Source organism: Dyella sp. GSA-30, from assembly GCF_027924605.1.
Taxonomy (GTDB): Bacteria; Pseudomonadota; Gammaproteobacteria; order Xanthomonadales; family Rhodanobacteraceae; genus GSA-30.
Window position 1 is genome coordinate 4,530,053 of sequence record NZ_AP027042.1, and the last position, 222,821, is coordinate 4,752,873.

Sequence of the window (222,821 nt, forward strand, 5' to 3'; positions counted from 1 at the left end):
TCAAATCTCGATAGCTGACATAAGTTGTTGATTTTTAATGACTTAACGAGAAATTATTTTTAAAATTCATGCTTCATCGTGGTTGCGGCCAAGTCAACCGGAGTATGATCGGTGGTCCGAGGGTTGATCACTTGGCAGTGGGCCCCGGATCGCCGCCCGGCGCGTCAGGCAAGCAGCTCCTCGCCTGACGCGCCTGGGCTGCACCTTTCCTCGCAAACGTCGTCGAGCATCGCTCCGACATTCCTCTTGGCAACGCTCTTGATGTCGCGATCACGTCGTCGCGACGTAGACAAAACAAAGGCCGGCATGCGCCGACCTTGTTGTACTGCCGAGGTAAAAGTTTTTTTACGCTTTCTTCGGGTTGTGAGACACGCACCAACCCTTTGCATTCACGGATTTGCCGGGGAACAGCTGACACGGACCGTAACCCGTCGCGCCGCCCGAGTAGAACTGGCAGTTGGCGCAATCGTCGCCGGCCTTATGCTTGCTATCAGTAGTCTTGGCGGCATTTTCGACATAGCCGAGCGCCTTGGCGGTCGGATCGGATTCGGATACATGCGGCAGGTCGGCTGCGCGAGCGAAACGCGGCAGTGCGCCACCGGCAATGACAGCCACTGCGGCAGTGCCAGCGGCGGCCTTGAGAAAGCGGCGACGCGATTCGATATCTTTGTCATGCGACATTGGTAAAACCTCCGTCTGAAGCGTTCACCGCACACCGCGGCGAATCCAAAGCCGATGGTACGTTGCATTGAACGAAGGCTGCGAGAATGGCTCGCATTTCTGCGTTCAGGCCCCAAAACGGGCGGTTGCGGCCGCCGTGTTATATTCCACCACCATTTAGACGTCCATTTGCCATGAGCCAGGTCCTGCCAGCCACGATATCCCCGACGCTTTTCGCCGAGCGTGCCGACGCCATCGCTACGGCTGCCGGCGAACTGGCCGCGCACGGCTGGACGCCTGCCACCAGCAGCAACTTCTCCATGCGGCTGGACGGCGACCTCGCCGCCATTACCATCTCCGGGCGCGACAAAGGCAGGCTCGGGCGCGACGACATCATGATCGTCGACATGGATGGCAAGGCGGTCGGTACCAGCGCACGCCCTAGCGCCGAAACCGAACTGCACACGCAGATCTATCGCCGCTATCCCGAGATGAATGTCGTCCTGCATACGCACTCGCGCACGCAAAGCGTGGCTTCGCGGCTGTTTGCCAAAGACGGCGTGGTGAAGCTGGAGGGCTGGGAGCTGCAGAAGGCGATCGCGGGACAGACGACCCACGACGCCAGGCTCGACGTTCCCGTTTTCCCCAATACCCAGCACATGCCCGAGCTGGTCGCGCAGGTCGATGCCTGGCTCGATGCCGGCAAGCCCTTGTACGCCTACCTGATCAACGGCCACGGTATTTATACCTGGGGCCGCGACATGGCCGAGACACGTCGCCATCTCGAAGCACTGGAATTTCTGCTCGGCTGCGAGCTCGACCTCAAGCGGCTGGGCGCCTGACCTTGCCCCCTTCCCCATTCGCCCACACCGATGAGTGCGGCGATTTTCACCTCTCCCGCACTGGAGCCTCGCCATGAGCCGTTTGCGTATCTATCAGGACTCCCATCCCGACGCCCCCTTGTCGGTGCATACCAGCCATGCCGAGATTTCGCGCGAGCTGGGCAAGGCCGGCGTGCGTTTCGAGCAATGGGAAGCCGCCCAGCCGATCGCCCCGGGCGCCAGCCAGGATGAAGTCATCGCCGCCTATCGCGCCGATATCGACCGGCTGATGGCCGGCGAAGGCTATCAGGCGGTCGACGTGATCAGTCTCAAGCCCGATCACCCCGAACGGGCCGCCATGCGCCAGAAGTTCCTGAACGAGCACACCCATAGCGAGGACGAAGTTCGTTTCTTCGTCGCCGGCGCGGGGCAGTTCACCTTGCACATCGACGGCAAGGTCTATGAAGTGCTTTGCGAACAAGGCGACCTCATCGGCGTCCCCGATGGCACGCCGCACTGGTTCGACATGAGCGAGTCGCCCTATTTCGTGGCGATCCGCCTGTTTACCAACAAGGAAGGCTGGGTTGCGCAATTCACCGGCGAGGATATCGCCGAGAAGTTCCCGCGCATGACGCCTCACGCAACGGCATCAGCAGCGCTATGACTACGATTCGCGCCATCGTCACCGATATCGAGGGCACCACCAGCTCGATCAGCTTCGTCAAGGACGTCTTGTTTCCGTACGCCCGCAAACGCCTGCCGGCCTACGTCGAAACGCACGGCGACAAGCCTGAAGTGCAGCACTGGCTGCATGAGGCGGCCAAAGAGGCCGGCATCGTCGAGGCCAGCCGCCAGGAAATCATCGAGCTGCTGTTGAGCTGGATCGACGAGGACCGCAAGTCCACGGCGCTCAAAGCCTTGCAGGGCATGATCTGGAAAGACGGCTACGAAGACGGCGACTATCGCGCGCACATCTATCCTGAAGTATCCGCACGCCTGCATGCCTGGCGCGGCGAAGGCTTGCACTTGTACGTGTATTCGTCGGGCTCGGTGCCCTCGCAACGCCTGTTCTTCGGCTACAGCGAAGCAGGCGACCTGACCCCGATGTTCGCCGGCTATTTCGATACCGAGACCGGTCCGAAACGGGAACGCGCGTCATACGAGCGCATCGCCGCGGCGATCGACGAGCAGCCTGGGCATATCCTGTTCCTGTCCGACATCGTCGAAGAGCTGGACGCAGCCCAGGCCGCCGGTTTCCAGACCGCCTGGCTCGTGCGCCCGCCGCAGGCGCTGCCGGAACAGCCGCGCCATCCGGTCTATCGCGACTTCGACGCCATCACTCCCTGACCCGACCACACGCGAGCCTGACGCATGCGTAACGCACTGATCGCCCTGCTCGCGTTTGCCGCCGGCGTCCTGGCCATGGTGGTCATCGGGCACTACCGTCCACCTGTAATGAATGCGCCGGTGTCGACAATCAGCGCGCCGGCGCATGCCACCAGCAGCGAGCCGGCCGAGGCATCCTCCGCCACCGATAACGACGATGGCGGCGAGGATGACAACGCTGCATCGAACTGGCCAAGCGACGGCCTGACGCCCGAGCAGGTGATGTACGCCCAGCCGCAGTTGCTGCACCACGCCGTCTCGCAGCTGACGCCTCGTGTACCGGGCAAACCCAATCTCTATGTCGTTGCATTCGCCGGTGACGGCGGCGAAGACGTGTTTCGCAACGAAGTGGAATACAGCAGCAAACTGTTCGGCCGTTTCGGGCCAAGCGCACACACGCTGATACTGGAAAACAACCCCGCATCGCTGAGCACGCGTCCGCTGGCCAACTGGAGCAACCTGGAAAGCGCGCTGGAATCGATCTCGAGCGTGATGAAACCGGACGAGGACATCCTGCTGCTCTACCTGACCACGCACGGCGGCCACGACAGCACCCTGCTGGTCGATATGGACCCGGTGCCACTCGACCAGATCGGCCCGCCGGACCTGGCCGATATTTTCAAGAAGCACCCGTTCAAGTGGAAAGTCGTGGTGGTCAATTCGTGCTATTCCGGCGGCTTCGTGCCGGAGATCCGCGGGCCGGGCACCCTGGTGCTGACCGCCGCCCGAAAAGATCGCAGCTCGTTCGGCTGCGGTAGCGATTCGGATATCACGTATTTCGGCAAAGCGTGGCTGACCGATGCACTGAACAAGACCCCGGATTTTATCGAGGCATTCAACCAGGCAAGCGGCGAGATCGCACAATGGGAACAACAGGGCAAGCTGACGCCGTCCGAGCCGCAGATCGATATCGGTGACGGTATCGTCGATCAGCTGGCGAAATGGCGGCGTGGTGCTGTTGATGGAGCGGTGGTGCCGTTTGTGGCGGCGCCGTCGGTGCAAAAGGCGGGTGCCAGCCCGTAGGCAGGTATTTCGCGAGCACCCGGCCCCCTCACCCCACCCCTCTCCCCCGGCAAAGCCTGGGGAGAGGGAGCAAAGCTCGCCTCAGTCAGGCCCCCTCTCCCCAGGCTTTGCCGGGGGAGAGGAGTGGGGTGAGGGGGGCTTCAAGCCCTCAACTCACCACTACCCGCGCACCGCATGCCGCTTGGCCAGCACACTCACGACATCGGCAAGCCCCAGCCCTCTGGCACGCAACAACACCGTCAGATGAAACACCAAATCGGCCGCCTCGCCGAGCAATTCCTCATCACCCTGCACCGCCGCAGCCAAGGCCGTTTCCACGCCCTCCTCGCCCACCTTCTGCGCAATACGACGAATCCCACCCTCGAACAATTGCGTGGTGTAGCTACCGGCAGGGCGCTCGGCGTTCCGCTGCGCCACCACGGCATCCAGCTCGGCTAGAAAGCCCAGCGGCGGCCGAACCTCTTCGCTCTGGCCAAAGCAACTGGACGTTCCGAGATGACAGGTCGGCCCATGCGGCTCCGCACCGATCAACAACGTGTCGGCATCGCAATCGATGCGCACCGACTTCGATGCCAGCACATGACCTGAGCTCTCGCCCTTGGTCCATAACCGCGCCTTGCTGCGGCTATAGAACGTAACCTTGCCGTCGCGAAGCGTCTGCTCCAGCGCCTCGCGATTCATATAGCCCAGCATCAGCACTTCACCGCTCAGGTGATGCTGAACCACTGCGGGCAGCAGGCCATCGCCCTTGGCCCAGTCCAGCGCCGCCGGATCGATCGATGTCTTCATAAACGGACGTCCACGGAGCGCTCGCGCAGGAACTGCTTGAGTGCGGGAATCGAGATGCTGCCGGAATGAAACACACTGGCGGCCAGCGCGCCATCCACGTCGGCGCTTTCAAATACATCGAGGAAATGACCCGGTTCGCCCGCACCGCCCGACGCAATCAGCGGCACATGGCAAAGCGAACGCGCGGCAGCCAATTGCTCCAGATCGTAGCCTTCGCGCACACCATCGCTGCCCATGCAGTTGAGCACGATCTCGCCCGCCCCGCGCTGCTGTGCTTCTTCCATCCAATCAAGCGTACGGCGTGGCAAGGCCTGGGTCTTGTCCGGATCGCCGGTGTATTGGCGTACCCGCCATTCGCCGTCCGCGTCACGCAGGCTGTCGATGCCGACCACGACGCATTGCACACCAAAGGCGGCGGCCAGTTCGCCGATCAGCTCGGGGCGTTCCAATGCGGGCGAATTGACCGATATCTTGTCGGCACCGGCATAAAGCACCTCACGCGCCTGCTCGACGTTGCGGATGCCACCGGCCACGCAGAATGGAATATCGATCACCTGCGCGACCCTCTCCACCCAACTGCGATCGACGCTACGCGCCTGCGGACTGGCAGTGATGTCGTAGAACACCAGTTCGTCCGCACCTTCGTCGCGATAGCGCAGTGCCAGATCGACGATATCGCCCATGACGACATGGTCGCGAAAACGCACACCCTTGACGACTTTACCGTCGCGCACGTCAAGACAGGGAATGATGCGACGACTCAACACGCCAGCGCCTCCTCGAGAGTAAAACGCCCTTCCAATAGCGCCCGACCGAGAATCACCGCTTCAGCGCCCGCGTCGCGTGCTGCGACGATATCCGCGATGGAACGCACACCGCCGGATGCCTGGATGGTCAGTGTCGGTGCGAGCGCATGCAGATGGCGATACAGCTCGAGATTAAAACCGCTGAGCATGCCGTCGCGATCGATATCGGTGCACAACAGATGCCGAGCGCCATGCGTTTCGTACCAGGGCGCCAGGTCGTCGAGTTGACCAGCCTCCATTGATGTCCAACCCGCACTGGGCAAGGCCCAGCGCCCCTCATGCCAGCGCGTATCAAGCGCAATGGTGAGGTGCTCGGCACCGAATGCGGAGATCCACTGTCCGACAAGATCAGGCTCGCGCATGGCCACGCTGCCGACGACAACACGTGCCACACCGGCGTCGAACAGACGACGCACATCGGCCTCGCCGCGCACGCCGCCACCGGCCTGGATCCGCAGCCCCGACGCGGCAATCGCCTCAATCGCGGTCAGGTTTTCCAGGTCGCCCGAACGCGCACCGTCCAGATCGACCATATGCAGCCACTGCGCGCCGGCCTGCAGGTAACGCGCGGCGAGTTCGGCCGGCGTGCTGTCATAGCGAGTCTCCTGGGCGTAGTCGCCCTGCTTGAGCCGCACAACGCGGCCACCACGCAGGTCGATTGCGGGTATCACGGTAAACGTCATAGCGAAAGAAAATTCCCCAACAAACGAGCGCCGACACGTGCCGAGCGCTCCGGATGAAACTGCATGCCGTGAAAATTGCGGTTGGCGATGACGGCAGAAAAATCGCCGCCGTAATTGGTGGTCGCAAGGCTGTAGTCGCCTACCGGGACCGCATAGCTGTGAACGAAATAGGCGTAGTCATCGCGCCCCAAACCGGCCAGCAACGGATGCTCGCCCTGCGCGTCGAGTCGATTCCAGCCCATATGTGGAATGCGCATGCCGTCCGTCGCGTGAAAGCGTCTGACCTGTGCAGGTACCACGCCCAGGCAATCGACATCGGCCTCTTCCGAGTGCTCGCAAAGCAGCTGCATACCAAGGCAAACGCCAAGGACCGGCTGCGTCAGCGAACGAATCGTGTCGACCAGGTTCAATTCCCGCAGCCGCGCCATGCCCGGACCCGCAGCGCCCACACCCGGCAGGATCACTTTATCTGCTGCGCGAATGGTTGCGGCATCCGAGGTCAAGGCGGCATCCACACCCAGCCGCTGCAAGGCATAGCGCACCGAGCCGATATTGGTGCCACCGGCATCGACCAGTACCACGGCCATTACAGCGCTCCTTTGGTGCTCGGCAGATCGCTGCCCTCACGCCGGATCGCCTGGCGCAGACAACGCGCCACCGCCTTGAAACAGGCCTCGATCATGTGATGCGCATTCTCGCCATGGACGCTCAAGTGCAAGTTCGCACCGAGCGTCTCGCACAGCGATCGAAAGAAATGCGGCAGCAGCTCGGTCGGCATCTGGCCCACCTGATCACGCGGCAGTACGCCTTCGAAAACGAAGTAGGGACGACCGGACAGATCCAGCGCGGCGCTGGCCTGGGTCTCATCCATCGGCAACGTAAAACCGTAGCGGCCGATACCGCGCTTGTCGCCCAAGGCCTGCTTCAGCGCCGTACCCAGCGCCAGGGCGCAGTCCTCGATCGTATGGTGTTCGTCGATGTGGATATCGCCCTCGCAGTCGAGTGTCAGCGCAAAGCCGCCATGCTTGCCCAACTGCTCGACCATGTGATCGAAAAAGCCCAGGCCGGTGTGCACTTTGGGTTCGGCGACCTGGTCGAGGTTTACTCCCACCGTGATGCGCGTTTCCTTGGTACGGCGCGTAACCTGCGCAAGGCGTGGCGCATCGAGCACCTGATGCGCCAGTTCGGTCCAGTTGATCCCGTGAGGACCGACACGCCATCCACGCACGCCAAGGTTGGCGGCAAATTGCAGATCGGTTTCGCGATCGCCCACCATCAGCGAGGCGGCGCGACTCCAGTCGTCATCGGCCAGATAGTGGCGCACCAGACCCACGCCGGGTTTGCGCGTATCCAAACCATCGGCCGGGAAACTCCGGTCGATGAGGACTTCGCGAAAGCGCACGCCCTGGCTTTCGAAAATGCGCAGCATCAACTCGTGCGGCCCCGTGAAGCTCGGCTCGGGAAAGCGTTCGGTGCCTAGACCATCCTGATTGGTCACCATGACCAGTTCGTAGCCGGACGCGACAAAACGTTGCAGCGCGGCGACCACGCCCGGCAGCAGACTGAGCTTTTCGTAGCTGTCGATCTGCTCGTCCGCCGGCTCCTCGATCAGGCAACCGTCGCGATCGACAAAAAGCAGCTTGCGGCTCATGCCGTCACTCCTTGCAGCACGGCCAAAACGCGCTGGTTTTCATCGGGCGTACCGATGGTGATGCGCAAGGCATCGCTCAGGCCCGGATAACGACGTACGTCGCGCACGACGATGCCGGCGTCGAACAAGCGCCGATAGGCGGCCGCCGCATCATCCAGACGCACAGTAAGAAAATTGGTCACCGATGGCAGAACCTCGCGCACACCGGGTGTACTGCGCAAGGCCGCCGCCATCTCGCGACGCTGTTCGCGCACCAGAAGAACCTGCTCCGTCACGGCTTTTCGACCTTGCGGCGAAAGTGCGTGTAATGCGGCATCCAGGCAAGGCGTCGGTACGGGATATGGCGGCAGTATCTTGCGTAGCAAGTCGATCACCGCCGGTGCGGCCAGTACGCTACCGACGCGTGCGCCGGCCAAGGCCCAGGCCTTGGACAAGGTCCGCAAGACAACCATGTGTTCGTAACGGTCCAGCAGATCGATCACGCTGGCATCGCCTTCATCGGCGAACTCGGCATATGCCTCGTCGACCACCAGCACAGCACGACCTGCAAGTGCCTCGGCGAGCGTAACGATCGTCTCTCGCGACACACGCTGCCCGCTGGGATTGTTGGGGCTGCAGACGAAGACCAGCTTGACGGCGTCCGTCATGCCGGTCAGCACGGCATTGGCGTCGACCTGAAACTGCTCGTCCAGGAGCACCTCGACGATGCCTGCGTTCTGCACCTGGGCACAGATCGCGTACATGCCGAAGGTGGGCGGTTGAATCAGGATCGCATCCTGCCCGGCCCGGCAGAAAGCGCGTATCAACAGATCGATCGCCTCATCACTGCCGCGCCCGACCAGAATGCGATCGCGCGTTACGCCATAGAGCGCAGCCAACTGGTCGAGCAAGGCCGCCGGTTGCGGATCGGGATAACGGTGGAACGGACCTTTCTCGCCATACGAGGGCCAGGCCGATTCATTGGCATTGAGAAACACCTCGCCGCCGCTGGCTTCGGTTCGCGCGGACGAGTACGCCTTCATCTTCAGCAGTTCCGGCCGGGCCAGATCGAGCACGCTCATGCCGCCGACTCCTGCGCCTGCAGACGCTCCAACCGCAGCGTCACCGCGCGGCGATGCGCTTCGAGCTGCTCGGCCTGCGCCAGGATGGCGGTACAAGGGCCAATAGCGCGCAAGCCGTCTTCACTCAGCTCCTGCACGGTGATCTGTTTCTGGAAACTCGCCACCGAGACGCCGCTGTAGCTACGCGCATAACCATAGGTCGGCAGAACGTGGTTGCTGCCGCTGCAATAGTCGCCCACGGATTCGGGCGTCCACGCGCCCAGGAAAATGGAACCGGCGCTTTCGATACCGGCGAGCAAGGCGCGCGGATCGGTCACCTGAAGAATCAGGTGTTCGGGCGCGTAGCGGTTACTCACGTCGACGGCTTGCGCCAGCGATGTCACTTCGATCAGGCGACTTTGTGCCAGGGCCTGGGTCGCTGTGGAGGCGCGCGGCAACAACGCGCACTGACGATCCACCTCCAGCGCAACGGCTTCAAGCAAGGCGCGCGAATCGGACAGCAGGATCACCTGGGAATCGGGACCATGCTCGGCTTGCGAGAGAAGATCGGCGGCAACGAACGGCGGATAGGCCTGCGCATCGGCGATCACCAGTACTTCCGAAGGGCCGGCGGGCATGTCGATCGCCGCGCCCTCGGGATCGCCCGACACCTGCAGCTTTGCCTCGGTAACCCAGGCATTGCCGGGCCCAAACAGCTTGTGGCTCCTGGGCACGGACGCCGTGCCATAGGCCATGGCAGCAATAGCCTGCGCGCCACCGAGCTTGAACACCTTGTGCACGCCGGTCACCTGCGCCGCATACAACACCGCCTCGTCACAACGGCCATCGGCGCGGGCCGGCGAGCACAGCGTGATTTCCGCACAGCCGGCGATATGCGCGGGCACGCCAAGCATCAAGGCAGTCGAAGGCAGCGGCGCGGTCCCTGCCGGCACATACAGCCCAACACGGCGAATCGGCCGCAACATGCGCTCGACGCGAACGCCAGGTGCGGTATCGATACCGACCGGTTGCGGCGCCGCCGCGCGATGGAACGTCTCGATGCGCTCCGCGGCCTCGCGGATCGCCGCTTTCAGATCCGTATCGAGCGCGGCCTCGGCGGCGATGAATTCCTCCGGCTGCACGGCCAACGCATCGAGCGAGCATCCGTCGTAGCGCGCGGTCAGTTCGAACAAGGCTTCGTCGCCACGCCCACGCACCTCGGCGATGATTCGTGCGACACCGTCGCGCAATGTCTCGGCGCGCGATTGCAGAGGGCGCGCCAAGGCATCGCGTCGTGCATTTTCGTCCAGATCGGACCAGTTCAATCGTTTCATGCCAGCATCTTCTCGACCGGCAGCACGAACATTTCGCGCGCGCCGGCTTTCTTGATTTCTTCAAGCTGTCGCCAGCTCACTTCACCTGCGCAAAGCGCCTGCAGCATCAGTTGATCGGGTTGCCCCGCCACCGGCAGCAAGGTCGGCTGCGGACCACCCGGCAACAAACGCGTCACTGCGTCGAGTGAACCGCGCGAAGTCTGCAAGAGCAGCAGGCGCGATTCGCGCACCTGGATGACGCCGTCGAGCCGCTTGAACAACAGCTCGATCATGTCGCCACGCTCATCGGAAGGCAGCGCACGCGGCCCGGCGAGGACCGCTTCGCTTTGCAGGATCACGTCCGTCTCGCGCAGTTGATTGGCCACCAGGGTGCCGCCGCTTTGCACCAGATCGCAGATGGCGTCGGCCGTGCCCAGCCGTGGCGCGATTTCGACCGAACCGGCCAAGGTCACCACGCCGGCGTCGATACCGTGCGTCCGCAGCCATTCCCCAAGCAACCCCGGATAGGACGTCGCAATGCGCAAGCCGCCGAGCTGCTCCGGCCGCTCATAGGCCATCTCCTGCGGCACGGCGATCGACAGCCGGCAGCGGCCGAAGCCGAGTTGACGCCACTCCGCCAAAGCCGCATCGCGGCCAGCGGACTGGGAGTATTCGTTGAGCACATTGCGCCCGACGATACCCAGGTCGCAGACGCCCTGGGCGATCAACCCGGGGATATCGTCGTCACGCACCAGTAGCAGGTCGACCGGCTCGCCTTCGCCGAAGCAGAAAAGCTTGTCGCGACTCTGCCGAAAGCTGAGTCCGCAGCGATTGAGCAGTTCCAATGCCGGCTCGGTCAACCGGCCGGACTTCTGCATCGCTATACGCAAACGATCCCTCGTACTCATGCCCGTACTCTCTTCTGTGCGGCGCGACGCCGTGCTGCACGAGCCGCGGCGGCGAGGTAGCCGCCATTGCCCTGATTCAGATACCGGGCGACTCGCCCAATCGTGGTGATGCTGACGGCGGTGAGCTCGTGGATCTCCCGGTAGGAAACCCCGTCGAGCAGGTGCGGCACCACCCGCCATCGGTCCACCAGCACTTCCAGCTCCGCCGGGGTGCACAGGTCGTGCAGGAAGGCGGACATTTCCTCCGGGTTTTTCAACGACAGCAGGGCTTCGCAGAGGCCTAGTTCGGCGGACTCGGCGGGGAGCTGGGGGTCTAGGGAGCGTCGCTTCATAATGTACTAACGCATTAACACAGTAGAGTGGACTATACGGGGTTTTGTGAGGGGCGGCAAATGGAGGGGTGATCTGATCGCTTACGCAGCCCGTCCTACTTCGTCATTCCGGCGTAGGCCGGAAGCTTTTGACGTGACGGCCTGGTTCTTGCCTGGGTGTTCGGGCGACCTGGCCGCTTACGCAGCGGGCGTTTCACTCGCCTGCCGGCGAGCGAGTCACTTTTTCTTTGCTGGCCCAAAGCAAAAGTAACCAAAAAGAAATGGCCTGTGGATCAAGGGCTCTGAGCAGCATTGAGGGATAAAACCGTTCGGACCGTCTACTCGAATCGTCAGGGGACACTTCACGCGCTTCTGAGGTACGCCGAATCTGTGCGCGAGGCGTCGCGATGGTGAGGACTTAAGGTGTTCCCTCACCCTCGCCTACCCCTCTCGTCATTCCGGCGAAGGCCGGAATCCATGCCTCAGCGTTTCCGCTTGCGACACGTTGTCTGACAAGCGAGGGCCTGAGGAATAGATGACCAGCTTCGCTGTTGAAAAGCGCCTCCGGCCTTCGCCGGAATGACGAATAGGGGAGATTAGTGCGAGGTTGGAGGTCGATCTTTGTTCTTGGCAAGCGATGCGCAGCGAGCCGTCAGCTCTTCGGGCCCCCTCGGGAGCCGAGTGAGGTTTGGACGATCAGGCCCCGAAGGGGGCATCGACAGGACGTCGATGCCTTTAGGACGGGACACGGATGTCCCGTCCTAAAGCCCGGCCAAGCCTCACGGTCGCGCAGCGACGGCGGACGCGGGGTGTCCTTTCTTTGGTTATCTTTCTTTGGACAAGCAAAGAAAGTAACTCGCACGCCGGCAGGCGGGCGAAACACGCCGCAGGCGACTTTCTAGCCAAAGTGCATCAACGCTCAAGCGACAACCCAACACCGAAGCCACTGGGTCCCCGCCTACGCGGGGATGACGAGATAGAAAGAGTTGAGGCAAATCAAGTCAATCACGAGCTACACGACAACATCGAACACCCCGCCCTCACCCGCGCCCACTCCGGCCGCCGCCCGGCAAACCGCTCCATCCGCGGCTGATCCTCATAAGGCCGCCGCAAAACATCAAGCAACGCGTAGATCCCGGACGCATCCCCCTGCTCGGCCAGATCGATCGCCTCCTGCGCCAGATAATTGCGCAACACATAGCGCGGATTTACCGCACGCATGCGCTCACGCCGCAACGCGTCGGGCACGCCATCCAGCGCCACCCGCCGCGCATACTGCATCAGCCACGCATCGAACGCAGGCGCACATTGCTCACGCTTCGCATCGTCATAAAACGCCGCCCACACCGGCTCCAACGAAGGTGCTGCCAGATCGATATCACCCAACCCGCGAAAGAACAACGTCATATCGACTTCAGCCTGATGCAACAACTCATGCAGCGATTGCGCCAGCGCCATGTCCTCGTCGCGAATCGTTTCCAAGCCCAGCTTGGCCGACATATACGCGCGATCATGCGACTGATAGACCGCCGCGTAGTGATCGAGCCCCGCCTGCAACGCTTCGGTGCCGTCAAACAACGGAGCAAGCGCGCCTGCCAAGCGGCTGAGATTCCACCAGGCGACGTTTGGCTGCTGGCCATAGCGATATCGGCGACGGCCGGCATCGGTGGTGTTGGGCGTCCAGTCCGGATCGAAATCCTCCAGCCAACCGTAGGGACCATAGTCGATGGTGAGACCGAGGATCGACATATTGTCCGTGTTCATCACGCCATGCACGAAGCCAACGCGCATCCAGTGCGCCATCAGGATCGCCGTGCGTTCGCACACCTGCTTGAACCAATCGGCGTACAACGCCACGCCCTCGCCTTCCAGCTCGGGAAAGTCGCGACGAATGGTGAAATCCACCAATTGCTTGAGCAGCGCCGTATCCCCGCGCGATGACGGCAGCTCGAAATGACCGAAACGAATGAACGACGGCGCGACACGACAGACGATGGCACCGGGTTCGTCGCGCGGATGACCGTCGTAGAACATATCGCGCTCGATCGCATCGCCCGTAGTCACCAGGCTCAACGCGCGCGTTGTCGGCACACCCAGGTGGTGCATCGCTTCACTGCAAAGGAACTCGCGAACGGACGAGCGCAACACGGCACGCCCGTCGGCGCCACGCGAATAGGGCGTGCGCCCGGCACCTTTCAGTTGAAGCTCCCAGCGCTGTCCCGCCTCGGTAATCAGCTCGCCCAGTGAAATGGCGCGACCGTCGCCCAGTTGGCCCGCCCATACGCCGAACTGATGACCACCATAGTTGGTCGCATACGGCTGCATGCCTGGCAGCAATCCATTGCCGCCGAAAGTTCGCGCAAAGTCATCACTGGCGATGTCTTCTGGCGTGAAACCCAGTGTGCTGGCCATCTCTACGGAATAAGCCAACACATGGGGCGAGGACACGGCCGCGGGCGATACCGCCGAATGCAGGGCGCCGTCGACCTGGCGTACTCGCGGGCCCTGCTCGGGGTCGCCGGGAAGCTCACGGATAAAGCTGTTATCGAAGGTGAATATGCGCATGGAGCCGATATAGGGGCGTTGTGCCCACTCCCAAGGCGGCAGTGACGCCGCCTTGGCGAAGCATCACAGCGTCGGCGAGTCGTCATGCAGCATGGCGCGACGCACGATCTTGATCGGCGCAAAGCCCTGCTTCATGAAAGCATCGTGGAATTGTTCGAGATTGAAATCCTTGCCCTGCCTGGCCATTACGTCCTGGCGCAGCTTCAGGATCTGCAGCTTGCCCAGGGTGTAATAGAGATAGGTCGGATCGGAGGTGCCGCGCTTGGCCTCCACCACGCCTACCGCATGCGACTGGTAGCCTTCCTTCACGAAAAAGTCGACCGCCTGCTCGAACGTCATTTGACCGGTGTGCATCTTGATGCCGGCAATGAAGCGCGCGTTACGCAGCAGCGCATCCTGCAACTGCCCCAGCTTCAGGCGCTGCTGCTGGTGCACGTCGTTCGGATACATCGCCTGGGCCAGGCCCTGGTCGAGCATCATCTGCTCGCTGTAATGCGCCCAGCCTTCGGCATTGCTCGACGAGCCCAGCAGCTGGCGCACGCGATCGTGGATATCGTGCATCCACAGGAACTGCACGTAGTGCCCGGGATAGGCTTCATGCACGGCAACGTTGTTGATGACCGGGTAGCTGAACTGGGCCATGAACTCGTCGGTTTCCTGCTTGCTCCACGACGGATCCGGCAGCGTGACGTTGAAATAGGCTTCCTTGGCCACCTTCTCGAACGGCCCCGGCGTGTCCATCGACGCGAATGTCGTCGCACGCTCGAACGGCGGCGTCTCCTCCAGGATCGGCTGCACCTGCGAGGGAATGCTGATGATGTGATGGCTCTGGATAAAATCGATCAGCTTGGCGAACGTGCCGCGGAACGTGTCGAGCAGTTGTGCGCGCTCGGGATGATCAGCCCCCAGCTCTGCCAACACCTGCGCCGGGGTTTTCTTCGGATCGAGTTCCTTGGCCACCTTGGCGAACTCGGCCTGATTCCTGTGCATGTCTTCCATATCGATCGCCACCAGCTTGTCCAGTGGCGTGTCGACCATTTCGTCATAGGCCAGCTTTTTGCGGAACGCGTCGGCGCCGATGCGGAAGTCGCCATGCGAGCGCGGCAGCAGATCGGTCTTGATCCACTGCTGATAGTCCTTCAGCGCCTGGATGACTGCCGCATTGCTCTGCGCAAACTGCTCTTTCAGCTTGGCATCGGTGGCCTCGGTAAAGGCCGAAGGCACGTCCTTGCCGAAAAAGTCGATCAGGCCGGGAAGCTGCTCCAGCGCAATCTCGGTATAGATCTTCGGCGGATTCTTGAGGTTCTTGCGCGCCTCGGCCAGCACCTGCGGCATCTTCTTCTCGCGCTCGATCAGCACTTTCAGGCGATCGTCAGGCGAGGCGAATTTGCGCGACATCAGGGTGAATGCACTGCCGGTGATACCGCTGGAATAGTTGTCCGGATTGGTCTCCCACCAGCGCACCTGGTCGAGCATCAGCAGGCGGCCGCGGATATTGGCCAGCACCAGTTCGAGATCGCCGTGCGCCTGCTCGCTGAGCTTGCCCGCGTCGATCGCGGCAAACTTCGCTTCCCACTGCCGGAGCGCCTTGACGGTCTCTTCTTCGCCCTTGCGCGAATAGTCTTCGAGCTGGCTGTCGTACTGGTGCAGACCGGCCGATGTAGCGGCGGTCGGCTGGTTGGGAAAATAGAAGTCGTCGAAATAGTGATCGGCCAGCTTGACGAAGGCGGGATCACCCGCCGCCGTCGGCTCGGCGGCGAACGAGACGGACGCGAACCCGGCCAGAGCCAGGCTCAAGGCGAGCGAAAGCGACTTGGAACGCTTGAACATGCGGCATACCCCTTGCAACGAAGCGTCGAGTGTAGCGCGCTGCTCGGGCGGTGGATCAGACCACCGGCGTACCGGCAAAAACTTTCGCTATCTCGGCTTCGGACAGCATGCGCCACTCGCCGGCCGGCAACTCGTCGAGCTGCAATGCACCAACCGCTATGCGACGCAAGGCATCGACATGATTGCCGGTGGCCGCGAACATGCGCCTTACCTGGTGGTAGCGGCCCTCGGTCACGGTCAGCCGTGCCAGGCGCGGCGCGAGCACTTCGAGGCGTGCCGGCGCCAATGGCGTGGTTTCCGATTCGAGCATCAACGTGCCGCTGGCGAAGAGCTCTGCTTCGTCACCGCGCAGGTCTTGCGCCAACGTGGCTTCGTAAATCTTGGTGACCTCGGCACGTGGCGAAATGATCCGATGCAGTAGCGCACCATCGTCAGTAAACAACAACAAACCGGAGGTATCGCGATCGAGGCGCCCTACCGTCGACAACGAGGGATCGCGCACGCGATAGCGCGGCGGCAGCAGATCGTAGACCACCCTGCCCTGGTCCTTGCGCGAGCAGGTAGCGCCCAGCGGCTTGTTCATCATCAACACCATACCGACGGGCGGATCGAGCGGCTCGCCATCGATATGAACGTGTTCGTGCTCCACCTTGTCGTCGGCGTACAGGACTTCACCAGCGGCATCCGTGACGCGGCCTTCGCGAAACATCCAGGCCACTTCCTTGCGACTGCCGTAGCCGAGATTGGCGATCAGCTTGACCAGTTTCATCGGTGCGCCCCGCGGGCTTCGATCACTTTGAATCCATCTTGCAACACGATCTGACGTACCTCTTGGAATCGTTCGGCCAGAATGGCCTCGTAAGGAAGGTGCCGGTTCGCCACCAGCCAGAAGCGCCCGTCGCGCTCGAGCGCATCGGCGGCAGCGCGGATAAATGCACGCCCCAGCTCCGGCAGGTCGGCCTTGCCTTGATGGAATGGTGGGTTGCTCACGATCACGTCATAGCGTCCGGGCAAGCCGCTGGTGACATCGTGCCAATGCAACGCAAACGGGATGACGGATGCACGTTCGCGCATCGCAGCCTGCAGATTGCCGCGAGCCGGCTCCAGTGCTCGCGCTTCGGCTTCGAACAGATCGAGCGAGGTCACGGCGGCACAACGGGCTAACACCTGCGCGGACAAATAACCGTAGCCGGCACCGATATCGGCAACCCGGCCGGCGAGGTCGGGTGGCAGATGTTCCGCAAGCAGGGCCGAGGCGATATCCACGCGGTCCCAGGCAAACAGGCCCGGCCGGCTGAGGTAACCCGCGGCATTCTCGCGCGGCGCATCGAGCTCCAACCAGCTCTCGCATAACGCAGCATCCGGAGTACTCGATTCGGGCAGCGTCCAGAATACCCGGCATTTATGCTTGGACAGGCTGCCGATCGAACCGGCCAGCTGGGCGAGGTCGCTTTCGCCCGACTTGCCACCTTCGCTATTGGGCATGCAGGCAACCACGCGACCACCCGGCGCGGTCAGGGTCAATGCACGGGCGAACAGTGCGCGCGCCTCGTCACGCTGGCGTGGTGGGAGCAGCAGCACCAGCAAGAAGCGTTCTTCCGGATCAGGGGTGCCTACCGCTAACCGGCTGCGCTCCAAGGCGTCCGCAAACGGCTTGAAACTCTGCTCGCACAACCAACCCGGCTTAGCCATCTCGCGCAAGGCAAACCCGTCGCGTGCGCGCAGAAACAACACGCGACCGTCCGCCGGCGAGCGCACAGCGCCGGTGTGGAACGGAACGAACAAGGCATCCAAGGCCACATCGGATGCGGCAGCGGAGAAAGCGACAGCAGTCACGCCGGGCGTCCAGACTGGGAAAACGCCGGCATTTTAGCCGTGTTGAGCTGCGATGAGGGATTTTGTCGGCATGTTGCGCTAACGTCTTTCCATGCACGCCCGTTTCGTCCCCTTGTCGTTTGCTGCCCTGCTCGCCGCTTGCCAGCCCACACCGTCGGCTCCCCTGGGGCCGGTCGACCCGCATGGTTTTGCCGGGTCGTATCGCAAGGGCTCCGAGTGGCTGGACATCGGCCCTTCGGGTGACGCCTATTGGGTCAGCATCGAAAGCGTCGATCACCGCGATGCCTGCCTGTTCGTCGGCCATGCGGTGCGCGACGACGACGGCCTGAAAATTTCACTGGACGCCTGGCGCCCCGGCGCCAGCCTGTTGCTGCAGCATGCTGGGAATGGGCTGGTCGATATCCGGCCGGCCGATGACGACGATGCCTTCGACCCTGGGTATTTCTGTCGCGGCGGAGCTTCCCTGGCCGGCCACTACACCCGGATCACGCCACCGGCCTATCGGCGTGGCCATATCGTGCAGGCGGACGGCGAAGTGCTGTTCCAGCCTTGCGGTTCGCGCCTGAGCTATCTGCTGGCGCCCCGACCTGATCAGGCGTTATCGGCGACCGCCGCACCAGTCGAGCTGGCCGTCACGGTGGCTGTCACGAACGACCTTGCCGGCCATGCCGGTCGCTATGCCGCATCGGCGACGCTCCCCACCGACGCCTCCGCGCCAGACGATTGCCCCCTTTCCGCCTTTCCAACGAAATAACCTGCCCAACCATGACCTCGGAGCTATACGAGCGCGGGCCTATCCCCGCCTCGCTGCGGCTTGGATACACTCAGCGCCAGGGCGGGGCGTTGCCGCTCGATACGACTTAGGGGACAAGGAACGATGAGGCAGGCAGGCAAAGGGTTGGCGCGCCGGATAGCGCCATGGATCGGTATCGCTATCGCGCTGGGCATGAATGCGCACGCGGCCACATTGGACCCTGCGGTGCTGCCCAAGGTGCAGGCCGCCACGTTCGAGGTGGTGATCCCCAAGCCCGTCAACGATCCGCTGAGCTATGAAAAGCCGCTGCCGCTGGATCAGCTGCCGTTCCAGTTTCGCAACGACAAGTACTTCTCGATCGGCACCGCGTTCGCCCTGGGCGATCATCGCTATGCCACGGCCGCACACGTGCTCGATGTCGGCATGGGCAGCCTGATGGGCGTTCCCGCGCTGCGCGATGCCAGCGGCAAGGTTTATGCGATCGACAAGATCGTCAAGTTTTCGCGTGAGCAGGACTTCGTGGTGTTCACGCTCAAGGATGCGCCTAACACACCGGCGCTCGATACCAACACCTCGCCCGATATGAACGACGTGGTGTACGCGGTAGGTAATGCACTGGGCACGGGCGTGGTGATCCGCGACGGCCTCTACACCTCCAACACGCCCGAGGAACAGGACGGACGCTGGAAGTGGATGCGCTTCTCCGCGGCCGCATCGCCGGGCAACAGTGGTGGCCCGCTGCTGGACAAGAACGGCAAGATCATCGGTATCGTGCTGATGAAGTCGCCGGGTGAAAACCTCAACTACGCGTTGCCGATCGACCACATCCTGAAGGCACCGGACAATCTGGCCGAAGTCGACACGCGCGTGACCTATCAGCTCGATGTGCTCGACAGCACCAAGACGTCGAACTTCAAGACGCAGTTTGCGTTGCCCAAATCCTTCCAGGATTTCACCACGGCGTATCAGACGCAGTTCAATGCATCGATCGACAAGCAACTGGCCGATCTGCTCAAGGAAAATCACGACAACCTGTTTCCGATCGGCAGCGGCTCGAATCAGGTCCTGCACAGCAGCTCGAACATGGACCCGTTCCCCACGCTGATCGTGCGTGGCGAGAACGGCGTGTGGTCGTTCGCGCGACGCAATATCCATAAGGAAACCCTGGGCAACAACGGCTTCATCACCACCGGCGTGGCCGGGCACGAAGCGCTGATCCATCTGCGCAAGCCGGACAACGTCAGCGCAAAGCAGCTCTACGGCGATCCGAAGCTGATGATGGATCTGCTCCTCAAAGGCCTGCCGATGCAGCGCGCGGTCGGCTCGGACAAGATCAAGATCACTTCGCTAGGCAAGCCGAGCGAGGAGTCGACCTTCACCGATGCCTATCAGCGTCAATGGCAAGTGCGGATCTGGCCGGTGGCGTATGAAGACAGCATCCTGATCACCTTTGCGCTGCCGGTACCCGACGGCTACGTGATGATGATGCGTTCGACGCATCCGGGCCATAGCTACGACGATATCCTGGACCTGCGCGCACTCACCAACTTCTTCGATGTGTCCTATAGCGGCACGCTGGCGCAATGGAAGGATTATCTGCAGCAGAAGACCTGGCTGCCGGCGGCGCTGAAGAATATCGACATCGATTTCGACTATGCGCACAACTTCAAATATCACTCCAAGCGCGTCAGCTTCAATTACACGCCGGACCTGCAGAAAATCGATCAGGACAGCCAGCTGGTACTCGGCTTTTCCTACTTCAAGGACGGCGAGCGGGTGGTCTGGGACGTCTCCGACGTGATGGTCAAGGCCAATATCGAGAACGACGAGCTGGTCCGCGTGAATCGCCATATCGCACCGTCCGAAGATTTGGACAACAGCTTCCAGAGCTACTGGAAAAAGGTGCTACATCGCGATCATCCGGATGACGGCTCGGCATACAACGAAGACGATATGACCTTTATCAGCATGGTCGGCGGCGCACCTGAGAAGACCGCCATCGAGGCCAAACCCTCCGTGCTCTACACCGCCTCCTACGGTGCGGAAGGCTCGCGCCCGCAGGATGCGATGAAGGGCAAGCTGGATCTGCTGATGCGCAATTTGCAGGTCAACGAGCACTGAACCCTCCTACCCGTCGCCCCGGCGCACGCCGGGGCGACGATGGACACTGAGGTTCTTTGCGGCGCCTCGCATCGCACGGCGACAACGGCGATACTTCACCGATTGTCTCGCCGGTAGTCGCTCGCGCCATGTCCTCATCGCCTCCCAAGCTTGCCGTGATCGGTGGCGGCCCTGCCGGCCTGATGGCGGCTGAAGTCGCGTGCACGGCGGGTATCGCGGTCGACCTCTACGAGGGCAAAGGCTCGGTCGGACGCAAATTTCTGCTCGCCGGCAAGGGCGGCATGAACCTCACCCATAGCGAACCGGCCGTGGATTTCGTCCAACGTTATGGTGCACGCGCCAACGAAGTCGGTCATTGGCTGGATAGCTTCGACGCCGATGCATTGCGCGCATGGGCAGCCACGCTGGGCATCGACACCTTTGTCGGCAGTTCCGGCCGTGTCTTCCCCAGCGACATGAAAGCCGCGCCACTGCTTCGCAGCTGGGTGCATCGGTTGCGCGAGCAAGGCGTGCGCTTTCACGTGCACCATCGCTGGCTGGGCTGGAACGATGCCGGCGCCCTGCGTTTTGCTACGCCCATCGGTGAGCAGGCCATCGGCGCCGACGCGGTGGTGCTTGCGTTGGGCGGCGGTAGCTGGCCGCAGCTCGGGTCCAATGGCGCATGGCAGCCCTGGCTGGCCGAACGCGGGGTCGACATCGATCCGCTCAAGCCATCCAACTGCGGCTTCGATATCGGCTGGAGCGATTTCCTCGCCACGCGCCATGCCGGTGCACCGCTGAAACCCGTTGTTGCTCATTGGCGCGACGCGCAGGGCAACGAACACGCGCGCCAGGGCGAATGCGTGGTAACTGCCACCGGCATCGAAGGCAGCCTTATCTACGCGTTGTCGGCCACGCTGCGCGACGCCATCGCGCGTGATGGTCAAACCACGCTGTGGCTGGATCTGGCGCCGGACCGGCCGCTCGAGCGACTGCGTCAGGACCTGGCCAAGCCGCGTGGACGGCGAAGCCTGAGCGAGCATCTGCGTCGCCACGCCGGCATCGGCGGGGTCAAGAGCGCCCTGCTCCATGAAGTGCTCGACCAGCAGGCCTTGAATGATCCAGCTCAACTGGCCCAGACGATAAAACGCCTGCCATTGACGCTCAAGCGCGCGCGCCCCTTGGCCGAAACCATCAGCAGTGGCGGCGGCGTTCGACTTGAAGCCCTGGACGCTCACCTGATGGTTCAGCGCCTGCCGGGGGTCTTCTGTGCGGGCGAAATGCTCGACTGGGAAGCACCGACGGGCGGCTACCTGCTGACCGCCTGCATGGCCAGTGGCCGCCTGGCCGGCCAGGAAGCTGCCCGCTGGTTGCGGCGCAGCAAATCGGGAGTGTGAACCAGCCTACATTTTTGTTGCAGCCTGCCGATCTTAGAAGCAACGACAAGGGGGCGGGCGATGGGTTTTTGGGCGAGGCTATTTGGGGGTAGACCGACGGTCGTACCAAGCGTGCGCCTCGCACAAACGGTGTCGCTTGCCGCCTCCATGCCGCGTCCCGAGCCCAAGAACTCGACCGAGACGCCTGTCGAAGCCGTCTCCGCCGCTTACGTCGAGGACCGCTTCTTCCGTTTCGTCTTCAGCCTGCCCGCGTCCGAAGACATCGCTCCCTGCGATCAGGAACTGCAGGCGCTACAGCGCCTGGACGATATCTGCGGCGGCGACCGCTATGACGTACGCACCCTGCCACGCATGCCCACGGTGCTGCCGCAGTTGCTGCGGGCCTTGAAGAACGACGACGTCAACGGCGCGAAACTGGCCGAACTGATCGGGCGCGACCCGGTGCTGGTCGGCGAGATCATGCGTGTCATCGGCAGCGTGGCCTACCGCGCAGTGCAACCGATCACCAGCCTGCAACATGCAGTGGTGCTGTTGGGCCAGATCGGCCTGCGCCAAGTGGTGTCGATGCACGTCATGAAGCCGATCCTGCTGGCCAGCGCCGGCATGTTCGGCCAGGTGGCCGGGCAACGGCTGTGGGATCATGCCGAGCGCTGCGCGCACGCGGCTGTCTATCTGAGCAAAGGCCTGTGCGATCCGTTCGAGGCGCATCTGGCCGGTCTGGTAAGCAACACCGGCATCGGTGCCGTGGCGCGCGCACTGGACAAGGAATTGAGCGGCTCGCTTACCGTCTATACACCGCAATTCATCGCCAATGCGGCTCGCATCGCTGCCGAACTGACCCTGCAGGCGGCACGCTACTGGGAGCTGCCTGCCAACGTATTGGAAGCCCTGGGTGAACGCGGCGTCGCCACGCTGCCGATGAGCCAGGTTCTGCACGCCGCCAATCTTGCCGCGATGGTGGAACTGATGGGCGAACACCAGGCCATCGATCCGCAGATCGCCATCGAAGCCGAGGGCGCGGGACGATTCACGCCCCTGCAGCTGGCCCGCTGTCGGCAGGACCTTCAGCGCCACTTCGTTACGGTCGAACCGACCTACGTATAAAGCTAGATCACGACGGCGTTGCCGTCCTTGTCTTCGACGTGCAGGCCCAGGGCAATCAACCGTAGAAATTTAAAAGCCAGCGAAATGGCTTTTTCGTTGCTGTCGGCAAAAATTCGTTCGTCTTCGCAAAGCAATGGCGCAAACGATACATTGCAATAAAAGTGACCGCATTCGGAGACATGAGCACCCGAGATGCGAATCGAGCATGGCTTCCTGCTGTATTCGTCACACAGAAACGCATCCATGGCGTAAACCATCCTGCCCACAGCCGTCATCTCGTTACCTAGACTAGGCACATGAGATGCCGAAACTTTGCTTTCAGCTATAGGAAGTCTTCGAAATTGCGATTCCTGCCTTCGCAGGTGTTACCGGGTACCCATCCTGGATGTGATAAACATCAACATTTGACTTGCCAAACCCGGCGTTCCCTACTCACGGCGAAGCGCTCGTCAGGCCGCCAATGCGTCACGCACACCGGCTGCGATTTCATAAGAGCGACACCTTGCCGCATGATCAAACACGTTGGTGGTGATCATCAGCTCATCGGGCTGATGCCGTGAAATGAAGGCCGACAGCCCCTCGCGTACGGTCGACTCGTCACCTACCACGGCACAGGCAAGCGCATGTTCGACGCCATATTTCTCCGTCGGCGTCCAATACGACTCGATATCGTCGATTGGCGGCGGAATCAGACCCGGCTGACCACGGCGCAGGTTGATGAAACTTTGCTGCTGCGTGGTGAACAGACGGCGCGCCTCACTATTGCTGGCGGCCGCGACCACGTTGATGCCGAGCATCGCATACGGTTTCGCCAGCCGCGCGGAGGGGCGGAAATAACGGCGATAGAGCTCCAGGGCTTCGTCCATGGCATCGGGTGCGAAATGCGAGGCGAAGGCAAATGGCAGCCCGAGGGCGGCCGAAAGCTTGGCGCTGAACAGGCTCGACCCCAGCAGCCACACCGGCACGTCGACGCCGGCACCTGGAACGGCACGTACCGGCTGACCCGGCGTCGCCGGCTCGAAGTACGCCAGGAGTTCGTTGACATCCTGCGGGAACGCATCGGCGCTATCGAAATAGCGGCGCAGCGCTCGTGCTGTCGCATGATCGGTGCCCGGCGCACGCCCGAGGCCCAGGTCGATGCGCCCGGGATAGAGCGACGCCAGCGTGCCGAATTGTTCGGCCACCTGCAGCGGCGAATGATTGGGCAGCATGATGCCGCCGGCGCCAACGCGAATGCTGGAGGTACCTCCAGCGACATAACCGATCAACACCGACGTCGCCGCGCTGGCGATGCCCGGCATATTGTGATGCTCGGCCAGCCAGTAACGCTGATAACCGAGCCGCTCGGCGCGTCGCGCCAGGTCGAGGCTGCGCGCAAATGCCTCGGTGGCATGGCTGCCTTCGGTAATCGGCGCCAAGTCAAGTACGGAAAACGGGATCATGCTGCGTCCTCGATCGTGAAGACCCCAAGATGGGGACCGCTTCACCGATTGCCAGCCCCTTGCGCGGGCGAATCGTCGGCAGCATCCGGGTGTCGCAGCTGCCATTGCGCGAGTTCGTCGCGATAGCGCTGCAACGCGGTCTCATAGATGTCGAAGATGCAGGGCACGCAGCCCTCGCCACAGCAATCGCCGGCGTCAGGCTCGACCGGTGGCTTCGGTGGCGGGTCGTTATCGAATGACGTCAAGGGCATGGCGCTTAGCATAGGCGCCGAGAGGGCGGTCGCCAAACCGTGCCGGCGACCGCTCATGCATCATGCGCAACTCAGGTGCGCGGCTTGCGGAACCGATAAATAAACTGATCGGTATGACCGCGTATGGTTTTGTCGAACACCTTCAGCGTATGGTCGTCGGCCGGGTTGCGCAGCACACTGCTTTCACCGTCGAACACAAAACCGGCTGCTTCGACCTGCTTCTTCACGATCGCCGGATCGATGCGGTGCAAGGTATCGGTATCCTGCATACCGGTGCCGGCCGGCGCGACGTGATCGATGATCACAAACAGGCCGCCGGGCTTGAGCGCGGCAAACACCTGCTTGTTGAACTTGGCCATGTCGACCTTGCCCATGAACGCATCGGGATAGTCGTGATAGTTCTGCGCCGTGAATACCAGATCCACCGGCTCGGGGCTGCTCAGCTGTGCGGCCGGCTGGTTGAGCACGCTGACGTTCTTGTAATGCGGGTCGGCCAGCAGCGCTCGCGAGGCAGTCACACCCTCGGTGTCTTCCTTGGCGTACTCGTCCGGCCAGACCAGGAAGACATGTCCCTGCGCGCCGACGGCGGCGCTGAACACGCGCGTGAAATAGCCCTTGCCGGGAATCAGTTCCAACACCTTCTGACCGGGTTTGACGTCGGCAAATGCCATGACGTCGGCCACTTTGCGACGTGCATCGTCAGCCTTGTCGGCCTGACGTGCCGGGTCGTTGACCGCATCGGTAATCGATGCGGGAGCTGTCACCGCGGACGGTGCGGTTTGTGCGCACAGTGGTGCAGCTGCAAGCGATAGTGCCAACACGAGCAGAGTGGACGAGCGCATGGGTGACTCCGTAGCGGAAAGAGTGATGGCCGTTCGATTGTGCGCTTGCGCCTGCTCGTTCTCTATAGGCCAGAAAGGCCGAAAACGATTACCTCAGGAGTGACCTGTGCTGCCCCATTCGCCCAGCACGCGATAGTCACGTTCGCCGACGATGCTGTGGATCAACGCGTAGCCTTCCACCCGCCACAGGATCGGTTCGATCTGGGCGATGTCCGGCACGGTGCCATGGCTGTAACCAAGCGTTACGTGGGGCGTAAAGCTGCCCACGCCCACATGGTTGCCGGCCCCGGCCAGGATCAGCGCCTGGCGCAGGTCGCGCCATAGCGCCTGCATCTCCGGCGGCGTCTCCGAACCGCGCAACACACAGGGCGGCTGACGGCCGCGGAAGCCGGCCAGATAATCCAGCGTCCACTCGAATCGACGCGGACCAACCTTGTCGCCTGCAGCCTTGGCAGCGTCCACCACATCTTGTCGCCACAAGGGGAAGTCGCCAAGAAAATGCAGCGTCGCGTGATAACGATCGGGCACGACCCAGCGGGCACGGATCGGCTGGTCCCGGCGCAGGGTTTCCGCGGCCCGGGCAAAGCGCTGGCGTGCCACCTCGTCGGGCAAGAGGGCAAAGAACAGGCGGTGAATCTGTGCCTCCTCCGGCACGGCGCCGCCAAGGAGGTCCATTTGAGGGAGTTGCGGTACGTTGCGTCGTGTCGCCATAGCGCCAGAAATCACATGGGCGGCTCCGCGCCGCCAGCCGGTAAAGCCGCACTATACGAGACAGCGCATGCCTGGCGCTCGTCCCAGGACGACTTACAGCGCACCCATGTCACAAATCTCGAGGATCGTGACTAAAAATTTTTCCAGCGCCTGTCGATTCGAGCGGATCTCATTCGTCGAACCGATAAGAGCGAGCAAATGCCGCTCCCTGCTCACTGACGGAGATACCGCAATGCGATTCATGGTGATGATCAAAGCCGACAAGAACACCGAGGCCGGCGTCATGCCCAGCGCGGAACTGCTGGCCGAGATGGGCCGGTACAACGAGGAGCTGGTTCGTGCGGGCGTGCTGCTTGCGGCCGAAGGCCTGCAGCCCACCGCCAAGGGGGCGCGGGTCCGTTTCTCCGGCAAGGAGCGCACCGTGATCGACGGTCCGTTTGCCGAGACCAAGGAATTGCTGGCCGGCTTCTGGCTGATCCAGGTCAAATCGCTCGAAGAGGCGATCGAATGGGTCAAGCGCTGCCCCAACCCGCTTGAGGGCGAATCTGAAATCGAAATCCGCCGTGTTTTCGAGGCGGACGATTTTGGCACCGAATTCACCCCGGAACTGCGCGATCAGGAAGAACGCCTGCGCGCCCAACTCGCTACCAAACACTAAAGCCTGTTCAGACCCCAAGGAGACCACCCGTGATCGTGAATGCTTACCTGATGTTCGACGGCCAGTGCGAAGAGGCCTTCCGTTTCTACGAGCGCTGCCTGGGCGGCAAGCTGGAGATGATCATTCGTTATGCCGACATGCCCGAATGCGCCGGCATGGACGAAGCGACCGGCAAGAAAATCGCCCATGTCCGCCTGGCCGTGGACGGTTCCATGCTGATGGGTTCGGATGCGGGCGACCCGACCCAAACATGGGAAGGCCACAAGGGCTTCTTCGTCTGCATCAATACCAAGGATCCGGACCAGGCGGAGAAGATCTTCAATGCCCTTTCCGAGCAGGCCCGCGCCATCATGATGCCGCTGGCAAAGACCTCCTGGTCGGAAAGATACGGTCAGTTGGCCGATCGCTACGGTGTGGAATGGATGGTCAACTGCGATACGCACGACTGAGCCGGTGGCCCTGGCGATCCTATCGGGCGGCCTTGCGCCGCCCGTGTCGACCTGCTGTGATCCCCGGCCATGACGTCGACCGATATCCATCGCAGTATCGACGCGCTGTGGCGCATCGAATCGCCACGGCTGATCGCCGGCCTCGCGCGCATGGTGCGCGACGTCGGCGTGGCCGAGGAACTGGCCCATGACGCGCTGGTCACCGCGCTCGAACAATGGCCGGTCACCGGCGTCCCCGACCAGCCCGGCGCCTGGCTGATGACCACCGCCAAGCGGCGCGCCATCGACATGCTGCGCCGCAAGGCGCTGCATGCGCGCAAAGAGCACGAGCTTACCCGCGAAATCGAAGAACAGATGGAGATGAGCGGCGCGTCGCCCGAAGCGGTCGCCGACGATCCGATCGGCGACGACCTGCTGCGGCTGATCTTTGTCGCCTGCCATCCGGTGCTGTCGACCGAGGCGCGCGTCGCCCTCACCCTGCGTCTGCTCGGCGGCCTCACTACTGAAGAAATCGCCCGCGCGTATCTCACGCCCGAGCCGACCATTGCGCAGCGCATCGTGCGCGCCAAGCGCACCCTGAGCGAGAAGGACATCCCGTTCGAAGTACCGCGCGGCGCGGAGCTCAACGAACGACTGGATTCGGTACTGGAAGCGATCTACCTGATCTTCAACGAAGGCTACACCGCCACGGCCGGCGATGACCTGATGCGTCCGGCCCTGTGCGAAGACGCCATGCGGCTGGGTCGCATGCTTGCACAACTGATGCCGCGCGAGCCGGAAGTACACAGCCTGGTCGCGCTGATGGAGCTGCAGGCATCGCGCACCGGCGCCCGCATCAAACCTTCGGGCGAACCGGTGTTATTGATGGACCAGGACCGTAGCCGCTGGGACCAGCTATTGATCCGCCGTGGCCTGGCCTCGCTGGAGCATGCCGGCAAGCTGGGTGGCGATATCGGGCCGTACGCGTTGCAGGCAGCGATCGCCGCATGCCATGCACGCGCCGCTGCCGCCGAAGATACGGATTGGCGCCGTATTGCCCTGCTCTATGGCCTTCTCGGCCGGGTCTCGCCCTCGCCGGTGGTTGAACTCAACCGTGCGGTGGCGATGAGCATGGCCTTCGGCCCGGCGACGGGGCTTGCCCTGGTCGACAAGCTGGTCGACGAACCGGCGCTGCGCAAGTACCACCTGTTGCCGACGGTACGCGGAGATTTGCTGGAGAAGCTGGGGCGGCATGCCGAAGCGCGCGAGGAATTCGTTCGTGCGGCGGATATGACGGCCAATGCGCGGGAGCGGCAGTTGTTGCTGGAGCGGGCTACGCGCTGCGTGCCGTAACCCTATTTGTCACCCCGATCTGCGCCGGAGTGACAAATGGGCGGGTAGCGGCAAGACTCACGACCGCAGCTTGTACCCGGTCTTGAATATCCACCAGACAATGCCAAGGCAGATCAACAAGAACGCAAACGTCATCGCTGCGCTCACCATCACGTTCACATCCGACACGCCGTAGAAACTCCAGCGGAAGCCGTTGATCAGATACACCACCGGATTGAACAAGGTGATCTTCTGCCAGATCGGCGGCAGCATCTTGATCGAGTAAAAACTGCCGCCGAGAAATGTAAGCGGCGTGATCACCATCAACGGGATCACCTGCAGTTTCTGAAAATCGTCCGCCCACAGGCCGATGATGAAACCGAACAGGCTGAACGTCACCGCGGTAAGCAGCAGGAACGCCACCATCCACACCGGATGGGCGATCTCGTAAGGCACGAACAAACGCGCGGTCACCAGGATCAGCAAACCCAACATCATCGACTTGGTGGCTGCCGCACCGACATAGCCCAGTATCACCTCGATATACGACACCGGTGCCGAGAGCAGCTCGTAGATCGTCCCGGCCCACTTGGGCATGTAGATGCCGAATGAGGCGTTGGAGACGCTCTCGTTCAACAGCGACAGCATGATCAGACCGGGAATGATGTAGGCACCGTAACTGACGCCATCGATATTGCCCATGCGCGAACCGATCGCCGCACCAAACACGACGAAGTACAACGACGTGGACAATACCGGCGATGCGATGCTCTGCATCAGCGTGCGGAACGTGCGCGCCATCTCAAAGCGATAGATCGCCGCAATACCGTAGACGTTCATGCGCGCGACCTCACCAGACTGACGAAGATATCTTCCAGCGAACTCTCGCTCGAATGCAGGTCCTTGAAATCCACCCCCTGCTCGCTCAATCGCCGCAGCAAGGGTGCGATACCCGTGTCCTCGCCTTGCGTGTCGAAGGTGTAGACCAGCGAATGCCCGTTCTCGCTCAACTCCAGCGGCAGGTCGCCCAGGGTCGCGGGAATAGCTTCCAGCGGTGTCTGCAGGTGCAAGGTCAACTGCTTCTTGCCCAGTTTGCGCATCAATACATGCTTGTCTTCGACCAGGATCAGCTCGCCCTTGCTGATCACGCCCACGCGATCGGCCATCTCCTCGGCCTCCTCGATGTAGTGCGTGGTGAGAATGATCGTGACACCGGCATCGCGCAACCGGCGGACCATCTGCCACATGTCGTGACGCAGCTCGACGTCGACACCGGCGGTGGGCTCGTCCAGAAACAGAATCTGCGGTTCATGCGCCAGCGCCTTGGCGATCAGGACGCGGCGTTTCATGCCTCCGGAAAGCGCCATGATCTTGCTGTCGCGCTTTTCCCATAGCGACAGGTCGCGCAGCACTTTTTCCAGATGTGCGGGGTTCGGCGCCTTGCCGAACAACCCGCGACTGAATCGAACGGTCGCCCACACGGTTTCGAACGCATCCGTGTGCAGCTCCTGCGGCACCAGGCCGATCTTGCTGCGAGCGGCGCGATATTCGCGCGCGATATCATGGCCATCGGCCAGCACCTGGCCGCTGCTGGCGTTGACGATGCCGCAGATGATGCTGATCAGCGTCGTCTTGCCGGCACCGTTGGGGCCGAGCAAGGCAAAAATCTCCCCGCGCCGAATGTCCAGGTCGATCTGCTTGAGCGCCTGGAACCCGCTGGCGTAGGTCTTGCTGAGCTTGGAGACGGAAACGATCGGTGGCGCGACCGATGAATGATCTGACGATCCGGTAACTGGCGGCATTCCTGGGGGTCCCATCGTGGCTTGCACCGCCCAGGCATGCGGCCGAATTGCCCGCGTTCAAGCCCACGACAGCGAATACCCGCCATTCTCGCGGGCATTCGCCAGCCTGGGCAACGGCTTTGGGCTATGCCGAGGGATAGTCCGCCGAAACGCTCAGCTCACGCCATTGACGATCGGAGGCCATGCGAGCCAGATCGGTCTGCTCGGCATAGTTGACCGCATCGGCCCCAAGTAACAGGCGCAACGGCGGAGCATCCATCGCGGCGATCTGCAACATGATCTGCGCGGCACGCACGGGATCGCCCTTCTGCTTGCCACTGGAGTCGCGCACGAAACGCGTGAGTTCATTGACGCTCGTGTAATCGGGATGATTCTCGAAGACCCGCATCGAGTCACCCGCCCAATCGGTACGAAAGCCGCCCGGCTCGATGATCGTCACCTTGATGCCAAGCGGGCCGACCTCCTTGGCCAGCACCTCGGAGAACCCTTCCACGCCCCACTTTGCGGTCTGGTAGGCACCAATACCCGGCGAACCAATGCGGCCACCGATCGAAGATATCTGCAGGACATGACCCGAGCGCTGCTTGCGCAATTGCGGCAGTGCCGCACGCGTGACGTTGACCACGCCAAACAGATTGGTTTCGATCTGCGCGCGAAAATCATCTTCGGGCGTGTCCTCGATCGACCCCATATTGCCGTAGCCGGCATTGTTGACAAGCACGTCGATACGGCCGAACGCCTCCACCCCGCTGGCGATGGCCCGGCGTGCCGCTTCAGCGTCGGTGACATCGAGCGACAGCGTTCGCATCCGTTCGGGATAGCGCTGCTGCAGATCGCTCAATTGTTCGGGCTTGCGTGCCGTGGCAACCAGACGTGCGCCACTTTCCAATACGGCTTCAGCGAGCGCGCGACCCAGGCCGCGTGAGCTGCCGGTAATGAACCAGACTTGTGACATGGAAAACTCTCCCAGCTTCGAATCAGGAAAACGACACGCCGGTCAATTGCGCGGACAGCTCCCACAGGCGTTTGGCGACCGTGGCGTCTTTTGCGCGCGCGGATACCTTTGCCTCGGTCGACGTACCGCGCATCTCGAACCAGCCATCGGGGCCGTAATAACCGGCCGGCTTCGCATCGGGTGCCGTAGCCGCCTGCAATGTCGGCCACGCGCCGTCTGCCGCGGACTGACTCATGAACGGCTGTAAAAGCATGCTGAAGCGCGACAGGAACGAATCGGTACCGGGGCCATTGGGGATCAGCTCGGTGCGCGCATAGCCCGGGTGCGCCGCATTGCTCAACAAGTGCCAGCCCTGCGCATCGCTGCGCCGCTGCAGTTCGAGCGCGAACATCAACATCGCCAGCTTCGACTGGCCATATGCCCTGGTAGGCGTATAACCGCGCTGCAACTGCAAATCGTCGAGGTAAATCTTTCCGCTGCGATGCATCAGGCTGCTGAGGTTGACCACGCGCGGCGCGGGAGCCTTGCGTAACAACGGCAGCAGGCGCCCGGTCAACGCGTAATGGCTGAGGTAGTTCACACCTAGCTGCATTTCGAAACCATCGACAGTCTCCTGCCGCTTGGGCAAGGCCATCACGCCGGCATTGTTCACCAGCAGGTCGATGGGGCGGCCCTGCTCCAGCAGGCTTGCGGAAAAGTCGGCGACTGAAGCCAGACTCGCCAGATCCACGCGTGCGAAATGCAGGTTTGCATTTGGCACCGCCGCGCGTATCGATGCCAGCGCATCGCGACCCTTATCCGCATTGCGCGCGGCAAGAATCACTTCGGCCCCCTGTTGCGCCAATGCCAGCGCAGTCTCGTAGCCAAGGCCACCCGTGGCGCCGGTGACGATGGCGAGCTTGCCCTGTTGCGAGGGCATGTTACGGGCCGTCCAGCTCACGTCGCGCTCTCCGACGTCTTGATCGACCGCTGCGGCATAGATTCTTTCTCGAACGAACGCCACCACGGCGCCTGCAAGGGCGAATCGGGCGACACGGTTTCGCCCGGGCGCGGCTGCACCAGCCGAACGCCCTGCTCTGCCGCCAACGCGCGCGCACGTTCCGCCGGCTCGTCCCAACGGTGCAGCGCCAGATCGAAGGTGCCCCAGTGCACCGGCATCATCGTCATGCCACGCACCATCTGGTGTGCCGCCACCGATTGTTCCGGCAGCATGTGCACGTCCGGCCAGGCTTCGTTGTAGGCACCGCACTCGATCATGGTCAGATCGAACGGCCCATAGCGTTCGCCGATCTCGGCAAAGCCCTTGTGCATGCCGGTATCGCCGCTGAAGAACAGGCGCTCCCGACTGCCGAGCACCACCCACGACGCCCATAGCGTGCTGTTGCCATCGTTAAGACCGCGCCCGGAAAAGTGCTGTGCAGGCGTTGCCGCCAGGGTCAACGGCCCTAATTGCGTTTCCTGCCACCAGTCGAGCTCGACGATCTTGGCCGCATCGATACCCCAGCGCTGCAGCCGTTGACCGACGCCAAGCGGCGCATAGAAACGCGGCACACGCTCGGCCAGGGCCAGGATGGTAGCGTGGTCGAGATGATCGAAATGATCGTGCGAGAGCACGACCGCATCGAGCGGCGGCAACTGCTCGACGCTCAGCGCTGGCGGGGTGAAGCGCTTGGGACCGGCAAACGAAAACGGCGAGGCGCGATCGCTCAATACCGGATCCGTCAGCAAACGCAGGCCATCCAGCTCTATCAGCGCCGTGGAATGGCCGAGCCAGGTCACGCGCAGTGCTTGCGAGGTCGGGCCGTCCAGCACCTCGCGGCGCACCTGAGCGACTGGCAAGGCCTCACGCGGCGTACGACGGATGCCGCGGGCGAGCCAGTACAGCTTCGCCACATCGGTAATGTTGCCCTTTCTTGTCGCCGCGACATTGTGGAATCTTCCGTCGCGCCAACGCTGCGCGCCGGCATAACGGTCCTGATCGCGTGCCCGGCCGGCGCGGCGGCGCCAGGCCATGCCCACGAATCCTGCGGCTATCAGCAACACCACCCATACCATGCTCATGATCATCTCGAAAATGTAAACGGTAGCGTTTACTTTATGCCTGGGCGCGCAAGAAGTAAACTACCCCGTATACTTTTGTTCAGCCACGCTTAGCCGGAGCCACCTTGAATCGCAGCGCCAACAAACGCCAAGCCCTGCTCGACGCGGGCATCGAAGAGCTGATGATGCAGGGGCTTGCCGGGGCGAGCATGGAAGCGATCGCCAACCGGGCCGCCGTGTCCAAGCGCACGCTCTACAAGTATTTCCCGTCGATCGACGCGGTTTTCAGCGAAGTGATGGACCTGATGGTCGCGCGCGTCGAGCCTCTGGGCCGCATGCGTTTCGACCCCGGTCGCCCCTTCGGGGAACAGTTGCGCGAGATCGCGCAGAAAGAAATGCAGTTGATCTGCGACGAGGAGTACACCCGCCTCAGCCGCGTCCTGATGATCGAGGCGATGCGTTCGCGCGAGCAGAGCATGCGACTGATGACGCGTTTTCACGAAAAGGAACTGGGCCTTTATCGTTGGTTTGCCGAGGCGCACCAGGCAGGACAACTCGGCGATATCGCCCCCACGCTCGCCGCCGATATGTTTACCGGCTTGCTTAAATCCTGCGCTTATTGGCAATCGGTGATCGGCTGGCAACCGGCGCCTGAGCTGGCTGTGCAGACGACGATGATCGATGAGGCGTGCCGGATGTTTTTGGCACGACTGGCTTAGAAGGCTCGCTTCGCATCGCCTCTTGTGCCCCCTCACCCCAACCCTCTCCCCCGGCAGAGCCAGGGGAGAGGGGGCACACTGAGGCAAATTTGAATCGTGCGAGCTTTTAGCTCCCTCTCCCCTGGCTCTGCCGGGGGAGAGGGTTGGGGTGAGGGGGCTCTTAAGCCGCCTCGGCAGGCTGCTCCCGCAGATACCGCCGATGCCGCAACGTCACCTGCGCCAACGTAAAAGCGATCAACGAGCAACCGGTAATCCCAGCCACCATCGGCAAGGCCGTGCCGTTGAAGAAACGACCGATCACGCCGACCACCACCGCCCCCACCACGAATTGCATCGTGCCCAGCAGAGCCGCTGCCGTACCGGCGATCTTGCCGTGATCGTCCAGCGCCAATACCGCGGTACTCGGAATCACGAGGCCAAGGAAGCCGTAGCCCACAAACAGCACGGCCATCAACACCGGCAACTGGTTGAAGCCCGCGAGATTGAGCAACAACAGCGCCAGCATCGTCGCGGCGTAGCCGGTCACCGCCGTACGTACCACTTTGGCCAGGCCGTGCTTTGCACCCAGCTTGCCGGCAAACTGCGCCGCGCCGATAAAGGCGATCGCGTTGATGGAAAACGCCATGCTGTACTGCGTTTCGGTCAGACCGTAGTGATTGATCAGGATGAAGGACGAGTTGGCCAGATAGGCGAAGAAGCTGGCCACGCCGAACGAGCCGATAAAGATCAACCCGAGATAGTGACGATCGCGCAGCAACGTCCCGTACGAGCGCAATGCCGAACCAAAGGTGCTATCCACACGCAACTCGCGCGGACGCGTCTCCTTCAACACCGTGATCGCGAGGATCAGACCGCATATGGCCGCGCCCATCACGGTCCAGAAAATGCCACGCCAGCTGGTGAATTTGATCACCATGCTACCCGTCAGCGGCGCCAGAATCGGTGACACGCTGAATACCAGCATCAGCAATGCCATCAGACGCGCGGCATCGTGGCCCGTATGCATATCGCGCACGATCGCACGCGGAATGACCATGCCTGCACAGGCGCCCAGTCCCTGCAAGAAGCGGAAAGCGATCAGCGTATGGATATCGGGCGCGAGTGCACAGCCGATGCTGCCGAGCGCAAACACCACCAGGCCGAAATAGATCGGCGTCTTGCGGCCAAGCATGTCCGATACCGGGCCATAGATCAGCTGGCCGATGCCGAGCGAAATGAAGAACGCCATCAGGCTCATCTGCGCGGTATCGACGTCGGTGTGCAGGCTGTCCTTGATCGAAGGCAGCGCCGGCAGATACATGTCGATGGCGAACGGGCCGATCGCCGACAGCAGACCAAGAATGATCGCCGCCCCAAAAAACCGGGAAGTCATGAAAAGTCCTTTACGAAAGAGCGTCGTGAAATCAACAGGACGACGCGAGCTGGCTGGGGTGCCGCAGCTAATTATTAAACTATTTGGTATAGAAATTCAAGCCCCGCGGATACCACGGGCCATATCGCAGGATAACAGCGTAGCGCCCGGCTCTGACGCCATCATGACGCCCATAACGCGCAGTGGCACGCAGGCTCGCCACACGATAGGCTGAGCTCGCCTGGCCTCCCCGCTTCGCGCCAGGCATCGACCACAACGCACGCTCGCCCAGGAGGAAGAACATGGCTTTCTCTGCACGTGTTTCCAGTCCCGCCATCTCGACCATCAACGTCACACCGCTGGTCGACGTACTGCTGGTGTTGCTGATCATTTTCATGATCACCGCGCCAGTGATAACGCACAAGATTCGCACCGACTTGCCTCAACCGGGCCGCACCACAGCTACTGACAACGTCGATCCGATCCGGCTGTCGATTCAAGCCGATGGCAGCATGACCTGGAACGATGCTCTGATTACCGATGCACAACTCGGTGCGCAACTGTCGCTGGCCGCATCGCGCAGCCAGCAGCCCGAGTTGCGTATCGATGCCGCCGACGGCGCTCAATATCAGGCGGTGGCTCACGTCCTTTCGCAAGCGAAGTCACAGGGCATGGCACGTATCGACTTCGTCGGACACTGAGTTTCTTCGTGCGTATGGCGACCTGGCGATGTGCCAGGTCGTTTGCATCGTTTGCTGATGACTTTCAGGCCATGTCGATCTGGCCGTCCGCCGTTCGTCGTTTCCAGGAGGGCCTGCTACCGGAAGGGTGGCGCCCCGCCGAAATCCTATGAGGATATGCCGATGAGGACATGCCGATGACCACCCGTTTCCAACGCATCTCGCCGTTTCTCTGGTTCGACAAACAGGCCGAAGAGGCCGCCAGCTTCTATACCAGCGTGTTTCCCAACTCCCGCATTCTTGGCAAGGTGCACTACGCCAAGGAGGCATCGGATGCTTCCGGCCAACCGACCGGTTCCGTCATGACGGTTCAATTCCAGCTCGACGGTCAGGATTTCACCGCATTGAACGGTGGCCCGGTGTTCAACTTCACGCCTGCTCTTTCACTGGTGGTCAACTGCCAGTCCGAAGACGAGGTCGATCATTACTGGAGCAAGCTCACCGAGGGCGGCGACGAAAGCGCGCAACAATGTGGCTGGCTGAAGGATCGCTATGGCTTGAGCTGGCAGGTGGTCCCGACCGAACTGATCGAGATGCTCAAGGGGCCCGACGCTGCGACGGTGTCTCGCGTGACGGCGGCCATCATGCGTTCGAAAAAGCTCGACCTGAAGACATTGCGCAAGGCAGCGGCAGGCTGAACCGTCGACTGGAAATGCGCCCTGCTCACGGAGAGGAGAGGGCGCGAAACAGCCGGCCTTAAGCCTTGCGCAGGAAACAAACCTTGAGAACAAGACCCTTGATCTTGTCTGAGTGACCTTCGATGTGTTCCGCGTCGCCGTCGACGAGACGGATATTGCGAATTACTGTGCCCTGCTTGAGCGGTATCGACGAGCCCTTCACCTTGAGGTCCTTGATCACCACCACCGTATCACCGCTCTGCAACGCATTACCGTTGACATCGCGCACGATAGTCTCTTCATCGGAGACGGCGTCGGCAACCATCGGCCATTCGTACGCACAGTCCGGGCAGATATATTGCTCGCCGTCGGGATAGGTGTTTTCCATGCCGCATTGCGGGCAGGCGGGAATCGTGGACATGACGTACTTCGGCATTCGAGGACTGCGCATCATAAAGGCTCTGCGAGATTCATGCTGTCGATGCGACATAGAGCGCCATCCCGCTGGCAGCCGTAAGGTGTGCCTCGAGCATGCGCCCTGGTCGTTGCATGGCCTCGCAATCGCCGGGGCGAAGGCGTCGGCCATCAAGGCCGCGGATATAAAAAAAGTCCCAATTGACATCGATGCCGATCAACGTATCGCCTATCAACCAGCGAAAGCGCGGCAACCCACCTTGCCGCGCGCTCGATATGCGGTCCGATGCAAGCAACGGCCCTCGAATCACCCGCTTGATACCTGCCTGGTAGTCTGCGCGTGCCAGACGGCATTGACGAAGCTGGTTCGGCAAGCATCGCAGGGAGAACAGACCCAGTAGCGCTATGCCCGCAAGGATCGCCAGCGATGCACCGGCTTTTTTCTCCTGATAAAGCGTCCACCCGGCGCACACTCCGCCAAGTAGCAAGCACGCCGCCAACAACACTCGAACCAAAAAACGCTGGCGCAGCCGCGCTTGTTCCGCACCGGTCAATGGCGCGGTCGTAACGGACGCTTCGGGCGACACACCAAAAGGTTGGTATCTTTTTGGAACACCTTGGTTATTCAAAATATCTGACGCAGGAGCAACGGTGCGGCGAACCGTAGGCGCGCAACACCCGACCCCACCATAGGAGCAATACGAAACTTCAGCGTCGGTGGACCGCTTTTCCAACGAGTTCACAAAACTTCCATAGAAAAGTGCCGACCGCCACATGACTGTCATATGGAATGCCTAGGGTTGTCGGATGACATGCGTATTCCGTTTCAGCGGCCCACTTGCCGCCGTGTTGAACTATTCCTGCAGCACCCTTCGAGGCGACCGGCCATGACCCTCTCGCGGCGTCGCTTTCTCGCAGGCGCGAGCGGTCTTCTGGGCGTCTACGCGCTAAGTGACGTCTTGCGCCTGGCACAGGCACAGACCATGCATATGCCCATGAAACAGCGCATGGCGATGCCGACCTTGGCCGCACCGAAGGTGCCGATCGTCAATCCGGCGCATCTAGCGCGTTTCGTCGACCCTCTGCCGATACCGCCGATCGCGCGTTCGACCGACATGCGTACGCACCCCGCCTATCCGGGCAAGAAACTGGCATATCACCGTATCGAGATGCGCGCCTTCCGCGCCAAGTTGCACCGTGATCTACCCGCAACCCCGATGTGGGGTTACAACGGCCTTTCGCCGGGACCGACGATCGAAGCCATGCGTGGCGAGCCGCTGCTGGTGGAATGGGCGAACGCGTTGCCCACCAAACATTTTCTGCCGATCGACCACAACATTCACGGCGCGGAAAGCAGCAAGCCCGATGTACGCACCGTCACCCACGTCCATGGCGCGCGCGCACCGGCCGGCAGTGACGGCTTTCCGGAAGACTGGTATGCGCCTGGCCACTCCCTGCAGTATCACTATCCCAATGGACAGGACGCGGCCACCCTGTGGTATCACGACCACGCCATGGGCATTACCCGGCTCAACATCTATGCCGGCCTGTTCGGAACATTTCACGTACGCGATCCGGAAGAACAGGCGCTAGGTCTGCCTTCAGGCGAATACGATGTGCCATTGATACTGTATGACCGGCTGATCGCCGAAGATGGCCAGCTGTATTACCCGGTATCGGACGACCCCGATGCGCCATGGGTATCGGAGTGCTACGGCAACGCCATGCTGTGCAATGGCAAGCTGTTCCCTTACATGGACGTGGAGCCGCGTCGTTATCGGTTTCGGCTGGTCAACGCCGCCAATACACGCTTCTTCGATCTATCGCTTTCGCACGGCAGCTTTCATCAGATCGCCAGCGACCAGGGCCTGCTGCCTGCGCCACTGGAACGCACGCGCGTGGAGCTTTATCCCGCCGAACGCGCCGATGTCGTCATCGACTTCAGCGGCCTGGACGGGCAATCGGTGCAATTGCGCCATCAGGCCGATGCCATCATGGAGTTTCGCGTGCGCGACAAAGGCCGCGCGGACACGTCGAAACTCCCGACGAGTCTGCGCCCGGTACCACGCATCGATATAGCCAGCTCCGTGCGGGAACGCATGTTGACGCTCGGCGAACAGGACGACTCGGGCGGCAACCCGATGATGATGTTGCTTGACGGCAAAAGCTGGTCCGATCCAGTGACCGAAAAGCCCAAACAGAACAGCACCGAGATCTGGAGCTTCGTCAACATCACCGGCGATACGCACCCGGTCCACTTGCATCTTGTGCGCTTTCAGGTGATCGATCGCAGGCCCTTCGACATCTTTGCCTGGAACGCCCATCGCACCGTCAAATACACCGGCCCCGCTCGACCGCCGGCGCCGCATGAGATGGGGTGGAAGGATACGGTGCGTGCGGATCCAGGGATGGTGACGCGGATCATCATGCGCTTCGAGGGCGAGCCGGGGCGCTATGTCTGGCATTGCCATTATCTCGAGCACGAGGATAACGAGATGATGCGGCCGTATGAGTTGTTGCCTGCCTGATGGGTCTTGGGGCGCTGAGGACTTAAAGCCCCCCTCACCCCAACCCTCTCCCCCGGCAAAGCCAGGGGAGAGGGAGCTAAAAGCGCGCAAGATTCAAACTTGCCTCAGTGTGCCCCCTCTCACCTGGCTTTGCCGGGGGAGAGGGTTGGGGTGAGGGGGCCGGGTGCTCGCCAGAACCTCTCCTACATAGCCATCCCAAGCCACTCCAGAAGAGCGCACTTCCTCTCAGCAGCGAATCGCCACCACACACTCAACACAAACATGCAATAACTTACGAATAGACGTCCAAACCTACGAATAAAACGTGACCTGATTTCCAATCGCCGCGCACTGTAGCCGCACCGTCACAAACTACGTAAAGCGTGTCTTCGTAACGCCAAAGCAACGTCATGTATACCGACGACACTGTTTGGCGGTCGATGCGATTCCCTGTCTTTCATTCGCATCGATTAACCAGGGGGACCACGCTCGATTCGCGACTTCCATGACGGGAGTTGCTGGGGATCAAGTTATGTCCAAGATGTTCGGCCAAAAGCGGCTTCATCCGCTGTTTCTCGGCATGCTGGCGACCGGCCTTGCTGGTGTCGTCAGCGCACAAACCACAGTTGCACCCGACAAAGACGCCTCTTTCAGGAAAGACATTCCGACCGCTCCCCTGCAAAGCCAGCAGGGTCTGCCGGGCGGCGTGGTGACCTTGCATCGTCCTGGCAAGGGCGGTGGCGACAACAGCAGCAACACGCAGACGCCGATCAAACACGTCATTTTGCTGATCGGTGAAAACCGTACTTTCGACCATGTCTACGCGACTTATAAGGCGCCGCGCGGGCAGACCGTGTTCAATCTGCTCTCCGAAGGCATTGTCAACGCAGACGGTACGCCAGGTCCGAACGTCGCCGCCGCGCGTCAGTTCCAGGCCACCCAGAGCGGCAGCTACGAGGTCGCTCCGACCCGCACCGTGCCGTACGAAACACTGCCCGCCATGAACACCGGTGGTGCGCCGACCCAGGCACCGTTCGCTTCCGCCGCACAGGCGCAGTCGATCGAGCCGGCACTGCCGGACGATGCGTATCAAGAGCTCGCCGAAGGCGGCACGGGCCTGCCCAGTGGCGTGGTCGACACACGCTTCCCGGGCAATCTGACCAATGCACCGGTCGATATGCATGCCTCGATCAGCTACAACGACTACGCCAACAGCCCGGTGCATCGTTTCTTCCAGATGTGGCAGCAGCTCGATTGCAACATCAAGGAAGCGACCAGCAAAAACCCCAGCGGCTGTCGTGCCGACCTGTTCCCGTGGGTCGAAGTGACGATGGGTGCGGGCAATAACGGCGTGACGCAGCCGGCCAATTTCACCGATCAGAGCACCGGTGAAGGTTCGACCTCGATGCAGTTCCTCAATATGGCCCAGGGCGATGCGCCGTATTTCAAGGAACTGGCGCAGACCTATGCGCTCAGCGACAACTTCCACCAGTCGGTGATGGGCGGCACGGGCGCCAACCACATCATGCTCGGCTACGGCACGCTGATTTATTACGCCGATGCCAAGGGCAAACCGGCTACGCCCCCGATCAATCAGATCGAAAACCCGAACTCGCAGCCGGGCACCAACAACTGGTGGGTACAGGACGGTTACGGTGGCGGTTCGTACGTCAATTGCGCGGATGAATCCCAGCCGGGCATCGCCTCGGTGAAGAAGTACCTGCGTTCGCTGCCCTACAAGACCTTCAAGGGTTCGGACTGCAAAAAGAACGCTTACTACCTGGTCAACAACTACAACCCGGGCTACCTCGGCGACGGTACCGCCGCACCGCTGGGCGCGCAGCAGTTCACCATCCCGCCGTCCACGCAGGAAAACCTCGCTACCCTGCTCGAGCGTCATCACGTGAGCTGGAAGTACTACGGTGAAGGTTGGGGCCAGGGCAAGGAAAACGGTGAAGCCGGTACGTTCTGCAATATCTGCGATCCGTTCCTGTACTCCACCCAGGTCATGACCAACCCGGACCTGCGCGCGAACAATCAGGACATCAACGATCTCTATACCGATATCCAGAACAACACGCTGCCGGCGGTATCGATCGCCAAGCCCGATGGCATTCTGGACGGCCATCCGGCGTCCTCGAAGCTCGAGCTGTTCGAAGGCTACGTAAAGAAGATCGTCGACATGGCCAAGGCCAACCCCAAGGTGTGGGCTGACACGGCCATCGTGGTGACCTTCGATGAAGGCGGCGGTTACTACGACTCGGGCTACATCCAGCCGGTGGACTTCTTCGGCGACGGCACGCGCATCCCGATGCTGGTGATCTCGAAGTACTCCGAAGGCGGTCGTGTGGTGCACACCTATTACGATCACGTCTCGTTCGACAAATTCGTCGAAGCCAACTGGGGCCTGCACGATCAGATCTCCGATCGCAGCCGCGACAACCTGCCGAACCCGATCGCATTGCCGCGCAACCCCTATGTGCCGGTCAATGCTCCAGCGATCGGCAACATGATGGACATGTTTGATTTTGGACGGCATGACCGCAAGGACGACGTCACCGCAGCGACCACGGACTGATCGCCTGCCTTGACACCTGTGCCCTGCCTGGGTAACCAGGCAGGGCACACTCTTTTTTCGAGAGCCACGCCACCCGATGAATATCCCTCCACGGCTTCGCCGCCGCCCGTTGCAGATCGTTACCCTTGCAACATTCAGCCTCGCCGCCGCACTGGCCGCTCCTGCCGGTCATACCGACCCCGGCGACTTCGGCGCCATGCCCGGCCTCTGGAAAATCGTCACCCGCCTGTTCAGCCATGGGCAGTGGGGCAAACCTGTCGTGCAATGGCATTGCGTCGACGAGGGTGCCGATCCCTGGGCATCGTTCAGCCATATCGACCCGCCCGTCGCGCATCAGTGCCAGCAGGCCGATCAGCACCGCAGCAGCACCACCCTCGATTGGACCCTGCGCTGCGAAGGAAAGGGCGCGGCCGCGATGCACGGCCATGTCGGTTTCGACGAGGCTGAACACTACACCGCCAGACTCAGCCTGCCCGACGGCAGCGACGTAGCGAGGGTGGAAGGAAAGCGCTACGCGGCCTGCACCAGCCCGGCCGATTGAGGCGCCATACGCGCAGATCGGCGCCGTGAACCACGGTTTGGGCGTCTAGGCGTCTGCTTGACTGCGAAATTTTCCGATACCCAAGACCCAAGCCCTTCCCCCACACTGTTGCTGTCGGCCCGGCCCACCGACGACGAAAGGGGGAAGCTATGCGCCGTATCGCACTCATAATCACGCTGAGTCTGCTCGGCACGGACGTTCTCGCCGAGACGGTTGTCGAAGACACGCCACCTGCTGCGTGCGTCAGTTTTGCCCGACCGTTTTACCTGATCGCGCGCAATCGCGACCGTGGCGTCACCAAGGCAAGCGCCATGTCGAACTTCAAGCACAACAAGAATCGCGAAGACGACGCCGATCCCAATGCACCGGAAAACTGGATGGCTACGACCGTCACCACGGTCTACAACTATCCGAACGTCACACCCGACGAGCTGCAGAACCGGGCACTGAAAGCCTGTTCGGTCGATGCCACGGGCAAGATCCAGTTCAAGGGGCTCTAAGCTTAGAATCCCGAGGCCGGCATCCGCGGACCTTGCTCAAGGCCTTTATGAACGACTTGCCCGAGGCCCTGACAGGGCTGCACGACGCGACCCTAGCATCGGTCGAGTTCGACTGGCGCGAACGTCGCTGTACCTTCCTTTTTCAGGGCGGCCCCGGCGAAGGGCTTCAGCACGAATTTTCGATTGTCTTCAACGATGTCACCAAGCTGACGATTCCGTCCGAACGCCCCTGGGGACCGTCCCTGTCGTTACTGGAAGTCGATAGCGTCGATACGGGACGGTACGTTCTGGTGATGCAGTCGGGCGATGAAATCTGGATCTCTGCCCGCCAAGAGCCCATCCGGGTGTTGGGAAACGAGTGACCGAAGCGCGTTTAGCTTTGTGATTTCCACGTAAGCCATGCGAACCAAGAACGATCTAAACGCCCGGCCGAAGAAAACTGAACCGTATCCTCACCATCTTCTAATAAGCGCCAACGCATAGTGGGCGTGTGGGAAAGCTCCACGCCGCCGCCGAGGTCATTACCATGTTCGCCAACACCACGACCCCGACCCCGTCGCCCGTGGAAAACTGGCTGCACCGCATACTGCACGCGGTGCGCCATGTCACAACACCGCAGAAATCCGAGTGCGACTCCGCTCGACCGCTGACGCGTCGACAGATGTTGCTGATGGCGCAAGATCAAAAGCGTGCCCAAGAGCGTGCACGCTGCGCCGAACTGGCACGCATCGCCAAACAGCAAAAGCACCAAGCCTGATTAACGGATCAGGGGACACGGACTTTTTTGATAACCCGGCGGAGCTGCCGCTGGCGGGCTGACGCCTATCGACCAGGCCAATGCCAAGCCGGTTCATCCAGCATCCCCTGGCCGGCGACTTTCGTTTCGCTCAGTGTTTTTTCCAGATGGATCGAGTGGCAATCATCCGCCGCCTCGAGCGCCGCGATCAAACGCGATGCGTGCGATACCACCCAGACCTGGCTACGCGAAGACGCATGCACGATCAGCCGCGCCAGCGCCGGCAACAGGTCGGGATGCAGGCTGGTCTCCGGTTCGTTCAACACCATCAGCGGCGGCGGACGCGGCGTGTGCAAGGCGGCGATCCATAGCAGGTAACGCAGCGTTCCATCGGATAGTTCGGCGGATCTCAACGGCCGCAGCAAGCCAGGTTGGCTGAACTCCAGCACCAGACGGCCGTCACTGTCGACAATACCGACCTGGCCGCCGGGAAAAGCATCGTCCACCGAGGCACCGAGCGCTTCCCTCTCGCCCAGTTCGCAAATGGTTTGCCAGGCCGCAGCAAGATCATGGCCATCGTGGCTCAGCACCGTCGTGCGCGTACCGAGCTGCGCCATGCGCGCTGGCGCATCGGCGTCGGAACGGAAGTGATCGTAGAAGCGCCAGCGTCTGATCGTGTCGCGCACATCGAGCATCTCCGGGGCGCGCTGCGCGTCGGCAACATGCGTAAACATGCTTTCGAAACCGCTTATATGCTGCGCCAGCACCTGCCAGGATTTGCCCGCGCGTGCACGAATCATCGGGCCTCGTCGTTCCACCAGCATGTTGGCCGAACGCAAGAAAGGCCCCGCCCAGATCACTTCCGACTTGATCTCCGGATCGAGCGAGAACATGGAGCCCGCGGGCAATTGGTTCGGTAAGCCGAAGTCAATGGCGTAACCGAAATCCGTTCCGGAAAAGCCAAGTCGCAACGCCTTGGGTTCCCCTCTTGCCGTTCCTTCGATCGCCACCTCGCCACGCTGCATTCTTCGCGACAGCTCCTCGGGACCGGCCCAGAAGGTCGACGACAAACCGCCTTCGCGCGCCAACGCGCCGACCACCCCGCCTTGTGCCGTTTCGGCAAGCAGACGCAACGCGCGATAAAGATTCGATTTGCCGCTGCCATTGGCGCCGGTAACCACGTTCAAGCGTCCCAGCGGCACGATCAGCGAGCGCAGGGAACGGTAGTTGGCAATCGCCAGCGTGGTCAGCATCGGGCAATCCCTTGCAGTGCGTCAAAGCGCTTTTTATCACCGCCACGCAAAGCCCGCCAGACAGCACCACCCTCGCGATGAGGTTTATTCAACGCAGCTGACTGTCCTTGCTACCGCGGCGATTGAACAGCGCCGCGCCGCGCTCCGCATCCAGTGCCTCCTGGCACGCCACGCACAGACGCACCCCGGGGACAGCCTTGCGCCGTGCCTCGGGGATGGGCGCCTCGCACTCTTCGCAATGCGTAAGCCCCGGACCTTGTTTCAATTGCCGACGCGCCCGCTGGACTGCGTCACTGACCGTCGCGTCGATCTGGTCCTGAACGGCGCCGTCGCCTGCCCAACCTGTGGCCATGGGAGTCTCCGGGATAGTGCACACAAGGCGAAGCATCGCTTCGCCCGAACCGCATTTATGGCGGCAAGATTCGAAAAATCAAGCGCTTGGGGACATTACGCCGACCCCGCTGCGAACTCAAGCCGTCTCAAGATGGCCCTGCCCGCTGGCCACATGCTCGGGGAAGTACTCCCGCATCATGCGATCGACATACGCAACCAGGGACGGATGACGTTCCATGCCGTGGCGTAAAGGCGATTCAAAAAAGGGCGTCAGCACCGACGCGAGCACGCCAAAAGCGGTCGCATCGACAGCGCTGTGCCGTTCGCCGAACAGATAACGCTTCTCGCCAAGCAACACCGCCAACGCATCTATCGAACGCAGACCCAAGGCTGCGATCTGATCACGCGAATGACGCCCAAGACCATGGCCACGTAGGTCGTCGAGCTTGCGAGCCTGTATCTGCTGGCGTAGTTGCGCGCGATCGGCTTCCGGCGCCCTGTCGGCAAAACGCGCCGGCCCCTTGGCAAAGTTGTCCGGATCGATCCAGCGGAACCACACCATCGCAAAATACAAATGGTCTTCGAGCAGCCGCTCTATCGCCCACGACTCCGCGCGTTGCCGAACGTCCAGGCCATCGTCCAGATCCAACTCGTACTTACGCTCGATATGCGCGCGGATAAAGGTAGAATCGCTGACGACTTCGCCCTGATCTTCGATATAGGGCACTTTGCCATGGGGCGCCTGCGGCGGGATGCAAAATGCCTTCTCAAAGGCCAGCCCCGCCATCTTCAGTTGCACCTCGGTCTTGAGCACAAACGGGCTGGTCTCGGGCATACCAAAGCCAGCCCCCGTGGAATACAAGGTGATACCGGAAACTGACATGCGAAGGCGTCCTGTCGTGGAAAGTTACGCCAGTGTGGCCGGGCCCTGCTGACAACGTCCTGTCAGCAGGCAGCCCTTTCCAGCCCCACCGCACAAAACCATCACACTCGCTTTGAGTAAATCCGTAGCCGGTATACCCTTGCGAGCGCCAGCTGCCAAGGAACAGCACTCTTGCAGGGAATCTGGCTGCCGTATCGAGTACATCGCGCCGGCGCCCTTGCCGGCCTTAATCACGCAACGGATGTTGCACGTGAGGAGGTTACGCTGATGTCCCGCCTTTCATTCGTCTCGATCTGTCGACAATGCGTCTTCGCCATGGCGGCGCTGAGCATGATTGCCGTATCCATGCCGGCCGATGCCCAGCGCTATCGGCATGGCGGCTATCATCGTCCACCGCCACCACGCTACTACGGCCGTGATCGCCACCGCGGCGGCGGCTCCGGGAATGTGATCGCAGGTGCCTTGCTCGGCGTCGTCGCCGGCGCAGTCATCGCCAACTCCGCTTCGAATGCTTCACAGCCGCCGCCGGCGGTGGTCTATCGCGATCCGCCGCCGCCACCGCCACCGGGCGTGTATTACGACGACGGTTATTGAGCAGCGCGACGCTGCCGCCACGGAACGCTTTTTTCCCGAACGCCTCGAATCGGAGCATCCCTATGAAGAACGCCATTCGCAAGGTCGCCGTCCCTGCCCTGCTATCGCTCGCTGTTTTTGCGCCGACGGCATGGGCGCAGCAATCACCGACACCATCGAGCGATGCTGCAGCAAGCACACCCGCCAAGTCGCACGCGCAGCGCCGCGCCGATTCGGTGGAACGGCGCATCAACGACCTGCATACGCAGCTGAAGATCACCGACCAGCAATCCAAGCAATGGGACGCCTTTGCCCAGACCATGCGTGACAACGCGCAAAATACCGGTCAGGCCTTTCACGAGCGCTCGCAGAAGCTGTCGACGATGAGCGCGCCCGATGCGATGAAATCGTATGCCGATCTTACTCAGATGCATGCCGACAACATGAAGAAACTCTCGTCCTCCTTCAGCGACCTCTACGCCGTGTTGTCCGACGAGCAGAAGCAAACCGCCGATACCTTGTATCGCAATCAGAAAATGGGGCACAACAAGGGCCCACATAACCGGCACAAGGGCGGCAAACCGGCCAGTTCCTCTTCCGCAGGCGCTGCCGCCACGCAGTGATCGATCATCGGTCGTCCAATGCAAAGGGCCAGGTACGACCTGGCCCTTTTTTGTGGTTCCGAAACTTTGTCAGGCAGGGCTGCGATCAGGCACGTTCCAGGCGCTTTCGGCGTGCTGCTTCAACCGATGCATCTGATCCTCGGAAGGAAAGCCGCTGACCCGATAGCGTTCGGGCAGCAAGTGCGGCTCACGGTTCAAGCCACCGAGCACCTCGACCACGATGTCCCACGGCACCGAGACGATCTCCTTGACCGCCGTGCAATAAAACCAGACATAGTCGGCACGCGGGAGTAACGCATCGACGTTGCGTGTCCATTGCACCGAGCTGATAAAGCCACCGAGCTTTCCATTTTTGAACACCCGGTAGCTCGCCACGAAAATATCGATGTTTTCCTTTTCGTGTATCTGGTCGAGCAGTTTTTTCTGGTCGTCGTACACGCTCATCGTGCCTCGATACCTTGCCTGGCGAAAGCGCTCGCTCGCCGGCAGGTTTTCATCGAATGCCGACCATTGACCATCGCGCAGACGGAACAGCTGATATCCCAACGGCCGGGTGTTCGTTTCCAGTACTTCGACCGCAATATCGGCCAGTTCGGCGATGCCTTGGTCGTTGCCGCTGCCGGTCACCAGCAAGTGGTCGCGCGACGGAATCGCAATCACCGGATCGCCCTGAATCGGTAGCCGATAAAGCATATCGGTCAACAATAACCGGGAGGCGTCAAAGACATCGCTCCAGGCCGACAGGAACACGCCATGGGGACTAACCCGGAAATTCGGCTCGGTACGATCGCGCAGATTGTCCATCGCCCGCTTCAATGCCGTGTCGAAATCGAGGCCCCACTCGTCGAGCTTGTCCTGGGACACGGATGTCGTAGCGTGCGCGGAATCGACCACCAGCGAAATCACCAGGCGATCAAAGAACGGCTTTGATGGCGCAAGTTTATACGCCTTGTCGCCATCGGCCAGACGTGCCATCAGACGCGCGAATTCGAAGGCCGCGCCGTCGCGGATCACCGGCATGAGATTGGCGAGCGCCGCCTCGCGATCGGACATATCTGCAGGGGCGACGAACGCCATGATGTACTTGTCCAGCACATCGGCCCGATTGCCACGAGCAGCTTTTTGATAGTCCTGAAAAACATTGCGAAGATTGAACGTCATCGCGCAATCGCGCGAATCCTTGAAACTGAGGCTGAAATCGCGGCTGTTATAGACGATATCGCTGAATGCACCCATTTTCGGCATGCGCCGCATCGCCACCGACGCAAACCGGTCGGGCGTAAGGTCTCGCCGAAAAATATCCAGGATGCCCACGAATCCCCCGATTCGGAACAGCAAAGCCACATAGATACCTTTTTACAGCAAATCCAGGCACATGGCGCACCTGCTTACAGGGTGCGGCCACGATCGCCTATGATCCAGGTCTCAACTGGAGATCGCAGCATGTCCGACACCCCACCCGATGGGCTTCCCAGATACCGGCTGTTGACCGGTAAGGACGACGCCTCGTTCTGCCAGCGGGTTTCCGAAGCGCTGGCGCTCGGCTATCAACTCTATGGCTCGCCCGCCGCCACCTTCAATGGCGAACACGTCGTGGTGGCCCAGGCCATCGTCTGGCCCTGATCGGGTTTCAAGGAGCAATCGCATGTTGATTCACGGCAAGTGCCACTGCGGCAACGTGGCTTTTTCCCTGACCTGGGCACCCGATCCGACCGAGATCCCCGCGCGTGCATGCACGTGTACGTTCTGCACCTCGCACGGTGCCGTATGGACGTCCAATCCGCAGGGCGCGCTCGAGATCGTCGTGAACGATCCGGCAATGGTCTCCCGCTATGCCTTTGGCACCGAGACCGCTCAATTCCTTGTCTGCTCGCGCTGCGGCGTCGTACCAGCCTGCATATGCGTCGCCGAAGACCGCCTCTATGCCGTCGTCAACGTCAACACCTTCGATAACATCGACCGCGCGCTGTTCAATCACGGCACCGTCAGTTTCGACGGAGAGGATGCCACGTCGCGCGTAGCGCGTCGCCAACGCTATTGGATCGGCGATGTCACCTATGTAGAAAGCGACAACCGCAACGTGTTCGTGCATAAGGGCTAGAGGGGCATTGTATCGCTGGCAACTCGTAGCATCGGCAGGGCCGGATCGTCGCCGCCCTCGAAATAGTCCAGACGGACGACCTTGCCGCTTGCATCGCGCACCGGCGTGAAATAGCTCAGCTCGTCAGGTACGAAATACAGCCGCTGATTGACGGTAAGCATCAGCGGCACCGCATGGCGGTTGCTGCGCTGGCCATAAAGCTGACCGTCCTTGATGGAGAGCGTCTCCGTCGTAGCGTCATCGATACGATAAACACCTTCGAAGGCGCGTAGCTGATCCTCGGTCAGCTTGGCGGGCACCGGGTCGGCATACGGTTGCCCCAATGCGATCGCCGCCATACGACGCGCCATGGTCCGGGCATCGAAGTTGTCGTCGTTGGCCAGGACAACGACGGTAATGTCCTGTTGAGGCAAATACGCCAGCGCGGAAGCGAACCCGTCGATCTGACCGGTATGCCCCACCATCTCGTTACCGCGCACCTGCCAGATATACATGCCGAACCCGTAAGGGTGCGTCGATGCACCTGGCACATTCGCTACCGCCGTCGTCATTTGCTTGAAACCATCGCGCCCAACTACTTTGCCTTGCGCCAACGCACGCATCCAGTGCAAGAGATCGTTCGCGGTGGACACGAGCGCACCCGCGGCGGCCGGCACGCTGGCGTTGATATACGACGCGTTCTCGACATGGCGATTTGCGTTATCCGTGGTGTAACCGGCCACGCGCCTCGGGACAATCCTCGCGTTGTCGCCGTAAGCGGTCTCTTTCAGGTCCAGCGGCTCCAACAAGGTCGTGCGCAGGGCGTCCTGCCATGGCCTACCGGTAACTTTTTCAATCACGGCACCCAGCAAGATATAGCCGGCATTCGAATAGGCAAAACGCGTACCCGGAGGAAACGACGGCTCGCGTTTCTTGATCTCGGCGATCAAGGTCGCGGTATCGACCTTGCGGGCAAAAAAGCCCGGTTGTGGGTCGTGCACGATATCGGACACACCCGCCGTGTGGTTAAGCAGCTGACGCAACGTGATCGTTTCACCGTTGGCAATACCGGGAACATAGGTTGCGAGCTTGTCGTCAAGCGACAATTGGCCAAGCTGGGCAAGCTTCACCACCAGTGCCGCGGTAAACATCTTGGTGATCGAGGCGATTCGAAATGTCTGGTCCGCTTGAAGCGGTACGCCTAACTCGATCTGTGCACTTCCCCGAGCGGCTCGATAAATGATCTCGTCCCCCCGGGCTATCAGAATCACCGCGCCAGGCCCGTCGCTCGATGTCGCATGCTCCAGGGCGGCCTGGGCTTGTTTCGCAACAACCGCCGATGTCACCGGTACCGCGACGGCAATCGGTGCCAGAGCAGCCATGACAACGAAGCAGAACGAGCGTATGACCATGATGGATACCCCGCAATAGCGCAATAAAGCGAACCCCCTACATCCATGTTGAGATGCGGTGGCTCCCGTTTCAGTTTAAAAGCATGCCCCCCGTTTTCGCCGGACGCTGTCCGCTTCATAATCCATCGCGTCGCCGGGCCTCATATCTATCGAAGGAAACGCATGGATTCCCAGGAAGTCGCCAAGGTTAAACAACCCCCCGTCCTTTTCAGCAAGACCCAGGGGCTGATCGAAAAGATTACCCAGAAGCTGGGCGCACCGATGGTCACCTATTGGAACAACCCGCGCGGCTCCATCTGCCATAGCGATGCGGTGGCATTGTTCGAGCTGCTGAACAACCTGGGCCATCCCGACACGTTGTACCTCTTTATCAAGTCCGACGGCGGCGCCGGCCAGGCTTCGCTGCGCCTGGTCAGCCTGCTGCGCCAGCATTGCAAGCGGCTGATCGCACTGGTGCCGCTGGAGTGCGCCTCGGCGGCGACCATGATCACCCTGGGCTGCAACGAGATTCAGATGGGCCCGATGGCCTATCTCACGGCCGTGGATACCTCGCTTACCCACGCACTGTCGCCGGTCGATCGCGACAACGATCGCGTCAGCGTCAGCCTGGACGAGCTTACCCGCGTGATCCGCCTGGGCCGCGCCGAACACAGCAGCACCACCGAAAACCCCTATCAGGCGCTATTCCAATATGTACACCCGCTGGTGATCGGTGCGGTCGATCGCGCCGAATCGCTGTCCATCATGCTGTGCAAGGAACTGCTCGCCCATCACATTGCCGATGAAACCACCGGCGAGCGGATCGCCCAGACGCTCAACTCCAAGTACCCGTCGCACAGCTACCCCATCCTGCTCGAAGAGGCGCGCAAGATCGGCCTCAACGCTACTCATCTGTCACCGGAGATCAACAGCCTGCTGCTTGAACTGCACCAGCAATATGCCGAGATGGGCCAGAAGGCATCGACCGATTTCGACGAGTGTCACGCGCACAGCAACGAGATCCTCAATATCTGGGAGACCGGCGGCATGCAGATCTTCTTCCAGCAGGACAAGGACTGGTTCTACCGCTCCGACGAACGCCGCTGGATCACCATGAACGACCATAGCGGCTGGCGCCGCGTGCAGCGCGTTGGCGGCAAGATCAAGAAGGAGTTGTTGCACATTGTCTGAGCACGATGCTATCGGCGCCACGACGACATCGTGGTGCCTTTACCTGATCGAATGCCGCGACGGTACGTTCTATGCGGGCATTACCAATCGTCTTGAGGCTCGCTACGCCGACCACGTGGCGGGGCGCGGGGCGCGCTATACGCGCGCTCATCCGCCTTTGCGGCTGATCGGTGCCAGGCCGTATGCGAACCGCGCGGAAGCGTCGCGAGCGGAGTGGCAGATCAAGCAGTTGCCCAAGCAGAAGAAGGTGGCTTTTTTGTTGGAAAGCCCTGCTGTCTAGAAGCCCCCCCTCACCCCAGCCCTCTCCCCCGGCAAAGCCAGGGGAGAGGGAGCTAAAAGCGCGCAAGATTCATATTCGCCTCTGTGTACCCCTCTCCCCTGGCTTTGCCGGGGGAGAGGGTCGGGGTGAGGGGGTACAGGAAGCGATGCGAAGCGAGCCTTCCGCTATCGAGCGCCAGCATCTTCAACCAGCATCAAATTCCATTTCCACCACCAATAGTGATACTCACGCTCCTCGACCCGATAGTGCCGATCACAAAACGCGCAACGGCATACGTAATAGTCGACCCACTTCGCATCGTCCAGCACAGTCGCCTCGATCTCGACATATCCTGCCTTCGCCTCGTCGGCAGGATTGTAGAGATCGTCCATCGGGTACAGGACACACAGACACTCGTCGGAACGCTTGAGGAACTCCAGCTTCCGAAAGGCAAAGTCCAAATGACTGCTGTTTGGCCTTAGCGCGCCACCCAGCGCCACGCCGCGTGTCGCCAGCTTCAAGTCATCCAGATGCGTGACAAGGACGGCCAGCTCCTGCTTGTCCCGCAGATGACGGATGGCGCCAGATGCAGCCCATATGCGATGCGGATCTTTCGACAGCATGTCGTCGAGAATACTCATGACTTACGTCGTGCCCCTTGCCTAGTCAATCTCTCGCACAAAAATCCAGCCCTTGGTTGTCAAGAAATAGGCGCTGGCGGCGCCTTCTTCTTCGCCAAAATAAAACCCGTTACGCCGAGTCCTCAACGACGCCACTGCGCCCTGCTCCGGCGCAAAAGCGTAAGAATCCGTATGGTGATGGAACCCAGGGGGCGCGACGCTCAATCGCATGTTTTCATATGGCCCATTCCAGGTGAGCAGAGAGCTCACCATATGGCCTTTACCCTGACTCACCACAGCAACGAGCCTGTATCCACCACCTTTTTTCGATGGCATAAGCAGCGCCCAATCGGCCTGACCGTCCGCATTGAAGTCTGCCAAGGTTACCAACAGGCATTGACGCCCGGTTTTTGCCTCAAGTTGGCGATCTTGTTCCTCGGTATCGGTGGCCACAGGAAGGCGCTCTTCTGGAAACCTTTGTACAAGGAGCCGACGGACCGTCTCCGGAATACTGCCGATACAAGGATCCGCAGAGGCAGACTGCGACACCAGGAGCAGCACGATCCCCAAAAGAAACGATCTCATTCCGCCTCCTTTTTACGCCCGCGACGAGCTTTATCTGAGCTTGACCGGTGGCTGTACGGACGGCAACGGCCCACGATACGTTTTACCCCTATGCCATGACCTTTGCCTGGCATGCACTCCATAGCGCCCGCTTTCCGCCCTACATAAGGCCCAGGTCGTCGCCTATCGTGGCTGTGTCGACACAAGCCTGATGACGCCATGCTGGTGACGCCATGAAGAAACATCATTTGATCATCATCGGCTCGCTTATTGCCCCTGCCATCATCCCTGCGGCTTATATGACCGCCTCGCTGCTATTTTCCGGCTATCCGTTCGGCGCCCCGGGCCACCTCCACAAGTTCATCCTGGCTAGCGCGACCATCGCCGGCCTGAGCTATGCAGCCTGCGGCCTTGCGTATGCTTCTCTCGCACTGGTCTTTCTCGTATGGCGGCGCTTTTCGTAGCAGAGCACTTGGGCATATCGCCCCGCCCCGCCATAATGGCCGATTGCCTCACCCCTCTGATCCCCATGCACATCGGCATCGATTTCGGCACCAGCTACTCGGCGGCCGGCGCCATCGTCAACGGCAAGCTCACCCTGGTCCGTTTCGGCAATGCCGAGCAGTTCCGTACGGCTGTGTTCTTTCCGGAGCTGGTACCCGACCCCAACGACTTCGAGCTGACGCCCGATCTGCAGGCACAGCTCGAAGCGCAGCTGCGCCTGGCACGTACCCAGCACCGTCAGGAAGCTGCGGCAGCCAGCGCTCGCGGACAGCTCGCGGCAGCGCGAAGCGACGACGAGCTGAGGCGCGAAGCGCTGCGCGTGGTTCGCCGACAATGGATGGAAGACCAGACCCGCGAAGCGGTGGCGTCCGTTGCCAGCTTTCAGCATGCGCTGTTCGGCGAGGAAGCCGTGGAGGGTTATCTAGATAGCGGCGGCGGCAATCTGATCGAGTCACCCAAGTCCATGTTCGGTTACCGGCTCGATCCGCAGGTGCGCAAGGTGATCGTGCATATCGCCACGCATATCCTCGAGCACATCCGCCTTACTGCCAGCCGGCAGTTCGGTGCGCCGGTGCGCGGCGCGGTGATCGGTCGGCCAGTGGAGTTTCGCAGCTCGATGGGCGCCAAGGGTTCGGAACAAGCGATCGATATTCTGCGTGAAGCTGCCGCCATCGCCGGTTTCGACACGGTGAATTTTCTCGAAGAGCCCGCGGCTGCCGCGATGCACTATCACAAGAGTCTGGATACCCGGCAGCCCGCACTTATCGTGGACATCGGCGGCGGCACCACCGATGTGACCTTTGCCCAGCTCGGCGGCGACGAACACCCGCAGATCGTGCGTAATTGGGGCTTGCCCAAGGGCGGTACCGATCTCGATGTGGCCTTGAGCCTGCACAGCTTCATGCCGTTGCTGGGTAAAGACACAGTCCGCGTACCCCAGCATCAGTTCGTCGAAGCTGCCAGCGTGCACAACCTGCCCAAGCAGCGCGAGTTTCGCAAGCAGAACTATCGGTTGATTCCCGAGCCGTTCGGCTCACGCCTGCGTGCATTGCAGGAACTGGGCGCCACCACCCGGCTCAACCAGCTTGCCGAGCGCACCAAGATCACCTTGAGCACCGAGGCAAACTACCAGGCCGACCTGGATTTCATCGAATCGAAGCTTGCCGCGGAAACCGACCGCGAAGATTTTGACGCAGCGATCGAGTCGTTTCTCCAGCAGCTCGAACGCACCCTTGGTACGGTGCGGAGCGACCTGGAGCAACTCCCCGATAGCGTCTTTCTTACCGGCGGCACGTCACGCTCGCCGCAAATTCGAGAGCGCGTGAAACAAAGCTTTCCCGAGATGCCGCTGGTACTGGGCGATCCGTCGCTGGGCGTAGTGTCGGGCTTGGCAGTGGCCGCCAGCGAAATGGACGACGCCTGAGTATCGCTTCCTAGTGCGTCGACTTTGCCGGACAGCTCAAACCAGGTCGCGTATAGTCGCCAACCGGGGAAACTATCCGCGCATACGATGCCGACAAACACCTTGACTGAATCGCAAGATCTGGCCAAAGGCACTGCGGTTCTTGCGCGCGCCTTCGCCGCGGCGATAGTGACCATGCTGGCCGCGCTCGCCACACTGGCATGCGCCATGGCGATCGACCCGGAGCCAGGACCGGGCGTGCTGGCGATCGTGCTTTGCATGTCCTTTGCGCGCAGCCACCTGGATCACAACCTGCGTGGGCGGATCGAGGCCGCTATTGCGTTACCTGTCGTGGGCCTGGTGGTTACCGGAGTGGGGATGCTGCTTCACCGCGCTCCCTGGATCGGTGCGGGCGTATTTGTGACAGGCATCTTCGTATCGATCTGGATGCGGAAATTCGGACCCGACGCGCGACGCGCCGGCTCGCTTATCGCGTTGCCATTTATCGTCATTCTCACTACGCCTTATATCCCGACGAAGCATGTCAGCCACCTTGTTGCGGCCCTGGTTCCGATCGTCGTGGCGTTACTGGCCGTGTTCTGGGTGGCTGTATTTCAAGCGTTGGCGCGTCGGCTTCATATCCTGCCCCCGTTGCGGGAAGTCGCCGCGCCCATCCCGGCAGCAACGGCAAATGAGAGTTCGCTACATCCTTTGGCAAGCACACGCATGGCGCTGCAGATGGCCGTTGCGTTGGCCGTTTCGTTTGTCGTCGGGTATGTCTTTTTTGCCGAGCGCTGGGCCTGGATCGTGCTCACTGCATTCATCGTCAACAGCGGCAATCGCGGCCGCCTGGATGTTGCCTATAAAAGCGTACTGCGCGTCGGTGGCGCTGCCGTCGGCACCGTGCTGGCTCTTGCCTTTACGCTGCATATCGGCGCTCACGATGTCACCACGGTCGCCTTGATTCTCGCCTCGATTTTCCTCGGCCTGTGGTTGCGCCCGCTCGGATACGCATGGTGGGCACTGTTCGTCACTCTGGCGCTGGCCCTTTTGCAGGGTTTCAACGGTTCGACTGCGCAAAACATCCTGTGGCCTCGCCTGGAAGAGATTGTCATCGGTGCCATCATTGGCGTGGTGTCCGCCTGGGCGGTGTATCCAGTCAGATCCACCGCAGTCCTGCGTCGACGCATCGCCGATACGCTGGCAGCCTTGTCGGAGGCCGTCGATCCCGCCACACACGAACGCAGCGCGAAGGGTTTTGTCGCCGGACTTGCCGAGGTAGAGCAGGTCGCTCCGGCATTCAGGGCCAGCCGCCTTGCCACTCGGTGGCTCAAGCCGGTTCACCCTGCCGATTGGATCGATGTGCTCGCCGCATGTCGCGCCCCTGCCATCGCACTGATCGCAACGGGCCAGACCCCGGGGGCGGTGCGCAAAGCGGTCGGAGCCGCGCGCAAGGCTCTACGCGAGCCTGAAGGCTTGCTGCCTGCGCTGGAGGCCATGCGACGGTCGCTGATGGATATAGACTTGGCGCAACCACTCACGCCCCACGACTAGACTCCAGGTCGACTTTCCATGCCGTCACCTGATCCACGCCACCCGTCCGTCGAGCCGTTCTTTCACAAGGACACCGGCACGTTTACCTATGTCGTTCACCATGCGAACTCGGCGGTGGTCATCGATCCGGTGCTCGACTACGACGCAGCGGCGGCAAGCACAAGCACCGCTTCTGTCGATCAGGTAGTCGCATTCGTTCGCGACCGGCAATTGAACGTGGCCTGGATTCTCGAAACCCATGCGCATGCTGATCACCTGAGTGCAGGGAGCTACCTGCGCGATACCTTCAACGCTCCATTGGCCATCGGGCGAAAGATCGTCAACGTCCAGGCGCACTTCAAACCCCTGTTCGATCTGGGCGACGAATTTCTGCCGGATGGTAGTCAGTTCGATCGTCTGCTCGACGATGACGATGCATTGATCGCTGGCGAGATGAATGTTCGCGTGATGGCCACGCCCGGCCACACCGATGATGGCCTCACCTATTTGATCGGCGATACGGCCTTTATCGGCGACACGCTCTTCGCGCCCGATACCGGCACGGCACGCTGTGATTTTCCGGGTGGCGATGCGGCTTTGCTCTACCGCTCCATACAAAAGATTCTTTCGCTGCCTGCGGACACACGCATCTTTCTCTGCCACGACTATCCTCCCCACGGGCGGGCCCAGGCACCGGAAAGTACGATCGCCGCGCAACGAGAGAGCAACGTGCACGTTGGGCGAAACATGGCGGAGAACCAGTTCGTCGCCATGCGACAAGCACGCGACGCCAGCCTCGCCGTTCCCAGGCTCATTCTTCCGGCTCTCCAAATAAATATTCGCGGCGGGCGCCTGCCCTCGTCCGATGCAAACGGTATCGCGTATCTCAGGCTGCCCCTGAACCAGATAAGACGCAAGACATGACGACCTTTCCTCAGGCCGACTGCCTGGCGCACCTGGAGTCGCTTCGCACTGCGCCGATAACCGATACCTCGCTGCCCTCATGGCTTGCGCAAGCGCTTCCTCATGGGAACACCGATGGGAGCCTGCCAACCATCATCGATTGCCTTGTTCAATTACTGACGGCAAAGAAAGGAATGTGGCAGGCGGCGCTCGATACGGGGCTGGTCGCGGACGAGCTGCGGCGCTACCAGAAGTTCGCAAAGCCTGGCCAGCCATCGGCTCATATCGTCCAGCTCCGGCAACGGCAGGCTGCGGCCCGCCAAGCTTCCAGCATGGCGAGACAATCATTTATCAAGGCTGCTGCTGCATTCGTTCGCGAGGCCCATATCGACGTGCCACGGCCCCTGACACTCGAAGCGTTCGTCGCCCGCTGGATCGAGAACGTTATACCGACCTCAACTATTTCTGGCTAAACATTGAAATCCCTTGAAAGTCGGGCGTTCAACTAGCCCGAATCCCCATCCCTCCGATCTTGCATCTCTCTTTAAATGGGGAGGAATGTCTGTCTTTCGGGACGGACTCCCTATTGTCGGCACTTGTCGACCTGCCATGCCCCACGTACTTTTTTGAACCAGCACTCTGGATCGACCGCCCGGCATATGGAATCCACAGGAGGGGCCGCATGCCTCATCAACATGGCAAGTCCGCAAAAGCATCGGGAAAAACCACGCCAAAACACCCTTCGCCCAAACAGCGCAGGTATGAGGCACGCTACGACCGTACGCTCACCGCATCGCAGGGTAAGGCGGGCTCCTTTCGGGACAACGTGGTTGACAGCGTGTCCACCGGTAAATCGATCACCAAAGGTGCTTTCAGGTCACCCTCCAACCCTACACGTCGCGGCTTCAGCAGCGGCTATCACGAATCCTATCTAGTTACGGATGCGGTCGATCAGCTGTCTCGGCGCAAGGTCGGCAACAAGCAGGGATTTTCGAGCCTGCCCAAAAACACCCGCGGTTACTGGAAGAAACATTCCGGCGCCAAATTCCCTGAAAAGGCCCTGCGTGCTGCCCTGAAAGCCGGCGACGGCGCAAGGACGGACACGGCACGCACCATCCTTAGCGCACCTCGCGGAGGTTCGGCCGGCCATTCGGGTTCAGGCGTGCATACCGGCTCGCAGTCCCAGGCCCATGACCTGCTGCGCGATCAATCGATACGCGCACTATCTGACCCAAAGATCAGTCCGGAAGCCCAAGGCGTGATTGCCGGTTTGACGACTGTCTGGTCGATAGCGCCCGGGAAGCATGCCAGCCGAGTGAAGAACGCGGCAAAGCTGAAGGATTCCTCCGCCAAGTCGAGCTGGGAAGAGGATCGCAACGAAGCAAAGCTCCGCGTCCGGCAGTCATTCCGCCAGCTGCCCAAAAAAGATCAAAAGCGCGTGCTCAAACACGAAGAGAACTTCTTCAAGAGCCTGGGCGATACCACCCGCAAGCGCTCCCGAAACGAACCTGGCTCACCGCTGCGCGAAACCGGTTCACGAAAAGGAAACGCCATTCATGGCGGCGACTATTTCGCTAAATCATCTAAATCATCTAGTTCGAAACGGCCGCGACTGGACCCACCCTCCAAGGCCAGTCCAAGGGACACGGCGCTGTATATCACCGAACCTTTCCGCGTAAAGCGGCAATAATAAACGGCAGAGCTACACTGCCCGCTTCGCCAACTGCCCCAGCTGTTTAAGCGCCAGTTCCAGCCTCTCGTCCCACGGCAAGCCACAACAGAGCCGCATACAGTCGGTGTAGTCGCCACGGCTGGAAAACAATACGCCGGGTGAGGTGCCGATACCTTTCGCAAGTGCGGCTTCGAACAGTGCACGACCGTCTCCACCATCTGGCAATTGCAGCCACAAAGACAAACCGCCCCGCGGTTCGCTGGCCCGGGTGCCAACGGGCCAGTGGCGGGCAATAGCTTCATGCAGACGTTGCGCGTTGTCAGCCAGCGTGCAGCGCAAACGACGAAGGTGCCGCTCAAGATCGTGCCGTTGCAGATAGTCGGCCATGGCCAGCTGGGGCAAGCTTGCGCAACCGACGCTGGAAAAATACTTGGCGCGTATCAACGCTTCGGTCCACGCACTACCGGCCAACCAGCCGACACGAAGACCGGGCGCCAGTATCTTGGAGAACGAACCGCAACTGATCACGATGCCCTGCTTGTCCCAGCGGCGCAGAGGCGATGGGCGCTGGCCGGACCAGGCAAGCTCGCCGTAGATATCGTCTTCGATGATGACGGTGCCATGCCGCGCACAGCTTTTCAGCAGTGCCTGTTTATCGGCATCGCTGGTCAGGCTGCCAAGCGGGTTGTTGAAGTTAGGTATGAGTATCGCTGCTCGTACCGTGTTCTGTTGCAACAGTTGTTCCAGACGAGCCACGTCGATGCCCTGCCCCGGAAGATTGGGCACCTCCAGCACCTTCAATTGCAACGCCGCTACCGCCTGCAAAATGCCGTGGTAAGTCGGCGTTTCAACGACGACGACATCGCCAGGCTTGGTGACGGTGCGCAGCGCCAGACTGATCGCCTCCATCGCACCGGCCGTGATGACAATCTCGTCCGGCGCCACCGCCGCACCGACCTGCGCGTAGCGCTGCGCGATCTGTCGGCGCAATACCAGATGACCTTGCGGCGGCGCGTAATCGAGCGACGCGGCTTGCCCATGCCGCAAACAACGTGACAGCGACGCGGACAATGCCGCCTGCGGCAGCAGCGATGGCGCGGGCGTCGCGCTGTGCAGCGGCAGCACATCGCTGCGCGCCAGCATATCCAGCACGTCCTGCAAGGCCGGGTTGCTGACCGTGCCGGGCACACGGCGGCGTGTCGATCTCACCACAGGCGGCTGAGGCATGGCCGCACGTACGAAATATCCGGAACGCGGGCGCGCCACTGCCAACCCCTCCCGCTCCAATTGCAAACAGGCCTGTACAGCCGTGGCTACGCTGACGCCATGACCTTGAGCCAACTGGCGAATCGAGGGTAGCCGCTCCCCGGCGCTCAGCGCGCCTTGCGCGATCTGCTCCCGCAATTGCTCGGCCAACCGCTCGTAGAGAAGCATGAGCCCACCCCATCTGTACTGGTCAAAATACATATTATCTGAATCTGTACCTGTCAAGGCGACCTGCCTAGGCTGGGCTACCATCCCCAAGGAATACGTCATGTCCCCTACCGCTGACCGTGGAGGCGCACGCACGGCGCTGTTCCAACTGTTGTTTGCCGAGCTGTTGATTGGATCGGTAGGCGTCTTTGTCCACGAAAGCGGGCAGGATCCGATTACGGCAGTGTTCTATCGATGCCTCTTCGGCGGACTCTTTCTATTGGGCTGGGGCCTCGCACGCGGCCATCTGAACGGCCTGCTATCGGACCGGACGCTATTGCGCGGCGCGCTGATCAGCGGTGTATTGCTGGTGCTCAACTGGGTCGCGTTGTTTGCCGGCATGGCACGCTCGTCCATCGGCGTGGCCACGCTGGTCTATCACTTCTTTCCCTTTGTCATGCTGATCCTCGCCGCCTTGTTTCAGGGCGAACGAACACAGCCGGCCGATCTGTTGTGGACGCTGCTTGGCTTTGTGGGTGTCGCGTGCGCGGCTGACCCGGGACGCCTGTGGCACGATGCCGATGCGTCTTACCTCGTCGGTATCGGGCTCACCCTTTTGGGGGCGGTCCTGTGTGGCGCATCGCTGCTTATGTCCCGACAGATCGGCCGGCAGCGGCCGTTCGCACTGGTGATGATCCAGTGCTGGGTAGGCGTGGCGATGCTGGCGGGTTTCAGCAGCGGCGGCGTGTTTCACGCCGGCCCGCATTGGGCATGGCTGGTGGGGCTGGGCGTGATACACAGCGGCATCGTCTACGTGCTGTTCTATTCGTCGTATCCGCGTTTGCCGGTGGTCACTATTGCGGTCGTCGCGTTCGTTTACCCGCTGGTGACGCTGATTCTCGATTATCTGATCTACGGGCACCGGCTGGTGCCGGTGCAACTGATGGGACTTGGGCTGATCGTGCTCAGTACGCTTGGGGTCAATCTGAAATGGCGCTTGTTCCAGTGGCGTGGTCGCCGGACCGGCGCTTCACATACTTGAGTGCCGCAGGAGTTGCATCTGCCACGATTTACCTCGATACAATCGAAGGACGCAACTGAAGGAACACCTCCCTTACTCGTCATCCCGGCCTGCGCCGGGATGACGATGATTTGAAGTTGTCGTCATGGCATAGCCACCGCCTTTCTTGCATCAAACTGACGGCGACGCAATATTTATCGCCCAACCCGACAGTCGCAAAAAATCGCAAGTCTCACTACAAGAACTTGCGATACCGTGCTCGCCTTTCCGCAGGGGGCTGCATGGATTCGTTGGGTTATTTCGCGCGATCGTTCCGCGCACGGCATGACTGGCAAGACACGTTCAGTGGCTTGAAATATCTGATTCGCAGCGCATCGCATTGGCGTCAGCATCGGGATTGGCTCGCGTTCCTGCAGTCGCATCCGCTGCTTCGTGCAACGGTTCGCCGCCACCCTCGCGTGCAAGAGCGTTACCAGCATCCTTACTTGTGCCAGGGCCTGGATACGCCGCAACGCCTGAGAGTTCTGCGAAATCATTACCTGGCCGCGTTGCGTCATCTGCATCCCGATGCCTATGCCGAGATCTATATCGGCAACGGCCTACTTTGCGGTCCCTTCGCGTTACGGCAGGGGCAGCAGTTTCACTTGAGAATCTCCGCATGCAGCGGCGTGGAATGCGAAGGCGAGCTGCGTGTGGCCCTGGTCGATACGGCATCCGGTCGCGATATCAGCCACGCCTCCATGAGCCTGACCGATAGAGGTCGCACGTTGATTGTTGGCTGCCTGCAAGGTGCGCGTGGTGAAGGCAATCGCGATGTGGTGCGCGACTTCACGCGTGAAAGCCACGGCTTGCGCCCCAAGAACCTGCTGCTGTCGATCATCTATGTCATCGCCCAGGGGATGCATGCACGCGTACTGGGCGTCAGTGGCAAAACCCATCCCCTGCAGGGACGGCAAGGCTTCGTGGCGCCGTATGACGACTTCTGGCAGGAGAACGGCGGCAGCCTCGACGACCGAGGGTTCTATCTGCTGCCCGAACGCGAACCGATACGACTGGAGTCAGCCGTGGAGAGCAAGAACCGCGCGGCATTCCGCCGTCGCGAGGCGTTGCGGCAGTCGGTATGCACTACCCTTTCGGAAGCGCTGTTCCGCCGCGGCTATCCCGAGATCGAGCAGGCATTGGGCAAGTTGCTGAGCACGAAGACCCAACCTGACGAGAAACTACCGTCCGACGGTGCCCTTGCCAGATAAAGAACGGTGCTCGCCCCCGGAAGGGAGATTACCCAGCCCACGGTAGAGTTTGACCCCGAGATCGATAAGCAGGAACAGCACAATCGCGCTGATCAGGTTGGGAGCGGCCTTGTTGAGTGCCGGCGATTTGAATATATCGCCCGCGGTGACAAACCAGATGAGAACCGCGATAACCGCTATTCCCAGGCCAAAATCAACGCGTCGCAGCCATGGATTCCACCGCCCACGAACCGCAAGCACTGCAAACAACACGGCCTGGCATAGCCAAAGGGCAAACAGCACAGGCAGGCGCGACGCATAGAAGGCCGGATCGTAATCGAGTGTTGCGGAAAGCGTTCCCCCACGGGTGATCTGCGAGAAAAGCCAACCCGGCGCGCCATACGCCACGATGCCGACAATGATCAGCACGATAAACGAGATGGGAACAAGCCGATTCACGCTGTCGCGCCCACGCGGCACCCATGATGGCGCCGTGCGTTTGCGCCGCTGAACGATGCCCTGCAAACCGAAATACGTCACCAGCACGCCCAGCCATATAAAGATCGCCTCGCCCAGATCACCCGACTGCGGCGGCGGATTGCCAAGCGGACTCAGCGCAATCAACACCGCGATGCCGATGATCGCGGCAAACAGAAACCTGCGCGTCTCCGTCGGCGGAATGATGGTCCGCGGTTCGAAATAACGAGCGGCCACTTCTTTAGGCGCGCCAAACGCTCTCAAGCCTTCCAGCGCAATATCCGCGTCCAGCGCACGCCCTTGGGCTTCGGCCCTGGACTGCAGGTCTTCGCGCAGCAGCTCGCGCAGCTCGAGAGCGACATCGTTGCGCTGCTTGCGCGGCAACAACTGAGCAACGTCCTGGACATAGGCATCGATCAAGTTATCAACGTCCATCGGATCCTCCATTGGTGAGCAACCGATCCATCGCTTCGTTCAGGCCATACCAGGTCTCGGTCAGCCGCTTGAGAAGACGCCTGCCTTCCGTGCTCAGCACGTAGTAGCGCCGTGGTGCGCCCTCGTTCGTACGCCATTCGCTGGTCAGGACTTCTTGCGTCTCCAGACGACGCAGCAAGGGGTACAGCGTCCCTTCTTCGATAGGCATGCCACCTTCGGCAAGTGCCTGCCGTAGCTCATACCCGTAGCGTGGTGTGCGCAGCTGCGACAGCGTTGCCAGCACGATCACGCCACGGCGCAGCTCAAGCGCAAGAGTCGGGGTGTCATTCTCAGCCATGTACCGCACAGTACTATGTGGCACATAGGTCGTCAATAGCCCATCGACTGATCGCCTCAAATTCTTTCGAGCCAAGCGTGAAGTACGCGCTGAACCAAACCCGGCATCAGACGTATAGACTCAGTTGCCCTCCCAACCACCCGAGGAATCACTGTCATGAAGTCACTCATCAAGCTCGCCGCGCTCGCCCTGGTCGGTACCGCCACCCTGGCCGCACCGGCGTTCGCCGCACTGAAGGAAGGCACGCAGGCGCCCGACTTCTCGGCACCGGCCTTTCTCGCTGGCAAAGCCTTTACGTTCAAGCTCGCCGACGCGTTGAAGGAGGGCCCGGTGGTGGTCTATTTCTTCCCCGCCGCGCATACCTCCGGCTGCAATGTCGAAGCCCACCTGTTCTCCCAGGCCATCGATCAGTTCAAGGCGATGCATACGACGGTGATCGGCGTCACCGCCGGCAATACCAGCGAACTGGCGGACTTCTCAAAGGAAACCGAGCATTGCAGCGGCAAGTTCCCGGTCGCCGCCGATGAAGGCGCGAAGATCGCCAAGGAATACGACTCCACCTTGCAGATGAAGCCGGGCTGGTCGGACCGTACCTCCTATGTGATCGACCAGTCGGGGAAAATCACCCACGTCTATTCCAACCTGAGCCCCACCAAGCATGTTCAGGAGACGCTCGATGCGGTAAAGGCGATCGAGAAGAAGTAATCCGGCCGAACGACGACCTCGGCACCTGCATGGTTGTCGAGGTCGCTCTTTCCCCTCAAGGGTCTCCCTGTGAGAATGGCGATCGGTACACCCCGCTTTCGCCCCAGGAGATCAGCTCGTCGTGTCGCATTATTCCGGCCCTCTTCTTACGCGTCCCGATACCGACGCCCTGCTGGCTGCACGCGATGCTGGCGCGGCGGAATGGACCGGGTCGCTGGACCTCGGGTGCTCGAACGACAGCGCGACGTTGCAAGCGAATGCGTGGCGCTGGAAAGGCCAGCCCTACCCTTTTCCCGGCAAACTGAAAGATCGCACGATCTACTACTGGGACGGCGAGGATTTTGCGCCGGTATCGCGCTTTTCCGGCTCGCTGATCAAGCTGGTTCCTACCGAATGGGGCGCACCTACGTTCGAGATCGACGGCATCAAGATGCTGCCCACGGCGAAGGACTCGCCGTTCGAGGACGCGCGTCGCAAGGTGGCGCTGGTCGAGCCGAAGGGCAAGATAGTCCTCGATACCTGCGGGGGCCTTGGCTACTTCGCCGCCTGCTGCCTGGAGGCTGGCGTAGAGCGTATCCATTCGTTCGAAAAGAACCCGGATGTGCTGTGGTTGCGCACGCTCAATCCGTGGTCGCCGGATCCCGATGCGCCTGCCAGCGGCGGTCGCCTGCAGCTTGAGCATGGCGACGTATCTCAAACGATCATGCGCATCGCCGACAACTCGGTCGACGCGCTGCTGCACGACCCACCGCGCTTCGGCATCGCAGGCGAGCTTTATTCCCAGGCGTTCTACGATCAACTCGCGCGTGTACTTCGCCGCGGCGGTCGCCTGTTTCACTACACCGGCAGCCCGAACAAACTCACCAGTGCTCGCGATGTGCCGCGCGAAGTGGAAAAGCGTCTGGAGAAGGCCGGTTTCAAGGCACAATTGGCCTTGGATGGCGTATTGGCGACGCGGCGCTAAATAGCGCTACGAGCGCGAAATATTGCACCGCTTCGGTCGCTTTAATTTACGAACGAGCCCGCTCGCCGAGCTTGGGGTTATAGGACTACAGTATTCGCCAGAACCCCAGGCAAGGAGACCCGTATGCGTGTCCACCGGACTCTGATCCTGACAGCGGGATTAACGCTGTCGCTCGCCGCCAAGGCCGACGACATACGCTCGGAAAAGGACGCCAATCTCGAGCGCTTCTTTGCCGCCACGCATCTCACCGAAGCTTTCAAAGCAAATGCCGCCCGAGCCAGGCTCGATGACGCGTTCGACCCGCTTGGCGAGAGGACATCGCACCTGAGCGGCGACGAAGTGGCCAAAGTCATGGCCTCGGCGCTTCGAAACAAGTTCACGGTGGAAGAAACGCGCGCGCTTGCCGACTACTACGCATCTGGCGCGTCACAAGCGATCACGGACCGGCGGCCGCTGACATCGGCGCAACAGATCGCCTTCAACGAACTGTATCCCGCGCACAAAGACGTACCGGGACGCATGAAGTCCATACTCGCCTCGTCGGAATTCCAGCATCGCGCGTCCGAGTCCATCCGAGCCTATGCGGCGAGCGGCGGCCGTTGATCGACAACTAGCTCCAACCCTCTATTTTGATCGACGCTTGGAAGGCAATCGTACGACGGTGTCTTCCGAACCCAACACATGCCCATCTTGTGAGCGTGGCAAAAGCTTCGGAACAGGTCGCCCTTTGGCATCCATCAGAACCACGTGCGCCTCGCCGGGCTCAAAGAAAAAATCTTCGCCCCATTGCCTGAGCGCTACCAACAACGGAAACAGTGCCCGTCCCTTCTCCGTCAGAATGTATTCCTGATAGGCACTGCCATCGGACGCCGGCACCGTCTCCATGATGTCGTAAGCCACGAGGTGGCGCAGGCGCGCGGCCAGAATGTTCTTGGCAAGCCCAAGACTCCGCTGAAACTCTCCAAATCGGCGCATGCCGTCGAACGCATCACGCACGATCAATAGCGACCAACCATCGCCTATGGCATCGAGCGGCCGCGCTACGCCGCATAAAGATTCGTTGTGGGTGGTTCGCTTTACCATCGCTGCCTCGCCTCTGAAGGTTGCAAGATAAAACCAGTGATGCTACAAAGCAATTGGTTTCAATTTAAAACCAAAACCTTCAAGGCGCACCATCGATGATCCAGTCCGACGAAACATTCAACGGCAGCTTTCCCTATTCCGCGAAATTCACCGAGTCCCCAGGCTTTCGGATGCATTACATCGATGAAGGGCCACGTGACGGGCAAGTAGTGCTTTGCCTGCATGGCGAACCCACATGGGGCTATCTCTTCCGGCATCTGGTTGGGGCATTGCATGAAAACTGTCGCGTGCTGGTGCCCGACCATATGGGCTTTGGAAAAAGCGCAACACCGCAGGACCGTACCTATTGGCTCCAGGACCATGTCGATAATCTCGAACGCTTTGTGCTTGCGCTGGATCTGCGTGACATCACCCTGGTCATGCATGATTTCGGCGGCCCGGTCGGCATGGGACTGGCGGCGCGGCATCCAGATCGGATTCGCAGAATCATCGCTGCCAACGGCCCCACACCCTTCGGACAAGCCAGCCTCGTCGAGCGCCTGACGACAAATGCCCAGGTATCCCCCTGGTTTCAATGGATCATGAAAGCGCAATCGCAAGACCGCCTGAAAACCGTACTGGGCGAGCTCGGTTTCAATATTCTCAGCACGCTGAAGCTCAACGGCTTCGAAAATCATGCGTTGATCAGCGACACTTGGTTGCGTGCCTACGGAGCGCACTTCATGGACCCGTCCGACAGCGCAGGCGTTATCGGCTGGGCCGAGGGTTTTGCGATAAACGCGCACCGTTTCGAAACACCTGATGCAGGCGCAAGACGACAGATCCAGTCCAGGCCCGCGCTTGCGATCTGGGGACTGGCCGATCGCACGCTCCATGCCGAGCACTTCCTGCCCCTGTTTAGCGAACTGTTTCCTCAGGCACCTATCCACAGGTTGGCAGGCGTTGGACATTACTGCCTGGAGGATGGACCCGATACGATCGCCGCTCATGTAACAGCGTTCATGCGGCAAACCTGAAGTCAGGTGCCAAGACGAGACTTTATTTGGCAATCGCTCTGTCAATAATCTTCCACTTTAATTCAACGCATTGATTTAGTGGAAAATGGGCAAGTAGTCCATCTCCGTGATTACTTGCCTTAGCAAATCCCTTGCAACGGACACTTGCATAGGCGTAGTGTTGCGCGACTTTCGATCGGCTTTTTTCAAACAGGGGGTTTGACAATGGCATTTCCTACCGCAGTTAACTCGCAGATTACCGACGCCGTCACCCAGTCCAATGTAAAGGTGCTCGCTGAAGCGCCGGCCATGGCGATGGGATCGATTTACCAGACCGCAGCCCATTCGATCGGCATTGCGCTGGAAAACGCGGTAAGCAACCAGCAATTGACCAATCAGATCGCGCAGGCGGTGACGACGCGTTGCGTTGAATCGCTTTTCAGCTCAGCCGGCAAATAAGGGGATACGTCCATGGCATTTCCGACTGCAGTCAACGATCAGATTACCGATTCGGTCTCGCAAACAAACGTCAAGGTATTGGGGGAAGCCCCCGCCATGGCGTTGGGTTCGGTCTACCAGACCGCGGCCCACTCCCTCGGCATCGCGATGGAGAACGCCGCAGCCAACCAGCAGAATGCGAACAGCATCGCGCAGGCCGTCGTGACGCGTTGCGTCAACTCGCTCTTCGGTGAACCGCTACCGAAGGAGTAAGACCATGGCAGACGAAACCGAAGTCAACAGCCAGATCACCGACGCGGTGTCCCAGGTCAACGAAACGGTGCTTGGCTCGTCCGAGGCACTGACGCGCGCCATGGCGGACCAGGTCATGGCGCAAGCCATCGGCCTGGCGATGCAGAATGCCGTTGCGCAACAGCAGCAGCTCTACATCCTGCGCAACGCCGTGACCACCGCTGCTGCTCGATCGATCCTCGATTCGAATCCGCAGGAAGCGTTGCGCTTTGCCAGCGAGGCGCTCAATTCCGACGATATCGCGCAAACGCTCGAGCGCCTGAGCGCACTGGCAAAGAACGGTCCCGCCGGCAAGTCGCAAGAAGGGAAATGACGATGGCAAACGAAGATACCGAGTCGCAGCCCAACGACGTCGCAGCCCAGCTCGCGAGCACGCACGCTGCCGTGCTCGCCGCGATCACCGCCGGATACAAGAGCACCGAAGACGCGATGAAAGCCGCCGAAGATGCGGTAGCGCAAGCGGTCAGCGGTGTGGCAAAAGCCATGCAACTGGCGCAGCAGGCGACAAAGAAGCCAGACGCTTGATGAGTCCTCGCAAGGGATAAGGCTGGGCGGCGGACGCAGTGACGCCGCCCAGCGTATTCGGGATCAAGCCCCTGCCGGTTTGATCCGCGTCAGATCGGCAACGAAGTTGGTTTCCCAGGTTTTCCCGCCATCCTGGGAAAAGGCCTGTTCGTAACGATGCGCGTTCGGCGTGATATTCGACCAGATGCCACGCACCAGAATGGCGCGGCCCTGATACGACTCCTGGTCATAGAATTCCCCGCGGCCATTCTTGAATTCGCCCACGCTGGGCGTTTCCAGCACACCCTCGTCGCTGCTGGCGAAATACTGTCGCCACTGATGGCCCGCGGGGTCATACAAGAACAACGTCGTCCCTTGGAAATGCACGCCAGTGCCGTCGGCCTCGATTTCCTCGAGTTGGGCCTTGCCGTTCCAGACCTTGCGCACGGTAACGGTGCCGTTGAGCTCCATCCAGTCGGACGCTCCGGATAACGGGCTTTTCAGACGTCGGATATGCGTATGCCAGACGCCTATATTGAAGTCGAAATCATGTTGCCCATCGGCAGGCGCTGCAACGGATGGCGGGCTCGCCTGATCGGCCCATGCGGGCGCCAAGCCCGTGACCAGCATCGATACGGAGAAAATAAACACCTTCGCTAGCGCGTGCATGGACAGTCTCCAATAGCCTTTTGGCGTATGAGCTACGCTATCGCCGAGCACTGGCTCGCCGAAATGACCACTTTTTGTCCATCTGTCATGACCACTTTGAAATGCCGGCTGGCGTGCCGATGGTCAGCACCATATGCTGAGACTGCGCGCGCCCTCCCACTCAAAGCCAGATGACAGCCAGTCACTCGACCATCAAAGACGAAGCTCTTGTCCTCGCCTTTGCTCAGGAAGCTGGCCATGACGGATGGAACACCACTGCACTTCGTCGCTTCTGCTTTGCGCGTGGCCTATCTGCCGAAGAAATGCACGCGCGCTGGCCTGCGGGCGCGCGCAGTCTGGGATGGGATTTGAATCACTACGCCGATAACGTCATGTCCGTCCGCTTCGACACGCGGGGGCCTGCACCGCTTTCGGAGATCATCCTGAATCGCTTTAACGACCAGACTCCCATAAAACGAGCTGTGCGTCGTCTGGCCCAGTCCGATGCCCTCCACCCCGTGGATACGTTGACCCGAACCGCTCAAACCGCCAGGGCGATGTGGCGGTTTCAGGATCGGCCCATGCCCCGTTCCATTCTGGGTCGACAGTTCAAGACATGGAGTCTCGTTGTGCTCTATAGCGCTTGCGTACTCGTCTGGCTGGCAGATGGCTCGATCTCACAACAACTGTTACGCAGAGCCATACGCTTGAGCGTAAAGATTCTCGGGGCTCACTAAAACATGGATTGGAATGCGTTTCCGGCCTCGAATGACCGCCGGCTCTTGAGCAAGGCATTCGTCGAATGGGTGCCCGAGCATGGTGTGAACCGCAAGACCCTCGCCCTAGCCTCGGAGGCTGTATTCGGCGATGCGATCCGCTGGCGAGAGATTTTTCCTTCCGGTGCCACAGAGGCTCTCTGGTTCGTAAGTGACGTCTCCGACGCCAGCATGCAAGCTTCCTTCCTGATTACGCCGGCGGGTTGCATGGCGGAGGTCATCGATACACGTCTCGACCAGAATCGTTCCATGAAGCGCTTTGTAAAACGTGTCATGCAATACGATCTCCTGCATCCGTTCCAGGCGCTCGCGCGAATGCAAAGGACGGCGCGAGTCATGTATGCGTGCGTATCGCCCCATAAACGAGCATCCTTTCCAGGTCTCGTATCTCTCAATCTCTTCTATACCGCCCTGGTATTCCTGTGGCTGATCGACGGATCGCCCAACGATAAGCGCACCAAGACTGCCACCGCGAGGGCCATGCGGATGCTCGGGATTTGATCCGAGCCGCATGCGCCTGCGCGCTTCCACGCCACATAAAGGACTAACGTGAGCCATACGATGCAAACCTGGCTTGGCAGGCACCTGAGGGGCCTGATCGCAAGCTCGGGCCTGTTGCTGAGCGGCTGTGCGACCAGCAACTGCAACATTCTGTCCACCAGCCATTCGTTCGGCTGCAATGCCATGTACGCAGCCCTGGCTGTACCCATGGTGCCGGTGGCGCTGGTATCCAATGCGGTGGATGACCAACGCGATAGCGCACGGCGTGCCGAAAAATGGCGTCACCTCCAGGCTGGCGAACCCGATGCTGTCGCCGCCTGCGTCCTGGGCTGCTACGACCTGCCGGAGAAGCTCAGCAAGGAAACCGAACACGCGGTCTACGAACACAGCGTCGAACACGTCATCACCTGGTGGGGCGACCATCCCCTGCCCTCGCAGATGCCGGCGTTGATGAAAGCGTATTACTACAAGGGGGCGACGATGATGGCTTCCGACCCAGTCCAGGCGGAGCTCTATCTGCGTAAGGCGGCGGCGCTGTCGGTAAATCCGCAAATAACGCCTGCATTGAACTCTCGTGAGTTCGGCGCCTATCGCAACAATCTGTCGTACTACAACGAGCTGGCCGAAGACATCCAGGCCAACCTGATCGTGCTGCGCTATCGCGGCATACCCGGTCGCGAACCCGATCCCGCCGTGCTGAAGGATCGCTGCCAGGCCATCGCAGCATGGCCGCCTGCCTGGATGGACAGTGAGGCGAAGTACAACCTGCAATTGGCCTGCGCTTTCGCGTATATGAGGCAGTTCGAAGGGAAGCTGGCTCCCTCCGGCGTCCCTGCGATGATCGATGGCGTTGTCGATCCTTTACTGCCTCCGAAGGGAGATGGTAGCGCTTCGAATGGTCGCGACTGAAGTCGCTCCTACAAGATAGCGAGGCTTGTCCTAGTTTGTAGGAGCGACTTCAGTCGCGACAAGCCGTGACGCAAACGCGCGTTGCAGCCGAGCCCTTCAGCGCGAGCGCATTACCGCCCCATCCGCCGCAGCCACCGATAATGCGAAGCGATACCAGCCCCAAACGAGAGATTGGCCCGATACGGCACGCCATATTCAAGACAGGCCGTCTCCACCACCCGCGAAATCGCCGGATAGTGAACATGGCAAACGCGCGGAAACAGGTGATGCTCGATCTGAAAGTTCAAGCCACCGACCAACCAGGTAATCAGCCGGCTATCGCGCGAAAAGTTCACCGTCGTCTCTAGCTGGTGGATCGCCCAGGGCTTGTCCATACGCCCGGCTTCATTAGCGACCGGAAACGAGGCTTCTTCCACCACATGCGCCAGCTGAAATACCAGCGCGAGCAGCAAGCCCGCGACCATCGCGGTAATCGTGTAATACAGCAACACCGCACCAATCGAATGAAAGACAAGCGGCAGCGCAAAGGCAAGACCAAAGAACACCACCTTGCCCAGCACGAAAACTGCCAGTTCCTTGCCCCGCGGCCGCGGCATCGGGCGCTTGCCGATGGTGGCGGTGGCAATATCACGAAAATCGTCATGCAGATGCCAGCTCACCGCGGTGAAGCCGTAGAGCACCCACAGATAGATATGTTGCCAGCGATGATGCCAGTGACGCTTCTGTCCCGGCGAAAACCGCGCCAACGCCCCCAGGTTGATATCGCTGTCGTACTCGTCGATGTTGACGTAGGTATGGTGGAAGTGTGCGTGCTTCCAATGCCAGATATACGAACTGCCACCCACCAGATCGAGCGTGCGAGCCAACCACTTGTTGACCGAGCGACGCTCCGAATACGCCTGGTGGCCGGCATCGTGCTGAATATTGAAGCCGATCTGCGCCATGGTGATGCCTAGCGCAACACTAAGCAGCAGCCCCTGCCACCACGTCGCCGCAAAGAACACGAGTGACACGTACGAGAAGACGAAAGCAACAAGGATGACCGCCGTCTTCAGGTACATCCGCCCGCTGTCGCGCTGCTTGTGCTCGCTTTGACTGAAATAATCATCCACCCGCCGCCTCAGCTCACGATGGAAAGCGTTGTCGCCGCTGAACTTCAGCCGGTCCGCGGGGGCGTCCACGGACGGGTGTCGAACGGCGTCGGCCGTTCGACGGGATGACTCAGGGGACATGGCGTGCGCTCAGAGGATGTGAGCGCATGGTAGTTGATATGAGGGTAAGAGCGTGTTGTGGTGCCATTGGAGGGATAAGCGTCGGGATGTAGCCGCTCAAGGCCCTGGGTCCTGGCTGGAATGGGTCGTTCCATGGTCCTCGCCCGCCATGACGCCTAATCTGGATAAGGAAAAAGGCAGCCACTTTCGCGCTCTTGTGAGCCCATGCAAGCACGCAAGATCAAAACCACTGTGGTTCCAAGGAAGCTCAGCGAACGATGGGCAAACCAATAGCACAAAAAAAATCTTCGAATTCTCTATCAAACATCGCTCCTTCCAGAGCGCCTCCGCGAAGAAACAGGACTTTTCCGGTCTTCACATCAATCACCTCCGCGTCATAGGCACCTGTTTCCCAAACGGTGATTCGAGCAACCACTGTTGGCGTATCCACATCTAGTCGAACGGAAGGATTGCCCGATGGCTCACTTCGAGTAACCTCGATAGTCGTCCCATCCATTTCATTTTTCTCAGCCAATCCTTTAGACCAGTCTACAAATAGCTCAAGCATGGAATTTTCCCAGCGCGTGACATCTTGTTCGCCATACGCCAGATCCTCGTTGCCGTGGCCACGTTCCGTCTTTCTTTTTCGCTTGGCGGCGTCGGACCAGTCAGCAAGAAACACCATTAGTACCAAGAATCCGTAAAGCGACACACCTCCTATAACCGCACGCCAAAACCCCCGCTCCCACCAAGCTACTAACGATAAAAGCAAGATCAGAAAAAAAACGTAACGAAGATGCAAGCTGCGGATATATCGATGCACCGACTTTTCATCAGGAAGATCGATCAATTTAGGCCTTTTTACCATCCCAGCAATCCGTCTATTAACTCCGCCATTTGTTATCTTGACAACGATCCTCCTGAAGAGGACCGTCGCGTCCATAAACCACTTATTTTTGCTTCTGCAACGCATAGTTCTGGTTCTTTACCTCATGACCAACCCAGTTGACTGGTGCAATGGAACCAGACAGTAGTACGTAGTAAGCGCTGCGACTGACGCACTTGTCGCCACCAAGCTGGGGGAGCAACAGTGCGACCCCGGTCAATCCAATTTGATATCCATAACCGGCCACCCTTAAGTAGTGAAAAAATGCATCTATCCTCCTGCCCGAGGATTCTTCGATCATCCCTTGCCTGAGTGCAAGGTCTACATCTTCCGTGCCATATACGTCATTGCTCATCGCTTTCTGGGGTAGCTCGCTCTTACCTGAATACAACTCCAGCTTGAGCTCTTCGCGAGGATGGACCGTCCTATAACCTTCCCACCATGAAGAAAGAGAAGATTCATATGACTCCCCCACCCTTGGGTTCGCGCCCGAAAAATAGCCGCCACGCTTCATCATCAACCATAATATAGAGTTGATAGCGTCATCCTTCCTTGCCAATAGCGAAGGCATCTTTATCTTTTTAAAAAACCCCGGCGCAACTCTTTTATTTCTATAAACGCACCATAGAAATATCTGAGTTTTTCCAGAACTCATTCCATCACTTGAGTGACTAATGAAATCCGCATCGCCAGGCAAAAATGAATTCGTTAAAGAATCAAGATACGAATAATTAAAAACGGCATCAGGAAAGTTGCATCCAATCTCATCACCCACGCCGCCCGCAAAAACGGGACTCCCGCTTCCTACGAAAATAAAAAATAGCACCGTCAAAAAAAATAATTTCTTAATCATTACACTCACCACTCGCGATTAAGCTACGCAACATAACAGCAGCAAAGGCCTCCGTGCCTGGCATTTTTTTGCACGACAATGGCAAAAAAGTAAAACCGGATCTTCTAATCCGACTTGTTAATTTCAGGCGATGCAAGAAGACTCCGATAGGCATCTATCTCGAAAAAAATAACCTTTTTCTGAGGTGATATGTCATCACGTTCGAATCGATACTTACTCAGTGATCTCTTTGCGCTCTCTACCAAGATTCTCGTAGACGAATATTTGACAACCTCTATATTTCTCGCCTCTCCATCCCGGTCGATATCAAAGGCAAACAGCACACAGCCGTATGTCCTGTTGGGCCCTAAAAATCCAGCGGGAACGCGAAATCTCGACTCGTTCAAAACCAACAAGCGAGTTGACTCAATCACTTTCTCGTAGCTTTTATAGCCACACCGATCTGCCCTCGCGCGAGCATCGGAGGTTGGCTGGGCATGCACGCCTGTAGATCCGAGCATCAAAAACGCCATCAACAAACACGGGCGAACGACCTGCCCCATTGCTCTGACCATGCGCCCTCCCCCATAAGATGCAGGCCCGAATCGCGAGGAAAATGCAGCAATGCGACCCTGGGACGTCCAGAATTATCAGCATTCGCAATATCTTGCGCAACAGAATTCCTTTTCACCCCATGCGCCAGCGTAAGTGATGGCATCAACGCCCCTCGACAGAAGCCGGCTATATCACTGGGCCCGGAAGGTCGCAGCGCCGCGCCGGCCACGGGATAGGACATTCGGAGATCTTGATGACACCCAAACCTGTATGGCCGCGCTTGATGCCTTCCGGCAACCTACGCTGATTGGTTCTGAGATCAGCTCGCGCCAGGCCCATCGGGCACATCACCCCATCGACTTCGATACCTGCAGAAGAACCGGGCGGTAGTGCTCCAATCCTGGCACCTGCAACTGCGGAATCTTGGCTTCGTCATCCCAACGACGAAGCCCCACGGCCGTCTTCGCATTCGGCAAAGCTTCGAATACGGCCACTTCATGAGGTTCCATGGGACCGCCCTGAATAAGCAGGCTTTCGATGGACGCTGGCGACAACCGCGCGATGTAACCGGGATCCGTCGAGCAGAGATAGCGCTTGGCGGCAACGTGCAGGCGTACCGTTTCAGTGACGTCCTCGCCGAACCAACGAGACAAATAGGCGGCAGCCAGTTCTTCGTGACCACCGTCCACGCCGTGTTGCGCAATGTCTTCGGGCAACCCGTGCAGCATGTGCCCGATGTCGTGCAGCAGCGCCGCGGCCACCGTTGCCGGGGCGGCACGAGACTGCTCGGCGAAATAGGCGCACTGCAAACAATGCTCGAGTACGGAAACCGGTTCGCCAAAATAGGCCGCTTTACCTTGTCCCGATAACAGACCTAACAGCTTATCTACATGTTCGCCTTGCGCCATCAGCTTGCTCCACAGTTAACCCAGCCCACCGGACGACGAAGACGTCGCTTGCCGGCGGAGCGAAAGCCCATAGTTGACTAACCCCGAATTGCGGATAAGGCACGGACAGCTAGACGACCGAACCTTCCTGTCTATGCTCCTGCACTTAGTCATGTCCTATTCGCTGGGAAGACGCGCCGGCCACCTGTTCGCGTTATGCCCCCTCTTTCCCACAACCGCAAAACCATGCACCCTAACTGCTGTACTCCAGGGGGAGACGGACATGCGCAAGACATGGCTTTTCATCGCGCTCATGGCCCTGCCGGGCTTGGCGCTGGCGTCGGTATCCAAACCATCGGCTCCGGTCGCAACCGACAGCATGGCGGCCATCCACGGCAAGCTGGCCGAAGCGGTCAAGCTGGAACAAAGCGGTGACTCGGTTGCCTCCATGGCGCTATTGCAGGAAGCCCTGCAGTCACCTGCATTCGCCAAGCTGCCTCCAAACGAACAGCAGGCCGCCCTGTTTCTTAGCGGCGCCATCGACTATGACCGCGGTGATTACAAGGCCGCCCACGAATTTCTGGTCAAGGCCACCGATATCCCGTTGCCGATGCTGCCTGCGTGGCAGGTTCGCCTGGATGCCGCGTTCCGGATGCGGGACTATCGCGATGCCGCCCGTTGCGTTGCGACGATAGCCAGACAATGGCCAAACGAGCTTGGCGGCATAGAAGATCACATGCTTTATGCCATAAAGCACGAACTCGATATCGCCGATGCCTCCAATGAGGAACTCGTGCTGCTCGAAGCCTTATTCGATGCACACTGGTCCGACCAGAACGGATACGGCGACACTTATTGGTTCGAGTTGACGCGCCTGCTTATCGAAAAGGGCGCCATCGCCAAGGCGACCATCGTGGCCAAGAGCATCCATTCGGCGCGCATGGCCGTAGCGATGCGCATCGATAAACGTTTCGATGTGGTAGTTCAGGCGAACAAGGATGCTTTCGACATCGACCGCATGGCGGCGGCGGAAATCCAACAGGCTGAAATGGTTTCCAAGCAACATCCCGACAAGCTGGCCCCGCTGGTACACCTGCAAGATCTGTTGAATGACAAACTGCAATACCAGCGTGTCATCGCCATCACTGACGACACTGCGGCCAAAGTCGCCGGCGACAAAGGTCCGGAACTGTATTCCGATTACGACGGTTTCTATACCTGGATGCTCAATCGGCGCAGCGCAGCGCTGGAAGGTCTGGGGCGCTGGGACGAAGCCGCCACCCAACTCGCCAGCGCGGCCCAGCTCTCCGAGGACGGCCACGTCAACGTCAGCCAGGTGCTGAACCTCGCCAACCTCGACGCCAACCTCCTTCGCCCCCAGGACGCCATGGATGCGCTGAAAACGCTGGGAGAGCCCAGTGCCTTCGGCCGCATGCAGTTGGAGAAGGTCATGCTGAAGATTGCGGTACAGCAAAAAGACGAAGCCGGCATTGCCGAACACATGACCTATCTACGCAATAACCGCAACGAAGCCATTGCCACATGGCAGGACGCCTTGCTGATGGTGGGTGACGAAGACGCCGCTGCCGATCTGTTGATCGAACGCCTGCACAACCCGAAATGGCGCAATGACGCCCTTGTTGAAATGCAGGACTACCTCGACACGCCGGTTTCGCCGTTCTATCGAGATGTCGAGAAACATCGGAAGAATGTGATCAAGCGCCCGAAGGTGCGTGAGGCAGTGAATGAAGTGGGACGAATCGAGTCATTTCATTTGGCGTCCTGAAAGGATGGGCTGCCACATGACATCACACCGTATCAAGGAATGAACTACGCGCGCCATGAAACCACGGATCAATAAACTTGCACGAGGCGTTCGGGTCACACTATCGGTTGCGGCGGGCGCGATCGCGTTTTATCTCGCCTGCATGGATAAAGGCACCCCAGAAGCTGCCATCCCATTTATATGGTTGTTTATTTGGCTGAGCCTGGTCGTACACGAACTGGGACACGCGGCAGGTGCCCGGCTCTACGGCATGACGGTGTTGCGGATGAACATTTCGGGTCTGGAATTTCATATGCAACGCCGCGGCTGGCGGATGCGTCAATCACGCATCCCACACCGCCATATCGGTGGCTTTGTGCAGGCTATCCCATTGTTCGGGCAACCGGCACGCCCACAACTGATCAGCCTGACCTTGGGCGGCCCCTTGGGCAACCTTGTAATGACCCTCTTGTGCGGAATAGGCGGATGGCTGCTGTTACCGCGACATACCGCCTCTTTGGCACTGTCCTTCGCCGCCGTGAACCTAGGCAGCGCTCTGGTCAATCTGGTCCCCTACCAAGGCGCCATGGCCTCCGATGGCCTGACCCTTCTTAGATTGCTTCGTGGCCTGGAGGAGAATGCACCAAGTCGCGTGCACATGCGATTGATATCGCGCTCCTTTGCAGGCCAAACGGCAGATCAGCTACCCGAGGACGAGGTGGCCTTACTGGAGCGGCAACCGGCACCCATGCCGCTTGTCGCGCTGTGGTACCGATTGAAAGCCGATCAAAACCGTGGCCATTGGGCAAGCGTAGACTCCCGGCGCATTGCGTTCGATGCGCAGGAGCAAGCTATGACTCCCGCGCAAAAAACGGCGATCTCCGACCTATTGGTAATACTACGGACAGAGTTCGCATTCTCACGGGCCATGCTCACCGGGGATAGTGCCGAACTGGCAAAAGACACCATACCCGCCAAGCTCGCTTGGTCGCTGCCATGGCTGCAGCCTCGCTGCCAAGCGTTGATCGCCGCCTTGCAGGGTGATAGCAAACGCTGCACCGAGCTGCTGGAAACTTCCCGGCGCAAGGCGGAGAACTCCATCGACAAAGCGGTCTGGTCGAGCGAGAGCTTGCTGCGGACGTACATAGCAGCTGTCGACGAATCCAGCCACCGACACCAGGAAAGCGCTCTGTTGCCTCATGCTCTCAGCGAGCCGGCAACGTAACGACGCGAATTGCCTCCAACTCCGCCACGGCCTTGCCAAGCCGCCTGATGGATACCTCATCAACTCCCGAAGCCTGCTGGCCTTCCATATCCATGGCGTCATAGACGCGTTTTGCATCAGCTGCGATAGCAACAGCCCTGCGATAGCCATCTGGATGCTTGGAATAGAACTCGGCGTTGCCTCGTAACACAGCCTCCAGCAGGTCGCCTGCATAGTTGCCAGAGTCCAGCCAGGGGTCGCTCCAGAGCAAATCCATAGCTAACGGCATCACATACTTCAGACCCACCCCAAAGTGAATCGCTGTCCGGAGATCCGTCGCGTCAAGAAGGTTCAGAGGCTTCTGACGCAGCTGGAATAACCGTTGGATGATCTCGGAATCGGATACACACGGCTCCCATTCGTCACCCTCCAATTGTTGAAGCGTTTTCTCTTCGCTTCGTCTGTCGCGCTTGGAATCCATAATTCACACACCCCCAGGAAAAAGGATACTGCGGCCTTTGCTGTGGAGGATGGCGGAGCAGCCGCCTTGTCTCAACGGCTATCCTTCGACCCTGCGCACACTAAGGGCGAGGTGCCACATGCGTCACCCCGCCCGGCTCACTGGTCCGTCGCGCCCGGCTGCCTAGGCGTCCTTGCCCTCCCTGTCGGGACGGCTTAGCGCTTCGGCTCGCTCGCTCAGAATCTTCAGCGCGGCGGCCAGTCCGTCGACGGTGACCTCGTCCAGTTGCCAGTTCCGATGGGGAGACTGCACCTGGGCGGCGCGTCGGGCGGCTACGCCTTGAGCCAGCACGCGCACGATGGCAAGCGTGCCGCGAGTCACGTCGCCCAGCATGCTGGCCTGATCTCGCGTGTGCTGTTGAGAGAGGGAAAGTGGCCCGAAGTGAACCTTGGGGCGCGCGCGTGCCGTATGATCGGCGTTAGCCATGATCAACTCCTCGAAAGTTGGTTGTGGTCAGCGGGCCGTATGGGTTGCCGCCCATGCGGCCCGCGCTTACTGCTTACGCAGTGTCGCCCGCGGCATCCTAATCGCGAACGCGCGGGCGACTTGCCGAACATCGCATAACGCGTGTTGAATGTCTGTAGGACAGGTTTGAAATTTGGCCTTGCTGCGTGTCGCGCAGAGCCGCGTGCTACGCGCCTTTTGCTTCCTGTTCCTTGCTCAACAAAGCCTCGGCGAGCAGCACTTCATAGGTATCCATGCGGCTCTTCAGCCGAACCAGTGACCATGCGCCCATATACAAGATCACGAGCATCCAGAGCAGCAAGCCTCCTACGATGTGCACGTGGCCCAGCGCCTGCCAGTCGCCGAACGACCAGTCCTTGAACTGTAGATACAGAACCACGAGAACCGGTAGCAATCCGTAGCGCTCCATACCTCCGGTGATCACACCAAAGCGGTAAGCGAACGTGAGCTTACGGTCGCGCAGATATCGCAGGCGCTGACCAATGTCGTCGATGGGGTGTTCGCACACCCAACGCACGAGTTCTCGGTAGCCATGGAAGTTTTCTTCCAACTCTTTGGAGTACAGCTCGTGCGGGCGATGGAAAGTGCGCCATTCGCGTCGCACCAAGCAAACGATAGTGATGAGGAAGCAGATGAGTTCTGCGGCCAAGCCGGTCCAGACAATGTATAAACCTACCTTGCCGCCGATAAGCGTTCCGACAAGAGCAGAAGTACCTGCAACGATCCAGCCCGCGAGAAAGGACCAGCGCTCCAGGGTACCGGGGCGGTCTGTGTCAGATGTCTTGAGGGCATATTCGCTGACGCGTTTTTCCAACGCTACGTAGTTCAGGGATCCGTCTGCCATATTTGCCCCAAAAATTTGCGATTAACAACTTCAACCCTGCATACCCAGTCGTTGTGAGTTCGGCTGTGTAACAGCCCCATTAATCTAACCCATTATCTGACGGGTCCACGGCGCCTAAATTCCGAGTCAGTGACAAAAGAGGGGGGGCAGGCTTATATTCGCCCGACCAGACTCAGGGGGAGTTATGGGAAAACGGAATAAGGGTGGGATTGAGGCCATTACCTCGATGCCCTGGCAGGTAGGCATTATCTTTGGCTTGGTCGCCTTTATGGCGATCCGCTATGGCATTGGCTGGTATTTCAGTTCTCAAGGTGGCCCGGTACTCGCTGCCATGGGGAAGGCTGCATCCGAAGGGATCTACGCACCATTCGCCTGGCTAGTTCTTGGTGCCTCTTGGATCGGCGCGGGAGTGTCCTACCTTGGTCGTCGGCGTCGGCGGCTATTGCTCGAAACGCAGACCGGGCTGGATAGCATCCGCTCACTCAACTGGAAAGAATTCGAGCTATTGATTGGCGAGGCCTTTCGACGCCAGGGTTATTCCGTCGAAGAGACTGGCCTTGGCGGCAAAGATGGCGGAATCGATCTTGTCCTCAGAAAGGAGGGCAAGAGGATACTCGTGCAATGCAAGCAGTGGCGGACGCGGCAAGTAACCGTCAACGTGGTGCGGGAGATGTATGGCTTGCTAGCGCACCATGGGGCCGATGAGGTCAAGATTGTGGCGCTGGGTAGCTATACCAATGACGCCGCGCGGTTTGCGGCGGGTAAGCCGATAGAGTTGGTTCATGGGGAAGCGCTGCTTTTGATGGTGCGCTCGGTACAAAGAGGACCTAGCCCGACGCAACCAATCCTCTCCAGTCAGACCAACACCACGCCGCTCTGCCCCAAATGCGGTCTAGCCATGATTCGACGAGAGAATCGCAAAACACATGAATTCTTCTGGGGATGCTCAGGATACCCCAGGTGCCGTGGTATGAGATCTATGGAAATGTCTGGGCCAAATAACCATTCCTATGTATCTGATGCCTAACGTTTCGATGTGGTGCTCAGGCACTCCGGCGCGGTTATCCGCAAAGGACGATGGATGCAACCGATCAGACCACAAAAGTGCTTACATTCATGGCGTCGATGAGCAACTTGTTCACCTAAAGGAAAAGAAAGAACAATGCGAGTTCGCCGCCTGATCGCACCCTGGTTAGTTTCGCTATCGACCGTCGGATACGTCCAGGCGGCGGATGCAGTCTCCGTAACTCATGACTCCCCAATGGATGTCGCAACTGCCGTCACCACACTGGCGCAAAGGGATGCTGAGATCAACATAGAGTCAGTGGCCCGCATACTGAAACTTCCCGAGCTTCACGACAAGATTATCTGGACAGGTCCGTATTCAAGCATCGACCGCCCGGATTTCTTTGGATATTACATACCGCGGAAATCATCGATGGGCATCGAAAGGGTCGTGATTCGATGGACGCTGGACGGGCACGGCAGGTTCTTGACCTCGCTCACCATTGTTTTCAGGCCTGGCTCTTGCCCTGACGAAGCGCTCCTTTCCAAAGCAATCGGCAGCCAGCCGAGAAGCATGCCCGTGCCAGGCGCAGATGGCGGCCCGAGCTACGAAATGAAGTCGTTTTCCATCAAGCAGTCAAGGGGAGAGCCGGTAGCCATCATATATAACGCCAAGAACACCTGTAACTTGCTCTTGAGCCGCTTCAGGAGCTATGACTAGCTTCCAGCAGTGCCTAACGAGCCACTTTGTTCAGGCCCGTTTCTGCACGCCAGAATCTATGGAGCCGGTGAGTCCCCAAGATAAGAGCACATAGCCCGTAGTGCTTTACCCTCTTCCCCGTTGCCCCAAAATCGCGCACCCTATGCTATCTACTCCAGGGGGAGACGGGCATGCGAAAGGCATGGTTTTTCATCGCGCTCATGGCGCTACCGAGCATCACGCCGGCATCGGTAACCAAGCCGTCTACGCCGATCGCAACCGACAGCATGACGATCATCCGGGAAAAGTTGGAAGACGCGGTCACACTGCAAGAACGCGGCAATTCGACCGCTTCAATGGCGCTGTTACAAGAAATCCTGCAATCACCCACATTTGCCAAGCTATCTTCTAAAGAGCAACGGGCAGCAATACTGCTTGGTGCTGTCATCAACTACCAGCAAGGCGATTATAAGACAGCGCGCAATTTCCTCGTAAAGGCGACGAGCGGCCCATCAAAACCGCCAGCGTGGCTGGCTCGCATGGATGCGTCCTACCGGATTCACGACTATCGTGATGCTGCCCTATGCATTGCTGTAATCGCCCGGCAATGGCCAAATGAGCTAGGTGGTATTTCAGATAACACGCTTTACCTCATAAAGCATGAATTGGACTCCGCAGATGCATCCAACGATGAGTTGGCATTCCTCGAAGCCTTATTCGATGCGCACTGGTCTGCCGAGAACGGGGACAGTAGTCGCCTTTGGCTCGAGCTGACTCGACTGCTCATCGATAGAGGCGCCATGGCAAAGGCACGTATCGTTGCAAGGAGTATCCATTCCGTACGTTCGACTATCGCCATGCGCGTCGACAAACGCTTTGACATCATCACTCACTCGATCGATGACTCCCTCGACATCGATCGCGTGGCAAACGACGCCATCCAGCAGGCGGAGGCGTTTTCCAGAGATCACCCGGACAAACTTGCTCCGTTGGTGCACCTGCAGGAACTGCTGAATGGGTCGTTGCAATACGCACGCGTCATCGCCATTGCCGACGATATCAATGCCAAAGTAGCCGGGGGCAAGGGACCTAACCTCTATAGGGATTTCAAAGAACAGTACGTCTGGATGCTTGGGCAGCGCGGCAAGGCGTTGGAGGGTCAGGGCCAATGGGATGAAGCCGTCGCACAGCTCGCCAATGCTGCGCAACGCACGGAGTATGGTGCCGTCACCCAGGCCATCGATCTGGCCAACCTCGATGCAAATCTACTTCACCCCAAAGAAGCCTTGGAAGCGCTTACCACTGCAGACTCGCCCGCGAAGTCGGGGCGAACGAGTTCTTATGGACGCATGCAGCAGGAGAGAATTTTACTGAAGATCGCGATACAGCAAAAAGACAACGAGGCCATCGCTACACATATGGCCTACCTACGTAACAATCGTGATCAGGCTATAGGCGAATGGGAGGATGCACTGCTGATGACGGGTGATGAAGACGCCGCTGCCGACCTGCTGATCGAACGCTTGCACAGTGTCAGATGGCGAAATGATGCACTCCTCGAAATGCAGAACTACGCAGACACGCCATTAACGCCGTTCTATCAAGGCATAAAGAAGCATTGGAAGAACGTGATCCAACAACCAAAGGTGCTTGAAGCCGCAAATAAAGTGGGGCGCATCGAGTCCTTTCATCTGGCAGGCTAAGAGGATGAGTTGCCAAGCCGGCACCGTATAGCATCAAGGATTGAAAAAGCGCAAACCATAAAACCTCTCCCCGTTTTATTAGCGAGAGAGGATGCTCAATCGGGCGTGCAGCTAAATAGCCAGTGCGTAAAAAGGGCGCCTGAGCGCCCTTTTCCCGTTTACATATTCCGCCGATACTCCCCACCCACATCATAAAGGGCATGACTAATCTGCCCCAACGAGTTGTACTTCACCGCCTCCATTAGCTGCTCGAACACGTTTTTCCGCTCGCGGGCGGTGTTCTGTAGTGTCTTGAGGCTTTGTGGGGCGAGGTCATTGCGGTTCTTGGCATAGGCCAGGACGTTGTCGATCTGCTGGCCCTTTTCTTCTTCGGTACTGCGGATCAACTCGATCTCGGTGGCGATTTCGCCACCGTGGTCCTTGGGCAGGAAGGTGTTGACGCCGATCAGCGGGAGGCTGCCATCGTGCTTCTTCTGCTCGTAGTACATCGATTCTTCTTGAATCTTGCCGCGCTGGTACATGGTGTCCATGGCGCCGAGTACGCCGCCGCGCTCGCTGATCGCTTCGAACTCCTTGTATACCGCTTCTTCGACCAGGTCGGTCAGCGCGTCGACGACGTAGCTGCCCTGCCAGGGGTTTTCGTTGAAGTTGAGGCCCAGCTCGCGGTTGATGATGAGCTGGATGGCCACGGCGCGGCGTACGCTTTCTTCGGTCGGCGTGGTGATCGCCTCGTCATACGCATTGGTGTGCAGGCTGTTGCAGTTGTCGAACAGTGCGTACAGCGCCTGCAGCGTGGTGCGGATGTCGTTGAACTGGATTTCCTGTGCGTGCAGCGAACGGCCCGACGTTTGAATATGGTACTTCATCATCTGGCTGCGCGCGCTGGCGCTATAGCGTTCGCGCATGGCGCGGGCCCAGATGCGGCGGGCGACGCGGCCGATGACGGTGTATTCCGGGTCCATGCCGTTAGAGAAGAAGAACGACAGGTTGGGCGCGAAGTCGTCGATATTCATGCCGCGCGCGAGGTAGTACTCGACGATGGTGAAGCCGTTGCTCAGCGTAAAGGCGAGCTGGCTGATCGGGTTGGCGCCGGCTTCGGCGATGTGATAACCCGAGATCGATACCGAGTAGAAGTTGCGCACCTTGTGATCGACGAAGTACTGCTGGATATCGCCCATCATGCGCAGCGCGAATTCGGTCGAGAAGATGCAGGTGTTCTGTGCCTGGTCTTCCTTGAGAATATCGGCCTGCACGGTGCCGCGGACGGTTTGCAGGGTTTCTTCTTTGATGCGCGCGTAGGTGTCGGCGTCGATGAGCTGGTCGCCGGTGATGCCGAGCAAGCCCAGCCCTAAGCCTTCGTTGCCCTTGGGTAGCTCGCCGGAGTATTGCGGGCGTTTGCCGTTGGCGAAGAAGCCTTCGATCTTCTTTTGTGCCTCGGCCCAGCGCTGCGGGTCGGCCTTGAGGTATTTCTCCACGTTCTGATCGATCGCGGTGTTCATGTACATCGCGAGGATGATCGGCGCGGGGCCGTTGATGGTCATGGAGACGGAGCTTGACGGCGAGCTCAGATCGAAGCCGGAGTACAGCTTCTTCATGTCGTCGAGCGTGGCGACGTTGACGCCGGAGTTGCCGATCTTGCCGTAGATGTCCGGGCGCGGCGCCGGGTCTTCGCCGTACAGCGTGACCGAGTCGAAGGCGGTGGATAGGCGCGTAGCTGCGCCACCCTGGCTCAGGTAATGGAAGCGGCGGTTGGTGCGCTCGGGCGTGCCCTCTCCCGCGAACATACGGGTGGGATCTTCGCCGGTACGGCGATACGGGTAGACACCGCCGGTGTACGGGTAGTGGCCGGGGAGGTTTTCGCGCATCAGGAAGCGCAGCTGATCGCCCCAGTCCTTGGTCTTGGGTGGGGAGACTTTCGGGATCTTCTGGTGGCTGAGCGATTCGCGGTAGTTGTCGACGCGAATCACCTTGTCGCGAACCTTGTATTCGTTGACCTCGTCGGTGACGGATTTGTACAGGGCCGGCCAGTCGCGCAGGAGGTGAATGGCTTCGCTGCTCAGCTCCTTGACGGCGGCGTTGTAGCGCTGGCGCAACAGCAACAAGGTGCGGTCGACCTTGGCCTCGCCGCCTTCGACGACATCGTCGTGGCTGTAGCGCGACAGCGATTTCGGCAGCTTGTCGTCACCGAGATCCTTGAGCGATTCGTAATAATGCTGCGCCTTGCTGGCGTACTCGGCCTCGTGCTCGATGCCGCTGTTGATGCCGCGGCCCTGCTCGGCGATCTCGGCGAGATAGCGCACGCGTGCGCCCGGAATCAGCACGGTGGCGCGCGGCTCCTTCAGCGATGTGTCGAGCTTGGGCTCCCAACGTTCGGCCGCGAGCGACAGCTTGCCGCGCATCAATCGGCAAAGATTGGAGAACATCCAGGTCACACCCGGATCGTTGAACTGGCTGGCGATGGTGGGATACACCGGCACGTCTTCGTCTTTCAGGGTGAAGGCGGTGCGGTTGCGCTTCCACTGCTTGCGCACGTCGCGCAGCGCGTCTTCGGCGCCGCGCTTGTCGAACTTGTTGAGCACGACCAGTTCGGCGAAATCGAGCATGTCGATTTTTTCGAGCTGGCTGGCCGCGCCGTAGTCGCTGGTCATCACATAGACGGGGAAATCGACGAGATCGACGATTTCCGAATCGCTTTGGCCGATGCCGGCGGTTTCGACGATGACCAGATCGTAGGGCTGGCTCTTGAGGAAGTTGATGCAGTCATGCAGCACTTCGTTGGTGGCGGCGTGCTGGCGACGCGTGGCCATCGAGCGCATATAGACGCGATGGTTACGAAGCGAGTTCATGCGGATGCGATCGCCGAGCAAGGCACCGCCGCTACGGCGACGGGTTGGGTCGACGGCGAGTACAGCGATGCGCATCTCCGGGAACGCATGCAGGAAGCGCAGCAGCAGTTCATCCACTACCGACGACTTACCCGCGCCGCCGGTACCGGTCATGCCGAGCACGGGCGTGCTCTTGCCGGCCAGCGCCCATTCCTTGCGCAGGTGCGCCAGCTCGTTCTCGCCCAGGCGACCTTCTTCGATAGCCGAGAGCATGTGGCCGATGCTGATCTCGTCCTTGACGTCGACCTTGGCCGGCGCCTGTTCCTGCGCATGCTTGGCGGCAGCGTTGCCGGTGCGCTGCATGACGTCTTCGATCATCTCGGTCAGGCCGAGCTTCATGCCGTCATTGGGGTGGTAGATGCGCTCGACGCCATAGGCCTGGAGTTCGCGGATTTCCTCTGGGGTGATGGTGCCGCCACCGCCGCCAAACACGCGGATATGGGCCGCGCCACGCTCCTTGAGCATGTCCACCATGTACTTGAAGTACTCGACGTGACCACCCTGGTAGGACGACAGCGCGATCGCGTCGGCGTCTTCTTGCAGTGCAGCACGAACCACATCTTCGACCGAGCGGTTATGGCCCAGGTGAATGACTTCCGCGCCCTGCGATTGAATGATGCGGCGCATGATATTGATCGCGGCGTCGTGCCCGTCGAACAGGCTGGCGGCGGTAACGAAACGCAACGGCGCGGCTTGCGCCTGCGTGTCCGAGACGGGGATGTGCTTGGCGGTCGTGCTCATGGGGCGGGGAATCCGGGGAGTACAGAACGACCCCGATTGTAGCTTGGGGGCCGTTAGGCCGCATGACGAGGTGCAGCAGCAACGCGATTCGGGCCAGGCGTAGAGACGCCGTTAACGAAATAGGCCAGTGCCGTGATCAACAGAAAAACGTGGCGGTCGTAACTCTGGAAAAGCCGCCTGTTTCGTCATCCCGGCGCAGGTCGGGATCCATGCCTCAGCGCATATGCTTGCCACACGTCATCTGACGAGCGGGGACTGAGGAATGGATCCCGGCCTGCGCCGGGATGACGAAGTAGGAGAAGGTGTTTCTAGATTGGCTGTTACACACAAAACGGCAGATTCGTCGAACCGACCACGCGCTCACCGACCACTTCACCGCGAATAAACGCCAGCGATGCCTTGATCACTTCCGGCGCATCGAGCACACGGTGATGGCCCAAACCTTGGGTGGTGAGTAGACGCGAGCTTTGCCAATAACGTGCATAACGCTCGCCCTCGCCCCACGGTACATCGGCATCTTCCAGATCGTGCACGATCAAGCCGGGTTGACCGAGTTTCGCCAGGTGCTGGTGAACTTGCAGGTCAGCGACAGGCACACCGGTGCAACGCTCAAGCCAACCAAGGAAGGGGTTGAGAAGGTGTTGACCCAGGCGCACAAAACGAAAGAAGCGCGAGGCCGCATCTGTCATGTCCGCAGCCGGCGCGATCAGGATCAGCCGCCTGGCATGCCAGCATTCGTCTTGCGCCAGCGCCAACGCCGCGCCGCCCAACGAATGCCCGATGGCAAGTTCGGCGCGCCCGTAGTGCTTACCCACGGCGCGAATGGTCTCAATGAAATCGGGCAATGTGCACAGCTTGCCGCCGCTGTTGCCATGACCTGGCTGATCGAAACTGACGATGGCATAGCCCAGTTCACGCAGCCGTGTGATCCAGGGCAAATAGCGCAAGCCGAAGCTTGACCAGCCATGCACCAGCAACACATAGGGCTGCTTGACGGGGTCGCCCCAGACGTAGGTGGCGATGGTTTCGCCTTTGACGTCGAGCGTGCCGCGCTGCATCTCGGCATCGGCGTTTGCCGCTTTCGCACGCGTGCGGCTGCTGGCGAAGGGCGTCGCGAAAAGCAGGGCCGCGCTTTTGGCGGTGCGCTTGGGCGCTATGCGTCCACCGACAACAAAACCGGCGCGTACGACGCCGAGCTTGAACTTCATCTTTGCGCTGGCATGCGCATGTGCGTTCGCCTTAGCCATGATGGCGCTCCACGGTGGTTTGATAACTGCCAAGCAGTCGGTTGAAGGCGGCATCCGTGCGCTGGCTGGCTTCCTCGTAGCCGAACAAGCCAGCGTCGTGATGCAGGCCAAGCATCAATGCGTAGATTTCGAAAGCGAACTGTTCGGCCTCGGTGTCGGCGTCGAGCTGTTTCAGTTCCACGGCCTGTCCGATCGCACGCTGCATCTGCTCGCGCCAGCCGCGCTGCTGCTTAAGGATGGCCTCGCGCAACAGGCCTTCGCGGCCGTCGTATTCGCCCACGGCGCTCAGCAACACGCAGCCGCTCTGATGGATGTGTCCCCATTCCTTCCAGTGGAGAACCATCGCGCGCAGGCGCGGCAAGCCGCGTGGCTCCAGCAGCGCCGGACGCAAAATGCTGCCCACGAAACGCGTCTCCACCCATTGCAACACGGCAAGTTGAAGTTCTTCACGCGAGCCGAAGTGGGCAAAGAGTCCACTCTTGGACATGCCCACGTCCTGGGCCAGGCTGCCGATGGACAGCCCTTCCAGGCCGTCCTTCCGAGCCAGCTCGTAGGCGTGCTCGAGGATAGTTTCGCGGGTCGTAGCGCGCTTGCCGGTGGCGGTTGCAGTCGTCATGAATCGAAAATAGCACGATCGTTCGTTCTTTTCCAGATGAACGTATCAGACAGGTCGCTCGCTCCAAGCTGAACGAACTCAGGAAATATCGTCAACAGCTGACAGAAACCTACGTTCTCTGGCTTACCGCACATCGCGGTCGACATAAGAATCAGGAGATTTCATGAACCCGCTCATTCGCAAGCTTGCTCTAGTCGCAGGTCTGGGACTGGCCCTGGGCAGCGCCATCTATGTGCCGCCGGCAGCTGCGCGCGAAGTCATCGTGCAGGTGGGTGTCGCCCCGCCGCCGCCGCGTTTCGAACGCGTCCCGGTGGCTCGCCCTGGCTGGGTATGGGCGCCGGGTTATTGGGCATGGCGCGGCCCGCGGGTCGGCCACGTGTGGATCGGCGGTCATTGGGAGCGCGTGCGCCGCGGCTATATCTATCGTCCCGCCGGCTGGGTGCGTTACGGCAACGGCTGGCGCTTCCGTGACGGTTACTGGGGTCGTTAAGGGGCTAACGGGTGCCACCTCGTCTGGTGGCGCCCGCTTTTGTAAGAACTTGTAATTACCGCAAAAACATCCGCCCGGTAACGTCAAGTTGCCGCAAGCGCCTTTCGCTTGAATACAGCCACTTTCCAAAGGGAACTCTGCATGACCATTCGATATGTTGCGCTCGGTGCGCTGGTGCTGCTCGCCAGTGGCTGTGTTGAAGAACGCGTAGTACACGACCGCCCACCGCCGCCGCGCCGCGAAGTCATCGTCGAACAGCCGGTGCAGCGGGAATATGTGGAGGAAGTGATTGCGCCGCAGCCGCCGCCGGAGCGGGTTGTGGAGGTAGAGCCCGCATATCGCCCGGGTTACGTGTGGGCACGCGGGTATTGGCACTGGAATGGGCGCGAATACGTGGCGGCGCCGGGACATTGGGAAGTGGTGCGACCGGGGTATCACTACGTGCATCCGCATTGGGAGCAAGGGCATGGCGGGTGGCATTTCCGGGCTGGTGTTTGGGTGGCGGGCTGAGGTTTGAGGGCTAAGAGCGCCCCCTCACCCCAGCCCTCTCCCCCGGCAAAGCCAGGGGAGAGGGGGCCTGACTGAGGCACGTTTGCCGCTCTCCGCTGGCTCTTGCTGCGCCGCGAAAGCACTTCCCCCGGCGACGTATTAAACTTGTCGAAATGAGTTCATCGCCCCGGCCCTGGCCGGGGCTTTGAGTTTCAGGCATACCCCTTGGCGGGGAAGCTCCAAGCCCACCCCCGCCGCCATCCTGCGTGCCATCCCCATGGCACCGAAAAAACGTGGAGTCTGCGTTCCAATGATTTTCGAAACCATCGCCAAGACCGGGCATGAAGAGGTTGTCTTCTGCCACAACCAGGACGCCGGTTTGAAGGCGATCATCGCGATTCATAACACCGTGCTGGGTCCGGCACTGGGCGGCCTGCGCATGTGGCCGTACAAGACCGAGCAGGATGCGGTCAACGACGTGCTGCGCCTGTCGCGCGGCATGACCTACAAGAACGCCGTGGCCGGTCTGAACCTGGGCGGCGGCAAGGCAGTGATCATCGGCGACCCGTCGAAGGACAAGTCCGAAGCGCTGTTCCGCGCCTTCGGCCGCTTCGTCAATTCGCTCAACGGCCGCTACATCACCGCCGAAGACGTCGGTATCGACGTCAACGACATGGAATACGTGTTCCGTGAAACCGAATACGTGACCGGCGTGCACCAGGTGCATGGCGGTTCGGGCGACCCGTCGCCGTTCACCGCGTTCGGCACGCTGCAGGGCCTGATGGCTGCGCTGCAGGTCAAGCACGGCAACGAAGACGTGGGCAAGTACAGCTACGCCGTGCAGGGTGCCGGCCACGTGGGCAGCGAGTTCATCAAGCTGCTGCGCGAACAGGGCGCCAAGGTGTTCGTCACCGACATCAACAAGGATGCGGTGCAGCGCTGCGTCGACGAGCTGGGCTGCGAAGCGGTGGGCCTAGACGAGATTTATGACGTCGACGCCGACGTCTACTCGCCTTGCGCGCTGGGCGGCACGCTCAACGAGCAGACCATCGACCGCATCAAGGCGAAGATCGTCTGCGGCGCGGCCAACAATCAGCTGGCCACCGATGCGATCGGCGACGAGCTGACCCGTCGTGGCGTGCTGTACGCCCCCGACTACGCCGTCAACGCCGGTGGCGTGATGAACGTGTCGCTGGAAATCGACGGCTACAACCGCGAGCGCGCCATGCGCATGATGCGCACGATCTACTACAACCTGGGCCGCATCTTCGAGATCTCCAAGGCCGAGAACGTGCCGACCTACAAGGCCGCCGACCGCCTCGCCGAAGAGCGCATCAGCGCGATCGGCAAGATCAAGCTGCCGCACATGGGCAATGGCGGTACCCGCTTCGCCGGCCGCATGCGCGGTCAGTAACCGGTTCGCCAGGTAGCCTCGAAACGCCGGCTCCGTGCCGGCGTTTTTTCTTGCGATCCATGGAGATGGCGGCGTCTCAGGCGGCCATGACTTAAGACCCAAATCGCTGCATGTGCGAAGAACTCTGCTAAAATCTTCACAGAAACATCATTTTGTAGGCCTTCCCCTACAAAGTGCTTGTCGTAGCGGGTGTATTTGGGGGGTCCGCTCCGCGGACGAATATTTACGAAGCGCCGGGCGGCCTGATGGCTGCGGGGACGTCGTTGTGCCGGATTTTGGGGCCGCCAAAGGGATGAGAGCTGTCGCCGAAACAGCCGCCATGGCACGCCACACGGACGGTACGAGTAAGGACAGGTTGGAAAGTTTATGAGCACGATCATGGCCACCGGCATCAGCGACGAAGACATCCTGCTGCGTCTCAAGGATGTGTTGCGCGATACCTTCGAAATCGACCCGGCGCGCGTCACACCCGACACGCACCTGTTCACCGACCTGGAGCTGGACAGCATCGACGCTGTCGATCTGGCGATCCAGGTGCAGGACATGACCGGCATGCGCATCAAGCCCGAGGATTTCAAGAACGTACGTACGGTCAGCGACGTGGTCGCGACGGTGCGTGCCCTGCTCAATCGCTGAGCGTCGGCATGCTTGCGGCCACGTCCGCTCACGCCGCCGTCAGCCTTGCGGCGTTTCGTCCCTGCGCGCTGATTCCGATCTACAACCATAAAGACACGATCGCCGCCACCGCGCAGGCGCTGCGTGCGCATGGCTTGCCGGTCGTGATCGTCGACGATGGCAGCAACGAGGCCACTCGCGTGGTGCTCGATGCGTTGTCCGCGCAAGACACGAACATCACCTTGCTACGCCTGCCCTATAACCAGGGCAAGGGCCGTGCGCTGACCACCGGTATGCTGGCGGCGCACAAGGCAGGTTTTAGCCATGCGCTGCAGATCGACGCCGACGGCCAGCACGATCCAGCCGATGTGCCGCGTTTTCTGGCCGAAGGGCTGGTCGCGCCCGATGCGATGGTTTGCGGCCAGCCGATCTACGACGACAGCGTGCCGCGCGCACGGCTTTACGGTCGTTATGTCACGCATGTTTGCGTATGGGCTGAAACGCTGTCCCTGCAGTTGCGCGATTCGATGTGCGGCTACCGGCTTTATCCGCTGAACGAAACCTGTGCGGAAATCGCCCGCCGTGCTCCGCCAGCGCGGATGGATTTCGACACGGAAATCGCCGTACGCCTGATGTGGCGCGGCGTACCTGTACGCAACCTGCCTACGCGGGTGATCTATCCGGAAAATGGGCTTTCGCATTTCCGCATGCTGCGCGATAACCTCCGTATCTCAGCCATGCATACGCGGCTGCTGCTGGGCATGCTGCCTCGCGCACCGGGGCTGTTATGGCGTAAACGACGGAGTACCGCATGCGCCGCTTGATCGTTCTTTTCTTGTTGTTGTTCGTATGCCTTGGCGTGCATGCGCAAGCTGCCGACCAGACCTTGCTGAAAAACGCGCTCGATCAACTGGCCAGTCACCCGCAGGTGCGCGCCGACTTCGAGCAGAAACGCGACAACCCCGCGCTGGCCACGCCGCAGATCAGCCGCGGCAAGCTGTTGTTCGTGATCGGCCACGGCATGCTGTGGCAGACCACTGACCCCTACCAGGAAACGCTTGCCTTGACCGGCGCACGCACCGCGCGCGTCGACGATCAGGGCCATCTGCAAACCGTGCGCAACGGTGATCGCGGCGTAGCGCAGGTCTCGCAGATGCTGCAAGGCATGCTGGCGGGCAAACCGGACGAAGCGCTGCGTCAGTTCAATGTGCAGGCCGAGGGCACGCCGGCCAAGTGGACGCTGCGCTTCACACCGAAGCAGGCGCGCATGGCACGCGTGCTCACCAGTATTACGCTCGATGGCGGCCAGTTTCTCGATGGCATCGGCATTGCTCTGCAAAGCGGCGAGAACACCGCTATCCGCTTCAGCAACACGCGCGCTGCAGGCTCCTTGAGCGAGCTGGAACAGCGCGCACTCGGCAGCCCATGACGGCGCCGGTTCTGCGCCGCCGGGCGATCGGCTTTGCCCTGGTTGCCGTCGGCATTGCATTGCTGGGCGCATGGCTGGTGTTCGGGCGCGGCAACATACCGATTCAAACCGACCTGCTGGCGATGCTGCCGGCTACAGAACGCCATCCCCTGGCCGAAGCGGCCGTCGAACAACTGACTCATGCCAATGGCGATCGCATCGTGCTGCTGGTCGAGGACGCCGACGACGACACCGCCAAGGATGCCGCACGCAAGCTGGGCCAGTCGCTGGCCAAAGACAAGGTGTTTCGCTCGGTAACCGCCGAACTGCCGCCGTTCGATCTCGATCAGCTGCTGTCGCCGTATCTGGTCCATCGCTTTCATCTGCTGACCGATGGCGACCGCAGCGCGATCGGCGCACCGGGTTATGACGCCGCACAAATCCTGGCAAGGCGGCTCAACGAGCCCTTCCTGGCTGGCGTCGGCGTGAAGCTGCAGGACGATCCGTTCGGCTGGCTGCAGCACTGGCTGCAACAGCAGCCATGGAGCCGATCGCCGCTATTGCCGGAAGACGACCTGCTGGTCGCGCACCAGAACGATCGCACCTACGTGCTGGTCACGGCGGATTTGAACGGCTCGTCCTACGACGATGCCGTGCAGCAGCCGGCATTGACTGCGCTTGCCACGGCCGAACAAACGCTCAAGCACGATTATCCCAGCGTGAAGCTCTCGCGTGCCGGCGCACTGTTCTACGCCGCTGCCGCGCGCGCCGATGCCGAACATGACGTGCACATGGTCAGCATCATCTCGACGCTGGGCATCGGGCTATTGCTGCTTTGGGTGTTCCGCTCGCCCGGCCCCTTGCTGTTGGCGTTTCTGTCGACGGCCATCGGTGTGGTGACCGCGCTGACGTTGACGCTGCTGATATTCGGCCAGGTCCATTTGCTGACGCTGGTGTTCGGTGCGGCGTTGCTTGGCGAAGCGGTGGATTATTCGATTCAGTACCTCAGCGCGCGTGCCAACGCTGGCACGTCGTGGGATGCCGCACGTGGCTCACGCCAGGTGCGTCCTGCCTTGTTGCTGGCCCTGGGTACCTCATTGCTCGGCTATGCGTTGCTCGGCCTGATGCCCTTCCCTGCCCTGCGGCAGATGGCGGTGTTCGCCATGGCCGGCATGCTTGCCGCCTGCGTCAGCGTGTTCTGGCTGCTACCCGCCTTGCTGCAGAAACCGACCAAACCGATGTCGCCACGACTGGTGACTTTGGCCAGCAGTTTGCAGCGCCTCGCCGGTCGCGCCGGCTGGCCGGCGTTTCTCGTCCTGATCGTGATCGCGCTACCGGGCTGGTGGCGGCTGGGCCACGACGACGATATCCATCTGCTGATTTCGCCGCCCGCCAGCGTGACCGAACAAGAAGCGCATATCCGCGATATCACCGGCCTGGGCAACGGCACGCAGTTCTATCTCGTGCACGGCGACACGGCCGAACAAACCTTGCAGCGCGAAGAAGCCCTTGATGCGCGGCTGCAGGCCATGGTCGACAAAGGGACGTTGCAAAGCTGGCTCGGCATCGCGGTGATGCTGCCCTCGCAGCAGCGCCAGCAGGCCAATCAGGCCGCCTTGGCGCCGCTGTTTGCGCAGCCGGACAAGCTCAAGGCCATGCTGCAGAACGCAGGCTTTCGCCAGGACGCCATCGACACGTATGTCGGGGCCTGGCCGGGCACGCCGCTGACTATCCAGGAATGGATGAAGCTGCCGATATCCACCCCATTCCGATATCTATGGATGGTCGATGGCAAGCAGGGTTTTGGCGCACTGGTGGTGCCGCAAGGACAGGAAGATGTCGCGCTGCTGCGCGCCGCCGCCGAAGGCCTGCCCGGCGTGGAGTTGATCGACAAGCCGGCCAGCGTGTCGAACCTGTTTGGTCGTTACCGCCACTACGCCAGCCTCTGGCTGCTGGCCGCGCTGGTGTTGATCGCGCCGGTATTCGGCTGGCGCTACGGCTGGCGACAGATGCCGCGTGTCATGGCGCCGCCGGTGTTCGGCATCGGCCTGACCCTGGCCGCGCTGGGCTATCTCGGCCAGCCGTTGACGCTGTTCCACTGGATGGCCTTGATGCTCGTCCTGGGCGTGGGTGCCAACTACGCGGTATTCATGCAGGAAGGCGAGCCGCATACGCGGCATCTGCCCGGCGCCACGTTTACCAGCGTACTGCTGTCGGCGGTCACCGCCTTACTGTCGTTTGGACTGCTGGCGATCAGCTCGATGCCGGCGCTACAACATTTTGGACTCACGCTGCTGCTTGGCATCGGCATCACCGTGGTGATGGTGCCGATGAGCCTGGGGCGTGAAAAGAGCACATGATGGAAAATATCCTGGGGAGCCGATGGCAATGAAACGCGTGGTAGTGACCGGCATCGGCGGTATTACGCCTTTGGGCCATGACTGGGCGCAGATCGAACCGCGCCTGCGCGCGTTTCGCAATGCCGCGCGGCGCATGCCCGAATGGGATTATTTCGATGCCTTGAACAGCCGCCTGGGCTGCCCTGTCGACGACTTCACGTTGCCGGACTGGCCGCGTCGCCACCTGCGTTCGATGGGCCGCGTGGCGCAGTTGGCGGTCGCCGCCAGCGAGCGTGCACTGCACGATGCCGGACTGCATGGCAACACCGAGATTGCCGACGGTCGCATGGGTGTTGCCTATGGCTCGTCCGGCGGCAGCATCGAGCCGGTGCGCGTGATGGGCCGCATGCTGGAAACGGGCTCGATGCAAGGCGTCACCGCGACCAGCTATATCCAGATGATGGCGCACACCACCGCGGTGAATGTCGGCGTGTTCTTCGGCTTGAAGGGCCGCATCATTCCCACCTCGAGCGCGTGTACCTCGGGTAGCCAGGCAATCGGCTTTGGCTTTGAGGCAATCCAGCAAGGCAAGCAGCAATTGATGTTGTGCGGCGGCGCGGAAGAACTGTCTGGCCCCGGCGTCGCCGTGTTCGACACCTTGTTCGCCACCAGTACGCGCAACGACGAACCGCAGCTGACGCCGCGCCCGTTCGACCGCGCGCGTGATGGCCTGGTGGTCGGCGAAGGCGCGACCACGTTGGTGCTGGAAGAGTACGAACACGCCAAGGCACGCGGCGCACGCATCTATGCGGAGATCGTCGGCTTCGGCTGCAATTCGGACGGCAACCACATTACCCAGCCGACCAGCGAAACCATGGCTGCCGCGATGCGCCTGGCCCTGAACGATGCGCAACTCGCACCCGAGGCCATCGGCTATGTCAGCGCGCACGGCACCGCGACCGATCGTGGCGATGTGGCCGAAAGCCATGCCACCGCCGACGTGCTCGGTACGCGCGTGCCGATCAGTTCGATGAAAAGCTACGTCGGCCACACGCTGGGCGCCTGCGGCGCGCTGGAAAGCTGGTGGGCGATCGAGATGATGCGCGGCGGCTGGTTTGCGCCGACGATCAATCTCACCGATATCGACCCTGCCTGCGCCGAACTCGACTACGTCGTCGGCACCGGCCGCGACATCGATACGCCGTATGTGATGAACAACAATTTCGCGTTCGGCGGCATCAACACCTCGCTGATCTTCAAGGCCCACGCCTGATGCCCATCGGCATGCGCCCCGATGCGATGCATGCACGCCACAACGCGGCCGGCCTGCCGCGCGTGGTGGTCACCGGCATGGGCGCGGTGAGCTGCCTGGGCATGGGTACCGATGCCCTGCTCGATGCGATGCGCGAAGGCCGCAGCGGCATTCGACACATGGAAGCGTTTGCCGATCTGGGCATGCGCAGCCGGGTGGGCGGCCCCGTCGATCCACAGGGTCTGCTCGATCTGCCGCGCAAGCTGCGACGCTTTCTCGCCACGCCGGCGCTTTATGCGTGGTACGCCCTGCATGAAGCCCTGGAGCAATCAGGCCTGTTGCCGGAGCGCTTGAGCCATGCCGACTGCGGCCTGGTGATGGGCGGCGGCGCGGCGCTTAGCGAACACCAGTTCGCACTGGAAAATTTCCGCGAGCGCGGTATCGAGCGCATCTCACCGTTCACCGTGCCGCGCGGCATGAGCAGCAACCTGTCGGCCAGCCTCGCGCATATTTTCGGCATCGGCGGCTACAGCTATACGATGAGCTCGGCCTGCACCAGCGCCACGCACGCGATCGGCCACGCCATGGAGCTGATCCAGCTGGGCAAGCAGAACGTGGTGCTGTGCGGTGGCAGCGACGAGCTGCACGACACTACCGCGCTGTGGTTCGACGCCATGGACGCTTTGTCCAGCACGAGCAACGCGCACCCCGAGCGCGCATCGCGCCCATACGACAGTGCACGCGATGGCTTCGTGCTGGCCGCCGGCGCAGGCGTGCTGGTGCTGGAATCGCTCGATCATGCGCAACAGCGCGGCGCACCGATTCTCGCCGAGATCACCGCTTACGGTACGGGCACCGATGCGACCAGCATGGTCGGCCCCGGTGCCGAAGGCATCGCGCGCGCGATTCGCCAGGCACTGGATCGGGCCGACGAACTGCCCGACTACATCAACACGCATGCCTGTTCGACGCGACAGGGCGATCTGGCCGAATGGCAGGCCATTGCATCGGTCTTTGGCGAGCATGGCGCACCAGTGCCACCGATGTCGTCGATCAAGGGACTGAGCGGTCATGCACCGGGCGCGGCCGGCGCGCTGGATGCCATCGCCTGCCTGCTGATGCTCGAACACGAATTCCTGGCCGGCCAGGCCATCGGCCATCTCGATGCCGATTTTGCGCAAGCGCCGCTGGTGACCGCGTCGCGTCGCCAGCGTATCGACAGCGTGCTGTCCAACAGCTTCGGCTTTGGCGGTAGCTGTGCGTCGCTGATGTTCCGCCGCCACGCAGGGTGCAACGCATGATCGAATTGCGCATCGAACAGTGGCGCGCGTGGGCGCCCGGCCTCGAAGACGAAGCCGCCTGGCAAGCATGGGCTCGAAATCCCGCGCTTCCCGATGTCGCAGAGACACAGCCAAGCTGCGATTTCCTGCCGGCCATGCAGCGTCGCCGGTTGAGCCGGCTGGCGCGCATGACGCTGGATGTGGCCTGGCCGCTTTGTGCCGAGGGCGAACAACTGCCGTTCGTGTTTGCCTCACGCCATGGCGAGACGCCGCGTACCTTCGCCCTGCTCAGCGACGTGGCGGCCGAACAGCCGCTGTCGCCGACCCAGTTCGGCCTGTCCGTGCATAACGCGATTGCCGGTCAATGGTCGATGCTGCGCGGCCAGCGCGGCGAATCGGTGGCGATCGCCGGCGAGGCCGATACCTTCGAACACGCCATGGTCGAGGCTGCCGGCCTGCTCGGCGACGCCACGCCCTCGGTGCTGGTGGTGATCGCCGAGGAGCGGCCGCCCGCGGCTTACGACACATGGATCGATGATGTGCCGTTCTCGTATGCTCTGGCTTTGCGCGTGGGGCGAGTCGTTCCCGGGGAGCGCGCGGAGGGAACCGACTGGCGCCTGGAACTGACGACGGGAGATAACCGTCGCGATACAGGCGCGTGGCCGCATGCACTGGATTTTCTTCGCTCGCAGCTTGGCGAGCGCGCACCGCTGGAGCACCCTTGGAAGAGACGTCGATGGATCTGGCAACCGCTCCGCTGACACGGCGTCGCACCGACGCGTTCGCGTGGCGTCTGATCGCCACCGGCCTGAGCTTTCTGTTTTTCGGCCTGGGCGGCCTGGTGCTGCGCGTCCTGATCCTGCCCCTGCTCGGCCTGCTGCCCGGCGATGCGCTGGCACGGCGACGCCGCGCACGCGCAGCGATCCATCGCGCGTTCTATCTGCATGTGCAGTTCATGTATCGCACCGGCGTGCTCAACTTCCGTTTCGACGGCGCGGAGCGCCTGGGCCGGCCCGGTCAGCTGATCGTCGCCAACCATCCTTCGTTGATCGATGTGGTGTTTCTGATCGCGCATATCCGCGACGCCAACTGCATCGTCAAGCAGGGCCTGTGGCACAACCCCTGTACGCGCGGGCCGGTGACCACGGCGCAATACATCAGCAACAACGGCAGCCCGGAGATGCTCGAACAAGCCGCCGACGTGTTGCGCGAAGGACAGACGCTGATCGTATTTCCCGAAGGCACGCGCACCAAGCCCGGTTGCGCGCCGGTGTTTCACCGCGGTGCCGCGGCGATTGCCGTGCGAGGCGCTCAGATGGTGACGCCCGTCTTTATCAGCGTCGTGCCGACCACCCTGACCAAGGCCGAGCCCTGGTATCGCATCCCCGATCGGCGCATCAATGTGCACATCCATGTCGGTGAAGACATCCCCGTGGATCGTTACGGTGCCGATACCGCCGCGCCGATCGCGTCGCGTCGGCTCAACGAACATCTGCACGCCCTCTATGCCAAGGAGTTTTCGTTATCGTGAACGCATTGCAGCAGGAAATTGCTCAACTGATCGTCGACACGCTCAATCTCGAAGACGTCGATCCCTCGCAAATCCCAGTGGACCAGCCGCTGTTCGGTGAGGGACTGGGGCTCGATTCGGTCGATGCGCTGGAGCTCGCGCTCGCCTTGCAGAAGCGCTATGACATCCGGATTGCGTCGGATTCCAAGGACGCACGCCAGCATTTCGCCACCATCGCCAGCCTTGCGGATTTCGTGACCGCCCAGCGGAACGCATGCGCCGGATAACGTCCATTTTGCTGCCCGTGATCGGGCTGCTGTATCCATTTGTCGTTTACTTCGGCATGGATAAGGTCTCGCCGCCGGTGTTCGCGCTGGTGCTCGGCTCGATCTGGCTGATTCGCGCGCCGGCACTGCTGCGCGAGCCGGGCGGACGCTGGATGGTGGGCGCCGCGCTGACTTACTGCGCACTGCTGGCCTTGAGCGGCGAGTCGTTCCTGCTGCGCTGGTATCCCACGCTGATCAGTGCGCTCCTGTTGTGCGCGTTCGGTCTGAGCCTGATCTACGGGCCGCCGATCATCGAGCGCATCGCGCGCGTGCGCGAACCGGACCTGCCGCCCGAAGCGATCCCCTATACCCGCAAGGTCACCTGGGTCTGGGTAGGCTTCTTTATTTTTAACGGCGTCGTTTCCGCCGTGCTGACCCTATGGTCGCCGCTGGCGTGGTGGACGCTTTACAACGGATTGCTGGTGTACTTCATCATGGGCGTGCTGTTCGGTGGCGAATGGCTGCTGCGACGTCGCCTGCGGAGGGCTGCGTGAACGTGGCCGCGCCCGGGCTCGCCGCACTGCTGCGCGACCACGCGTGGCTCGCTCAGGCGCACGTGCAGGCTGAAGGTGCGGTGCTGGTGCTGAACCGTGAAGGCGTCGATGCACTGTGTCGTCGCGGCAAGGCGGCTTTTGTCCAGGCGCTGGCGTTACCCGAATCGCCGCTTGCCGTGCGCCTGCTCGACGAAGCGCGAGCCGCGCAGGGTATCGATGTTGCCGCACTGTTGCGCGAGCCGCTACCGCGCGAACCGATCATGGTTGCCGAACACGACGTGGACGATGCGCGTGTCATCGAGCTGCGTATACCGCTGGACCTGGCGCACTTCCCCGGACATTTCGCCACCGCGCCAGTCGTGCCGGGGGCCGTACAGGTAGCCTGGGCACTGAACCTGGCCGCTTCACGGCTAGGTACCGGCGAACGCTGTCACAGCATGGAAGCGTTGAAATTCCAGCAATTGCTGCGGCCAGGCGCGCCGGCCACGCTGACCCTGCGCGTCGACCGGGAGCGCGGCAAATTGCATTTTTCCTATCGCCATGGCGACGCAAACTATTCATCGGGTCGATTGCTATGGAGCGCCGCGCATGAATGAGGCTGGCGCCACGAGCAGTCACTGGGCGACCCACAAGGAACGCGGCAGCTTCTTCTGGATGAAGCTGACAGCGCGGGCCATTCGCCTGCTGGGCCGCGGTCCGGTCACACCGGTGCTGTACCTGATCGTGCTTTATTTCTTTGTCTCCGGCCGCAAGGCGCGGCGCAATGTGCGCCAGTACCAGACCTATCTGGCTGCATGGAGCCGCCGGCCGGAATTGCAGCCCCATCTGCGCAGCGTGTTCGGGCAATTCATGGCCTATGCGGTTAATCTGCTCGATCGTCTGGATGTGTGGCGCGGCAAGCTGTCCTTGAAGCAAGTGCAACTGATCGATCCGCATGGCGTGCGCAACAAGTTGTTGCAGAGCCAGCATGGTGGTCGCGGGCAGATCCTGGTCGTGACGCATCTGGGCAATCTGGACGTGTGCCGCGCGATGGCGGAACTGGGCGAGCAAGTGCCCTTGAACGTGCTCGTGCATAACCAGCACGTCGCGCATTTCAACAAGCTGCTCGACGAAGCGGGCGATCGCAGCATGCGTCTGATCCAGGTCAGCGAACTCGATACCGCGATGATGATGGACTTGTCGCAACGGATCGAACGCGGCGAGTGGCTGGCGATTGCCGGCGACCGGGTACCGTTGCGCGAAGGCCGCCGGGTGGTGGTGAATTTTCTCGGTCATCCCGCGGCGTTTCCCCAAGGCCCGTGGCTGCTGGCCGGCATTCTGCGTTGCCCGGTCAATCTGCTGTGCTGCCTGAAGGTAGATGGTCGCTATCGCATCTATCTCGACGCCTTCCTGGAAACGGCGACCTGGGAACGTGGCCGTCGCGAGGAGGCCATCCACGGCTGGGCGCAGCGCTACGCCGATGCCCTCGCCCAGCGCTGCCTCGAAGCGCCGCTGCAGTGGTTCAATTTCTACGCGTACTGGCAGCTACCTGCCGGGGAGGCCGACGATGCGCGCTAACGGCGTCTTCAAGACCACCACCGAAGTGGTCGTGCCGTTCTTCGACGTCGACTCGATGGACGTCGTGTGGCACGGCCACTACGTGAAATACCTGGAGATCGCTCGGTGCGCCCTGCTCGATGCGATCGGCCACAACTACACGCAGATGAAACAGGCTGGCTATGTCTGGCCGGTGATCGACCTGCAGCTGCGCTACGTGCGCGCGGCACGCTTCGGCCAGCGCCTGCATGTGCACGCCGAACTGGTCGAATGGCAGAACCGGCTGAAGCTGCATTACCTCATTTGCGATGCCCATAGCGGTGAACGGCTCACGCGCGCCAGCACCATCCAGGTGGCCGTCAACCTCGCCGATGGCGAGATGCAGCTGGTCTCTCCGCAAATCTTTATCGATGCCGTCGAGCATGCATTGCAGCGCGACGCCTCACCTACCTCAGCAGCTTCGTCATGACCTACGCCAGCCAGACCTACGTCGAAGAAACCCGCATCGGTTTCTATTTCCTGCGCAGCCATACCTGGCAGCACCATGTATTGCGCGTGGCGATCAACGACCTCAAACGCCTGATCGGCGAACCGACACCGCATGGCGGCACGCTGCTGGATGTCGGCTGCGGACAGGGCAAATCGTTCCGCCTGCTGCGCGACGCGTTTCAGCCCGCGCGCATGATCGGTATCGATGCCGATCCGCACAGCATCGAGCTATCGCGGGCCGAGGCGGCGCGCGAAAACATCGCCGTCGACCTGCTGGCCTCCGATTGCGCCGATATCGCGCTGCCCGATGCCTGCGTGGACATCGTGTTCTGCCATCAGACCTTTCATCACCTGGTCGAGCAGGACAAGGCGCTGGCCGAATTCTGGCGCGTGCTCAAGCCCGGTGGCCTGTTGCTGTTTGCCGAATCGACCAAGGCTTATATCGATACCTGGGTAATTCGCTGGTTCTTCCGCCACCCTATGGAGGTGCAGAAGACGGCCGACGAATACCTGGCCATGATTCGCCAGCAAGGCTTCGTCTTCGAACCCGCCAACGTCTCGTTTCCTTACCTGTGGTGGAGCCGCTCGAAGGATTTCGGCCTGCTTGAGCGCTGGGGCCTGCGCGCACCGCCGCCGCCCGGCCAGCGCGACGAAACCCTGGTCAATGCGGCAGCACGCAAGCCCCTGTCGGTGTCATGACGTTCTATCTCAACGCCCTCGGTGTGATCTGCAATCTCGGCGCCGGCAAAGGTGCCGTTGCCGATGCGTTGTTCGGTGGCGATGACACGCGATTGCCCAGCACGCAAGGCTGGGTGCCCGGGCATGCATTGCCGTTGGGCAACGTGGAGCTCCCCTTGCCGGCCGTACCGGCAACGCTTGCCGACCGCGACAACCGCAATAACCGCCTGTTGCTGGCCGCGGCGCAGGAAATCGAAGCCGATATCCGCGCCGCCATCGCGCGCTACGGCCATCACCGCATCGGCGTGGTCATCGGTACCAGCACCACCGCGATCGAAGAGGCTACCCATGGCATCAGCGCCTATCAGCGCGATGGCGCATGGCCTGCCGACTATCGCTACGCACACCAGGAGCTGGGCGCACCTGCCGAGTTTCTTGCCGAATGGCTTGAACTGAGCGGCCCCTGCTTCGGCATCTCCACGGCTTGTACTTCCGGCGCGCGTGCGCTGATGAGTGCACAACGCATGCTGCGGCTGGGCCTGTGCGATGCCGTGCTGTGCGGCGGCGCCGACACCTTATGTCGTCTGGCGATCAACGGCTTCTTCGCACTGGAAGCCACCGACCCCGAGCGCTGCAATCCGTTTTCGCAGCATCGCCATGGCATCAATATCGGCGAGGCGGCGGCATTGTTTCTGATGACCCGCGAGGAGGCCCCCATCCAGTACCTGGGTGGCGGCGCCAGCTCCGATGCCTATCACATGTCCTCGCCCGAACCGCAAGGGCTGGGTGCGCAGCAGGCCATGCGCGCTGCCTTGCAGGAAGCCGGGCTCGACATCGCGCAGATCGACTATATCAATCTGCACGGCACCGCCACCGAGCACAACGACAGCATGGAAAGCCTGGCGCTCGCAGCCGTGCTGGCGCAGGACGTGCCGTGTTCTTCGACCAAGTCGTTGACCGGGCATACCCTCGGCGCGGCAGGCGCGCTCGAAGCGGCGTTCTGCTGGCTGGCCCTTGCCGACGACCGCAGCGAGCGACGCTTGCCGCCGCACATATGGGACGGTGTACCCGATCCGACCCTGCCCGCGCTGCGCTTCACGACACCCGATAGCCGGCTCCCTGCAGGCAAACCACGCTACGTCATGAGCAACTCCTTTGCATTCGGTGGCAACAACGCCAGCGTGATCCTGGGAGATACGGCATGACGCTTTGGCCGATTGCCGACGTTGTGCCGCATAGCGGCGACATGAGCTTGCTCGATCGCATGATCGAACTCGATGCCGAACGGATCGTGTGCACGACGACGATTCGGGCGGGCGGCCTTTTCAGCGACGCCGATGGAGGCTTCCCAGCCTGGGCCGGTGTCGAATTGATGGCACAAAGCGTTGCTGCCTGGGCCGGTGCACACTCGCTCAACGAGCAAAAGCCGATCCGCCTGGGCTTTCTCCTGGGTACACGCCACTACAAATGCAATGTCGATCGCTTTCCCGCCGGTTGCACGCTGCGCATCGAGGCGGAGCGCGTGTTTCACGACGAGAGCGGCATGGGTTCGTTTGCTTGCCGCATCGAGGCGGCGGGGATCGAGGCTAACGCGCGCCTGAGCGTTTTCAGCCCGCCCGATGCGGATCTCTTTTTCACCCAGACAGCCGCCGTCGGCACGCAAGGAATATCCCATGACTGACACCGTCCTGGTCACCGGCTCCAGCCGTGGTATCGGCCGAGCCATTGCGCTGCGTCTTGCCGACGCGGGTTACGACGTCGTACTGCATTGCCGCTCGCGCCGCGAGGAGGCCGACGGCGTCGCGGCACAGATCCATGCCCTGGGGCGCCAAGCGCGCGTGTTGCAGTTCGACATTGCCGACCGCGCTGCTTGCAAGGCGGCGCTGGAGAGCGACGTCGAAGCGCATGGTGCGTATTACGGTGTGGTCTGCAATGCCGGACTTACGCGCGACGGCGCGTTTCCGGCACTGAGCGACGACGATTGGGACCAGGTTCTGCGCACTAACCTCGACGGCTTCTACAACGTATTGCATCCCCTGATCATGCCGATGATCCGTCGTCGTGCAGCCGGACGCATCGTTTGCATCACCTCGGTGTCGGGCATGATCGGCAACCGCGGCCAGGTCAACTACAGCGCCTCCAAAGCCGGCGTCATCGGCGCGGCCAAGGCACTGGCGGTCGAGCTGGCCAAGCGCAAGATCACCGTCAACTGCGTCGCACCCGGGCTGATCGATACCGACATGCTCAGCGACGATCTGCCGCTCGAGGAGATTCTCAAGGCGATCCCGATGCAACGCGCGGGCAACGCCGAGGAAGTCGCCGCCGCCGTGCAGTTTCTGCTCAGCGCGGATGCTGGCTATATCACCCGCCAGGTGCTGGCGGTCAACGGCGGGCTGTGTTGAGCCTGTTGCGCACGTTCTTTTCCACCGAAGGAGGTCTATCCGCATGAAAGCTACTTATCTCGTCGCCGCCCTGCTCTTTGCGTTTCCGGCCGTCAGCATGGCCGCCGACAAAATCGTGCACCTGCCCATCCAGGCGGCGATCGACGGCGCCACCAAGGACGGCAAGCTCGACGGCACGGTGAAGTTCTATCTCGCCGGCAACCATCCGGCCGGCAAGGCGACGGTGGTCAACGACAACGTCACGCTCAGCCGCAAGACCAATGCGTTCGCCAAGTCCGACGAGGACACCTGCAACCGCGTGATGCAGTCGGTGCTGATCGCTTTGCAGGACGATGCCAAGCATGCGGGTGCCGATGCGGTGGTAGACATCGTCAGCAACTACAACGACGTGGTTTACAGCGACCCGAACAACTACGAATGCCATAAGGGCTTCTTGATGTCGGGTGTAGCGGTGAAGGCGAAGTTTGCCAAGGTGCATTGAGGGCGGCTGCAGCGTTCGCTTTGCGAACTGCGGGGAGTAAGGAGCGAGGAGTGAGTGAAGAGGAGTGAGGAGTAAGAGTGAAGGGCAAGAGCAAGAGCAAGGGCTCTTCTCTCACTCCTCACTCCTCTTCACTCACTCCTCGCTCTTGCTCTCTCACTGCAACGCAACCTCCACACTAGCCCGCAACACCCGCGGCGCCCCCTGATTCATGATGCTCTCCCAACCCACCAACCAGTACTTCTCGTTGGTGATGTTGTCGAGATTCAAACGGAACGTCACCGGATACTGCCCCACCCGGGTCGTTACGCGGGTGCCCACGTCGAACGTGTGGTACGCCCCGGCGATATTGCTGTTGTTCGATTCCAGCGGCCGGTTGCCGACGTAGCGACCGCCGGCCGTGAGCACCCAGCCCGGCATGGTCGGCACGGCATATTCGATATAGCTGCTGGCCTGGAAACGCGCCGAACCAAAAGCCCGCTTGCCTTCGACCGTGGGATCGGCGCGCTCATTGGTAGCGTCCAGCCACATCGCGCTGCCTAGCAACGTCCATTGCGAACCGAGCCGGGTCTGTCCGGAGAGTTCAAAGCCGTCAAAGCGCACCTGGCCATCCTGGGTCATGAAGCGCTGGTTGTCGCGCACCACCGAATACGCCAGGCCACGTTCGATGCGAAAGACCGCGGCATTGAGGTTCCAGCTATCCTGCGCGAACTTCGCGCCCAGCTCATATTGCTTGCTGGTCATTGGCGCGAAGACTTCGCCTTCGTTCGCATACCCTTGGCCGGCCGGCACGCTGGTGCCCTCTTCCAGCGACTTGACGTAGCTGGCGTAGACCGTCATCCATGCGGCGGGCTTGTACATCAAGGCGACAGTCGGCGTAACGGGTTTGCGCTCGTACAAGGCATTGCGCTTGCCGTCGCCGAAATAGTTGTAGCCACTTTGCGTGTAGTCGATCGCACGCAGTCCAAGCAATGCCTGCCATTGCTCGCTGAAGGTGACGGTATCACTGGCGAATACCGCGCCCTGTGTTTCGCTCGATGAATCGCGTACGTGGCGAATCAACGCAATCGGCGATTGCGGGAAGTCGCTCGGGTTATGGATATTGCCGATGCCCAGGTCAGCTTCATCGAAGATATTGTCGCCATAGCGTTGCATGTTTTTCTGCCACGCCGCGCCAATAACAACGTCATGCTTGAGTGAGCCTGTTTCGAAATGACCGTTGAGCATCGCCTGCGCGCTGCGATACAGATAGTCGGTGTAACCCAGGTACTGGTGCTCCAGATACTGCCCCTGGTTGTCGAGCAAGAAAATGGCGCTGTCGCGATTGCTTCGCCCTTGCAGCGTCATCGCAGCGTCGGCGCTGAGCGTCCAATCCGGCGAGATGTTCCAGGTGACGCCGGTGGTGGCCATGCGCATGCTGGTGCCATAGCCGGTGTCAGTCGAGCTGATGCGCTGGCTGCCTTTGAGCGGCGACGGGATCGATACGAATTGTGGCCCGTTCGGTTGGCACACACCAAAATCCTGACAGGGGATCACACCGTACATCGCACCACGAATGTGGCGGTCCTGGTAAAGACTGTCGAAGTGCCAGGTCAGTTGATCGTTGATACGCCAGTCCAGGCCCAGCGAGACCGACTTGCGCTTGATGTAGCCGTTGTCGACATAGGTACCGCCCTGCTCGTTCACCGCGTCCAGGCGATAGCCGAACTGGTGATCCTTGCCGAAGCGGCCACCCAGATCGGCCTCCTCGGTGATCGAGGAACGGGAGGTATAGCCCAGGCGAAATGTCGCCGTCGGCTGCTCGGTGGGCTTCTTGGTGACGAAATTCAGCATGCCGCCCGGCTGCGAGAAGCCATACATGAAACCGGACAGCCCCTTGAGCAGTTCGATCTGCTGGAAATGTTCGACCGGGATATCGGCAGCCCATGCCGGCACCGACATGCCGTTGATGCGGTAACCGTTCAATTCGTCGATCTGCAGCCCGCGTACGCTGAAGGCCGAGTTTTCGCCCGAGTAGCCGTTGCTGAAAGGCGTCGTGCTGGCATCGCCCTTGAACACGTCATTGATGTTGTTGGCTTGGCGGTTCTTGATCAGTTCTTCGGTCACCGCGTCGATCGAGAACGGCGTATCGAGCAAGGCACGGTTGCCGAGCGCGCCGGCCGACGCGTTATCGGTGCGGTACGCATCGACCGCCGTCGCATTGACCCGAATGCCTTCGAGTACCGTCGCCTTGCGCGGGTCCGTGGTCGCACCGGTGTCGTCGGCATGGACGGAGGTGGCGCAGGCCAGGGCCAGCGGCAAGAGCTTCAAGGAAAACGACACGGATTTCCGCGACGCGGAAGGCGACAGAATGGAGTTCAAAGTGGTAGCCCGCTATGTGGAAGTCGGCGTCTACCCCTCTGATGGGTACGTCCAGGCAGCAATTTTAATTGATAGTGATTCTTATTTGCAACAATTTAACCTCAGGCTGGGCCTCGATCTGGTGCGGTGCGCCAAGGTCAACATAGCGGAGCCGGCTATCATCTAATGGTTTGCGCGATACAACGAAAGAACAGGAGAAGTTGCACCATGCGTCCCTTCCCGCTTGGAGAAGACATCGACATGCTGCGCGAAAGCGTGCATGCGTTTGCCGAAAAAGAGATCGCGCCGCGCGCCGATCACATCGACCGCGACAATCTGTTCCCGGCCGACCTATGGAAGAAGTTCGGCGATATGGGCCTGCTGGGCATGACCATTCCCGAGGAATACGGCGGCACCGGCATGGGCTTCCTCGCGCATATGGTGGCGATGGAAGAAATCTCGCGTGCATCGGGTTCGGTCGGCTTGTCGTACGGCGCGCACTCGAACCTGGCCGTGCAGAACATTTTTCATAACGGCAATGAAGCCCAGCGCCGCAAGTACATCCCCAAGATGTGCTCAGGCGAATACATCGGCGCGCTGGCGATGAGCGAGCCCGGCGCGGGTTCGGACGTGGTCGGCTCGATGAGCTGCAAGGCCGAACTGAAGGGTGACGTCTGGGTCGCCAACGGTTCGAAGATGTGGATCACCAACGGTCCCGATGCCGACGTGCTGCTGGTCTACATGCGCACGGCACCGCGCGTGGCCGGTAGCCGATGCATGACGGCGTTCATCGTCGAAAAAGGCATGAAGGGTTTTTCGACCGCGCAGAAGCTGGACAAGCTGGGCATGCGTGGTTCGAACACCTGCGAGCTGGTGTTCGAAGATTGCGAAATCCCCGCCGAAAATATCGTCGGCGAAGTGAACGAAGGCGTGCGCGTGCTGATGAGCGGCCTGGATACCGAGCGCCTGGTGCTGTCGGGTGGCCCGATCGGTTTGATGCAGGCGGCGATGGACCTGGTCATTCCGTATGTGCGCGAGCGCAAGCAGTTCAACGCACCGATCGGTACGTTCGGGGTGATGCAGGCGAAAGTCGCCGATATGTACACCTCGCTGCAATCGTCGCGCGGCTTTGCGTACATGGTGGCGCAGCAGTTCGACAGTGGCTTGAAGTCGCGTATCGATCCGGCGGCGTGCTTGCTCAATGCCTCGGAGAAGGCGGTGCATGTCGCGCTGGAAGCGATCCAGGCCTTGGGCGGCAACGGCTATATCAACGAGTTCCCGGCCGGGCGCTTGCTGCGCGACGCCAAGCTTTATGAGATCGGCGCCGGGACGAACGAGATCCGTCGGATGTTGATTGGGCGTGAGTTGTTTCACGGCAAGGCGTAGGTAAGAGCGCCCCCTCACCCCAACCCTCTCCCCCGACAAAGCCAGGGGAGAGGGAGCCAAAAGCGCGCATGATTCAAACTTGCCTCACTGCGCTCCCTCTCCCCTGGCTTCGCCGGGGGAGAGGGCTGGGGTGAGGGGGCTCTTCACTCAACCCACTGCGCCCGCTCCAACGCAGCAATATGTCGATCCAACCGCGGCCCCAGATAACAATGCGAGCCGCACGACAGCAGCCCCACCTCGCGGAACGCCTTCAGATACCACCCCGGGGAACGCTTGTAGAACCCCACATGATCGCCGTCGACATCATCGCGACTGGTAAACAATTCAAGAAACGCGACGCCTTCGAGCATCTCGCCGATCCCAAGCAGGCCCGCGCGAATCTCGGTCGGCTTCAGGTAATGCAGCACATCGGAACAGACGATCAAGTCGAAGCGCTGATCGAACCGTAGTTGTCCCAACTGCCCGAAGGTGGCCAAGCCGATATTGCGCGACCGCCCGTATCGCTCCACCACGTACTCGCTGGCATCGAGCCCGCGATAGTGAACACCTGGCCGTAGCGCGCGCAGCGGTGCGCGCCACACGCCCTCGCCACAGCCCACGTCCAGCACGTTGCGGATCGGGCGCCCCAGGTAATACTCCGCCTGTGCGACCACCATCGCCACTTTGCGTTTGAGCTCGGCAGCCGACCCGACGGCATGCGCCGGATCGCGGTACCACTTGTCGAAATAGGCTCGGTCGTAATGCTTGGTCATGCGCGCATGGTAACGGCATCACCTGCCCCACACACCCCTGGCGCGAGCATGCAACACAGGTTTCCCGACCCATGGAGCCCTAGCCATGCCCTTGATCCGTGTCCGCCTGTTCGGCACCCGCGCCAATGCCGATACGCTCATTTCCACGCTGCACAGCATCGAGGGAATCGAACGCGTCGAAGAACTCGACGACCCGGCGCAGTACACCCGCGACGACTCGAGCTCCAGCGAATCGATCGAAGACAGCAGCAGCGATATGTTCTTTATCGAAGTGGAAGCGCACAACAGCAAACGAGCCAGCGTCGTACGCAATGTGATCGAGCTGGAAGCCGCCCGGCTCGACACCGTGGCCGAGGTTGTCGACGAGTTTTAGTTATCGCAAATTCCTGCGCCCAACCCAGGAATGAATCGCCACCGAATGCGGCCCGCCGATTTCGCGAAACCTGTCGGCGACAACACAGGCTTTTGCGTTGAAGCTTGCAACGTCCTCAAAGCCGGTGCTCTTTCGCATGGAAATTCCGACCGCCCGACGCTCAGCTTACGTGTGGCTTGCTTTTGCCTTGACCTGCGTAGCCGCTACGCCTGCCCTGGCCCGTGAAGAAACCCTTAGTCAGGACGATATCGCCTGGCTGCGCCGCGACAGTTTCGATTTGAACAGCGCCACCGTCGCCCGCTATCGCGAACTCGGCCGCTCCCGCTTTCTCGACGAGCAACTGACCGACCGCGGCACCGACAACCTGCCGCCGGAAATCACTCAGCTGCTCGGCAGCTACGAGGTCAACAGTACGCCCAACGACGAAATGCTGGTGCGGCTCCAGGAAGAACAACAAAAAATTAAGGACATGCCGGACGGCGACGCCAAGAACGACGCGCGCAAATTCCAGCAACAACATGCCAACGATTTACTGCAGCAGTCACAGGAGACCGTCATGTTGCGCGCCGTCTACGGCAGCAACCAGTTGAAGGAACAGATGGTCTGGTTCTGGCTCAACCATTTCAGTGTCTATGGCGCCAAGGGGCGGGTTCGCTGGGTCGTCTCCGACTATGCGCAGAACACGATCCGCGCGCATGCGCTGGGCAAGTTCCGCGACCTGGTGATGGCGACACTGGAAAGCCCCGCCATGCTGGAGTTTCTGGACAATGCGCAGAACGCCAAGGGCCATGTCAACGAGAACTACGCTCGCGAACTGATGGAGCTGCACACGCTGGGCGTCCATGGCGGCTATACGCAGCAGGACGTGCAGCAGCTCGCTCTGATCCTTACCGGCGCCGGCATCGTGCCACCCAAGCGCGGTGGCGAACCGCCCAAGCTCAACCCTCAGATGCAGCCGCTCTACATTCGCCAGGGCGCTTTCGAGTTCAACCCGGCGCGCCACGATTTCAGCGATAAAACGCTGCTCGGCCAGACCATCAAGGGCAGCGGCTTCAAGGAGATTGAGCAGGCCGTCGACCTGATTACGCGCCAGCCCGCCTGCGCGCAGTTCGTCTCGCGCAAGCTTGCCGAGTACTTTGTCGCCGACCAGCCACCGCAGACGCTGATCGACAAGATGGCTCGCACCTTCCGCCGCAGCGACGGCGATATCGGCAAGGTATTGCGCACGCTGTTCGAATCGAAGGAACTGCTGGCATCGCGCGGAAAGAAGTTCAAGGACCCGACGCAGTTCGTCGTCTCCTCGGTGCGGCTTGCCTATGACGGCAAACCGCTCGTCAACGCCAAGCCGCTGCTCAACTGGCTCAATCAATTGGGCGAACCAGCATTCGGCCGCCTCACTCCCGATGGCTGGCCACTCGATTCCGTCGGCTGGTCGAGTTCCGGACAGATGTCCAAACGCTTTGAAATCGCGCGCGCCATCGGCACCGGCGACAACCGCCTGTTCACTCCCGAAGGCAGTCCGAAAGTCGGTGCCGGTTTCCCGATGCTGACCACGCGGCTGTTCTACGACGCGATCGAACCGAACCTTTCCGCTGCCACGCGCGATGCGCTCGGCAAGGCGGCCAGTCAGCAGGAATGGAACACCTTCCTGCTCTCCTCGCCCGATTTCAATTTCCGCTAAGCGATATCGAGGTCAACCATGGATCGCCGCCAATTCCTGTTCACCGCCGCCACTGCCGCCCTCGCAGCACCCGCACTGAGCTTTTCGGGCAAGCTGTTTGCCGCACCCGCGACAACGCCGCGTTTTCTGCTGGTCTTTCTACGTGGCGGCTACGACTGCAACAACCTGCTGGTGCCCTACAGTAGCGACTTCTATTACCAGTCCCGCCCCACGCTGGCGATCGCCAAACCCGATCCGAACAATCCCAATAGTGCGATTGCACTGGATGGCAACTGGGGACTCAACCCCGTACTGCGCGATTCGATCTATCCACTATGGCAACGCAAACAGATCGCCTTCGTACCGTTCGCCGGTACCGACGATATGTCGCGCAGCCATTTCGAGACGCAGGACAACATCGAATCGGGCGAGCCGAGCAACCAGCGCAACGACTATCGCTCAGGCTTCATGGCGCGGCTCTCTGGCGCCATGACCACGGTGCCGTCGATCGCCTTTACCGATGCCCTGCCGTTGAGCTTCCAAGGCAGCAAGCGCGATATCCCCAACATCTCGCTACGCGGTGTCGGCAAGCCCGCCTTCGACGAACGGCAGTCCGCGATTCTTTCGGGCATGTACCAGGGTACGGCGTTGGCTGCCGCCGCCAGCGACGGCCTTGACCTGCGTCAGCGCGTATCGAAAGAGCTGCAGGACGAAATGATGAAGGCGAACCGCGGCGCGCCCACAGCCAAGAACTTCGCCGACGAAACCCAGCGCATCGCCACGCTGATGCGCGACCAATATCGACTCGGCTTTGTCGACGTCGGCGGCTGGGATACCCACGTCAACCAGGGCAACACCACCGGCCAGCTCGCCAACAACCTGAGCAATCTTGGCCAGGGACTCGCCGCGTATGCCAATGCGCTAGGCGACGAATGGAACAACACCATCGTCGTTGTCGTCTCCGAGTTCGGCCGCACGTTCCGCGAGAACGGCAACAAAGGCACCGACCATGGCCACGGTACGGTGTATTGGGTGTTGGGCGGCAAGGTCAACGGCGGTCGTATTGCCGGCGAACAAGTTGCGGTCAATCAGCAGAGCTTGCTGCAGAACCGCGACTATCCGGTGCTGACCAATTATCGCGACATGCTCGGTGGATTGTTGGCGCGTACATGGGGTTTGTCGGGCAGCCAGTTGCAGAGCGTTTTCCCCGGTGCAAAACCCAGGGACCTGCAACTCGTCTAACTCGTCCCTCCCTTCCGGAGCGACTTCAGGGAACCTCGACCCTCCCTACTCGTCATTCCGGCGCAGGCCGGAACCCAGTGGCTTTGTGATCGGCTATCGCGAGAGCCTGCAAAAGTCAGCTCTATCGCGAAAGCTAAAAACTGACGCTACTGGGTCCCGGCCTGCGCCGGGATGACGATAGGAAAACTGAGGTCATTCAAGGCTACTTTCAGCGACAACAGGCCTCAAGGTAACTATGGGTCGCGACTGAAGGTGCTCCTACAAGACTAGGCGGTCTTTCGTCGATACTCCCCACGCATCACCGACTCCCAACTCAAACCACCATCGAACGAACTCTCCAGCGCCAAGCTATACCCGCCATCATCCTTGAACACATACACATGCCGCGTCTGCCCACGCGACGAACTGCGCACAAAGCTCAGCTTGTTCCCATCCCAAAGCCCCTGCGCCGGCGACGACGGCACAAAGCCATAACTGTCGAACCAGAACAACTGAAACTGATCGTGCTCGGGACCGGCAACAAAGACCGCATGCACAGCCAGCGAAGGCTTCCCATCGCGCGTCTCGCGATAATCGAGTATCAACGCCTTCCCACCTAGATCGAACCGCGCATCGATTTCCGCCGTGGCCGGGCCACCCTCGCCCCAACGCGTCGTCGCAATCTGTTCCTCGCCCACCCACTGACCGACCAGCTTATGCAGAACCTCGGACATGCTTTGCGTCTCCCAGGAATCAGTTGCTCGAACGCGGTACCAGCAGATGCTTGGCGATATGCCCATGCATCTGACCCAGCGCGCGCACCAGATGCATCGTGGTGAACAGCAGGACAACGCCGATTACGAACAGGAGCACCACCGACCAGGGCCCGGCGAACCGGACATCGTCGAAATGCACATCGAAGCCCAGCGTGTCGGTCCAATAACCCAACGGCGCGCCGATAAACGCCACCGATACCGCCAGCAAGGTAATCGTGAGCGTGAAATAGATGATCCCCAGCGGCAGCATCAGGACCATGTAGAACAACGTCGTCCAGGTATGCCCATCGGTAAACAAGGCACCGATGCGCTTCATCAGCGATAACCCCTGCGTCGGATACGGCGGTCGGCGCGGCATGCGCACCCCGAGCATCGCCTCGACGATGCGACCTTCGATCAACGACAAGGCGCGCACCGTGCCCAGGAACAGGATGATGAAGGGAATGCCGACGATCAGCACCGACAAGCCCGCCGACAGCGACGTACCCGTCACTGCCCAGACAAAATAGAAAATACCCGTGGCCAGCGCCAACACCATGTAGAACATCGAGCCCCACATGCGCGGATCGGTGGCGACACCAAAGAAGCGCCCCGCCCAGGTCCGGCGTTTCGGCTGCGGCGGCGGCCGCAACGCGCGCTGGATCTTGATCTCCTGGTCGCGATAGATATCGGCCACCTCTTCGGGCGCACCGTACGTACTGACCACGTGCTCAAGCATGTCCTTCTCACTGCGGCCGGGCTGCTCGGCCAGTTCGGCGCGCAGGTGTTCCTCCGCGTCGTACAAGGCATCCTGGATCAGCGCCGGATCGGCGCCGCGCAAAGCGGCACGCAATTGATCGAGATATTCGGCGATCGTGCGCGGCGTATTCATGCAACACCTCCCTGCAAAACGGATTCGACGGAATCGCGCGTGGCACTCCACGCGGCAACCCACTCGCGCAAGACTTCGCGCCCCAGCTTGGTAATACGGTAATAGCGACGCGGCGGCCCACTCACCGAAGGCTCGACCTCGCTAGCCAGCAAACCGGCCCCCTCGAGGTTGCGCAGCACCGGATACAAGGCACTCTGCTTCCCCGCCAACACGCCCTCGCCCACCTCTTCCAGCCGCTTGGCGATCTGGTAGCCATACAACGCCTGGCGCGACTGCCCCAGCACCGCCAACAGCACCAGCGACACCGTCCCGGAGGCCAGTTCCTTCTGAAACTTCTTCAAATGGCTGGCGATGTCTTCCACGACTCACCTGCAGGGCGACTTATCTATGACTCCATCATAGTGTGAAGTTCACACTAGAGCATGGGCTGGAGGTCATGGGGGGATTTACGGCCAGACTTTGGGCATGACACCAAAGTATGTACGGGATGTACAAACATTGGTGTCACGAAGCATGTACAGACATTGGTTTCAGCAGGATCGGGGCGAATTGAGATTTGGCGATGAAGAAAGAGCTTAGTTCGACACAATAGACAAAATTTTGTCGATTATTGTGTTTTATGGCAGGCTAAGCCTATCTAGAGAAGGCACTGCCATGCTGCATAGGTATTCAATAAAGAATTTTCTCAGCTTCGCCGAACACACTGAGGTTTCGCTGAGAATGACCGAGAAGGTCGGGAACACGCCCTGGGCTGCACGCTCACCGTCTGGTCAACGGCTTGCCACAGCAATGGCCGTGATCGGTCCCAATGGCGGCGGCAAGACGTCGTTGCTGAAGCCTCTAGCTTTCCTGAATTGGTTCATCGCCGACTCGTTCCATACAACGCCACCCGGCGAACCAATACCGATCAAGCCTCACTTCACCAGGCCGAACGAACCCGTCGAATTCGAACTCGACGCCGACGACGGCGAGGGTACTTTGTGGCGCTACGTCCTGAAGGCAACGCGACAGCGAGTTCTACACGAGGCCGTCTATCAGAAGCCAAAGAAAAAAAAGGCCTTTTCATACGTGTTCCTGAGAGATTGGGACGAATCAACTGACACGTATGCCATCAAGCAAAAGGGTTACGGCTTTTTGTCGAAAGAAGCAAAAAGGGTACGACCCAATGCGTCACTAATCTCGACTGGAGCTCAATACGGCGTGCAGATGGCTCAAGCGTTGGCCGGCGCAAACTTGTGCACCAACATCAACGTAATGGGTAGGATTTATGGTGAGCAGTTCGGCGCTCTTGCCTCTGCAGACTTCCATCACAACCCCGACTTGCGTACTCAGATGGAACAGTTGTTGAGATCTTGGGATTTGGGCCTGTCTGGTGTCGATATACGCGAATTGCCTGCGACAAATTCTCCCCAGGAGGCGGAATCTACACAGGGTAATGAAGCGAAACCGCGATATATCGCTTATGGCATACATAAGCTCAAGGACGGCTCGACTCACGAGCTTCCGATGTTCGAGGAATCAAATGGAACTAGGGCCGCTTTTGTCAATTTGTGGATGCTTCTCGATGTGTTGTCCGCGGGCGGAATAGCCGTAATCGATGAACTCGAGAGCGATATGCACCCCCACATGCTTGAGCCGCTGCTAGGGCTTTTCGCGAACCCGAGAACGAACCCCTACCAAGCTCAGATTATTTTTACTTGCCACGCCGCGGAGGTTTTAAACCTACTCAATAAATCGCAGGTCATGCTGGTCGAAAAATCAAACTGTGAAAGCCAAGCATGGCGTTTGGATTCAATGGCAGGGGTGCGCAGCCAGGACAACCTATACGCCAAATACATGAGCGGCGCATACGGAGCAGTACCGAAACTATGACTCCGCCGAAAAAGAGAGCGGTACGTGTCACACTCCTGATTGTTGGCGAGGGAGACGCCGAGGTTACTTTTTTGCGGCATCTTCGCGCTCTTTATGGGGCAGAATTAGGAAGGTCTGTCACGATCAAAAATGCCTTTGGGGGCGGTGGTCATCAAGCACTTCAGCAAGCTATACGGGAAGTGCGCTTTCTGGCCTACGACAGAGTAGTCCTGATGATCGACAACGATACCCACTGGACCGATGCAGATCGAAGACAAGCAGAGAAAGCAAAAATTAGGGTGATCGAATCCTCACCCTGCATTGAGGCGACTCTCTTGAAAATCGCCGGGCATAGACCGAAAGAATTAACTGCAGACTTGAAGAAACAGTTCGCGAACATATTCGGTTGCGAAGCACATGAGACCGATTACTTAGACAAACATTTCGGGCGCGTCGTTGTAGATCGCGCGAGAGACAGCGTACTTGAACTCCATGACTTAATGAACCACATGGGTATCGCCAAGCAAAGGAACATGACACTGTAGGCGCCAGTGCGAAAGATATTTCAGCAGGATCGAATAGTACTCATGAAAGACTTGCAGAAGTATCAATAATGCCCAGACAATCTTGCAGATCTAACCGGGATTTCATCATATACGCATCATGCGTCGAAGCTGGCATCTTCAAAACCTCACAGAGGTCGCTGGAGCATCTGCACTGACTAACTTGAGTGCTCCTTCAGAACAATCTCGAGCTCTTTCAGGACATCTCCTGCAGCCACATAGCCTCCCTTAGCCCTGGCTTCATCGCGCGATACTATTGCGCGGTCAACAAAATTGTTCATCGATTGTCGCCGAGCCACTGAGCCGCCCAAAGCCGCCTCTATAAATTCAGCAAGCGTTTCGCTTGGCCCGAGCACCTCGCCGATGGCTTTCAGAAGAACAGGACTGATCAATTGGGGCATATCTTTTTCACTCATCATGTGGTCCTCGTTCAAAATGTTGAAAACTTACCACCCACCTAGTTGCTTCTACTGCCCATAGATGTGCTCACCCCACTTACCAACCACCCATTCTACTGCGCTTCGAATTGGAAGCTCTTTTTCGTAGCTTTCGATGCGATATTGGGCATAGGCGTCGGTCGCGGCGCTGGCACCATCCAGAACCTTGATCGCATCAGTAATGTCCAGCTTCGCGACATCCACAACTATATCCAAGAGCGAGCCAGATTCGTGCCCGCGGTCACGCGCATTGAGAACGTGTCTTGCAGCCAAGTACGATCGTCTTAGATCACCTAGATGACGAGGATCGCCCTGCTTCGAGTAGAGGGTCTCGTAGTCTCGATAGGCTCCGGGCGAAGAATCCCTCACGGTTATCTCCGCCACCCTGAGAGGTTTCAAAAGTAGATCTAGAGGAGGCAAGTACGGTGGATTCCTATCAACCATGTATCCGATCAGTCGAGTCGCTACGTAGATCCGCTGAGCCCGGTAGGCCGATGGAAGCGGAAGATAGGACAGTCCTGGCCACTGACCGAATAGCTTTGGACCGGATGACTCATCGGGCGCATTGAGAAACTCGCTCATCGAGATACCTTGCACGGCGCACAAATTAATTAGTGATCGGATCGTTGGCCGCCATGACTTGCGGACTGCTCTCATGTAAAAATCACGAAAAATAGGGCGCCCAGGCGCTTGTGCGCATCCATCATCTCGAGCATTCATCTGAAGCCTACGGATGAAACGCTCGTATTCTGACCAGGCCATCGGACAGGCTCGCGGCGTCGCACAATACTCAACTAGCTCCAAAACCTGTTTGTCCACCCACATGAGGAAACTCGGCAACCGGCTGCTCTTTACCTGATGCCCTAAGCGCTTGCCGCATGCGGAACACAGCCTTCGTCGTTCTAAGTCATGGACCCGCGCTTGAACTGCACCACATCTGAAGCACATATATTCAAGCTTGCACTCATGCACCGGACAGCACCCAATAAGATCGATACTCCACACCAATGGCTCGTAGGATGCTTCGTCCCAGTACTCGAAACACATAGGACACCAACGCCTCCGCTGTCTTCCATACAAATCGCCTTTACCTGAAAGGATCTCCGATAGGGACCACAGAGTGCCAAACCGCAAGTTACCTTGACCTGTCAACGCCTCCAACTCAATTATCTCCTCGAACACAGGGTCAGTAGTTCGAAAATCAAACTTCTTTATCCTTGAAGATACTGACTGAGGTCTAATCAACTTGATCATCTCTCCGCTGGCAAGTCCTGTGGTCCACATCAGACGATCAAAGTAATACGAAAGCGATTCAACCAAGGGAGTCTGAATTCCACGAAGGGCAAGCGGTGGGAGAACTGTCCAACATTCGAGCAATGTAATCCCAAGATGTTGAGACCCTTCCTTTGCCATCACTGAAGAATCCGCTGAATGGCAACTGCGTCTGCCGGCGCCCTAAGAAAGTCAAACAGTGCCGCTTCGGCATGGAGCGTAGCCAACGTAGCTCCTCCGCTTACGGCGCCTTCCAAGTGCCGTTTACATATAGCCGAGCATCCTTCAAGAAATCGTAGGTCATCGGCGCGCCAATAAAACGCCTCAACCTCTCCGAAGACCCCAGCGCTGGATGCATAAGCTAAATCGAGAGTGTCACGCACAAGTCTCGTACGACTGAATTGATAAGACCTTGAAATCGTCGTCGCCAACCGTTCGAAGTTGTTCCTATCATCCGGTTTGTCATGACGATAGCGATCGATGAAGACAAACCTCGATCGTCTGAGAACCTCGGCATTCCCTTCCCACAACGAAGCCACCTTCGGCACACCAAAAAGCACCAGGGTCAGTCCTATCTCCTCCGCCAAGCACATGTAGTTCACCATGTGGTCTACAGGACGCTTTGACTGGTGCGTGTAGGTAAGTGATGCAGCTTCCTCTATAAATATTGCCTTCACACTTCGAGCGATCGCCATACGTTCTACGTATGTCCGCATCTGATGTTCTGTGAGGCTTTTTTTCAATCCAAGGCCAAGTGGCCCCTTCAGCTTCTCGTCCATTCGCATGTGGGGGCCATCAGGACTTTCAACGTCAGATCTGCTCAGAGCCCAGCTGATGTCGGGCTCCAAAAGCGCTAGGTACAAACGGGCCGTGAACTCCTTGGGATTAAAAGTAGATCTGTCTGTTGGCGTGGCACGCACCGGTACAACCGGAAGCTTCCCTATGCCCCAAGTTTCGGGGGAACCAGCTGACGACCGCATGACGCTATAGCGAATCTCAGACTTTCCCACCCCAGACATTCCGACCACAAAGACGATCTGCCCCCGCATCCGCGTATCAAGGGCTCGCATAAGTGCATGCCGCCCTTGCTCGAAGGCGGGATGCTTGATGATGGTCCTCATTCTGAATCCTCGGTAACAAAGGGCTGGGTCGACTGATCAGGCGACGACCATCTTCTCTTTCGTCGCTTCGTGACCGAGATTGTCTCGATTGTCTTGTTATCGGCTGGCATCAAGTGCTCTGCACTTCCCGCCGTGGCATTTGCCTCGGCCGTTCGAATAGCACGATCTATCCTCGCAGCGCGGCGAATCCGGGCGTTCTCGCCGCGAATATCTCGATCAAACAGAGCCTCGGATAGCTTATCCATGTCGCCACGCCCCTCATTCCTGAGGCTATCTGCCGTTGTCGCCAGTACCCATCCGGAAGAGAACTTGACGTACATCCGACGACTATCGACACAGTCCAGCCGCTTTTCCAAAGCCGGCGAAGTGCCAATCCGATGCAAGAGTTCACCGCTCGTGTAGGTTCGCTGTAGATGCCTAATGCCACGCCCTCTTTCTACTTTGATATCACGTTCGATAGGAACAGATGTAGCAATGAGAAAATCATCTCGACCGGTCACTCGAACGACACCGGCCGCCCCGAACAGTTCTGACAAGACTTCGCTCTTCTCTTTCGGGCTTAAGCGATTCGCACCATGTGGCACCGATGACATATCTGAGAATAGGTATATATCCAGCAGATCAACGATCGTCTTGTAGTTGTGTACTGCCGTTACCCGACTCTTCTGGCGAGCAGTCACGGAGCGGCCACACTGATCGGGAGCCGTGCTACCAAGGAACTTATGGGCATGCTCCGCATTGATCCTACCCAAGGCATTTTCGGCTAAAGAGTTCTTTCTAGGATTCCCAGGAGGCGGCTGCACCCTTGTGGCACCGTACACAGAACAGAATGATTCAAACCACTCACCGGTGTATTCAGAACCGCCATCGGCCACCCAGTAGCGCGGAAGAAATCCCTGACGATGAAGGACGTCCCGAATCAAAACGGCAAGAGCATTCCTACAAGCATGGCCAAACATCACGGCTCGGCCAAGCGGGCGACCGGTGGCTGAATCCATCGCGATATAGACTGTTGGACACTCGAAGCCGAGATTCGCGATCAGGTCGGGACTACAACGGACGTCGAATTTCGTTGCATCAACGTGGGCCATGAGCCCGGGAATCAGACATCTCAACGTTCGGTCCGATGGATCGATGGCCGGCTCAGCGGCGTGGTATGCCCTATAGCCGCCCTCCGTGTACGCTCGGACCAGATGATTGACCCCGCGAAGTCGGTTATGAAATGTGGTCCTGCTGGGCGTTCGAATCCCTTCGCGTTCGCAATGGATACGTAATGCATCGTGGGCCTGAACCTTAGTGCGAAGTAGCGCATCAGTCCGGAATTGCTTTATTGCCCAGGCAAGTGCCTTCTCCTGATCGTTGGTTAGCTGCTCAACCCTCCGGCCAGACTGGCCGTAGCGGGTTACGCAAACCGCTAAGGCGCTGTCTCCTGATTTTCGCGCTTCAGCAACCCGCCTAACCAGTGGCGCGTATCGACGAGTAAGCCTTTCCTTACCCTCCAACATTCGAAGAGCCCTCTCCAAACGCATAACACCGCGCTCGTGATCTACCGGGCGGGCCATTAGGACGGCTGAACTAAGGTTTGGTTGCGCCAGGCCGGACCGTAAGTCTGCAAGCATCTGATCATCGTACTCACGTGCACGACTCTCTGATCCGTAGAGCGTGAACCGCTCTGCGGCGTCTATCGGAATCGATTTTATCGGGCTATGTAGGTACCCCTTTGCCATGGCAGCGAGAACATGTGCTCCCGTAAGACCTTTGATTTGGTCAAGCGCCTCCCTTAGCGTTACAACCCTGGTCGTCAGAATCTTTCGTAGATGGCAAATGCAGCGGTCATTCGCGGCATCTATGCAGTTGGAAGTAACGACGCCATAAAGGGCCAAAAGATTGGCCTGATAAATACCGTGCGGCTCGGGCGGCGACCAGATCTCATAGCTGAGTCCTCTGTGTTCAGCCCACTCCATGACAGCAGGCCTCAACCATCGATCGTTGCTTAAAACCCACTCACCAGGGTGTTCCAAAGCTAGCTTCTCAAGTCTTCGACGTGGCTTGCATTCGATGAGACGAATGTGGTCTTTGTCGAGAACCATGAAGTCGATTGTCATTGAGGATGTCTTACCATAGCGCTCGATGTTCTTGGGACTGACTTGTACCCAGTACTCGTGGCTACAGCCAAAGACCTCGAGCTCAAGCCCGAAAAGGAACTCACCGGTATAACTCTCAAAACGCCGTCGCGCGCCATTTCTGGCGGAATAGAAGTCGACGAGGATGTTCTTCAGTCCTCTCTGCGAGAGCTTTCTCGACGGACTATTTAGGCGCATCTCCTCCACCTCGCGTATGACAGTGGGGGGCAGTTGTAAAGCTTGATAGTAAGCGGCTCGATTTGCCTCAGACAGCATGGGTAGGCCCTCTTACAAGGCGCACGGAACCCTAACGGCGACGGACCGTCGCTGAGTTCGTGGCACACGGGAACGGACTCGCACCACAAAGTGGCGAAAGTGCTTGACGTGTTCCTGGGAAGGCACTAAAACTGGAAGGGAAGCAGGCCACTCAAAAGCCTCGCCTTCACTTTCGAGCCTCGCGTCTAGTACACGCGGGGCTCGAGCGTTTATAGCGCCCCATAAAAAGCGCTATCTGCTCATGGCTTACCCTCCGTCGATGTATTGGTCGCGGGACTGGCTCCACGGGTAATGGCCTGCAGCCAGTTTCGAACAGCAGGTGTCGCGGCAAACCAACCCCTGCGACCGGGAACCTGAAACATCTCTATAGGGAGCCGGCCCGCCTGCCTAGCCTTCGCTAGCGCGCCAGTCGACGGGTATCCGAGTAGCCGCGCGGTCTCCGAAGCCGTAAGAATGGGCACGTTCGGAAGGTAGCTATCCAGATCCACGTGCATGTGTGCGCTGGCAATCATTAGGACTCCTCTTGATCGAAGCGTGATGCTTGGTCGTGCTCAGGCTAGCTCCATCGCGAGGATTCAACACCTGCGCGCCTGGATGGGGCATTCGGGCCGAACCTTGTCCGGCCGGACACACCTCTCGTACGCGACACTGCTACCAGCCGGCACCGATGTCAACCTAACTCATTGATACATATGGGAAGACATATAGCTCTACATATAGCTTCGCTTATAGTTCATGGCGCCATGAAGTGTATCGAGGCCATTCCTTCAAACCTAGATTCATACCCATCTAGAGGGGAAAATTTAAAAACACTTTCCAATGCTAGCTCGCGATCTAAAAACCCGCATTGCTGAGTGCGATGTGCAGACAACGGTTCCCCCGTAAGTGGCGCTTTGTTCCTATGCGTTCGCACCAGCGGTCACTAAAGCACTTCCAGACTGAAGCAAAGTTCGGAACGCTTTATAAAACGCTGTAAAAAATACGACTCTCCTGAACAGAAAAAAAAGAAATCATCGACCTTGACCGCTTCCGCGCTGATTACACAACCACGCCTCGTTGTCCTCGATACGTCGCACATAGTGGGACTCGCAGCCGACTGGGCTTCGGCTGATTGTGAACGACGCGGTGCCGCCCAAAGGTTCATTCCCCACTTGATCGAACAAGGTTGGTTGCCGGCGCTTTGCTGGCACCAAGTAGAGGAACTGCTACAACACCAGGACGACGAACTGGTTGATGCGCGGCTTCGTTATCTCCGGAGTTGGCCGCTGACAGCATGGATTAAAGCATCGGATCCTGATGCCGGCCCTGGGTCTGTTCTCGATGTGCTAAAAGCTGAGGTTGCTGTTGCTTATGCACAACCGCATGCAGACGCGCTCCAAGTTCGTGAACTCGTGCGCACTAACCTATTTGCGTTTGGCAGAGCAACTGAGGCAATTCCTGATCTGTTTCAAAACTGGCGGCTCCTGCGCACTGCACTTGTTGACCGGCAGGAAAGCGCCCGCAAAACCGCAGCGATCTCTCGTTGGCGCCCAGAAAAAATTGAAAGTACGCGGATCACTGACTGGATGAACAAACCGTTGCGCGATCTAGGAGAAGCCATTCGCAAACTCGAGCATCTCCAAAATAACCTGGCCAACGAGATTGCAGCGCGCGGCGATAAGCGCATAGTAGAACCTACGGCAATGGCGGAAGCATTCTTTTCCGAGATTATCCGTAGCGGGCAAGCGATCTCCGCTGAGCACGCGCTCCCGCCTGCAATCCAAATTCTGGTGAACGCAGGCCTAGAACCCGACGATATCGATCTGTCAGCCACGTTCACCGAAACCCTGGATCGCCTCATCTTTTACAAACGCTTGCGGATTGTCGCAGAGGCAAATGGACTGCCCTTTCCTGATCTGAAACGGATCGTGACCCGAGATCGGCTTCCAGTCTCTATAGTTGAGGAAAGCATGCGGCTCCACGCCCATGACCAACCGGAACGCAAGGGTAGTGATCTGAATGACGTCCACCTGCTGTGCCTGGCCCCCTACGCCCATGTGACCTACGTGGACAAGCGAACGCTAGAGAGCGTTCGTCGGGCACGAAGCAAGGACTTCGTTTTCGCAAAGCTCATTGGACAAGTCAGCAAAGCAAGTAACTACCGTAACATTTCCACCGAGCTCACAGCACTGTGATGTGCAATTTTGAGATCCTCCGTAACTAGCAAGTCAGGAGCCGATCAGCCTTCTGTTACAGAATGGAGTCAAAAATCCTTTCCCCGCGGAACAATTAGTTTCTTTATTCACTGATCAAGATCTGAAAGAAAGGCAGACTCTATATAGTACTTGCGGCATTTTCCCCGAAGCAGCATGCAAATCTGGATTCGCGCGCACGGCATTTATGATTCCGTGGATTCGACAGCAAGGGTCGGTTCAAGCACGAAAAGCTCATCAACCGCACCTAGACCTGAACGTTGTCGATAGCAGTAAAAACTTGTATTTAAGGGCACTCGCTTGAATGCATCTGTCTCATAACGGCGCATCATAAGCTTAGCAAGCTCGCTGTCATTGGAGACTAAGTGCTGCCCAGTATCGGGAGGAAAGGCGGGCCCCGCATGACCGCCTGTTGCGGCAATGACAGCAGCCACTCTTATACATTCGTCGATAACACTCTCCCGAACGTACGCCTCACGTAACAGGAGCGGCAGATTGATTGCCCGCATCACCAATGTGGTGCGACGCGCATCAACTTCAGGGATTTTCTGTACATAAAGCATGGCCATTCCGGCCAGTGTTCTGGTGTTTGGATCGAAGATCACTAGATGGGCATGGCGAGACTCCTCCCACATATCCACATCATCGGAAGTGCATAGAGCTGTCGCCTTACGGGCGAAAAATGCTGCAGGAGCCTTAGATACTGATGCAATCAACTCCGTCTGACCTTCCGCGTCTCGAAATGCTGAGCGGCGTACTTCCGAAAGCCAGCGGGTTAGCACCGGAGAAAGACAATCAAGCAAGATTTTGGCCGCAACACCCGGCGTCGTTGCCGTCTGACCCACGGCGCGTGGAAGCGCTTCTACGATAAAAGCTGGGCTAGTAGCTTGCTGATCACACGCTTGTACGGCAACCGGCAATCGTTCGTGAATCCAATCATTTAGCGCAGCCATATCGGCAGGAGCTGTAACAGGATCTCGGAATATCTCGCCCAGCTGTGCGAACCAAGGTCGTACATTTTGGTCTTCTGCCAATAGCGCCAGAAGAAGAGCCCAATGCCCAGCTAGTGACTCTAAGCTGGCAGCCGGATCTGTCAGCCGTTGCTGATTAAGAACCGAGAGTGCGTGTACCTCATTTCCGAGAGTCCAGGCTTCCGCCCATCTTCCGACTTGCGCCAACGCGTCTAGTTGACTATCCGGCAACGCCGCCACACTTACCAAGTGCCGTCGAGTCCAGCGCATCACATGATGTCTTGCTCCCAAAGGCGCAAATGCGCGTACTTGGCGCTGCAGTCCGGCCACCTTGGGCCAAAGTGTTCTCACATCCTCATGGGCCACGACATATACGTATGCGACGGCCTCCATCTGAGAGGGCTCCAGCTCTCGACCGACCGGCCCGAGTCCACCAAGTAAGCCTGCATGTGCGCGGGCAATGCCACGGCGTGCGGCGCGCAGATCAAGATTGGAAGCTAATCCTGCGCGAATGAGGCTTGGAACCAAAACACCCTCGCCCGCGGCATAAAGCTTTGGTAAACGCGCAAGCAAGATCTCAATCAGATCTTCCTTCGTGTGCTTAGTAGTTCTAGCAGCATCCGCCAACTCCATGAACAACATATCAAGGGTGCCGGCGACGGTGTAAAAGGTGTCGCGGCGCCACGCTTCGTTAAGGATGGCCTCCTCCAAAGATGCAGAAGGCCCACCCCTTAACCTGATCGCCTCGCTGCCCCAACCATGGTCATAGTGCCAACGGGTTAGTTGTCTCCAACTACGAAGCTTGCGCTTATCGTGGAGATAAGCGAGAAATCCGTCATCTAACCGGCACAACTGCATAAGTTGTCCACGTTTAGACAGGTCTTTGATACCGTAGGCTTTCTGCAAATAGCGAACGCTAGCGCTTCTCCCACCTTTTAGTGCTATCTCCGCAACAAAATCACTCCACTCCCCCAGTGGAGGGCGCCCAAAAGCAGCATGCAACGGCAGAAGTTCCAATACCTTTCTGCGGTCACGAGCTACAAATGCTGAGTGCAAGGCAAGCATATCTGCACTAGTCGACGCTCCGATGGAGCGTGCAGCATCTGCGAACGGCGCGAATGAGTCGGCGGTACCAGCGGCTAGGTATCCTGGTCCAGAGGGAAGATCGGAAAGTGACAAACCTGAAGCTAGAAGCAAATCAAGATGAGTAGACGTTGGCACCGTATGTCGATAGTCGTAGGCGGAGATCCAGCGCTGCCAAGCTATAAGGTCCGCAAGGGTAGCGCCACGTTGACGCAGATACTCGACTAAAGAAGTCGAAAGATCACCACTACTGTTGAGCAAATCATTGAAGGCAGCACAATCATCTGCATTTTTTGCCCCGACTGTATTGAGAACAAAATGCCATCTCGTCGGCGATACTAACCATACTGAGGAACCGCAGGCGACAATGGCTTCGTCTAGAGAAATTTCTTTCTGCCGTAGCAGGCTCACCACAGCGAGTAGTAATTTTGGTGTGATCTCATAACGATCATATGTCTGATGCACTGTTCGAAGAGCTTCGATTCCAGCACCCGCCTTCTTCAGTTGCTCAAGGCAGCGCCAAAAAGCGATGCCAAATCGACGCTCATCCGCGCCTGCAAGGTACATGTAAATGGAGGGAAGGTTTGGAAGATCTAGGTCTTCTTTACTTACTAACAACCCGTGCTGTTGCCAAGACACCAAAAAAGAGGCCGGTAACTTGAGAAGCGCGTCGGTCAGCTTCGCTAACTCCGCCCCAGTTCGCACACCGAGGTGTCGTGCCACGCGCATTCGAGCGATACCTAATGTACGCGCCTCCACGACCTGACTCCGGTTAGGCGCACCGTCAAAATGACGAAGGCGATAGTCCAAAGAGAGATCTAACGAAAAAAGAGAACGCCCTTTACCGTCATCGGTCATCTGAGCGACGACCATAGCGCGCCCCTCATAGGTCGTCACACCAATGATCCGGTTCCGAATCCGTCTCATCGTGACCTGAGTATCAACAGCCCACCAAAGCCATTGAGGACGGCGAAAGAGCCGGCGCGGCAACGCGGCATCAGCATTGGGCAATCCCAACGCGCGACACGCCAGATCGAGCCGATCAGGTGTAAGTCGATCGAGAGAATTGGCTACTCTATCGCGAAAATATCGGATAACGTCTTTGCCGCGCCTGCGAGATAGACCGTCAACTAGTACATCCTCACGTTGCCTCCATTCTCTTCGCATATCGGATGGACAGCCCTCCAAGACTTCACGACGGAAATCCCGATAACGCTGGCGAAATGATTGAGCCTCAGATGGATCGGTTTTGTGACCCCCAAACCGGATTGGCATCTCGATGGCAGGTTTATAGACACGCGACTGACGTTCCAAGACACCCTCGGACATAGCTTCATCTCGGATTTATCGGCCAGCGCCGATAAAAATGAAGCCCAATGCGCAGATTTGGGTAGGCCCAGACGGCGTTGCCGACCTCCCTGGAACATCACTATGATTGGGTTAGGGGCTATGCCGGTTACAACGAGCTGGAATATGGAAGATACAGACGTCGACGCAAAAACAGTCATTAAGGCCCATCAGGACCGTTCCGAAAAGGAATTCAAGAAAGCCAAGTTGGAATGCATGCGAAACATGGCAACTATGACTGCATACAGTTTCGGCTCCAGCTATCTGTTCTTCCAGCGACCCAAAGTCTTGGGTTCGCCACTCATCAGTGTGGCACTCGGTGGGATTCTGTTCTTTATCACGCTTTGGGGCGTAGCGAGTACCGCCGAGATCTTCCTTGATGCTGCCATAGAGCGCCATATCGACATCCGTAATCCCAAGTGGCAAAGCGGGCGGCGCAAAGTCCTCCTTTTTTGCATCCTTATGGCCATCTTTCTGTGTTTTGCAACAGTCCCTTACTTGGTTATGGAACTACCTCGAAAGTGACCGACCAAGTAGAGACAATGCCATGCAGCAACTACGCAAAGACAATCACTACGTGCCGCAGCTATATTTAAAGCAATGGTCGCGCAACGGCAAAATACCTACGTATAGGCTACTAGTACCAAACGATAACTGCGATCATTGGAAAGAACACTCGGCCAAGAGCATAGCCTTTCACCAACACCTCTACACGTACGTAGTCGGTCAGGGAGAGACGGATGAATTCGAGCGCTGGCTTGATCGAGAATTCGAAAATCCAGCTGAGGAGGCAATCAACCGAGCGATCAACGGTGAACGGCTCAGCCGCGACAATTGGAGCCAGCTAATTAGGTTTCTTGCCGCCCAAGACGTACGGACTCCAGTACGCCTAAAAGAATTTCTCACGCGACAGAATGAGACATTTCAATCCTTCATAGATGCAACGCTAGCCAACTCTGTCGCAGAGCTCGAAAAGGCAGCAAGACTCGGAATCCGTCTACAGACGCCCAAAAGAGATCCAAACGACATATTCCCGGTTAAGGTCACCGTCGCACGTAGTACAGAGGGCGGAGGAATCATTCAAGCCAAAGGCATTGTGGGTCGACGCCTGTGGCTCGCGTGTTCCCGGCATATGTTGACTAGCACCATATCGTATTTGATGGCGCACCGATGGACCATCCTTCATGCTCCGGAAGGTGTGACTTGGCCAACTAGTGACAACCCTGTCATTCGGCTTAATTTCGTAGACGCCAATAATTACGACTTTCGGGGCGGCTGGGGGCGTAAGAACGGAGAAATCCTCCTTCCTCTGAGCTCTACACATCTCCTCTATACGAAAATTGGAAATCGCACCTTTAGTCGAGGCACGGTTTTGGATGAGGGCACGGCGCGCATGATACGGCGAATGCTCATCGAGCACGCGGATCGGTTCGTTTTCGCTCTGGATAAAGGCGACATTCATCTGATCCGCCCACGCAAGGTTTGCTCGGAAACCTATAAACGCGAACAACTCGGTTGGAAAAACTGGCACCATGAGCAGAGCCAAGCAGAAGCAGGCCTTTCACTCTAGGTAGCCACTCAGAATGTGCTTGTACCCCCGGAGTTCAAGCGGCATCTCTAAGGCAGACATCCAAGTAGACATTTGGAAGGCGTGTCAGCTTGCTATGCCCATAAGTACAGCGTAGCGTGCTTAATCGCCGACTAACCTCTTCCATCCCATGCCTACTGAAACTCAACACAGGGGACCGAGCTCGGCCACTCCTGTGGCTGAGTATGTGAGGATGTCCACGGACAAGCAGGACACCTCGGTAGCGAATCAACGAACTGCCATTGCTGCGTACGCTAGTACCCATCACATGGTCGTGGCACAGAGCTATGTGGATAAAGGGCGTAGCGGACTGGACCTTGAAGGCCGCCCGGCGCTTCAGCGTCTCCTGGATGACGTCCAAAAGCACTGTACGGGGTGCACCGCCATCCTCGTCCTAGATGTCAGTCGTTGGGGACGCTTTCAGAACGTGGATGAGTCCGCCTTCTACGAGTTTCTCTGCACCCAACACGGTCTGCGCGTCATCTATGTCGCCGAGCCCTTTACAGGAGGCGAAGGGCCACTGCATGCGGTCCTCAAAAGTCTAAAGCGATCCATGGCCGCTGAATACAGCCGTGAGCTGTCGGCCAAGGTCTTCGCTGGCCAAGCTCGATTGGTTCGCGCAGGTTTCGCCATGGGTGGTCCTGCTGCCTATGGGCTGAGCAGGATGCTGGTCGATGCATCGGGTAAGCCTCGGTGCATCTTGAAGCCTGGTGAACGCAAAAGCATCGCCACGGATCGCGTTCGCCTGGTGCTCGGGCCGCGTGATGAGGTGGCCGTCGTACGCTGGATGTTTAAGCAGTCTGCCGCCGGCGTCAGCATGAATGACATCGCAAAGCAGCTCAATCAGAAAGGGAAGCGTCCGGCGAGAGGTGGCGCGTCTTGGAGTGCATCCACGATCAAAGGCATGCTTGATGACGAACGCTACTTGGGCAAACTCGTCTTCGGGCGAGACCCGTCACGGAGACTCTCTCAGCCCGATCCATCGCAGCCAGAGCCCGAGCCTATTCGTATGGATCATGCGTTCCCTGCCATTGTCACGCAGGAGTTGTTTGATGCTGCCCGGGAACAGCGCGAGCTAAGATCTAGAAGGCTTACGGACGATGAGATGCTGGAAGCCTTGCGAGAGCTTTGGCAGCGCGAGGGCCGTATCAATTTCCATCTGATGGCCACCGATCCAAATACACCTACCTCGCAAGCCTACCTTCACCGCTTCGGAAGCTTGCGAGCAGCCTACAAACGCATTGGCTACATCCAGGAGCGGGACCTAAATTACGGAGACATACGCGATCGGATTCGGGTATGGCTTCCCAGTGTGATGGGATGCGTACGAGAAGCCCTTGAAGACGATGGCTCAACGGTGACTCAGGAAGGGCGCATGCTCCGTATTGACGAGACGTGGTCCATATCGTTCCATTTGATGCAATCGTCCCAGGTGGGTCACGGGAACATCCGATGGATCGTGCCACGCTTTCGTAGCACCGCGGACATTCTGGTTGGCATTCGCATGGACGTGAGAGGGGAGCGACCCCTGGACTATCTGATTCTTCCGGCCGTTAGCGCGAAAACGTGGCCGGACGTGATTCAGAACAGTCCCGATGCGGGTGCTCGCTTCTATCTGTTCGACTCGCTTTGCATCCTTCGCGAACTGGCCACCCTTTCCATGGGAGTTCCGGATCATGCATGCGACGGATAAAAGACGTTGGATACGCGAACAGCAGATGATCGCGTCGCTGGATATGGTTTACCACCTTTGCGCGCGTCATTGTCGATCCATCGCAGCAGCCTGCCTGCGCTTGCGCGACGACCCCATTTATGAAGATGTCTTGGGGCGTGATGGATACCGGCTGTCTTCGGTTGCCACAAAGCTCCTTGAAGAACCTGCGCACGCTCAAGGCACTCCCATGTTGCGCCTCGCGATAACCCGGCGTTTGCTGCTTCAAGTGATGGATCGTAAGGAGGTCGTCGTATGGCTGGCACGCGATCATCCAGAAACGTTGTCCATTCTGCTCAATGCGGCCGATTTCGATGGACTGGGCGTGGGTGATTTTGAAGAAGACCCTTTGCCTGTAGCGAAACCATGGAGGAGACGCATCAAAGCTAGCAACTTTCGTTGAATCCAGCCGAGACGTCGCTGCCGGACCAATACCGCCATGTTCAGCTCATGCAGGAAGCTGCTTGATGTCGCCCTGATGGCTACTTGAAGTCCGGACTTGATGGCAAATTCTAGATTAAGGGCTGCCGCAGTAAGACCGGTCATTCCCAACCTCTCGGCACGTTTAGCGACCTCCCGTGATCTGAAGCATGCTTCAACATGCTTTTCTTCGAGGAGAGATGTCACTGTCGAGATGCCGCCACTCAGCAGCAATTGAACATCTTCCGTCATGTTGGCTTCCTTTCTTCCGTACAAGGAAGCCTATGAGACCGATCTGGCGTCGCCCATAGAAATGTTCCGAAATTTGAACTGGCGTTGGCTCACAAGTTCACGCACCTACCATGCCACGTGTCTATCGCTGATCCGCTGCGGCTTCCTTGATGCGTTCGATCAGCGTGCGCTCTGGCTTAATTACCACCGTCTGATTCACCGACGTATTGATATGCAGGCGTAACCGCTTCAGCCACCGCTCGCTGGTCGCCTCAGGATAATCAGCGAGTAGCCACTTGGACCACTTAAAGTCCTCATCGGAATAAGTGAACGTCGCGCGTTCTCCATGTGTTACCTCTTTGGGCATCGTCTCGGAATAAGGGCCACCGAAATTTTGCATGCCAAACTTGTATCCGCTCTTGGCCGGCGGGAACTTCCAAGACACGGAGTCCACTCGCACAGGCCGCTCGCCCAAGTTCGTTATCGAAAGCGTTATCAGATTCCGTATATGCTCACCGTTGCCTACGATTGATCGGACTCCGATGGTGGCATAGAGCTTGACCCGACTTTGTCGGCTCGCCAGCCACAAGGAGACGATCACGGCGCCGGTCGTGGCGAGCCCAGCCACCCAAGTGCCCACCGCGTTCCAGACGTTGATTACCTGATCAGTGCTGAGACTCATAGCATCCCCTGTTTGGCGGCCTGATGTTACCAATACCCACCCGGCCGCCCATGAGGCAACCTTTTCATGCCCAATATCAGTGGGCGCTCTTACCGGCTACGGTACCCAAGAACAGGAAAGTCAATAAATAGACGATAACCCCCAACCTCTTGATACAAATTGAAAATTTTGTCCACACATATTGAACATTTGCTAAAGCGAACTTCGAATTTGTAGGATAATGAAACATTATAGGGCTCCACTCAAAAGGTACTTGGCTCCTCGCAACATACAGCGTCGCAGCCAGATCTTAGCCAGTGGGCACAAGGATCAAGGGCGTTTAGGATTAACATGAAATCTCAAGTCATGCCGAAAGAAATGCACAAAACGCTCCGTAAACAGAAGCCCCTGAGGCCTTACCGCCTTCTCCGTATCGAACTGAGACGAATGCGACACCTGTACGACGCGTGCCTATATACGTTCTCCACCACCAACTCGTACTTAGATGCACAACTAAAAGCGGGAACAATTTTACCTAGCTCAAAGATAGTCGTACCAGACACGGAGCGAGTGCTTGCATGGTCTCCAATTGAGCTGCTTGAACGAATGAAACGTACCTATCCAGAGATGCTTAGAGCTTCGCTGCTCGTCCGAGCTGTCTCACACATGGAAAATTACCTCGTAGACTTGTTAAATGAAGTGGCAGCTCGGAGCCTCACTCCATTCAAGTCTCAAGACAAGATTGTGTCGTTCTCCCAGGCTCACTTATTGTCATTTGATAGTGCAGATCAGCTTCGATCCCATCTTATTAAATCGGAATGCAGAGCACTAAGCGGCAAAGGATTCAGAGATTTCGAAAAGTACTACAAGAGACATTTCAATGTCATATTCTCGCAAGCCAAGGTATCTATCGAAGAAATTGATGGTGTCTATGCTCGAAGGCACTTACTCGTACACGCAGGCGGCGTAATCGATAAGCAATTTCAAAAAAAATTTGCACCAAATGCTCACCCTGGTCAGAGCCTTGAAATACCCGAAGACTACTTTCTGCAATCCTTGACTAACCTTGAAATTTTGGCCGAATACTGCTCTGCACGTATTGAGGTGCTTTTTCCAAAAAAAGATGATCCTGAACCACCAGCAATTGCGCAATTCATTGATGAATTTTTAGAACAACTCTCTAAGGCAGCAAAAAAGGTCAGTTCTGAATCCCCCATGCTTATTAGCTGGTTCGGGGGCGTGTTTCGAACAAGAGAGCTTCTAGACGCTCACTTTGGCGATAACTCATCCTTCCACATTGATGAGGTATCACATTCCTTGAATGAAATACTGGTGGGGAAAAAACGCACTGGAGAGCGAGCAATACAATGGCTTGTTTGCGGCGAAAAGGCGGTCGTAGGACCATACATTGCTTACTTGGAATACCTGTCACGCAGAGGAATGCTAGAAGAGTTCGAAAAACACACCGTACAAAAACAAACGACGCTTCTTAAGCTCCTAAGTGCAGACCGTTCAGCGACAACATAGAACATCGTGGCCTCAAAGATCGGCCCGGCCACTGCAGATCAGTTTGGCACACTGATAGTAACTTTCGCCAATGATGTTGCCGATATCCACATCTTTTTGAACCAAGCGACAACCGTCTACTTACTACACAAACATCAGAGATGGACAAGCCTGTGGAATTCAACTTGCATCAACCGCCACGAAATAGTTCAGCTCACGCCGCTATGCATCCACCCTGGAGGCTAGCGAGGCAGTCAGCGGTATTCTTCGGCGAACGGCCAGTTAGTCCCAACATTGTGCCCGTCGCACAAGAAATGTGTAGCTGGCTGCAACAGAAAGGGCATGTCACTCTGATCACAGAGAAAGAGCGGGAAAGTCCACTTGGCTTAACTAATCCATACTCTTATTCGGCGTCGTCCCTCGCCGCTCAGCTCTGCTCTGCCATTAACGAGATGTCGGACTTTATAAATGATGACCGAGAGACCCCATCCATCGAGACGGAATTACGGCGCATTCGGCTAGAAAGCGAACTAATCCTCCAATTTGCTCGCTTCTGCGAGGCCGCGATTAAACAGATGCTCTACTGCACAGCAATGGATGCCGATATTTATAATCGAGCGACTATGGGACGCCTTCTTGCCTTCGATTGCCTAGATTGTCGGAAGAGCGGAAAGCCGCATCTCGTCTCTTTGCTGGGGGCGCTTGCTCATCACTATCACAATTGCATCACGCTTGAAACGTGCCTTTTCGATCATTTAGCTTTTATAGGAACACGTCGGAACAAAGAGGCGGCTCACTCAGAGGCCGCAACGCCACGCTACTCTCAAGCTAGTGAATCACGTATTGCAGCGAAGGAGTACTTAGACATGGTAGGCCATGAACTGGGACACATGTGCCAGCACATCGGCGAGATTGAAACGAAGATGATCGAGGAAATTAAGCTCTGGATCCTTCACTTTCCTAACGCTCCCTCGCCCGAAGCTCTCATGCGGATCCCTGTTCGTGTCAGGGACGTTTTGGACAATCTCGACGGCTCTAGATCGGGTGAGTCATGAGCGAGATATGCTCGGCATATTGTCCAAAATGGATGCTCTTACCGCGAGGCTATGAACTATACCCATGACCAACGATAGCAGTACTCCATGCTGAAGCATCAGAAGTAAGTTAGCCTGATTTCGAACGATCAAGTGGTACAGGGACATCGAGCCGAAAATGCACATCTACCTGGATGAGTCAGGTTCGTTTGGAGCGGCGACCCATCTAGGGTCTTGGTGCGTGGTTGCCGCCTATGTCGTTCCAGAAGCCGCCATTGATGGCATGTCTTTTACCCTACGGGAATACAAGCGTATGGCAGGCTTCCCGCCGACTTCTGAAGTGAAGCGACGTCATGCGCCAATAGCAGCCTATCTTCGCCTTCTTAATAACTTGGCCTCCAACGATGGATTTCTTGTAGCAGTTGCCACTGATGCAGGCGCTAACGGCGACGTGCTTGCCAATCAGCGGTTGCAGGTTCATGAAATTCGGTCAGCTATTGGGCTCCATACTGAAGCCGAGCGATGCGCTGCATCGGACTTAGCTTATGCAGTTGAGCGCTTATCGCCGCAACTCTATGTCGAGCTGATATGTAGGCTTTTGCTCATTTGGCGGGTGATCAAACTCAGCACGCTACGCTTCGGTCTCTCCTACCCTGAGGCACTGCATGCTTTCCGCTGGCGATTTGACGCGAAGAATACCCAGATAACGCAGTTTGAACAGGCCTTCGGACCGACTTTCATTGGCCTAGCTTTGAATATGTCTCGAAAAGATCCTCTATTGTTACTGCCTGGCGGCGATCGGAGTTGGCTAGATAGATACCGTCGCACGCCCCCGGACCCTCTTCCCGCCCATGCTGCAGACGCAGTGTGGCTAGACCCCACAACACTCATTACTGACGATCTTCAATTCGTCGATTCTCGCGAAAGCGAAGGAGTACAGGTCGCAGACCTTCTTGCATCGGGAATTGGTAGCTGTCTCCGTCAGCGCTCTGCCACCCCACGCCGTCAGGGTCGCCTGTTGGGCCGCTTGATGCTCCGGCTCGACGACATCGATGATGCCGTTGTCCTTGTCGGCTTCGACTCTTCCCAGAAAACTTCAATCTCGACAGAAACTCTGTCAGCTCTCCACAGAATGAAGCTTGCGAGCCACGCGCTGCTTCGCCATAGGTAACACTACCCCTTCTAGAAGAGATTGGCTGACCGAAGGCGGAAATTTAACTGGATATGTCCAGCACATACTTTGGTTGTCAAAGTATCGCCGCCCGCCCTAGCTGACACCATCTAACTAGTTGTTTTTTTATATCCATGTACGTACTTTCCCCTCAGCTGACAAGCAAAGTACGTACATAACAGCTCCCAGGTACACATACTTTGGTTATCGCACCTGCACAGACTTTGGTGTCATGCCCACTTGGGCATGACACCAATGTACGTACCGGTTGTACAAACATTGGTGTCAACCTGCTCAGCAGGCAATGAGACAGACAGTCTGCCCTGAGCCACTCCCCATCCCTCTAAGCAAATTTGATCCTTGGTTGAGAGCGTTCGGCCCTTCTAGTCCGTTGCCAGCTTTACTGGACGACAGCAACCTGGATGGATTACCCGGAACGTCTGCGCCCTCAGCCCAAGGCCACGATTTGCCGTGACCTCAAACCCATCCGTAGTTAGTTGCGTGCCGTTCCGGTAGGCGGTCCGGGTCAATTCAACTTGAGCCCAATCTCACTCACGAGAATTAAATTTTGGTTGCTCAATAGCTTCCCACTATCATCCCAATTCTGAATTTTTACCGACTTTAAAATACCTGCCGGACTAACTTCATATTGATAAGCCACAACTAGCTTGTTTACGTCAATATGCCGTGCGCAACCTGATCGAGTAATCATTGAGCACGTCGCAGAGCCACGCCATCCGCCATTTGAAAGTCGCTTAATTAATATCCTTGGTCCAACTGTATATTCTGCAGAATGGCGCCTGCCATTTTGGATGGCGAATACCAAGTAACCGATGGATCGACATCTGAACCCGCGGGAGGAGCAATCTTCAACAGGCCCATCGACCTGCGGCAAATCGTTGGACGATTTCTTTATGTCATCGATTGCTGTACCTATTGTAAACTTATTTTTTTCTATACCAATAAAATAGCCCTGTTGCTTGTCAACATATCGTACTGGGCTAGTAAGGCCATTAATCGAATAAATGGTATCGCAACACAAAGCACTGGCAACGATCAGAACCGCTATCATGGGATTCATTGATTGGGCTCCAAAAAAGAATTCGCTGCATCATTATAAGAATCTTGGTGAGCGGCTTGATCGTTGCCCATCCGGATCGCCCCGGATATTCCAAGAGCTTTCGATTCTTCGTGACTTTGATGAATTCCCTCGTGTAAAAACTCCTCTTCCTGGGTCCTTTCTGCATCCCCAAATACCGTATGTCCCGGCTGCAAGCCATACTTACCGACAGTGGTCGTGTTGTGCGATGTAATCATCGCCCAATTATCAGCGGGATTGCTGGGATTGAAGGGATCCGCTCTTATTACGCGCCCTACCAAGTTCTGGGCAACCGAACTTCCCGCAATAGAAAATGAGTAGGTCGTGTCGCCGCTCTTAAACGATATATCCGCGGTCTTTCCGGAACTGGCTACCGCATTGACCGCGGTTGTCAGAGCCTTTTCTAATCCCGCATACGTTTTATGGTCTTCTGCGGTTGCATTCCTGGTTACGGCCTTTCCATTCACCTGCGTGACTACTTTGTCGATCTGACAGGTGTACGTCTTATTAGTTTCCGTACAGGTACGGCCGTCAGGATCGATATATCGAGCAGGATTGTCATTGGCATAGTCATACCGATTGAAGGTAAAGATATTCGCCGCTGTCGGCGAAACGGGGTCCACGCTTACGAAGCGCCCTGTCGCAGCGTCGTAGTATCTGTGTTGCATGTAGATGAGATTGGTCTCAGGGTCATCCACATGCCCCGTGTATCCAGGCCCATTGGGTGGCGTACCTAACGTGATCGTTCCATAGGGCGCATAGTCGAACGTAGCGGTGATGTTGCCTTGGGCATCTGCTTCCGCCAAGGGAGTTCCTTGGGGATCGGTATAGACGTAGGTGAGGGTGCCGTTTTGCTGGGCATGAGCGAACCCACTAACCCAAAGCGCTAGCATGCAACCGGCGACGACGACTGCTCGACTGATAACCATCCATTGCTCCCCTGTCCGTTACCCGCTCCGACATGACGGGCGTGTCTTCATGATGAGAACAACAAGGGGGGAGGCGTCAAGCTCCTGTGGGTCAGCATCACACGCAGATTGTCCTTATGCTACTTGGCGGCGGGCCGACGCACTCAAAGCGGCACGTAACTCTTTGTCTTACATTGGGAAACTGGCATGATCACGGTTGCGCGTAGCAGTATGCGCCCGCCCCTTCAGGCACCGCTGGTGGCTTGCGTCATGACTCTGAGCTCCGGTGTCTGGTACGCCCCCGATTCCGTAGCCATAAGCCCCCTGTCTGGCCCTTCAGCGCATCCTAGCTAATGTCCGCTTTGGGTTGCCAGCTGAGTTGCCTGATCGTCTATGCTCTTCCTCTCGATGCCCACTTTAGGTCCGTTTTGGGTCGAAAGCGAACAGTGTCATTCGTAGATTTTTCCCAGGAACAGAAACTTGGCAAGGTCTCGCCATGTCGGTGCATCTGATTGCCGCTCCGGCCAGTTCGGACTCTGCGCATAGGCCAGCGCACCATCCAAGAATGTGGCAATAGTTCCGTTCTGCCATCCCTTTGCCCCTGTCCAGCGATAGCGCTGAGGATCACTCGCCTCCGCCATCCGTCTCACGGCGGTCTTCGATCAAGGCGCTCACAAACGCGAGAAACGTCTCTCTACTATCGACCTTGTTCAGCAATTCTTCTGGTGACCGTCCGTTCAACACACTCCCCCTGTTGTCTTGTCCAGATGTCCGCCTTACCGATCAACTAGCGCCGCCTCGACCCGCGGCGCGTCTTCCGACACCCCTTGGCTTGCGCCATGGCCAGCTCGCGGGCATCGAGCACATATTCTGACGATTGCCCCAACCGTTCCACAGCGAGGTCGATGAACGAGCGGACGCGTGACGGCTGTGCCGCCCGGCTTCCGTAGTAAACATACATGCCCATGTGGTCAGCGATGTGCTCCGTCAGCAATGGCACAAGCTGCCCCGAACGGATCAACGGCGCAACCGACAGACTCGACAACAGGCCGATCACATGGCCGGACAGCACGGCATCGATCTCCAGGCCGGCGTCGTTCGTCGATAGTGAGGGCGGGAGATCGACGGAAAGCACTTCGCCATCCTTCTTCAGGAGCCAAGGCAACACGCGCCCCGTCGCCGAATGCCGCAGCACGCTGCAACGATGCGAGGTCAACTGCTCGATCGAATCTGGCGCACCATAGGTCGCGATATACGCAGGTGCCGCGCAAACGATCAGCTGCATGCTGGAGAGGCGACGAGCCGCGACGCCATCCTCCGGCGCCGACCCAATGCGAAAACCGATGTCGGCGCGATCGTGCACCCACTCGCCGATGCGGTCGTCGAGTTTAAGGTGCGGCTCGATCTTCGGATGGAGACGGCAGAACTCGTCGACCAGCGGCCAGAGCAATCGCCCAAAGGCGTACCGCGGAGCGACGATGCGCAACGGCCCAGCGATCTCGTCCTTGGCCGTGCGAACACCATCGATGGCACGCTCCAACGCCGCCAGCGCGGGTTGGGCGCCCTCCAGAAACTGCTGCCCCTCAAAGGTCAGCGCGATGCTGCGCGTCGTCCGATGCAACAGCCGCACACCCAGTCGTTGCTCCAGCATCGCCAGCGCCTTGCTCGCCGCTTGGGCGCTCACGCCCTGAACCGCCGCCGCGCGCCGGATACTGCCCAACTCGACCGCCTTGGTGAACAGGTCAATCGCGCGAATGTCATGGATGGGCATCGGCCGCTCCTCGTTGAGAGTCTGCAAGCATCAGTATCAATCCAAGGTTGCTACTGAATCAACTTCAGAGCCGCTACCGGGTTGATAAATCGCCACCTAAAGTGGGCGCCAGTCCATCACAGGAAAGCGTTATGAGCGACAACATCAACGGCAAGGTCATCGTCATCACCGGTGCGAGCAGCGGACTCGGTTTGGCGGCCGCGCGCCTGCTGGGCGCACAGGGTGCGCGTGTCGTATTGGGCGCGCGGCGTATCGATCGCCTGCAGCTACTGGCCGATGAATTGAACGGCTCGGGGCAGCGTGCACTGGCCGTCGCAACCAACGTCACTGTGCGCAACGACGTGAAGCGGCTTGTCGACGCTGCCGTAGAGACCTTCGGACGCGTTGACGTCATGGTCAACAACGCAGGGATCATGCCCCAGTCGCCGTTGGAGCGACTGCGGATCGACGAGTGGGATCAGACGATCGACGTCAATCTGAAGGGCGTGTTGTATGGCATCGCGGCAGCGCTGCCCCACATGCAACGCCAGATGTCTGGGCAAATCGTGAACGTATCGTCTACCGCCGGCCACAAGATCATGCTCAATGGCGCCGTCTACAGCGCAACCAAGCACGCGGTACGGGCGTTGTCCGAAGGACTGCGACAGGAGGTCAAGCACTGGAATATTCGCACCACAGTTATTTCGCCGGGCGCTGTCGACAGCGAGCTTCCTGGCAGCTCCTCGGAAGCGGATATGAAAGCGCGCCTGGACGATTTCTATCAGTCCGTTGCCATCCCCGCCGATTCGTTTGCTCGTGCCCTGGCCTTTGCCATTGCCCAGCCCGAAGACATGGACGTCAACGAGATCGTGTTCCGCCCTACCCGCCAGGTTCCTTAAGGCAACTCTCAGCTCGAAGTACCGCCCGCCCTGATCAGCCCACCTTTCGTCCCCGAAACAAGCCAATCCGTCCCAATGCATCTAGCCCGACAGTGGCTGACCGGGGAGTATGGGGAGTCAACGACTCCAGGGGAACCCGAACGTGCACAGCCACGACCTGCCACAACCGCCGGCGACCACTCCTCTGCAGCACGGGAGTACGGCACCAGTGCTCGTCATTGCCGTGCTGTTTGGCGTGGCCCACATGTTGACCAACGGGCAATACGGCTTTCACCGGGATGAGCTGCAATTCCTGAGCGATGCCCAGCATCTGGATTGGGGCTTCGTACCCTACCCGCCGCTGACAGCAGCGTTGGAGCATGTGGGGTTGGAGATCTTTGGCCTGTCGCTGGTGTGGCTGAGGCTGTTCTCGGTGCTGGCCCAAGCCGTGGTGATTCTGGCCAGCGGCCTTATGGCGCGCGACCTGGGTGGCGGTCGTCTGGCCCAGATCTTCGCGGCGATCGCCGTTGGGCTGTCGCCAGCCCCCATGGGCAATGCCACCATGTTCCAGTACTCCTCGTTCGACATGTTGTGGTGGGTGCTTATCGCCTGGAGTGCGATCCGCCTGCTGCGCGACGACGACCCGCGCTGGTGGGTAGCGATCGGCCTGTTTGCCGGGCTTGGACTGCAGACCAAGTACTCGATAGCGTTCGAGCTGCTGGGCGTGTTGGTGGGCGTGCTTCTGACCGATGCACGGCGATACCTCATGAACCGTTGGTTCTGGGCCGGCGGCGCTGTCGCGCTACTCGTGTTTGCTCCGAACCTCGTCTGGCTCGTGAGGCACGACTTCATTTCCTATCGGTTCCTGCAGGGTATCCACGCCCGCGACGTCAATGAAGGACGTGCGGATGGTTTTCTGCGCGATCAGTTCCTTATCAACGCCAACCTGTTTGCGGCACCGGTCTGGATCGCAGGCCTGGTGGGTTATTTGCGAGCACGACGTTACCGGATGCTTGCCTGGATGTACGTCGTCCCGCTGCTGTTGTTCATGCTTTTACGGGGTCGCTTTTACTACGTCAGCGCGGCGTACCCCATGCTGCTGGCGATGGGTTCAGTGATCACAGAGCGATGGCTGAGCACCTTGCGTCCTGCATGGCGGGCCGGGACAGCGACCTTGCTGTTCAGTAGCGTTGTCGCTATCGGCATCTACGCTGCGTTGATCATCATGCCGATCACATCAAGCGGTCCGCTGCGGGACTTCGCGTTGAAGAGAAACAACGACCTGCGCGAGAAGGTCGGTTGGAACGAGCTCGTCACGCAGGTTGCCGCCATTCGCGATGCCCTTCCTGCCGAACAGCAAGCCGATCTGGGCATCGTGGTAGGTAATTACGGCGAGCAAGGGGCTATCGCCCTGCTCGGGAAAGCCTATGGCCTGCCATCGCCGATCACAGCGGTGAATTCCGGTTGGCTGCGTGGCTATCCACAAACACCGCCACACACCGTGATCGTGCTGGGAAGTTCACGCGAACGCGCCGATGAACTCTTCACCGATTGCCGTCTGGCCGGGCACTCGGGTAATGCGTGGGGCGTCGTCAATGAAGAAAGCCGGGATCATCCCGACATCTTTGTTTGTGGCCCCATGCGCAAACCGTGGAGCGAACTATGGAGCCATGGGCCCGAGTTTGGGTAGCACGTGAGCCAGTGGCCCGTCCGGCAAGAAAACGAAAAGGTCAGAGCAAACTCTTTATAGGATCACGGGCCGGCGGCCCAGGAAAATCAGCTTGTCCACGTACTGAGCGAACCGCTTGCCGCCGTCGCCCGGTCTAAGACACACTTCGCCAATGAACGACAAGCTACAGGCGCTCCGACTTTTCGTGCGCGTTGCCCGCACCGGAAGCTTTTCCGCGGCGGCGCGGGAGCTTGATGTTTCACAACCGTCAGTATCGCGGATCATCGCGGCGTTGGAAGAAGATGTCGGCGCGGCCTTAGTCACCCGCACGACGCGCGCAGTCACGCTGACCGACGCCGGCAGCGACTATCTGACCCGTGTCGAAGCGATCCTGTCGTCGCTCGAGGAAGCCGATCACTCTGCGCGTGGATCGCAGGAGCTACGCGGGTCATTGCGCGTTGCCATGCCTGCAAGCTTTGGTGTGCGCGAAATCATTCCCTTGATGCCGGGCTTTCTTACGCGCCACCCTTCGCTAAACGTCAGCTTGTTGATGAGCGATCAACGGCAAGACACCATCAAGGAAGGTGCCGATGTCGCACTCCGACTCGGTGACCTGGACGATTCAAGCGCCACCGCTCGCATCATCGGTCGGACGCCGCGATTGATTGCGGCGTCGCCGAGTTATCTGGAAACGCATGGTGCGCCCGAAGTACCCGCCGATCTGGCCGACCACGCGGCTATCGTCGGGCCTGCAGGGACCAGCTCCGGAACATGGTCCTTCCAGAAGGGTGGCCAAAGCGTGTCGGCCCGCATCAATCCTCGGCTGACCGTGTCCTATAACGAAGCCGCGGTAGCCGCCGCCGTCGCGGGGATCGGCGTTGTAAATACATCGCTATGGGGCTGCCGCGCCGAACTCGCCAGCGGCGCGTTGATTCAGCTTTTTCCCGACTGGAAGATGGGCGAGGTTGAAGCCCACGGCATGTTCACGCCAGGCCGACGACCAAAGCCCTCGGCACGCGCGCTCGTCGAGTATCTGATCGCGGAGCTTCGCCGCTAAGCTTCGAGCTTTGCATCACGCACTCGTAGCGTTTCGATCGACGCATGCCGCGAATGCACCCTAGCTGTTCGCATCAATGCGGCGCGCCGTCCGCTAGCCGGGCAGTTTGGCCGCAAGCAGATCGATCTGCTCGATGCTCGGTGGTGCGCTGAGCAAGTCAGCCGCGTTAGCCATCAACGCAGCCGCGATCGGGCCTCGCAGATGGGCCTGGCGACCTTCTTCGTCAGCGAAGGCGTCAAAAACGCCGAACGTCGAAGGGCCAAACTGCAACGCAAACCAGACGACGGTGCCCAGCTCTGCATTGGCAAGCGGCAGTGCGCTGGCCAGGAAGGCGGCGACGGCGGCCTCTCGGCCGGGCTTGGCTTCGAGACGGACAAACAACGCATATTTGGTCATGTAGTGCTTCTCTTGAAATGAAGGTCACGGTTCTGCGAATCCGTGGGGATAGGGCCTGCTCGGATGTGGACGATTCATCCATTTCATCGACGGCCCTGTTTGACATGTTCGCCCAGTTTGAGCGCAGGAAGGCATTCATCTGACGAATAAGTCTTAGTCGTCGGCGCGCCTACTCACGCCCCCATCGATCGACGACAGTTCATCCAGACGCCAATGAGGCGCCATCAAACCGGGATACAAATCCATGACTTCACTTACTGGCAAGGTCGCCATTGTTACAGGCGCATCGAAGGGTATCGGTGCCGGAATCGCCAAGTTGTTCGCCAAGTCCGGCGCATCGGTCGTTGTGAACTACTCGACCAGCAAAGACGCCGCGAACGCGTTGGTCGCCGAGATCAAGAATTCCGGCGGCAAGGCCGTGGCCATCCATGCCGACTTCTCCAAGACCACCGATATCCAGCGATTGTTCGAAGAGTCGAAGCGCGCCTTCGGCACGCTGGACATCCTGGTAAACAATGCGGGTGTTTTCGCCTTCAGCCCCTTGCAGGACGCGACGGAGCAGGAATTCCATCGTGAGTTCAACACCAACGTGCTCGGCCTCATCACTGCGACACAAGAGGCGGCGAAGTACTTCGGCCCGAACGGCGGCAGCATCATCAACATCAGTTCCATCGCCAGCGTCGGCTTCATGCCCAACTCGGTCATCTATGCTGCGTCCAAGAGCGCCGTCGACTCTGTTACGCGCGTGACTTCGGTAGAGCTCGCGCCGAAGAAGATTCGCGTCAACAGCATCGCACCGGGGGCCACCATCACCGAAGGCATCGCAGCTCTGGGTTGGCCACAGGAAGCCGTCGAAGCTGTCGTCGCCACCATCCCGTTCGGTCGCCCAGGCATGCCGGAAGATATCGCGCGCGTCGCTCTGTTTCTGGCCTCTGACGACTCCGCTTGGGTGACCGGCGAACGGATCACAGCGTCTGGCGGCCAGCGCGCCTGATCCGCGTTCTGTCCCGGCGGTTGCAACAGGTAACGCGCGAGGCAGCGGTAGGTCCGGCAGGAAAACAAACGGGTCAGAGCGAATTTTCAGGGGTCGACCGGAGGTCGGCCTGGAAAATCAATCCGACCCGTCTATTTCGACCCGTCTATTTTCAACGACTAACGCCTCTTTCCGACGCCAGGCACCGCGGTGGCTTGCTTCATCCAGGCGACGATCTGGCGCTCGTCGAGATCACTCAATGATTTGGGCTCGACGCCCCTCGTAGCCTTGCCCATGCCGATGGGAGTTACGGGCGGCACGGGCACGAGCATCGTGCCGTTCACGAACATCAGCTTGACGTGGCCAGCGAAGGCGCCACAACAGAAGCACCAGCCATCGCCAACGCCGTACCACGATATGCCCCATTTGACAGAGCGCTTAAGCCCCTGCAACGTCTTGGCCGCCAACGCATCCACTCGTTCGGCGATCTCACGCTGGGGTTGCGGCAGGCTGGCGATGTATGCGAATACCGGCTTGTCGCCGTCCGCGGCTTTTGCGGGACTGGCCCGGCCGGTCATCGCTTCAGGCAATGGCGTGGCGCTTTTATTTTTTGCGGCGGCTCGTTTGGCCGGATGGCGTACGACGGCCTTGCGATCCTTGTCAGTCTCGGAAGTCGGCATCATCGTCTCCTCGTGGTAACTATGCCGTGCCCGTTCTGGGTCGAAAGCGGACCTTCGAAGCTTGGCTATACAGAAGCCAAACTGCAATCGCAAAAACAAACGGATCAGAGCAAATTCTCAGAGGTCTACGGGCCGTCGGCCCTGCAAAATCAATCCGACTCGCTTATTCAACCCGCTTAATTCAGTGATTACTAGGCCGCCGTCACCAGCAGCCCGCGTTGTACTCCCGGGCGCGCGAGCCCGCGATCGAGCCACGCCTGCACATGATGAAAACGGTCGAAACCGACAAGTTCACGCGCTTCGTAAAAACCGATCAGATTGCGCACCCAGCCGATCAATGAAATATCGGCAATGCTGTACTCCGCCCCCATCACCCAATCCCGGCCGGCGAGGCGTTCATCGAGAACACCGAGCAATCGTGCCGATTCGGTGGCGTAGCGTTCCAGCGGTCGCTTGTCTTCATAGGCTTTGCCGGCAAATTTGTTGAAGAAACCGACCTGGCCGAACATGGGCCCGACGCCACCCATCTGCCACATCACCCACTGGATCGTTTCATACCGGGTGCTGAGATCGTTGGATAGGAACTGTCCCGTCTTGTCCGCCAGGTAGATCAGGATCGCCCCTGATTCAAACAACGCCAGAGGCCGACCGCCCGGGCCATCGGGATCGTAGATTGCCGGGATCTTGCCATTCGGGTTGAGTGCGATGAAGGCAGGGTCACGATTCTCGTTCGCCATGATATCGATGCGATGCGGCTCATAAGCCAAGCCCGTTTCTTCAAGCATGATGCCGATCTTCACGCCGTTAGGCGTCGGCAGCGAGAAAAGCTGAAGTCGCTCAGGATGCTGCGCCGGCCAGCGCGCAAAGATGGGATGGTTCACTGTCATTTTTCTTCTCCCGGGTTCGTCGGCTCGCACACAAAGCCCGGGCATGTTACCAAGAGTTCTTCCTGGTTACCGCCGGGCTTTGGCACTGCGACCGCGTCGATTACCACTCCAAGGTCGACGCGATCGCTCGGAGTTTAAATCGTCCCCGCCGGCGCAACTGCGGGAAAGTCTTTCTCCGGATCAAACACGTTATTGAAAAAATTGGTCAGCGTGTACATGGCCACCAGAGCGACGATCTCGATGATGTTCGCTTCCGTGTAACCGGCATCACGAACGGCTTTCAGATCGGCATCACTGACCTGGCCGCGGGTTTCGATGACCTTGCGCGCAAATTGGATAGCGGCGTCGCGCTTTGTATCACTTGCACGACCCTTTCGCGCAAGGATGATTTCATCGGCGGGGAGTTTCGCCATGTGCTCGGCCGTGAAGCTATGAACCGTGAGGCAGTAGTTGCAGCCGTTTACTTCGGACACAGCAAGGCCGATACTGTCGCGCGTTTTTACATCAAGCGACTTGCTCAGCGCCCCAAGCAGATTGGCCCATGCATTGAACGCAATCGGGCTCTGCGCAAAGGCCGCCATCATGTTTGGAGTGAAACCGATATTCTTGGTGAACGTCTCGAGTGTCGGCTTTGAAGCGTCTGGCACCTGGTCCAGGGTCAGGGGGATGGTTCTTGTCATCGTAGTATTCCTTAAGTGGCTTGTTTGACTGAAAGGGAAAAGTCCGCAATGGCCTATTCCCTTGATTTACTTCGCGGCCAAGTGTTGGAGCGAAGTGGTTCGGGCTTTCAGGTAGCACGTACCTTGGGGTTTCATCAGAATCGGAGGCTCGCTCGGCGAGATCACTTCGCCCTGGCGCGCTTATACGAAATCCAACACCTCGGCCACAGGTCGGCGCGGCTTCTGCGCCCAGTTGCCCTGGCGTTCCGGTCCGATCGACAACAGCATGACCGGCACTTCGTCTGCGGCCAGCCCGAATTCGCGGTGTACGGCGTCTGCATCGAATCCGATCATCGGCGTCGAACCCAGGCCCAGCGAACGGGCCGCATAGATCATGGCCGCTGCGCCGAAGGTGCCGGTACGCACAGCTTCATCCCGCTGGCGCTGCGGGTAGTCCATGTAAAGATCGCGCGCAGGCATTTCCCATTCCCGCACCATCGTCGCCGGCATCACACCCGCTGCGACCAATGGCGCCAGACGATCCGGTATGACACTGGAATCGGCTAACTGGCCGCAGACAATGAAGGTGACGGCCGCGTCGGTGATCGCCGGCTGATTCCAGGCGATCGGACTTAGTCGCGCCTTGGCTTCCGGGGTACGCACGGCGATAAAGCGCCAGTTCTGCAAGTGGAAGGATGTCGGCGCACTGGTGCCGATTCGCACCAGATCGCGGATCTGGTCGTCGCTCAACGTGGCGGTAGGATCGTAATACTTCGCAGCACTGCGGCTTAGAATGCATTCGATGACGGCGTTAGTCTTACTTGTTTCGATGCTCATGATTGCTCTCGGTATGGGAAGACGGATTCGTGCACCCGCGTGGCTCCGCTCCATGCATAGCCATCGCCATGCAAGGCCTGGGGAAATCGGGCGAAACCTGGATGCCTGACGCGATGCTCAAGCGGCAACGCGGTTCACTCCATAGGTGGAAAGTCGACGTCGGTGTCGTTGATGCGATTGAAGGTGTTGGTGAAAGTGATGAGACCGATGGCTAGCGAGATCTCTGCGAGCTGGGTATCGGTGTAGCCAACCGCACGAATGGCCGCGAACTCGCCTTGGCTGATCGAGCCGCTGCTGGTCTGCAGAACCGACACAAAACGCACCAGGGCATCACGCCTGGCGTCACCTGTAGGCGTTCCCGCGCGAATGGCTCGCAAGGCATCGACCGACAAGCCAGCCATCCTGCCCAGCAAGCTATGGGCGGCTACGCAGACATCGCAACCCGCTATGACGCTGACCAACAACTTGATGGTTTGAAGTTCCTGCTGACTCAGACTGCCCTGTGCCAAAGCGGCGTGCGCATCGAGAAACACCTCAAAAGAGGACGGAGCGACATAGCCAAGCGCTGCATATGTGTTCGGGACACGACCACCAGCGATCTTCTTGACGCGAGCGTAGACATCGGCTGTGGCACCGGTGGCGGACTCGATGGCGGGAATAGCGATACGGCTCATGTTGCGGCCCTTTCATCAGGTGGCTTTGATAGGTCGCTACGTTAGGCTTGGCCATTACCGTTTTCGAGACTGTCGCAGCTCAATAAAATGCGAGATAGGATCAGGCCAGATAAGATCAGGCTGAAAAGGATCACGACGACGAGGGCGCATCTGGCGTTGTCTTATTCAGACCGTCACGCCGAGTTGCTCGCTGCCGCGGGCGAGGCGACGCCACTGCCCTGGCGTCATCCCCATCTTGTCGGCGAATGCACGGCGGAAAGCCGCTACGGATCGGTAACCAACCGTGTCAGCCACGGCCTCGGTAGTCATCGCTGGTTTTTTTAGCTCGTTGGCCGCCATGCTCATCCGAATATCGGTCAGCAGCTCCATGGCCGAGCGACCGAGCTTGTCTTGAAAATGCCGCATGAAGGTCGCGCGTGACATGCTGCACAAATCAGCCAGATCAGGCAGGGTCCAGGCTCGAATCGGATCGGCGAACATGGCTGAAATGGCAGGCGCCAGACGTGGATGACCAGCAAGCGATAACAAGCCCGCTGGCACTTGCTCGGATTCGCTGGCCGCACGAAGTGCCAGCGTGAACAGCGCCAAGCTAAGCGAGTTGAAGATCACTTGCCCGCCGAGCTTGTCGCCCTCCGATTCCAGACGCATCAGTCCCACGAGACTGGCCAGATGGTTGGACGTAGACATGACGCCTGCTTCGTCATGGCTGTCCGTGGCTCGTACCGTCAGGGATCGGGGCAGATAGTTGCGGATCAACCGGTCGTGGGGTGGTTCGATGAAGAATCGCCCGCACAACATATCCAGGCTCTCGCCCTGCCCGTCATTTTCGCTCCGCGTCCATCCGCCGGAACTGCGATGTCTATGGGTGGGACGCGGCGCATGTCCGCTGCCATCGTGCAGCACGTGCGCCGCCCCATGAGGCAACAGCACGATCTCTCCACCCGCCAGTTCCCTGGTCGTTCCGGTCTCTGGATCCTCAATGATGGCCCGACCCTTGAGAACGACGTGGTAGGGAATCTCATGCATCGCAGACTGCGGCCAGACGACGCGCCAGGGTGCACCGTAGACGCAGTGAACCTCCAACTGACCAGTGAGGGTGATCATTCGCAAAAAATGACTCAGCCAGTCGACTTGGTGCACGATAAATAAACCTGCGTTGTCGCTTCAGGTAAAAAGTTTTCAGCCGCGGATGAAAAGCGAGCGAGACGCGACCAACACGTGATATTCAATGACGAGACGTTGGCGGGCGCTTCATGCTCAAAAGATCCGTCACATCATGCCGATCGGCTGCAGACGAGATCGCGAGCGTCAGCCATTTCCCGTCAGGGTATGCGGGAGCTTCGTCATAATGCTTGACCAACTGTGGGCGCCACGCATAACGCCGCTCCTCGAACTTTTCTCTCTCCGCGCCACCCAGAACCACGAGAACCGAGAGCCGCCGGTATTCCGGCAGGAGCGTACAGAACGCCCTGGTCTTCTTGTAGCGCAGAGACCAACCGCGTTTCTTGCCGCCATACAGCCAATCGGGCGAAAAAACGCCGGGGTAGAACGCCTCTATCCAGTTGCGCAACTCGGTCCAATGCGCGAACGCTTTCGGCCCAGTCCAGTGGCGGACGGCGCTGTCATCAGGCACGGTTGATTTGTCGGTGATCCTGTCGCCGATCTGCAGAGAGGGTTCCATGTCGATCTTCTTGCACCTGAACTTTAGCGCGTGAACTTCGAAGGCTTGGCGGACCGCAACTCGATTTCACGCAAAGATGTTTTGATCTCAGCGCAATGTCATTGCTGTCGACGACGAGTACGGCGGCAATATTCCACCGGCTCGGACGCAAAAAAAGAACCAAGAACGTCAATCTTCGATGTACCAGGATTTGCCAAACGCTATGCGGATGTACGGATCAGCTTATCGAGCTGTTCGCAGGCGGCTGGAATCTGGTCTTCGCTGACCGTGGCAACGCCAAGCAACAATCCCGACTCTGCATTTGTACCCGGAGCGAACCAGGCCGACAGCGGCGACGGTGCCATGCCGAGTTCAAGCGCCTTGCGGCATACCGCCGTGTCGGACACGCCACTAGGCAGATACATGACCACGGCCAGGCCGCCGATGTGCACGCGATATCCCATCCGTCCCAAGACGGTTCTCAGCATCTCGCCTCTCGCGGCGCAGATTCGCTTCAACCGGCCCAGATGCCTCATGTAATGCCCGTCCTGCATGAACTGCGCAGTCGCCCGTTGTACGGCCGGGCCTGGTGCCGATCCAAAGTACAGGGTTGCCTGGGCAAATTGAGCTACCAGGGCTGGCGGAGCCACGACGAAACCAAGCCTGAGTGCAGGGCTTATGGTCTTGCTGAAGGATCCGATATGGATCACCCGCCCAGTACGATCCAACGATGCCAATGCCGGGGCGGCCCGCCGCGTGAGCTGAAGCTCGCCGAGGTAGTCATCCTCGATAATCCATGCCCCGGTACGCGCGGCCCACGCGATCAACTCGTGTCGCCGGTTGAGCGATAACGTTCCACCCAGAGGCGCCTGCTGTCCCGCCGTCACCAGTGCGAGGGCTGCGTCGGGCGATAGCTCGATGCCACGACGAACATCCATCCCTTCGTTGTCTACCGGAATACCGACAGGGACGAGGCCGGCGAACTCGAGCGCCATGCGGCTCTGAAAGAAACCGGGGTCTTCAACCCAGGCTTGACGACCTTTCGCGTCGAGTACGCGCAAGGTCATGCCCAAGGCACCGGCGAAACCCGCGGTAATGAATATCTGGGATGGACTGCACTCGAGACCACGCGCGAGCGCAACATGCGCAGCAATGGCTCGCCGGAGAACCGCTTCCCCGCGCGGATCCGGATACACCGCAGGCGCATCCACTTCCATCCGCGCGGCCTGCATACGCAAGCGCGCCAGGACGCTCGCGGGAAGACCGGCCGAAGGCGGCACTCCCATCCGAAAGATGCCAGGGCCGCCGAGCAAGTGATCGTACAGCGCAGGCGGCGTGTCTGTTTCTTGCGAGGACATCGCCTGAGCGGCAACGGCGGGGTGTGGGGCCACCCGGGTGCCACCCGATCGTGAAGTGACGACGATCTGCTCGTCGATGAGGCGCTCATAAGCGGCCTTGACCGTACCCCTGGCCACGCCCAATTGCGCAGCCAGTGTTATCCACGACGGCAGTCTTGCGCCCGGGCCAAGCACGCCGCTCCTGATCGATGCAATGACACCCCGGCAGATCTGCTCTGCCAAAGTGGTTTTGGCGGACCGGTCGATCCTGATGTGCAGCGCGTATCCCATGCCTCATGGTACATCCGCCGATCATCTTTTTGGTTCTTCTCAATGTACCTGCAGTGACGCAGCATGCGCTCTCAACGTGACTGACCACCTCCGTTTTTAAGAGGTTTTTTTAACTGCGCTGGCATCCGCTGTGCTGACACCTGGGCCAGCCTGACGGGAGGCAATGTCTATGAAAGCAATCGTGGTAACCGATCAGGCTGCGGGAACGGCCGGAATGAAACTGGTGGAACGGCCGCAGCCACAGGCAGCGATAAACGATGTCATCGTGCAGGTGCACGCATCGGGATTTACCGCAGACGAGCTGACATGGCCCCCGACCTGGACCGATCGTCTCGACCGTGACCGGACACCGTCCATCCCTGGCCATGAGCTGGCCGGCGTGGTCACTGCGCTTGGTTACGGGACGACGGGGCTGTCGGTAGGACAGCGCGTGTTCGGCCTCACGGATTGGACTCGCGACGGAACGCTGGCGGAGTACATCGCCATCGAAGCACGCAATCTCGCCCCGTTGCCTGGGGATGTCGACTTTACGGTGGGCGCTGCGCTCGTGATGCCCGGGCTCACCGCATGGCAAGGGCTGTTCGAACACGGTCGCCTCGGTATGGGGCAGACCGTTCTTGTGCATGGCGCCGCCGGCGTGGTCGGCTCGATGGCTGTCCAGCTCGCTCGCGAAGCCGGCGCGTATGTCATCGGCACTGGGCGCGGCGCAAGTAGACAGGCAGCGCTCGAATTCGGTGCCCAGGAGTTCGTCGACCTCGATAACGACGCACTGGAAGATATCGGTCGCGTCGATCTGGTTTTCGATGTTCTCGGCGGCGACATCGCGAAGCGGTCCGTGAGCGTGATCCGAACCGGAGGAACGCTGGTGACTATCGCCGGCCCGATCGAAGCGCGCCCCGTCAATGGCCGGACGATCGACTTCGTTGTCGAGTCCGATCGCGCCCAACTGAGTCAGCTGGCACAGCGCGTACGTGACGGACGACTGCGCATGAATATCGGCAACGTCGCGACGCTCGACGACGCAGTCGCCGCCTTCAACCTGGCCGAGCGCCCCAAGGGCAAGACGATCATCCGTATTCGTCCATGAAAGCTTGAGAGTGCGGGTAAAGCTGCCCCCTCCGCCGATTCCATAACCTGCTTTTTCACACATAGGCACCACCATGACCAACGCCGTCATCGAATGCATCCTGAGCCGCAGTGCTGCGAAGTATTACGATCCTACCGCCGCGTTGAGCGACGACCAGATCCGTGATCTGGTGCGAATCGGCACCAGTGCGCCGACATCCTTCCACTTGCAGAACTGGCGCTTTATCGCCGTGCGTACCCCGGAAGCCAAGGCGCGACTGAGTCCGATCGCCTGGAACCAGCCGGCGATCACCGACGCGGCTGTCACCTTCATTGTCTGCGGTCAGTTAGCCGATTCCAGTGTCATACCGGATCGCCTGGCGCCGTTGGTGGCAGCGGGTGTGATGCCGGAAAAGATGGTGCCGGAATGGGAAATACCCGCGCGTGATCTATACATGGCCTACCCGCAGCGCCAGCGGGACGAAGCCGTACGTACCGGCACCTTCGGCGCAGCGGCCATGATCTATGCGGCCCGCTCGCTGGGTCTGGGTTCGACGCCGATGATCGGATTCGATGCCGAAGCGGTGCACCAGCAGTTTGGGCTGAGCAGCGACGAAGTGCCGATCATGTTGTTGTCCATTGGGCCGGAACGCCCAGGGAATTGGGCGCAGAAGCCGCGCCGACCGGTGGACGATGTTCTGGACTTTATTTGAGCATGAATATCCTCCACATTGACTGCAGTCCACGTCCGGAATCGCACAGTCGCCAGCTTTCAGCGGCGATTGTCGGAAAGATTCTTGAGGCTGCACCCGGCGCGAATATCACGCGGCGAGACTTTGCCTCAGCTCCGCTGCCGCACGCTTCGCCCGACTACGCGACGACCTTGTCGTCGCCAGCTACCTTGGCGTCCCCGTTGAAGGGCGCGCTGGAGCTTTCCGAGATGCTTATCCAGGAAGTCGAGGCGGCCGATGTGATTGTCATTGGAACGCCCATGAACAACCTCACCGTTCCGTCGGTCCTCAAGGCGTGGATCGACCAGATCCTTCGCGCCGGTCGCACATTCATGTCGACGCCCGCCGGGAAGGTAGGAATGCTCAAGGATCGCCCCGTGTTTGTCGGCATCGCTTCCGGCGGTGTGTTTAGCGGTGATCGGGCTAATCAGCCCGATTTTCTCACGCCCTACCTGGCAGTCGTACTCGCAAGCATCGGGCTGAAGACCCTGCAATTTCTTTCCGTGCAGGCCACTGCATTTCTCGACACGGACCAGGCGGTCCTGGCAAGGGACAAAGCACTCGCGACGATGAACTTCAGCGGCGTGGGATATGCCTCCATGATCCGCGAAACGCACGAGCGAGTTGAAGAGCATCTGCCCTAACTTCAGGAGCGTGCCATGAGACCCATCAAGATCAAAGCCATCGATGTCTGCGACTTTGATATTTGGCTTCCGCTTTGGAAAGGGTATCAGCGATTTTATGACGTCGACATCCAGGAGTCCGTGACTCACCAGACCTGGGCGCGGTTCCTGGACCCGATGGAACCGATGCATGCAGCGCTCGCCATGGTGAATGACCGAGCATCAGGACTTGTGCATTCGATCTACCATCGATCGACGTGGACCGCGGGTGACGACTGCTATCTTCAGGACCTGTTTGTGGCTGAGGATGCGCGGGGCGACGGCATTGGTCGCGCACTGATCGAACATGTCTATGAAGATGCCAAGCGTCGTGGAGCGCCCCGTGTGTACTGGCAGACGCACGAATCCAACCACAACGCCATGCAACTGTATGACCGCATGGCTGATCGCTCACCTTTTATCCAGTATCGAAAACTACTTGCCTGACGCGCTGGGATAGATCTTTTTTCACTACCCGAGCGGCGCATCGCCACGTGAATTCATTGAAATTGAACATGGGCAAGAGGAACGATGGCATGCAGCGATCGTCACAGCCAGTCAACAGCTTATTCGAGCGACGACCGCCCGACCTCGCCTCGATCCACATATGGCGACTGGCTTTGTCCATCGAAAACGACACCGCTTGTATCGAAGCGTGGTATCGGTCCGTGCCTATTCGAGAACTCGGAGGCTTAACCGCACAGCAGTTGGTTTCGCAAGGTAATTCCACGTTGGTGATCGGCTTTCTTAGGTCAATCAGGAGTGGCGAACGCGACTGAAATCTCAGTTGAAATCCATAGGGGCAGAGCGAATTTTTAGAGAAACCACCGATCCGCATTCCGACGGCGCATTGAGGCCGCGGTGAGGCAAGCGAACTCCTCGCTCAATGCGTAGCCACGACATCTCGCACTTTTCAGCTCATTTCTTCGGCATGGATCCAGTGACACCCAGTCTTTGCCGCGATGGCCGCATTGAGCAACGAACCCGCGATGACCTGGGCCGGATTGACGCGAAACTTCTTTGGAAGAATCGGAGCCAAAACTCCGGCCAAAGCGAGCGCAGCACTCTCGAGGCGTCGTGTCTCCTTGCGTTCTCCGCCAATAAGGCTGGGCCTGCAGATTGTCAGAGACCGGAAGCCGATTTTCTGGATGTCCCGTTCCACCTCTCCTTTGGTCCGGTAATAGAAGCTCCTTGAACCGAACGACGCACCCATGGCGGTCACCATGGCGTATGTTTCCACGCCCTCCGCGTATGCTGCCTTGCCGAAGGCAATGGGCAGATCGTGGTCGACATATCGAAACGCTTGCTTCGACCCTGCTTTCGCCTGAGTTGTCCCCAAGGCACAGATGACGGCGTCGGGCGGATGGGACATCAATGCCGGCAACAGCGTCTCCAACCGTGACGCGATGGGGTTTACCAGTTTGTCGTTCGGTTCAAGCGGCTGCCGAGTCGGCGCCACGACCTCGGAAAAGGTGCTGCCTGACAATGCCAGAGTCAGTACATGACTCCCCACGAGACCTGTAGCGCCCAGCAGCAGAAGCTTCATCTGAAAAATCTCCATGGGATCGTTTCGGACATGTCGACTTACGCGTGCTGGCGTCCCTGGGCCGCATTGGATACGGCTTCCCATTTTTCCCAGTTGCTCAGGCGCGACTGGTAGACCGCCTTGAATTTCGCGATCGTGGTCGAGCCGAGTGCCAGGCGAAGCGGTGGCTCATCGGCATCCACGGCTTTGAAGATCGCCGCGGCAGTAGCCGCCGGATCGCCGAAGTCTTCGGGCTTGAATGACGAACGAATCGCCTGACGTATCGCGTTGTAAGCATCGATGGGCGGTGGCGATTGCACCGCTGCGCGAAATCCGGTGGTGAAATGACCCGGCTCGATGATGGTGACTTTGATGCCGAATGCGGCCACTTCAGCAGCGAGCGCTTCGGACATTGCCTCGACCGCGAATTTGGTAGCGGTGTACGTGCCGCCGGTTGGAAAACCGATGATGCCACCAATGCTCGATACGGTCAGAATATGGCCGCTGCCCTGCGCCCGCAGGATCGGCAGCGCCGCCTGGAGCACCGAAAGTGTGCCAAAGACATTGGTATCGAAGCTGGCCTTGATCTGCTCCGGCTGCAATTCTTCGATCGCGCCCATATAGCCATAGCCGGCGTTGCTCAGGACGACATCGAGGCGGCCGAAGTGCCGTTGTGCCTGTCCGATGCTCTGGAACACCGCATCGCGGTCAGTCACGTCCAACGGAAGCACCAGGACGGCATCCCCATAAGTCCCTGCAACTTCATCCAGCGCTCGCGGGTTTCGCGCGGTAGCGACCACCCTGTCCCCGCGTTTCAACGCAGCCTCGGTCCAGACCCGACCGAAACCCTGCGATGCCCCCGTAATGAACCAGACCTTCGATGTTGCCATGGAGCTCTCCAATGGATTGCACTGAGTGCACAGTATTGCACTTAGTGCATTTATTGCACCCAGTGCAATTCATGTCAAGAGCAAGATAAACTGGGGACGAAACTCACCATCGCCGAAGTCACGACTATGCCCAGCCTGGAAAAGGCCCCCAACGACCTGCGTGAACGCAAACGACAGTTGATGCTCGATCGGATCGCCGACACCGGCCTGAAGCTTTTTGCCGAAAACGGTTATGAGGCAACGACGCTCGACGCGATCGCGGCGGCATCGGGTATCTCGCGGCGCACCTTCTTCTCCTATCTGAAGTCGAAGGAGGATGTGCTCATGGCGCACGAGAGCGGCAAGTTCCCGATCGCTTTGCGACCCACATTCCTGAAGCAGTCGCCCAAGCTGTCGCCTATGAATGCCGCGCGAAAAACGTTCCTGTCGCTTGCCTCGGCATACGAGACCAAGGAGTCCATCGTAGCGGACCGCATCCTGCGTTCCATCGAAACGCTTCGGCTGCGTAAAGAGGCACTGCTGGTGCAAATGGAAGAGTTGCTGGCAGATGCCATGTACGAGAAGTGGCCCGACCCGACTCGGCGTCCCACGCTGCGCCTTGCCGCGATGATCGCCATCGGCGCGCTAAGGATCGCCAAAGACAACTGGCGACAGGATGAAGCCGCACATCCATTGACTTACCACATCGACAAGGCTTTCGACCTTCTCGATCAAGTGTGATCTCAAGCTGATCGACAATGCCGGCCTCTTGAGCGTATGGCTTCCATTTCTGTTTGGAACATATCCGCCCTGGGTCGAAAGCGGACAACCACACGTACAGACGTTGGACCGAGTGCGCGAATATCATCCACCGATCACGATCATCTAACCGCAAAAAATTTCGACACCTGTCCACGCAGAAACCGCGATCTCGCTCACACCGCCCCTGAGCCACTGCGACCGTGCCAAAACGGCCATGGCGTCACCATCGACAAGCGAGTATTCATTGGGCCATCTCAAACAGATCTTGACTGCTTTTATTGTCACGAGAAGAGGGATAGCGTCATGCGAAACTCGCGATCCATCACGCTTTATCTGGCCGTTGCCTTCGGGTTCGCATGGGCGTTCTGGCTGGTCGCCTGGCTGATCAGTAAGAAGCTCATTTCGTTTCCCCTGATCCCCATGTTGTTCATTGGCTCATTCGGCCCGTTCATAAGCGCAGCCGTGACGACATACAGCGATGGCGGCTTGCACCGAATGACCGGCTTTTTCCGTCGCGGTTTCGACCCGCGAATGGGGTGGAGCGTCTTTCTGGTTTCCTTCTTCCTGATGCCGATACTGGCGATCATTGTCGAGCTCACCCATGCACGACTTATCGGTCAGGCACCGCACTTCACCATGACCCTGGCGGACTTCCCGCTGAGCTATCTGTTTCTGTTCGTGCTGGGCGGGACGCTGGCCGAGGAGTATGGGTGGACACTGCTGTCGGATAAGCTCGATGCGTTTCTGCCACTGAAGACTTCAACCGCGATCCTCGGCTCGATCTGGGCACTGTGGCACGTGCCCTTGTTCTTCATCGTGACCAAGGGCGCCATCCAGGGGTATACGCCGTTCTATATCTTCTTCATCGCCACGGTCGCCATGCGCTTTCTGTTTTCCTGGGCGTACCACCGCGGCGGCCGAAGTATCTTGTCCAATATGCTCTTCCACACGGCATCGAACCTCGCCTACAGCCTGGCGGCGATTGCCCCAGCGCCCGAAGATCTCTCAACGTGTCGTTTGTGGATGTTCACCCTTCTTACTTTGGTTTCGGCCGTCGTCATCTGGATTGTGGCGCCACCTCGCAAGGAGACTCCTGCTCCCATCGCTACTTAGCTCACCATCACATGGCCATGCGGTTCAGAACCCAAGGCTCCATTGATCCAGAGTCCCTGTGTTTCCCTTGAACGAATCGTCCACCCATAGCTGCCATTTGCCATTGGCTGGAAACGTAGCGGCATCCACTGTCCATATCTGATCGATATTGGCGCCGCTGTCGTTGGGATCGGGCTGCTTCAGTACCATACGGACCCCGTTCGGAGCGACCAGGGTGATACGTAGATCGCCACGATGCGGGTGAGTGATCTTGGCTTCCACCCTCAGCGTAGGCGGGCAATGGCCGCTGCGATCGCGAATGATGATCGGCCCTGCAACACTGCCCAGATCGGGAATGGGCCAGACGAAATAGCTCGCATAGACATTGCCGCGCGGAGTTCCCCAATACTGCGTGACATAGTCGCTGAACTTCGCGATATCGAGGCTGCCCCAGCCGGTGCAGTAGTCCCATGTGAGAGTGCAGCGATAGCCTGTAAAGCTCGGCGTCCCACCGGTGTAAATGCCGTTATAGCCGCCGACGATGTCATGTGTTGGCGCGGGATCTTTGGAGAAATGCTGGTACATGCGTTCTGTCGGCAAGCCCAGGCTGTTGTTATTTGCCGATTGGATGCGCGCCCATATGCCGGCGAAAATGGCCGAGGCATTGCCGGTTGCGCCACCGTAATACCCGCCTCGATCGAAGGCCAGGTCTGGTACGACTCGCATGGTCACTGCACGACCCAAGGCGTCGCTCTGCCAGATCGGCGCGCGCTCGAACAAGCTGGCACCGCCTCCGCTGCCGTACATGTCGCCCTGCCAGTAATCAAACGTGGCTGAGAAAACACTCTCGCCCGCCCAGCTGAAATCCTGATTTACGGCCGCGTTCGTGGCTCCCACGGCAACCACATAGGGGGAGCTGGCCGGTTCGCTGACCGAGTACTTGCTCAGATCCTTTTGATAGATCACGCCAGCGTAAGATTCATAGACACCGAAATCCCCGGAGGGCACCACAAAGGTCTGCCCCTGAGCCACCGCTTGCTTGAAAATCGTATCGTCCGCCGTCTGGGCGCCGGAGTTATGCGCCCATGTTTCGTCCTGGTTGTAAGCCGAATGAATGATCTTGGCGCGGTTATCGGTCACGGCCCGGTTATACATCGCCGTAAGCGTCGCCTCCGTCAAATAACTGCCCACCTGGACCGCTCCGACATAGGCAGTCAACTTCGCCAATCCGCCGGACACGCCGACGATGGTCTCGGGCCAGCAACCCGGAGGCGAGAAGGGGTAAACCGTGCCCTGCCCCACACCATCAGTGATGGCGACCAGGGTGGTGAGCACTCTCGGGAGATGCTCCTGATCGGTATAGGCATTGAGGGCATCGACCAGCCCGGACATATCCCCGTTTCCCTGGCAGATAACGGCCACGCTCGTGTTCACGCCGCTTGGCGTGCTACCGGCGTCATAGACTTTCGTGTATTGAGCAGGGTCGGTAACGGAAACAGACAGTGCGTTGCTCTTGGTTATCGGCGAAGTACTCTCGATGGAGGCCTGTGGCCCGTGTACATTTTGCAGGCCAAGCACAGCTCCGACTGTATCGCCCAATGTCTGTGGCACCTGAACAGGCGCGTCGTTGGCAAATTGCTGCCTCCCTTCGGGCGTCGTGAATTGCCTGATCTGCGTACGAAACGCCGCAGCTATATTCGTCGCATTGCCATCGGCTGAAATCAACAAATTATTCGGAGCTGGCTGGATATGGGCAAATCCAGCTTGCTGCAAATGCGCTACAACCGCCTGCAGTTGGCTATCGGTGGGTGCATAGGCTTCCTTGAACTGCTGCGGCGTAAGGAATTTGCCGTAAACAGGGCTACCCGACTGATTGAGATCATGTAAGAACGTATCGAGCTGCGCCTCGTTGCGCAGCTTCAGGCTGATCACGATATGCAACTGCTTAGTCGACTCCAACGGGGTCACCAAAGCGTTCACCGGAGGCGCATCGGCGATATTGATCGTCCACGCCTGCGATGCGGTGGCAATCTTGCCTGCCGATACATTGCTCTGCGGAACCAGGACGGCCTTCGTCTGAGTTTCCACCCAGCCATCGGTAGCGCATGCGGACATGGATGCCGACGCCGTCAGCAGAGCCAACGGCAACAAAGCCAAATTTGTGCGCCAGGACTTTTTGTTCGAAACGTGGCTCTTGAGAGTCATCTCGCACTCCTTGGCTAAACTTTAAGAAGGGAAGAATCCAACAAAAAGCGGTGTGGCCGAGCTCGCTCGACGAAGATCTCATCAGCTACCGGATGAGACTCATATTTCAAACTGAAAAAAATGAGCCTGTGCTCAGTTTTCGAATTGGCATCGGCATCCGGCAGACGCCGTTCATGTAGCGAAAGGCCGCGTAGAATCCCGTCCGCTAGTTCTTGATCAAGTCACGTGGCGGCGATGAGCACATCGCCGCCGTCCCTATCTACTACCCCATGCAACTTAGAAACGCACGGACATGGCCAGGGTCAGGTCCTGATCCACGGTGCGCTGGCTACCGGCCTGACCGGTATAGCTCAGCGAAACCACCGCATCGGGCGCCAGCGTGAAATCCAGGCCGGCGTCGAGCACACCGACGTTGCGACTCACGACCAGACCATTCAGATTGTAGTAGCTGCCGCCAGCACGGAACGCCAGCGCGTGATCGACGTCCACGTCGCCCATGGCATGGCGCCAACCGATGCCGGCTCGCGCATTCACCGATATATTGCCCAGTTGAAAGCTGTCGGCGACGAAGTGCACGCCAAGGGTGGAATACGTCACATCGGCTTCATGGCTGCGGCCCAGGAGCGCGGCCGGGCTGCCGGATTCGTGGAACGACTCGAAGTTCTGCCGCACCTGGGCCAGCTGCAGATAAGGCTGCCACGTACTGCCGCCCCATCGCACGCCATAGCCGAGCTCGCCAAAGACCTGCGCGGTGTCCCCATAGTAGTCCGTGCCAACGTGCGCTGCGGCCAGCCCTGGAACCTGCACGAACCTGTCGGTGGAAATATCGTGGCGTACATAAGCCGCGCCGAGCTTGAGGGTGAGCGCTCCCCACTGGGTGCCGGCATACGCGCCGTAGGTAGTGTCGTGGGTGCTCGCGGTGGAATCGCGGCTGTCGGCGGTGAGTGTCGAGTGGTCGTAACCGAACAACAGGCCCACACGCCAGCTATTGTGGAAGATCAGTGTATCGACGCCGCCCATCACGCCGCCCATGTCGCGCGTGATTGCGCCTGCGTTACCGTTGTTGCCCTGCTGACTCCAGCCACCGGTGGCTTGCCCCCACAGATGGCTACCGTCGGCACAGCCGGCCGCGCAGGATAACCTTGCAAACGACATGTCACGGGCGAAGTGGCTGTCCTCGATCATCTGTGTGCCGACGGCGGCGTGAATCTCGCCGGACAGACGGTCGTATCCGGCGCGTGCGCTGGCCGGGTCGGTGGGCCATTGGCTTTGCAGGGACGTCCGCAGCGGGCTACGCGCAGGCAGCGACTGCAAGGCGGTGGCAACCGCCACTTGATTGGGCGAGCCGGAAGCAACGAAAGGCTGGCTCTGCGCGATCGCTGCCGAAAAGGGCGTGACGACCGCCAACGCGGCTCCAATGACCAGCACGTACCCGACGCGTCGTCCGGCAGAATGTATGGATGGCTGATCGTGCCGGGCAGCAACTCCCAGCGTGCCGAAATTACGATTGCGGATACGCATGCATGGATCTCGATAATCGCCACCGGGCGTGGCAACTACCAAGTATCTTCACTGCACTGCAAATTTATGTGTTCGTGGGCCACGATCTCTCCGCTTATGCGGTAGAGATGCGCAGTAGTACACATTTACTTCAACACACATTTTGCGTGCCAACCTGCACGTATCATCGATGAAGCGTTTAGCTGAATGCTTGATCTGTTGATCAGTCCACAAATTTTGCTTTTGGGCGACGAGCAAGCTACTGCGGTTCACACATGCACATACATACAGATGTCATGTCCGCCAGTGCGGTATGACATCTGTATGTAGCAGGCGTACAAACCATCGCCTTGGCGGGCGCTCAAGCCACCCGCATTCCTGGCCACTTCAGATACGTCAGCCCGCGCCAGAACCATTCCACCGGGCCAAAGCGGAAGTGCCGGAACCACCAATGGCTGAATAGCAGCTGCGCCAGGTAGAACAATACGGCGGCGAGCATGTTCCACGCGGGACCTACACGCCCGTATAAGCCCGTGACAATGCCGCTGTAAAACGTCACGAAGAAAATCGATTGCGTAAGGTAATTGGTCAATGCCATGCGCCCCACCGGGGCGAGCCACAAAACACGCGCCCGCCATCGCGGATGCTGAAACAGCAGCGCCAGCCCGGTTGCGTAGCCGCAACTTGCCAAGGGCATGCTGACAAGATTTGCCAGTCTCAAGATCAAGGTCAATATCGTCTGCGGCTGGTCCGGGCTTACAAGATGATGCGCGACCACGCAAACCATCTGTGTCGTCAATCCCAGCGACAACGTCCATGCGCAGATGCGCCGCAGCGTTGTTTTTCGCTCGGGCAATGCCTGAACCCATCCCTTGCGCCAAACATACAGGCCCATCAGGAAGAGAGGCAGGCTGAGTGCCACCGTGAACGGTGCCGACGATATCCACTGACGCCACATCTGGCCGTTCTCGTGCACAAGACCGCCCAGATTGGCATGCGCATAAAGAGCGACGATCTGCTGCGCCTTCGTCAGGTCCGGTGGCGCACCGGTACCGGCAAATCCATCGATATGGAGCCGGCTGGCTATCCAACGCCCGATCGCGAGCAGGAGCGATAGTGTCCACAAACATGCGCCCCAGGTCAGCACCGTCTTTGGCGTTGCCTTGCGGAACCAGAACAGGAGGAAACCGGTGCAGGCATAAGGCAGCAGGATGTCGCCATCCCAGATCACGAAGCCATGGATGAATCCAAACAACGCCAATGCGCCCAGCCGTCGCAAATAGAACCATGGAAAGCCTGAGCTACGCGCCTGGGAACGCGTCATTTGAATGGCGAAACCAAGCCCGAAGAGAAAGGCAAATAGCGTATATGCCTTTCCTGAGATAAACACATCCAATAACGCCTGCACCCAGACGTCGTACCATGACGGAAAAACCTTTTCGGTGGCATCGTAAAGCATCAAGGGCAAATTGAAGGCGCGCATATTGGCCGCCAGTACGCCAAACAGTGCAAAACCGCGTAGCGCGTCGACGAGAACGAGGCGCTCATCGTCCAATACGGGACCCGCGCTTTTCGAGATTGAAATACTTGCGATTACGCCGGCTTCCTCTTTCTTATTCACACAACCCCCCTGGCATTGAATCCGACAATTAGCCGGTCGGACGATACACCGTTGGGTTGATTCGTATAAGTGGAGAACGTCGTGAGTACCAGCCAGTCTTTGGTCCATGGCAGATGCCGCAAGAGTCGCCTCCGGCATTCCCAAATGCCAGATCGACCTTTTCGGTCAGGCGCTTGCTCATGCCTTTGCGACACGCATCACGATCTCCCCTGGCGCTGCGGTGCTTCCATAGACAACGTTGTCATTTTCCTTCGATCCTCGAAGGAATCAGTGCAGTCGTACCCCCCATACACGTAGTTACGGACGTGGATGCGCCAAGCCGTGTCTCCGTGACCGGGAGGGATATCGTTGTCAAACTGTCAGCGTTATTAGCCCCATACGGAGGTAGCCCCATGAGTCAGAAGAGTTTGCCGAAGTGGCCCGTCATGCTACTGAGCGCGATAAGCACGGCGATGGGCGCAGTGCTGTCCACCACCTTATTGACGATGACGCCGATGCAAATGGCGCAGGCGCAATCGGCGCCAGCATGCACGACAGCATGGAGTGCATCGACGATTTATACCGGTGGGCAGCAAGCGAGCGAAAACGGCATCAACTACGTGGCCAACTGGTGGACGCAGGGCAACGACCCGGCGACCAGCAATGGCGGCTCCGGCAGCGGTCAGCCGTGGACCCAAGCCGGCACCTGCGGCTCGTCGGGCTCACCGCCTCCGCCACCCCCGCCGCCTCCGCCGCCCGCACCACCCGCGCCACCGGCCTCGGGAAGCAATACCACCGGCACGATCAATTTCCATCTGCTGCTTGGCGCGGGGTCTGCACAGGATCAACTCCCTCTGACAGGCGACAATTACACTGATCTGATCATGTCCAATATCGTCGCCGGCGTCATGTACGGCCACCTGGTACAGGAGTACTACCCCGGCATCCAGTTCAATAAGGACTACACCTACGGCTCGATCCTGGCGCAGCTGCTGCAGGAGAATATCGCCACCCAGTACTACGTCAGCTCCAGCGCGCTGATCGATCCTTCGCCCAATCAAGCGGCGGTGATGAGCGTTGGACAAGGCGGCCCATACCAGATCAACAACTACGCCGCCGATATGGTGTCCGGTACCTATACACCGGCCGGCCATTCGCTGATCAACTACATCGCGATCCAGAAGAACATCGGCTACACCATGGCTACGGCGGCCACGCAGTACAGCAAGCCTACGCCAGCGTCATTCAACAACAAGTACTACGGCCCGATGTTGACGGCGTACTTCCACTACAACGACTTCGTGGCCTTGATTGTCACGGGTACCGGACCGGGCGGCTGGACTACGCCGTGGCAACCGGCTTTCAATGACGCTCTGACGAACTTCAAGACGCTACCGAACAACTTCTTCGACGTCTTGTTGAACGTGGCCTATAACCAGGGCTACTACGGTGGTCTGGTAAGCAGCTATAGCAGCCTGGGGGCAACGGCCACCGCCTCGACCGTGGCTTCGGTGGATTCGTACAGTTCGGTGTGGGGCGTACAAGACACGTATCGGCAATATCCCTATCAGGTTCGCTACTACCTGGACCAGATCTACGACAAGCCGATTCCGACCACCAGCGCCACCAATCTGGCCACGCCAACCAACCACGTGAGCTTCAATATCGCGTCGTTGCAAGGGGTGTTTTCGAACGTGTTCCAGACACTGGCTTATGTGAACAAGTCAGGCGCTTCGGTTTACATCTCGGCGGCGCAGGCGCAGACGGCGTTCACTACCGCACTGAGTCAGGCAGGCGTTGCCAGCACGGCGACACTCGATCTGAGCAACACAGCAGACCGAGCGAAGATATTCAGCCTGCTGGAGTATGCCATCGGCAACCTGGAGACCAGTCTGGGCATGCCGTTCAACGCGACAACTTCGTCGCAACTATAACTTCAATAAGAGCCGAGGCATCGGCTTGATGGTCGATGCCTCGGTTCAAGCATCTGGTCGTGAGCGCAACCTACTTCGACAACATCCTTTTTGACTCAAACGCAAACGATCATTACAGATTGCTAGATCGCCGCAAACTCAACGCTCAGACCCTCGGTACCTAGCTGCCTGCAACCGTACCATTGAGAATCGAAGCTACAGCCGCCTCCAAGGTTGTCGTCCATAAAGCGGCAGTTCTCGAATGTGCATTCGACGATCCGGCATCCCGCAAAAGAACATCCTCGAAAATCGCAATTTTTAAACGTGACTCCCACAAGCGTAGCTATATTGAATAGCGCCCAGTACAGATCACACCGATCGAATATGCAATCAATGAAGCTAGAAGTGATATGCGGCCCTTCAGCTTGGATGTCGCGAAACTCGCAGAACCTAAACGCCTGATCTCCCCAAGGGATTTTCTTGGGTAAACGCCTCTCGAAAACCTCGTTATCTATTTGCATGTGTCCTCACCGTCTCCAGGCGCGGGTTCTTTTGTGACCGGTTGAACGACAAAGCAAGACGTTCCCATTAAACACTGTCCACGATGTAATCCCGCAACCATCGATGCGCCGGGTCGCGGTGGGAACGCTCATGCCAGAGCATCGCCATTTCGTAACCTGGAACGTCGAGAGGCGCCTCGACCACGCGTAGCCCAGGACTTTCACGAATCAGGCGTTCCGGCAGCATGGCCACCAGGTCGCTGCTCTCCACAACAGACCTGACAAACATGAAATGCGGCACAGACAACACGACCCGACGCGTCATGCCTAACTTGGCCAACGCATCGTCCGTACCACCGTGAAATCCGCCACCATCGGGCGAAACGATCACATGTTCGAGCTCACAGAATTGCCGGAGCGTCGGCCGTCGCTTCAATCGCGGATGCCCCGCACGCCCCACTAGCACGTAGCGCTCGGCGAACAGCACACGCTGGCGCAAACCTGGCGGGGCATCGTCGCGCGTGTGAAAGGCCAGATCGATGTCGCCCTGCTCCGCCTGTCGCGCGATACGCGATGGCGTGAGCGCCAGGACAGCCAGACTCGTCCCCGGCGCCGCCGCGCGCAAGCCGGCCAGCACAGGCAACACGATCGTGGCCTCGCTGTAATCGGAGGCGGCCACGCGCCATGTGCGATCCGAACCCGAGGGGTCGAAAGGGCCGGAAGGCGCGACCGCAAGCTCCAATGCCTCCAGAGCCAGGCGTAGCGGCTCGCGCAAGGCATCGGCTCGTGCCGTCGGCCGCATGCCCCTGGGCCCAGGCAGCAATAACGGATCGCCGAATATCTCGCGCAGCTTGGCCAGGTGCACGCTGATCGACGGCTGAGAGAAATTCAGCCGCAGCGCCGCCCGGGTGACATTGTGCTCGGCAAGCAAAGCGTCGAGGGTGACCAGCAGATTGAGGTCGAGCCGCCGTAAATTATTCACGACTATACCTGTAATTTTGATAATTAATTTCTAATATACCTTGTGGGCGCCTAAGGTGTCGTCATGTGCCACGGAGACCCCGCCATGAACGTACTTATCGTCTTTGCCCATCCAGAACCTCGCTCCTTGAACGGCTCGCTCAAGGACTTCACGATCAAACGCCTGCAGGATGCCGGCCACACCGTGCAGGTCTCGGACCTGTATGCGATGCAATGGAAGGCCGCGCTCGACGCCGATGACAGCACCGGCCGCGATGCCAAGGAACGTTTCTATCCCGACCGCGATTCCAAACATGCCTATGCGAGCGGCCAGCAAAGCGCGGATATCGAGCGCGAGCAGGAAAAGCTGCGCTGGGCAGATGCCGTGATCCTGCAGTTCCCGTTGTGGTGGTTCTCGATGCCGGCGATTCTGAAGGGCTGGTTCGAACGCGTCTATGCCTACGGCTTCGGCTATGGCGTGGGTGAGCACTCCGATGTGCGTTGGGGCGATCGCTACGGCGAAGGGATGCTCGCGGGCAAACGCGCGATGTTGGTCGTCACAACCGGCGGCTGGGAGTCCCATTACAGCCCGCGCGGCATCAATGGACCTATCGACGACCTTCTGTTTCCGATCCACCACGGGATGCTCTACTACCCCGGCTTCGACGTCCTGCCGCCCTTCGTAACCTATCGGACACGTGGCATCAGCGAGGCGCAATTCGACGCTATATGCGAGGCACTGGGGCAACGGCTGGACGATCTATGGACGACGCCGCCGATTGCCTATCGGCCGCAGAATACGGGGGCGTATGAGATTCCTTCGCTCACGCTGAAACCGGAATTGTCGCCGGGACAGACCAGCTTTGCGATGCACGTCGCCCAGGCGCCTTCAGATTCATTTGACTTCAAAGGCGAAACGAAACACGACCGCGTATCGGTCGAAGAGCACGTGACCTGACTTGCAGTCTGACGCCCCGCCGATTCACCCGCGCTGCGGAACAAAACCGGGCATGCCGGTCTCCACGACGGCATTCAACCGAACACTCGTGGTGATGCGACTTTGTATTTCCTGCATGGCCTCTTCAGGTAGTGCGGAAACATCGAAGTTTTCCCTGATATGCGCAGGGTTGGTCGATGTAGTCAGAAAGGCTGTCCCACGCTGCACCGCCCACGCGAGCGCAACTTGCGCCGGCATTTTCTCGACGCGCTGAGCAATGGCTTTGATCACCGGGTCATCCGGTATCCTCGGCTCCATGCCGTGACCCAATGGTGCAAAGGCAAGCAGCACGATGCCATGTTGCTTGCAGAAGTCGAGCAGCTCCCATTCGGGAAGATAAGGATGGCTTTCGACCTGCACCACGGCAGGCTTGATGCGGGCAGCCGCGACGATTTCCTTCAGCTTTTCCAGGGTGATATCGGAGAGCCCGATGGATCTGCACTTGCCTTCATCCACGAGGCTTTCCATCGCCCGCCAGGTCTCGATCAACGTGACTCCCTCGTCATAGGCCGGCTCACCACGTCCATCCTTGGGGTACTGCTCGTCGCCGGGCCGGAAGGCAAAAGGTGTATGGATTAAATAGGCATCGAGATAGTCGAGCTGAAGACGACTAAGACTTGCTTCGAGCGCAGGTTTGACCCGCTCGGGACGGTGATTGTTGTTCCATAGCTTCGAGCTGACGAACAGCTCCTCTCGCGCCACGGTTCCAGCCTCGAATGCTTCGCGCATCGCGACGCCGACCACGTCTTCGTTGCCGTAAAGCTCCGCGCAATCGAGATGCCTGAACCCCACTTCCAACGCCACCTTGATGGCCTGCCTGGCGGCAACGCCGTCACGAATCAACGTACCGAACCCGACAGCCGGGATCGATCCGGCGCCGTGGGCGAGCGGGATTCTTGTGTCACGAAAACGCTCGGGGGAATGCATGGCTGTGTCTTCCTGATGGATAAAGCACGAACTGCACGCGAGTTGCATTTTGTACTGACTCGCATAATATTCACCAGAACAACGACAGGTCAATATTTTTATGCGGCCCGGAACAAAAAAAGACGATGCAGCGAGAAAAGCCCGAGGACGGCCACGTGCCTACGAGCCCGAGACCGCCCTTCGACAGGCCAAGGAAGCATTCTGGAAGACGGGCTATTCCGGCACGTCACTCGACGACATCTCCGCCGCGACCGGCATGAACCGGCCCAGCCTTCGGGCGGCGTTTGGTGACAAGCATGAGATCTACATCAGGGCGCTGAGCGACTATTGGGAGCTCAAGTTTGCAATGATGCGCAAGGCGTTCGAGCGCGGAGGGACGCTTTCCGAGACCTTGATGAGGGTATACGACGCGGCGCTATCGATCTATTTCTCCGGTGACGATCAGGTGCGCGGGTGCTTCGTGGTCGGCACGGCCATTACCGAAGCCCCTGGCGATCCTGAGATCCAGGCCATCGTCGCGAAGGGCTTTCAAGCGCTCGACGCCGATTTCGAGGCGCGCTTCAAACAGGCGCGTGTGGCAGGCGAATTGGAGCAGAGCGCCGACCCCAAGGCACTCGCCCTGCTCGCCTCCGCTACGATGCATACGCTTGCCATTCGCGCTCGCGCCGGCAGCTCACGCAACGAACTAAGGAAGCTCGCGCACAAGGCGGTGAGCGTGATCTGTAGCTGACCACCGGTGCGATCGACCATGAAGATCAAGTCTGATGCCCAGCCTGCTTCGACCGGCGAACTCCCCGATATCATTGCCGGAGATCTCAAAGTGCTGTTCTGCGGGATCAACCCGGGCCTGTCGGCGGCCGCGTCAGGGCATCACTTTGTCGGACGAAATAATCGATTCTGGCGCGTTATTCATCTCGCCGGCTTTACCCCTGAGGAAATTCAGCCGCAGGAAGACCACACGATTCTCAGCTACGGCTATGGCCTGACGTCGGTGGTGAGGCGCCCCACGGCCCGTGCGGACCAGTTGTCGCCAGAGGAATTCACCACTGCCGCAGCCGAGTTCGAACGGAAAGTCGCTCATTACGCGCCGCGTTTTATCGCGTTTCTAGGCAAGATGGCGTACTCGGAGTTATCTCGCCAACGGGATATCGGCTGGGGGCTACAGCCGGCTCGTATGCAGGGCACCGCCATTTGGGTTCTGCCCAATCCCAGCGGGAGAAATCGCGCATTTACCCTTGACCGCCTGATCGCGGCATACCGTCAACTTTATCTGGCGGTGAAAGACTAGCGCCCTGATTTCGCACACGTCTCTATTCCATACCGAACCGCTCCATCAGAAAGTCGATCACGCTTCGCAGCTTTGCCGTGGGGCGGTGATCCTGGGTGTACACCAGGTACATCGGCGACGGCGCAAGCGACCAGTCAGGCAACACCGGCAATAACCGGCCGGCAGCGAGATCGTCGGCCAGCACAACCTCCGGCTGCAGCACGATACCTAGCCCACGCAAGGCCGCCATGCGCAGCGCATCGCCATGGTTGGCGGTGAAACTGCCCTGCACGGCGACATTACGGAGTTCTCCGCCAGGACCAACCAGTCGCCATTGATCGTGGTAACGCCAATACGACAAGCCAAGGCATAGGTGCTCGCTCAGTTGCTCGGGACGCTGCGGTGAACCATGGCGGCTCAGATAGGCAGGTGCAGCCGCCATCACTCTGCGATAAGGCTTGAGCGGGCGCGCCACCAGCCCCGGGCCATCGATCTCGCCAATATGGATGCCGAGTTCGTAACCGTCGCCGATCAAACTGTCCGTGCTGTTGTCCAGCTTGAGATCCACCTGGACCTCGGGATGTGCGGTCATGTAGTCAGCCAGCGCGGGCACCAGGCTGTGACTGCCGAAGCTCACCGGCGCCACCATGCGCAACAGACCACGTGGACTGGCCTGCAACTCGGCGGCACTGGCATCGGCCAGTTCGATCTCGGCAAGCGCTTGCTTGCAGCGCTCATAATAAAGCCGGCCCACATCGGAAAGTTGCTGGCGGCGCGTAGTGCGGTGGAGCAGCCGTGCATTCAAACGCTGCTCGATGGCCTGGATGTGCTTTGCCACCATGGTCGCCGATACCTGGCTGGCTTCGGCGGCGGCGGCAAAGCTGCCGCACTCCACCACCTGCACAAACATTTCCATGCCCGCCAGCTTGTTCATGATTGCAAACCTATAGGTTGGTTATGTGCAAAATCATGGCAAGTTTATCAACGTCAGGCCCGCGCGCATCATGCCCTCGCCACCCCACTTCCGGGGTATCCATGAGAGCATCACCATGCCCATCCTACGTCTTGAAATGCATCCCGGCCGCACGCTGGAACAAAAGCGCAGCTTCGTGCAGGAAGCAACCCGCGTCGCCGTGGAAACGCTGAAGTGCCCGCCAGAAAGCGTCGATATCGTGATTACCGAAGTATCGCGCGACGCATGGGCCAAGAGCGGCAAACTACTTGCCGACGGGTGACTGCAACAACCACGCCCGTAATCAGAAACACGAATGCAAGGACGAGTGCCACCGCCGCAGACAAGACCGCGACGGTGGCGACAGACCCAAACTAGTTGGCGCCCTGAGCCACCTCGCCCGAGCGAGGCACCACGGTAATCGTCACCTTCGACGGATGCTCACCGTCGTGATGCACGGCATTGTGTGCGATCACGCCCTTGACCTCGTCGTAGTTGTTTCCGCCCGTATTGAGGTTGCGATCGAAGCGCGGGAAATTGCTGCTCGATATCGCGACGCGCAGGCGATGTCCGGCGAAGAAATAGTTGCTGGTATCGATCGGCTGGAAAGTCACCTTGTAGACCTTGTCCGCTTCCATCCATGCCAGCGGCTTGTCGTAGCCGTCGCGATAGCGCATGCGCTGGATGTTCTCGGTGATGTTGAACGCACGCCCATCCGGATAGACGTCCATGATCTTGAAGGTGAAGTCGGTGTCCTTCGCACTCGAAGATACATACAGGGTGACAGTGATGGGGCCGCTGACTTCGGTACCTTCCTTGAAGGGTTCGGAGTTGTACACCAGGATGTCGTTGCGGGCCAGTTGAGGATTCTGGTCGTACGAGCCGAACTTCACCGCATTGCCCTGGCAACAGCCGCCACCGCCGAAGGTGGGCACCGGATTGGCCGGGTCGTACACGAACTGATCGGGATGATCGGCCGCGTCCGGCGCCGTGGTCAGGCTGCCGTCGCCATAGAGCGTATTGGCCTTGCCCTGGCTGCTGAGGAAGAACTCCTCGGTCTTCGCGCCCATCGGCGGCCAGGTTGGCGATTTGCGCCACTTGTTCTCGCCCATGACGTAGTACATCACCTTGGGCTGTTTTTCGAGGATGCCGTTGTCTTCGCCTTTCAGAAAATGATCGAACCAGCCATAGACCAGGCTGTCGTAATCGAAGCGCGCATCGCCAACGCTGAGGTCGCCGATCATGGTGTCCTCCGTGGCACGCGTATAGGCGCAATGCAGCACCGGCGCGATCACGGCGTACTGCTGATCGGCAATGGCCTTTGGCGCGTGGCTGCGCACGTAGTTGTAAGCAGCCAGGTTCGGCGATACCGAGACATCGAACCAGCTCATGAACCACAGGCCCGGCTTCTTCACCGGCATGGTCTCGTTCCACAGGCCGCCCTTGGTCCAGGCCGGATCGTTCGGTGCACGCGCGATCATGTTTCCGCCCGTCGCCACCGGCATCTTCGTATCGAAGATGCCCGGGGGGCCGCCGACCGAACGCATGATGTCGTTCTCGGGCAAATGCCAGAACGCCTTGTCCCAATCCACCGGCGGCGACTGCGCGTCCAGGTCAAACATGCGCGAGACGCGGATCAGCTCGGCTTGCGAGGTATTGGCCGGAAACATCGGGCGCACCTGGTTCTGCTCGTCGTACAGCCAATCGATAAAGAGCATCTGCACCGCGCCACCGCGATACCAGTTGCCCTGTTCGTAATACGGCCCGACTTTGCCCACGCCGGCGCCGAAGCCTTGCACGTTGAAGGTGGCGAGCCCCGGATCGTCCTGCGCCACGACGGCCATTTGCCATTCCGCGGTCGACGAGCAGCCCGTGGTGCCCACCTTGCCGTTCGACCACGGCTGCGAGGCGAGCCATTTGATCTCGTCCGAACCATCGGTCAACGGCGGCCCGAGAATGTCGTATTCGCCTTGCGAGAAGTAATGGCCGCGCTCGTTCATCTGCACATAGGCATAGCCATGCTTCACCGCCTCCAGTTCTCTGGTCATATCGCGCGGCGCGCCGAGCTTCACGTCCCAGAAATTGAAGTTATAGGGCGTGCGCGAAAAAATAATCGGCACCTTGCCCGTCGCATGCTTCGGCCGGTAGAAGTCGGCAGCCATCAGTTTGCCGTCGCGCATTTTCACCATCACCTTGCGATCGATGATGGCGATCTGCTCAAGCTGCTTTTCGAGATCGTTGCGTTTGGCGATCAGTTGCTGCTGCGGATCGGGGCGTTGCTGCGCGGCGGCCGGAACGGCGGCAAGCAAGGTGAGCATCGCGCCGGCAAGGCACGTACGGAGGTGCATGGATGACATGAGGTTCTCCCTGGATACCTGTCGAGTATGTGACTTTGCGCAGGGAGGGAAACATGACTAATGGCAGGGGCAGCATTCGCAGGAAAACGCGAGGCGAAGCCTCCCTCGTCACGACTTGTAGCAACTGGAGTCGCCGTTGCACAAACTCAGGTGGGCTTTGGAGTCTCCGGCCACATAGCCATCAAGCCGGGCGTTCCGAAGCAGGCCCTGATACGGGCAATGGATGCACGCCGCTCTCACGACGAGGTTTGGCGCCTGATGGCAAAGACGGTGCCACTCGGCCCAACGTGATGTTCTTGCAGGCACGTACTTCTCGATTGGAGAAGGTCCATATCTCTCCGGTTTCGGTAATGAATACCGTCCAGTACAGATCGCTTTCCGGACCATAGTCGACCAGGAAGTGAGCGAAGCCTTCGCCCTTGGGCGTGTTCAATGGAAGAGGTGGATTGAGTTGCAGCATGGTCATGGCTCTAACGGGTTTGACTTTATCAGGCAACGACAACCGTCGATTGAGAGTGAATGTCGGCCGGACCGCTATGTGATGGCAGTCATCCGATACTTTTCACCGATCGCGCGCGTTGTTCCGGGCATGTTCTAACGCCACAACACGGAAACGTAGCGATGAGCCAAAACGATCACGACATCAAAGTCATCAATGGATTGATTGCCACCACGATCGACAGCGTCAATGGCTACCAGGAAGCAGCCAAAGAGGCAGACAGCGCCACGTATCGCGATCTGTTCCAAAGCTGGGCTACCGATCGCCGGCAAGTGGCAACAGGCTTGCAGCAGTTGGTGTCCTCGTTGGGCGGCAAGCCCGAGGACGACGGTACGGCGCTGGCATCGATCCACCGCAGCTTTGTCGACCTGCGTGCGTCCATGAGCAAGGGCGACAAAGCCGTCGTCGACGAGGTCGAACGCGGGGAAGACCATATCAAGGCCAAGTACGAAGACGCCTTGAAGGACGACAAGCTTGCCCCGGCAGTGCATACCGCTGTGCAAGCAGCGTTTACTTCCGTGCGACAAGGCCACGATGAGATGCGCCAGTTGAAGCACGGACTTGAAGGCAGGCAATAACGAGTAGAGCCATCCATGAGCGGCCACCAGGCCGCTCTATCTTTGCGCTTAAAACTTACTCAATTGCAGCGGACACATCGTTAACGAGACGTACGAGTCCCTTGATGTCGTAGTTCGGCGGATCGACCGTGGTACCCAGCCGGACGATGACCAGATGTTTCGAGGGCACGATCACGATGCGTTGCCCTTGGGCACCCGATGCCATGTACGCGCCTGGCGGCATCCCTTCGATACGCGCATGGGTATCACCCGCCGCTGCCACGTTGGTCCAGAACCCGGCACCGTAAGGACTATCGAGTGTCGGGCTGCTCGAATAGACATCCCATTGCGGCGGAAGAATGCGTTGACCGTTCACCACGCCGCCGTCGAGATAGAGCTGGCCGAAGCGGGCCCAGTCACGCGCCGATGCGTAGACACGGGTCGATCCAACCATCGTTTGCGCGCCGTCGAATTCCATCAGCACATGGCGCATGCCAATCGGATCGAACAACTCCTTGTGTGCGAAACGGATCAGTCCCGCGGCGCCACCAGCGACATGGTCACGTATCACGCCCGCAACGAGCAGCGTGTTGCCGCTGGTGTATTCCCATGTCTGGCCTGGCATTGCCTTGAGCGGGGCCTCGGCCGCATACGCGGCCATGTCATGCATCCGGAAAAGCATGATCGACACCGGATCGAATCCACTGTCCTCCTCGGCAAGCGAAAGGCCCGACGTCATGCGCATGAGTTGATCGAGCGTGATCCGGTGACGCGGATCGCTCGGATCTTTCCACGCCGCGATGGGCGCCGGCGCACGGATATCGAGCTTGCCCTGCCCGACCAGGATGCCTACCAATGCATTGACGACGGACTTGCTGACGGAAAAGCCCAGCTGCGGTGTATCGGGGCCGAATCCTTCGGCGTATTGCTCGGCAACGATGTGCCCCTCGTGCAAAACCACAATCGCATGCACATAGCGGCGTGGGCCCGTCGCCGGCTCCTCGAATGCGCGCGCCAATGCATCGCCGATGGCGGGACTACTCGGCGTTACAACGGCTTCCGTTTCAGCCACCGGACTCGCCGCATCGCTGGCAGCCTGCAAGGTGGCGGCGTCGGGCGTTTGCCAGGCTAACGCACAGCCATAGGAGGGATAGTAAGTGGCAACGTTTTCAAATCTTCCGTGCCAGTCGGTAGTGATGCGGCGACGGACTCGATCCACTGAATAGTGCAATCCAGGTCGCAGCAAGGCCAGGCCCTTGTCTGCGGCGAAGTTCTCTGCAAAGACACGATCCGGCGCGAGTCCGGAAACAAACACGCCAGAACAAAGGACGTCCGAAATACTCGCCGTGCCGACGCGAATCGCATGGTCGGGGCGCTTCCAGATGAACAGTCCCGCAAGGACAAGCACCACGATGCAAAGCGCGCGGACTGCGATCGACTTCCTCGATATGGCCACCCACGCCCCCTTTCCTTTTGTGGGTTCGCCCCCGAGCCACGAGGCCCGGGGGCGAGCAGACGCACATATAACGTCTTAGCCGCGCTTCTGTCCAATCGCTTCCAGTTCGGCAAGCACGTCGTCCGAAAGCACCAACTCGGCGGCCGCCAGGTTTTCCTTCAGATGCTTGAGAGACGACGTGCCGGGAATAAGAAGTATGTTGGGCGCGCGTGCGAGCAACCATGCAAGGGCGACCTGCATCGGCGTCGCATCGAGCTTTTGCGCGACCGCGGACAAGGTCTCGGACTGGAGCGGCGAGAAGCCGCCAAGCGGGAAGAAGGGAACATAAGCGATGCCCTTCTGGCCGAGCTCATCGACCAGCGCCTCGTCGTGGCGGTGCACGAGGTTGTACTGGTTCTGCACGCAGACCACGTCGGCGATGCGCTGCGCCTGCGTCACCTGCGCGGAGGTTGCGTTGCTCAGACCAAGGTGTCGTATCAGGCCCTGCCGCTGCAACTCCGCCAGCGTCGTGAACTGCTCCTCGATCGACCCTTCGCTGGGCGCGTGCACGTTGCCCATGATGCGTAGATTCACCACGTCCAGCACGTCGACGCCGAGGTTGCGGAGATTATCGTGCACCGCACGCGTCAGGTCGGCGGGGCTTTGTGCCGGATTCCATGACGCATCGGCACCACGCGTCGCGCCCACCTTGGTCACGATCACTAGGTTCTGTGCATAAGGATGCAGCGCTTCGCGAATCAGCTGGTTGGTGACATGCGGTCCGTAGAAGTCACTGGTATCGATGTGATCCACGCCAGAAGCCAGTGCCTCGCGAAGCACCGCAAGCGCCGCGTCGCGATCTTTCGGGGGGCCGAACACGCCTGGACCAGCCAGCTGCATGGCGCCATAACCCAATCGGGTCACTTTGCGGTCACCCAGCGAAAAACTTCCCGACTTCTTAAGGTTGCTCATAGGGACTCCAGGAAAGGAACGAACGGAATGGTGCCAGGGGTGGACTATAGGCACTTACCAACCGCACGATAATCCGATGAAATCGGCACAGGTTGTGCGGAAGATCGAACAATGGCAACAGATCTCCAGGATCTCTTTGCATTTCTGGCCGTGGTGCAGGCAGGCGGCTTCCGCGAAGGAGCGCGCGCCAGCGGTACCTCGGCCTCCAGCCTGAGCGAGGCCGTGCGGCGCCTGGAAACGCGTCTCGGCGTTCGACTGCTCAACCGCACGACTCGCAGCGTCTCGCCGACCGAGGCGGGCGCTCGTCTGGCCGAACGGCTTGTGCCCGCCCTGGGTGAAGTGGAAGCCGCCCTGGATGTCGTCAACAGTTTCCGCGACCGACCGACAGGGACGCTCCGGCTCAACGTGCCGGCTACCGTCGCCCGTCTCGTGCTTCCTTCGATCGTCACGCCGTTCCTCAGAGCCTATCCGGAGATCAAGCTTGAGGTGATCGTGGAGGATAGCTTTGTCGACATGCTGGCGGCCGGTTGCGATGCCGGCGTTCGCTACGACGAGCGGCTCGAGCAGGACATGATCGCCGTGCCCCTCGGCCCGCGCTTTCAGCGCTTCGCTACCGCGGCATCTCCGGATTATCTCCGCGCCAGGGGGCGCCCCAAGCACCCGCGCGACCTGCTGGACCACGCCTGCCTGCGTGGGCAATTTGCCAGCGGCGCCATGCCTGTCTGGGAATTCGAGCGCGATGGAGACATCGTACGCGTAGACCCTGCCGGGCCACTGATCGTTCGTCTGGGCGCCGCGGTGGATCTGGCCGTGGACGCAGCCATCAACGGCCTGGGCGTGATCCATTTGTTCGAGGAGTGGTTACGCCCACACCTGGACAGTGGCGCACTCGAGCCGGTATTGGAACCGTGGTGGCAGACGTTTACAGGCCCGTTCCTTTATTACCCCGGGCGTCGCCACCTGCCCGCCCCATTACGGGCATTTATCGATTTCATTCGATCGCAGTGATCACACAAGCGCGGCTATCTGGCCCGATTCGTTGCCAGATCGACACGCCAGCTATCGAGCAGGGTGCGCGTTTGCCCGAGCACGCTCGATTTGAGCAAGGCACCTTTGGCCGCGTCGATCTCCTTCCACCCGAGCGCATCGAGGCAGGCTCCGGGAGGATGGTAGAACGGCATGATCTGACCCTTGAGGGTAAGCGACCGGATGCGCGTAACAGGATCATTCACACCCAAGCCGGTGATGCGCGAAAGCAGTGACAGCATGGCCTTGTTCAGTGGCCGCTTCAGGCGTCGATCGAGCAGCTTGGAGGCGACATGGGCCTCTTCGTCGCCAAGCTCCCGCGCAACGAAGAGCCGTTTTTTCGACGCATGCGGTTGGGAAAGCACACTGTCCAGCATCACCCCGAGAATGCCGAGGTAGGCATCGATCAGTGCATCCATGGCGCCATCGGCCTTCAACACCGCATTGGCCTCCCGCATGGCCGGCGCGAAACGATCCCTGAGATCGTTGGTGATGTACTCGGCGCAGGCATGGTACAGGCCTTCCTTGTTTTCGAAGTAATACTGCAACGCCGGCGCATTGACCCCGGCGGCAGCGGCGATATCGCGCGTCGATGCACCGGCAAAACCATGTTCGCCAAATAGCCTCACCCCCGCGTCGATGATGCGTTGACGCGTCTCGTCGCCACGCGCGTAACCGCCTGCCGATGGGCGACGTGGCCGTTTGGTTGGAGTCATGCGTTTGCTCTCATACGGGTTGTCTCTCCTGCTTGCCTGCCAAAGGATAGCACTTGACAAAAATATTCCAGTCGGAATAAATATTCCACCTGGAATACTTTCGGACTACTACGCATGCCCGCTACGACCGGAACCGCATCGGACGCCGATGCCCCCAAAGGTGCTGCCGCCCCGCCGGCTCGCCCGTCCAAGATACGTCGCTTCCTCCTGCCGGCCGCCGTTGTGCTGGCTATCGCAGCCGTACTGGCCCTCGTTTACTGGTGGCTCGTAGGGCGCTTCATGCAAAGCACGGACGACGCCTATCTGCAGGCCGACAGCGTCATCGTCGCCCCGAAGGTCAGCGGCTATGTCACCGACGTCTACGTCGGCGACAACGTTGCGGTAAAGGCCGGCGAGCCCCTGGTGCGGCTGGATAGCCGCCAGTACCAGGCCACGCTGGATCAGGCCAAGGCCACGATCGATGCGCGCAAGGCGGATATCGAACGCGCCCAGGCGGCCATTCCGCAGCAACGGGCCGCTATCGAGCAGGCAAAAGCGCAACAACAGGTGGCGACAGTAAACATTCGCCATGCCGAAGACGAAGTACGCCGTTACGGGCCACTGGCAACGACCGGCGCCGAAAGCGGCGATCAACTGTCGGTCCTGGTCACCAACCGCGACCAGGCGCGCGCGACACTTGCCGCCGACACGGCAGCGCTTGACCAGGCCCAGGGACGAATGGCCGATCTGGACGCTCAGCTCGCCCAGGCGCGAGCGCAACTGGAAGTCGCACAGGCATCCGCGCGACAGGCACAGCTGGATCTGCAGGACACTTTGATTCGCAGCTCGCTTGACGGGCGCATCGGAGACCGCACGGTCCGTGTCGGACAGTATGCGCAACCGGGCACGCGGATGATGACCGTCGTACCGGTGCAGAGCATCTATCTCAATGCCAACTTCAAGGAAACCCAGGTCGGCCGGATGCGTGCGGGCCAGCATGCGAGCCTGCATGTGGACGCGCTGGCAGGTACGGACCTCCATGGCGTGGTGGACAGCTTCTCGCCGGGTACCGGTTCGCAGTTCGCACTGCTGCCACCTGAAAACGCGACGGGTAATTTCACCAAGATCGTGCAGCGTGTGCCCGTGCGCATTCGCATCGATACCGATGAGCAGACACGCAAGCTGCTGGTTCCAGGCCTGTCGGTGACTGTGGACGTGGATACGCGTCCGGCAGGCAACAGTCATGGCTGAGACGGGCGCCATGCCTGCAAGCCACCCCGAGCGCGCCAGTGCCGCGGACTGGATCGCCGTGGCCGCCGGTTCGCTCGGCGCATTGATGGCGACGCTCGATATCTCCATCACCAATTCCGCGTTGCCGCAGATCCAGGGTGAAATCGGTGCCACCGGCACGGAAGGCACCTGGATCTCGACTGGCTACCTGATGTCGGAAATCGTGATCATTCCGCTGGCCGCATGGCTGACGCGGGTGTTTGGCCTGCGCAAATTTCTGCTGGGCGGCGCGGCGCTGTTTATCCTGTTCTCGATGATGTGCGGCATGTCGCATACGTTGACGGCCATGATCATCGGCCGCATCGGCCAGGGCCTGACCGGCGGCGCAATGATCCCGACCGGCCAGACCATCATCCGCAGCCGCCTGCCTATGTCGCAGCTGCCGATCGGCATGACGATATTCGGCTTGATCGTGTTACTTGGCCCGCTGTTGGGACCGGTGCTGGGCGGCTGGCTCACCGAAAACATCAGCTGGAGCTGGTGCTTTTTCATCAACCTGCCGGTGTGTATCGGCCTGATCGCGTTGCTGCTGCTCGGACTGCCGCCAGATCACCCGCAATGGGATGCGCTCAAACAAGCCGACTGGCTCGGCATCGTCGGACTCTCGGCCGGTCTCAGCTCCTTGACGGTCGTGTTGGAGGAAGGTCAGCGCGAGCGCTGGTTCGAATCGGACATGATCATCTGGCTGAGTCTGTTGTCGCTGGCCGGCATGGTGCTGATCGCGATTTCGCAATTCACCGCCAAACGGCCGGTGATGCGCCTGAGCCTGCTGGGCAATCCGCGATACGCCAGCGTCATTCTTATCGTGCTGGTGGTCGGCGCGGTGTTCTATTCGGTCATCTACCTGATACCGCAGTTCCTTGGCTTGATCGCCGGATACAACGCGGAGCAGTCGGGTTGGGTGATGCTGGTATCGGGCGTACCTGCGTTTCTCATGATGCCGCTATTGCCACGTCTACTTGGCAAAGTCGATTTCCGGATCATGGTCATCACCGGCCTGATGTGCTTCGTGGTGAGCTGCATGCTGGATATCCACCTGACGGCACAAAGCGTCGGCGATGATTTCTTCTGGTCGCAGCTGGTTCGCGGCGCCGGCCAGATGCTGGTGTTCATGCCGTTGAATCAGGCGTCGATGGCAGCGGTGAGCCGGGAGGAAGCTGGCGATGCCGCAGGCGTCTACAACATGGCGCGCAATCTTGGTGGCTCGATCGGGCTGGCCGTCATCGGCACCGTGATCGACCGGCGCAATACGTTTCATGTCGCGACCATCCGGGAATCGCTGACGGCCAATTCGGTACTGGGCCAGGATCGTCTTGCCGCCAATGCAGCCGGCTGGTTCGCGCGAACCGGCGACATGGCCTACGCGAAGATGCGCGCGCTCGGCCAACTTGCCCTGCAGATCCAGCAGCAGGCGGCAGTGATTACCTATTCGGAAGTTTTCTACGTACTCGGCATTGCGCTGCTGTGCTGCATCCCACTCGCGTTGCTGTTGAAGACGCCGAGCTATGGCGCGCCGGCACCCGCTGCGGGCCACTAAGGATGTCAGTCATGCATACAACCGCTTCCCACGCGCCACGCGCCTTGTTTCTGGCGCTCCTTGCCTCGCTCACGGTATTGGCGAGTTGCACCGTCGGCCCCGACTATCGCGGCGCGCCGGATGTCACCGGTACGGGGCACGCCAATGCCTTCGTGCGCGCCCCGTCCGCAGGTGTTACGCCGACGCATGTGCCAAGCCAGTGGTGGAATACGCTCAATGATGCGCAATTGACGGCACTGATCGACGCAGCGCTGGCGCATAACCAGAACCTGCAAGCCGCACAGGCGCGTCTGCGCGAATCGCGCGCGCAACTGCAACAGCAACGCGCCGACGCATTGCCGACGGTGTCAGCCGATGCGGCCGCGCTACGCACCCGGAAACCGGATATTTCCGGCTTGCAGACATCGCAGAACAACACGACATCCCGGGGACAAGGCCCGCTGCAGCTATACACCGCCGGCTTCGACGCCTCATGGGAAGCCGACCTGTTCGGCGGCACGCGCCGTGCGATCGAGGCCGCCTCGGCCCAGGCTGACGCGGTCAACGCCGATCTTGCCGACACGCAGGTATCGCTGGCCGCCGAAGTGGCACAGGCATACATCAACCTGCGCGACCAACAGCAACGCCTGGCCTTGGCCAATCAATCGGCCGAGCTCGAACAGCAGACGCTAGTGCTGATTCAGCAGCGACGCGCACGTGGCGTCGCGGGCGATGCGGATGTCGAGCGCCAGACCACCCAGGTGGAAAACACCCGCGCCACGCTTATCCCACTGGATGAACAGATCACCGAGTCGCTGGACCAGCTCGCCGTGCTCACTGGCCAGGCGCCGGGCGCACTTGATCATGAGCTGTCGACATCCGCACCTTTGCCCACCCTGCCCGCCACCGTGCCCATCGACGACCCGGCGAGCATGTTGCAGCAGCGCCCGGATATCCGCGCTGCCGAGCGTCGGCTTGCCGCGAGCAATGCGCAGATCGGCGAGCGCACCGCCGATCTGTTTCCCAAGGTGACCATGCTGGGCTTTATCGGAACCAACGCAGCCAATCCCGGGCACCTGACGCGAAACAGTTCGTTTACCTGGCTTGGCGTGCCTTATCTGCAATGGGACGTGCTTGATTTCGGACGTACGCGTAGCGGTATCCGCGAGGCCGAAGCGAGCCGCGATGAAGCCAGCGCCCGCTATGCGCAGACCGTGCTCGCCGCGTTGCAGGACGCCAACAATGCGCTGTCCCGTTATGGTCACCAGCGCGAAAGCGTGGCTCGTCTGCAGAAGATCGAAACATCCGCTGATCGCTCCGCGACATTGATGCGCCAGCGTTACGGCGCGGGAGCATCCTCGATGATCGATTTGCTGGATACGCAACGCACGCAATTCTCCGCACAGCAGAACCTTGTCGAGGGACAAGCCAACCTGCTCAAAGACTTCGTGTCGCTGCAGAAGAGCCTCGGACTTGGCTGGCTTCCGGCCCACGATCAAGCCCTGAATTAAGCAGATCGCACGTTCTCAGACATCACCACGCGGAAGCGGCGCGAGGAAATCGAATATCGGCTCGAGGACCAACTCCGGCAGGCTTTCGGCGATGCATTCACGCAGCACTCGCCAAGCCTCCGGATCGACCGAGGCGCGAGCAAGCCCCTCGGCTTTTGCCTCGGCGGACGGCCACTGTGTGTAGCTGTACCAAAGATCGTCCGGGCCACGGTGCAAGCGCGAGCCCAACGAACCTCGTTCGGCCAGAAGTAACTGCGTGATCCGCGACCAGGCTTGAACAAAGGCCTCTTCGGACCCTGGATGCAGCCGCCAACGGTAGATCGCGCAGAACGCGTGAGAAACATTACCCATACGTCTCCTATCAGGTCGGTCCAATAGGCCCAGCCTACTCCGCCGCCAGTCGAGTCGCTGGCCGCGCCAGCATATAGAACGCCGCGATATGCGTGATCATCAACAGCGGCACGTAGATGACCGGAATCGCATAAGCGGCGCCCAACTCCCCTGCCACGGCAGGAAGATTCGCCTGGACTGCGTGGTAATAATCCAGCAGCAAGTCGCCCATCCCGACGATATTAAAGGCGACGACGAACAGCCAAAACAGCGGACGCACTCTGACGGTGAGAAGCGCGAGCATGGCGAGCAACCCGGTGGCCAGGTCGGCGTACGCGGCAAATGCCGCAAAACTGCCCGGTAGATCAGGACCGACGACCCCGGGCATCACGAACACGAGCCCGAAGAATCGGAAGCTATGCAAGGTTGCGATAGCGCGCTGCGCCTCGACCCGGTCCATCGATCCGAGTCGAGGCCAGATGTATACGCGATAGCAGAGCAGCCAGGCGACGTAGCCCAGGATGAGATGCGCGGTAAAGATGATTGCGGGTGACATGGGGACCCCCATCGACTTTTAGTGGCCACTCCTCGAATGGAGCGCCGAACGGCTCCGGTACCGGCGAGTACCAGTCAAGTCATGCTACGGTACCCATCAGTACCAATGCAAGAGATCTTTCGTGAAGAAGCAGCCTATCGTCGAGCCCGGTCCGCAACCGGTGCGGGAACGGATCTTGAATGCCGCGATGGAGTCGTTCATGGAGTTCGGCTATACCGAGGCGAGCACTCTGAAGATCGCCACGCGTGCGCAGGTATCGAAGCGGGAGCTGTATGCCCTGTTCGGCAACAAGCAGGCGATGCTCGCCGCGTGCATCGCCGATCGTGCGGGACGCATGCGTCTGCCGAGCCAGCTGCCCGCGCCATCCCATCGTGAAGAGCTTGCAGCCATGCTTTCCAGGCTCGGTGCGACTGTACTGCACGAAGTAAGCCACCCTGGCGTCATGGCGGTCTTTCGACTGGCCATTACGGAAGCGCAACGTGCACCGGAGGTAGCCGCGACACTGGAGACCGCTCGCGAATCGATACGCACGACCGCGCGGATCATCCTGGTGCAGGCGCAGTCTGCCGGCATGATCGGTGCGGGCGACCCGAGCGAGATGGGCAACCGCTACCTCGCACTGCTCTGGGGCGACCTGATGATGAGTCTGTTGCTCCGTCTATGCGATGCACCGGATGCAGCGGACATTGATCGGCGAGTCAGAAGCGCCACCGAGGACTTTCTTCGTCTCTATCCCGAGCCAAAGAGCCAGGTTCGTCGCGCCACCTCAAAAAGCACCCCTCGGCGCTAACGGCCGCACAGGCACTTGTATTGCAGGATGGGCCAAGCGCAGCCTAGTTGTTCATCCAGCAGGCTCAACGGGAGATCGATGATGGATGCTCAAGACATTCGGGCTGCCATTGATCGGCACTGGGCCGCATCCGCGGCCGGCGATCAAGTGACCGAGCACGACATCTATCACGACGATGCCGTGTGCGAGTACCCGCAGTCGGGCGAGATCATTCGCGGCCGGCACAACCTGCAAGCGCTTCGCAGCCATCACCCCGGCAAACCATCGGGGTTTGTCGTTCGACGCATCGTCGGCGAGGGCAATCTCTGGGTTAGCGAATACGAGATCACCTATCAAGGCAAGCGCGCCTACACCGTGAGCATCATGGAATTTCGCGACGGAAAGGTGTCGCACGAAACTCAGTACTTTGCCGATCCCTTCGACGCTCCAGCCTGGCGCGCTCAATGGGTCGGCCAGGCGACGTGATAACAGGTGCCGCGATCTTACCGTTGATGGAAATCGATACGACGTTTCGAATCAGCGTCCTCGAACACCGCCTGCTCCATACGCCATTGCCCCATCGCTTTGACGGCCTCGATGTAGGCAGTCCCTTTGCCTTTAGGGCCTTTTGCGCTGAAGGAGAGATTCGCTTTGCCGTCGGTACCTGAGAACTGGATGTTGCCTAGAGTTTTCCCAACTGCTCGATCGCCCAAATTACATTACGTGTCCGAAGTATTCTTTCAGTTTCGTTTCGTTGATGCCCATTTCGCCGGTCCACCAGCATGCGGGATAAGCCACATCCACAAAGCGACGGGACGGCAGAATACGGCGAGCCGCCGGAATGAATGCGTCTGTGAAACCCGGATGAGAAGAAAAAGCCAGCACATCACAGAAGCCAAGGATTGAGATCACAACATCTCGCTCAGCCTTGTTCGACTTCAGGGTCTTAGGTAATCGTGAGTGCAAGTTGGCGGCCGTGATATCTGGGCCCGCGCTTCGTATCGCCTCGGCGATAGTTTGAAATATATTGACGTCATTCCTCGTAGGAAGCGATGCAGGACTCTTGAGAAACAGGTTGAGGTCCATGGCTGCATATGCGAGCTGCAGATGGCGCACGCCACCCCATTTTGTACGCTCGAAGTTAAGCACGTTGAAGTTTTGCTCTGTCGCTCTGAGATAAAACCCACATAGCTCGCAAGCTTTAGCCCCCTGTGGTTCATGAGGAACCAGGTGTCGAAATACCGTATAGCTGCCTAATGCCGAACGCCAATCCAGCCTCCTTGTAGATAGGCTCGACAAGAAGGCATTGACGACCGTACGTTGGTCTAGTCTGCCCACGAGCTCATGGACTGTAGCGACTGCCTGCGCGTGGTCCATGTACACCGGATCGAACATGACGCCCTTTTCCTTAGCATAGTCGAAGTCTTCGGCCGATAGCGCGCGATCGGACTCATGCTTCCAGCCTCCCGGGGACCAGAACGCGTCATGCAATATCTTCAATGCGCGTTTGTCTACCATCTCCCATGGCCTCCATTCCCCAGCAGATGCAGTCAAGTCGATCTGACTTGGGTACAGACAACGCTGGCCGTACCTATTTCGTTGGCTCCTTCTATACCAGTAGGAACTATCCAATGCGCTCTATCAGTAGTATCAAAGAAGACTTCGACCCGGGGGGCCTTCATATTGCCCGCATCGCTCTGCATTGAAGCGTAGAACATCCAACGCGATCCAAGCCACTTCTCGTTTGGCCCCTTTGGTCCATAGCTAATATCGCTATAGTCCGGCGCCCCAAGCAATCTACTGACCTCTTCCTTGGTCATGCATCGATGCACATTCTTGACTCCCTCAATGATCCGCGCCACGCGCTCTGCCGAGACCTTGTAGGGATGATCTTTGATATCGTTAAAAAACGAATTCGCGTTGGGATAGGGGTCACGAGGAATGGCACTCAGGTCTTGGGGCCCGTCACCACAACCGGCCACTAGAACCGCGACGAGACCGAGTAAGATTGCGCGTTGCATAAAAAGCACTCCATAACTCGTCACAAGCCCCCGTCGAAGGCGCCCGCCCCGGACTGCACGCTCAGTCCCACCAACACGCTATGGGCTGAACACCTGCGGGGACGTCATACGGCTCGTACACCTGATCGAGGAAGCCACGCCATGTTTCATCCGGCCGCATCGATTCGGGAAACCAGTTCATGACCTCCTCCGCGGGAGCGGTCGTCATCACATAGACCGTATCCGTGAACGGCCATTCGGGTGCGTCGAATGCCGTTATCTGAACGCGTATGTCGGCCATGTCAGTGCGTGAGGCAATGCGACGAAATACTTCGTAGAAGTCCTGAGGCGTTGGGGTCGGAAAGATATTGCATCCGATACTTCCGACCTCATCGTTACCCTCGAAGAACTCCTCGATGCTTAGCAGTGGCGTCGGTGTATCCGGGTCATCTGGATGACCCAAGCGGCCAACCCGTTCCGTTATGCGTTCCAGTGGATTCACATCAGCCCCTTTACGACCATGTCGAGTACCGTCCTGGGGGACTTTAAAGCATCCACCACTCACCCGTGCATAGTCGCCCGGACGCTGCCGTTCCTGGTAGCGTTACCAGGCATAGGGTTGACGAGAGGGCACTTGTGACCGCCATGGCTGGCACAGGCTTTAGGCGTCTCGCCATTCTGTAACCCGATTCGACGAGAATCATTCCAAGTACTTGCGAAACCTGCTGCTACACGGACGCAAGCGAGAACCCCGCCAACTGGAGCCTCTTGTGAAAATAGCTGACGTCAAAGCCAATGCGTTTGCGATGCCGCTTACGAGCCCGGCCTTCCCACCGGGGCCATATCGCTTCGTCAATCGCGAATTCCTTGTCGTTACCTATCGCACCGATCTGGACGCGCTGCGCGCCGTGGTACCGGAGCCGTTGGAGATCGAAGACGCGCTGGTGAAGTACGAGTTCATCCGCATGCCCGATTCGACCGGTTTTGGTGATTACACCGAATCGGGCCAGGTGATTCCGGTCAGTTTCCGCGGCCAACACGGTTCATATGTGCACTCAATGTATTTGAATGACCACCCGCCGATTGCGGGTGGCCGCGAGTTGTGGGGCTTTCCCAAGAAGCTCGCGAGTCCCGTGCTGGCCACCGAGATCGATACCCTGGTCGGCACGCTCGATTACGGGAAGGTTCGCGTGGCCAAGGCCACGATGGGGTTCAAGCATCGGGAAGCGAATCGGGATGCCGTGCTGGCGGGGCTGGCCGCGCCGAATTTTCTCTTGAAGATCATCCCGCATGTGGATGGAACGCCGCGTATCTGCGAGCTGGTGCGTTACTTCACCTCAAACGTGACGCTCAAGGGAGCATGGAGCGGTCCGGGATCGTTGGAACTGCATCCTCATGCGTTGGCGCCCGTGGCCGATCTGCCGGTGCTGAAGATTGAATCGACGATGCATTTCATTGCGGACCTGACGCTCGAGTTGGGTACCGTGGTGTATGACTACCTTGCTGAAGGCGACTCCGAGTAACCACCTACTCGTCATCCCGGCGCAGGCCGGGATCCAGTGGCTGTAGCGTCCGATTTTCGCGACAGAGCAAATGCGTGTTGGCTCTCGCGACAACCGATCACAAAGTCACTGGGTCCCGGCCTTCGCCGGGATGACGAGTCGGAGGGGTTGCTGGAGACTATATTCGGCAGGCGCTAGTCACTGCTGCGGACGCTTCATCCGAAAACGTTGTGCCGTGCCAACGGTGAAATAATCCGCCGGCCCGCCCGCTCGAAGGATATGGCCTGCCTCTCCCGTGTCGTACACGCCGTCCTTCAGCAGACTTTTGTCGATGTAGACAGCAACGACCTCTCCCAGTGTCAGCCACGTGTCAACCGGTTGCCCTGCCGCATCCGTCAGCTGAATAAGCTGCGTCAGTTTGCATTCGAACGACACCGGGCTTTCCAGAACACGCGGTACGCTGATCAGGCGAGAGGGCGCGCGCGTCAACGATGCCAGCTCGAATTCGTCGACGTCGGGCGGCGCCATCGCCGAGGTCGCATTCATCGCCTCGGCAAGCGAGAGCGTTGCCAGGTTCCAGGCAAACTCGCCCGTTTCGCTGATATTGCGCACGGAGTCCTTCCATCCCGTGCTCGCAAAACCGACGATCGGCGGCTTGTAGTTGAAGGCGTTGAAGAAGCTGTAGGGCGCAAGGTTCACCACGCCGTCCTTGCTCATCGACGAAATCCAGCCGATGGGCCGCGGCCCTACGATGGCGTTGAATGGATCGTGCGGCAGACCGTGGCCATCGCGTGGCTCGTACACATGAAAATCGCGCATGAAGTGTCTGCCTCAGCTCAACTTCTCAAGCAACGTCGCCAATTCCGACTGCTGCGCCGAACTCAACCGCGCAAGCCTGGCACCGAAGGCTCCCGATAGCAGGGCAAGCCCGCGCGTCATCGTCTTACGCCCTTCGGGGGTAAGGATCAACCGGTGGCGGCGCAGGTCGGCAGCATCGATTTCGCGGCGCAAAAAGTCAGCCGCTTCGAGCCGTTTGACATACATCGTCACGGTGGGCTTGGGCATGCTCAGGATACCGGCCAGCTCCGCGGGATGCGGATGGGCGTCCACTTCGGCGAGCAGAAACAGCTCCTTCACTTCCAGTCCGAGCTCGGCAACCTCAGGCGCGACGCCGGTGATCACCGACATCATCAGCCGGTAATTGAGAGACCAGATCTTTCCAACATCACTTTTGGGCATGGGCGCTTGATCTTCAATTAGTTCAATAATAAACTATCATGAATTGGAACTAGCTCAAGATTGTACAACACCGTCAACTCGGAGAGCCGCATGTCCCTCGATCACTATATAACCCTCGGCCGTTCCGGCCTGCGTGTCAGCCCGTTCTGTCTCGGTGCGATGACCTTCGGTGAAGACCTTGGCTGGGGCTCCAGCGTCGAAGAGTCCCAGCAGATCATCGACCGATTCATCGAACTCGGCGGCAATTTCATCGATACCGCCAACTTCTATACGAAAAGTCATTCCGAAAAGATCATCGGCGATCACATCGGCCGCCATAGCGCGCGTCGCGACCGGCTGGTCCTGGCGACGAAGTTCAGCGGCAACCTTTATCCGGGCGATCCCAATGGCGGCGGATCGGGCCGCAAGTCGATCGTTGCAGCGTGCGAAAACTCGCTGCGTCGTCTGCAGACCGATCACATCGATCTGTATTGGCTGCACAACTGGGACAAGCACACACCGATCGACGAGACCATGGCCGCGCTCGACGACCTCGTCCGCGCCGGCAAGGTGCGCTATATCGGCGTCTCGGACACCCCCGCGTGGAAGATCGCCGAGGCCAATATCACGGCACGCTTCCGTGGCTGGTCCGCCTTTATCGGGCTGCAGATCGAGTATTCGCTGCTAGAGCGGAGCGTCGAACAGGAGCTCGTGCCGATGGCCCTCGAACTCGGTCTCGGCATCACGCCGTGGTCGCCACTCAAGAGCGGCGTACTCAGCGGCAAATACACGCGCCATAACGCTGGACAGATCAAGCCGGATCGCGGCTTTATCGCCGATACGTTCATCGACGAGAAAACCTACGCGATCGTCGACGAGCTGGAAGTCATCGCCAAGGCGCACGAGAGCACCGTGGCACGCGTCGCGCTCGCCTGGGTGCAGTCGCAGCCCGGTGTCACCTCGACGATCATCGGCGCGCGACGGATCGCGCAGCTCGAAGACAACATCAAGGCGCTCGAGATCAAGCTCTCGGACGAGGAACTGGGCCGGCTCGACACGCTGACCAAGCCCACGTTTGGCTTCCCGCAAAACATGGAACCGTGGTTCCCGGCCATCCACAATGGCGGCACTTCGGTCAATGGCATTCATGTGCCGGCCACGGCTTTCGGGGTCGAAAAGGGCGACAAGGTCTACTGAGCCTCGCCCCGGCGACTGGAAAACCACTGGATGTAACTTTCGATAGCCAGGGATCGAAGTGGTCAAAAGGATGGCCCGGAGCGAGAGCTCGGGCCATCCCACACCGCCTCGCTACGAGTATCATCCGCGCATGCATCGCCGCCGCCACCTCAGTCGCCGCCAACGCCTCCTATGGATCGTGGCCACGCTGTTCTGCCTGCTGTTTCAGCAGCAGGTGATGGCCGCCTATGTGTGCACGACGGCCCAGGTAGCCGGAGTCGGCACGCCGATGACCGGCGACTGCGCGCAGATGATGCCGGGACATGCGGCCAAGGTGGCCCATCAAAATGCCGACCCGCGCTGCGCCGAGCATTGCGCAAGCCACGCTTCCGCGCAGGCGGACGCGCGCGTACCCATGGTGCCGCCCTTGTTGTTGCCACCGGCCTCGCCGTTACTGCTGGGCACGGTCGCTCTATCGCCGGAAAAGCGTTCCTTACCCGATCCCCTGCTGCAACCGCCGGAAGCGCCACCATCCCTGCGCTTCTGCAGCCTGCTGATTTAAGCCTCCCACGCTGAGTCTCACGCCGGTCGTGCCATGGGCACGGCTCGTATCGATTTGCGTTCGGAGTGCACATGAATTCCCGTTCCTACCAAGCCCACGTGCGGCGCGCACGTCATGGGCGATGGCTTTCGGCCGTCGCCGGGCTGCTTGTTTTATCCGCCCTGCCCGTCTCGGTCGCAGGCCAGACATTGACGCTCGATGCCGCGGTTCGCCAGGCCGTTGCCGAGGCACCCCTGCTGCAAGCGCGGCGCGATCAATGGACCTCGGCGCGTGAAGAAGCCGCACGGGCCGGTGCGCTCCCGGACCCACAGTTGACCGTCGGTATCGACAACCTGGCGACCCAGGGTTCCGGCGCCTATACCGCCGGCGGCGACAGCATGACGATGCGCAGCATTGGGTTCAGTCAGGTGTTGCCATCGCGCAGCAAACGTCGCGCGGAGCGTGCATGGGCCGATGCCACTGCCGATGTTGCCGCATCATCCGTTCAAGTCACCGACCTGGCGATACGGCAGCAAACAGCGCAGGCCTGGATCAGCGTCTGGGGCGCTGCGGCCGAACAGGTCATGCTCCGTCAACTACGCGACGAATGGGCACTCGATCTTGCCGCTGCGCAAGCACGGTTGCGCGGCGGCTCGGGCAACGCGGGCGACGTACTGGCGATTCGTACACAGGCGCTGGACCTGGACAATCGCCTGGACGACGCTCAGGCACGCGAAGCACAGGCACGCGCCCAGCTGGCACGTTGGCTAGGCACAGCAACGGAAAGTGCAGTTGCCGATGCGCCCGACTTCGACCGTGTGCCTCATGATCGACACACCCTGCTCGATCACATCGACGATCAAGGCGAACTGTTGGGTTGGCCGGCGCGCGAACAAGCTGCCCAGGCCGCCCTGGCCGAAGCACAGGCCGCCAAACATCCCGAATGGAGCCTGGGCGCGAGCTATGGCGCGCGTACGCGCGGGCTGTCCGACATGCTGACCGTGCAGGTCGGTGTGAGCCTGCCGCTGTTCACGCGCAATCGCCAGGATCGTGGCATCTCCGCAAGAGCCGCCGAGGTGGATGCCGTGCAGGCGCAACATGAAGACGCGCGCCGTCAACAGATCGCCACGGTGCAATCGGCCTGGTCGCAATGGGAGGCTTTGGGCCAACAGGTGCGTCGCCATCGCGAGCAATTGCTTCCGCTTGCGCACGACCGCGCCGCGCTTGCACTGGCCGCCTATCGCGGTGGCGCGGATTTGCAGCCACTGCTGGAAGCCCGACGCGACGAACTCGCCCACCACCTGGACTACCTGCGCATGCTGGCCGACTACGGCCGCGCCTGGGCTGCCCTGGCCTACCTCATGCCCGAAGGGAGCACACCATGAAACGCGTCTTTTTGTGGAGCCTTGCGCCGTTGTCCGTCGCAGCCCTGATCGGCTCGGGCTATTTGCTCGGCAAGCAACAACGCCATGCGGATGTGCCCAGTACGCAGATGGGTGCCACCGACCAGCGTGTGCTGTACTGGTACGACCCGATGATTCCCGCCGAGCATCACGATCGGCCCGGCTTGTCGTCGATGGGCATGACGATGATCCCCAAGTACGCCGGCGCCGAAGGCGAATCGAGCGGTGTACGGATCGACCCAGGCACGGTTCAGAACCTCGGCCTGCGCACGACACGCGTGACCAGGCGCGTGCTGACGGAAGCCATTCGTGCGCCCGGCACGGTGAGCTGGGATCTCAACGAAGCGGGCGTCGTCAGTGCACGCGCGGATGGCGTGATCACCCGACTGATCGTGCGCGCTCCATATACGTCGGTGCCAGCGGGTGCTGCGCTGGCGGAGCTGACAGCTCCAGTCTGGAGCAGTGCAGTTGCCGAATACACCGCGCTCGGCCAGGCCCGATCAGCCGATGCGCAAGCCTTGCACGGCGCTGCGTTCGAACGCCTTCGCGTGCTCGGCCTCGAACCCGGCGACCTGCGCTCGGTGGGCCGTAACGGCGCGGTGACGCTGCATGCGCCGCAAAAAGGTGTCGTCACTACGATCGAAGTGCGCGAGGGACAGCGCGTCAGCGCCGGACAGACGTTGATGACGATCAACGGCCTGGACAAGGTATGGGTGGAAGCCTCGCTGCCACAGGCTGCGATGGCTGCGGTCCAGGCCGGCAGCCCGGTATCGATCAGTATCGATGCCCGGCCTGGGCAGATCTTTCAGGGCAAGGTGGAAACACTTCTGCCCGATATCGATAGCACTACACGCGCCCAGCGCGCGCGCATCGTCGTGAACAACGCCGATGGCGCGCTAAACCCAGGCATGTTCGCGCATGTCACGTTGAATCCGGCGCAAGGCGATGCTGTCCCGGTCATACCCGACGAAGCCTTGATTACTACCGGCGACCAGATACGCGTCGTCGTGCAGGAAGACGACGGTCACTTCCGTCCCGTAGTGATTCATACCGGGCGCTCCGCAGGAGGCTATACACAGGTCACCGAAGGACTGCGTGAGGGTGAACGCGTCGTCACCTCCGGCCAGTTCCTGATCGATTCGGAGGCGAGCCTGTCAGGCGCGCTGGATCGTCTGGATCACACGTCCAGTTCATCGACGCCAGCCACAAGTACCACGGCTTCGATGCCGATGAACGACACCCCGTCGGAGCGCATGCCATGATCGGTGGTCTGATTCGTCTCGCCATCGCGCATCGCTTTCTGGTCCTGATCGCCGCGCTCGCGTTGACCCTGGCTGGCGTGTTCGCCGCCCTGCATACGCCGATCGATGCATTGCCGGACCTGTCGGATACCCAGGTGATCATTCGCACCAGTTGGGCCGGGCAATCGGCGCAGGTGGTCGAAGATCAAGTGACCTATCCGTTGGCCACCACCATGCTCTCGGTGCCCGGCGCCAAAGTCGTGCGTGGGTATTCGTTCTTCGGCGACTCGTACGTCTACGTGCTGTTCGACGACAGTACGGACTTGTACTGGGCGCGCTCGCGCGTGCTGGAATATCTCAGCCAGGTTCGTGACCGCCTTCCGCCAGGTGTCAGCCCTGCCCTGGGACCCGATGCCACAGGACTCGGCTGGATCTACGAGTACGCGCTGGTCGACCGCAGTGGCCATCATGACCTGGGCCAGCTGCGTGCCCTGCAGGACTGGTTCCTTCGTTATCAACTCAAGACCGTGCCCGATGTGGCCGAAGTGGCAAGCCTGGGCGGCATGGAGCGCAGCTGGCAGATCGTTCCCGATCCGCAGGCACTCGCGGCCCATGGCGTCACCGTGCAGCAACTGGTGGACGCGGTGCGTAGCGCCAACGGTGCCAATGGCGGATCGGTACTGGAGCAAGGCGAAGCCGAGCTCATGGTACGCAGCGAGGGCTATCTGCGTACCACACAGGACTTCGAGCAGGTACCGATCCTCGCCAATGTTGCAGGCATTCCGGTGCTCGTGCGCGACGTAGCCACCGTGCGCAGCGGCCCCAGCTTTCGCCGTGGCGTGGCCGAACTGGACGGCCAGGGCGAAGTCGCCGGTGGCGTCGTCGTACTGCGCTCCGGCAAGAATGCGAAGGCCGCGATTACTGCGGTCAAGCAGCGTCTGACGGAACTCAAGCGTAGCCTTCCTGCTGGCGTGGAGATCGTGCCGACGTACGACCGCTCCGGGTTGATCGATGCGGCGGTGGAGAACCTGCGCGGCAAGCTGCTGGAAGAATTTGCCGTGGTTGCACTGGTGTGCGTGCTGTTTCTCGGTCATCTGCGTTCCGCGCTAGTTGCGGTGATCACGCTTCCGCTGGGTGTGCTGGCGGCATTCCTGGTGATGCGGCTGCAAGGCGTATCGGCCAATCTCATGTCGCTAGGTGGCATCGCCATCGCCATTGGCGCGATGGTCGATGCCGCCGTGGTCATGATCGAGAACGCACACAAGCATCTGGAGCATTGGCGCGAGGCGCACGATGGACAGGAACCTGGTGGGAGCGAACGTTGGCGCGTGATGGCCGACGCCGCGGCCGAGGTCGGTCCGGCGCTCTTCGTCAGTTTGCTGATCATCGCGCTCTCGTTCATTCCCGTGTTTGCGCTGGAAGGACAGGAAGGCAAGCTGTTCAAGCCGCTGGCTTTCACCAAGACCTATGCCATGGCTGCGGCGGCCATCTTTGCCGTGACGCTCGTGCCTGTGCTGATGGGTTGGCTGATACGTGGCCGCATTCGCGCCGAGCGCGACAACCCGATCAACCGCATCCTGATCGCACTGTATCGCCCGATACTGGACGCTGTGCTGCGCTTTCCGAAAGCCACGTTGATCCTTGCCGGCGCTCTCTTGCTGAGCGCCGTGCTACCGGCGGAACGACTGGGCAGCGAGTTCATGCCGCCGATGGATGAGGGGACCTTGCTGTACATGCCCACCGCGTTACCGGGGTTGTCGGTCGGCAAGGCCTCGCAGTTGTTGCAACTGACCGATCGCATGATCAAGACCGTGCCGGAAGTCGATCATGTCTTCGGCAAGGCCGGTCGCGCGGAGACGGCGACAGATCCGGCGCCGACGGAGATGTTCGAAACCACCATCACCTTCAAACCGCAAAGCCAATGGCGGCCAGGCATGACCATGAACAAGCTCAAGGCCGAACTGGACCGGGCGGTGCATGTTCCGGGCCTGACCAACCTGTTCGTGCCACCGATCCGCAACCGCATCGACATGCTTGCCACCGGCATAAAGAGCCCGATCGGCGTCAAGGTACTCGGTACGGATCCGGCAACGCTGCAAACCGTTGCCGATCGGATAGAAGCCGTGGCCCGTAACGTTCCGGGTGTCCGCTCGGCCATTGCCGAACGCGGCGCCAGCGGACGATACGTGGATGTTCGCATACGGCGCGATGACGCCATGCGCTACGGACTGAGCCAGCAGCAGATCCAACAGCTCATCGCTACCGTCGTCGGCGGCGATCCCATTGGTGAGGTTGTCGCCGGGCGCGAACGCTATCCCATCGTGGTGCGGTATCCGCGAGAGCAGCGCGATTCGGTCGCGGCACTAAGTGCATTGCCGATCGTCGCAGCCAACGGCGCACAGATCGCGTTGAGTCAGGTCGCAGATATCACGCTCAGCGCGGGCGCACCGATGCTGAAGAGTGAGGACGGCCAGCTGGCGACCTACGTCTATATCGATACGGCAAGCAGCGATCTGGGCCGCGTGGTCGCTGACCTCCAGAAGACTGTCGCGCAGCAAGTGCAGTTACCCCCCGGGGTGACCGTCGCCTGGTCGGGCCAGTTCGAATACCTGACGCGTGCCATGGAAAGACTGCACTATGTCGTTCCGATAGCACTGGCCATCATCTTCGCCCTGATCTACCTCGTCTTCCGTCGGGCCGGCGACGCCATCCTGATCATGGCCAGTGTGCCGCTCGCCCTGGTGGGTGGACTTTGGATGATCTGGCTGCTCGGCCATGCCGTGTCCGTCGCATCCGTGATCGGATTTATCGCGCTGGGCGGTGTCGCCGCGGAGTTTGGCGTGGTGATGCTGTTGTATTTACGCCACGCATGGGAGCAACGGTTAAGTCGCGATCCACGCGCGGGCGTGGATGCACTCGACGACGCGATCCGCGAAGGTGCCGTGCAGCGTGTGCGACCGAAGGCCATGACGGTTGCCGTCATCCTCGCCGGCCTGTTTCCGATCCTGCTCGGACATGGGGCGGGCTCGGAAGTCATGCAGCGTATCGCGGCCCCGATGGTGGGGGGCATGCTCACCGCGCCCCTTCTCTCCATGCTCGTTTTACCCGCGGCGTTCCAGCTCATGATCCGTCGCCGCTTACGCAGGCAAGATTCGACAGCCGACTGAGGCATGACCACTGTCTGTTTTTTCTGGATCGTCGATCCCGAAAGATTGGATAGTGGTCATCGTTGGCCAAAGCTACAGTAACTGCCTTCATGCCACGCATCACCGAGAAACTACATGTCCCGAAAGCTCACGATACTGTCGATGATCGCCATGCTACCGTTGGCGCTGTCTCCCGCGATGGCGCTCGACATCCCTCCTGGCGCGGCGAAACACGAAGTATCCGCCGAGGATCAACGGGCCATCAGGGACCTGCTTGCAACTTACACGCGCGCAGTCAGCACCAGCGACGAGGCAGCATTTGCCAGCATTCTTCTCAACGAACAGATCCCGTTCTTCTCGACCGATGGACTGGCGCGGCGGGATGCCTCCCAGCCACCGCCCGATACGAGGCAGTACCAGGATTTTCGCGACGCGGTTTTTCGCAGCCACCAGCACCTTACGCAACGCTTTTACAACGTACGCATCGAGCAGGATGGCGAGCTAGCTGCCGTCTCGCTCGACTTTGTCACCTTGCTTACTGGCACACAGCGCGGCAGCTATGGCTGGAAAACGCTGCAGCTGATCAAGGTGGGCGGCACCTGGAAGATCGCGAGCGAGTTCTATTCGGCCTATTCGCTGCGCCCGTCCAATGCGGCACCCGGCAAGTAACCGGATGTCGCGACCGTCCCGTTACAACATCACCGTGCACGCGGTTATCAACTGCAGGTCCCGGACTCAGGCGCTGACCTGCCAATGCCGGCGCAACTCCACGTTGAATTCCAGCCAGCGATCTTCCGGGAAAAAGATACGTGCATCCTTCAGCTCGACACGGCGTGTCGTGCCCGGAATAGTCTCGGCCAGCCAGTGGGACCATTTGACATCGAAATAGATGTCATCGGTCCCCCACGCAATCAACGTAGGCACGTTCAGCTCACGCAGCTTCGCCTCGATCGCAACCGTTTGACGGTTATCGAAAGCACCGACGAAACGTTCCAGTTCGGCGAGCCGCTGTGCGTTATCCAGGAAGGGTCGTAGATAGCCTTCGATCACTTCATCAGGCAACGCTTGCGGGTGTTCGTAGGCCAGCCCCAATGCCTCGGGAGCGCGATAATTCGCCTTGTCGGCGAGCATGGCCTCGATCGCTCCACGCAAACCGCCGGCTGCGACCATGGCGACGAATGGTTTGAATGCCTCGGGCGGCCAGTTGTCGTGCGTATCGCCATTGGTCAAGGTGAGGCTGCGCAGATAGTGCGGATAACGTGCGGCGAATATCTGTGCAATACCGCCGCCGCTGTCGTTGGCAACCAGGTCCACCTTTTCGATGCCCAATGCATCGAGGAATTGCTTGAGCATCTCGACGTTGTCGTTGAACGAAACGCCCTGCCCTGGCCCCGCGCTGGTATCGCCGTGGGCCAGCAAGTCGGGGGCAATACAACGCCGACAGTCCGAGAGGTCTTGCAACTGGTGCCGCCAGAGTTGTCCGTTCAACAGCACGCCGTGCACGAATAGCGCCACGGCTCCGGCACCTTGTTCCCGGTAGCTGATGAGTCCCGACGGCGTCTGGATGGTCCGCTTGGCGAATGTGGTCATATTTCCGTCCATGATTAGCCGATCCTCGGTGAAGCGGCGGCGCTGAACGATTCTTTCAGCTTGGTCGCGCATTCCTCGCAACAGACTTCGACCGTCTTTCCGCCCAGGGTGACGGAAATCGCATTCTCGTCCAGTTCGTAATCACATGCCGCACATGTATTTCCACTCATGGCCTTAGCCTCGATAGCCCCGACATCCGGGTAGGGCTATTTAGTCAGGCGGCCTGTGCCTGACGCTGTCAGAATCTTTAGCGACTTGAGGCCATGGGCCTAGCGGCGGAGCGCCGCCTGCCGGAATTCGGTCGGGGTTCGGCCGTAGGTCTTCAGGAACGACGCGCTGAAGTGGCTGTGGCTGCTGAAGCCGAGTTCGAGGCTCAACTGGCTGAGATCGTCGTACTGGCCCAGCAAGTCCAGCGAGCGGGCCAGACGAAGGCGCAGTTGATAGCGGTACAGCGGCACACCTTCCACCTGCTGAAATACCTGGGTCAGGTATACGGGTGAGACGCCGACCTCGACCGCTATGTCGGCCAGTGTCCATCGCCTGGAAAGATCACTGGCCAGGATCAGCTTGGTGCGGTCGGCCAGCCGCTGGCGACCCGCATTCGCGCCGGCCGTATGTGTCGTGCGCGAGCCGAGCGCGCGCTGTGCGAGCGTCAACGAAAGGCTCTCCGCCTCCAGTCGCTCAGCGACGCCCTCACGCAGACTGTGGCGCAACAACGCCACCAGGGCCTGGGCTCGCGGGTCGATACCCAACTGCTGCTGCCGAAACGTGAAGGCGTTCTTGTCCCAGGTCAGCGTCCTGGGCGCCAGCTCCCGCAGCAATGCCTCATCCAGTGCAAGCGTCAAGCTCGCGTCTCCTCCCAGCACCGGGTGGCTGATCTGGTAACCCTGCCCGGCATTGAACAAAAGAACCTGGTTGGATTCGGCAACCGCCTGGGACGCACCCACATGCCGCAGGTAAGTACCGCGATAGGGAAACACCAGGTAGGTCCCGGTGGTGCACTCCTCGTCGCTCTTGTGACGGCACGCTCCACTGCAATAAACATCCCTCACCGTCACGGACGGCGTTTCGAGCAAGGGATGGACAGTGAGATCGGACATCTGGCCTCTCTACGTGACCTTGCGCCGCCCTCGGCGGGCCTGAATTCACGTCAGGTGCCGAGTATCGCCCAGTGAGGCATTAATCAAAAGCTAACGTCTCTGGAGCATGCTTTCGACACCTGCATGTTCAAGAGCCTGCCCGTGTACCTACTGTTGGTGGAAGACGATGCGATGCTGGCCGAGGCCATCTGCGATGGTATTCGGCAGCACTCGTGGGACATCGACCGGGTCGGCGACGCGCTCGCGGCAAGGGCCGCGCTTGTCGATCATCCCTACGCCGCCGTTCTGCTCGATATCGGGCTGCCCGGGGATTCGGGGCTTACCGTGCTTCGCTTCCTCAGGGAGCGCTACGACACGATTCCCGTCATCGTACTGACGGCCCGGGGACAGCTCAGCGATCGAATCCGCGGGCTGGACGCGGGCGCCGACGACTACCTGATCAAACCGTTCGAACTGGGCGAGCTGCTGGCCCGGGTCCGCGCGGTCACGCGCCGAAGCGAGGGGCAAGTCGTGCCTCTTCTCAGCTACCGCGATGTGGTGCTCGATCCGGTCAAGCGAAGAGTCACCAAAGCCAATGAACCTGTCGCGCTGAGCGCGCATGAGTATCGCGTCCTGCTTGCCTTGCTCAAGCGCCCCGGTCACGTCGTGACACGCGACGATCTGGAGAAAGCCATTTACGGCGACAGCGCCGCCGTAGGGAGTAATACGGTTTCGGTGTTCATCCATCAATTACGACGAAAGCTCGGCGACGACATCATCAACACGGTTCACGGCCATGGCTACACCATGGGGGGAGCGCCATGAGATCCTTGCAATGGCGCATGCTCGCCGCACTGGTCCTGGTCATCATCCTCACATGGATGATATCCATCTCCATGCTCGTGGCTTACCTCTCCTCGGGCCAACAGAATTTCTGGCAAGCGCATCTGCATTCTCTGGGAGATACGCTTGTCAGCGGACTGCCGGACTCGTGGCTGCCAAAATCCGGCGAGCGCGCCGCCGATAAACATCCGTCCAATGCGGCATCACCGGCACCGGCAGGTTCGGTTCGGGACATCACACCTACCGCACCTGTTCCGTCATCGTCGAACACGGCCGAATCTGCGGAACCCGCCGGCCTCCTCACCGCCATGCTGCTCAATACCATCGAGCTTGCCATCGTCGGCATCCTGATGTGGTTGGCCGTCGTGAAATCGCTGCGCCCGTTGAAGGCGATCTCGCTGGAAATACGCAGCCGTAAGGTCTTCGATGCCGAACCGCTGCCCGCAGACAAGGTCCCCGATGAACTTCGCCCGTTGATCCTGGCTTTTAACGCCTTGCTCAAGCGTGTCGAAGATGCCATGCGTGTGGAGCATCAATTCATCGCCGATGCCGCCCATGAGCTACGTACGCCGCTTGCCGCGCTTCATGTACAGGCGGAGGTCGCGTTTCGCGCGGAGACCATCGATGGAAAAGACGATGCCTTGAGAAAACTCCTGGAGATTTCCAATCGCAGTCACCGACTCGCGGAGCAACTGCTCGATCTCGCCCGAATGGAAGGTGGCCTGCACGCGACAGGAGGACATTCCACCGATATCTTTGCCTTGTCCAGGCATGTGATCGACGAGTTCAGCATGCAGGCGCGAAAGAAAAATACGCTGCTGACCTTGTCCGGCTCGACATGCCTGGTCACATGCGACATCGACGAGATCGGCATTCTCATCAGGAACCTGGTAGACAACGCGATACGACACGGTCGCGACGGTGGCTCCGTTGAAGTGCGCTGCGGCCATACCTTTCGCGACAACGGCCGCCGCCCGCTGCTGGAGGTAAGGGACGACGGCCCCGGTGTTCCAGAAGATGAGCGCAAGGCGATCTTCGCCCGCTTCTATCGGGCGGCGGGCACGGTCGCTCGCGGCAGCGGCATAGGCTTATCCCTCGTCGCAGGCATCGCCGAACTTCACGGCGCGACTGTTGAGACCGGCAAAGGTATCGACGGAAAGGGATTTGCCATCCGCGTTGTCTTTCCGCAGGAAGGCTGAGCGTTCTTTCGCTGCAGACTTCGTGCGTGTTGTTTTGAACCCTAATCAATTCTTAAAAACAACTCCCTAGCATCGAAAACAAGAAGTCCAGAAATTGCTGGCTTTTTGCATCTTCGATCTGTCGACGGATACCCCGTCGACGACTTTTTATAGGAAGGGAGTATGACCATTCATTTCAAGACGCCTTGTTTCCTGCTGCTTGGCGCCGTCGCCATCCTAAGCGGATGCGCGACCACTCAGCCGACGGCTTATCAGGGACTCGATTCATCGGAATATCTGCGTCCCAATGAGCAAAGTCGACGTGGTCATGAGCCATACGTCTACAACACATCGGTCGACTGGAAGCGTTATTCCACTTTCATCATCGAGCCCGTGAAGATCTACCGCGGCCCCGACAACCAGTTCGAGAAAGTATCCGAGGAAGGCAAGCAAGAGCTGGCCAACTACATGCACGAGCAGTTCGACGAAAAGCTCCGTCAGAAATACACACCCGTATCGAGCCCCCAGCAGGACACCCTGCGTATCAAGATGACACTGACCGGCGCCAAGCCGACCAAGCAATTCATCGGCACGGTGATGAAGATGGATCTCGCTGGCGGCCCCTACAACGCAACGCAGGCGGTTCGTGGCCGCGAGGGCGCCTTCTCGGGATCAGTGAGCTATGCCGTGGAGATCTATGACGCAACGACGAATCGCCTGCTCAAGGCGTATGTCGACAAGCAGTATCCCAATGCGATGAATATGAAATCCACCTTTGGTTCGCTTACCGCATCGAAGACCGGCATTCGCAAGGGCGCCGACAACCTGCTCGAGAACTTACAATAAACCGTTCGCCATGAAAGTTCTCTCCAGCTTGATCGTCTGCCCGCACTGCGATGCCGTCTATCGACGGCCCAGCCTTGCACTTGACCAGGTGGCACGCTGCAGTGAATGTCATTCGGTGATATGTCGCTCCAACCGGCTCAACATCGAGGGCTGGTTGGCGTTGACGGTGACATCGGCAATCACCTTCATCATCGCCAATGCGTTCCCGGTGATGAGTGTCGGCCTGCAAAACTTCCGCAACGATGCCACCTTGTGGGAAGCCACCACGTCCCTGGTTCAGGGCGGATGGGCACCGATGGCGGTCCCCGCCATGCTCATGGCGATCATGGCGCCGCTTGCACAGATCGTGCTGCTTGGCTGGGTGCTGGCGTTCGCGTGGCATGGCCAACGAGCACCCGGGTTCCAGCACAGCATGAAGCTGCTCGTCATGTTGCGCCGATGGAACATGCTCGACGTCGCCTTTCTTGGCGTCATGGTGGCGGCGATCAAACTGTCGAGCATGGCGGAAGTGGCGATTGGCCCCGGCATGTGGGCCATCGGCGCGCTGCTTTGCCTGACTGCGCTCACCGCAAACGGCGATCTCCTGTGGTTGTGGGATGCGACGGAACGCAAGCCGCAAACGGTGGATCCATGATGACCGGGATCCAGCGCGCGCAACATCTAGGCGTCATCGGTTGCCGGGTTTGCGGACTTGTCGTGGCGCCCGCCGGACACGAGAGCGATCAACGCTGCCCGCGCTGTCGATCTGTATTGCGCAGCCGCCACGCACGAAGCATCGAGCGCACCTGGGCGCTGCTGTTCGCCTCGATGATCTGCTACCTGCCCGCCAATCTGCTTCCCGTCATGGAGATCAGTTCACTCGGTCATGCCGCGCATCTTTCTACCGTCATCGGCGGTGTGATCGACCTGTGGCGCGACGGTTCGTATGACGTCGCGCTGGTGATCCTGGTCACCACCGTGGTCATACCGTGCGCGAAGTTCTTTGCACTCTTTTTCTTGCTGATGTCGATTCAATTCGGCTGGTCCTGGGCGCAGCGAACCCGATCCCGCCTCTTTCATCTGCTCGAACTAGTCGGCTACTGGTCGATGCTCGACGTCTTGGTGGTGGGGCTGCTGGCCAGCCTGGTCAAGTTTGATGCATTGGGTGGCATCGAGCCCGGGCCCGGCATCTTCTTTTTCGGTATATCCGTCGTCCTGACGATGCTTGCTGCACACAGCTTCGACCCACGGTTGATCTGGGACAGCGAGAAAGGTGGCGCATGACGCAATCTCACTGGTTTCTCTTTCCCAAGCTCTACCATCAGCCGCCGCTGGACTGGGACGCCCTCGAGCGCTGCCTGCTGGACGATGAGGCGACTCTCCCTGCCAGAGGCGAGGACGTCGCACGCGATGATATCCGCGACCTGGCGCACTGCCTTCGCCACACCGGTTTTTTCCCGGGGGAGGCACTGGAATGGATGCGCTCGCCGCGCGACCTGATCGAGTTTTTCAAGATCAATGGAGCGCTGCCGGCCAATATCACGATCGATGCCAACCTGGGTATGACCGAGACCGTGGCGAAACTTCAAGAGCACGGCGTCCAGGTCGATCGTTGCTGGCGGTCCATCGAGGCGCAGTGGAGTGACACGTCAGGCACTCGCTATGTCCTGGGCCCGCGAGCAAGACGTTTTTTTGTCGACGACTTTGCGTGGGAAGGTGCAAGGAGAACCGTAGCCCTGTCTCTGCTGCAATTCCACAAACGCCCTTTTCTCTCGATCGGCAGAAACCTGAAGTCGCCCATGCTTCCTGGAAGCGACCAGGTACTGACGGAACTCAGCCCCTATGGCTGCCATAGGAAGTTCATCCGGGCGGCGAGTACGAATTCTCAGGCAACCTGGATAGACCCAAGGACCCAGGAGGCACACCACATTCTCGATCTCGACTGGCAGGGCACGTTCGGGATAGGGCACCAGACGGTGATGATCGAGGGCAATGGTGGCGATGGGTTTCCGAAGAGCCTTGCCGATTTTCTTGCGAAGGTCATCGGCGAGCCGATGATTGTGGCGACTCGGGAGCTTTTGTAAGGAAGCTGGGGCACTTCAGTTTTCCCTATCGTCATCCCGGCGCAGGCCGGGACCCATTCCTCAGTCTTGGCTGGTCAGACAGCCTGTTGCAAGCATCTGCGCTGAGGAGTGGATTCCGGCCTGCGCCGGAATGACGAATAGGAAAGGTTTCTAGAGGTACCCTGAAGTCGCTCCCACAAACTCAGGAAGGCAGTCGATTCTTTGTGGGAGTCGCGTCTACCTGGAGTTTCACCAGCGTCTTGATCCGATCCACATCCGCCGACGTTGCCGGGTGGTAAACGATCATGCTGAGATCGGGCCGGCCATCGATAGCAAAGGACGAATATTCCAGCGCGAGAAGTCCCACCTGTGGGTGGTTCAGATGCTTGGTGCCTTCGCCGTGCGCGCGAACGTCGTTGTCACGCCATATCGCTTCGAACTCAGGGCTCATTCGACTTAGTTCATCAATAAGCGCTTCCACTTCCCTGGACGCTCCCGCACGCGCCGCGTCCGCGCGAAACGCTCCTACCGCAAACCGTGCCACGCTTTCCCAATCGGCTTGCTTGGCGCGAACACGGGGATCGCAAAAGATCATGCGCAGAATGTTGCGCTGCTCCGGCACCAGTTCTGCATAGTTGCCCAGCACAGCTGTGGCGGCGCGGTTCCACGCGACGACATCCCATGTAAACGTCTTGATCAGGGCCGGGCTGTATTCGAGCGCATCCAGCACGTGCTGAAGCCGTGGCGTCACCCCACCGACCGCGTGGTAGCGCACTTCCGGCGGGCGGCCCAGAGCCAGCAGAAAGATATGCTCGCGCTCGACGTCCGTCAGCATCAAGGCTTGCGCGATACGGTCGAGCACATTGGCCGAAGGCGCACCGCCGCGGCCCTGCTCCAGCCACGTGTACCAGGTGGTGCTCACGTTGGCGCGCTGCGCCACCTCTTCGCGACGCAATCCCGGTGTGCGCCTACGCGTTAGCGAAAAGCCCAGGGCCGCCGGATCGAGTTTCTTGCGGCGATCCTTCAGATAGGTTCCGAGCAGGTTGTCGTTCAACACCGGCATGACGCGTCCTGTTAGTCGTTATACCCGTATAACGCCACTACTTTACCCCGATAGATGATGCGCCGAGAGTGACCCCAAGTCCAATGCAGAGGGTTTCACTATGCGCGTTTTTGTTACCGGTGCGAGCGGATTTATCGGCTCGGCCATCGTCGATGAATTGATTGCCGCGGGACACGAAGTACTCGGCCTGGCTCGCTCGGATGCCGCCGCGGCGGCTCTGGTTGCGGCAGGTGCGCATGTCCATCACGGATCGCTGGAAGACCTCGACAGTTTGCGCAGCGGCGCCGAGGCATCTGATGCGGTGATCCATACCGCTTTCATCCACGACTTCTCCAAATGGGCCGAGAACTGCGAGCTCGACCGGCACGTTATCGAAATCCTTGGAGCCGTGCTCGCCGGCTCCGACCGTCCTCTGATCGTCACCTCCGGCACGGGTGTCGCCAGAACGCCGGGGCGCGCCACTACTGAGGACGATGCGCCGAACTCCCCGATTCCCCGCGTGGCTTCGGAAGAAGCGGCAGCTGCGGTGCAGGCGCGGGGCGTGCGCGTTCTGGTCGTACGTCTTCCGCAGGTTCACGACCCCCTCAAACAAGGTCTCATCAGCTACATGATCGAGGTGGCTCGGGAAAAAGGTGTCTCCGCGTACATCGGTGACGGGCTCAATCGCTGGCCAGCGGTACACCGGCTTGATACGGCGAATCTCTATCGACTGGTGCTCGAGAAAGGCTCCGCCGGAGCGCGATACAACGCCGTGGCCGAGGAAGGCGTGTCCCTGCGAAGCATTGCCGAAGCCATTGGCCAACGCCTGAATGTGCCGGTCGTTGCCCAGTCTCCTGAAGAGGCTCAAGAGCACTTTGGCTGGCTCGCGCCGCTGGTGGCAGCCGATGTACCGGCATCGAGTCAACGCACGCGGGAACACCTGGGGTGGTACCCGACCGGGCCCGATCTCATCGCCGATCTTCGTCAACCCGGCTAGCCGCGATTAGAGCAAGAGTCGGAGTGTTCGCCATGGCAGGCGAACCTAAGGTGCTATCCACGACTGCAATGAATGGATAGCACCCTCATGAATGACCCGCGCGGCATCGACTGGACACGTGTCGAGTCCGATCTCGATCGTTACGGCGCTGCCACGATCAAACACCTGCTATCGCCAGAAACCTGCCATACGCTTATCGATAGCTATACCGACGATATGCTTTTCCGCAGTAAGGTCGTGATGGATCGTCATGGCTTCGGGCGTGGCGAATACAAGTACTTCGCTTATCCGTTACCAGCACCGCTGGAGACACTTCGGACCACGCTGTATCCGGATCTCGCAGTGATCGCCAATCGATGGCAGGCAGCCATGGGTATGGCCGTGACCTATCCGACGAGCCATGCCGACTATCTCAAGCAATGCCATACCGCAGGTCAAACGCGACCGACCCCGTTGCTGCTCCGCTACGAACCTGGCGATTACAACTGCCTGCATCAGGATCTATACGGCGAACACGTCTTCCCGCTTCAAATGGCGATTTTGTTGTCGCGACCGGGGGACGATTTTACCGGCGGAGAGTTTGTGCTTACCGAACAACGGCCGCGCATGCAGTCGCGTGCGGAAGTGGTGCCGCTTGTGCAAGGCGATGCGGTGGTCTTTGCCGTGCATCATCGACCTGTGCGTGGGACCAAGGGCGTGTATCGCGTGAACATGCGTCACGGCGTGAGCCGGGTTCGGTCGGGGTATCGGCATACGGTTGGCATTATTTTTCATGATGCCAAGTGATATCGGGCATTTTAGTCAGCGTCTTCAGAAACTCTAAAATCCCCTCCTAGTCGTCATCCCGGCGCAGGCCGGGATCTACTCCTCAGTTCTCGCTCGTCAGACACCATGTGGCAAGCATTGGCGTTGAGGAATGGATCCCGGCCTGCGCCGGGATGACGAGTAGGAAGGGTTGCTCGCTGAATCCACTACTCCGAACTGTCCGGACACGAGCCACAGCGTCCGCGGACACCAAACTTGCACCGGCGCCTGCCAGCAAGAATGGCTTGGCAGCGCGATTTGTCGATGCCTTTAAACCCTGGCACGCCATTTGCCATCTATCCCTCGAAGACTTCATTCCTAACCCTGTGGAGAACGACCATGAACTTCGAAACCCTGATGCTGAAGAGCCTTTTCGCCGCCTCCCTGCTGGTCTGCGCGTTGACGCTCGGCGCCATGATCGCCTCGCATGCAACGGCACCGACCATCGCTACCCAGCACGCACCGGTCGCCACCGCGGCAGGTTAAGCGGGGAGATTCAGGCAACCGGGCTGTCCGTCGACTGCGAGAGCGCTTCGAAACGATCGATATCGATGCGCATGTCATCCAGCTTCTGTTTTACCAGGCCGACTGCATCGGAGCCCAACAGCAGATGCACCGGCGGATGCTCCATCTCGATCAACGACAATAACGCCTGCGCCGCGCGCGCCGGATCGCCCAGTTGCCTGCCGCTTTTCGCAACGCGTGCATCGCGGATCGGATTGAACAACGCGTCGTAGTCGCCGATGCTGCGTTCCGCCCGCACCATCGAACGCCCGGCCCAGTCTGTACGGAACGAGCCGGGCGCAACCGCGGTGACCTTCACGCCGAACGGCGCCACTTCCTTGGCCAGCACTTCGGAAATCCCTTCCAGGGCGAATTTGCTGCCGCAGTAATAGGCGATACCAGGCATGGTGATAAAGCCGCCCATCGACGTGATGTTGACGATGTGGCCGCGGCGGCGCTCGCGCATGCCCGGGAGCACCGCCTTGATCATGGCGACCGCGGCAAACACATTGACCTCGAACTGACGACGCATCTCGTCCAGCGGCGATTCTTCGAGTATGCCTTCGTGGCCGTAACCGGCATTGTTGACCAGCACATCGATCGGCCCCGCCAGTTGTTCGGCCTTGGCGACAACCTCCGGAATCGCGGCGTTGTCGGTAACGTCCAGCACGAAAGCATGGGCGCCTTCGGCCAACGCGGAAAAGTCAGCTGCCGCATCGCTATGGCGAACCGTGCCGATCACCCGATGTCCGGCGGCCAGCGCCGCCAGCGCAAAGGCGCGGCCGAAGCCCGAGCTCACGCCGGTAATGAAAAGTGTCTTTGCCATGCTGCACCGTTTCGTTTGGGGGGTGCAAAAGTGTGGCGCGCCGCCCACCATCGGTCCAATATATGGAATATTCCAAATCGATTGGTTTAGCCACTAGCCATGGAATTGCGTCACCTGCGCTACTTCCTCGCCGTTGCCGAGGAACTGAATTTCACCCGTGCCGCTGCGCGCGTCGGTATCGGCCAGCCGCCGCTGAGCCAGCAGATCCGCGGCCTTGAAGACGAGTTGGGCACACCACTGTTTCGACGCACGCCGGTGGGCGCGGAGCTGACCGAGGCGGGCAAGGCCTTTTTGCCCGAAGCACGCGCCATACTCCTGCGCGCCGATCATGCCGCCGAAGCGGCGCGCCGGGCCGGGCGCGGCGAATTGGGCAGTATCCGGATCGGCTTTACGGCATCGGCAGCCTATCTCGATGCCGTACCCCGATCGATACGATGGTTTACGCGCACCTATGCCGATATCGAAACTTCGCTCGTTGAAGCGGGTACGTCGACTCTATTGGAGCAACTTCGGGACGATCGGCTCGATGTCGCCTTCATACGATTGGGGCGACGCGATCCGGAGCATGTGTCGATCCTGCCGCTCGGCGCGGAAAGCATGAGCGTGGTCGTGCCGGAAGGACACGCATTGACCAAAGCAAAAACGATCGCGCTCGGTGCACTGGCAGGCGAGCGTATGGTGCTGTTTCCGCGCGATGCGGGCCCCAGCCTGCATGACGAAATCATCGCAGCGTGCTGGCAGGCCGGCTTTGAACCGTCGTTTGGGCAGGTAGCACCGCAATTTTCCTCCGCGATCAACCTGGTCGCCGCCGGCATGGGGGTATCGCTGGTGCCCAAATCCATGGCACGTGTCCAGGTCCGCGGCGTGCGTTATCTCGCTATCCAGAAGGGCGCGCCCGTGATCAGGCTGGCCCTGGCCACGCCAGCGGCCGGCAACACGCGGGTCGTCGATCATTTCGTAGCATCGGTACGACGTATAATGGGCTGATGTCGCACACCCATCCCCCCGTCGTTTCCTCGTTGCTCGAACCCGTGCAACGAGAAGGTTTCTGCTTTGCCACCGCGGACACGATGCGCCCCTTGCTTGAAGCCGCGGGCGGTCTGGCGGACTGGAACGCATTCGCCGATAGCTGGAATCGACTCGAGCCCGATCCCTATATCGCGGCGACCGGCCGCAGCCGACGCCGGCGACATGCCACCTTTTCCGCCGATGCCAACGGGGTAAAGGCCGAACCCCATCAGGCGCATTTCCAGTCGCTGCAGTACAACACGCTGCAAGGCAACATCCAGCGCTGGTTCGAGCCGGTCGAACCGTCCACCGCAGCCAGTCAAAGCCTGCATACCATTCTCGCGTTCTGCCACCGCTTCTTCGGCGCACTGGCGCCGGAACAGCTGCATTGGCATGTGGAACTGCATCAGTTTCGTATCGAAGCGAGCGCCGATGCCGCGGGTGAGCCCACGCCTGAAGGCAGTCATCGCGATGGCGTGGATTTTGTCCTGGTGCTGCTGGTCGACCGCGAAAACATCGCCAGCGGTTCGACCAGCATCCATGCTCCTGATGGCAAACCGCTGGGCGAGTTCACCTTGACGCATGCACTGGACTCGGCGCTGATTCACGATCCGCGTGTATTTCACGGCGTAACACCGGTAAATCCAATCGATCCGAAGAAAGCATCGCACCGCGATGTACTCGTGGTTACATTCCGCGCGAAATAACCCAGATGCGAGATGGCCTACCGCCAAAGTCGTATCGCCTGCGTTGGGCATCGCGCGCATAGTCGTATGCTTGAAGTTCGCCATCGCGGATGTTTCGGCATGGCTTGTAGCACCTCGATCGCGGCGCAATACTCGCAATTCGGCCGGCTCCCGTGCCGGCCATCAACCCGCCGGAGACACGACTCATGATGGATTGGATGGAATATCGCAAAGAGCTGGTAGGCCGCATCGGTGAACTGGGCAAGCTGACGCCTGGAACGCTCAAGGGTTACCAGGAGCTTTCCAGCGCCGGTGAAAAGACCGGGCATCTGGATGCCAAGACGCGCGAGCTGATTTCGCTGGCGGTGGCCGTCACCACGCGTTGCGATGGCTGCATCACCGTGCATACCGGAGAAGCGCTCAAGCACGGCGCCACGCGCGAAGAGATTTCCGAAGCACTGGGCGTGGCGATCGCGATGAATGCCGGCGCGGCCCTGGTGTATTCCGCGCGCGTCATGGATGCGGTGAGCCAGCACAGCGCAGCCAAAGGCAGTTGAAGCCTTATCGATACGGGCGCGTATAGCGGGCGCGGCCATTGAGCGGCGCCCTTGCACCAGCCTGTCGTAAAAACGTCACCGTACGCTACGCAAAAACAGACGAAAGCCAACGGCAGTTAACCGGCTTGGCCGCCAAATCGCCTCCGGCTGATGCTATCGACAACCGAACCGTGTCATATGCGTTTGAGCTGGCACCCCCGCCAGAATAAAACGCTGGGCAGTTATGTCGGTAAAACAGACGCTGTCATTTTCGCAGCTCCAGGCGCTTCCCCCGGCGCTTCGCGATGACAACTCAAATGCAGGCGCCCTGCTGCCTGCCGAAAAGACCGGCGAATCCTGGCTATCGGGCGATCTTGTCTGGATGCTGGCGGTGGTCGGCATCGGGCTGTTGCTGCGCTTGATCCATATCGGCCATCAACCGTTCTGGCTGGATGAAGCGCTGACTTTCCAGCGCATTCATCTGGATCTGCCCGACCTGGTTAACGACAGTTTCGCCAACCGGCACATGCCGAGCTATTTCCTGCTGCTGCAGCTGCTGGTGCCCTATGCCCCGGGCGCTGCATTGCTGCGCATTCCATCGGCGCTGCTGGGCGCGATGTCGATTGGCATGGTGTTCGCGATCGCTCGACGCGTTGGCGGCAGGAACGCCGGGCTCATCGCCGGACTGCTGATGGCGTTCTCGCCGTTACAGGTGCAATACGGGCAGGAAGCACGCTCCTACACGCTGGTAACGCTGTTGATCACCACTGCCTTGTGGGGCTTGGTACGCCTCGCCCAGGATGCTCAACGCGCTTCACTGGGAGTCCGGCAACGTGGCTTCGACGTATGGGGCTGGGCCTGTTATCTGCTAGGCACAATCGGCGCACTGGATGTGTTGGGCGACGCCGCGCCCTGGCTGCTGGCTTCGAACCTGTCGCTATGGCTGGTCTGGTATCACTTGCGACAAGACACTGAGGCGCGTCGCGGATTTCAGCGTAACTGGATCATCAGCCAGGCCATCGTGCTGGTCTGCTGTGTACCGTTCTACGGCGCGATCATGTTGGCCAACGGCAGCCACATGCTGCAGAACTTCGACTGGATTCCGCAGCTCAGCTGGCGAAACATCTGGATCGCCGCCAAGAGCGTCTACCTGATGCGCATGGCTACCGTGGTGCAGTTCGGCTTGATGCCCACCGCCGTACCCTTGCTCGGCCCACTGGTCGCCTTGCTCGGCGTCATTGGCATTTATCGCGTGCGTGGGCGTCTCGATGGCCGCGTGCTGTTGCTCGGCTTTCTCACCCTGCCGTTGTTGTTGCTGGCGGTGTCGCTCTTCAAATCGATGCTGCTGCCGCGCTATATCCTGTGGAGTGCGGCGCCATTCTTCGTGTTGGCCGGCCTGGGGGCTGCAGCATTGCCTCGACGCGCGATGCCCTTGCTGGTGACGACCCTGCTCCTGGTCGGTTCGATCAATCTGGCCCCGGTCTATCGGATCGAGACCAAACCGCGCTGGGACGTCGCCGCCGCGACGCTGGCCGCGAATGTGCGTCCCGGCGATACCGTGCTGACCTCGGACCCGAACGCACCGACCATGCTCTCGGTGCTGCAACCGAAGAACCAGCAGCCTATCGACGGCAAGGCACTGGTCACCCAGGACCTGGACGTCGCCCTGGCACGCTGGAAGCAAGGCAGCCGGGTATGGGCAGTCAATGGACGATCGGCGATGGGCGAACGCGAAGACGTGGATACATTCAAGAACACGCTGGCCGCACTCGGCACGCCTGCAGCGCAGATTCCTCAAGGCAAGGAGATCACGATCCTGATGTTCCAGGCACCCGCTGCAGCGGATTGATAGCTGCGTCCGACCGCCGGCTTCGTTGGCTAACAGTCCGAACCGTGGTCGTTGATGACGATCGCCTGCCCGAAAACATCGACAAGCTTCGCCTCGTGCTGTTGCAGCCAGACGAGCGCCCTGGGGTCGAAAGCCCCGCTCTGCAATAACGTGATCGGTGCCGCGTGGCCGCTCAGCCGTGCATCGAGCGCGACCCAACCTTTGCCTTTTGCCGGATGCATCAGATCGATGGAGAGATCGATCAGCCTGTCGCGCGGGAGCACGACAGCCATGCCCTTGTGCCACAAGCCGCAGCTGTTCGATGCCTCGTCCGACCAGCCGATCAGGTGCCACAGCTTGCTGTGGACGATATGAAAAACCACGCCCATCGGCAGCGGGATATCGCGCTCGGCCGAAGGGCCCAGCGCCAGTGGAAGCGCAACGTTTTCCTCGATGGTCTTGATCCGTGGCATCCGGGCGCTTCGTTTGATCCTGTAACAGCGATCATAGCGAGTGGTCGCTGATAAATGCTTACGGTAGAGTTCACGCCGTATGCTCAACGCACCATGCCAGCCGCCCGCCCTGCTCCTCACCGCGCCTTCACATGTAGCGGGAGGCACTGTTGTCCGCGGCTGATGCGACTCAGCTCGCATTTGCGCTGGAGCATGTGAGCAAGCGCTACGGCGATATCGTCGCGCTCGACAATGTCGATCTGGCATTTGCCCATGGCAGCACGACGGCATTGATCGGCAGCAGCGGCTCCGGCAAGTCGACCGTACTACGCCTGCTGCTGGGCCTGGATTGGCCCGATCGCGGCAGCATCAAGACCGATGGCCGCGTGCTCGAACGAGCCCACGTACTGCAATTGCGCCAACGTGTCGGCTACGTGATCCAGGATGGCGGTCTGTTTCCGCACCTCACCGGCCTGGGTAATCTCGCGCTGCAACCGCGTTATCTCGGCTGGGACATGAAACGTGTCCGCGAGCGCGCGGAAGAACTCGCTGTATTGACCGATCTCCCGCTTGACGTATTAGACCGCTACCCGGCCGAACTCTCCGGTGGCCAACGGCAACGCGTTGCCTTGATGCGTGGCTTGATGCTCAACCCCGATGCCTTGCTGCTCGATGAGCCCCTGGGTGCGCTCGATCCGATCGTTCGTCACGAACTGCAGGATGAACTCAAACGCATCTTCGACCAGCTCGGCAAGACGGTGATCGTCGTCACGCACGACCTGGCCGAGGCCGCGTGGTTTGCAGAGCGGCTGGTGCTGATCAGCGAAGGCAAGGTCGTGCAGGACGGCCGGTTGGACGATCTGCGCCAACGTCCGGCGAACGATTTCGTACGACGCTTCGTTGCGGCCCAACGCCGCCTACCCGAATCGTCGACATGAAGCGTCTGTTGATCCTGCTTGCGCTGCTGCCGGCCCTGGCCTGGGCAACGCCGGTGCGTATCGGCTCCAAGCAATTCACCGAGTCGGTGGTGCTTGGCGAAGTGGCGCGGCTGGACGCGCAGCAAGCCGGCGTGGATGCCACGCATCAGCGCGAGCTCGGCGGCACACGCATCTTGTGGAGCGCGTTGCAGCACGGCGATATCGATGCATACCCCGAATACACCGGCACGCTGACCCAGGAGCTGTTGAAAAACGTGGCGCCAAATGCGGATATCGCCACGTTGCGCGAAAAACTCAAGCCGCTGGGCATAGGCATCACCGACTCGCTGGGCTTCAGCGATACCTATGCCGTCGGCATGCTGGAAACCACGGCTGCCAAGCTCGGCATCGCGCGTCTCTCCGACCTGTCAAAACATCCCGAGCTACGCTTCGGATTCTCCAACGAGTTCATGGATCGCCAGGACGGTTGGCCGGGCATTCGCGCGAGTTACGCCTTACCACAAACGCAGGTGCGCGGTCTCGACCACACCTTGTCGTACCGTGCCGTCGCTGATCATGCCGTCGATGCGATCGACCTTTACAGTACGGACGCGGAAATTCCTTACTACCACCTGCGCGTGCTCGAAGACGACCGCCAATACTTTCCGCGCTACGACGCCGTGTTCCTTTATCGTCTGCCGCTGGAGCAAAGCGCACCCGACTTTGTCGATGTCCTGCGCCGGCTTGCCGGGCGCATCGACGTCAAGACCATGCAGCAGATGAACGCCGAGGTGAAACTTAAAGGCGCGAAGGAGACGGATGTCGCCGCGCGCTTTCTTGGTGTGCGTGCCGACGATGATCGAGCCGGCCTCGCAACCCGTCTGCTTCAGCGCACCATCGAGCATGTGAGGCTGGTGGCTCTTTCGCTCGGCATGGCGCTGTTGCTTGCTATTCCACTGGGTATCCTGGCCGCGCGATGGACACGCCTGGGGCAATTGGTGATCGCGCTCACCGGCGTGTTGCAGACCATCCCTTCGCTGGCGATGTTCGTCTTCATGATTCCGTTGTTCGGCATCGGTACCTGGCCGGCGATCGCGGCACTCTTTCTCTATAGCCTGCTGCCGATCGTGCGCAACACGCATGCCGGATTGATCGGCATTCCCCACGAGCTACGCGAATCGGCCGCGGCGCTGGGCCTGTCCAGCGCGGCGAGGTTGCGCCATGTGGAATTGCCCATGGCGATGCGTTCGATTCTGGCCGGCATCAAGACGGCTGCCGTGATCAATGTCGGTACCGCCACACTGGCCGCGCTTATCGGCGCCGGTGGTTACGGCCAACCGATACTCACCGGTATCCGCCTCGACAATGTCGCTTTGATCCTGGAAGGCGCGGTGCCTTCGGCGGTGCTTGCCTTGCTGGTGCAGGGGCTTTTTGAGGGCGTAGAGCGCTGGCTTACGCCGCGCGGCTTGAGAATCCAGGCACGGCTATAGGCTTCCGCGGGATAGCGGCAGGGGCACCGAAAGCCGATTTTCTATCGGCGAAGCTGTGTGCTGGCAAAACGATGATCGCACCACTGGCTAGCGGCGACAGCTCAACGGAAGATAGGCTGATCAAAATGCCTGAGCCGCCGGATTCCAACCGCAGGATGCTGCGATCGATCCGTCGGTCCTTAAGGCATATGCTCGGTAAAGCCTGGCGGCTCCAGGATTTGCCACACGCCAACACGTAGGAAGGGTATGAGCGCAGTATTGACCATCGCGATGGCTCTGACCGGGGCGGCCACGACCGCGCAGACCGTACCCACCCAGTACGCCGCGGGCCACTTCTACGCGACGCCACAAACGGCTTCCGGCCAGACCCTGCGCCTGATTGTCGACACCGGCGGTGGCGGCACGGCCAATCTCTACTGGTTCACCGAAGCCACGGCACAGAAGCTCCACCTGGTTCCGGCGGGCTGCAAACTGGATGGGCATGCGGTCAAGGCGGTGACGGCGCCGGTCTATCAGAAACAGGCTGCCTTGCCGCCTGCACTCGGGCCGTGCGCGGGCAAGGTGCTGGTCAATGCAGAGAACTTTTCGTACGACGGCCAGTTGGGGGCAAGCTACCTTGGCACCCGGGTGTGGACGTTCGACTATCCACATCAGCTACTGCGTGCCGAAGGCAGCGCATGGCGGCATGACGTGGCCGCCAAGCCGGCCAATCTCGGTTTCCAGAAAGACGATACCGGTGGTGTCACGCAGTATTTCCCGCGCATCGTGATGCGCGTCGACGGTATCCCGATCAACATGCTGCTCGATACCGGAGCCACCGCGCACCCCACTGCTGCCGGCAAGGCTGCGGCAGGCACCGAGACCGAAGCGGACGGTATGGGCGTGACCAGTTACATCACCACGCGCATGTTCGATATCTGGCACAAGAAGCACCCGGATTGGCGGGTCGTCGAAAACGGTGACGACCTGCTGGGCGAGCAATTCAGTGCGCGCCTGATCGAAGTGCCCAAAGTGCAGATCGCCGGCTGGACCGTCGGCCCCATCTGGTTTACCGAGCGGCCCAACCGGGCGTTTCACAAGATGATGGCGCGCATCATGGACGAGACGCCCGAGGGGGCGGTGGGCGGCAATGTGCTGAGCCACTTTTCCATCACCATCGACTACCCCAAAGCCAAAGCCTGGTTTACTTGTGCCCAGGGCTGCGTCGCTGCAGCCCCGGTCACCAAGTAACCCTAGCTGCCCTTGCCCGACGCGGATGCCGAGCGCGACATCTGCGGCATCGTCGCCTCGACTTCGCTCGACAGGATGCGTTTTGTCGTCCAGCGTCGGAACGTATCGATCGGGCAAGGCGCCGTAGCGTGACAGTCGCCGAACGCGACCGGCATGTCGACTACAGCGCCCGCATGGCTGACGTCCGCATCGCGCAATGCACCCAGCATGGGCAACAAGGCATGGACGCGCACGGCGTAATGACCCTGCTTTTCCCAGAGATCGAAGACCAGCGCTCCGCCAGGCGGATAGTCGTCCGGCTGGGTGGCGCTATGCCATTGCGTACCGAGCAGACCACCGATCTGCGCAAGGTTGGTGTCGTGCCCGATCAGGAACACGACGCGCGCACCGTCGTCGCTCAAGGGTTCGACGTCGCCATGCTTTCCGCTGGCGGCATCCAGTGAAGCAACGATATGCGCAAGCAGATTGGATGCACTCTTCTGCGCCAATGGCAACGGCTTCTTGCTTTGCGCGAACTGCAGGTTATGCAGTTCGATCAATCGACCGATCGTCGCCGCATCGCCCTTGCCCCAGGCCACCTGTGCGAGCGGCATACCTTGCGCATATTCCAGCATCAGGTTCTCGCTGAGCGAACCGGCGGTCTTCATCGCCTTGGCCAGACCACCAGCCGCGTCGTCGAGCAACAACTTTCTGCCATCGGCCTGCGCCGCCTTGCGACAGTCATCGCCGCTACAGCCAAGCAGGATGTCCTGCAATAGGCTCAACGCAGCCGGCGGCTTGCCGGCGACCTGCGCATCATCGGCATCGTCGTTGTCCTTGGGCTGATAGTGGAACAGGCGATTGTTTTCTCCGGACGGCCGGGCATAAAAGCCAAGGCCACAGTCCGCGCCCAAACCTTTGTTCAGCGCCGTCGCACTGTCGCGATTGCGGGGCGTGCTATCGGCGATCACTACGATATGAGATGCCTGCGCGCAATCGCCGCTCCACAAGCCATCGGCACGATAGCGTTCGCGATAGTACTGACCGATCGACTGCATGCCTTGCGCACCATGCTCGGTCAGCACGCCGGGTTCTACCGGCCATGCCGGCCAAGCCTCGCGCGAGTACTTGCCCAGAGCCTCCGGCGCACTCGTCGGCGAACGCACGCCATGACGGATCAATACGATCTCGAGCTTGAGCGTACCGGTATCTTTGGCAAACACGCTCAATGGCAGTGCACAGGCAATTGCCAGCAGCGACAACAACCATCGCCGACGCATTACAGCTTCACCGACAAGTCGAGAAACACACCACGACCCGGCAGACCGAAGAACAGCGGCTGACCACTGACCGACTGTGCGCCGGCGTAGCTGGTGAGCTTGTGTACGTTGAAGATATTGTTCACGTCTACGCTGATCGAGAAGCCCTTGGTACCGGCAGGACCATGATCGGTGCGATAACCGATCGCGCCATCGACGCTCATATAGCCGCCAAGACGCTGGCTGTTGGCAAACACCGTGTCGCCCGCCTTGTCGGTGGTGTTGTCCAGGCCATACTGCTTGCCGACGAACTTGCTCATCAGCGAGCCGTAATAGCCTTGTTCGCCGCTATAGAGCAGGCCCAGCGCCGCGGTGACCTTCGGCGTGCCGGCGATCTGCACATCGGTATCGCGGTAGGTCGCCTTGTTATAGCTGGCGTTACCGTACAGGCTGAGCGCATGCGTCAAGGCATAGGTCGCTTCGAACTCCGCGCCCTTGTAGATGGCGCCGCCGCCGTTGACGTAGACGCTCTCGTTGCCGTTATCCGTAGCCACCGTGGTCTCGGCCAACAGGTTGGAGAAACGGATGTAGTAGACATCCGCACCAAAGGTCAAAGCGCGCGAGGCATACGCGGTGCCCAGCTGGAAGTTGGTGGTCAGCTCCGGCTTCAGGCTGTGCGAACCGTTGATTTCGATGACATCAATCGGCGGTGCCAGGAAGCCCTTGGCCGCCTGCGCATAGGCACTCCACGAATCGCTGATCTTCTGATGCAGGCTGAGCGACGGCAGTGTCGCGTGATAAGTTGCCTCTGCGTCCGACGGTACCGGCGGCGTGACCTTGTTCAACGTGGCGTCCAGCGTGCGCGTGACTTCCGAATAGCGCACGCCCGGGCTCAAGGTGGTGGTGTCGGTGATCTTCCAGTCGTACTGCACATACGGCTGCAGCGTGTCGGTGCGATCGTCCAGCATGTAGTTCTGCAGCGGGCCATACTTGGTACCGGTGAACTGTCCGGTATTCATGTCCAACGGCAACTGGTAACGCGCATCGAGTGAACGCTCCAGCCAGACACCGGTGCTGAACGTGCCCGGCCCCAGATCGTGTGCTAGGCGCAATACATCACCGAAGGAATGAAAACCCGAATCGGCAAGCTTGCCCGGTACGTCGGTCTTTATCGTGGCGACCTTCTTGCCCTTGGCGTCGTAGAAGGTCACGCCGTTGTCGGCGGGACTGTTGTCCGAAGCATCACTGGTCTTGCGCGACCAGTGATCGAAGGTATTGAGATAGACCTTGTTGTCGATATCCCAATCGCCGAGACGACTGCTCAAGCCCAGGTACGTGAAGCTGGAGTAGTACGCCGCATTGTTGTAACCCTGGTACGACTGCACCGCCGGATTGTCTGTCAGGCCGTAACGCCAGCCGTACTGCGCGATCTCGCCCAGGGTCGCGCCCTGCACGGTGTTCTGGTGCTCGCGGTTGTAGCTGGTGACAAAGGTCAGCGCGGTCTGCTCACCCAGCTGGGTGATCGTCTTGATGAAAATATGCTCGCGGCGGTCGTCGGTACCTTTGAGATAGGTATCGCTGGCCTCCTTGGAGATATCGGCAAACAGCCTGGTGTGTTCGCCAATCGCTTCGTCGACATTGACGCCGCCAGCACGCGTATCCCAACTGCCAAGCGTCAGGTAAGGCGTAATACCCGGCTCGTCGCTCGGGTCGCGCGAACGCAAGGCCACCGTGCCGCCGAACGTCGCATTACCGATGGTCGAACCGCCACCGGGACCGCGATCGATT

Annotated in this window: 229 protein-coding genes and 2 pseudogenes (1 of these 231 cut by a window edge); 130 read left to right on the forward strand and 101 right to left on the reverse strand. The window is 59.8% G+C overall.

The features are described 5' to 3' along the window. Window positions 1–345: 345 nt before the first annotated feature. Window positions 346–681 carry a high-potential iron-sulfur protein gene (locus QMG46_RS19190; RefSeq protein WP_281849461.1) on the reverse strand — a complete coding sequence of 112 codons (336 nt, stop codon included), beginning with the start codon at window positions 679–681 and terminating at the stop codon, window positions 346–348. Between the two features lie 173 nt (window positions 682–854). Here QMG46_RS19190 and QMG46_RS19195 point away from each other — a divergent pair, with 173 nt between their 5' ends. From QMG46_RS19195 to QMG46_RS19210, 4 genes are all read left to right on the forward strand, one after another. Then, window positions 855–1,502 carry a methylthioribulose 1-phosphate dehydratase gene (locus tag QMG46_RS19195; protein WP_281849462.1) on the forward strand — a complete coding sequence of 216 codons (648 nt, stop codon included), beginning with the start codon at window positions 855–857 and terminating at the stop codon, window positions 1,500–1,502. A 73-nt stretch (window positions 1,503–1,575) separates the two neighbouring features. Continuing rightward, window positions 1,576–2,145 (forward strand): 1,2-dihydroxy-3-keto-5-methylthiopentene dioxygenase, encoded by a 570-nt coding sequence (locus tag QMG46_RS19200; RefSeq protein ID WP_281849463.1) that lies wholly within the window; start codon window positions 1,576–1,578, stop codon window positions 2,143–2,145. After that, window positions 2,142–2,828: an acireductone synthase gene (gene mtnC, locus QMG46_RS19205; protein WP_281849464.1), complete on the forward strand. Its 687-nt coding sequence runs from the start codon at window positions 2,142–2,144 to the stop codon at window positions 2,826–2,828. Before QMG46_RS19200 ends, mtnC begins: the two co-directional genes overlap by 4 nt. Before the next feature lie 24 nt (window positions 2,829–2,852). Further along, on the forward strand, window positions 2,853–3,890 hold the full coding sequence (locus QMG46_RS19210) for a C13 family peptidase (protein ID WP_281849465.1): 1,038 nt from the start codon (window positions 2,853–2,855) through the stop codon (window positions 3,888–3,890). 159 nt (window positions 3,891–4,049) lie between these two features. On the opposite strand, the gene hisIE is transcribed toward QMG46_RS19210, so the two are convergent. The 13 genes from hisIE to QMG46_RS19275 form a co-directional block, all read right to left on the reverse strand. Continuing rightward, window positions 4,050–4,679 carry a bifunctional phosphoribosyl-AMP cyclohydrolase/phosphoribosyl-ATP diphosphatase HisIE gene (hisIE, locus tag QMG46_RS19215; RefSeq protein WP_281849466.1) on the reverse strand — a complete coding sequence of 210 codons (630 nt, stop codon included), beginning with the start codon at window positions 4,677–4,679 and terminating at the stop codon, window positions 4,050–4,052. Further along, entirely contained in the window at window positions 4,676–5,446 is a 771-nt protein-coding gene (hisF, locus tag QMG46_RS19220; RefSeq protein WP_281849467.1) for an imidazole glycerol phosphate synthase subunit HisF, read from the reverse strand. The genes hisIE and hisF overlap by 4 nt, the downstream gene beginning before the upstream one ends. Continuing rightward, window positions 5,440–6,168: a 1-(5-phosphoribosyl)-5-[(5-phosphoribosylamino)methylideneamino]imidazole-4-carboxamide isomerase gene (locus tag QMG46_RS19225; protein ID WP_281849468.1), complete on the reverse strand. Its 729-nt coding sequence runs from the start codon at window positions 6,166–6,168 to the stop codon at window positions 5,440–5,442. Before QMG46_RS19225 ends, hisF begins: the two co-directional genes overlap by 7 nt. Then, complete coding sequence (hisH, locus tag QMG46_RS19230) at window positions 6,165–6,755, reverse strand: imidazole glycerol phosphate synthase subunit HisH (RefSeq protein ID WP_281849469.1); 591 nt, start codon at window positions 6,753–6,755, stop codon at window positions 6,165–6,167. The genes QMG46_RS19225 and hisH overlap by 4 nt, the downstream gene beginning before the upstream one ends. Continuing rightward, the gene (hisB, locus tag QMG46_RS19235) at window positions 6,755–7,819 is read right to left on the reverse strand and encodes a bifunctional histidinol-phosphatase/imidazoleglycerol-phosphate dehydratase HisB (protein WP_281849470.1); all 1,065 of its coding nucleotides are present in this window, start codon (window positions 7,817–7,819) and stop codon (window positions 6,755–6,757) included. Before hisB ends, hisH begins: the two co-directional genes overlap by 1 nt. Next, on the reverse strand, window positions 7,816–8,880 hold the full coding sequence (hisC, locus tag QMG46_RS19240) for a histidinol-phosphate transaminase (RefSeq protein WP_281849471.1): 1,065 nt from the start codon (window positions 8,878–8,880) through the stop codon (window positions 7,816–7,818). Before hisC ends, hisB begins: the two co-directional genes overlap by 4 nt. Next, window positions 8,877–10,193 (reverse strand): histidinol dehydrogenase, encoded by a 1,317-nt coding sequence (gene hisD / locus QMG46_RS19245; RefSeq protein WP_281849472.1) that lies wholly within the window; start codon window positions 10,191–10,193, stop codon window positions 8,877–8,879. Before hisD ends, hisC begins: the two co-directional genes overlap by 4 nt. Further along, window positions 10,190–11,080, reverse strand: a complete 891-nt coding sequence (gene hisG / locus QMG46_RS19250; protein ID WP_281849474.1) for an ATP phosphoribosyltransferase — start codon at window positions 11,078–11,080, stop codon at window positions 10,190–10,192. Before hisG ends, hisD begins: the two co-directional genes overlap by 4 nt. Beyond that, window positions 11,077–11,412, reverse strand: coding sequence for a YerC/YecD family TrpR-related protein (locus tag QMG46_RS19255; protein ID WP_281849475.1), 336 nt, complete (start codon window positions 11,410–11,412; stop codon window positions 11,077–11,079). The genes hisG and QMG46_RS19255 overlap by 4 nt, the downstream gene beginning before the upstream one ends. 984 nt (window positions 11,413–12,396) lie before the next feature. Continuing rightward, window positions 12,397–13,956 (reverse strand): protein adenylyltransferase SelO, encoded by a 1,560-nt coding sequence (locus tag QMG46_RS19260; RefSeq protein ID WP_281849476.1) that lies wholly within the window; start codon window positions 13,954–13,956, stop codon window positions 12,397–12,399. A gap of 63 nt (window positions 13,957–14,019) precedes the next feature. After that, window positions 14,020–15,786 (reverse strand): DUF885 domain-containing protein, encoded by a 1,767-nt coding sequence (locus QMG46_RS19265; protein WP_281849477.1) that lies wholly within the window; start codon window positions 15,784–15,786, stop codon window positions 14,020–14,022. Window positions 15,787–15,841: 55 nt separating this feature from the next. Beyond that, window positions 15,842–16,555 carry a pseudouridine synthase gene (locus QMG46_RS19270; protein ID WP_281849478.1) on the reverse strand — a complete coding sequence of 238 codons (714 nt, stop codon included), beginning with the start codon at window positions 16,553–16,555 and terminating at the stop codon, window positions 15,842–15,844. Next, window positions 16,552–17,622, reverse strand: coding sequence for a class I SAM-dependent methyltransferase (locus QMG46_RS19275; RefSeq protein WP_281849479.1), 1,071 nt, complete (start codon window positions 17,620–17,622; stop codon window positions 16,552–16,554). The genes QMG46_RS19270 and QMG46_RS19275 overlap by 4 nt, the downstream gene beginning before the upstream one ends. A gap of 91 nt (window positions 17,623–17,713) precedes the next feature. On the opposite strand from QMG46_RS19275, the gene QMG46_RS19280 reads away from it, so the two are divergent. The 4 genes from QMG46_RS19280 to QMG46_RS19295 all read left to right on the forward strand — a co-directional run bounded on the left by QMG46_RS19280 (window position 17,714) and on the right by QMG46_RS19295 (window position 22,977). After that, window positions 17,714–18,376, forward strand: a complete 663-nt coding sequence (locus QMG46_RS19280) for a hypothetical protein (protein ID WP_281849480.1) — start codon at window positions 17,714–17,716, stop codon at window positions 18,374–18,376. A 123-nt stretch (window positions 18,377–18,499) separates the two neighbouring features. Further along, window positions 18,500–20,497: a S1 family peptidase gene (locus QMG46_RS19285; protein WP_281849481.1), complete on the forward strand. Its 1,998-nt coding sequence runs from the start codon at window positions 18,500–18,502 to the stop codon at window positions 20,495–20,497. 128 nt (window positions 20,498–20,625) lie between these two features. Next, the gene (locus QMG46_RS19290; protein WP_281849482.1) at window positions 20,626–21,873 is read left to right on the forward strand and encodes a TIGR03862 family flavoprotein; all 1,248 of its coding nucleotides are present in this window, start codon (window positions 20,626–20,628) and stop codon (window positions 21,871–21,873) included. A 111-nt stretch (window positions 21,874–21,984) separates the two neighbouring features. Next, window positions 21,985–22,977: an HDOD domain-containing protein gene (locus tag QMG46_RS19295; protein ID WP_281849483.1), complete on the forward strand. Its 993-nt coding sequence runs from the start codon at window positions 21,985–21,987 to the stop codon at window positions 22,975–22,977. 2 nt (window positions 22,978–22,979) lie between these two features. Here QMG46_RS19295 and QMG46_RS19300 read toward each other — a convergent pair whose 3' ends face one another. From QMG46_RS19300 to QMG46_RS19320, 5 genes are all read right to left on the reverse strand, one after another. After that, on the reverse strand, window positions 22,980–23,222 hold the full coding sequence (locus QMG46_RS19300; RefSeq protein WP_281849484.1) for a hypothetical protein: 243 nt from the start codon (window positions 23,220–23,222) through the stop codon (window positions 22,980–22,982). Window positions 23,223–23,426: 204 nt separating this feature from the next. Further along, window positions 23,427–24,419 carry an LLM class flavin-dependent oxidoreductase gene (locus QMG46_RS19305; RefSeq protein ID WP_281849485.1) on the reverse strand — a complete coding sequence of 331 codons (993 nt, stop codon included), beginning with the start codon at window positions 24,417–24,419 and terminating at the stop codon, window positions 23,427–23,429. A gap of 41 nt (window positions 24,420–24,460) precedes the next feature. Beyond that, window positions 24,461–24,670: an oxidoreductase-like domain-containing protein gene (locus QMG46_RS19310; protein ID WP_281849486.1), complete on the reverse strand. Its 210-nt coding sequence runs from the start codon at window positions 24,668–24,670 to the stop codon at window positions 24,461–24,463. A 71-nt stretch (window positions 24,671–24,741) separates the two neighbouring features. Beyond that, on the reverse strand, window positions 24,742–25,512 hold the full coding sequence (locus QMG46_RS19315) for a class I SAM-dependent methyltransferase (RefSeq protein WP_281849487.1): 771 nt from the start codon (window positions 25,510–25,512) through the stop codon (window positions 24,742–24,744). 93 nt (window positions 25,513–25,605) lie between these two features. Then, a complete protein-coding gene (locus QMG46_RS19320; RefSeq protein WP_281849488.1) occupies window positions 25,606–26,187 on the reverse strand; it encodes a 2'-5' RNA ligase family protein in 582 nt (193 codons plus the stop codon). 268 nt (window positions 26,188–26,455) lie between these two features. Between QMG46_RS19320 and QMG46_RS19325 the strand changes: the two genes are divergently transcribed. From QMG46_RS19325 to QMG46_RS19335, 3 genes are all read left to right on the forward strand, one after another. Next, a complete protein-coding gene (locus QMG46_RS19325; protein ID WP_281852932.1) occupies window positions 26,456–26,881 on the forward strand; it encodes a YciI family protein in 426 nt (141 codons plus the stop codon). Window positions 26,882–26,910: 29 nt separating this feature from the next. Next, window positions 26,911–27,330: a VOC family protein gene (locus QMG46_RS19330; RefSeq protein ID WP_281849489.1), complete on the forward strand. Its 420-nt coding sequence runs from the start codon at window positions 26,911–26,913 to the stop codon at window positions 27,328–27,330. Window positions 27,331–27,399: 69 nt separating this feature from the next. Then, on the forward strand, window positions 27,400–28,662 hold the full coding sequence (locus QMG46_RS19335) for an RNA polymerase sigma factor (protein ID WP_281849490.1): 1,263 nt from the start codon (window positions 27,400–27,402) through the stop codon (window positions 28,660–28,662). A 57-nt stretch (window positions 28,663–28,719) separates the two neighbouring features. Here QMG46_RS19335 and QMG46_RS19340 read toward each other — a convergent pair whose 3' ends face one another. The 5 genes from QMG46_RS19340 to QMG46_RS19360 form a co-directional block, all read right to left on the reverse strand. Beyond that, entirely contained in the window at window positions 28,720–29,481 is a 762-nt protein-coding gene (locus tag QMG46_RS19340; RefSeq protein ID WP_281849491.1) for an ABC transporter permease, read from the reverse strand. Next, window positions 29,478–30,443, reverse strand: a complete 966-nt coding sequence (locus QMG46_RS19345) for an ABC transporter ATP-binding protein (protein WP_281849493.1) — start codon at window positions 30,441–30,443, stop codon at window positions 29,478–29,480. The genes QMG46_RS19340 and QMG46_RS19345 overlap by 4 nt, the downstream gene beginning before the upstream one ends. Window positions 30,444–30,567: 124 nt before the next feature. Then, window positions 30,568–31,398 (reverse strand): oxidoreductase, encoded by an 831-nt coding sequence (locus tag QMG46_RS19350; protein ID WP_281849494.1) that lies wholly within the window; start codon window positions 31,396–31,398, stop codon window positions 30,568–30,570. A 22-nt stretch (window positions 31,399–31,420) separates the two neighbouring features. Beyond that, window positions 31,421–32,317 (reverse strand): SDR family oxidoreductase, encoded by an 897-nt coding sequence (locus QMG46_RS19355; RefSeq protein WP_281849495.1) that lies wholly within the window; start codon window positions 32,315–32,317, stop codon window positions 31,421–31,423. Window positions 32,318–32,334: 17 nt separating this feature from the next. Next, window positions 32,335–33,459 carry an MBL fold metallo-hydrolase gene (locus QMG46_RS19360; RefSeq protein ID WP_281849496.1) on the reverse strand — a complete coding sequence of 375 codons (1,125 nt, stop codon included), beginning with the start codon at window positions 33,457–33,459 and terminating at the stop codon, window positions 32,335–32,337. A 104-nt stretch (window positions 33,460–33,563) separates the two neighbouring features. Between QMG46_RS19360 and QMG46_RS19365 the strand changes: the two genes are divergently transcribed. Continuing rightward, entirely contained in the window at window positions 33,564–34,157 is a 594-nt protein-coding gene (locus QMG46_RS19365) for a TetR/AcrR family transcriptional regulator (protein WP_281849497.1), read from the forward strand. A gap of 160 nt (window positions 34,158–34,317) precedes the next feature. On the opposite strand, the gene QMG46_RS19370 is transcribed toward QMG46_RS19365, so the two are convergent. Continuing rightward, window positions 34,318–35,529 carry a multidrug effflux MFS transporter gene (locus QMG46_RS19370; protein WP_281849499.1) on the reverse strand — a complete coding sequence of 404 codons (1,212 nt, stop codon included), beginning with the start codon at window positions 35,527–35,529 and terminating at the stop codon, window positions 34,318–34,320. Window positions 35,530–35,810: 281 nt separating this feature from the next. Here QMG46_RS19370 and QMG46_RS19375 point away from each other — a divergent pair, with 281 nt between their 5' ends. Further along, window positions 35,811–36,209 carry an ExbD/TolR family protein gene (locus tag QMG46_RS19375; RefSeq protein ID WP_281849500.1) on the forward strand — a complete coding sequence of 133 codons (399 nt, stop codon included), beginning with the start codon at window positions 35,811–35,813 and terminating at the stop codon, window positions 36,207–36,209. 176 nt (window positions 36,210–36,385) lie between these two features. After that, the gene (locus tag QMG46_RS19380) at window positions 36,386–36,886 is read left to right on the forward strand and encodes a VOC family protein (RefSeq protein WP_281849501.1); all 501 of its coding nucleotides are present in this window, start codon (window positions 36,386–36,388) and stop codon (window positions 36,884–36,886) included. A 58-nt stretch (window positions 36,887–36,944) separates the two neighbouring features. Here the strand turns inward: QMG46_RS19380 and QMG46_RS19385 are convergent, their stop codons facing one another. Further along, on the reverse strand, window positions 36,945–37,286 hold the full coding sequence (locus QMG46_RS19385) for a zinc ribbon domain-containing protein YjdM (protein WP_281849502.1): 342 nt from the start codon (window positions 37,284–37,286) through the stop codon (window positions 36,945–36,947). Between the two features lie 49 nt (window positions 37,287–37,335). After that, on the reverse strand, window positions 37,336–38,022 hold the full coding sequence (locus QMG46_RS19390) for a hypothetical protein (RefSeq protein WP_281849503.1): 687 nt from the start codon (window positions 38,020–38,022) through the stop codon (window positions 37,336–37,338). 144 nt (window positions 38,023–38,166) lie between these two features. Here QMG46_RS19390 and QMG46_RS19395 point away from each other — a divergent pair, with 144 nt between their 5' ends. The 6 genes from QMG46_RS19395 to QMG46_RS19420 all read left to right on the forward strand — a co-directional run bounded on the left by QMG46_RS19395 (window position 38,167) and on the right by QMG46_RS19420 (window position 44,162). After that, a complete protein-coding gene (locus QMG46_RS19395) occupies window positions 38,167–39,807 on the forward strand; it encodes a multicopper oxidase family protein (protein ID WP_281849504.1) in 1,641 nt (546 codons plus the stop codon). Window positions 39,808–40,318: 511 nt separating this feature from the next. Beyond that, window positions 40,319–42,364 carry an alkaline phosphatase family protein gene (locus QMG46_RS19400; protein WP_281849505.1) on the forward strand — a complete coding sequence of 682 codons (2,046 nt, stop codon included), beginning with the start codon at window positions 40,319–40,321 and terminating at the stop codon, window positions 42,362–42,364. A gap of 76 nt (window positions 42,365–42,440) precedes the next feature. After that, window positions 42,441–42,905 (forward strand): DUF3617 domain-containing protein, encoded by a 465-nt coding sequence (locus QMG46_RS19405; protein ID WP_281849506.1) that lies wholly within the window; start codon window positions 42,441–42,443, stop codon window positions 42,903–42,905. Between the two features lie 149 nt (window positions 42,906–43,054). After that, the gene (locus QMG46_RS19410) at window positions 43,055–43,405 is read left to right on the forward strand and encodes a hypothetical protein (protein WP_281849507.1); all 351 of its coding nucleotides are present in this window, start codon (window positions 43,055–43,057) and stop codon (window positions 43,403–43,405) included. Between the two features lie 47 nt (window positions 43,406–43,452). Further along, the gene (locus QMG46_RS19415; RefSeq protein ID WP_281849508.1) at window positions 43,453–43,767 is read left to right on the forward strand and encodes a hypothetical protein; all 315 of its coding nucleotides are present in this window, start codon (window positions 43,453–43,455) and stop codon (window positions 43,765–43,767) included. A 128-nt stretch (window positions 43,768–43,895) separates the two neighbouring features. Beyond that, window positions 43,896–44,162: a hypothetical protein gene (locus QMG46_RS19420; protein ID WP_281849509.1), complete on the forward strand. Its 267-nt coding sequence runs from the start codon at window positions 43,896–43,898 to the stop codon at window positions 44,160–44,162. A gap of 65 nt (window positions 44,163–44,227) precedes the next feature. Here the strand turns inward: QMG46_RS19420 and QMG46_RS19425 are convergent, their stop codons facing one another. The 3 genes from QMG46_RS19425 to QMG46_RS19435 all read right to left on the reverse strand — a co-directional run bounded on the left by QMG46_RS19425 (window position 44,228) and on the right by QMG46_RS19435 (window position 46,610). Beyond that, window positions 44,228–45,394, reverse strand: a complete 1,167-nt coding sequence (locus QMG46_RS19425) for an AAA family ATPase (RefSeq protein WP_281849510.1) — start codon at window positions 45,392–45,394, stop codon at window positions 44,228–44,230. An 88-nt stretch (window positions 45,395–45,482) separates the two neighbouring features. Next, on the reverse strand, window positions 45,483–45,746 hold the full coding sequence (locus tag QMG46_RS19430) for a DksA/TraR family C4-type zinc finger protein (RefSeq protein ID WP_281849511.1): 264 nt from the start codon (window positions 45,744–45,746) through the stop codon (window positions 45,483–45,485). A 117-nt stretch (window positions 45,747–45,863) separates the two neighbouring features. Continuing rightward, entirely contained in the window at window positions 45,864–46,610 is a 747-nt protein-coding gene (locus tag QMG46_RS19435) for a glutathione S-transferase family protein (RefSeq protein ID WP_281849512.1), read from the reverse strand. 267 nt (window positions 46,611–46,877) lie between these two features. Between QMG46_RS19435 and QMG46_RS19440 the strand changes: the two genes are divergently transcribed. Together QMG46_RS19440 and QMG46_RS19445 are read left to right on the forward strand one after the other, a co-directional pair. Beyond that, window positions 46,878–47,204, forward strand: coding sequence for a hypothetical protein (locus QMG46_RS19440; RefSeq protein ID WP_281849513.1), 327 nt, complete (start codon window positions 46,878–46,880; stop codon window positions 47,202–47,204). A 62-nt stretch (window positions 47,205–47,266) separates the two neighbouring features. Continuing rightward, window positions 47,267–47,806: a Spy/CpxP family protein refolding chaperone gene (locus QMG46_RS19445; protein ID WP_281849514.1), complete on the forward strand. Its 540-nt coding sequence runs from the start codon at window positions 47,267–47,269 to the stop codon at window positions 47,804–47,806. A gap of 69 nt (window positions 47,807–47,875) precedes the next feature. Here QMG46_RS19445 and QMG46_RS19450 read toward each other — a convergent pair whose 3' ends face one another. Then, window positions 47,876–49,051 (reverse strand): DUF1444 family protein, encoded by a 1,176-nt coding sequence (locus tag QMG46_RS19450; protein ID WP_281849515.1) that lies wholly within the window; start codon window positions 49,049–49,051, stop codon window positions 47,876–47,878. A gap of 198 nt (window positions 49,052–49,249) precedes the next feature. Here QMG46_RS19450 and QMG46_RS19455 point away from each other — a divergent pair, with 198 nt between their 5' ends. Together QMG46_RS19455 and QMG46_RS19460 are read left to right on the forward strand one after the other, a co-directional pair. Next, entirely contained in the window at window positions 49,250–49,429 is a 180-nt protein-coding gene (locus QMG46_RS19455; RefSeq protein ID WP_281849516.1) for a DUF1737 domain-containing protein, read from the forward strand. A 22-nt stretch (window positions 49,430–49,451) separates the two neighbouring features. After that, a complete protein-coding gene (locus QMG46_RS19460) occupies window positions 49,452–49,907 on the forward strand; it encodes a GFA family protein (protein WP_281849517.1) in 456 nt (151 codons plus the stop codon). Here the strand turns inward: QMG46_RS19460 and QMG46_RS19465 are convergent. Next, window positions 49,904–51,298 (reverse strand): serine hydrolase domain-containing protein, encoded by a 1,395-nt coding sequence (locus QMG46_RS19465; RefSeq protein ID WP_281849518.1) that lies wholly within the window; start codon window positions 51,296–51,298, stop codon window positions 49,904–49,906. The two genes, QMG46_RS19460 and QMG46_RS19465, sit on opposite strands and share 4 nt — an antisense overlap. Window positions 51,299–51,460: 162 nt before the next feature. Here QMG46_RS19465 and QMG46_RS19470 point away from each other — a divergent pair, with 162 nt between their 5' ends. Together QMG46_RS19470 and QMG46_RS19475 are read left to right on the forward strand one after the other, a co-directional pair. Further along, window positions 51,461–52,468 carry a hypothetical protein gene (locus QMG46_RS19470; protein ID WP_281849519.1) on the forward strand — a complete coding sequence of 336 codons (1,008 nt, stop codon included), beginning with the start codon at window positions 51,461–51,463 and terminating at the stop codon, window positions 52,466–52,468. Beyond that, entirely contained in the window at window positions 52,461–52,748 is a 288-nt protein-coding gene (locus QMG46_RS19475) for a GIY-YIG nuclease family protein (RefSeq protein ID WP_281849520.1), read from the forward strand. The genes QMG46_RS19470 and QMG46_RS19475 overlap by 8 nt, the downstream gene beginning before the upstream one ends. A gap of 164 nt (window positions 52,749–52,912) precedes the next feature. On the opposite strand, the gene QMG46_RS19480 is transcribed toward QMG46_RS19475, so the two are convergent. Both QMG46_RS19480 and QMG46_RS19485 read right to left on the reverse strand, forming a co-directional pair. Next, entirely contained in the window at window positions 52,913–53,368 is a 456-nt protein-coding gene (locus QMG46_RS19480) for a hypothetical protein (protein ID WP_281849521.1), read from the reverse strand. Window positions 53,369–53,389: 21 nt separating this feature from the next. After that, complete coding sequence (locus QMG46_RS19485; RefSeq protein WP_281849523.1) at window positions 53,390–53,932, reverse strand: hypothetical protein; 543 nt, start codon at window positions 53,930–53,932, stop codon at window positions 53,390–53,392. A 212-nt stretch (window positions 53,933–54,144) separates the two neighbouring features. On the opposite strand from QMG46_RS19485, the gene QMG46_RS19490 reads away from it, so the two are divergent. The 6 genes from QMG46_RS19490 to QMG46_RS19515 all read left to right on the forward strand — a co-directional run bounded on the left by QMG46_RS19490 (window position 54,145) and on the right by QMG46_RS19515 (window position 59,943). Beyond that, window positions 54,145–54,375: a hypothetical protein gene (locus tag QMG46_RS19490; protein ID WP_281849525.1), complete on the forward strand. Its 231-nt coding sequence runs from the start codon at window positions 54,145–54,147 to the stop codon at window positions 54,373–54,375. A 65-nt stretch (window positions 54,376–54,440) separates the two neighbouring features. Further along, complete coding sequence (locus QMG46_RS19495) at window positions 54,441–55,838, forward strand: Hsp70 family protein (protein WP_281849526.1); 1,398 nt, start codon at window positions 54,441–54,443, stop codon at window positions 55,836–55,838. A 102-nt stretch (window positions 55,839–55,940) separates the two neighbouring features. Next, window positions 55,941–57,371 (forward strand): FUSC family protein, encoded by a 1,431-nt coding sequence (locus QMG46_RS19500; RefSeq protein WP_281849528.1) that lies wholly within the window; start codon window positions 55,941–55,943, stop codon window positions 57,369–57,371. Window positions 57,372–57,389: 18 nt separating this feature from the next. Next, window positions 57,390–58,274 (forward strand): MBL fold metallo-hydrolase, encoded by an 885-nt coding sequence (locus QMG46_RS19505; protein ID WP_281849529.1) that lies wholly within the window; start codon window positions 57,390–57,392, stop codon window positions 58,272–58,274. Continuing rightward, on the forward strand, window positions 58,271–58,726 hold the full coding sequence (locus QMG46_RS19510; RefSeq protein ID WP_281849530.1) for a hypothetical protein: 456 nt from the start codon (window positions 58,271–58,273) through the stop codon (window positions 58,724–58,726). The genes QMG46_RS19505 and QMG46_RS19510 overlap by 4 nt, the downstream gene beginning before the upstream one ends. Window positions 58,727–58,935: 209 nt before the next feature. Beyond that, window positions 58,936–59,943: a hypothetical protein gene (locus QMG46_RS19515; protein WP_281849531.1), complete on the forward strand. Its 1,008-nt coding sequence runs from the start codon at window positions 58,936–58,938 to the stop codon at window positions 59,941–59,943. A 12-nt stretch (window positions 59,944–59,955) separates the two neighbouring features. Here the strand turns inward: QMG46_RS19515 and QMG46_RS19520 are convergent, their stop codons facing one another. Then, complete coding sequence (locus QMG46_RS19520; protein WP_281849532.1) at window positions 59,956–61,359, reverse strand: aminotransferase-like domain-containing protein; 1,404 nt, start codon at window positions 61,357–61,359, stop codon at window positions 59,956–59,958. A gap of 100 nt (window positions 61,360–61,459) precedes the next feature. Here QMG46_RS19520 and QMG46_RS19525 point away from each other — a divergent pair, with 100 nt between their 5' ends. Both QMG46_RS19525 and QMG46_RS19530 read left to right on the forward strand, forming a co-directional pair. Further along, window positions 61,460–62,380, forward strand: coding sequence for a DMT family transporter (locus QMG46_RS19525; protein WP_281849533.1), 921 nt, complete (start codon window positions 61,460–61,462; stop codon window positions 62,378–62,380). Between the two features lie 260 nt (window positions 62,381–62,640). After that, complete coding sequence (locus tag QMG46_RS19530) at window positions 62,641–63,609, forward strand: VirK/YbjX family protein (RefSeq protein ID WP_281849534.1); 969 nt, start codon at window positions 62,641–62,643, stop codon at window positions 63,607–63,609. Here QMG46_RS19530 and QMG46_RS19535 read toward each other — a convergent pair. Together QMG46_RS19535 and QMG46_RS19540 are read right to left on the reverse strand one after the other, a co-directional pair. Continuing rightward, window positions 63,580–64,500 (reverse strand): hypothetical protein, encoded by a 921-nt coding sequence (locus tag QMG46_RS19535; protein ID WP_281849535.1) that lies wholly within the window; start codon window positions 64,498–64,500, stop codon window positions 63,580–63,582. The genes QMG46_RS19530 and QMG46_RS19535 overlap by 30 nt on opposite strands. Beyond that, the gene (locus tag QMG46_RS19540; protein ID WP_281849536.1) at window positions 64,490–64,837 is read right to left on the reverse strand and encodes a PadR family transcriptional regulator; all 348 of its coding nucleotides are present in this window, start codon (window positions 64,835–64,837) and stop codon (window positions 64,490–64,492) included. The genes QMG46_RS19535 and QMG46_RS19540 overlap by 11 nt, the downstream gene beginning before the upstream one ends. 156 nt (window positions 64,838–64,993) lie before the next feature. Between QMG46_RS19540 and QMG46_RS19545 the strand changes: the two genes are divergently transcribed. From QMG46_RS19545 to QMG46_RS19555, 3 genes are all read left to right on the forward strand, one after another. Beyond that, window positions 64,994–65,542: a peroxiredoxin gene (locus QMG46_RS19545; protein ID WP_281849537.1), complete on the forward strand. Its 549-nt coding sequence runs from the start codon at window positions 64,994–64,996 to the stop codon at window positions 65,540–65,542. A gap of 121 nt (window positions 65,543–65,663) precedes the next feature. Continuing rightward, window positions 65,664–66,506: a class I SAM-dependent methyltransferase gene (locus QMG46_RS19550; RefSeq protein ID WP_281849538.1), complete on the forward strand. Its 843-nt coding sequence runs from the start codon at window positions 65,664–65,666 to the stop codon at window positions 66,504–66,506. Between the two features lie 123 nt (window positions 66,507–66,629). After that, on the forward strand, window positions 66,630–67,109 hold the full coding sequence (locus QMG46_RS19555; protein WP_281849540.1) for a DUF2059 domain-containing protein: 480 nt from the start codon (window positions 66,630–66,632) through the stop codon (window positions 67,107–67,109). Window positions 67,110–67,130: 21 nt separating this feature from the next. Here the strand turns inward: QMG46_RS19555 and QMG46_RS19560 are convergent, their stop codons facing one another. Further along, complete coding sequence (locus QMG46_RS19560) at window positions 67,131–67,589, reverse strand: winged helix-turn-helix transcriptional regulator (RefSeq protein WP_281849541.1); 459 nt, start codon at window positions 67,587–67,589, stop codon at window positions 67,131–67,133. Between the two features lie 95 nt (window positions 67,590–67,684). Between QMG46_RS19560 and QMG46_RS19565 the strand changes: the two genes are divergently transcribed. From QMG46_RS19565 to QMG46_RS19585, 5 genes and pseudogenes are all read left to right on the forward strand, one after another. Next, the gene (locus tag QMG46_RS19565; protein WP_281849543.1) at window positions 67,685–68,605 is read left to right on the forward strand and encodes an alpha/beta fold hydrolase; all 921 of its coding nucleotides are present in this window, start codon (window positions 67,685–67,687) and stop codon (window positions 68,603–68,605) included. A gap of 204 nt (window positions 68,606–68,809) precedes the next feature. After that, window positions 68,810–68,995, forward strand: a pseudogene (locus tag QMG46_RS19570) (RebB family R body protein); the annotation flags it as partial. Between the two features lie 60 nt (window positions 68,996–69,055). Continuing rightward, window positions 69,056–69,241: pseudogene (locus QMG46_RS19575) on the forward strand (RebB family R body protein); the annotation flags it as partial. A 58-nt stretch (window positions 69,242–69,299) separates the two neighbouring features. Continuing rightward, complete coding sequence (locus QMG46_RS19580) at window positions 69,300–69,647, forward strand: RebB family R body protein (RefSeq protein ID WP_281849545.1); 348 nt, start codon at window positions 69,300–69,302, stop codon at window positions 69,645–69,647. A gap of 2 nt (window positions 69,648–69,649) precedes the next feature. Beyond that, window positions 69,650–69,859 carry a hypothetical protein gene (locus QMG46_RS19585; RefSeq protein WP_281849546.1) on the forward strand — a complete coding sequence of 70 codons (210 nt, stop codon included), beginning with the start codon at window positions 69,650–69,652 and terminating at the stop codon, window positions 69,857–69,859. Window positions 69,860–69,922: 63 nt separating this feature from the next. On the opposite strand, the gene QMG46_RS19590 is transcribed toward QMG46_RS19585, so the two are convergent. Further along, window positions 69,923–70,507, reverse strand: coding sequence for a hypothetical protein (locus QMG46_RS19590; RefSeq protein ID WP_281849547.1), 585 nt, complete (start codon window positions 70,505–70,507; stop codon window positions 69,923–69,925). Between the two features lie 170 nt (window positions 70,508–70,677). Here QMG46_RS19590 and QMG46_RS19595 point away from each other — a divergent pair, with 170 nt between their 5' ends. The 3 genes from QMG46_RS19595 to QMG46_RS19605 are packed head-to-tail and all read left to right on the forward strand — an operon-like array spanning window position 70,678 to window position 72,672. Next, complete coding sequence (locus QMG46_RS19595) at window positions 70,678–71,223, forward strand: hypothetical protein (protein ID WP_281849548.1); 546 nt, start codon at window positions 70,678–70,680, stop codon at window positions 71,221–71,223. A gap of 3 nt (window positions 71,224–71,226) precedes the next feature. Continuing rightward, window positions 71,227–71,763 carry a hypothetical protein gene (locus QMG46_RS19600; protein ID WP_281849549.1) on the forward strand — a complete coding sequence of 179 codons (537 nt, stop codon included), beginning with the start codon at window positions 71,227–71,229 and terminating at the stop codon, window positions 71,761–71,763. Window positions 71,764–71,811: 48 nt separating this feature from the next. After that, window positions 71,812–72,672, forward strand: coding sequence for a hypothetical protein (locus tag QMG46_RS19605; protein ID WP_281849550.1), 861 nt, complete (start codon window positions 71,812–71,814; stop codon window positions 72,670–72,672). Window positions 72,673–72,782: 110 nt separating this feature from the next. On the opposite strand, the gene QMG46_RS19610 is transcribed toward QMG46_RS19605, so the two are convergent. From QMG46_RS19610 to QMG46_RS19625, 4 genes are all read right to left on the reverse strand, one after another. Then, window positions 72,783–73,853, reverse strand: coding sequence for a fatty acid desaturase family protein (locus tag QMG46_RS19610; RefSeq protein WP_281849551.1), 1,071 nt, complete (start codon window positions 73,851–73,853; stop codon window positions 72,783–72,785). Between the two features lie 298 nt (window positions 73,854–74,151). Next, window positions 74,152–74,826 carry an immunity protein TriTu family protein gene (locus QMG46_RS19615; RefSeq protein WP_281849552.1) on the reverse strand — a complete coding sequence of 225 codons (675 nt, stop codon included), beginning with the start codon at window positions 74,824–74,826 and terminating at the stop codon, window positions 74,152–74,154. A 7-nt stretch (window positions 74,827–74,833) separates the two neighbouring features. Then, complete coding sequence (locus QMG46_RS19620) at window positions 74,834–75,622, reverse strand: hypothetical protein (protein WP_281849554.1); 789 nt, start codon at window positions 75,620–75,622, stop codon at window positions 74,834–74,836. Window positions 75,623–76,503: 881 nt separating this feature from the next. Next, a complete protein-coding gene (locus QMG46_RS19625) occupies window positions 76,504–77,064 on the reverse strand; it encodes an HD domain-containing protein (protein WP_281849555.1) in 561 nt (186 codons plus the stop codon). A 262-nt stretch (window positions 77,065–77,326) separates the two neighbouring features. Between QMG46_RS19625 and QMG46_RS19630 the strand changes: the two genes are divergently transcribed. Next, window positions 77,327–78,829, forward strand: a complete 1,503-nt coding sequence (locus QMG46_RS19630) for a hypothetical protein (protein ID WP_281849556.1) — start codon at window positions 77,327–77,329, stop codon at window positions 78,827–78,829. 55 nt (window positions 78,830–78,884) lie between these two features. After that, the gene (locus QMG46_RS19635) at window positions 78,885–80,033 is read left to right on the forward strand and encodes a M50 family metallopeptidase (RefSeq protein ID WP_281849557.1); all 1,149 of its coding nucleotides are present in this window, start codon (window positions 78,885–78,887) and stop codon (window positions 80,031–80,033) included. On the opposite strand, the gene QMG46_RS19640 is transcribed toward QMG46_RS19635, so the two are convergent. The 3 genes from QMG46_RS19640 to QMG46_RS19650 all read right to left on the reverse strand — a co-directional run bounded on the left by QMG46_RS19640 (window position 80,014) and on the right by QMG46_RS19650 (window position 81,841). Next, window positions 80,014–80,493 (reverse strand): contact-dependent growth inhibition system immunity protein, encoded by a 480-nt coding sequence (locus QMG46_RS19640; RefSeq protein ID WP_281849559.1) that lies wholly within the window; start codon window positions 80,491–80,493, stop codon window positions 80,014–80,016. The genes QMG46_RS19635 and QMG46_RS19640 overlap by 20 nt on opposite strands. Window positions 80,494–80,655: 162 nt before the next feature. Next, window positions 80,656–80,958, reverse strand: coding sequence for a hypothetical protein (locus QMG46_RS19645; protein WP_281849561.1), 303 nt, complete (start codon window positions 80,956–80,958; stop codon window positions 80,656–80,658). A 205-nt stretch (window positions 80,959–81,163) separates the two neighbouring features. Continuing rightward, window positions 81,164–81,841: a hypothetical protein gene (locus tag QMG46_RS19650; RefSeq protein WP_281849562.1), complete on the reverse strand. Its 678-nt coding sequence runs from the start codon at window positions 81,839–81,841 to the stop codon at window positions 81,164–81,166. Window positions 81,842–82,025: 184 nt separating this feature from the next. Between QMG46_RS19650 and QMG46_RS19655 the strand changes: the two genes are divergently transcribed. The 3 genes from QMG46_RS19655 to QMG46_RS19665 all read left to right on the forward strand — a co-directional run bounded on the left by QMG46_RS19655 (window position 82,026) and on the right by QMG46_RS19665 (window position 85,249). Then, entirely contained in the window at window positions 82,026–82,868 is an 843-nt protein-coding gene (locus tag QMG46_RS19655; protein WP_281849563.1) for a restriction endonuclease, read from the forward strand. A gap of 234 nt (window positions 82,869–83,102) precedes the next feature. After that, window positions 83,103–83,567: a hypothetical protein gene (locus tag QMG46_RS19660; protein ID WP_281849564.1), complete on the forward strand. Its 465-nt coding sequence runs from the start codon at window positions 83,103–83,105 to the stop codon at window positions 83,565–83,567. Between the two features lie 170 nt (window positions 83,568–83,737). Then, window positions 83,738–85,249, forward strand: coding sequence for a hypothetical protein (locus QMG46_RS19665; protein WP_281849565.1), 1,512 nt, complete (start codon window positions 83,738–83,740; stop codon window positions 85,247–85,249). 158 nt (window positions 85,250–85,407) lie between these two features. Here QMG46_RS19665 and QMG46_RS19670 read toward each other — a convergent pair whose 3' ends face one another. From QMG46_RS19670 to QMG46_RS19680, 3 genes are all read right to left on the reverse strand, one after another. Further along, window positions 85,408–88,875, reverse strand: a complete 3,468-nt coding sequence (locus QMG46_RS19670) for a methylmalonyl-CoA mutase family protein (RefSeq protein WP_281849566.1) — start codon at window positions 88,873–88,875, stop codon at window positions 85,408–85,410. A 320-nt stretch (window positions 88,876–89,195) separates the two neighbouring features. Beyond that, entirely contained in the window at window positions 89,196–90,122 is a 927-nt protein-coding gene (locus QMG46_RS19675) for an alpha/beta hydrolase (RefSeq protein WP_281849567.1), read from the reverse strand. Next, window positions 90,115–90,738, reverse strand: a complete 624-nt coding sequence (locus QMG46_RS19680) for a TetR/AcrR family transcriptional regulator (RefSeq protein WP_281849568.1) — start codon at window positions 90,736–90,738, stop codon at window positions 90,115–90,117. The genes QMG46_RS19675 and QMG46_RS19680 overlap by 8 nt, the downstream gene beginning before the upstream one ends. 163 nt (window positions 90,739–90,901) lie before the next feature. Between QMG46_RS19680 and QMG46_RS19685 the strand changes: the two genes are divergently transcribed. From QMG46_RS19685 to QMG46_RS19785, 21 genes are all read left to right on the forward strand, one after another. Then, window positions 90,902–91,228 (forward strand): hypothetical protein, encoded by a 327-nt coding sequence (locus QMG46_RS19685; RefSeq protein WP_281849569.1) that lies wholly within the window; start codon window positions 90,902–90,904, stop codon window positions 91,226–91,228. A gap of 141 nt (window positions 91,229–91,369) precedes the next feature. Continuing rightward, the gene (locus QMG46_RS19690) at window positions 91,370–91,738 is read left to right on the forward strand and encodes a YXWGXW repeat-containing protein (RefSeq protein WP_281849570.1); all 369 of its coding nucleotides are present in this window, start codon (window positions 91,370–91,372) and stop codon (window positions 91,736–91,738) included. A gap of 289 nt (window positions 91,739–92,027) precedes the next feature. Beyond that, window positions 92,028–93,131, forward strand: coding sequence for a Glu/Leu/Phe/Val dehydrogenase dimerization domain-containing protein (locus QMG46_RS19695; protein ID WP_281849571.1), 1,104 nt, complete (start codon window positions 92,028–92,030; stop codon window positions 93,129–93,131). Window positions 93,132–93,497: 366 nt separating this feature from the next. Next, a complete protein-coding gene (locus tag QMG46_RS19700) occupies window positions 93,498–93,767 on the forward strand; it encodes an acyl carrier protein (RefSeq protein ID WP_281849572.1) in 270 nt (89 codons plus the stop codon). Window positions 93,768–93,775: 8 nt separating this feature from the next. Continuing rightward, on the forward strand, window positions 93,776–94,570 hold the full coding sequence (locus QMG46_RS19705; RefSeq protein WP_281849573.1) for a glycosyltransferase family 2 protein: 795 nt from the start codon (window positions 93,776–93,778) through the stop codon (window positions 94,568–94,570). Further along, on the forward strand, window positions 94,558–95,175 hold the full coding sequence (locus QMG46_RS19710) for a LolA family protein (protein WP_281849574.1): 618 nt from the start codon (window positions 94,558–94,560) through the stop codon (window positions 95,173–95,175). Before QMG46_RS19705 ends, QMG46_RS19710 begins: the two co-directional genes overlap by 13 nt. Next, entirely contained in the window at window positions 95,172–97,514 is a 2,343-nt protein-coding gene (locus tag QMG46_RS19715; protein ID WP_281849575.1) for an ApeM family transporter, read from the forward strand. Before QMG46_RS19710 ends, QMG46_RS19715 begins: the two co-directional genes overlap by 4 nt. 28 nt (window positions 97,515–97,542) lie before the next feature. Next, window positions 97,543–98,766: a beta-ketoacyl-ACP synthase gene (locus QMG46_RS19720; protein WP_281849576.1), complete on the forward strand. Its 1,224-nt coding sequence runs from the start codon at window positions 97,543–97,545 to the stop codon at window positions 98,764–98,766. Further along, window positions 98,766–100,046 carry a beta-ketoacyl-[acyl-carrier-protein] synthase family protein gene (locus QMG46_RS19725; RefSeq protein WP_281849578.1) on the forward strand — a complete coding sequence of 427 codons (1,281 nt, stop codon included), beginning with the start codon at window positions 98,766–98,768 and terminating at the stop codon, window positions 100,044–100,046. Before QMG46_RS19720 ends, QMG46_RS19725 begins: the two co-directional genes overlap by 1 nt. After that, complete coding sequence (locus QMG46_RS19730) at window positions 100,043–100,786, forward strand: beta-ketoacyl synthase chain length factor (RefSeq protein WP_281849580.1); 744 nt, start codon at window positions 100,043–100,045, stop codon at window positions 100,784–100,786. Before QMG46_RS19725 ends, QMG46_RS19730 begins: the two co-directional genes overlap by 4 nt. Continuing rightward, window positions 100,762–101,556 (forward strand): lysophospholipid acyltransferase family protein, encoded by a 795-nt coding sequence (locus QMG46_RS19735; protein WP_281849581.1) that lies wholly within the window; start codon window positions 100,762–100,764, stop codon window positions 101,554–101,556. Before QMG46_RS19730 ends, QMG46_RS19735 begins: the two co-directional genes overlap by 25 nt. Further along, on the forward strand, window positions 101,553–101,822 hold the full coding sequence (locus QMG46_RS19740; protein WP_281849582.1) for an ApeE family acyl carrier protein: 270 nt from the start codon (window positions 101,553–101,555) through the stop codon (window positions 101,820–101,822). The genes QMG46_RS19735 and QMG46_RS19740 overlap by 4 nt, the downstream gene beginning before the upstream one ends. After that, complete coding sequence (locus QMG46_RS19745) at window positions 101,810–102,355, forward strand: COG4648 family protein (protein ID WP_281849583.1); 546 nt, start codon at window positions 101,810–101,812, stop codon at window positions 102,353–102,355. The genes QMG46_RS19740 and QMG46_RS19745 overlap by 13 nt, the downstream gene beginning before the upstream one ends. Then, window positions 102,352–102,951, forward strand: coding sequence for an ApeI family dehydratase (locus QMG46_RS19750; RefSeq protein ID WP_281849585.1), 600 nt, complete (start codon window positions 102,352–102,354; stop codon window positions 102,949–102,951). Before QMG46_RS19745 ends, QMG46_RS19750 begins: the two co-directional genes overlap by 4 nt. After that, window positions 102,944–103,912 (forward strand): lysophospholipid acyltransferase family protein, encoded by a 969-nt coding sequence (locus QMG46_RS19755; protein WP_281849587.1) that lies wholly within the window; start codon window positions 102,944–102,946, stop codon window positions 103,910–103,912. The genes QMG46_RS19750 and QMG46_RS19755 overlap by 8 nt, the downstream gene beginning before the upstream one ends. After that, window positions 103,902–104,360 (forward strand): acyl-CoA thioesterase, encoded by a 459-nt coding sequence (locus QMG46_RS19760; protein WP_281849588.1) that lies wholly within the window; start codon window positions 103,902–103,904, stop codon window positions 104,358–104,360. The genes QMG46_RS19755 and QMG46_RS19760 overlap by 11 nt, the downstream gene beginning before the upstream one ends. After that, window positions 104,357–105,079 carry a class I SAM-dependent methyltransferase gene (locus tag QMG46_RS19765; RefSeq protein ID WP_281849589.1) on the forward strand — a complete coding sequence of 241 codons (723 nt, stop codon included), beginning with the start codon at window positions 104,357–104,359 and terminating at the stop codon, window positions 105,077–105,079. The genes QMG46_RS19760 and QMG46_RS19765 overlap by 4 nt, the downstream gene beginning before the upstream one ends. Continuing rightward, complete coding sequence (locus QMG46_RS19770; protein WP_281849590.1) at window positions 105,076–106,263, forward strand: beta-ketoacyl-[acyl-carrier-protein] synthase family protein; 1,188 nt, start codon at window positions 105,076–105,078, stop codon at window positions 106,261–106,263. Before QMG46_RS19765 ends, QMG46_RS19770 begins: the two co-directional genes overlap by 4 nt. Next, a complete protein-coding gene (locus tag QMG46_RS19775) occupies window positions 106,260–106,739 on the forward strand; it encodes a hotdog family protein (RefSeq protein WP_281849591.1) in 480 nt (159 codons plus the stop codon). Before QMG46_RS19770 ends, QMG46_RS19775 begins: the two co-directional genes overlap by 4 nt. After that, window positions 106,732–107,460: a 3-oxoacyl-ACP reductase FabG gene (gene fabG / locus QMG46_RS19780; protein ID WP_281849592.1), complete on the forward strand. Its 729-nt coding sequence runs from the start codon at window positions 106,732–106,734 to the stop codon at window positions 107,458–107,460. Before QMG46_RS19775 ends, fabG begins: the two co-directional genes overlap by 8 nt. Window positions 107,461–107,503: 43 nt before the next feature. Then, entirely contained in the window at window positions 107,504–107,941 is a 438-nt protein-coding gene (locus QMG46_RS19785; RefSeq protein ID WP_281849593.1) for an excinuclease, read from the forward strand. A 153-nt stretch (window positions 107,942–108,094) separates the two neighbouring features. Here QMG46_RS19785 and QMG46_RS19790 read toward each other — a convergent pair whose 3' ends face one another. Then, window positions 108,095–110,260 carry a TonB-dependent siderophore receptor gene (locus tag QMG46_RS19790; RefSeq protein WP_281849594.1) on the reverse strand — a complete coding sequence of 722 codons (2,166 nt, stop codon included), beginning with the start codon at window positions 110,258–110,260 and terminating at the stop codon, window positions 108,095–108,097. A gap of 246 nt (window positions 110,261–110,506) precedes the next feature. Here QMG46_RS19790 and QMG46_RS19795 point away from each other — a divergent pair, with 246 nt between their 5' ends. Then, the gene (locus tag QMG46_RS19795) at window positions 110,507–111,664 is read left to right on the forward strand and encodes an isovaleryl-CoA dehydrogenase (protein WP_281849595.1); all 1,158 of its coding nucleotides are present in this window, start codon (window positions 110,507–110,509) and stop codon (window positions 111,662–111,664) included. A 143-nt stretch (window positions 111,665–111,807) separates the two neighbouring features. Here the strand turns inward: QMG46_RS19795 and QMG46_RS19800 are convergent, their stop codons facing one another. Further along, a complete protein-coding gene (locus tag QMG46_RS19800) occupies window positions 111,808–112,416 on the reverse strand; it encodes a class I SAM-dependent DNA methyltransferase (RefSeq protein ID WP_281849596.1) in 609 nt (202 codons plus the stop codon). 85 nt (window positions 112,417–112,501) lie between these two features. Between QMG46_RS19800 and QMG46_RS19805 the strand changes: the two genes are divergently transcribed. The 3 genes from QMG46_RS19805 (at window position 112,502) to QMG46_RS19815 (ending at window position 115,691) form a co-directional block, all read left to right on the forward strand. After that, a complete protein-coding gene (locus QMG46_RS19805; protein WP_281849597.1) occupies window positions 112,502–112,789 on the forward strand; it encodes a hypothetical protein in 288 nt (95 codons plus the stop codon). Between the two features lie 136 nt (window positions 112,790–112,925). Continuing rightward, window positions 112,926–114,470, forward strand: a complete 1,545-nt coding sequence (locus QMG46_RS19810; RefSeq protein ID WP_281849598.1) for a DUF1800 domain-containing protein — start codon at window positions 112,926–112,928, stop codon at window positions 114,468–114,470. A gap of 18 nt (window positions 114,471–114,488) precedes the next feature. Continuing rightward, window positions 114,489–115,691, forward strand: coding sequence for a DUF1501 domain-containing protein (locus tag QMG46_RS19815; RefSeq protein ID WP_281849599.1), 1,203 nt, complete (start codon window positions 114,489–114,491; stop codon window positions 115,689–115,691). 266 nt (window positions 115,692–115,957) lie between these two features. On the opposite strand, the gene QMG46_RS19820 is transcribed toward QMG46_RS19815, so the two are convergent. Genes QMG46_RS19820 through QMG46_RS19830 form a run of 3 tightly spaced genes read right to left on the reverse strand, consistent with a single transcriptional unit; the run spans window position 115,958 to window position 117,679 of the window. Continuing rightward, window positions 115,958–116,404 carry a DUF1579 family protein gene (locus QMG46_RS19820; RefSeq protein ID WP_281849600.1) on the reverse strand — a complete coding sequence of 149 codons (447 nt, stop codon included), beginning with the start codon at window positions 116,402–116,404 and terminating at the stop codon, window positions 115,958–115,960. A 19-nt stretch (window positions 116,405–116,423) separates the two neighbouring features. Then, window positions 116,424–117,317: a sensor domain-containing protein gene (locus QMG46_RS19825; RefSeq protein ID WP_281849601.1), complete on the reverse strand. Its 894-nt coding sequence runs from the start codon at window positions 117,315–117,317 to the stop codon at window positions 116,424–116,426. Beyond that, complete coding sequence (locus QMG46_RS19830) at window positions 117,314–117,679, reverse strand: PadR family transcriptional regulator (protein ID WP_281849602.1); 366 nt, start codon at window positions 117,677–117,679, stop codon at window positions 117,314–117,316. The genes QMG46_RS19825 and QMG46_RS19830 overlap by 4 nt, the downstream gene beginning before the upstream one ends. Window positions 117,680–117,971: 292 nt before the next feature. Here QMG46_RS19830 and QMG46_RS19835 point away from each other — a divergent pair, with 292 nt between their 5' ends. Both QMG46_RS19835 and QMG46_RS19840 read left to right on the forward strand, forming a co-directional pair. Then, a complete protein-coding gene (locus tag QMG46_RS19835; RefSeq protein ID WP_281849603.1) occupies window positions 117,972–119,189 on the forward strand; it encodes an AAA family ATPase in 1,218 nt (405 codons plus the stop codon). Beyond that, window positions 119,186–119,713 carry a hypothetical protein gene (locus tag QMG46_RS19840; RefSeq protein WP_281849604.1) on the forward strand — a complete coding sequence of 176 codons (528 nt, stop codon included), beginning with the start codon at window positions 119,186–119,188 and terminating at the stop codon, window positions 119,711–119,713. The genes QMG46_RS19835 and QMG46_RS19840 overlap by 4 nt, the downstream gene beginning before the upstream one ends. A 176-nt stretch (window positions 119,714–119,889) precedes the next feature. On the opposite strand, the gene QMG46_RS19845 is transcribed toward QMG46_RS19840, so the two are convergent. The 4 genes from QMG46_RS19845 to QMG46_RS19860 all read right to left on the reverse strand — a co-directional run bounded on the left by QMG46_RS19845 (window position 119,890) and on the right by QMG46_RS19860 (window position 124,960). Beyond that, the gene (locus tag QMG46_RS19845; RefSeq protein ID WP_281849605.1) at window positions 119,890–120,150 is read right to left on the reverse strand and encodes a YlcI/YnfO family protein; all 261 of its coding nucleotides are present in this window, start codon (window positions 120,148–120,150) and stop codon (window positions 119,890–119,892) included. A gap of 48 nt (window positions 120,151–120,198) precedes the next feature. Continuing rightward, complete coding sequence (locus tag QMG46_RS19850; protein WP_281849606.1) at window positions 120,199–120,750, reverse strand: hypothetical protein; 552 nt, start codon at window positions 120,748–120,750, stop codon at window positions 120,199–120,201. 830 nt (window positions 120,751–121,580) lie between these two features. Further along, window positions 121,581–122,561: an AAA family ATPase gene (locus QMG46_RS19855; protein WP_281849607.1), complete on the reverse strand. Its 981-nt coding sequence runs from the start codon at window positions 122,559–122,561 to the stop codon at window positions 121,581–121,583. Beyond that, a complete protein-coding gene (locus tag QMG46_RS19860) occupies window positions 122,558–124,960 on the reverse strand; it encodes an integrase catalytic domain-containing protein (protein ID WP_281849608.1) in 2,403 nt (800 codons plus the stop codon). Before QMG46_RS19860 ends, QMG46_RS19855 begins: the two co-directional genes overlap by 4 nt. Window positions 124,961–126,111: 1,151 nt before the next feature. Here QMG46_RS19860 and QMG46_RS19865 point away from each other — a divergent pair. Then, complete coding sequence (locus QMG46_RS19865; protein WP_281849609.1) at window positions 126,112–127,134, forward strand: hypothetical protein; 1,023 nt, start codon at window positions 126,112–126,114, stop codon at window positions 127,132–127,134. 203 nt (window positions 127,135–127,337) lie between these two features. Here the strand turns inward: QMG46_RS19865 and QMG46_RS19870 are convergent, their stop codons facing one another. Continuing rightward, window positions 127,338–130,535, reverse strand: coding sequence for a hypothetical protein (locus tag QMG46_RS19870; protein WP_281849610.1), 3,198 nt, complete (start codon window positions 130,533–130,535; stop codon window positions 127,338–127,340). A gap of 144 nt (window positions 130,536–130,679) precedes the next feature. Here QMG46_RS19870 and QMG46_RS19875 point away from each other — a divergent pair, with 144 nt between their 5' ends. From QMG46_RS19875 to QMG46_RS19890, 4 genes are all read left to right on the forward strand, one after another. Continuing rightward, on the forward strand, window positions 130,680–131,078 hold the full coding sequence (locus QMG46_RS19875) for a hypothetical protein (protein ID WP_281849611.1): 399 nt from the start codon (window positions 130,680–130,682) through the stop codon (window positions 131,076–131,078). Between the two features lie 22 nt (window positions 131,079–131,100). Continuing rightward, the gene (locus QMG46_RS19880; protein ID WP_281849612.1) at window positions 131,101–132,123 is read left to right on the forward strand and encodes a DUF4238 domain-containing protein; all 1,023 of its coding nucleotides are present in this window, start codon (window positions 131,101–131,103) and stop codon (window positions 132,121–132,123) included. A 211-nt stretch (window positions 132,124–132,334) separates the two neighbouring features. Then, window positions 132,335–133,834 carry a recombinase family protein gene (locus tag QMG46_RS19885; protein ID WP_281849613.1) on the forward strand — a complete coding sequence of 500 codons (1,500 nt, stop codon included), beginning with the start codon at window positions 132,335–132,337 and terminating at the stop codon, window positions 133,832–133,834. Next, entirely contained in the window at window positions 133,818–134,255 is a 438-nt protein-coding gene (locus tag QMG46_RS19890) for a hypothetical protein (RefSeq protein ID WP_281849614.1), read from the forward strand. Before QMG46_RS19885 ends, QMG46_RS19890 begins: the two co-directional genes overlap by 17 nt. Before the next feature lie 390 nt (window positions 134,256–134,645). Here QMG46_RS19890 and QMG46_RS19895 read toward each other — a convergent pair whose 3' ends face one another. Further along, complete coding sequence (locus tag QMG46_RS19895) at window positions 134,646–135,185, reverse strand: hypothetical protein (RefSeq protein WP_281849615.1); 540 nt, start codon at window positions 135,183–135,185, stop codon at window positions 134,646–134,648. Window positions 135,186–135,515: 330 nt separating this feature from the next. Between QMG46_RS19895 and QMG46_RS19900 the strand changes: the two genes are divergently transcribed. The 3 genes from QMG46_RS19900 (at window position 135,516) to QMG46_RS19910 (ending at window position 138,875) form a co-directional block, all read left to right on the forward strand. Further along, on the forward strand, window positions 135,516–136,691 hold the full coding sequence (locus QMG46_RS19900; RefSeq protein WP_281849616.1) for a hypothetical protein: 1,176 nt from the start codon (window positions 135,516–135,518) through the stop codon (window positions 136,689–136,691). A 152-nt stretch (window positions 136,692–136,843) separates the two neighbouring features. Next, window positions 136,844–137,725 carry a hypothetical protein gene (locus QMG46_RS19905; RefSeq protein ID WP_281849617.1) on the forward strand — a complete coding sequence of 294 codons (882 nt, stop codon included), beginning with the start codon at window positions 136,844–136,846 and terminating at the stop codon, window positions 137,723–137,725. Window positions 137,726–137,882: 157 nt separating this feature from the next. Then, window positions 137,883–138,875 (forward strand): DUF3800 domain-containing protein, encoded by a 993-nt coding sequence (locus QMG46_RS19910; protein ID WP_281849618.1) that lies wholly within the window; start codon window positions 137,883–137,885, stop codon window positions 138,873–138,875. 526 nt (window positions 138,876–139,401) lie between these two features. Here the strand turns inward: QMG46_RS19910 and QMG46_RS19915 are convergent. The 3 genes from QMG46_RS19915 to QMG46_RS19925 form a co-directional block, all read right to left on the reverse strand. Then, window positions 139,402–139,956, reverse strand: a complete 555-nt coding sequence (locus tag QMG46_RS19915; RefSeq protein WP_281849619.1) for a hypothetical protein — start codon at window positions 139,954–139,956, stop codon at window positions 139,402–139,404. Further along, the gene (locus QMG46_RS19920) at window positions 139,953–140,903 is read right to left on the reverse strand and encodes an RHS repeat-associated core domain-containing protein (protein ID WP_281849620.1); all 951 of its coding nucleotides are present in this window, start codon (window positions 140,901–140,903) and stop codon (window positions 139,953–139,955) included. Before QMG46_RS19920 ends, QMG46_RS19915 begins: the two co-directional genes overlap by 4 nt. Window positions 140,904–141,669: 766 nt before the next feature. Then, the gene (locus QMG46_RS19925; protein ID WP_281849621.1) at window positions 141,670–142,653 is read right to left on the reverse strand and encodes a LysR family transcriptional regulator; all 984 of its coding nucleotides are present in this window, start codon (window positions 142,651–142,653) and stop codon (window positions 141,670–141,672) included. A 131-nt stretch (window positions 142,654–142,784) separates the two neighbouring features. Here QMG46_RS19925 and QMG46_RS19930 point away from each other — a divergent pair, with 131 nt between their 5' ends. From QMG46_RS19930 to QMG46_RS19940, 3 genes are all read left to right on the forward strand, one after another. Further along, entirely contained in the window at window positions 142,785–143,531 is a 747-nt protein-coding gene (locus QMG46_RS19930; protein WP_281849622.1) for an SDR family oxidoreductase, read from the forward strand. A gap of 142 nt (window positions 143,532–143,673) precedes the next feature. Further along, entirely contained in the window at window positions 143,674–145,200 is a 1,527-nt protein-coding gene (locus tag QMG46_RS19935) for a glycosyltransferase family 39 protein (RefSeq protein ID WP_281849623.1), read from the forward strand. Window positions 145,201–145,351: 151 nt separating this feature from the next. Then, a complete protein-coding gene (locus QMG46_RS19940) occupies window positions 145,352–146,236 on the forward strand; it encodes a LysR family transcriptional regulator (RefSeq protein ID WP_281849624.1) in 885 nt (294 codons plus the stop codon). A 93-nt stretch (window positions 146,237–146,329) separates the two neighbouring features. On the opposite strand, the gene QMG46_RS19945 is transcribed toward QMG46_RS19940, so the two are convergent. Beyond that, window positions 146,330–146,632 (reverse strand): putative quinol monooxygenase, encoded by a 303-nt coding sequence (locus QMG46_RS19945; RefSeq protein ID WP_281849625.1) that lies wholly within the window; start codon window positions 146,630–146,632, stop codon window positions 146,330–146,332. A 244-nt stretch (window positions 146,633–146,876) separates the two neighbouring features. Here QMG46_RS19945 and QMG46_RS19950 point away from each other — a divergent pair, with 244 nt between their 5' ends. Further along, window positions 146,877–147,626: an SDR family NAD(P)-dependent oxidoreductase gene (locus tag QMG46_RS19950; protein WP_281849626.1), complete on the forward strand. Its 750-nt coding sequence runs from the start codon at window positions 146,877–146,879 to the stop codon at window positions 147,624–147,626. Between the two features lie 158 nt (window positions 147,627–147,784). Here the strand turns inward: QMG46_RS19950 and QMG46_RS19955 are convergent, their stop codons facing one another. The 8 genes from QMG46_RS19955 to QMG46_RS19990 form a co-directional block, all read right to left on the reverse strand. Further along, on the reverse strand, window positions 147,785–148,285 hold the full coding sequence (locus QMG46_RS19955) for a DUF1801 domain-containing protein (RefSeq protein ID WP_281849627.1): 501 nt from the start codon (window positions 148,283–148,285) through the stop codon (window positions 147,785–147,787). Window positions 148,286–148,476: 191 nt separating this feature from the next. Further along, complete coding sequence (locus tag QMG46_RS19960; protein ID WP_281852935.1) at window positions 148,477–149,172, reverse strand: glutathione S-transferase N-terminal domain-containing protein; 696 nt, start codon at window positions 149,170–149,172, stop codon at window positions 148,477–148,479. A gap of 134 nt (window positions 149,173–149,306) precedes the next feature. Beyond that, window positions 149,307–149,852 carry a carboxymuconolactone decarboxylase family protein gene (locus QMG46_RS19965; RefSeq protein WP_281849628.1) on the reverse strand — a complete coding sequence of 182 codons (546 nt, stop codon included), beginning with the start codon at window positions 149,850–149,852 and terminating at the stop codon, window positions 149,307–149,309. 180 nt (window positions 149,853–150,032) lie between these two features. Continuing rightward, entirely contained in the window at window positions 150,033–150,668 is a 636-nt protein-coding gene (locus QMG46_RS19970; RefSeq protein ID WP_281849629.1) for a nitroreductase family protein, read from the reverse strand. A gap of 134 nt (window positions 150,669–150,802) precedes the next feature. Next, window positions 150,803–151,342, reverse strand: coding sequence for a carboxymuconolactone decarboxylase family protein (locus tag QMG46_RS19975; RefSeq protein WP_281849630.1), 540 nt, complete (start codon window positions 151,340–151,342; stop codon window positions 150,803–150,805). A gap of 165 nt (window positions 151,343–151,507) precedes the next feature. Next, complete coding sequence (locus QMG46_RS19980; RefSeq protein ID WP_281849631.1) at window positions 151,508–152,482, reverse strand: AraC family transcriptional regulator; 975 nt, start codon at window positions 152,480–152,482, stop codon at window positions 151,508–151,510. Between the two features lie 85 nt (window positions 152,483–152,567). Continuing rightward, window positions 152,568–153,023, reverse strand: a complete 456-nt coding sequence (locus QMG46_RS19985) for a DUF3788 domain-containing protein (protein ID WP_281849632.1) — start codon at window positions 153,021–153,023, stop codon at window positions 152,568–152,570. Between the two features lie 200 nt (window positions 153,024–153,223). Then, window positions 153,224–154,534, reverse strand: a complete 1,311-nt coding sequence (locus QMG46_RS19990) for an aminotransferase-like domain-containing protein (RefSeq protein WP_281849633.1) — start codon at window positions 154,532–154,534, stop codon at window positions 153,224–153,226. Between the two features lie 265 nt (window positions 154,535–154,799). Between QMG46_RS19990 and QMG46_RS19995 the strand changes: the two genes are divergently transcribed. From QMG46_RS19995 to QMG46_RS20010, 4 genes are all read left to right on the forward strand, one after another. Beyond that, window positions 154,800–155,717, forward strand: coding sequence for an NADP-dependent oxidoreductase (locus QMG46_RS19995; RefSeq protein WP_281849634.1), 918 nt, complete (start codon window positions 154,800–154,802; stop codon window positions 155,715–155,717). Window positions 155,718–155,790: 73 nt separating this feature from the next. Further along, complete coding sequence (locus QMG46_RS20000; RefSeq protein WP_281849635.1) at window positions 155,791–156,408, forward strand: nitroreductase family protein; 618 nt, start codon at window positions 155,791–155,793, stop codon at window positions 156,406–156,408. A 2-nt stretch (window positions 156,409–156,410) separates the two neighbouring features. Further along, the gene (locus QMG46_RS20005) at window positions 156,411–157,070 is read left to right on the forward strand and encodes an FMN-dependent NADH-azoreductase (RefSeq protein ID WP_281849636.1); all 660 of its coding nucleotides are present in this window, start codon (window positions 156,411–156,413) and stop codon (window positions 157,068–157,070) included. 15 nt (window positions 157,071–157,085) lie between these two features. After that, window positions 157,086–157,535 (forward strand): GNAT family N-acetyltransferase, encoded by a 450-nt coding sequence (locus QMG46_RS20010; protein WP_281849637.1) that lies wholly within the window; start codon window positions 157,086–157,088, stop codon window positions 157,533–157,535. A gap of 466 nt (window positions 157,536–158,001) precedes the next feature. Here QMG46_RS20010 and QMG46_RS20015 read toward each other — a convergent pair whose 3' ends face one another. Together QMG46_RS20015 and QMG46_RS20020 are read right to left on the reverse strand one after the other, a co-directional pair. Continuing rightward, a complete protein-coding gene (locus tag QMG46_RS20015; RefSeq protein WP_281849638.1) occupies window positions 158,002–158,634 on the reverse strand; it encodes an NAD(P)H-binding protein in 633 nt (210 codons plus the stop codon). Window positions 158,635–158,672: 38 nt separating this feature from the next. Further along, complete coding sequence (locus QMG46_RS20020) at window positions 158,673–159,503, reverse strand: SDR family NAD(P)-dependent oxidoreductase (protein ID WP_281849639.1); 831 nt, start codon at window positions 159,501–159,503, stop codon at window positions 158,673–158,675. Between the two features lie 126 nt (window positions 159,504–159,629). Here QMG46_RS20020 and QMG46_RS20025 point away from each other — a divergent pair, with 126 nt between their 5' ends. Further along, on the forward strand, window positions 159,630–160,223 hold the full coding sequence (locus QMG46_RS20025) for a TetR/AcrR family transcriptional regulator (RefSeq protein WP_281849640.1): 594 nt from the start codon (window positions 159,630–159,632) through the stop codon (window positions 160,221–160,223). 324 nt (window positions 160,224–160,547) lie between these two features. Then, window positions 160,548–161,357, forward strand: coding sequence for a CPBP family glutamic-type intramembrane protease (locus QMG46_RS20030; RefSeq protein ID WP_281849641.1), 810 nt, complete (start codon window positions 160,548–160,550; stop codon window positions 161,355–161,357). A 24-nt stretch (window positions 161,358–161,381) separates the two neighbouring features. Here QMG46_RS20030 and QMG46_RS20035 read toward each other — a convergent pair whose 3' ends face one another. From QMG46_RS20035 to QMG46_RS20045, 3 genes are all read right to left on the reverse strand, one after another. After that, on the reverse strand, window positions 161,382–163,451 hold the full coding sequence (locus QMG46_RS20035) for a protease pro-enzyme activation domain-containing protein (RefSeq protein WP_281849642.1): 2,070 nt from the start codon (window positions 163,449–163,451) through the stop codon (window positions 161,382–161,384). Between the two features lie 366 nt (window positions 163,452–163,817). Then, window positions 163,818–165,062: an autotransporter outer membrane beta-barrel domain-containing protein gene (locus tag QMG46_RS20040; protein ID WP_281849643.1), complete on the reverse strand. Its 1,245-nt coding sequence runs from the start codon at window positions 165,060–165,062 to the stop codon at window positions 163,818–163,820. A gap of 340 nt (window positions 165,063–165,402) precedes the next feature. After that, window positions 165,403–166,770 carry a DUF418 domain-containing protein gene (locus QMG46_RS20045; protein ID WP_281849644.1) on the reverse strand — a complete coding sequence of 456 codons (1,368 nt, stop codon included), beginning with the start codon at window positions 166,768–166,770 and terminating at the stop codon, window positions 165,403–165,405. Window positions 166,771–167,054: 284 nt separating this feature from the next. On the opposite strand from QMG46_RS20045, the gene QMG46_RS20050 reads away from it, so the two are divergent. Then, the gene (locus tag QMG46_RS20050) at window positions 167,055–168,575 is read left to right on the forward strand and encodes a carbohydrate-binding protein (protein WP_281849645.1); all 1,521 of its coding nucleotides are present in this window, start codon (window positions 167,055–167,057) and stop codon (window positions 168,573–168,575) included. Window positions 168,576–169,142: 567 nt separating this feature from the next. Here the strand turns inward: QMG46_RS20050 and QMG46_RS20055 are convergent. Beyond that, on the reverse strand, window positions 169,143–170,036 hold the full coding sequence (locus tag QMG46_RS20055) for a LysR family transcriptional regulator (protein ID WP_281849646.1): 894 nt from the start codon (window positions 170,034–170,036) through the stop codon (window positions 169,143–169,145). An 84-nt stretch (window positions 170,037–170,120) separates the two neighbouring features. Between QMG46_RS20055 and QMG46_RS20060 the strand changes: the two genes are divergently transcribed. Beyond that, on the forward strand, window positions 170,121–170,972 hold the full coding sequence (locus QMG46_RS20060; protein ID WP_281849647.1) for an NAD(P)H-dependent oxidoreductase: 852 nt from the start codon (window positions 170,121–170,123) through the stop codon (window positions 170,970–170,972). A 24-nt stretch (window positions 170,973–170,996) separates the two neighbouring features. On the opposite strand, the gene QMG46_RS20065 is transcribed toward QMG46_RS20060, so the two are convergent. After that, on the reverse strand, window positions 170,997–171,938 hold the full coding sequence (locus QMG46_RS20065) for an aldo/keto reductase (RefSeq protein ID WP_281849649.1): 942 nt from the start codon (window positions 171,936–171,938) through the stop codon (window positions 170,997–170,999). Between the two features lie 238 nt (window positions 171,939–172,176). Here QMG46_RS20065 and QMG46_RS20070 point away from each other — a divergent pair, with 238 nt between their 5' ends. Both QMG46_RS20070 and mug read left to right on the forward strand, forming a co-directional pair. Next, entirely contained in the window at window positions 172,177–172,668 is a 492-nt protein-coding gene (locus QMG46_RS20070; RefSeq protein WP_281852936.1) for a TetR family transcriptional regulator C-terminal domain-containing protein, read from the forward strand. Window positions 172,669–172,686: 18 nt separating this feature from the next. Further along, a complete protein-coding gene (mug, locus tag QMG46_RS20075) occupies window positions 172,687–173,226 on the forward strand; it encodes a G/U mismatch-specific DNA glycosylase (RefSeq protein ID WP_281849650.1) in 540 nt (179 codons plus the stop codon). Between the two features lie 22 nt (window positions 173,227–173,248). Here the strand turns inward: mug and QMG46_RS20080 are convergent, their stop codons facing one another. Continuing rightward, window positions 173,249–174,139, reverse strand: coding sequence for a LysR family transcriptional regulator (locus tag QMG46_RS20080; protein ID WP_281849651.1), 891 nt, complete (start codon window positions 174,137–174,139; stop codon window positions 173,249–173,251). A gap of 115 nt (window positions 174,140–174,254) precedes the next feature. Here QMG46_RS20080 and QMG46_RS20085 point away from each other — a divergent pair, with 115 nt between their 5' ends. Continuing rightward, window positions 174,255–174,440, forward strand: coding sequence for a 4-oxalocrotonate tautomerase (locus QMG46_RS20085; RefSeq protein ID WP_281849652.1), 186 nt, complete (start codon window positions 174,255–174,257; stop codon window positions 174,438–174,440). Between the two features lie 91 nt (window positions 174,441–174,531). Here QMG46_RS20085 and QMG46_RS20090 read toward each other — a convergent pair whose 3' ends face one another. After that, window positions 174,532–176,514 (reverse strand): CocE/NonD family hydrolase, encoded by a 1,983-nt coding sequence (locus QMG46_RS20090; protein WP_281849653.1) that lies wholly within the window; start codon window positions 176,512–176,514, stop codon window positions 174,532–174,534. 181 nt (window positions 176,515–176,695) lie between these two features. Next, a complete protein-coding gene (locus QMG46_RS20095; RefSeq protein ID WP_281849654.1) occupies window positions 176,696–176,980 on the reverse strand; it encodes a hypothetical protein in 285 nt (94 codons plus the stop codon). A 155-nt stretch (window positions 176,981–177,135) separates the two neighbouring features. Between QMG46_RS20095 and QMG46_RS20100 the strand changes: the two genes are divergently transcribed. Next, window positions 177,136–177,591: a PA2169 family four-helix-bundle protein gene (locus QMG46_RS20100; RefSeq protein ID WP_281849655.1), complete on the forward strand. Its 456-nt coding sequence runs from the start codon at window positions 177,136–177,138 to the stop codon at window positions 177,589–177,591. A 55-nt stretch (window positions 177,592–177,646) separates the two neighbouring features. On the opposite strand, the gene QMG46_RS20105 is transcribed toward QMG46_RS20100, so the two are convergent. Both QMG46_RS20105 and QMG46_RS20110 read right to left on the reverse strand, forming a co-directional pair. Beyond that, entirely contained in the window at window positions 177,647–179,026 is a 1,380-nt protein-coding gene (locus tag QMG46_RS20105; protein WP_281849656.1) for a serine hydrolase domain-containing protein, read from the reverse strand. Window positions 179,027–179,101: 75 nt separating this feature from the next. After that, window positions 179,102–179,977 (reverse strand): aldo/keto reductase family oxidoreductase, encoded by an 876-nt coding sequence (locus QMG46_RS20110; RefSeq protein ID WP_281849657.1) that lies wholly within the window; start codon window positions 179,975–179,977, stop codon window positions 179,102–179,104. Between the two features lie 111 nt (window positions 179,978–180,088). Here QMG46_RS20110 and QMG46_RS20115 point away from each other — a divergent pair, with 111 nt between their 5' ends. Further along, window positions 180,089–180,985: a LysR family transcriptional regulator gene (locus tag QMG46_RS20115; protein WP_281849658.1), complete on the forward strand. Its 897-nt coding sequence runs from the start codon at window positions 180,089–180,091 to the stop codon at window positions 180,983–180,985. A 14-nt stretch (window positions 180,986–180,999) separates the two neighbouring features. Here QMG46_RS20115 and QMG46_RS20120 read toward each other — a convergent pair whose 3' ends face one another. Then, complete coding sequence (locus tag QMG46_RS20120) at window positions 181,000–181,719, reverse strand: CerR family C-terminal domain-containing protein (protein WP_281849659.1); 720 nt, start codon at window positions 181,717–181,719, stop codon at window positions 181,000–181,002. Between the two features lie 114 nt (window positions 181,720–181,833). Between QMG46_RS20120 and QMG46_RS20125 the strand changes: the two genes are divergently transcribed. From QMG46_RS20125 to QMG46_RS20135, 3 genes are read left to right on the forward strand one after another with little or no spacing between them, the layout of a single operon-like run. Then, window positions 181,834–182,949, forward strand: coding sequence for an HlyD family secretion protein (locus QMG46_RS20125; protein ID WP_281849660.1), 1,116 nt, complete (start codon window positions 181,834–181,836; stop codon window positions 182,947–182,949). Continuing rightward, window positions 182,942–184,525: an MDR family MFS transporter gene (locus QMG46_RS20130; RefSeq protein WP_281849661.1), complete on the forward strand. Its 1,584-nt coding sequence runs from the start codon at window positions 182,942–182,944 to the stop codon at window positions 184,523–184,525. The genes QMG46_RS20125 and QMG46_RS20130 overlap by 8 nt, the downstream gene beginning before the upstream one ends. Window positions 184,526–184,536: 11 nt before the next feature. Continuing rightward, a complete protein-coding gene (locus QMG46_RS20135; RefSeq protein WP_281849662.1) occupies window positions 184,537–186,015 on the forward strand; it encodes an efflux transporter outer membrane subunit in 1,479 nt (492 codons plus the stop codon). 15 nt (window positions 186,016–186,030) lie between these two features. On the opposite strand, the gene QMG46_RS20140 is transcribed toward QMG46_RS20135, so the two are convergent. After that, window positions 186,031–186,366: an antibiotic biosynthesis monooxygenase family protein gene (locus tag QMG46_RS20140; RefSeq protein ID WP_281849663.1), complete on the reverse strand. Its 336-nt coding sequence runs from the start codon at window positions 186,364–186,366 to the stop codon at window positions 186,031–186,033. Between the two features lie 34 nt (window positions 186,367–186,400). After that, complete coding sequence (locus tag QMG46_RS20145) at window positions 186,401–186,901, reverse strand: DUF8737 domain-containing protein (protein ID WP_281849664.1); 501 nt, start codon at window positions 186,899–186,901, stop codon at window positions 186,401–186,403. A gap of 121 nt (window positions 186,902–187,022) precedes the next feature. Here QMG46_RS20145 and QMG46_RS20150 point away from each other — a divergent pair, with 121 nt between their 5' ends. Together QMG46_RS20150 and QMG46_RS20155 are read left to right on the forward strand one after the other, a co-directional pair. Further along, the gene (locus tag QMG46_RS20150) at window positions 187,023–187,691 is read left to right on the forward strand and encodes a TetR/AcrR family transcriptional regulator (protein WP_281849665.1); all 669 of its coding nucleotides are present in this window, start codon (window positions 187,023–187,025) and stop codon (window positions 187,689–187,691) included. Between the two features lie 81 nt (window positions 187,692–187,772). After that, a complete protein-coding gene (locus QMG46_RS20155; RefSeq protein WP_281849666.1) occupies window positions 187,773–188,156 on the forward strand; it encodes a nuclear transport factor 2 family protein in 384 nt (127 codons plus the stop codon). Between the two features lie 17 nt (window positions 188,157–188,173). Here the strand turns inward: QMG46_RS20155 and QMG46_RS20160 are convergent, their stop codons facing one another. The 4 genes from QMG46_RS20160 to QMG46_RS20175 form a co-directional block, all read right to left on the reverse strand. Next, on the reverse strand, window positions 188,174–188,383 hold the full coding sequence (locus QMG46_RS20160; RefSeq protein WP_281849667.1) for a cytochrome c oxidase assembly factor Coa1 family protein: 210 nt from the start codon (window positions 188,381–188,383) through the stop codon (window positions 188,174–188,176). Window position 188,384: 1 nt separating this feature from the next. Continuing rightward, the gene (locus QMG46_RS20165; protein ID WP_281849668.1) at window positions 188,385–189,188 is read right to left on the reverse strand and encodes a hypothetical protein; all 804 of its coding nucleotides are present in this window, start codon (window positions 189,186–189,188) and stop codon (window positions 188,385–188,387) included. A gap of 32 nt (window positions 189,189–189,220) precedes the next feature. Further along, on the reverse strand, window positions 189,221–189,691 hold the full coding sequence (locus QMG46_RS20170) for a hypothetical protein (RefSeq protein ID WP_281849669.1): 471 nt from the start codon (window positions 189,689–189,691) through the stop codon (window positions 189,221–189,223). Between the two features lie 61 nt (window positions 189,692–189,752). Then, window positions 189,753–190,172 (reverse strand): YfbO family protein, encoded by a 420-nt coding sequence (locus tag QMG46_RS20175; RefSeq protein WP_281849670.1) that lies wholly within the window; start codon window positions 190,170–190,172, stop codon window positions 189,753–189,755. A gap of 268 nt (window positions 190,173–190,440) precedes the next feature. Here QMG46_RS20175 and QMG46_RS20180 point away from each other — a divergent pair, with 268 nt between their 5' ends. Beyond that, entirely contained in the window at window positions 190,441–191,193 is a 753-nt protein-coding gene (locus tag QMG46_RS20180; protein ID WP_281849671.1) for an acetoacetate decarboxylase, read from the forward strand. Window positions 191,194–191,370: 177 nt separating this feature from the next. Here the strand turns inward: QMG46_RS20180 and QMG46_RS20185 are convergent, their stop codons facing one another. Together QMG46_RS20185 and QMG46_RS20190 are read right to left on the reverse strand one after the other, a co-directional pair. After that, on the reverse strand, window positions 191,371–191,991 hold the full coding sequence (locus tag QMG46_RS20185) for a flavin reductase family protein (protein ID WP_281849672.1): 621 nt from the start codon (window positions 191,989–191,991) through the stop codon (window positions 191,371–191,373). A 12-nt stretch (window positions 191,992–192,003) separates the two neighbouring features. Beyond that, entirely contained in the window at window positions 192,004–192,411 is a 408-nt protein-coding gene (locus tag QMG46_RS20190; protein ID WP_281849673.1) for a MarR family winged helix-turn-helix transcriptional regulator, read from the reverse strand. A gap of 90 nt (window positions 192,412–192,501) precedes the next feature. On the opposite strand from QMG46_RS20190, the gene QMG46_RS20195 reads away from it, so the two are divergent. The 6 genes from QMG46_RS20195 (at window position 192,502) to QMG46_RS20220 (ending at window position 200,566) form a co-directional block, all read left to right on the forward strand. Next, entirely contained in the window at window positions 192,502–193,587 is a 1,086-nt protein-coding gene (locus tag QMG46_RS20195) for an aldo/keto reductase (protein WP_281849674.1), read from the forward strand. Between the two features lie 130 nt (window positions 193,588–193,717). Further along, window positions 193,718–194,128, forward strand: coding sequence for a hypothetical protein (locus tag QMG46_RS20200; protein ID WP_281849675.1), 411 nt, complete (start codon window positions 193,718–193,720; stop codon window positions 194,126–194,128). Window positions 194,129–194,199: 71 nt separating this feature from the next. Then, window positions 194,200–195,492: a TolC family protein gene (locus QMG46_RS20205; protein ID WP_281849676.1), complete on the forward strand. Its 1,293-nt coding sequence runs from the start codon at window positions 194,200–194,202 to the stop codon at window positions 195,490–195,492. Further along, window positions 195,489–196,772 carry an efflux RND transporter periplasmic adaptor subunit gene (locus QMG46_RS20210; protein ID WP_281849677.1) on the forward strand — a complete coding sequence of 428 codons (1,284 nt, stop codon included), beginning with the start codon at window positions 195,489–195,491 and terminating at the stop codon, window positions 196,770–196,772. Before QMG46_RS20205 ends, QMG46_RS20210 begins: the two co-directional genes overlap by 4 nt. Continuing rightward, complete coding sequence (locus QMG46_RS20215) at window positions 196,769–199,918, forward strand: efflux RND transporter permease subunit (RefSeq protein WP_281849678.1); 3,150 nt, start codon at window positions 196,769–196,771, stop codon at window positions 199,916–199,918. The genes QMG46_RS20210 and QMG46_RS20215 overlap by 4 nt, the downstream gene beginning before the upstream one ends. A gap of 114 nt (window positions 199,919–200,032) precedes the next feature. Continuing rightward, the gene (locus QMG46_RS20220) at window positions 200,033–200,566 is read left to right on the forward strand and encodes a nuclear transport factor 2 family protein (protein WP_281849679.1); all 534 of its coding nucleotides are present in this window, start codon (window positions 200,033–200,035) and stop codon (window positions 200,564–200,566) included. A 66-nt stretch (window positions 200,567–200,632) separates the two neighbouring features. Here the strand turns inward: QMG46_RS20220 and QMG46_RS20225 are convergent, their stop codons facing one another. The 3 genes from QMG46_RS20225 to QMG46_RS20235 all read right to left on the reverse strand — a co-directional run bounded on the left by QMG46_RS20225 (window position 200,633) and on the right by QMG46_RS20235 (window position 202,587). Then, a complete protein-coding gene (locus tag QMG46_RS20225) occupies window positions 200,633–201,487 on the reverse strand; it encodes an alpha/beta fold hydrolase (protein WP_281849680.1) in 855 nt (284 codons plus the stop codon). 14 nt (window positions 201,488–201,501) lie between these two features. Next, complete coding sequence (locus tag QMG46_RS20230; protein WP_281849681.1) at window positions 201,502–201,657, reverse strand: hypothetical protein; 156 nt, start codon at window positions 201,655–201,657, stop codon at window positions 201,502–201,504. A 99-nt stretch (window positions 201,658–201,756) separates the two neighbouring features. Then, window positions 201,757–202,587 (reverse strand): helix-turn-helix domain-containing protein, encoded by an 831-nt coding sequence (locus tag QMG46_RS20235; RefSeq protein WP_281849682.1) that lies wholly within the window; start codon window positions 202,585–202,587, stop codon window positions 201,757–201,759. A 141-nt stretch (window positions 202,588–202,728) separates the two neighbouring features. Between QMG46_RS20235 and QMG46_RS20240 the strand changes: the two genes are divergently transcribed. The 6 genes from QMG46_RS20240 to QMG46_RS20265 all read left to right on the forward strand — a co-directional run bounded on the left by QMG46_RS20240 (window position 202,729) and on the right by QMG46_RS20265 (window position 207,496). Continuing rightward, window positions 202,729–203,391: a response regulator transcription factor gene (locus QMG46_RS20240; RefSeq protein ID WP_281852937.1), complete on the forward strand. Its 663-nt coding sequence runs from the start codon at window positions 202,729–202,731 to the stop codon at window positions 203,389–203,391. Further along, window positions 203,388–204,608, forward strand: coding sequence for an ATP-binding protein (locus QMG46_RS20245; RefSeq protein ID WP_281849683.1), 1,221 nt, complete (start codon window positions 203,388–203,390; stop codon window positions 204,606–204,608). The genes QMG46_RS20240 and QMG46_RS20245 overlap by 4 nt, the downstream gene beginning before the upstream one ends. A gap of 162 nt (window positions 204,609–204,770) precedes the next feature. Then, entirely contained in the window at window positions 204,771–205,433 is a 663-nt protein-coding gene (locus QMG46_RS20250; protein ID WP_281849684.1) for a DUF3313 domain-containing protein, read from the forward strand. Between the two features lie 10 nt (window positions 205,434–205,443). Next, window positions 205,444–206,067: a paraquat-inducible protein A gene (locus QMG46_RS20255; RefSeq protein WP_281849685.1), complete on the forward strand. Its 624-nt coding sequence runs from the start codon at window positions 205,444–205,446 to the stop codon at window positions 206,065–206,067. Continuing rightward, window positions 206,064–206,696 carry a paraquat-inducible protein A gene (locus QMG46_RS20260; protein WP_345781777.1) on the forward strand — a complete coding sequence of 211 codons (633 nt, stop codon included), beginning with the start codon at window positions 206,064–206,066 and terminating at the stop codon, window positions 206,694–206,696. Before QMG46_RS20255 ends, QMG46_RS20260 begins: the two co-directional genes overlap by 4 nt. Beyond that, window positions 206,693–207,496, forward strand: a complete 804-nt coding sequence (locus QMG46_RS20265) for a hypothetical protein (protein WP_281849686.1) — start codon at window positions 206,693–206,695, stop codon at window positions 207,494–207,496. The genes QMG46_RS20260 and QMG46_RS20265 overlap by 4 nt, the downstream gene beginning before the upstream one ends. Before the next feature lie 181 nt (window positions 207,497–207,677). Here the strand turns inward: QMG46_RS20265 and QMG46_RS20270 are convergent, their stop codons facing one another. Next, a complete protein-coding gene (locus QMG46_RS20270; RefSeq protein WP_281849687.1) occupies window positions 207,678–208,538 on the reverse strand; it encodes a helix-turn-helix transcriptional regulator in 861 nt (286 codons plus the stop codon). Between the two features lie 100 nt (window positions 208,539–208,638). Here QMG46_RS20270 and QMG46_RS20275 point away from each other — a divergent pair, with 100 nt between their 5' ends. From QMG46_RS20275 to QMG46_RS20285, 3 genes are all read left to right on the forward strand, one after another. Further along, window positions 208,639–209,514: an SDR family oxidoreductase gene (locus QMG46_RS20275; RefSeq protein WP_281849688.1), complete on the forward strand. Its 876-nt coding sequence runs from the start codon at window positions 208,639–208,641 to the stop codon at window positions 209,512–209,514. A gap of 87 nt (window positions 209,515–209,601) precedes the next feature. After that, entirely contained in the window at window positions 209,602–210,300 is a 699-nt protein-coding gene (locus QMG46_RS20280; protein WP_281849689.1) for a 2OG-Fe(II) oxygenase, read from the forward strand. A gap of 357 nt (window positions 210,301–210,657) precedes the next feature. After that, window positions 210,658–210,804 (forward strand): hypothetical protein, encoded by a 147-nt coding sequence (locus tag QMG46_RS20285; RefSeq protein ID WP_281849690.1) that lies wholly within the window; start codon window positions 210,658–210,660, stop codon window positions 210,802–210,804. Between the two features lie 10 nt (window positions 210,805–210,814). Here the strand turns inward: QMG46_RS20285 and QMG46_RS20290 are convergent, their stop codons facing one another. Then, window positions 210,815–211,648, reverse strand: a complete 834-nt coding sequence (locus tag QMG46_RS20290) for an oxidoreductase (RefSeq protein ID WP_281849692.1) — start codon at window positions 211,646–211,648, stop codon at window positions 210,815–210,817. A 99-nt stretch (window positions 211,649–211,747) separates the two neighbouring features. Between QMG46_RS20290 and QMG46_RS20295 the strand changes: the two genes are divergently transcribed. The 4 genes from QMG46_RS20295 to QMG46_RS20310 all read left to right on the forward strand — a co-directional run bounded on the left by QMG46_RS20295 (window position 211,748) and on the right by QMG46_RS20310 (window position 215,727). Beyond that, complete coding sequence (locus QMG46_RS20295; protein WP_281849693.1) at window positions 211,748–212,635, forward strand: LysR family transcriptional regulator; 888 nt, start codon at window positions 211,748–211,750, stop codon at window positions 212,633–212,635. Continuing rightward, a complete protein-coding gene (locus QMG46_RS20300; RefSeq protein WP_281849694.1) occupies window positions 212,635–213,363 on the forward strand; it encodes a 2OG-Fe dioxygenase family protein in 729 nt (242 codons plus the stop codon). The genes QMG46_RS20295 and QMG46_RS20300 overlap by 1 nt, the downstream gene beginning before the upstream one ends. A 185-nt stretch (window positions 213,364–213,548) precedes the next feature. Then, window positions 213,549–213,899, forward strand: coding sequence for a carboxymuconolactone decarboxylase family protein (locus QMG46_RS20305; RefSeq protein WP_281849695.1), 351 nt, complete (start codon window positions 213,549–213,551; stop codon window positions 213,897–213,899). Between the two features lie 223 nt (window positions 213,900–214,122). Continuing rightward, the gene (locus QMG46_RS20310; protein ID WP_281849696.1) at window positions 214,123–215,727 is read left to right on the forward strand and encodes a glycosyltransferase family 39 protein; all 1,605 of its coding nucleotides are present in this window, start codon (window positions 214,123–214,125) and stop codon (window positions 215,725–215,727) included. Window positions 215,728–215,756: 29 nt separating this feature from the next. Here QMG46_RS20310 and QMG46_RS20315 read toward each other — a convergent pair whose 3' ends face one another. Beyond that, on the reverse strand, window positions 215,757–216,179 hold the full coding sequence (locus QMG46_RS20315) for a hypothetical protein (protein WP_281849698.1): 423 nt from the start codon (window positions 216,177–216,179) through the stop codon (window positions 215,757–215,759). 149 nt (window positions 216,180–216,328) lie between these two features. On the opposite strand from QMG46_RS20315, the gene QMG46_RS20320 reads away from it, so the two are divergent. The 3 genes from QMG46_RS20320 (at window position 216,329) to QMG46_RS20330 (ending at window position 219,795) form a co-directional block, all read left to right on the forward strand. Continuing rightward, the gene (locus tag QMG46_RS20320; RefSeq protein WP_281849699.1) at window positions 216,329–217,096 is read left to right on the forward strand and encodes an ATP-binding cassette domain-containing protein; all 768 of its coding nucleotides are present in this window, start codon (window positions 216,329–216,331) and stop codon (window positions 217,094–217,096) included. Further along, entirely contained in the window at window positions 217,093–218,565 is a 1,473-nt protein-coding gene (locus QMG46_RS20325) for an ABC transporter permease/substrate-binding protein (RefSeq protein WP_281849700.1), read from the forward strand. The genes QMG46_RS20320 and QMG46_RS20325 overlap by 4 nt, the downstream gene beginning before the upstream one ends. A gap of 246 nt (window positions 218,566–218,811) precedes the next feature. Then, window positions 218,812–219,795, forward strand: coding sequence for a hypothetical protein (locus tag QMG46_RS20330; RefSeq protein ID WP_281849702.1), 984 nt, complete (start codon window positions 218,812–218,814; stop codon window positions 219,793–219,795). A 2-nt stretch (window positions 219,796–219,797) separates the two neighbouring features. Here QMG46_RS20330 and QMG46_RS20335 read toward each other — a convergent pair whose 3' ends face one another. Together QMG46_RS20335 and QMG46_RS20340 are read right to left on the reverse strand one after the other, a co-directional pair. Beyond that, window positions 219,798–221,054 carry a histidine-type phosphatase gene (locus QMG46_RS20335; RefSeq protein ID WP_281849704.1) on the reverse strand — a complete coding sequence of 419 codons (1,257 nt, stop codon included), beginning with the start codon at window positions 221,052–221,054 and terminating at the stop codon, window positions 219,798–219,800. After that, a protein-coding gene (locus QMG46_RS20340) for a TonB-dependent receptor (protein ID WP_281849705.1) crosses the window boundary here: on the reverse strand, window positions 221,054–222,821 show its 3' portion. The gene runs 728 nt beyond the window's last position; only the last 1,768 of its 2,496 coding nucleotides appear in the window; the start codon falls outside the window, past its right edge — the gene reads right to left on this strand; it ends in the stop codon at window positions 221,054–221,056. The genes QMG46_RS20335 and QMG46_RS20340 overlap by 1 nt, the downstream gene beginning before the upstream one ends.

What these genes read in the sequence shown, in the direction of transcription:
- QMG46_RS20090 (WP_281849653.1), bottom strand. Translation starts at nt 176,514, where the DNA reads ATGTCATCCATGCACCTCCGTACGTGCCTTGCCGGCGCGATGCTCACC.
- QMG46_RS19930 (WP_281849622.1), top strand. Translation starts at nt 142,785, where the DNA reads ATGAGCGACAACATCAACGGCAAGGTCATCGTCATCACCGGTGCGAGC.
- QMG46_RS20085 (WP_281849652.1), top strand. Translation starts at nt 174,255, where the DNA reads ATGCCCATCCTACGTCTTGAAATGCATCCCGGCCGCACGCTGGAACAA.
- QMG46_RS19325 (WP_281852932.1), top strand. Translation starts at nt 26,456, where the DNA reads ATGCGATTCATGGTGATGATCAAAGCCGACAAGAACACCGAGGCCGGC.
- QMG46_RS19595 (WP_281849548.1), top strand. Translation starts at nt 70,678, where the DNA reads ATGACAGCCAGTCACTCGACCATCAAAGACGAAGCTCTTGTCCTCGCC.
- QMG46_RS20165 (WP_281849668.1), bottom strand. Translation starts at nt 189,188, where the DNA reads ATGGTAGACAAACGCGCATTGAAGATATTGCATGACGCGTTCTGGTCC.
- QMG46_RS19945 (WP_281849625.1), bottom strand. Translation starts at nt 146,632, where the DNA reads ATGACCAAATATGCGTTGTTTGTCCGTCTCGAAGCCAAGCCCGGCCGA.
- QMG46_RS19960 (WP_281852935.1), bottom strand. Translation starts at nt 149,172, where the DNA reads ATGACAGTGAACCATCCCATCTTTGCGCGCTGGCCGGCGCAGCATCCT.
- QMG46_RS19195 (WP_281849462.1), top strand. Translation starts at nt 855, where the DNA reads ATGAGCCAGGTCCTGCCAGCCACGATATCCCCGACGCTTTTCGCCGAG.
- QMG46_RS19630 (WP_281849556.1), top strand. Translation starts at nt 77,327, where the DNA reads ATGCGCAAGACATGGCTTTTCATCGCGCTCATGGCCCTGCCGGGCTTG.
- QMG46_RS20155 (WP_281849666.1), top strand. Translation starts at nt 187,773, where the DNA reads ATGGATGCTCAAGACATTCGGGCTGCCATTGATCGGCACTGGGCCGCA.
- QMG46_RS19415 (WP_281849508.1), top strand. Translation starts at nt 43,453, where the DNA reads ATGAACGACTTGCCCGAGGCCCTGACAGGGCTGCACGACGCGACCCTA.
- QMG46_RS20250 (WP_281849684.1), top strand. Translation starts at nt 204,771, where the DNA reads ATGACCATTCATTTCAAGACGCCTTGTTTCCTGCTGCTTGGCGCCGTC.
- QMG46_RS19825 (WP_281849601.1), bottom strand. Translation starts at nt 117,317, where the DNA reads ATGAATACGCCGCGCACGATCGCCGAATATCTCGATCAATTGCGTGCC.
- QMG46_RS19565 (WP_281849543.1), top strand. Translation starts at nt 67,685, where the DNA reads ATGATCCAGTCCGACGAAACATTCAACGGCAGCTTTCCCTATTCCGCG.
- QMG46_RS19815 (WP_281849599.1), top strand. Translation starts at nt 114,489, where the DNA reads ATGGATCGCCGCCAATTCCTGTTCACCGCCGCCACTGCCGCCCTCGCA.
- QMG46_RS20005 (WP_281849636.1), top strand. Translation starts at nt 156,411, where the DNA reads ATGAATATCCTCCACATTGACTGCAGTCCACGTCCGGAATCGCACAGT.
- QMG46_RS19515 (WP_281849531.1), top strand. Translation starts at nt 58,936, where the DNA reads ATGCCTCATCAACATGGCAAGTCCGCAAAAGCATCGGGAAAAACCACG.
- QMG46_RS19360 (WP_281849496.1), bottom strand. Translation starts at nt 33,459, where the DNA reads ATGAGCATGGTATGGGTGGTGTTGCTGATAGCCGCAGGATTCGTGGGC.
- QMG46_RS20255 (WP_281849685.1), top strand. Translation starts at nt 205,444, where the DNA reads ATGAAAGTTCTCTCCAGCTTGATCGTCTGCCCGCACTGCGATGCCGTC.
- QMG46_RS20050 (WP_281849645.1), top strand. Translation starts at nt 167,055, where the DNA reads ATGAGTCAGAAGAGTTTGCCGAAGTGGCCCGTCATGCTACTGAGCGCG.
- QMG46_RS19720 (WP_281849576.1), top strand. Translation starts at nt 97,543, where the DNA reads ATGAAACGCGTGGTAGTGACCGGCATCGGCGGTATTACGCCTTTGGGC.
- QMG46_RS20190 (WP_281849673.1), bottom strand. Translation starts at nt 192,411, where the DNA reads ATGCCCAAAAGTGATGTTGGAAAGATCTGGTCTCTCAATTACCGGCTG.
- QMG46_RS19705 (WP_281849573.1), top strand. Translation starts at nt 93,776, where the DNA reads ATGCTTGCGGCCACGTCCGCTCACGCCGCCGTCAGCCTTGCGGCGTTT.
- QMG46_RS19665 (WP_281849565.1), top strand. Translation starts at nt 83,738, where the DNA reads ATGCGAAAGGCATGGTTTTTCATCGCGCTCATGGCGCTACCGAGCATC.
- QMG46_RS19875 (WP_281849611.1), top strand. Translation starts at nt 130,680, where the DNA reads ATGGAAGATACAGACGTCGACGCAAAAACAGTCATTAAGGCCCATCAG.
- QMG46_RS19650 (WP_281849562.1), bottom strand. Translation starts at nt 81,841, where the DNA reads ATGGCAGACGGATCCCTGAACTACGTAGCGTTGGAAAAACGCGTCAGC.
- QMG46_RS19310 (WP_281849486.1), bottom strand. Translation starts at nt 24,670, where the DNA reads ATGCCCTTGACGTCATTCGATAACGACCCGCCACCGAAGCCACCGGTC.
- QMG46_RS19315 (WP_281849487.1), bottom strand. Translation starts at nt 25,512, where the DNA reads ATGCGCTCGTCCACTCTGCTCGTGTTGGCACTATCGCTTGCAGCTGCA.
- QMG46_RS19885 (WP_281849613.1), top strand. Translation starts at nt 132,335, where the DNA reads ATGTCCACGGACAAGCAGGACACCTCGGTAGCGAATCAACGAACTGCC.
- QMG46_RS20300 (WP_281849694.1), top strand. Translation starts at nt 212,635, where the DNA reads ATGTCGCACACCCATCCCCCCGTCGTTTCCTCGTTGCTCGAACCCGTG.
- QMG46_RS19965 (WP_281849628.1), bottom strand. Translation starts at nt 149,852, where the DNA reads ATGACAAGAACCATCCCCCTGACCCTGGACCAGGTGCCAGACGCTTCA.
- QMG46_RS19340 (WP_281849491.1), bottom strand. Translation starts at nt 29,481, where the DNA reads ATGAACGTCTACGGTATTGCGGCGATCTATCGCTTTGAGATGGCGCGC.
- QMG46_RS19560 (WP_281849541.1), bottom strand. Translation starts at nt 67,589, where the DNA reads ATGGTAAAGCGAACCACCCACAACGAATCTTTATGCGGCGTAGCGCGG.
- QMG46_RS19685 (WP_281849569.1), top strand. Translation starts at nt 90,902, where the DNA reads ATGAACCCGCTCATTCGCAAGCTTGCTCTAGTCGCAGGTCTGGGACTG.
- QMG46_RS19955 (WP_281849627.1), bottom strand. Translation starts at nt 148,285, where the DNA reads ATGCCGACTTCCGAGACTGACAAGGATCGCAAGGCCGTCGTACGCCAT.
- QMG46_RS19505 (WP_281849529.1), top strand. Translation starts at nt 57,390, where the DNA reads ATGCCGTCACCTGATCCACGCCACCCGTCCGTCGAGCCGTTCTTTCAC.
- QMG46_RS19210 (WP_281849465.1), top strand. Translation starts at nt 2,853, where the DNA reads ATGCGTAACGCACTGATCGCCCTGCTCGCGTTTGCCGCCGGCGTCCTG.
- QMG46_RS19385 (WP_281849502.1), bottom strand. Translation starts at nt 37,286, where the DNA reads ATGTCCACGATTCCCGCCTGCCCGCAATGCGGCATGGAAAACACCTAT.
- QMG46_RS19940 (WP_281849624.1), top strand. Translation starts at nt 145,352, where the DNA reads ATGAACGACAAGCTACAGGCGCTCCGACTTTTCGTGCGCGTTGCCCGC.
- QMG46_RS19870 (WP_281849610.1), bottom strand. Translation starts at nt 130,535, where the DNA reads ATGTCCGAGGGTGTCTTGGAACGTCAGTCGCGTGTCTATAAACCTGCC.
- QMG46_RS19860 (WP_281849608.1), bottom strand. Translation starts at nt 124,960, where the DNA reads ATGCTGTCTGAGGCAAATCGAGCCGCTTACTATCAAGCTTTACAACTG.
- QMG46_RS19625 (WP_281849555.1), bottom strand. Translation starts at nt 77,064, where the DNA reads ATGGCGCAAGGCGAACATGTAGATAAGCTGTTAGGTCTGTTATCGGGA.
- QMG46_RS20225 (WP_281849680.1), bottom strand. Translation starts at nt 201,487, where the DNA reads ATGACCACATTCGCCAAGCGGACCATCCAGACGCCGTCGGGACTCATC.
- QMG46_RS19460 (WP_281849517.1), top strand. Translation starts at nt 49,452, where the DNA reads ATGTTGATTCACGGCAAGTGCCACTGCGGCAACGTGGCTTTTTCCCTG.
- QMG46_RS20245 (WP_281849683.1), top strand. Translation starts at nt 203,388, where the DNA reads ATGAGATCCTTGCAATGGCGCATGCTCGCCGCACTGGTCCTGGTCATC.
- QMG46_RS19925 (WP_281849621.1), bottom strand. Translation starts at nt 142,653, where the DNA reads ATGCCCATCCATGACATTCGCGCGATTGACCTGTTCACCAAGGCGGTC.
- QMG46_RS19590 (WP_281849547.1), bottom strand. Translation starts at nt 70,507, where the DNA reads ATGCACGCGCTAGCGAAGGTGTTTATTTTCTCCGTATCGATGCTGGTC.
- QMG46_RS19770 (WP_281849590.1), top strand. Translation starts at nt 105,076, where the DNA reads ATGACGTTCTATCTCAACGCCCTCGGTGTGATCTGCAATCTCGGCGCC.
- QMG46_RS19430 (WP_281849511.1), bottom strand. Translation starts at nt 45,746, where the DNA reads ATGGCCACAGGTTGGGCAGGCGACGGCGCCGTTCAGGACCAGATCGAC.
- QMG46_RS19840 (WP_281849604.1), top strand. Translation starts at nt 119,186, where the DNA reads ATGACTCCGCCGAAAAAGAGAGCGGTACGTGTCACACTCCTGATTGTT.
- QMG46_RS20135 (WP_281849662.1), top strand. Translation starts at nt 184,537, where the DNA reads ATGCATACAACCGCTTCCCACGCGCCACGCGCCTTGTTTCTGGCGCTC.
- QMG46_RS20325 (WP_281849700.1), top strand. Translation starts at nt 217,093, where the DNA reads ATGAAGCGTCTGTTGATCCTGCTTGCGCTGCTGCCGGCCCTGGCCTGG.
- QMG46_RS19290 (WP_281849482.1), top strand. Translation starts at nt 20,626, where the DNA reads ATGTCCTCATCGCCTCCCAAGCTTGCCGTGATCGGTGGCGGCCCTGCC.
- QMG46_RS19675 (WP_281849567.1), bottom strand. Translation starts at nt 90,122, where the DNA reads ATGGCTAAGGCGAACGCACATGCGCATGCCAGCGCAAAGATGAAGTTC.
- QMG46_RS19530 (WP_281849534.1), top strand. Translation starts at nt 62,641, where the DNA reads ATGGATTCGTTGGGTTATTTCGCGCGATCGTTCCGCGCACGGCATGAC.
- QMG46_RS19455 (WP_281849516.1), top strand. Translation starts at nt 49,250, where the DNA reads ATGTCCGACACCCCACCCGATGGGCTTCCCAGATACCGGCTGTTGACC.
- QMG46_RS19370 (WP_281849499.1), bottom strand. Translation starts at nt 35,529, where the DNA reads ATGACTTCCCGGTTTTTTGGGGCGGCGATCATTCTTGGTCTGCTGTCG.
- QMG46_RS19225 (WP_281849468.1), bottom strand. Translation starts at nt 6,168, where the DNA reads ATGACGTTTACCGTGATACCCGCAATCGACCTGCGTGGTGGCCGCGTT.
- QMG46_RS19745 (WP_281849583.1), top strand. Translation starts at nt 101,810, where the DNA reads ATGCGCCGGATAACGTCCATTTTGCTGCCCGTGATCGGGCTGCTGTAT.
- QMG46_RS19690 (WP_281849570.1), top strand. Translation starts at nt 91,370, where the DNA reads ATGACCATTCGATATGTTGCGCTCGGTGCGCTGGTGCTGCTCGCCAGT.
- QMG46_RS20335 (WP_281849704.1), bottom strand. Translation starts at nt 221,054, where the DNA reads ATGCGTCGGCGATGGTTGTTGTCGCTGCTGGCAATTGCCTGTGCACTG.
- QMG46_RS19540 (WP_281849536.1), bottom strand. Translation starts at nt 64,837, where the DNA reads ATGGCTGAGAATGACACCCCGACTCTTGCGCTTGAGCTGCGCCGTGGC.
- mtnC (WP_281849464.1), top strand. Translation starts at nt 2,142, where the DNA reads ATGACTACGATTCGCGCCATCGTCACCGATATCGAGGGCACCACCAGC.
- QMG46_RS20140 (WP_281849663.1), bottom strand. Translation starts at nt 186,366, where the DNA reads ATGGGTAATGTTTCTCACGCGTTCTGCGCGATCTACCGTTGGCGGCTG.
- QMG46_RS19660 (WP_281849564.1), top strand. Translation starts at nt 83,103, where the DNA reads ATGGATGTCGCAACTGCCGTCACCACACTGGCGCAAAGGGATGCTGAG.
- QMG46_RS19335 (WP_281849490.1), top strand. Translation starts at nt 27,400, where the DNA reads ATGACGTCGACCGATATCCATCGCAGTATCGACGCGCTGTGGCGCATC.
- QMG46_RS19425 (WP_281849510.1), bottom strand. Translation starts at nt 45,394, where the DNA reads ATGCTGACCACGCTGGCGATTGCCAACTACCGTTCCCTGCGCTCGCTG.
- QMG46_RS19305 (WP_281849485.1), bottom strand. Translation starts at nt 24,419, where the DNA reads ATGATCCCGTTTTCCGTACTTGACTTGGCGCCGATTACCGAAGGCAGC.
- QMG46_RS20045 (WP_281849644.1), bottom strand. Translation starts at nt 166,770, where the DNA reads ATGGACCAAAGACTGGCTGGTACTCACGACGTTCTCCACTTATACGAA.
- QMG46_RS20145 (WP_281849664.1), bottom strand. Translation starts at nt 186,901, where the DNA reads ATGTCACCCGCAATCATCTTTACCGCGCATCTCATCCTGGGCTACGTC.
- QMG46_RS19985 (WP_281849632.1), bottom strand. Translation starts at nt 153,023, where the DNA reads ATGGAACCCTCTCTGCAGATCGGCGACAGGATCACCGACAAATCAACC.
- QMG46_RS19970 (WP_281849629.1), bottom strand. Translation starts at nt 150,668, where the DNA reads ATGAGCATCGAAACAAGTAAGACTAACGCCGTCATCGAATGCATTCTA.
- QMG46_RS20265 (WP_281849686.1), top strand. Translation starts at nt 206,693, where the DNA reads ATGACGCAATCTCACTGGTTTCTCTTTCCCAAGCTCTACCATCAGCCG.
- QMG46_RS19480 (WP_281849521.1), bottom strand. Translation starts at nt 53,368, where the DNA reads ATGAGTATTCTCGACGACATGCTGTCGAAAGATCCGCATCGCATATGG.
- QMG46_RS20025 (WP_281849640.1), top strand. Translation starts at nt 159,630, where the DNA reads ATGCCCAGCCTGGAAAAGGCCCCCAACGACCTGCGTGAACGCAAACGA.
- QMG46_RS19695 (WP_281849571.1), top strand. Translation starts at nt 92,028, where the DNA reads ATGATTTTCGAAACCATCGCCAAGACCGGGCATGAAGAGGTTGTCTTC.
- QMG46_RS19820 (WP_281849600.1), bottom strand. Translation starts at nt 116,404, where the DNA reads ATGTCCGAGGTTCTGCATAAGCTGGTCGGTCAGTGGGTGGGCGAGGAA.
- QMG46_RS19400 (WP_281849505.1), top strand. Translation starts at nt 40,319, where the DNA reads ATGTCCAAGATGTTCGGCCAAAAGCGGCTTCATCCGCTGTTTCTCGGC.
- QMG46_RS20310 (WP_281849696.1), top strand. Translation starts at nt 214,123, where the DNA reads ATGTCGGTAAAACAGACGCTGTCATTTTCGCAGCTCCAGGCGCTTCCC.
- QMG46_RS20010 (WP_281849637.1), top strand. Translation starts at nt 157,086, where the DNA reads ATGAGACCCATCAAGATCAAAGCCATCGATGTCTGCGACTTTGATATT.
- QMG46_RS19280 (WP_281849480.1), top strand. Translation starts at nt 17,714, where the DNA reads ATGCACGCCCGTTTCGTCCCCTTGTCGTTTGCTGCCCTGCTCGCCGCT.
- QMG46_RS19585 (WP_281849546.1), top strand. Translation starts at nt 69,650, where the DNA reads ATGGCAAACGAAGATACCGAGTCGCAGCCCAACGACGTCGCAGCCCAG.
- QMG46_RS19795 (WP_281849595.1), top strand. Translation starts at nt 110,507, where the DNA reads ATGCGTCCCTTCCCGCTTGGAGAAGACATCGACATGCTGCGCGAAAGC.
- hisG (WP_281849474.1), bottom strand. Translation starts at nt 11,080, where the DNA reads ATGAGTACGAGGGATCGTTTGCGTATAGCGATGCAGAAGTCCGGCCGG.
- QMG46_RS19410 (WP_281849507.1), top strand. Translation starts at nt 43,055, where the DNA reads ATGCGCCGTATCGCACTCATAATCACGCTGAGTCTGCTCGGCACGGAC.
- QMG46_RS20095 (WP_281849654.1), bottom strand. Translation starts at nt 176,980, where the DNA reads ATGACCATGCTGCAACTCAATCCACCTCTTCCATTGAACACGCCCAAG.
- QMG46_RS19785 (WP_281849593.1), top strand. Translation starts at nt 107,504, where the DNA reads ATGAAAGCTACTTATCTCGTCGCCGCCCTGCTCTTTGCGTTTCCGGCC.
- QMG46_RS19375 (WP_281849500.1), top strand. Translation starts at nt 35,811, where the DNA reads ATGGCTTTCTCTGCACGTGTTTCCAGTCCCGCCATCTCGACCATCAAC.
- QMG46_RS19465 (WP_281849518.1), bottom strand. Translation starts at nt 51,298, where the DNA reads ATGGTCATACGCTCGTTCTGCTTCGTTGTCATGGCTGCTCTGGCACCG.
- QMG46_RS19615 (WP_281849552.1), bottom strand. Translation starts at nt 74,826, where the DNA reads ATGGACGCGACGGTCCTCTTCAGGAGGATCGTTGTCAAGATAACAAAT.
- QMG46_RS19895 (WP_281849615.1), bottom strand. Translation starts at nt 135,185, where the DNA reads ATGAGTCTCAGCACTGATCAGGTAATCAACGTCTGGAACGCGGTGGGC.
- QMG46_RS19300 (WP_281849484.1), bottom strand. Translation starts at nt 23,222, where the DNA reads ATGGATGCGTTTCTGTGTGACGAATACAGCAGGAAGCCATGCTCGATT.
- QMG46_RS19255 (WP_281849475.1), bottom strand. Translation starts at nt 11,412, where the DNA reads ATGAAGCGACGCTCCCTAGACCCCCAGCTCCCCGCCGAGTCCGCCGAA.
- QMG46_RS19800 (WP_281849596.1), bottom strand. Translation starts at nt 112,416, where the DNA reads ATGACCAAGCATTACGACCGAGCCTATTTCGACAAGTGGTACCGCGAT.
- QMG46_RS19320 (WP_281849488.1), bottom strand. Translation starts at nt 26,187, where the DNA reads ATGGACCTCCTTGGCGGCGCCGTGCCGGAGGAGGCACAGATTCACCGC.
- QMG46_RS19265 (WP_281849477.1), bottom strand. Translation starts at nt 15,786, where the DNA reads ATGTTCAAGCGTTCCAAGTCGCTTTCGCTCGCCTTGAGCCTGGCTCTG.
- QMG46_RS20275 (WP_281849688.1), top strand. Translation starts at nt 208,639, where the DNA reads ATGCGCGTTTTTGTTACCGGTGCGAGCGGATTTATCGGCTCGGCCATC.
- QMG46_RS19405 (WP_281849506.1), top strand. Translation starts at nt 42,441, where the DNA reads ATGAATATCCCTCCACGGCTTCGCCGCCGCCCGTTGCAGATCGTTACC.
- QMG46_RS20100 (WP_281849655.1), top strand. Translation starts at nt 177,136, where the DNA reads ATGAGCCAAAACGATCACGACATCAAAGTCATCAATGGATTGATTGCC.
- QMG46_RS20295 (WP_281849693.1), top strand. Translation starts at nt 211,748, where the DNA reads ATGGAATTGCGTCACCTGCGCTACTTCCTCGCCGTTGCCGAGGAACTG.
- QMG46_RS19910 (WP_281849618.1), top strand. Translation starts at nt 137,883, where the DNA reads ATGCACATCTACCTGGATGAGTCAGGTTCGTTTGGAGCGGCGACCCAT.
- QMG46_RS20305 (WP_281849695.1), top strand. Translation starts at nt 213,549, where the DNA reads ATGATGGATTGGATGGAATATCGCAAAGAGCTGGTAGGCCGCATCGGT.
- QMG46_RS20080 (WP_281849651.1), bottom strand. Translation starts at nt 174,139, where the DNA reads ATGAACAAGCTGGCGGGCATGGAAATGTTTGTGCAGGTGGTGGAGTGC.
- QMG46_RS19490 (WP_281849525.1), top strand. Translation starts at nt 54,145, where the DNA reads ATGAAGAAACATCATTTGATCATCATCGGCTCGCTTATTGCCCCTGCC.
- QMG46_RS19485 (WP_281849523.1), bottom strand. Translation starts at nt 53,932, where the DNA reads ATGAGATCGTTTCTTTTGGGGATCGTGCTGCTCCTGGTGTCGCAGTCT.
- QMG46_RS19880 (WP_281849612.1), top strand. Translation starts at nt 131,101, where the DNA reads ATGCAGCAACTACGCAAAGACAATCACTACGTGCCGCAGCTATATTTA.
- QMG46_RS20015 (WP_281849638.1), bottom strand. Translation starts at nt 158,634, where the DNA reads ATGAAGCTTCTGCTGCTGGGCGCTACAGGTCTCGTGGGGAGTCATGTA.
- QMG46_RS20285 (WP_281849690.1), top strand. Translation starts at nt 210,658, where the DNA reads ATGAACTTCGAAACCCTGATGCTGAAGAGCCTTTTCGCCGCCTCCCTG.
- QMG46_RS20195 (WP_281849674.1), top strand. Translation starts at nt 192,502, where the DNA reads ATGTCCCTCGATCACTATATAACCCTCGGCCGTTCCGGCCTGCGTGTC.
- QMG46_RS19260 (WP_281849476.1), bottom strand. Translation starts at nt 13,956, where the DNA reads ATGCGCATATTCACCTTCGATAACAGCTTTATCCGTGAGCTTCCCGGC.
- QMG46_RS20060 (WP_281849647.1), top strand. Translation starts at nt 170,121, where the DNA reads ATGAACGTACTTATCGTCTTTGCCCATCCAGAACCTCGCTCCTTGAAC.
- QMG46_RS20125 (WP_281849660.1), top strand. Translation starts at nt 181,834, where the DNA reads ATGCCCGCTACGACCGGAACCGCATCGGACGCCGATGCCCCCAAAGGT.
- QMG46_RS19190 (WP_281849461.1), bottom strand. Translation starts at nt 681, where the DNA reads ATGTCGCATGACAAAGATATCGAATCGCGTCGCCGCTTTCTCAAGGCC.
- QMG46_RS19635 (WP_281849557.1), top strand. Translation starts at nt 78,885, where the DNA reads ATGAAACCACGGATCAATAAACTTGCACGAGGCGTTCGGGTCACACTA.
- QMG46_RS20000 (WP_281849635.1), top strand. Translation starts at nt 155,791, where the DNA reads ATGACCAACGCCGTCATCGAATGCATCCTGAGCCGCAGTGCTGCGAAG.
- QMG46_RS19525 (WP_281849533.1), top strand. Translation starts at nt 61,460, where the DNA reads ATGTCCCCTACCGCTGACCGTGGAGGCGCACGCACGGCGCTGTTCCAA.
- QMG46_RS19760 (WP_281849588.1), top strand. Translation starts at nt 103,902, where the DNA reads ATGCGCGCTAACGGCGTCTTCAAGACCACCACCGAAGTGGTCGTGCCG.
- hisB (WP_281849470.1), bottom strand. Translation starts at nt 7,819, where the DNA reads ATGAGCCGCAAGCTGCTTTTTGTCGATCGCGACGGTTGCCTGATCGAG.
- QMG46_RS20315 (WP_281849698.1), bottom strand. Translation starts at nt 216,179, where the DNA reads ATGCCACGGATCAAGACCATCGAGGAAAACGTTGCGCTTCCACTGGCG.
- QMG46_RS19680 (WP_281849568.1), bottom strand. Translation starts at nt 90,738, where the DNA reads ATGACGACTGCAACCGCCACCGGCAAGCGCGCTACGACCCGCGAAACT.
- QMG46_RS19285 (WP_281849481.1), top strand. Translation starts at nt 18,500, where the DNA reads ATGAGGCAGGCAGGCAAAGGGTTGGCGCGCCGGATAGCGCCATGGATC.
- QMG46_RS19775 (WP_281849591.1), top strand. Translation starts at nt 106,260, where the DNA reads ATGACGCTTTGGCCGATTGCCGACGTTGTGCCGCATAGCGGCGACATG.
- QMG46_RS19355 (WP_281849495.1), bottom strand. Translation starts at nt 32,317, where the DNA reads ATGCCCTCGCAACAGGGCAAGCTCGCCATCGTCACCGGCGCCACGGGT.
- QMG46_RS19350 (WP_281849494.1), bottom strand. Translation starts at nt 31,398, where the DNA reads ATGTCACAAGTCTGGTTCATTACCGGCAGCTCACGCGGCCTGGGTCGC.
- QMG46_RS20270 (WP_281849687.1), bottom strand. Translation starts at nt 208,538, where the DNA reads ATGCCGGTGTTGAACGACAACCTGCTCGGAACCTATCTGAAGGATCGC.
- QMG46_RS19470 (WP_281849519.1), top strand. Translation starts at nt 51,461, where the DNA reads ATGGATTCCCAGGAAGTCGCCAAGGTTAAACAACCCCCCGTCCTTTTC.
- QMG46_RS20280 (WP_281849689.1), top strand. Translation starts at nt 209,602, where the DNA reads ATGAATGACCCGCGCGGCATCGACTGGACACGTGTCGAGTCCGATCTC.
- QMG46_RS19345 (WP_281849493.1), bottom strand. Translation starts at nt 30,443, where the DNA reads ATGCCGCCAGTTACCGGATCGTCAGATCATTCATCGGTCGCGCCACCG.
- QMG46_RS19700 (WP_281849572.1), top strand. Translation starts at nt 93,498, where the DNA reads ATGAGCACGATCATGGCCACCGGCATCAGCGACGAAGACATCCTGCTG.
- QMG46_RS19915 (WP_281849619.1), bottom strand. Translation starts at nt 139,956, where the DNA reads ATGAATCCCATGATAGCGGTTCTGATCGTTGCCAGTGCTTTGTGTTGC.
- QMG46_RS19975 (WP_281849630.1), bottom strand. Translation starts at nt 151,342, where the DNA reads ATGAGCCGTATCGCTATTCCCGCCATCGAGTCCGCCACCGGTGCCACA.
- QMG46_RS19645 (WP_281849561.1), bottom strand. Translation starts at nt 80,958, where the DNA reads ATGGCTAACGCCGATCATACGGCACGCGCGCGCCCCAAGGTTCACTTC.
- QMG46_RS20185 (WP_281849672.1), bottom strand. Translation starts at nt 191,991, where the DNA reads ATGCGCGATTTTCATGTGTACGAGCCACGCGATGGCCACGGTCTGCCG.
- QMG46_RS19535 (WP_281849535.1), bottom strand. Translation starts at nt 64,500, where the DNA reads ATGGACGTTGATAACTTGATCGATGCCTATGTCCAGGACGTTGCTCAG.
- QMG46_RS19270 (WP_281849478.1), bottom strand. Translation starts at nt 16,555, where the DNA reads ATGAAACTGGTCAAGCTGATCGCCAATCTCGGCTACGGCAGTCGCAAG.
- QMG46_RS19555 (WP_281849540.1), top strand. Translation starts at nt 66,630, where the DNA reads ATGCGTGTCCACCGGACTCTGATCCTGACAGCGGGATTAACGCTGTCG.
- QMG46_RS19920 (WP_281849620.1), bottom strand. Translation starts at nt 140,903, where the DNA reads ATGGTTATCAGTCGAGCAGTCGTCGTCGCCGGTTGCATGCTAGCGCTT.
- QMG46_RS19900 (WP_281849616.1), top strand. Translation starts at nt 135,516, where the DNA reads ATGAAATCTCAAGTCATGCCGAAAGAAATGCACAAAACGCTCCGTAAA.
- QMG46_RS19655 (WP_281849563.1), top strand. Translation starts at nt 82,026, where the DNA reads ATGGGAAAACGGAATAAGGGTGGGATTGAGGCCATTACCTCGATGCCC.
- QMG46_RS19995 (WP_281849634.1), top strand. Translation starts at nt 154,800, where the DNA reads ATGAAAGCAATCGTGGTAACCGATCAGGCTGCGGGAACGGCCGGAATG.
- QMG46_RS19450 (WP_281849515.1), bottom strand. Translation starts at nt 49,051, where the DNA reads ATGCCGAAAATGGGTGCATTCAGCGATATCGTCTATAACAGCCGCGAT.
- QMG46_RS20030 (WP_281849641.1), top strand. Translation starts at nt 160,548, where the DNA reads ATGCGAAACTCGCGATCCATCACGCTTTATCTGGCCGTTGCCTTCGGG.
- hisH (WP_281849469.1), bottom strand. Translation starts at nt 6,755, where the DNA reads ATGGCCGTGGTACTGGTCGATGCCGGTGGCACCAATATCGGCTCGGTG.
- QMG46_RS19380 (WP_281849501.1), top strand. Translation starts at nt 36,386, where the DNA reads ATGACCACCCGTTTCCAACGCATCTCGCCGTTTCTCTGGTTCGACAAA.
- hisIE (WP_281849466.1), bottom strand. Translation starts at nt 4,679, where the DNA reads ATGAAGACATCGATCGATCCGGCGGCGCTGGACTGGGCCAAGGGCGAT.
- QMG46_RS20020 (WP_281849639.1), bottom strand. Translation starts at nt 159,503, where the DNA reads ATGGCAACATCGAAGGTCTGGTTCATTACGGGGGCATCGCAGGGTTTC.
- QMG46_RS19435 (WP_281849512.1), bottom strand. Translation starts at nt 46,610, where the DNA reads ATGTCAGTTTCCGGTATCACCTTGTATTCCACGGGGGCTGGCTTTGGT.
- QMG46_RS19950 (WP_281849626.1), top strand. Translation starts at nt 146,877, where the DNA reads ATGACTTCACTTACTGGCAAGGTCGCCATTGTTACAGGCGCATCGAAG.
- QMG46_RS20035 (WP_281849642.1), bottom strand. Translation starts at nt 163,451, where the DNA reads ATGTCCGCATGCGCTACCGATGGCTGGGTGGAAACTCAGACGAAGGCC.
- QMG46_RS20205 (WP_281849676.1), top strand. Translation starts at nt 194,200, where the DNA reads ATGAATTCCCGTTCCTACCAAGCCCACGTGCGGCGCGCACGTCATGGG.
- mug (WP_281849650.1), top strand. Translation starts at nt 172,687, where the DNA reads ATGAAGATCAAGTCTGATGCCCAGCCTGCTTCGACCGGCGAACTCCCC.
- QMG46_RS19580 (WP_281849545.1), top strand. Translation starts at nt 69,300, where the DNA reads ATGGCAGACGAAACCGAAGTCAACAGCCAGATCACCGACGCGGTGTCC.
- QMG46_RS19495 (WP_281849526.1), top strand. Translation starts at nt 54,441, where the DNA reads ATGCACATCGGCATCGATTTCGGCACCAGCTACTCGGCGGCCGGCGCC.
- QMG46_RS19640 (WP_281849559.1), bottom strand. Translation starts at nt 80,493, where the DNA reads ATGGATTCCAAGCGCGACAGACGAAGCGAAGAGAAAACGCTTCAACAA.
- QMG46_RS19715 (WP_281849575.1), top strand. Translation starts at nt 95,172, where the DNA reads ATGACGGCGCCGGTTCTGCGCCGCCGGGCGATCGGCTTTGCCCTGGTT.
- QMG46_RS19440 (WP_281849513.1), top strand. Translation starts at nt 46,878, where the DNA reads ATGTCCCGCCTTTCATTCGTCTCGATCTGTCGACAATGCGTCTTCGCC.
- QMG46_RS19845 (WP_281849605.1), bottom strand. Translation starts at nt 120,150, where the DNA reads ATGATGAGTGAAAAAGATATGCCCCAATTGATCAGTCCTGTTCTTCTG.
- hisD (WP_281849472.1), bottom strand. Translation starts at nt 10,193, where the DNA reads ATGAAACGATTGAACTGGTCCGATCTGGACGAAAATGCACGACGCGAT.
- QMG46_RS19725 (WP_281849578.1), top strand. Translation starts at nt 98,766, where the DNA reads ATGCCCATCGGCATGCGCCCCGATGCGATGCATGCACGCCACAACGCG.
- QMG46_RS20040 (WP_281849643.1), bottom strand. Translation starts at nt 165,062, where the DNA reads ATGCGTATCCGCAATCGTAATTTCGGCACGCTGGGAGTTGCTGCCCGG.
- QMG46_RS20210 (WP_281849677.1), top strand. Translation starts at nt 195,489, where the DNA reads ATGAAACGCGTCTTTTTGTGGAGCCTTGCGCCGTTGTCCGTCGCAGCC.
- QMG46_RS20235 (WP_281849682.1), bottom strand. Translation starts at nt 202,587, where the DNA reads ATGTCCGATCTCACTGTCCATCCCTTGCTCGAAACGCCGTCCGTGACG.
- QMG46_RS20260 (WP_345781777.1), top strand. Translation starts at nt 206,064, where the DNA reads ATGATGACCGGGATCCAGCGCGCGCAACATCTAGGCGTCATCGGTTGC.
- hisC (WP_281849471.1), bottom strand. Translation starts at nt 8,880, where the DNA reads ATGAGCGTGCTCGATCTGGCCCGGCCGGAACTGCTGAAGATGAAGGCG.
- QMG46_RS20130 (WP_281849661.1), top strand. Translation starts at nt 182,942, where the DNA reads ATGGCTGAGACGGGCGCCATGCCTGCAAGCCACCCCGAGCGCGCCAGT.
- QMG46_RS19765 (WP_281849589.1), top strand. Translation starts at nt 104,357, where the DNA reads ATGACCTACGCCAGCCAGACCTACGTCGAAGAAACCCGCATCGGTTTC.
- QMG46_RS19395 (WP_281849504.1), top strand. Translation starts at nt 38,167, where the DNA reads ATGACCCTCTCGCGGCGTCGCTTTCTCGCAGGCGCGAGCGGTCTTCTG.
- QMG46_RS19520 (WP_281849532.1), bottom strand. Translation starts at nt 61,359, where the DNA reads ATGCTTCTCTACGAGCGGTTGGCCGAGCAATTGCGGGAGCAGATCGCG.
- QMG46_RS20200 (WP_281849675.1), top strand. Translation starts at nt 193,718, where the DNA reads ATGCATCGCCGCCGCCACCTCAGTCGCCGCCAACGCCTCCTATGGATC.
- QMG46_RS20120 (WP_281849659.1), bottom strand. Translation starts at nt 181,719, where the DNA reads ATGACTCCAACCAAACGGCCACGTCGCCCATCGGCAGGCGGTTACGCG.
- QMG46_RS19850 (WP_281849606.1), bottom strand. Translation starts at nt 120,750, where the DNA reads ATGAGCGAGTTTCTCAATGCGCCCGATGAGTCATCCGGTCCAAAGCTA.
- QMG46_RS19600 (WP_281849549.1), top strand. Translation starts at nt 71,227, where the DNA reads ATGGATTGGAATGCGTTTCCGGCCTCGAATGACCGCCGGCTCTTGAGC.
- QMG46_RS20215 (WP_281849678.1), top strand. Translation starts at nt 196,769, where the DNA reads ATGATCGGTGGTCTGATTCGTCTCGCCATCGCGCATCGCTTTCTGGTC.
- QMG46_RS19730 (WP_281849580.1), top strand. Translation starts at nt 100,043, where the DNA reads ATGATCGAATTGCGCATCGAACAGTGGCGCGCGTGGGCGCCCGGCCTC.
- QMG46_RS19835 (WP_281849603.1), top strand. Translation starts at nt 117,972, where the DNA reads ATGCTGCATAGGTATTCAATAAAGAATTTTCTCAGCTTCGCCGAACAC.
- QMG46_RS20065 (WP_281849649.1), bottom strand. Translation starts at nt 171,938, where the DNA reads ATGCATTCCCCCGAGCGTTTTCGTGACACAAGAATCCCGCTCGCCCAC.
- fabG (WP_281849592.1), top strand. Translation starts at nt 106,732, where the DNA reads ATGACTGACACCGTCCTGGTCACCGGCTCCAGCCGTGGTATCGGCCGA.
- QMG46_RS19510 (WP_281849530.1), top strand. Translation starts at nt 58,271, where the DNA reads ATGACGACCTTTCCTCAGGCCGACTGCCTGGCGCACCTGGAGTCGCTT.
- QMG46_RS20170 (WP_281849669.1), bottom strand. Translation starts at nt 189,691, where the DNA reads ATGCAACGCGCAATCTTACTCGGTCTCGTCGCGGTTCTAGTGGCCGGT.
- QMG46_RS19670 (WP_281849566.1), bottom strand. Translation starts at nt 88,875, where the DNA reads ATGAGCACGACCGCCAAGCACATCCCCGTCTCGGACACGCAGGCGCAA.
- QMG46_RS19890 (WP_281849614.1), top strand. Translation starts at nt 133,818, where the DNA reads ATGCATGCGACGGATAAAAGACGTTGGATACGCGAACAGCAGATGATC.
- QMG46_RS20115 (WP_281849658.1), top strand. Translation starts at nt 180,089, where the DNA reads ATGGCAACAGATCTCCAGGATCTCTTTGCATTTCTGGCCGTGGTGCAG.
- QMG46_RS20330 (WP_281849702.1), top strand. Translation starts at nt 218,812, where the DNA reads ATGAGCGCAGTATTGACCATCGCGATGGCTCTGACCGGGGCGGCCACG.
- QMG46_RS19755 (WP_281849587.1), top strand. Translation starts at nt 102,944, where the DNA reads ATGAATGAGGCTGGCGCCACGAGCAGTCACTGGGCGACCCACAAGGAA.
- QMG46_RS19810 (WP_281849598.1), top strand. Translation starts at nt 112,926, where the DNA reads ATGGAAATTCCGACCGCCCGACGCTCAGCTTACGTGTGGCTTGCTTTT.
- QMG46_RS20220 (WP_281849679.1), top strand. Translation starts at nt 200,033, where the DNA reads ATGTCCCGAAAGCTCACGATACTGTCGATGATCGCCATGCTACCGTTG.
- QMG46_RS19545 (WP_281849537.1), top strand. Translation starts at nt 64,994, where the DNA reads ATGAAGTCACTCATCAAGCTCGCCGCGCTCGCCCTGGTCGGTACCGCC.
- QMG46_RS19735 (WP_281849581.1), top strand. Translation starts at nt 100,762, where the DNA reads ATGGATCTGGCAACCGCTCCGCTGACACGGCGTCGCACCGACGCGTTC.
- QMG46_RS19445 (WP_281849514.1), top strand. Translation starts at nt 47,267, where the DNA reads ATGAAGAACGCCATTCGCAAGGTCGCCGTCCCTGCCCTGCTATCGCTC.
- QMG46_RS19805 (WP_281849597.1), top strand. Translation starts at nt 112,502, where the DNA reads ATGCCCTTGATCCGTGTCCGCCTGTTCGGCACCCGCGCCAATGCCGAT.
- QMG46_RS19855 (WP_281849607.1), bottom strand. Translation starts at nt 122,561, where the DNA reads ATGAGGACCATCATCAAGCATCCCGCCTTCGAGCAAGGGCGGCATGCA.
- QMG46_RS19710 (WP_281849574.1), top strand. Translation starts at nt 94,558, where the DNA reads ATGCGCCGCTTGATCGTTCTTTTCTTGTTGTTGTTCGTATGCCTTGGC.
- QMG46_RS20230 (WP_281849681.1), bottom strand. Translation starts at nt 201,657, where the DNA reads ATGAGTGGAAATACATGTGCGGCATGTGATTACGAACTGGACGAGAAT.
- QMG46_RS19200 (WP_281849463.1), top strand. Translation starts at nt 1,576, where the DNA reads ATGAGCCGTTTGCGTATCTATCAGGACTCCCATCCCGACGCCCCCTTG.
- QMG46_RS19620 (WP_281849554.1), bottom strand. Translation starts at nt 75,622, where the DNA reads ATGATTAAGAAATTATTTTTTTTGACGGTGCTATTTTTTATTTTCGTA.
- QMG46_RS20110 (WP_281849657.1), bottom strand. Translation starts at nt 179,977, where the DNA reads ATGAGCAACCTTAAGAAGTCGGGAAGTTTTTCGCTGGGTGACCGCAAA.
- QMG46_RS20290 (WP_281849692.1), bottom strand. Translation starts at nt 211,648, where the DNA reads ATGGCAAAGACACTTTTCATTACCGGCGTGAGCTCGGGCTTCGGCCGC.